Here is a 182,459-nt window from a genome sequence, read left to right as displayed (position 1 = left end):
TATTAGGCATGAGGCAAAGTCTCCTTTCATTTTAGGTTCTGGATAAACCTAGGGGGTACTTTGCCTTATTTTTTGCCTAAAAATGTTTACACATACTTTTATACATCATCATTATATCGGCGATTCCAACCAATATATCAGCGATTTTTCAATTATATCGACTTACCGACAAATCACGACAATATGAGCACCTCCCCATCCCCCACTTTCATCAATATATTACAATCTCTTTTATGCTAAAATATAGGTAACACCCTTTAGTAAAATAGATCCAAAAAAGCTTTTCCATATTCATCATTTACTACTTAAATGGCGGGAGTGGTTCAGTTGAAAGACTACTTAATTAGAGCATTTTTTGCGTTAATAACAGTTGGGATTGTCTTACTTATAGCTAATATTTTCAATATACGTATCGAGGTTAAAGACTATGCTTTCCTCATTGTCTTAGCAATTGGTGGCGGCTGGGGTGGCTGGTACTTGTATAAAAAACAAAGTAATCAAAATGATAAAGGCATTCCAAAGTAATACGGAATGCCTTCTTTTATTGCCGTCTATAATAAATAATAAAATTCAAACCGCTAATACAACCAATCGCAATAAACATACAAAACGATTGTGGATCTCCACTTAAATTATACTCATCAACGATAAACCCAATCATAAACAACGTAATCGCAGAAACACCGATACACAATATCGAAATAAACCAAAGCGAAAATTCATTAATTCGCTCTTTCTTCTGTGTTGAAATAATTAGCATAACAAGAATAGATGCTGCTAAAATACATTTAAAAACCGGCCTTAAAAATACGAACTCCTCCATTTATTTCTCCTTTTCCCAAAACATTACACCTTAACATTAACATATTTAACCAAATTAAAAACACATGCCTTTTCAAGATAAAATGACATGTGTTTCCAAAAATATCTATACAATTGTATTATGATAACTGCTTCCACTTCGTTCCTAAAACAGGACGCTCGTAATTTTGTATCTTATGAATGAGTGCATCTGCCGTCTCAGCGGCAACGATTAACTCTTTATTCGATGGATTCATAAATCCCTCTTCCGCTGCGCGTTCAACCATTTGCAAAATTGGTCCATAAAAATCTTTTATGTTCAATAAACCAACTGGCTTATTATGTATACCAATTTGTGACCAACATACTGCTTCAAATAGCTCTTCAAACGTTCCATATCCGCCTGGCAGTGCGATGAAAGCATCCGCAAGCTCTGCCATTTTCGCTTTACGTTCATGCATCGTTTCTACTTCAATTAATTCTGTTAACCCTGTATGAACGATTTCTCCTCGAAATAGACCGCGCGGCATAACACCTGTTACACGGCCACCTAAGCGAAGAACTTCGTTTGCTACTTCTCCCATTAATCCGACGCAAGAACCACCGTATACAAGCTCATACTCGTTCTCAACAAACATTTTTCCTAACGCTATTGCCTGCTCTTTGAACTCTGGTCTCTCCCCTAAGTTGGAACCTGCAAACACACAAATCTTTCTCATCCTCACACCCCAAAACTATATATTGTTATGATACAATGAACATTGTACAACATATTGAGGGGATGAGAAAGAAATGGATATCGTCGCATTTCAAAGATGGGTGGAGGAATTTTACGAAAAACGAAGCTGGTCACAGTATAATGCTTTTATTCGCTTAAATTTCTTAACAGAGGAAGTTGGGGAAGTTTCACGCGTCGTTCGCGCAATTGAAATCGGTCGCGATCGTCCTGATGAAGACGCGAAAACAGAAGAAGAGCTAAAACAAGAACTAAAAGAAGAACTTGGTGATGTACTATCTAACCTTATTATTCTTTCGCAAAAATATGATTTAGACTTACAAGACATTATGGACGCACACGTCACAAAGCTTTCGAAAAGGTTCGAGACATCCAAATGAGAATATTATCAATTATGGTATAATATTCTTGTCACAATACTAAGGGGGATTTTATGTTATCTAAAAAATTGCACGACGCACTAAACGATCAAATGAACTTTGAGTTTTACTCTGCCCACGCTTATATGGCAATGGCTGCTTACTGTACAGCCGAAAGCTACGATGGATTCGCTAACTTTTTCCTTGTACAAGCTGAAGAAGAGCGTTTCCACGCGATGAAGCTTTACAACTATATTAATGACCGCGGTGAGCGCGCTATTATTACTGGATTTGATAATCCGAATAACGAATATGAATCTGTACTGAATGCTTTTGAAGTGGCACTTGAGCATGAGCGTGAAGTAACGAAACGTATTTACAACTTATCTGATATCGCTTGGGATGAGCGTGAACACGCAACAATTACATTCTTAAAATGGTTCGTCGATGAGCAAGTAGAAGAAGAAGCTTCATTCGATAGCATCATCCAAAAATTAAAACGTATTACAAGCGATTCAAACGCATTATTTATGCTAGATGCTGAATTAGAGAAACGTACATTTACGCCTCCAGCTGAGTAGTATTTCAATCACCTTAATGAATGGATTAAGGTGATTTTTTTATTTGCTTTCTATCTTAAAATCACCTTAAAATTCCTAGCATTTGACATAGAACTAGTTAAAAAATGGTATTATTTTCAATATAAAGTGAAACTTTGGTCCGTGGGGGGCGTTCATCCACCACGGATTATTAGTTGAACTAATCGGGTCTTTACAGGCAGTTGATCTCCCACCTAATCTCTTTGCCCCCGGCAAATTTTGAGGTGGGAGTCTTACTGCTCGTTAATGCTGGATAAAACAATATGTGAGGAGAGAAAAAATGAATCAACGTGTAGAAGCTGTTGATGCAATTCGTGGTTTCGCTTTATTTGGCATTTTACTTGTTAATATAACATTAATTCAATTCGGGTTATTCGCTAATGAAAAACCCACTTATATTTTCGGAAAACTCGATGAAAGTGCTAATTGGTTTATTCAATTTTTCGGCACACAAAATTTCATTTCCCTATTCTCTTTTTTATTTGGGCTTAGCATTATTTTGTTACAAAAAAGTATTATCGCAAAAGGAAAAAAGTTTTTCCCCACATATATAAGACGTATTAGCATTCTTTTACTACTAGGTTTCATTCACGGTACCTTTATTTGGTCCGGAGATATTTTATTTGCATACGGACTTATCGGGATTTTCTTAATGATGTTTATAAATAGAAAACCAAAAACATTATTGATTTGGGCAACTATTCTACTCGCACTCATTACACTTATGTCTTATCAAACTGATCCAAATACAAATATTAATGATTTTGCTTCTTATATTGAAAAAGAGCATAAAGTTCATGAAACTGGAAGCTATATGGATCATGTCAACTTTAGGTTAACTGAAAGTCCTTTCGATTATATTGGGATTAACGGTTTCTTCGGACTAGTTTTCATATCAATTTTCGCAATAATTTTTATGTCCCCACTTTTCTTACTCGGAATGTATGTAGGAAAAAAGGGCTGGCTATTTGAGATTGATAAACACATACCTTCTATCAAAAAGATTTGGCTTATCACTGGTATTTTCTCTTTTACAATTAAAATCTTAGCCATGTTCGTAAAGCATCCAATTTTAATTATGTTACAAGATGGCCTTACATCAGTAACCATGACCTTCTTTTACGGAAGCACAATTATTTTATTATTCCATTACAAAAAAGCAACCCGTCTACTAACATACATGGCCAATATGGGAAAAATGTCGGTTAGTAATTATTTGGCCCAGTCTATTATCACAACAACAATTTTTTACGCATACGGCTTTGGCTTATTCGGTAAAATCGGCTATTTCTTCGGTATTCTTTTAACGATTGGAATCTATACAATTCAATTATTTGCTAGCACATATTGGCTACGGAAATATCGAATGGGGCCTATTGAATATATATGGAGGCTTGGAACTTATTTGGAGAAACCACGTTTTAAAAGAAACTTAGATAAAGCAAGCTAAACCAAAAAAAGCAATGAGCCCATACGCTCATTGCTTTTCTTATTCTTAAAGCATAACCCCAACGATAACCGCTGATAATATACTTACTAATGTTGCACCGTATACAAGTTTTAAGCCAAATGATGATACAACGTTTGCTTGTTTGCCATCGATACTCTTCGTTGCACCTGCGATAATCCCGATAGATGAGAAGTTCGCAAATGATACAAGGAAGATAGATAAAATACCTACTGTACGAGCTGATAAATCACCAGCTACTTTACCAAGGTCAAGCATTGCAACGAATTCGTTCGTTACTAATTTTGTTGCCATAATTTGTCCTGCTGTTAGCATCTCTGATGTTGGGATACCCATTACGAATGCTAATGGTGAGAAAATGTATCCTAAAATGCTTTGGAATGTGATTCCGAAAATTGAATCGAACACACCATTAATTGCTGTAATTAATGCTACGAAACCAATTAACATCGCCGCTACTGTTACAGCGATAGAGAAACCAAGCATAATATATTCGCCTAACATTTCAAAGAATGTTTGCTTTTTATCTTCTTGTAATTCTAAAATGTCGTCTTCTTCTTTCACGTCATATGGATTAATAATATGAACGATAATGAATCCACTAAATAAGTTTAATACAAGTGCTGTTACTACATATTTTGGATCAATCATTTTCATGTAAGAACCGACGATTGACATCGATACTGTTGACATGGAAGATGCACAAAGTGTGTATAAACGATTTTTCGGTAATTTGCTTAATTGATCTTTTACTGTAATGAATACTTCCCCTTGACCAACAATCGCAGCTGCTACTGCATTATATGATTCTAGTTTTCCTAAACCGTTCACTTTACTTAATAGGAAACCGACTGCACGAATGATAATCGGTAAAATTTTAATATGTTGTAAGATCCCAATTAATACTGCTAAGAAAATAATTGGTAATAATACTGTTAAGAAGAATGGTGCTTGTCCATCATTTGCTAGACCACCAAATACGAAATTAACCCCTGCTTCCGCAAATTTTAAAATAGCGCCAAACCCATCTGCAATCCCTTTTACTAATACAAATCCGACCTTTGTATTTAGTAAGAAATATGCAAGTACCAATTGAATGACAAGCATAAGTGCAATTGGTTTATATTTAATTTTCTTACGATCTGAACTGATAAGGAAACCTAGTACAAATACTACAAGTAAACCGACTAGAAACATTACTATTTTCATATGTGAATCCTCCACTTCTCCCACGAGTTATTGGTCGTATAACGAATGACGTCTGACCATTGATGTTAAAAAAATTTAAAACCCCTAAATACTATTCAACTGTTATCTAAAATCAGTAAGCGTTTACATAAATTGCAATTTATTAAAGGTAGCCTCTTCTCTCCTACCATACTTGAAAGTCTGAAATTGATACCACCTACAAATCAAATTGTAAGCGTTATCTAACTGAAAAGCAATATAAATTTAAAAAGATTTTTATATGTTAATATATTCCTAATTAATTGGTTTTTCTATGCAAATTTACCATAAAAAAATAGCCCTAGCTATGAGCTAGGACCATCTTTTTTATAACATAACACCAACGATAATCGCTGATAAAATACTTACTAATGTCGCACCGTACACAAGGCGTAGACCGAATGATGATACAACATTTGATTGATTTTCATCGATACCTTTCGTTGCCCCTGCAATAATGCCGATAGATGAGAAGTTCGCAAATGATACAAGGAACACAGAAAGAATTCCAACTGTACGAGTTGATAAATCACCCGCTACTTTTCCAAGATCAAGCATCGCAACAAATTCGTTTGATACTAATTTCGTTGCCATAATTTGTCCTGCTGTTACCATCTCTGCTTGCGGGATACCCATTACGAATGCTAATGGTGAGAAAATATATCCCAAAATAGCTTGGAATGTAATACCGAACATGGAATCAAACAAGCTATTAATTGCTGTAATTAATGCTACGAAACCAAGTAACATCGCTGCTACTGTAATCGCGATTGTAAAACCAAGCATAATGTACTCGCTCAGCATTTCAAAGAATGACTGTTTTTTCTTATTTTCTAATTTCAGTGTATCTTCTTCTTCTGTAATATCGTACGGGTTAATAATATGAATAATAATGAAACCACTAAATAAATTTAATACAAGTGCTGTTACTACATATTTTGGTTCGATCATTTTCATGTAAGAACCGACGATTGACATCGATACTGTCGACATAGAAGATGCACATAATGTATATAAACGGTGTTTTGGGATTTTACTTAATTGATCTTTTACTGTAATAAATACTTCCGCTTGCCCAACAATGGCAGCTGCTACTGCGTTATATGATTCTAATTTTCCTAGACCATTTACTTTACTTAACAAAGTACCAATAGCACGAATAAATATCGGTAAAATTTTAAAGTGTTGCAGAATTCCGATTAAAACGGCAAAGAATACGATTGGTAATAACGCTGTTAAGAAGAATGAAACCTCTCCTTTATTAACAAGGCCACCAAATACGAAAACGATTCCAGCTTCCGCATATCCAAGAAGCGCGCCAAATCCATCTGAAATTCCTTTTACTAAAATATAACCAACTTGTGTATTTAATAAGAAATAAGATAACGCTAACTGAATAACAAGCATAATTGCGATTGGTTTATACTTAATCTTCTTTCGATCGGCACTTATAAGAAAACCGAGTACAAATACAACGAGTAATCCTACAAGAAACATAACAAACTTCATTAATAAAATCCTCCATTTAACTCTTCATTAACGTTGAACGTCTGACCACTCAAAACGAGAAATAATCCGAACTTTCCATTTCTCCTTTAAAACCTTCAATCGGATAGGAAAAATCATAAAACCTCTTGTTTCAAAGGCATTTTCCATTCTAACATAAATCACAACTCATATCCGCACTTTTCTTTAAAAAATTACATTTTATTATAAAACATCTATTAATGTTCGTCTTTTACTATCTGCAAATAACTGAATAAAACAAAAAAATGAGCATCAAGTTTCACTTGATGCCCATTCCATTATACCGCTTTTTCTTTATCTGCTACTTGCTCTTCCCAGCACTCTGTATTTTTCAGACCTGGAATAGAATTTGCATAGAAGACTGGATCTTTTCCTTGTTTCTTTTGCTTTACGTAATCTGATAATGCTGCAAAAGCATACTTAGAAAGGAATACGATTGCAACTAAGTTAATAACAGCCATAATACCCATGAATAGATCTGCTAAATCCCAAACGATTTGAATTGTTGCTACAGACCCTAACATAACCATACCAAGTACAGCAATGCGGTACGCTGTTAATAACACTTTACTTCCATTTAAGAATTCAATATTCGTTTCACCATAGTAATAGTTACCTACTAATGAACTAAATGCAAACAAGAAGATTGCAACTGCTACAAATATAGAAGCCCATGGACCGATATGTTGACTTAATGCTTGCTGCGTTAATTGAATACCATTTAAATCAGCTGCATTATGCACATCTGATAAAAGAATGATAAATGCTGTACAACTACAAATTAATAATGTATCTGTAAATACCCCTAAAGTTTGAATAAAACCTTGTTTAACTGGGTGCGTTACGTTTGCAGTCGCAGCTGCGTTCGGCGCACTACCCATACCTGCTTCATTTGAGAATAATCCGCGTTTTACCCCTAATAAAATCGCAGCACCTAATCCTCCGCCTACTACTTCTTTAATTCCGAAAGCATGTAAGAAAATTTCTTTAAATACATACGGAATTGCCGTAATGTTTGTTACAACAACGAATAATGCTACTGCTACATAAATAATCGCCATCACTGGAACAATCATTTCAACCGCGCGTGCAATTCGCTTTACTCCGCCAAAAATAATAACTGCAAGTAAACCAGCCATTACAAGACCTACTAATCTACTATCTGTTTTGAATGCCCCATCAAAAGCAGCTGCTACAGTATTAGATTGTACAGCGTTAAAAATTAATCCGAAACTTACTGTTATTAATACAGAGAAAATAGCTCCAAGCCAGCGCTTATTTAAACCCTTTTCCATATAATACGCTGGACCACCACGGAACGTATTCCCATCTTTCACTTTATAAATTTGCGCTAATGTGCTCTCGACAAATGCAGAAGCACCCCCAATTACCGCGATTAACCACATCCAAAATACTGCTCCTGGACCACCTGCTGAAATTGCAATAGCTACACCAGCTAAGTTACCAGTACCTACACGAGAAGCTGTACTCATACAAAAAGCCTGGAATGATGATACACCACTCTTCTCTTTTTGTGCTTTCCTCGTTTTCGAACTTGCCCCATCCCCAAGCAATCGAATCATTTCACCGAAGTAACGAACTTGGACAAATTTCACACGAAATGAAAAGTAAAGTCCTAACCCAATTAACATCGCAATAATGATATATGACCAAAGGACATTATTTATATCCCCAATTACCTTAGCTAAAAAATCCATAATTGCATTGCCCCCTCTTCCTAACAATAAGAAAATTATATTCTAAAAACTCTTAGTAATCAAGAACTTTATGTTAGGTTTTCTAACACGAGTAAGTTAACTTACTTAACACATGTGTTTTTTTACGCAAAATTATAACTAGTACGCGCATTTATCCAATACTAAATCACTCATCCTATGTGACCAGCCATACCTTTAAGACAGTACGTTCCCTACAAATAATATGAGAAATGAACAAACAAAAATTATATTAACAATTACCTCTCACCCTTTTCATCCTTTACTACAACAAAAAAGGCGAGCATCGAATTCAACTCGATGCTCGCCTTTTCATTTACACTGCTTTTTCTTTATCAGTTACCGCTGACTTATCCCAACACTCTGTATTCGTTAAACCAGGAATAGAATCTGCACGGAAGACTGGATCTTTTCCTTGTTTCTTTTGCCTTACATAGTCTGCCAATGCCGCATACGCAAATCGGCCAAGAAGTGTAATCGCAATTAAGTTTGTGATTACCATTAGACCCATAAATAAGTCTGCCATATTCCATACAACTTGAAGCGTCGCAACAGAACCGAATAATACCATTCCCACTACCGCAATACGGTAAATTGTTAACCAAGTTTTACTTTGTTTAATGAATTCAATATTTGTTTCACCATAATAGTAGTTTCCTAAAAGTGAACTAAACGCAAATAAGAAAATAATAATCGCTAAGAAGCTACTTGCCCATGGGCCAATTTGTGAACTTAATGCATTTTGTGTTAGTTCAATACCTTCTAAATTCGTTGCTTTATATGCACCAGAACATAGTACGATAAATGCTGTTGATGTACATACTAAGAATGTATCTACTAATACGCCAATTGTTTGAATAAAACCTTGTTTTGCTGGATGCGTTACATCAGCTGTTGCTGCCGCGTTCGGCGCACTACCCATACCTGCTTCGTTCGCAAATAATCCGCGCTGAATACCATATTTCATCGCAGCACCGATACCGCCACCTACAGCTGAATCTAAGCCGAATGCACCTTTAAAGATTTCTGTAAACACATCTGGTATTAAATAGAAGTTTTTAATGACAACGAAAATAGCTACCGCAATATAAATAAGCGCCATTGGCGGAACAATCATTTCCGACATACGTGCGATACTTTTTACACCACCAAAAATAATAACTGCAACTAATACAGCTAATACAATACCAACAATATAACGTTCTAAACCAAATGCATTTTTAAACGCTAATGTAACTGTATTTGCTTGTACTGAGTTGAAAATTAAACCGTAACTAACTGTAATAAGAATAGAAAACCAAATTCCCATCCAACGTTTATTTAAACCTTTTTCCATATAATAAGCAGGACCACCACGGAAGCCACTACCATCTTTTATTTTATAAATTTGCGCAAGCGTACTTTCTACAAAACTTGAAGACGCTCCGATAATCGCAATCACCCACATCCAAAATACTGCGCCAGGTCCTCCCATAGAAATAGCTAACGCTACACCAGCTAAGTTACCGATACCAATACGAGCTGCTGAACTCATACAAAACGCTTGGAAAGAAGATACACTACCTTTTTTACGCGTCTTTCCAGTTAATCCATCACTCATTAATCGAATCATTTCCCCTAAATGAGTAATTTGTACGAATTTCAATTTAATAGAAAAATAAAGACCTAAACCAATTAACATCGCAATAAGAATATATGACCAAAGAATTGTATTTGTTGATGAAATAAATTGCTCTAAAATATTCATACAATTAACCCCTCCTTTTCTCCATAAAACGAATTATATTTAAAAAACATTCAAAAATCAACATTTTTCGACAATTTGCAATTTCCAAATATTAGCCAAGCTCGCAGTAACAATCTCGTTATGACTACCCTCCCTCTAACTGTGCATACTAAAACAAAAAATAAATTCACAAACAACACTATTGACAAAAATACCAACATGTAACTATAATGATTACAACAAGTTGTAACAAACTTAATTACAACACATTCATTCACTTTCAGATATACACTTTAACAAAACACTTTGGAGGGATTTATTATGAAAATCGGAATTATCGGAGCAACTGGTAAAGCAGGAAGTCGTATTTTAAAAGAAGCATTGGATCGCGGACATGAAGTAACTGCAATCGTAAGAAACGCTGCAAAAATTACAGAAGAAAACGTAAAGGTTTTAGAGAAAGACGTATTCGCTCTTACATCTAATGACTTACAAGCATTCGATGTAGTTGTAAATGCATTTGGCGCTCCAGCAGGAGAAGAACATCTTCATGTAGATGCAGGAAACGTACTTATTGAAGCGATGAAAGGTGCACCTAACACAAAATTACTTGTAGTTGGCGGCGCTGGAAGCTTATTTGTAGACGAAGAGAAAACAACACGTGTATTTGAGACGCCAGGTTTCCCAGGTGAATACCTTGCAACAGCTCAAAACCAAGGTAAAAACTTAGAAATCTTGCAACAAACTAACGATATTACTTGGACATTCATCAGCCCTTCTGCACTATTTGCATTAGGAAAACGCACTGGTTCTTACAAAGCTGGAAAAGATAATCTTCTTGTTAACTCAAAAGGTGATAGCTACGTAAGTTACGAAGACTTCGCAGTTGCGGCACTTGATGAAATCGAAAATCCAAAACATGTAAACGAACGCTTCACAGTAGTATCTGAAGCTGAATAATAAAAAAGCTCGTAAAACGTTATGTTTTACGAGCTTTTTCTATTATTGTACTTGTTCTAAACCATTCGGAGTAATCTTGAAAGAAATTTCTTTAAACTTCTTCGCATTCCCTTTTCCAACTAGCTCATTCTTATTATACCAATTCAAACGATCTGACTCCGCATGATACACTTTCAACACATCACCGTATTCAAACATTGCTCCGTTTACTTGTTCAGCAAACTTCTTCGAAGTTTCCTGTCCTTCTGCTGTTACATGCTTTTTCTCTTTACCATTTGAATCATAAAGCGTAAGACCTATATACTGCTCATTTACAAATCGATAATGGATTGTCTCATCTGTAAATGTTGCATGTAATTTCTTTTCTCCATGATTTAGCGTAACGATTGAACGGGTTATATTAGATACACCTTGATACACTACGCTATCTCCGTATGTTACTTCCATAGGAACTTCTGTCACCTTTTTATTTCCAAAACGATCTTTCGTTTCTACTCTTACTGTTTGCTTACCAATTGTTGTTGTATCTGGTTTCCCTACAAAACCTACTACTTCTCCATCATTCACTTCAACAAACTTCTTCGCGTCTAACGTTTCGCTATCTGTTCCGATTACTACTTTTTGTGGAACGGCTTTTACTTCTTGTTGCGTCTCGATTCTCTCAAAACCTTTTGCTGTTACTTTGAAGAATAGTTCTTTTGCCCCTTTTTTCTCACCTTGGCCAGCAAAGTTATTATTTTGATACCATTTTAAGCGGTCTGGTTCTGCATGGAATACTTTCACTACATCTCCATACTCAAACTGCAGTCCATTCACTTGCTCTGCAAAGTTCTTTGAAGTTTCTTGTCCTTCTGCTGTTACATGCTTTTTCTCCTTTCCGTTTTGATCATATAACGTGATTCCCATGTATTGTTCTTTATCAAAGTATTCATGAATTTGTTCATCCATATCAGTCGCATGTAATTTCTTCTCTTCATGCTTTAATGTTACCACTGACGCGATTTCATTGTTATATCCTACATATGCAATACTATCTCCATATGTTACTTCTAACGGTACTTCTGTTACTTGCTTATTTCCAAACATATCTTTCGTTTCTACCTCTACTGTTTGTTCACCAATCTTTGTTGTGTCTGGTTTCCCTACAAAACCTACTACTTCACCGTCTTTTACTTCAACAAAAGCTTTTGGATTTAACTTCTCAACGTCTGTTCCTACTACTACTTGTTGTGGTTTAGCCGTTATTTCTTGTAAACTACCTTTTAATTCAAAGCCTTGTGGAGTAATCTTAAAGAATTTTTCTTTTTTATTTTTAGCCTTCCCTTGATCTACAAGTGTGTTATTTTGGTACCACTTCAGACGATCCGGTTCTGCATGAAATACTTTTACTACATCACCATATTCAAAAGCCAATTCATTTAGGTCCATCGCAAATCTTTTTCCAGTTTCTTGTCCTTCTGCTGATACACGTTTCTTTTCAATTCCATTCCGATCATATATCGCTAAGCCCATATATTCTTCTTTCTCGAAACGGTAATGTATTTTATTATTAGTAAAGTTTACATTTAATTTTTTTTCATTGTGTCGAAGCGTCACTGTCGACATTACATCATTTGAAAGTCCTTGAAAAATGATACTATCACCATAAATCCCATTGACTTGGACAGGAATTGAATTTTTATTTCCCTTCTCATCCTCAATTTCTACTAATACTTCCTGTTTTCCATCCTCTAATTTAGACCATGTAATCTTACCTGTTACTTTTACATTCTCCCCTAAATTTTGAACAAGTTTACTTGCTTCATTCTCATCAGACTCTGTACCAACTACAAGGTTTTTCACCTCATTAGCAGGTTCACCATACGGAACCTTATACGGTTCAACTTGCTTCTCACGAATATCATTACTATCTGTAGCTTTCCAGATTTCCTTTTCTAATTTAGGTAAATTTAATTTTTCTATTTTCTCTCTAATATCATCATTTGGTGTTAATCCCCATTCCTCAAAGAAAGGAATTAAATTTTGCCCTGCCACTTGCGATGTCATATAAATAAATAGCTGCTTTTTCTCTTCATCAGAATGAGGCATTTCACTCTGAGGTAACAAACGATAGGCTTGATGTAATCTAGGATAAAAATGTTCTCCATAAACGACATTTAATTGCCAAAACATTGTAAGAGGATTAATGTCATCAATGAATCTTTCTGCTTTAGGTTTCTCTAAATACTCAAATGAGTTTTTATGGTGCTCATCCATTTCTAATTGATTCCCTAACGCCTTTTGAACAGCTAATGAGTAAATATTCACTGTAACTTCCCTTACTTTAGACCACTTCCAAGGTTCTTGCTGATGTAAATGTCCAACTTCATGCCATGGTCCCCAGCCATCCTTTTCAAGCACCTCTATATCTAAAACTCTATTCATTGCCGTCGGGATATATCCTGTATGATAATTTTTCGCGAACATAAAGTCACCTTCAGCAGGCTTCCGCTTCTCAACAAACTGAGCATAATGAATTGGAGATTTTGCAACCCCAACACCGTCCTCAGATAATCCTGCTACTGCATTTTCTATTCGAATAATCTTATCATGCAATTCCATTAACTCTATCGGGTTTGTTTTTTTCATAAACTTTTGTATAGAGCTCGGACTAGCAGTAATTAAACTTCTCTCACCTTTTAATTCCACTGCATAAGGATCCTTATATTTTTTTAACATTTCATCCCAATCTTTTTTCGTATGCTTACCTAAAATAAATAAAGGGAAATGACTACCACCATTCGTAACTGAAGCTGTTACTTCTCCTTCATTATTCATATTGTAAAAATATAAAATACCGCCTCTTGGAGATGAAATAATATTTTTCCCTGGTTTTAAATCAAACTCTTCTGGGTCCTTTTCATCATAAAATCTCGTTCCTATGAAAGCTTGAATAGGCTGCGTTCCTTTTATGTCAATTGTAATCTCTTCATTTGGCTCTGCATAAATTCCAGTTGGTTCATTCGCAGAAAGCTTCCAACTAACTCTTAAACGTTTATTTTCTTCATCCACGCTACCTTTACCAGGCAACTGAAATACTCTCTGCTCAAATTTATTCTCTGTAACCTCTTCTAATTTCCCACCTTTATTTTCTTCCAAAGGTGCTGCATATCCTTTCGATGCTTCGAAAGCTACTGGCGATAATAATGTAGATATACATATTCCAGCCACTAATACCCTACTCGTCTTTTTCTTCGACATAATCTGTGTCCCCTGTTCCTTTATTTAGAAAAAACATCCTATATATTCATTTAATAAAGCATCCTATTATCTTCATAAAAACATTTAATGAATAGACTAACACCTCGCGCACCTGTATCAATTACTACCGCATTCCTCTCCATGTATTCGCTTTCTTACATTATAAAATTTTTATGTACTGTATCCTCCTCACTTCTCTCTATTTGTGATGAGTTCTCTCTACATAAAAAGAGAATAGTAAAAGATATATTTCAGTATTGTCATCTATACATCTAAAGTTGCAAATAACAACAGAACCTTACATTTTCTTCATATATGACCATCTATAGGTAGTTTTTTCAACTGAATTTTACACGCTTTACACTTTGTTTGATAGCCTTTCCAATCAGAATAATGTTACAATTTTGTGAATACAATCTATTAATCGTAACGTTAGAATTTTATTATATTTATATTATTCCAAAATGAAGTTTACGCTATACAAATAGTGTTATTATCTTTCATTTAATTTTCCTGATATAATTTTCAGTTCGTAAAAAAAGCATTGGCACACGCCAATGCTTTTTCGTTATCTCTTTTGATTCGGTTTATGTGGTTCATTCGGAGTATGTGGTTTATTATTATCATGACCATTTCCTTTTTTCCAACTCACTGATAACTCCGGACTTGTTTCTTCTTCACTGCGCTCAAGTAATACGACTGCATTTTGAATTGTCGGTGTACCTTTATGTGCAATCCCTTGTAGCTTCGTTAATTTCCCGATTACCTTAAAGCTAAATCCACCAGCTGGTGTTTGTTTCGGAATTAAAATGCGGAACTTTTCCCCTACATTAAATTCTGTTTTTGATTCGCCTTTTTCATTTACAAATTTCGCTCCCACTGGTGCACCTGTTGCTTGCACTTTATACGTTCCGCTTTTTGCATTTGTTTCTACTGTATATAAGCCTGTTTCAAAGAAATCATTTTTTAATACTGCTTCTTGTTCTTCTGTAGGAGTTACACTCATTGTAATTTCTTGTAACTCTTCACTAGCACTTGCTTTTGCAACGATATCTTTCGTTACCTTTTCTACATTTTTATTGCGGAAGTCTAAATCATTAATATCGATTTGTTTTAACGCATTCCATACTGCAAGCTGCGTTGCATAATGAGCTTCTCTCCAATCAGAAACACCTAATTCTTGCGGGCTCTTTTGTGGATATCCATTCAATAATACGCGGTACACGTTAATATCCACTTTCCCCATTTCCGGTAAATCTTGACCGCTTGGAGATTTTAAATCTACATTTAAGCAAAAAGCAATTTTGCCATCTGCCGTTTTAATAAGCTCTGTTCGGATTGGTTTCTTCTTAGACTTACTATAACTCCAATCCATTTGATACTTTGTATGGTCCATAACTTCTGCAAATGCTTTTTGAAGTGGGAATAACACAAATAAAATACTTAAAAACATAGCTAAAAGTTTGAACGATTGCTTTATATTCATGTTTACAGCCCCTTATAACAAACTTGATATTAAGTAGTATTTATTTAGAAACTATTTTTATGCAAAAAAGAGTGCTTTTACGCACTCTTCTTTCTTACCCTAATCTTAGAAATCGAAGTTATCAGGATCTGGACCAACGCGGTGATTTTGATTTAACGCATCGATTTTTTCCATATCTTCTTTCGTTAATTCAAAGTTAAATACATCAGCATTTGCAATGATGCGGTGTTCTTTCGTTGATTTTGGAATTGTAATTACTCCATTTTGAAGATCCCAACGTAAAATCACTTGCGCTGTTGTTTTGCCATGTTTCTCAGCAATTGCTTGTAATGTTTCGTTATCTAATAATTGACCTTGCATTAATGGTGACCATGCTTCCATTTGAATACCTTGTTCTTTACAGAAAGCTTGTAATTCTTTTTGTGTTAAACGAGGGTGGTATTCTACTTGGTTAATCATTGGTTTAATTTCTGCATCTTTCATTACATCTTGTAAATGATGGATTTGGAAGTTACTTACACCAATTGCACGTACGCGCTTTTCTTTATAAAGTGTTTCTAGCGCTCTCCATGTATCTTTATACTTTCCTTCTACAGGCCAGTGAACAAGATATAGATCTAAATAATCTAGTTCTAATTTCTTTAAGCTTTCTTCATATGCAGCAAGTGTCGTTTCATATCCTTGATCCGAATTCCACACTTTTGAAGTAATGAATAAATCTTCACGAGAAATGCCTGCTTCTTTTATACCTGCGCGAATTCCTTCTCCCACAGCTTTCTCATTTCCATAAATCGCAGCTGTATCGATACTACGGTATCCTGCTTTAATCGCAGATTTCACAGCTTCTACAAGTTCCGGTCCATCTTCTACTTTAAAAACACCTAAGCCGAACCAAGGCATTTCTACACCGTTATGCAATGTTGTTGTACTTTGTAAATTTTTCATTATATTTTCTCTCCTTTATTTCACTCGATCTCTTTTTTCTAATGTCATACTCCACGCTGTTAAAATAACAGCAGCTACTACCATAAGACCACCTACCCAAGCAGTATGGATTAATCCTAACGAATTCGTTACAAGGCCACCTATATAAGAACCTAAAGCGATTCCTCCGTTAAATGCGGCAATATTAATTGCTGAAGCAACATCAACCGCACTCGGAACAAAGCGCTCTGCCAATATAACTACATATACTTGTAGCCCCGGAACATTCATAAACGCGAATAGTCCCATGAAAATAATTGTGATGAATCCAGCTACTTTAAATGGCGCTGTAAATGTTAAAACAAATAATATGATCGCTTGAATCAAGAACATGTAAAATAGCGCTCGAATTGGATTATGATTCGATAATTTTCCGCCAACCATATTCCCTATCGCAATGGCAATTCCATACACTAATAAAATGATCGTAACGGTACTTGCTTCAAACCCTGTTACTTCTTGTAATAGGGGTGATAAATACGTAAATGTTACAAATGTACCGCCGTATCCAAGTGCAGTAATAATGAAAACAAGTAATAGTCTTCCATTTTTAATTAGTTTGAATTGATCACGAAACGATACAGGTACACCATTTTTCAAATTAGATGGGACTAGTATACTGTTTGCGATAAAAGCAATAATTCCAATTACGACAATCGCCATAAATGACGCTCTCCAGCCAAACTGTTGACCGATAAACGTTCCAATTGGCACACCTGTAATAGTTGCAACTGTTAATCCAGTAAACATAATAGCAATGGCACTAGCACGTTTATTCTCTGGTACGATTGCTGCCGCGATTGTAGATCCAATTGACATAAACACACCATGTGCAAATGCAGATACAACCCTTGCAATAATTAATATGGTGAAGCTTGTTGCTAATGCCGCAATACCATTACCAATAATGAAAATAACCATAATCCACATTAATAATGTCTTTCTCGACATACTAGCCGTTAGCGCTGTTAAAACAGGAGCTCCTACTGCCGCACCTAATGCATATAGGGAAACAGTTAAACCAGCTGTTGTAACAGAAACATGTAAATCCTCTGAAATGGATGGCAATAAACCGACACTAATAAATTCGGTTGTACCAATCCCAAACGCACTAATTGCTAGTGCTAATAAAGCAAACATACTTCTTCGATTCGTCTGAACTCCCGAAGATGGTACTGTATATGAACTCAATTGAATTCCTCCTTATTGCAAGAAATCCAATCATAATAGTGCGATAAAAAGGCCCTTCTATCTTCTAAAAATATATTTAATCTCTACAAATGCTATTATGAATGGTTTCATTCTTTTTTTGAAGAACGCACTTTAAAGTACGATAGGCACCAAAAAGTAACATAGTCACTTTTCAGTACCGTACTACTCATTTGCCTCTTACATGTGCTATTATGAAACATATTTAACATGATAAAAAGTACGTACTTTAAAGTGCTATAGGTACTAAAAAGTAACATTTGTATGACTTAGCTTACTTTACTCACAAAAGGAGGGCTTTATTATGAAGAAATACAATATTCCTGTAGAGGCGACCTTAGAAGTTATCGGCGGAAAATGGAAGGTTGTTATCCTTTGTCACTTAACGAAAGGTACAAAGAGAACGAGTGAACTAAAACGTTTAATGCCTGGTATTACACAAAAAATGTTAACACAGCAATTACGTGAATTAGAAGACGACGGCGTTATTCAAAGAAAAGTATACAATCAAGTCCCACCAAAAGTAGAATATTCCCTTACTGATTACGGTTGGTCTTTAGAATCCATTCTTGATTCTCTTTGTTCTTGGGGCGAATGCCATCTTGAAAAAGAAGGTAAGACATCGATGTTAATAACAGAAGGTGAACAATAAAAAAAGGAAAAAATGAACATAAATTTGTCCATTTTTTCCTTTTTTTATTTGTATATACGTACATTTCTAAGCTTAACAAAATAATTTATGCGCTTTCATGCCTTGGCAGTACTACGTTATACACGTAATATCAAATAATTAGGAATCATTTTTATGTTAACATAGGTGTATATAGTATATAATATAGGATATATATTATATACACTTTCCGGTAACGGAGCTTTTCCATTATGCGGACAAGCCATGTATCGGACAGTTCATAAATAATAGGTAGGACATTATGGTTTTGGGTTTATGATTTCAGCTTACTTGCTGACATAAATTTAAAGGCATTTTATTGTGTTTTGTGAAACTTTGTATAAAGTTTCGCAAACGTTTACTATCTTACCTATCAAAAATAAGAGTATTGCTATCGTAAAGGAGAATTGGAGATGCCAGAAACTATGACTCAAACAAAGCCAGAACAAGAAACTGTACAAATTTCTGCTAGCCAAGGACAACTTGATGTACTTGATCAGTTGTTAAAACCTGAGGTACAAGAATCATTAACAACACTAGTAGAACAGCTTCCAAAATTAACTGAGCTTGTTAACATTTTAACTAAGTCTTATGACTTCGCTCAAACTGTTGCTACTGATGAAGTATTAAAAAGCGACACTGTTGGTGCAATCACAGAGCTTGTAGAACCTGTAAAAGATACAGTGAAAAGCATGGCTGCAACTGCAATCGAAGCGAAAGATCGTGCTGACGAAAGCAACGAGGTTATCGGCCTGTTCGGTCTATTGAAATTATTAAAAGATCCACAAGCACAAAAAATGTTCCGATTTGTGAACGCATATCTTCAAATTAGTGCAGAACGTAACAATAAATAAGTTAACTTATAACAACAATTAGTAAAGACGGGGGATATCATACTATGTCAAAACAAATTGTCATCTTAGGCGCTGGTTATGGCGGTCTTCTTGCCGCTTTAAACGTACGTAAATATTACAGCAAATCAGAAGCACAAGTTACAGTGATTAACCAATACCCAACACACCAAATCATCACTGAACTACACCGCCTTGCAGCTGGTAACGTGTCTGAGCAAGCAGTTGCAATGCCACTTACAAAGCTTTTCAAAGGTAAAGATATCGATCTTAAAATCGCAACAGTTGAGTCATTCTCAGTTGATAGCAAAGAAATCAAATTAGCTGGCGGCACTACTTTATCTTACGATGCACTTGTAGTTGCTTTAGGAAGTAAAACTGCTTACTTCGGTATTCCAGGACTAGAAGAAAACAGCATGGTATTAAAATCTGCTGCTGATGCAAACAAAATCTACAAACACGTTGAAGACCGTATTCGTGAATACGCGAAAACGAAAAACGAAGCTGATGCTACAATCGTAATCGGTGGTGGCGGATTAACTGGCGTTGAGCTAGTTGGTGAGCTTGCTGACATTATGCCTAAACTTGCAAAAAGCCACGGCGTAAATCCAAAAGAAGTGAAACTTCTTCTTGTTGAAGCAGGTCCAAAAATCCTTCCAGTATTACCAGACCACTTAATCGAACGTGCAACTACTAGCCTAGAAGCACGCGGCGTTACATTCTTAACTGGTCTTCCTGTAACAAACGTTGCTGGCAATGAAATCGACTTAAAAGACGGTCAAAAACTTGTTGCTAACACATTCGTTTGGACGGGCGGCGTTCAAGGTAACCCACTAATCGGTGAATCAGGTCTTGAAGTAAACCGTGGTCGTGCAACAGTTGATGCATACCTACAATCTACTTCTCACAAAAACGTATTCGTTGCTGGAGATAGCGCTGTTGTCTTCGCTCCAGACGGACGTCCATACCCACCAACTGCACAAATCGCTTGGCAAATGGGTGAGTTAATTGGATACAACTTATACGCAGCACTAGAAGGCAAAGCATTCGAAGAGTTCGCACCTGTAAACTCTGGAACACTTGCTAGTCTAGGACGTAAAGATGCTGTTGCTACAATCGGAGCAAGCAATACTCCACTTAAAGGCTTACCAGCATCATTAATGAAAGAAGCAAGTAACGTTCGTTACTTATCACACATTAAAGGTCTATTCAGCTTAGCTTACTAATCTGAATATAAGCCCGAATCATGCCCTGCATGGTTCGGGCTATTTTTATCCGAAATTTTCTCTAACTTATTTATTCGTCAAAAAAATGATATACCCTTTAAATTTATCTAAATATACTGACTCTTTATAATAAAAGCTGTCCCGTTTTGGAACAGCTTTTATTGTCGCTTTTTGTCGATAAATCGATATATCGGAGAAATCGCTGATATATTTCGAAAATCGCCGATATGTTTCGAGTTACGGTCGATATATTCGAAAAATCGCCGATATAATTTTTAAACCTTCTTCATTATCCTAACTTCACAAGGCTGTAGTTCTTCTTCCCTTTACGAATAATAATAAATCGTCCATCAAATGAATTTTCTACCGTAACATCCGTATCTACATCCGTTACTTTTTCGCCATTCATAGAAATAGCTCCATTATTAATATCTTCACGCGCTTGTCGTCTAGATGGTTCAATTCCTAAATCAACTAGCCATTCTACGATGTTTTTCGTCTCTTTTGAGGACTGGAATGTTGGCATTTCTTTAAAGCCTTGCTCAATTTCATCAGCTGTTAACGATTTAATATCTCCGCTAAATAACGCTGCTGTAATTTTCACAGCTTGCAGCAATGCTTCTTCTCCATGAACGAATTTCGTCATTTCTTCCGCTAATACTTTTTGCGCTTCACGTTTATGAGGCTCTGTTTCTACCTTCACTGCCAACTCATCGATGCGCTCTTTCGTTAAGAACGTAAAGTATTTCAAGTATTTAACGACATCACGGTCATCTGTATTTACCCAGAACTGGTAAAATTCAAACGGTGTTGTTTTTTCAGAATCAAGCCAAACGGCACCACCTGCTGATTTACCAAACTTCGTACCATCTGATTTCAATAATAACGGAATTGTCAATCCAAATACTTTTGCTTCGTGCCCTTCTAACTTACGAATTAAATCTAAACCACTCGTAATATTTCCCCATTGGTCACTACCGCCAATTTGCAGTTGAACATCTTCTTTCGTGTATAAATGATGGAAGTCCATCGCTTGTAAGATTTGGTACGTAAATTCTGTGAAAGAAATTCCTGTATCTAAACGACTTGCTACGATATCCTTTGCTAACATACTATTAATGCTAAAGTTTTTCCCGTAATCACGTAAAAACTCAATAATATTTATTTCATGTGTCCAGTCGTAGTTATTTACCATCTTTACTTCGCTATTTCCGCCAAAATCAAATAGCTTTTTCATTTGTGCTGTTAACGCATCCACATTATGTTGAACTACTTCTAACGTTTGAAGTTGGCGTTCTGATTGACGTCCACTCGGATCACCAATTGTTCCTGTTGCTCCGCCAATTAAAATAACTGGATGATGGCCAGCTAACTGGAATCTTTTCATCATCATAAACGGAATCAAATGTCCGATATGCATACTATCACCAGTCGGATCAACTCCGCAGTATAGCGAAATCTTTTTCTCTTCTACTAGCTTACGTAAACCTTCTTCATCAGTCTGTTGATTAATGGCGCCGCGCCATTCTAATTCATCAATAATGTTCATCTTTTGTCATCCCCTTTATTTTTTAAAAACAAAAAATCCCTATGTCTATGACATAGGGACGATGATTCACCGTGTTACCACCCAGTTTGTATAAATAGCATAGCTACTCATACCACTCTTAGCAATAATATCGATTGCCAATCCGCTTAGCATTACCTAAGATACTCCAGAGTGTAATTCGCAAATTTGTTTGTGCTAGGTTCCAGCATCCCCTAGCTCTCTCGTTAACAGTGACAAACTGCTACTGGGCTCTTTCAACGTATGTTATTTGTTAAATTATTAGCCATTATATTGAATTGAAAACAAATTGTCAACAATACCCAAATATTATTTTAAAATAATTCGCAGTTTCATACGTATATGTTATTCTTTATCTTCTCCAATAATCCTTACTTCACGCTCTAACTTCACGCCAAATTTCTCTTCAACTGTTTTTTGTACGAAGTGAATTAAATCGATGTAATCTTGTGCTGTTCCGTTATCAACATTCACCATAAATCCAGCATGTTTTAGAGAAACTTCTACTCCACCAATTCGCTTACCTTGTAACCCTGAGTCTTGAATCAATTTACCAGCAAAGTTATTTGGTGGGCGTTTAAATACACTACCACATGAAGGATATTCTAGAGGCTGTTTTGACTCACGTTTAAACGTTAAATCATCCATTTTTGCTTTAATTTCTTCATGTACACCTTCTTCAAGTTCAAATCTCGCTTCAAGAATAATGTAATGGTTGTTCGCAAATACACTCTTACGATATCCAAATTCAAATGCTTCTTTCGTCAAAGTACGTAGCTCTCCATCACCTGTCATTACGACAGCTTCTGTTAATACATACGAAATTTCACCGCCGTATGCACCTGCATTCATATATAATGCTCCGCCAACTGAACCTGGAATACCACAAGCAAACTCAAGACCCGTTAAGTTATGTTCTAGCGCAATACGTGATACGTCAATAATTGCTGCACCGCACTGTGCTACAATCGTCGTTCCTGTTACAGTAACACCTGTAATATGAATTAAACTTACTGTAATCCCGCGAATTCCACCATCTTTAATAATGACATTCGATCCATTTCCTAAAAACGTAACTGGAATATTATATTTGTTCGCATATTTAATAACTTCTTGAATTTCGTCATAATTTGTCGGCGCAACAAAAACATCTGCTTTTCCGCCAACTTTAATATGCGTATGATTCTTTAACATTTCATCTTGTTTCACATGACCTTCAGGCAATACCGTACTTAAATATTCATAAACCTCTTGCATATTCATTTTACGATTCCTCTATTTCTATATTCTTTTTATCCCGTTATACGGGCCCATAATATCCCCACATACATGAAATGAACCTAAAGTGGTGGATACAGTGTACCCAAAATCAATTCGAGACACCTATTAACCTCTTAATTTATAAGAGGTGCCACTCATATTAAAATATATATTGCATAATAAAGCAACCCAAATGAGCTACTAAACTTGACATGTCATCAGAAAGACAACAATTTGTAAAATATATTACTTTTTCAAAACACTACCCTTCAGTATCTTACTATACCACACGAAAATAAAGTGGTATTTTTTTGTAATCTTTACTTTATTTTCATCAACAAAAAAGATGCTTTTACATAGGTAAAGGCATCTTTTTCATTACTTATTTTAAATTACTTTTCGTTCTCTTCTTTTTCTTTATCAAACCATAACAGTTCATCGTTATCCACTTCACCATTATAATTGATTAAGATTTCTTCTCCTGCTTTTATATCTTTATAAGCATAGAAGTTAAATGTATGATTCTCAAAGACAATATCATACGTCGCATTCGGTGTATATGAATGATTGAATAACATGCCGTATCCTAAAAGGATTGCCGTATGATTAATCCCATACTCAAATGCGTAGTCAGCAAGTAATGTTTTCTCAATGTGTTCATGCTGTTCATTCGGATAAGAGATAACTGGCGCTGCGTGTATCAACTCACCTTTTTTAATATCACGAGTTGCAAATACACCTCTATTAAATTCTCCATCACTAAGTTCAGAAGTCTTAACTTCGATCATATACGTCACCTATTTAATTCTTTCTTTGAAGTATTTTAATTCCGCTATTAGCTGAATTTCATCTTCTTAAGCTTGGCAGAAAACGAGCAGAAAAGCAATTAAAATCCAAGCAAGTCTTCGTTTAAATGAAAAAAGGGCACAAACGTTGCGCCCTTTTTAAGTGATATTACTTTTCTAAAATATCTTCTAACAATTTCACTTGCTCGCTAACAGTATGTAATGTCTTCACAGATGTATCATTTCGATGTTTTTCTTCTTCCACACTTGCTAACACTTCTTCTGTAGCCGCAGAAGTTTGCTGGATTACATTGGAAGCATGTGTAACATCCTTTACGATATTCATCGTTTTAACTTGGAAACTTTCTTGATGACCAACGATTTCTCTCATTACATCATTAATTTCATCAATAAATTTCCCTAAATCCGTTACATTTGTTAAAACACTTACTAGCATTTCATTACATTCTTCTTGTACTCTTTCTGATTTCTCTACTTGCACTTCTACCTTACTTGCTTGATTACTAAAATCCTTCAAAATCCCTTGAATTCTTCCCGCAGAACGATTCGATTCCTCAGCAAGCTTTAGTACTTCATTCGCTACAATCGCAAATCCTTTTCCATGCTCACCTGCTCTTGCAGCTTCAATATTTGCATTTAAAGCTAGTAAACTCGTCTGACTTGAAATATTCGTTATTACATCTACAATTTCATTAATTTGTTTCGATTGCATCATTAAATCTCTAAATATAATTCCTGATTGTGAAACAACATCATTTAAACTTCTCATATTCGCTTCAAAACTTCGTAGAGTATGTACACTACCCTTTGAAATTTCTAAGCTTTCATCAACACGAATCGATGCATTTCTTACTTGAGAAATGATTTGTTCAATATTCCCCTCCATATCATTCAATACTTCTACCGAACGATGCATCATCTCTGATTGTGATTGCGTACCAACTGCTACCTCTTCAAAAGCGAAATTGATTTCACTCATCGACTCCATCGATGTATTCATATTTTGTCTTAAATAATTGAAATTACGATCTAGTTTTACAACCGTTTCCTCAATAAGTCTTTGCGTTTCTTCTAATTCCTGAGCTTTTCTCATTACTTCTTGCTTCTCATCACTTAAACGAGCTAGCAAGTTAGAACCAATTTTCGTGACGCCCCACATAGCGATTGTTACGATCGCTAACAAACTTGCGAAGTTTGCAGCTTCAGATGCAGCTGTATAAGCAAAAAATTGCTCTGGCCAATAACTACAAAGAATAAATGTGATTACAACTGCCACTCCGCCTAGAATTACAACGAGGCGTTCACTTAAATAAATAAGTGAAACGGCTAGTGTAAAATAGACCATTTGAAATACAGCTGGGCTTTCATTAAAAGCTTGTACCATAATGAAAGACATCATAAGCAACATAAATGTCATGATATATTTATACGTCGTTTCCATGCTTTTTATAAAAGTAAGAAGTGTTCCAAATACAACGACAGAAATGCCACAAACCCAAAACGCGATTGCTCTCTCTGTAAAAATATATCCGTAATACCCAATTGCGATGATTCCAAGGAAGAAACTACAAATTGTAATAAACAGCAATAAATGATTTTTCTGTGATTCTTTCTCAAGGTTAGAAAAACAAGTTTTCTTTAACCATTCCATATATAGTCCCACCTTCTGCACTTAATTACTTCAGCTTAAATACCGCACTCACTGGGTTATGATCACTATTTTCAAACTTTAAATCTTTTCCTTGCACATTTACAATCTCAACATTCGGTGAAACGATAAAGCCATCAATAATCGTGACGAAATTTTCACCTTCTACATATTTCTTTACATCATCTCTCACAGTCATAACAGACGGGTCTACAGCCCATTTAAAGCCACCATCAGTAAAGTCCTTCGGTAACTCTACTAACCACTCAGGACGCTCCTTCACAAACTTCGGATCACTTAATTGAACATCAGAAACTAATTGATTCCAATCTCCGCCCATTATTACGTAATCACCATTTTTATAATGCTTGTTCATATATTCTTTTAAAAACTCTACTTGCTGTTTTCTAATTTTCCCGCCTTCATCGTACGCAGACAAATGTAAGTTTACAAGTCTAACATGCTTTCCATTATTAACAGGGATTGTATGTTCAACAATCGCCCGATCTAAATCAAATAAACGCTTTGGCCAAGGCTCCATTCCAGGAAGCTGGAATCTCTTCGCTTCTTGAACAGTGTATTTAGAAAACGTACTTAATCCAGCCTCCGCATATCCCATTGGACTTGTAATTGGAACGGGAACCCATTTCGTATCGTAGTTCTTTCCGAACGACGAAGCATAATCAGGTAATCCTTTTTTCAAAAACTCATGCCCATTCACATCAAATGATCGCATTGATTTTATATCGACTTCTTGTAATAATGCAAAATCACTATTCTCATTTTGTAAAAACGAAAGCATACTCTTTAAGTTCGTTTCCGTTTGCGCTTTACTGCTTGAACCAGATCCCTTTCCCCCATCCATAAAGAAATCTTGATCCTTATCTAATCCAGCATATCCAATATTAAATGTTGTAACTTTAAATTCATTTCCTGTCGCTAATACGCGCTCTTTATTCTTTTCTACCTTCAAACTTATAACATCAGCAGGCTGTTCTTTAGTAAGTGTCATATACGCTAAAAAACCACCTACCACTCCCACCCCTACTAAAATACATATAAGTACTATTTTTAATAATTTCTTCAAATAAACGCCCCTTTTCTAAAACACACAACTTAATTATCTTTATTTTCAGTTAACTAAAACTGAATGACAGACATAACAAATATTTTATCATATCAAAAACCTTATATCACCATATTTAGTTTATAAACAATAACTCTTGCTCTTACATTATCAAAAATACAAAATCCCCTAACTCCTTCACTGGAAATCAAGCGTAATGTTTAGTACACTATATGTAATAATCATAGGTGATGGAGTTCGCCATAAACGCTACTTAGCTAATGACTCCTACCAGTATAACTACTGGTAGGAGTCTATTTTTTTGAGCAAGCTATTTAAAGAGGTGAGAAAATTGATTTATATTATGGTCGGCATTGCCGGTATATTAGGAGCCCTTTCTCGTTATTATTTAGGTCTTACTATTCATGAATTTTGGCATCATACATTTCCACTAGCTACATTACTTATTAACTTAGCCGGATGCTTCTTACTAGCTTGGCTGACTACGTATATCGCTAAGCTTAACATCTTGCCTTCAGAAATTATCACAGGCATCGGGACTGGATTCATCGGTTCCTTTACGACGTTTTCAACATTTAGTGTAGAGACTATTCAATTGATCAATCATTCTGAGTGGAGCATAGCCTTCTTATATGTATCATGCAGCATACTTGGTGGCCTCATTATGTCTGGACTTGGCTATACATTAGGTGATTTCTTACTTAAGAAACATCTTACGGAAGGTGATCACTTATGATAGAAGCTTTATTAGTAGCAACAGGAGGATTTTTCGGTGCGATTACACGATTTGCAATTAGCAATTGGTTTAAAAAAAGAAATAAGACTTCCTTTCCAATTGCTACATTTCTCATTAATATAACAGGAGCATTTTTACTCGGATATATAATTGGCAACGGAGTCACTACAGGTTGGCAATTATTATTAGGTACTGGATTTATGGGTGCCTTCACGACATTTTCAACGTTTAAACTAGAATCTGTTCAGCTTCTCAACCGTAAAAACTTTAGCATATTCCTTTTATACTTAAGCGCTACTTACATAGTGGGTATCCTCTTCGCATTTCTTGGAATGAAGCTAGGCGGAATATAAAAAAGCGACTCTTATTAGTCGCTTTTTTCTATAAGAAATAAGTCCCCCCATATGGTATGGAAAAGAAAGTAGCTGGATACACATCATAATGTACAACTTGCATCGGAGGCTGTGAGTACGACATATACTGCCCTTGCATCATTTGTGCAAAATATGCTTGTTGCTGCATTTGAATCACTTGATTCACAGCATGGATAGTTCCCTGTGCCCCAGCCAAAGTAATAGCTGCTCCTATTCGTCTATCATTATAAAAATAATGATTCATCATGATTCAACTCACTTATTATTTTTCTTCCATATTATATGTTTCTATTTCATAGTAGGTGTTTTAGCTCATAAAATTCCATTTGCCGTAAGCTAATAACCTATCAGGCTGGCCCCACAGACTAAAGTTCTATTTTGTCTATTACTGCTTTTTCAACTTCGAAGTAATAACTTCAAATAGTAATACACCAATACCACTCAAGAACAATACATAACTTATCGGTACTAGGAAAAAGAAAGGCTCTACAAGCAAACCATTATCCGCTATTTTACTAGTTGCCCCGTGCATTAATAAACAAGTAACTCCTAACGATAGCAGTACGATAGCTAATAAAAATTTATTTTTCATAATATATTCTCCTTTAACTTCATAATTCATTTATTTGTATTCCTTTTTACTACCATCATAATAAATTCAATAAAACTATAAGTCAATATTTTTTTATCGTTTTTCAATAAATGATTATTGATTTGTAATTAAAACAAAAGGTTTATGAAGCACCTTAAATTGCCTCACAAACCTTTTTAATCATGAATATTTACACTTCAAACCTCTTACTTACTACAACATATATCGCACATAACAGCACGAATATCCCAGCATAAATTAACAAAATTTCTACACTAAACATATCAGCCAATGGGCCAAATAGTATCATTCCTAAAGGAAGGGCGCATGAATTAGCGATTTGTACAAGACTAAACATTCGTCCGTGCATGGAAGTTTCTACTTTTTCCTGCAATAACACGTTAACCGGTGTATTGAAGCACGGCATTGTTATACCAATTAAAAAGTTACATACTAAATACATAATAAATACCGGAGCGATCCCTAGTCCAATCATAAGCAGTCCATATAACGCACAAGCTAGCGCTGTTGTATGCATACGATTACGGAAACCACCCCACGCTGCAATCAATATGCCACCAGCTGCCGCTCCCGCACTAAAAGTCATCTCACTAGCAGTAAGTCTCCACATTTCTGCACCGAAAGAACGGGTTACCATTAAAGGTGTTAAAAAGGCAGCTGGACTTATTAAAATCATGACAATAATTAATAAAACGAGTAGCCTTTTAATAAATACATTTTCTTTTAAATAAGCAAAGCCTTCTTTTATGCCTTGTAGATTAGATTTTTGCTTACTCTCTGCATTTACATGTCTCTCCACTTGAATAATAAACATAATACTAATTCCGATCATAGCCGTAATAACATCAATAAAAAATGTCATTTCAATGCTAGCAATAGAAAGAATTGCAGCACTTGCTGCTGGAGAAAGAAACATAATTAAAGATGTAATACTGCTATTCATCCCATTTACTTTCATAAGGTAATCTTTCGGAACGATTTGTGGGATTAATGCATTCACAGCTGGCGTTTGTACCCCTGTCCCAGCTGAACGAATGAGTAGTACTATAAAAAGTAACCAAATACTTTTATATCCTGTTAAGAATAGAACTGCTAAAACTAACGTAGCAATTGCTATAACCCCGTCTGATAACATAATCATTTTTTTACGGTCGTAACGATCAATCCAAACACCTGCCAACAAAGAAATTGCGATTTGTGGTATGAAACCGCAAACAGTTGAAATGGTCAACATCATCCCCGATGATGTTGTAAGGGTGATATACCATATAATCGCGTATTGCACGAGAGAGGAACCGAACAACGAAATCGTTTGAGCGGTCAAAAATAATATAATTTTCGTTTTCCAATTGTTTTCACTCATACGTTTCACACCCCCTTAACTAATCCCGTCTCTATATGAAAGATACTATCTGCCCAATCAAGATAAAAACTTGCTTCGTGAGATACGAGTATAATGCTACCCTTAAACTTAATTAGTGCCTTTTGCAAAGCTTCCTTCGCTTCTGCATCTAAATGGTTTGTCGGCTCATCTAAAATTAAGAAGTTACAAGGTGATAGTAATAATCCGCACAGTTTCACCTTCGATTGTTCACCACCACTTAACGTACGAATTTCTTGCGAAACGTGCGTATCCTTCACACCACATGCAGCTAAATGATGGCGTATTTCCTTCCTATTCAGTTTAGGAAACTGTTCTGAAATAATTTGAAGCGGCGTTAAAGAATCATTGCTCCAATTTAAATCTTGCTCATAATATCCAATCTTTATTTGCTCTGAAAAGTGAAACTCTCCAGAAATACTAGCAATATTTCCAACGATTGTTTTTAACAAAGTAGATTTCCCTACTCCATTGAAACCTGTAATCACAAGTTTTTTCCCACCCATTACTGAAAAATTCAACTTTGGTAAGAGAGCAAAATCGTAACCAACTTCAAGATTATTTACTTCCAGAACTGTCTGAACTGAAATGGGAAGTTCCCGAAAATGAATAGACGGTTTATGAGTAAAACTTGGTGGCGCAATTCTTTCCATACGTTGCAACTGCTTTCTACGTCCCTGTGCTATTTTTGAATTGACCCCAGCAATATTTCTACGAATATACTCCTCCGTTTTTTCAATTTTCTTTTGTTGTGCATAATATTGACGAATATAATCTTTTCGCAAATGCTCCTTTTGTCTTACAAAATCCGAGTATTTTCCGTAATACTTCTTCACCGTTCCAAACTCTACATCACATATACAAGAAGTCACTTTTTCTAGAAAATCAAAATCATGAGACACGACAATAAACGCCCCTTCAAAATTCATTAAATAATTAGCAAGCCATTCAATATGCTCTTTATCAAGAAAGTTTGTCGGTTCATCTAGTAATAAAATATTAGGCTCTTCTAATAAAAGCTTTGCTAAAATTACCTTTGCCCGTTGTCCTCCGCTTAATTCACCAATAATACGCTCCATCCCAATAGCATCAATACCTAAACCAGCTGCCACCTTGTTTATTATGCTATCTACTGAATAAAAACCGCGAGCCTCAAGCTGCTCTTGTATTTCAGCTGCTTTCAATAGTTGATTCTCACCTCCAGTCATCGCACTTTCTTCATATAACTTATTCATTCTCTTTTCCATTTCAAACAAATCATAAAAAGCTCGTTTTAAATACTGTGAAATAGTATAGCTCCCATCAATTTCTGCATATTGATCAAGATGTCCAATCTGAATATTAGGTTGCCACTTAACACTCCCCTTATCAGAAATAATTTCCCCCACCAATATTTTCAGTAACGTACTTTTTCCTGCACCATTCTGTCCAACAATCCCCATATGTTCCCCTTTATGCAAATCAAAAGAAGCATTTTCGTATAATACTTTATCTATAAAACTATGTGATAAACTTTCAACTTTAAGTAAACTCATTTTTATTCCTCTTTTCCTGAAATTAAAAAAAGCAGAGAGATAGCGTCATTCGACACTAGCCCTCTGCTTCGTGGTTTTTTCCATACTAATCCAATTTACAGTAAAAGCTCATTGGAATAATATACACAAAGGGCCATAGACAAAGCATTGTCTATGGCCCCTTAATCTATTTTATACATCAGCTAAATAACCATAACGAAATAAGCATAGGTAGACTATACTTTTTTCAAAAATTATTCAGCCGATGAATATAGGGGATTTATACCCCTTGATTAAGCTCCGTACAACGCTTCACCGTATACATTTGTGCGGAGCAAAGTTTTCTAATGAGTTTTACAAATTTTATATAAAGCATATTCTGCACCTTCCTTAATACTTAAAAGGGATTTTAGCATACAGTTTTACGAAGCGTCAACATTACTTCCAAATCATTTAACTATTTGCTTTCAAAATATTGCTTTTGAAACATACACATTCTTATCGCATTATGATAGTTACCATCAACGAAAAACTCGTCTAGCAATTCTCCTTCCACCATAAATCCAACCTTTTTATAAACATGTACCGCTTTTTCATTTTCCTTATCCACCACTAAATAAATCTTATGCATATTTAATACAGAAAAAGCATAATCCATTGCTAAACGCGTCGCTTCCGCTGCATAACCATATCCTTGATAATTTGGATCAATAATGATTTGGAATTCCGTTCTACGGTGAATATAATCGATTTCCACTAGCTCGACCAATCCAACCATCTCATTGTCTTTCTCAACGATAAATCGGCGTTCACTTTGATCATGTATATGTTTATCGTATAAGTCTTGCAGCTCCACAAATGCCTCATACGGCTCTTCAAACCAATACGACATAATATGTGCATTATTATTCAGTTCGTGTACAAACTTTAAATCTTCTCGCTCTAATGGACGCAATTTCAATTCCTGACTCATTTCTATAACCTCCAAGTAAAAGAAACCTCTTCACTTAATTTCTCAATTTTTTTCAATTTCAAACGCCCTAATTTCATTGTAAAGTCTCAAGTGACTTTAAGGTCAAGATATAAAAAAAGTAGTGCAAACTTATGTGTGCACTACTTTCTCTTACTCTTACTCTTCTTCTCGTAATGTTTCTAACACTTCAATTGCCCATTCACACCAGTCGATGTACATTTTTGAATACCTTATTCCATATTCAACAGTAATATACTCTCCGATCACCTGTTTACGAATAGACGACTGATCCGGAAAACTATAATCTTTCCATTTTTGAGTTTCCCGCATTACATGTGTTTCTCTATCAATTACCTTCTGTAATAGTGAAATAGCTTCACTTACTGAAATAACATTAAAACTTGAGGCTTTTAATAAAAACTCATCCTTTATACGTTGAGGCTTCGTTTTCGAATGAATAATCCATTCAACAAGAGCCTTTTCGCCCTCTTTCGTCAAAGAATATATTTTTTTATTTGGACTTCCTTCTTGATAAATATATTCGAACGTAACCAGGTTATCCTGCTCCATTTTTGATAATTCTTTATACACTTGTGAATGACTTGAATTCCAAAAATAAATGAGTTGTTCTTGAAAAGTATGATACAAGTCATAACCAGTTTGTTCTTTTTTTGAAAGTAGTCCAAGTAATGCATAACGAATAGACATTCTAAATTCTCCTAACTGGACTTTTAAATTATGAATAATTTGTTTCAATTTCATTATATCGATTGTACTCCTTTTAATAAACCATTATCATAACCATATGACTATTTAGTCATATGTCATTTAACTAATAAGAGTAAAGGAGGATATGATGAAAAGGAATATAGTTCCGTTAATGATCGTTCAATTTTTCATCTTTTTAGGATTCGGTATGATTATCCCTGTTCTACCAGAAATCATTACAAATTTACATGTGCCGTCGCATCATTTAGGAATGCTGTTATCTTCTTATTCGCTCGCTTCATTCTTAACAGCTCCACTTTGGGGAAAGATTTCTGATCGAGCAGGTCGGCGTCCTGTACTACTAATTGGCATACTCGGGTATTCCATTAGTTTTTTCTTAACAGGTTTACTGATTAATAATTTAACTGGCTTATACATCGCAAGAAGCCTAAATGGATTGTTTGCCGGTGCATTATACACCGCTGCAACAGCTTCCATTGTCGATATGACAAATGAAACTGAGCGTAATCGTTATATCGGAATGATGGGTGCTTGTATCGGGATGGGCTTTATTGTCGGTCCAGCAATTGGCGGGATGCTAAGCCATTTTGGAAATGCAGTTCCGTTCCAAATTGCTAGCAATCTTCTTGTCATTTTATTTCTCTATACATGCTTTACTTTTAAAGAGAGTTTAAACAATGCAGGTGAAAAAAATGCGGGAAATCCATTTAAAAAGTTTATTCATTTACCAGCTTCATCAATCGGCTTGTTTTTCATTACTTTCACAATTTCTATGGCATTAGCTGGGTTAGAAGGTACCTATCAACTATTTGGCAAACAAGCAATCGGCATTACACCATTACAAATCGGCATAATCTTTTTAGCAAGCGGCCTAGTAGATGCATGTATACAAGGTGGACTCATACGCTACATTCGTAACGGAGATGAAAAACGCTACATTATAATCGGACAAATCATTTCTGCAACAGGCCTATTTTTAATCCCTTTTATTACGAACTTACTATGGGCCGGCATTTGTTTATCCATCTTCACAGCTGGAAACGCGCTCGTACGAACTTGTACTCTATCCTTTTTAACAAAACAAGTAAAAAGCGATCACGGTACCATTTCAGGCTTAAATTATTCATTTGATAGTTTAGGAAGAATTATCGGACCAATATTTTTCACAATGATATTTACATCACAAGGGGCAGTATCTTTCATAGTAGGAGGCATGATGACGATGCTTTCTATCGGATTCGTAATCCTATTTTCAAAAAAACAACATACATACGGGAGTGAACTATAATGCTTAATATGTTTTATCAAATTCACGCGGGATCATGGGCAATTCTTATCATCTTATTTATTATGAGTTACATGCTTAACAAACAAGAATTTACACTGTGGGGACAACGTGCCTTTTATGTTCTTATGCTAGGTTCAGGAATTGGAATGGTAGTCATTAAAAACTTCCCTGTCATTTCTATGATAAAAGCTGTATTCGCTCTTATCCTTATTATGTCGATGGAAATCCTCGTAGCAAGGAAAAGAAGAGGACAAACTCATACGTTATGGTGGGGCGTATTCGCTATCACGTTCATCGTTATTTTATTAATTGGATTTCATATTATATAAAGTGAAACTTTAATCAGTGGGGTTTTGTTCATCCCCCACTGATTATTAGTTGAACCAATCGGGCTTTTACGGGCAGTTGATCCCCCACCTAACTTCTTTGCTTCCTCTGAATTTTGAGATGGGGGTCTTACTGCCCGTTAATGCGGGATAAAGTAAAAACCCCTAGATTTAGGGTTTTTTTGCTACTCTTTTCTCAAATCTCTCATATTTGATATGTATAACGCAATGACTAAAACAAGAATTGCTCCTGCGTATAATAACGTCTCCATCGGTTCTTCATGAGATACGATAATTAAACGAATTAATGCCGTGATTCCGATATAGATGAAATAACGTAACGGGAAATGATAGTTCGATTTAAAATACTTAATAATTAATGCAATGAACTCGAAGTATAAGAAATAGACAATAATACTTTCAACTAACTTATATGACGTATACTTCTTCGCTGAAAATATGTATTGAATAAAAGTAATCGTCTCATTAATTAAAAAAATAGATAAGACAATGGATAATATAATTAACGCTATGTTTAATATCCACTGTAAAACGCTAGCTATATAATGATCGATATTAAACTTCATTTCACACTCTCCTTCACGTAAATACTTATTTATTATAGCAAAATTATGATTGAAACGAAGTTAAATCATATATTCTTCCTTTGTTGTCACCTGTATGGGGGATGTTCATTGTTTGGAGGAGTCTTTTGACCGCACAACTAGATTGCATATTAAGAAAGTCCCTCAATTTACTATTAGTAGTTATCGTTCCAAACAGAAGTGTGTAGTCTTGTAAAGCACGTAAATGAGCATGTTTAGACGTACTATTACAGTTTGAGCAACGCCATCCCTGTTTTTCTTTTAACATTGCTATTATAAAACATTCCTCACACTGCACGCCCTTTAGCAATTCCTCTTTTTTCACTTTATATTGAGCAAGAATATTTTGTCGCTGTGAAGAATGCCCATTCATAATTTTATTTATAAACCCATTTATATCGCTAATCACTTTTTCTTTATATTGATTTTTAATCTGTTTTATTTTATTAGGTAAATTTGCGCTGTGGATAATTTTACTAGAAAGTATTTCATCTGAAGTTTTAATAATTGTACGAGGTGAACTAATTACAATGAGGGATTCAATTGGAAGATTATATATACCATGTAGACTCAGCCATTTTTTCAGCTGCATCTCTTGCCGTTTTATTTGTAAAAATGGATCTGGAAAACCTTCTTCCAAGGTGCCATCTGATATTCTAATGAGCTGATTAAACTTGGCGTCGAAGATTAATGTACCAACAATATTTTTTATTTCAAGAAAAAGAAGAAAACATGAGGAAACTATGAGGGTATCAATTTGAAAATAATGTTTCTGATCAAACAACCTAATATCATGTAAAATACTGTATTCCGTTTCGGGTAAGAAACTAAGTGGATATTCAATCGACTGCTCTCCTTTATAGCCGGCCATAAATTTCGCTAGATTTTCAACCACCACATTTCTTTTTGAATGATGAGCAGGCAATCTTCTCAGTAGAGCTTCTAATTGGAGCAAATGTACAGGCATTTTCCGCTCTTTCACAATCATTTTTATCCCCCTCCAAAATATATCAGCGATTTTTCAAATATATCAGCGCAACTCCAATTATATCGGCGATTTTCGAAATATATCAGCGCAACTCCAATTATATCAGCGATTTTCGAAATATATCGACTTACCGACAAAAACCGACACAACAAACACTCATAAACATTATATCACCACACCGAAAATCGCACTGTAAGCATAATATTAATCCTCCCTCTTGATTACGACATTTTAAAAACGGTAAAATAACATTCACCGTATGTAAAAGAGCTTTTTTATAAAGTGAACTTTAATCAGTAGGGGGCTTACCGCTCGTCAAATAGTGGAATAAATGCAACCTCATATTGTGAGCGCTCAAAGCGTCACCAATAAATATCACAGGCAATCGTACAAAAAAGCTGCTGCCTATAAAATACAGGCAGCAGCTACAGTATACATTTTCTAACTAATAAACGGCGATCGGCCCATAAGGACCATTAATAATCTCTATTTTTGTTTCAAAAATATCCGTCAAAAGTGTTGAGTCCATAACCTCTTCTACTGTTCCAAAAGCAGCAATTTGTCCATCTTTCATCGCACAAATTTTATCAGAGTATTTAGCTGCAAAATTTATGTCATGCATGACAGTCAAAATTGTTCTTCCAAATTCATTAGCCGCACGTCTCAAATGTTCCATCATTTGAACAGAACGAGCGACATCCAGATTATTTAGCGGCTCGTCCAAAAGTACATATTCAGTCTCTTGGCACAATACCATCGCTACATATGCCCTTTGTCTTTGCCCACCAGAAAGCTCATCTAAATATCTATTCTCTAAATTAGTTAAATCTAGGAAGTCGATATATTTAGAAATGATAACTTCATCCTCTTTCGTTAACCTTCCCTTTGAATAAGGAAAGCGCCCAAATCCAACTAATTGTCTAACAGTAAGCCTCGTTACAAAATGATTTTCTTGTCGCAATATAGTCAAAACTTTTGCTAAGTCTTTTGATTTAGATTCAGAAACATCCATATTTGCTACCTGGATTTGACCTTCGTCCATATCTAAAAGTCTTCCAATCATCAAAAGTGTCGTAGACTTTCCAGCGCCATTTGGTCCAATTAAAGAAGTAAAGCCTGCTTTTGGTATTTCAATATCCAAAGGTCCTATTTTCACCTTATCAGTATAGAACTTTTTAACATTATCAATTTTTATCATAAAGCCCTCTTCCTTAAAACTATAGTTAAGAATATGATTCCACCAAATAATTCAATAATAACTGATACTACACCTTGAGCATTGAATACATGATACATTAAGAAGTATGCACTCGTCATAATCAAAAATCCTATAGCAAAAGCCATTGGGAAAATATATCTATGATCATAAGTTGCCGCCGCCTGATAACTCAAAGTTGCCACTAAAAAGCCGTAGAACGTAAGTGGTCCAATTAGAGCAGTTGAGATAGACATTAAAATAGCCACTAATACAAGCGTATAAATTACACTAGGTTGATATTTAACTCCAAAAGAAGTAGCAACATCCTTCCCTAGTGACAAAACATTCAAATTCTTAGAATGAGCAAAAATCAATGCTGCTACAACTATAATCATAGGAATTACAATAGGAAAGTATGCAGGATCTGCATGATTCACAGAACCAAATAATTTCGCTTGTAAAATATCAAACTCTGAAGGCGCAAGTAGCTTTCTCATGAAAGTTGACATAGAATTCAGTCCAGTGCCAATAATAATTCCAACTAACAGCATAAGTTGTAAATTTCCGTATTTACCAGAAAGTAACCATCCATAAAGTATCAAGCTCATGAGGACCATAACAACGACTTGAAATAAAAACGATCCAATTCCATTAAAATTGATTAATGCACTAGCACCAAAGAAGAATATTGTACTCGTATGTATCGCTGAATAAAGTGATTCAAAACCTAAAAGCGAAGGAGTAATAATCTTATTGTTCGTAATAGATTGGAAAGCAACTGTCGACAAGCTATGGCAAACTGCCGCAATAATCATTGCAACAATAGCTACTATCCTTCTCTTAACAACTGGGATAAAAGAAGGGGAATCTATCGGAACTGGATTGTTATACACTAAAAGTCCGTATGAAGAAAGGAGGCCTAACGCAATCAATGTTATCAGTACAATCCAATAGCGTCTTGCTTCCTTCTTAGAACGAAAAGCACTAGCTGATCTACTTTCATTATGAAGGCTAGAATCGACTTCGACATTTTCTTTATTTCTATAATCTAATGTGATCATCGCAGCCTCCTTGGTTTTCTTTTTCTCAATAAAATAGTAATAAACACGACTGCTCCCACTGATGCAAGTATTAAAGAAACAGGTAGTTCAAAAGGTTTTATAATTGTTCGAGAAATGATGTCACAGGCAGTTATTGTTCCCATTCCGATCACACACACCCAAGGTAAATTACTTCTAAGATCATCACCTCTAAACATGGAAACAATATTTGGAACAATTAATCCCAAGAAAGGTAAGTTTCCAATAACAGCTGCAACAATTCCAACTGCAACAGAGATAAGGCCAGTCCCAAAAAGAACAATTCTATTATAATTAACTCCAAGGCTTGTTGCGACATCTTCCCCTAGTCCAGCTAGAGTCAATCTATTCGCATACATAAAAATAAGCAAAGTAACGATAACAATCAGCCATAAATATTCATATCTTCCCACCTGAATGTTAGCAAATGAACCTACAAACCAAGTTTCAATACTTTGCGTCATTTGAAAAAGAAGTCCCATAAAAGTAGACACTGCAGAAATAACGGCTCCAAGCATCAATCCAATAATCGGGACAATTAAAGACGAACGAAGCTTAACTCTTCTTAAAAATAGAAAGAAAATCATAGTTCCTATAAAAGAAAAAATGATTGCACCAGTCATTCTTTGAACTAAAGTCGGGGCAGGAAATAGTAAATACACAAAAAGCAGGCCTAAGCCTGACCATTCAATTGTCCCCGTTGTAGTAGGTTCAACAAAACGATTTTGTGTAATAAGTTGCATGACGAGCCCTGCCATCGCCATTGCAGCTCCAGTAAGCATTAATGCCACTGTTCTCGGAACACGAGTGATGAAAAACATCTCCATTCCGTCCTCTTGTCCACGTATATCATAAACGCCAGTAAACAGTGATATAATCCCTAAAATTATAACAACTATAACCGCTATTATAAAAGGTTTTGTCCATATTTTATTGTGATTATAAAACTGGGGTTGAGAAATATTCTCAACCCTAGAAATCATATTTTTTGACACTGTTTCGTGCTCCTTTACACTACTTAGCTAAAGTTTTTGCGATATTTCCAAATAACTCTATATAAGTCTGAATTGATTCATTTGTGTAAGTATCTGCTGGTGCATAAATAACTTGTTTCTTAGAAACAGCAGTTGTGTTTTGAAGAGCTGGTGATTTAGAAATAACATCTTGAGCAGGAGCTGACTTAGCTGCATCAGATGTTGCAGCATCACGATCTAATACGAAAAGCCAATCAGGATTTGTTTGTGCGATAGCTTCAACAGAAACGTCATCACCTTTATGACCTGCAGTAGAATTAGCAACTTCTAATGCTGGAGTCCAACCGAAAATTTCATACATAGGTCCCCAAACGCGACCAGAGTGCGGTGCAGCAAAGCCAATATTTCCACCAGTAACGATAACACTCATAACTTTATCTTTTCCGTTATAAGCAGCTTTTGCTTTTTCAATAGATTTATCAAAATCAGCTACTAATTTTTTAGCTTCTTTATCTTTATCAAAGATTTTTCCTAAAGTAACTGTAGAGTCTTTAAGCCCTTTTACTAAGTTTTCACCTGGCTTAGTAGCTTTCTCAGAAACATCAACATTAAGATCAATAACAGCTGCATTTGGAACTAATTTTTTGATTTCTTCGTAATGGCTAGCAAATCTTTGACCAACGATTACAAGATCAGGGTTTGCCGCTGCTATAATTTCAAGGTTTGGTTCGCGGTGATTCCCAATATTTTTAACTGTTTTATCATTTTTATACGCTGAATCTGCAGGCATAATATCCTGTGGAGCAGCCGCTAATTTAATTCCCCAATCAGCTAAAGTTTCAAACGTTCTATTATCTAAAGCAACTACATTCTTTGGATTTACAGGAACAGTAACCTTTCCATGAGCATCAGTGATTTCAACCGTTTTTGGCTTATCACTACTATTATCTTTAGTAGCTTTCGAAGTTTCTTTACCTGAATCTGAGCAAGCTACTAACATTAAAGTGAAAATTGCTAGAATACTTACTAATTTTAAAAGCATAGTTTTTTTCATACGTATACTCCTTATTATGTAATTTAGTTCGAAAATGATAACATCGATAGATTAAATTAGACAGTAACTTTTATGTACCCAAACTGCTATTGATAATCATTTTCATTTGAATATCCTGTAAATAAGTATAGTCATTAATTCTGTGAAAATCTTGTGAATGGTGTGAATTAATAAAACCAAGCATAAATTAAATATGAAAAGTAACATTTGAAATCCAGCATGTTGACTAACTATGGTTTTCCCTACAAAACCGGCTCATTAATAGCTAATATTTTCATAATCCCTCGCCTGATAGAAATATACTTTTTACATCTTTTCATACTTCTCAAAAACTATTTGATTATTGATTTAAAGAAAAAAACGAGTAAAACTAAATGAAACGTTTTACTCGTTTTTTCTATTATCTTATTTCTATCATTCAATCATTGAATAACCTCTACCATGTATCGTTTGAATATATCTGTCTTTCTTCTCACACTTTAACTTTTTTCTTACATATCCAATATATAAGTCTACTACATTTGGATTTACGACTACGTTATGTCCCCAAACTTGGTTCAAAAGCATTTCACGGCTCAATATTGTATTTTTATTCTTAATTAAAAATACAAGTAAATCGTACTCGCGCTTAGTAAGTGAAAGATTTTTACCACCTTTTTTCACAATATTGCTAGATGCATCAACAAAAAGATCTTTAAACTGAAAAAAGGTTGTCTCATGTTGCTGGTTACAGTCACTTCTCCTTAAAATAGCTTGCACCCTTGCTACTAGTTCTTCTTTCGCAAATGGTTTTCTTATATAATCATCAGCTCCTGCTTGTAACCCTGCCACGCAATCCTTACTAGAAATATTGTCAGTCACAATAATGATCGGTGTCATTTTAACAAGTCGTATTTGTCTGCAAATTTCTGGCCCGGATATGCTTAATGAATCCCAATCTAATATGATAATATCCCAATCTTGTTCATATATTATATTTAAACCTTCGTTTTCATTGTGAAGTTTTAAAATGAAATGGCCTTCTTCCGTTAAACCGCTTACGATTTTCTTTGCTAAAGACCGTTCATTTTTAATTACTAACACCTGCCTCACCGATGGTTCACCTCTACTTCAATATAACTTAGTTAGATAAAAAATTATTTAAGATTTATAAATATTAAATCCCTAAAAAATCCATTCAAACAGCTTATTAGGAGAACTCTATATAATCTTACAATAGGTATGTATAGAAACACAAAACATATTAAGATTTAAATAAAATGATTTTATTAATAGAAACTCACCAATTGGGCGTTTACCAGCAGCTATAGTATCTACCTGCTTATCATTAATAACCACTTCTTCCTTTTCTGTTTCAGGGGTACCGGCTCATCCCCATCAACTTAAGCAGTTTATAAAACCACAAAACAAAAAGAACCATAACCTCACCAAACTGGCAAAATTATGGTTCATATCATACAAAATAAAAAACCACCAAATATGTATTGGTGGAGACGGTGGGAGTCGAACCCACGTCCAAAAATATCGGCACTTAAGCTTCTACGAGTGTAGTCGATATATTAGCATTTCGCGAACTCTTCAGCCTATCGACAGGCTTCCAAGTTGCTAGTCTGATTGTTCTCTTCCTTCGCCCTCAGACGGCGAACTCCGGCGTAGTCCACTTAGTTTGAGTCCCTTACCCTACCACATGGACGATGGAGGGAGGAACCTTTAGTGCAATTAAGCAGCTAAAGAAAGATTGTTTTGTTTGCCAATTATAGGCTTTGACGTTTTAACGAGGCCGATCCCCTCGACTCGCAACCTAAGCTCGAACTATCCCTGTCGAATCCGTAACGTCCCCATGATAAAAATGGAGCATACGAAGAAAATATCGTGATAGCTACTAAGAGCTGTTTTTCAATGTGCAACAACCTTACATAAGTTATTATAACATACGCGCGCCGTTTTACAAATGTAAATATTTGTATTACATCTTTTGGCGATCACGGAACGCGCGTGCAATTTCACGTTTAGCTTCTTTCTCTTTTAAATCATGACGCTTATCGTATTGTTTCTTACCTTTTGCTAAACCAAGTGCCATTTTCGCAAATCCATTTTTCAAATAGATTCTAACTGGAACTAGTGCGTATCCTGTTTCTTTTGAAGCACCAGCTAACTTCTCAATTTCTTTTTTATGAAGAAGTAACTTTCTCGTGCGAAGCGGGGCGTGGTTGAAACGATTCCCTTGTTCGTACGTACTAATATGCATATTATGAACCCATACTTCACCATTATGTACACGTGCAAACGCATCTTTCAAGTTCACGCGTCCAGCGCGAATCGACTTAATTTCCGTTCCTTGAAGGACAAGCCCTGCTTCGTATGTTTCTTCGATGAAATAATCATGAAATGCTTTTTTATTTTGTGCAATAACCTTACCTGAACCTTTTGGCATATAACGTCCCTCCTCTATTTTTACTATTGTAACAAATGTTGATAAAAAGCGGAAGTGGCTCGCTTAGAATCTTTGGACATTGGAACTCCCGACAGAGAAGCGCTTTTTGCTTCGTCCGAGGGAGTGAAATGGCCAACAGATTCTAGCCACTGGAGCTGGATTATACAAAAAGCGAAAGTGGCTCGTTCAGAATGTGAGGTGGATGGAGCTTCTGACCTTGAGGCGCTCTTTGCCTCTCGGGAAGAAGCGAAGCCGCCGAACATTCTAGCCACTGAAGCTGGATTCCAACAAAAAGCGAAAGTGGTTCGCTCAGAATGTGAGGTGGATGGAGCTTCTGACCTTGAGGCGCTCTTTGCCTCCCTGAGAAGAAGCGAAGCCGCCGAACATTCTAGCCACCAACAAAAAAGAAAAAGCCTCGCTTTCCATCAAAGCGAAGCCATCCTTTTCTTACTTACGCTTTTTCTTTTTCTTCTTGAATCCTGGTACGTTTTCGAAGAATGCTTTTTTCTTCTTGCCGTTACCCTCTTTTTTCCCTGACTGGCTAGCGGACGTAGATGCGGATGCAGATCCTCTTCCTTTCCCTTTGCCACCACGGTCAAATTTTCTACCTGTGCCACGTTCTCCGCCGCGCTCATTACTACGCTCGCTACGTCCACCGCGTTTCTTTCTGCCTGTTCTTGGCTGTTCGATAACGACTGGGCGGTCTTTGAACTTACGACGAGGCGTACCTTTCATGCCAACGATTTCAAAGTCGATTGCACGCTCGTCTTTGTTTACGTTAATAACGCGAATTGTAATTTCGTCACCGATGCGGAATACGTTACCTGTACGTTCTCCGATCATTGCGAAATGCTGCTCATCATAACGGTAGTAATCATCCGTTAAGTAGCTAACATGTACAAGACCTTCAATTGTATTTGGAAGCTCTACGAATAAACCGAAGTTTGTTACAGAGCTAATCATACCGTCATACTCTTCGCCAATCTTATCAAGCATATATTCTGCTTTTTTCAGTTCGTCTGTTTCACGTTCTGCTTCAACAGCACGACGTTCCATATTAGAAGAGTGCTCTGCAATCTCAGGTAATTTTTCACGCCATTTTGCTTGCGTTTCATTATCGACTTTACCGTTAATGATGTATTCACGAATTAGTCTATGAACAATCGTATCTGGGTAACGACGAATTGGCGATGTGAAATGTGTGTAGAACTCAGTTGATAAACCAAAGTGACCTAAACTTTCTGCATCGTAACGTGCTTGCTTCATAGAACGAAGCATTACTGTTGAAATAACTACTTCTTCAGGCTGCCCTTGAACCATTTCAAGAATTTGTTGCAGCGCGCGAGGATGCACTTCATTCGCACGTCCTTTTACGGCATACCCGAAGTTCGTTACAAACTCGAAGAAACGCTCTAGCTTATCTTCTTTCGGATCTTCATGGACACGGTACATGAATGGTACGTTCATCCAGTGGAAGTGCTCTGCTACTGTTTCGTTCGCAACAAGCATAAATTCTTCAATTAACTTCTCTGATACAGAACGATCACGCATAACAACGTCTGTCGGTTTTCCTTCTTCATCTACTAATACTTTCGCTTCTTTAAAGTCAAAGTCGATTGCACCGCGGCGCATACGTTTTTCACGTAGGATTTGTGCTAATTGACCCATTTCTTTAAACATCGGTACAAGCGGCTCATAGCGTTTAATTAATTCTTCGTCCTCATCTTCTAAAATGCTTCTTACGTCAGCATACGTCATACGCTCTGTCGTTTTAATTACACTTTGGAAAATCTCGTGCTTTACAACATCACCTAAATTGTTGATTTCCATTTCACAAGATAACGTCAGACGGTCTACTTTCGGATTTAATGAACAAATACCATTAGATAGACGATGTGGAATCATCGGAATTACACGGTCAACAAGATACACACTCGTCGCTCTCTCCGCTGCTTCTACATCAATTGGAGAACCTTCTTGAACGTAATGGCTTACATCCGCAATGTGAACGCCAAGCTTGTAGTTACCGTTCTCAAGCTTCGTTACTGTAACAGCGTCATCTAAATCTTTCGCATCTGCACCGTCAATTGTTACAATCATTTGGTCACGTAGATCACGGCGATCTTTTAAATCATCTTCTGAAATCGTTTCTGGTACACTGTTTGCATGTTCCATCACTTCTTCAGGGAACGCTAAAGGTAAGTGATGTTTATGAATGACAGATAAAATATCTACTCCTGGATCATTTTTATGACCTAGAATTTGAATAACTTCACCTTCTGCACTTAAACGATTCTCTGGATAGCTCGTAATTTTCACAACTACTTTATGACCTTCTACAGCGCCCATTGATGCGCTTTTTAATACGAAAATGTCACTTGTCCAGCGTTTATTGTCAGGTATAACAAATCCAAAGTTTTTCGATTCTGTATATGTACCAACTAATTCTTTCGTGCCACGCTCTAAAATGCGTACAATGGAACCTTCTTGACGCGAACCACTCGATTGGGAACTAAGGCGTGCTAATACTGTATCGCCATGAAGTGCACCGTTTAATTCTGTAGGTGGGATGAAAAGATCATCATCTCCTGTTTTCTTCTCGTCTGGTACAACGAATGCAAAGCCACGTGCATGTCCAATTAACTTACCACGTACTAAATTCATCTTTTCAGGAAGACCGTAACGGTTGCTACGAGTACGAATAACAAGTCCCTTTTCTTCCATCGTTACAAGTGCCTTTACGAAATCTTTAAAGCCCTCAGAACCTTCAATCCCAAATGCCTCTTCTAACTCTTGTATCGTTAGGGGTTTATACGCTTCTTCTCTCATAAATAATAACAACTTATCAATATGTTCTTGTATGATTTCTTCCAAGCAAAAATACCTCCTTTAAAACCTTATATTATTTAGTGTATCCGAAAGATAGGGGATGTATAAAGCGAAACTTCAGTACTCCCCTTATGATTTTTACAGTTTTCACAAAAAATTCCTTATGAAAAAAAGAGGCAACTAGATCTTACCAATCTAGTTGCTCCAAGAAGTTATATACATCCTCATGTAGCTCGTCACGCTGCTTATCAAGTGTAATGACATGCGTAGAGTCTTCATACCATTTAATGTCTTTTAACGTTGATTCTACACCGTTATAAATAATGTTCGCACTATCTGTATTAATCATTTCATCATGACGCGCTTGTACAACAAATGTTGGGGCATAAATCATGTCCACATTGTTACGCACGTCAGCAATTAATTGTTGTAATGCTTTTAATGTATTCATCGGTGTCTTTTGGAATTCCAACATTTCTTGCTCAATTTGCTCTGGTGATTTTTGCTCACGCTTTTTATATTCGCGGGCATATGCCAATATACCTTGGTACATCGTTTCTTCACTCTTAATATACATCGGTGCACACATTGGCACTACACCTAAAACCGGTACTGTATAACCTAATTTTAGAGAAAATACGCCGCCAAGTGACAATCCAACGACAGCAATTTTCTCAAAGCCTTTATCTTTTAACAGCTGATATGCCTCTGTTACATCTTGCCACCAGTCTTCAGGACCTGTATGAACAAGCTCTTCTGGTGGTACACCGTGCCCTTTATAAATTGGAGCATGACAAGTGTAGCCTTTCTTTTCTAAGAAACGCCCTAACATACGTACATCAGCTGAGTTTCCTGTGAATCCATGTAGTAATAAAACAGCGCGGTCTCCACCTTCAAATGTAAATGGTTTCGGAGATGCTAATTTCATCATGTATTTCTCCTCTTTCTCTTCTGTAATCTAGTCGTATTCTTTCTATATCTAGTGTACCATATTTATATTTCCATAATCTAATTAGAAACTTTTTTCAAATAACAAAAAAGAAGAACCATTAGAATAATCTACTAACGCTTCTTCTTTCAATTCTATAAGTTTAAGTACGTAACACCAATTGTTAATGCGAAGAACAATACAGCTAAAACAATTGTAATACGGTTTAATACCGCTTCAATTCCACGTGCTTTTTGCTTACCAAATAATTGCTCTGCACCGCCTGAAATTGCACCTGAAAGGCCTGAGCTATTACTAGACTGCATAAGTACCATAACAATCATTAAAATCGATACAATAATAAGTAAAACAGATAATAACGTATGCACTTGGCGTACCTCCTACAAAGATTCAGTTATTGTAACTGTAGCATAAATTCTATAGAAAAGCGAGAGCTATAAGGTTGCTCTCGCTTTTCTTCCATTACATGAACATCATTGCAAATAGCGGCCCGAGCAAACATGTCAAAATCGCTGTTAATGTCATTGTTACCGATCCAATAACACCTTCATGTTCATTATTTTTCATCGCTCTCATCACGCCCATAATATGAGAAGCACATCCAAATCCGATACCTTTACCAACTGAGTTTGTAACGCGGCTCCATTTTAATAAAAGCGGGCCGGTAATCGTTCCAGTAATACCTGCAATAACAACGAAAGCTGCTGTTAATGACGGTACACCACCTACTTGCTCTGAAACACTCATCGCAACCGGCATTGTCACCGACTTTGGTAAAGAAGATAAAATTAAACTTTTATCTGTTCCCATAAGTGACGCAATAGCAAAGTCACTTGCAATGGCAACTGTTGTACCTACTAGTACCCCGCCGGCAATCGGTACAACATATTTTTGAAGAACGTGGCGTTGTTTATAAAGAGGAATTGCAAATGCTACAACACCGGGTCCAAGTAGCTTTGCAATCCAGCCACCACCACTTTCCATATAATGTTGATACGGTATATCAAGCACGATAAATAGGAAAGCCATTAATCCTGTTGCTACAAGCATTGGAATGGTGAATGGTGTTGGAAATAATTTATAGATTTTTTTAGATAATTGATATAATAGCACCGTAAAAAGAACCCAACCGATTCCGATTAATATTTTGCTCATCGCGACTCTCTTTCCTTTCTATTCGCAAGATATTGTCCTGTATGTCCTGCGACAATAATAATTAAAAATGTACTCGCTACAACTGTAATGAAAAGAGAAATTCCTTTACTCATAAAAAAAGCACCGTAATTCATTAGGCCAAGCGTTGGCGGAATTAATAAAAACGGCATAATAGCAACGAGTGTTTCTGCTCCTAAATCGAACCATTTCACTGGAAGAACTTTTAGGCTAAGTAAAACAAGTAAGAGGAACATTCCAATCAAACTTCCTGGGATCGGAATATTTAACATTTCTTGTACCCAAGTTCCAACCATATAAAAAACGTAAAGAGCAGCAATTTGGACAAGAATCTTTGTAAATTTCATGTTCATCATCCCTCTTGTTTATACGATCTTCTGTTAATATCTTTATCATAGTATAAATTGTAAAAAGCTGCAATTTATCAACTTGACAGCAAAAAACGCCTATGTTATACGCTTACAACCTTGATATGACTACATTTTCAAGAGGGAATTAAGTCAAAAACCTTGACCTAATATAAGAAGTTTTTATTTTCTGAATTTTAAAGGTTATTATTTCAATAAAATAATCTTTTTACCTTTAAGCTTACATATATATAAACAAGATAGGTGGTGAACATATGCCCAAAAAAGTTCTTATTTTTTGTGATCCTGGCATTGATGATACGATGGCTCTCCTATTAGCGTTCTTTATCGATGAAATAGAAATCATCGGCATTGTTGCAGATTACGGCAATGTTCCAAAAGAGATGGCCGTACAAAATGCTCATTTTCTTAAGAATGAAACAAGGAATAGAAATATTAAGATATTCGGTGGTTCAGAACGCCCTCTTACTGGTGCCCCACCTGCTTTTTTTACAGAAGTACACGGGAAACAAGGGCTTGGGCCAATTATTCCAAATGGGAATGTGACTAACGGAGAAATGGAGAATTTCTTTGAAGTGATTCCTCTTATTGAACAGTATAAAGATGAATTAATCATTGTAAGTTTAGGAAGACTTACCTCTCTAGCAATTTTATTTATCATGTGCAAACAGTTAATGAAACAAATTAAATCTTACTACGTAATGGGCGGTGCCTTTTTACATCCTGGTAATGTCACCCCTATTTCCGAAGCAAACTTTTATGGCGATCCTACTGCCGCTAATATAGTCCTTCAATCCTCACCTAACATGTACATCTATCCATTAAACGTCACCCAATATTCCATCATTACACCAGAAATGGCTGAATATATTGAAGCAAAAGGAAAAGCCCCACTCGTCAAACCGTTATTCGATCATTATTACTACGGCTATTATAAAAATGCTCTACCACATTTAAAGGGTAGCCCCTTCCATGACACAATGCCAATACTCGCTTTACTTGATAACTCTATGTTTACGTATCACAAATCCCCTATCGTTGTCATGACAGAATCCTCTGCACAAGGAGCAAGCATAGGGGAATTTCGTTCTTTAGTGAACCAAAAGCCATTTATTGATTGGCCGGGTCATCAAATTGCAATTGATTTTGATTATAACCGTTTCTTTAAACATTTCATGTCACTTATGACGGGAGAACAATTTTAGCATAAAAAAAACAGACCGTGATTTCTCACGGTCTGTCGTTATTTTCTACAATTATCGTTTGATGTTGTAGAAAGATTTGATACCATCGTAAACAGCGATTTCGCCTAGTTCGTCTTCGATGCGTAATAATTGGTTGTACTTAGCAATACGGTCAGTACGGCTCATAGAACCAGTTTTGATTTGGCCAGCGTTAGTTGCAACTGCGATGTCAGCGATTGTAGCATCTTCAGTTTCACCAGAACGGTGAGATACAACTGCTGTGTAACCAGCACGTTTAGCCATTTCGATAGCTTCGAAAGTCTCAGTTAAAGTACCGATTTGGTTAACTTTAATTAAGATTGAGTTAGAGATACCTTTTTCGATACCTTCAGCAAGTTTTTGAGTGTTAGTTACGAATAAATCGTCACCAACTAATTGTACTTTGCTTCCAAGACGCTCAGTTAATAATTTGTGACCATCCCAGTCGTTTTCGTCTAAACCATCTTCGATAGAGATGATTGGGAAGTCTTTGCAAAGCTCTTCGTAGAAATCAACCATTTCTGCAGAAGTTAAGCCAGTACGGCCTTCGCCTGCAAGGTCATATTTACCAGTTTCTTTGTTGTAGAATTCAGAAGAAGCAACGTCCATTCCTAAGAATACGTTCTCGCCAGCTTTGTAACCAGCTTTTTCGATAGCCTCGATGATTACTTCTAATGCTTCACGGTTAGAACCAAGGTTTGGAGCGAATCCACCTTCGTCACCTACTGCAGTGTTAAGACCTTTGTCATGTAATACAGCTTTAAGTGCATGGAATACTTCAGCACCCATACGGATTGATTCTTTGAATGTTGGAGCACCAACTGGTAAGATCATGAACTCTTGGAAGTCTACGTTGTTATCAGCGTGAGAACCACCGTTGATGATGTTCATCATTGGAGTTGGTAATTGTTTTGCATTGAATCCACCAAGGTAACGGTATAATGGAAGACCTACGAAGTCAGCTGCTGCGTGAGCTACTGCCATAGATACACCAAGGATAGCGTTAGCGCCTAGTTTACCTTTGTTTGGAGTGCCATCTAATTCGATCATAGCACGGTCGATACCAGCTTGGTCAGTTACGTCGAAACCAACGATTTCTGGAGCGATAATTTCGTTAACGTTGTTTACTGCGTTAACAACACCTTTACCAAGGTAACGAGACTTGTCACCGTCACGTAATTCTACTGCTTCGTGTTCACCAGTAGATGCACCACTTGGTACGATAGCGCGTCCGAAAGCGCCGCTTTCTGTGTAAACTTCTACTTCTACAGTTGGGTTACCACGAGAGTCAAGGACTTCGCGAGCATAAACATCAATAATTGTTGACATAATAAATTCTCTCCTTTTTATATAAGCAAATTATTTAATAATTGTTTTACCTGTCATTTCTTTCGGTTGCTCAACACCAAGAAGTGTAAGCATAGTTGGAGCGATATCACCTAAGATACCACCTTCACGTAATTCTACGTCGTTCTTAGTAACAATGAAAGGAACCGGGTTAGTTGTATGAGCTGTCATTGGCTCTCCGTCAGAAGTTAATTCTTCGTCAGCATTACCATGGTCAGCAGTAATAAGTGCTACACCATCTTTTGCAAGAATCGCTTCTACAACTTTTCCTAAACATTCGTCAGTTGCTTCTACTGCTTTAATCGTTGGTTCCATCATCCCAGAATGGCCAACCATATCACAGTTCGCAAAGTTAAGAATGATAACATCATGTTTATCATTTTCGATTTCATTTACTAAAGCGTCCGTTACTTCGTAAATGCTCATTTCCGGTTTCAAGTCATACGTTGCAACCTTCGGTGAGTTAATTAAGATACGCTCTTCTCCTGGGAATTCAGCCTCACGACCACCGCTAAAGAAGAATGTAACGTGCGGATACTTTTCAGTTTCCGCGATGCGAAGTTGCTTTAATCCCGCTTGCGCAACAACTTCACCTAAAGTGTTATCAAGGTTCATTGGTTTGAATGCCACGTAACCATCTACTGTTTCACTAAAGTGTGTCATACATACGAATTCTGGAATGTGAGGTACTTTTTCACCACGATCGAACTCACGGAAGTCTTCGTTTGTAAATACACGAGCAATTTGAATTGCACGGTCTGGACGGAAGTTATAGAAGATAACTGCATCATCATCATTGATTGTTGCAACTGGCGTGTTATCTTCGTTAACAATTACAGACGGCAATACGAATTCATCGTAGATACCATTTGCATAAGAGTCTTCTACACACTCTTCTGCTGATTTATAAGTAGGTCCTTCACCATTCACCATAGCACGGTAACATTTTTCTACGCGATCCCAACGCTTGTCACGGTCCATGGAGTAATAACGACCAGAGATAGTCGCGAATTGTCCTACTCCTGTTTCTTTAATTACTTCATTTGTTGCATCAATATAGCTTTGTGCTGTTTTTGGTCCAACATCGCGGCCATCTAAGAATGCATGAATGTATACTTTCTCAACGCCTTCTTTAGCTGCTAAGCGAAGAAGAGCAAACATGTGGTTCATGTGACTGTGCACACCACCGTCAGAAAGTAAACCGAATAAATGAAGTGCAGTACCTTTTTCTTTTACGCTTTTAATTGCACTTTGGAACGTTTCGTTCTTATCGAACTCACCTTCACGAATTGCAACGTTTACGCGTGTTAAGCTTTGATATACAATGCGGCCAGCACCGATATTTAAGTGACCAACCTCAGAGTTACCCATTTGACCTTCTGGAAGACCTACTGCCTCGCCACAAGCTGTAAGCGTTGTGTGAGGGAATTTGTTCCAGTAACCATCAAAATTAGGTTTCTTAGCTTGTGCTACAGCATTCCCGTAAGTTTCTTCACGAAGTCCGAAACCGTCAAGAATAATTAGAGCTGTTGGCTTTCTCATTTTACCGCCTCCAGAAGACCTAAGAACGAAGCAGGCTCTAAGCTAGCACCGCCAACTAAAGCGCCGTCGATGTCAGATTGTGCCATGTACTCTTTAATGTTTTCTGGTTTTACGCTACCGCCGTATTGAATACGAACAGCTTCTGCAGCAGCTGGAGAAACAGCTTCTGCAACAACTTTACGGATATGCGCACATACTTCGTTTGCATCTGCAGAAGAAGAAGATTTACCTGTACCGATAGCCCAGATTGGCTCATAAGCGATAACAGTTGCTTTAACTTGCTCTTCAGTTAAACCTGCAAGTGCTTTTGTCACTTGACCTGCTACTAGATCAAATGTTTTTCCGCTTTCGCGCTCTTCTAAAGTCTCACCACAACATACGATTGGTGTTAAACCATGTTCAAATGCTGCGATAGTCTTTTTGTTTACTGACTCATCTGTTTCAGCAAACATTTCACGACGCTCAGAGTGGCCAAGTACTACATAGCCAACTTTTAAGTCGCTAAGTGCTACTGGGCTAATTTCGCCAGTAAATGCACCATTTTTTTCGAAGTGCATGTTTTGTGCACCTACTTGTAAATCAGTTCCTTCAGTCGCTGCTACAAGGCGCTCTAAGAATAGAGCTGGAGAGCAAACTACTGCATCAACAGCTGAAGCTGCTGGGATTTGACCTTTAACTTCCTCTACGAAGCTAACTGCTTCAGATAGAGTTTTATTCATTTTCCAGTTACCTGCGATAATTGGTTTACGCATGCTTTGCACCGTCCTTTTTCTTTGGCTGCTACTTATTTGTCGTTAAGACAAACTACACCTGGAAGCTCTTTACCTTCCATGAATTCTAATGACGCACCGCCGCCAGTAGAAATGTGGCTCATTTTATCAGCCATACCGAATTTTTCAACAGCTGCTGCAGAGTCACCACCGCCGATAACAGAGTATGTACCTTCTGCATCTGCTAATGCTTGTCCTACTGCTTTTGTACCTTGTGAGAATGGAGTCATTTCGAATACACCCATTGGTCCATTCCATACAACAAGCTTAGAGTTTTTAATTACATCTGCATAAATTTCACGTGTTTTAGGACCGATGTCCACGCCTTCCCAGTTAGAAGGGATAGAGTCGATACCAACGATTTTAGTTGTTGCAGTTTCAGAGAATTCCTCAGTGATTACAACATCAACTGGCATGTAGAAGTTTACGCCTTTTTCTTTTGCAAGTTGCATAAATTCTTTTGCTAGTTCAATCTTGTCGTCTTCACATAGAGATAGACCAATTTCATGACCTAAAGCTTTAACGAATGTGTAAGCAAGTCCGCCACCGATGATTAAGTTATCTACTTTGTCTAATAGATGACGAATTACACCGATTTTATCTTTTACTTTCGCACCACCGATGATAGCTGTGAATGGACGATCTGGGTTAGAAAGTGCTTTTCCAAGAACATCTAACTCTTTTTCCATTAGTAAACCAGATACTGCTGGTAGGTAGTCCGCGATACCTGCTGTAGAAGCATGAGCACGGTGAGCTGCACCGAATGCATCGTTTACGAAGATGTCAGCAAGAGCTGCAAATTCTTTCGCAAGTTCTGCATCGTTCTTTTCTTCGCCCGCATAGAAACGTACGTTTTCAAGAACTAATACGTCGCCTTCGTTCATTGCTGCAACCATTTCTTGTGCAACTGGTCCGAATGCTTCGTCTGCTTTTTTAACATCTTTACCAAGAAGCTCGCCTAAACGTGCTGCTACTGGAGTAAGACGTAATTCTTCTACTACTTGACCTTTTGGACGGCCTAAGTGGCTTGCTAAAATAACTTTCGCACCTTGCTCTACTAAATATTGAATTGTAGGAAGAGCTGCACGGATACGAGTTTCATCTGTAATTTTGCCTTCTTTCATAGGTACGTTGAAGTCAACGCGGCAAAATACACGCTTACCTTTTAAATCTACGTCACGAATTGATTTTTTGTTCATTGGATTTCCCTCCGACTACTAGTTAGGATTGACAAAACCCACTCAAAAGCTTAACACATTTGCTTTTAAAACGAAAGAAGAGAGAGAGGGAACAAACCCTCTCCCTCGTTTTGTCATTGATAACTTATATAATTAAGAATTAAAGACCTTTTGAAGTCATGTAAGCTGCTAGGTCTACTACGCGGTTAGAGTAACCAGTTTCGTTATCGTACCAAGAAAGTACTTTAACCATGTTACCTTCCATTACCATTGTAGATAATGCATCGATTGTAGAAGAAGCTGTACATCCGTTATAGTCGATAGATACTAATGGCTCTTCGCTGTATCCAAGGATACCTTTTAATTCGCCTTCAGCTGCTGCTTTGAATGCTGCATTTACTTCTTCAACTGTTACTTCTTTATCAAGTTCAACAACTAGGTCAACTAGAGAAACGTTAGCAGTTGGAACACGTACAGCGCCACCGTTTAATTTACCTTTAAGTTCTGGTAATACTAATGCTACTGCTTTAGCTGCACCAGTAGATGTTGGGATCATGTTTTCAGCTGCTGCACGAGCACGACGTAAATCTTTGTGTGGTAAGTCTAAGATTTGTTGGTCGTTAGTGTAAGAGTGAATTGTTGTCATCATTCCACGTTTTACGCCGAATTTTTCGTTTAATACTTTAGCGAATGGAGCTAAGCAGTTTGTAGTACAAGAAGCGTTAGATACTACGTTGTGGCTAGCTGCATCGTATTGTTCGTGGTTAACACCCATAACTACAGTGATATCTTCGTCAGAAGCTGGAGCTGAGATGATAACTTTTTTAACTGATCCACCTAAGTGTTTTTCAGCGTCTGCTTTTTTAGTGAAACGGCCAGTAGATTCTACTACGATTTCTACTCCGTAGTCGCTCCATGGTAATTGTGCTGGGTCACGCTCAGCGATAACTTTAATTTCTTTACCGTTAACAACGATGCTGCTTTCGTTAGCAGATACTTCTGCGTTTAAAGTTCCGTGAACTGTGTCATATTTTAAAAGGTGAGCTAAAGTTTTAGCATCTGTTAAGTCGTTGATTGCTACTACTTCTACCTCTGGGTTGTTAAGAGCTGCGCGGAATACGTTACGTCCGATACGTCCAAATCCATTAATACCAATTTTAGTCATTTGAATTTCCTCCTTGGGGGATTATATTAAAGGGTAATACCCTTTGTTAACTGTTTTGCTGCACCTTCATCTGTAATTAGAATTGAAGTGTGCCCTTGTTTAATTACAGCCTGTATTGCCTTTGCCTTTGAAGAACCTCCAGCGACCGCAACAACGTGAGATACATTTTGTAAATCCTCTAGTTGCATACCAACTGTTCTTACTTTATGAACAACATTTCCTTGTTCATTAAAGTAGTAACCGAAAGCTTCGCCAACTGCTTCGCTTGCCTGAATCTTTAACCAATCTGCTTCTGAAGTATTTCTGCGACGTGCCATTGTTAACGCATCACCTATTCCATGAATGACGATATTGGAAGATCGAATCAACTCAAGAACTTCTTTCACGGAAGGCTCTGTCACAATAGACGCATATGCTTCGCTGCTAACATGGTCTGGAACATACAATAAGCGATAATTACTCATCGTATTTTGCGCCATCTTGGCACAAATAGTATTGGCTTCTAACTCGACGCCTTCTCCAATTCCACCACGTGCTGGGACAAATAGCATATGTAAATCTTTGCAATCAAGCTGCATCATGTCCGCAACAGCAGCTAGCGTAGTTCCTCCAGCCACAGCAACGATATTATTCGCTGTCAGACGGTCTTTTATACAAGTCACACAAGCACGGCCCATCTCCAGTTTGACCCAAGGCGATTCATCACTATCACCAGGGACAACGAAAACTTCATCCAAGTCTAATGTTTCCTTAAGTTGCTTTTCTAAAACCTTTAACCCGGAAATTTCTTTCATAAAGTCTTCCAAAGCAAGAACTAAAGCTGTTCCTTCTTCTGTCAAAGTCATTCCAGAAGAAGCGACGTGAACTAAGTTTTGTTCTTTCAAAACTTGAACTTCACTTCGCAATACTCGTTCTGTCATACCGAGACTTGCTGATAAATTTCTTCTTCCAATCGGCTGCATAAGCCTAATGTATTGAAGAATTTGCATTCTCGTTTGCATAACAGGTAGCAGATCAGGTAATAATTTTTTTGTGTTCTGAATCCATGAGCGCATATCTTTTCTCCTCACTACATCGGTTCATTTTCCCTCGTGGTCACTTTACGTCCCGTAGTGACATTTTGTGTCCCACATAGGTTAAAAAAATAATCCCTGCTACGTGTATTATTGTAACAGGAGATAGAAACTTATTCAACTCTTAACTGCATTCTTTATATAGTTTATTATGACACCTTTGTGAATGTTACCATATTCTACTTGTTTTCCGTCTATTTTTACAACCGGAATCATTAGATGATATTTTTCTAAAAGGTCATTATCTTCATATATATCTATTTCCTCAAGTTGAAAAGAATATTCACATTGTACTTCCTGTAAAACTTGTTTCGCCTTCACGCAAAGGCCACAATCATTTTTTGTATACAGTACAACTTTCATCTTCTTCACCTATCCGATTGTTTTTCGTAATGACGACGCTGGAATGTGCATTTGCTCTCTATACTTCGCCACTGTTCTTCGAGAAATAACGATTTCATGCTCTTCTTCTAATAATTTTGAAATCTTTTGATCTGATAGTGGCTTTTTCTTATTCTCCGCCTCAACAAGCGTTTGAATAAATTGTTTTACACGCTTTGTAGAAACCGCTTCATCTTCAGTCGTCGAAACGGCATTACTAAAGAACGATTTCATCTCAAATAAACCGTGTGGTGTTTGCACATATTTATTTCGCGTTGCACGACTAATTGTAGATTCATGCACACTTAGCTCTTCTGCTACTTCTTTTAAAGCAAGTGGCTTTAAATACTCCGGACCTTTCCAGAAGAAATCACGTTGTTTTTCCATAATAATGGTCATTACTTGCAAAAGCGTTTGTTTTCTCTGTTTCAAACTACGCATAATCCACTGTACATGCTGATACTTTTCTGAAACGTAAGATGCTACTTCACTTTCACTATTATTAAGAAGCGCACTATATTCAGAATGAATTTCAATTCTCGGCATATTTCTCTCATTCATTTGTAAAACGAGACGATCGCCATCTTTTTTCACTGCCATATCAGGCACAATATAAAGTGGTTTATCAGAAGAAAACGCAAGACCTGGTTTTGGTTGTAATGACGTTATACAATTTACTGCATCCTGTAATTCTTCATTACTACACTTCAACACTTGAACAAGCTTTCTCCAATCTTTCTTCACGAAATAAGCGAAATGATCTTCTACAACCTCTTCTGCCAATCCATTCCGCCTTTGTAAGCGCTTCAATTGTAAGGTTAGACATTCCTGAATATTACGCGCCCCTACCCCTGCTGGCTCGAGTGATTGGATAAGCTCTACAGAGCGGTCGACTACATGAAGCGGTGCGGAAAGAAGATTTGCTAACTCTTCATTCGTTTCTTGCAAATACCCATTTCCATCCATGTTCATAATAATGAAAGAAGCTACTTTTCGCTCTTCTTCCTCTATTTTATAATACTGTATTTGATTTAATAAATGTTGCTGAATCGTTGTAGAATCCACACTGTAGATTTCCATCTGATTCTCGACTTGTTTGCTGGTACTTTTACTTTTGTTAGAGCTCTTTTTCTTCTCCCTCTCAAAACCACCTAACTCAATAAGGGGATTCTCTAACGATTGCTCATACAAAAACTCCGATAATTCTTGTACATTATACTGGAGCATTGTAATCGCTTGCCTTAACTCTTGTGTCATTGCCAAACGTAAGCTTTGTTCTTGTAAAAGACTTGCCTTCAAACTAATCTCCCCCTTGTTTCTATTGTACAATAAGTTTGGTAAAAGGAGAATGCTATCACAGACACCCATTCCAAAATATTATTAATTTATATGTATTAATGAGATTTACAACTTACAACCGAAATTTGAATAATATTGAAAGAAAATAATAACGGAATTAAATTATAACCAAGTACTAATAGTAAATCTTATTATTAGATATAACAAGAGGGAAATAAAAAAAGTCCTAACCTACAAAACGTAAGTTAGGACTTTTTGACGCGCCCAGAGGGATTCGAACCCCCGGCAGACGTGGTACCGGAAACCACCGCTCTATCCGACTGAGCTATGGGCGCATGATAATAGAAAACACTTCATTTTCTTCTCATAATAATAGCAATAAAATCCATCTAAATCAATAAAAATATCCCCGTAATCCTTTATGCCGCTTAGTTATGAGTATATTAACAAAGCACCCACCCCTAAATTTTCCAATCATAAATTCAACCCAACTCACAAATTATAATCTTTGAATTGATATTCCAAAGGGGGCTTCATTCAATGACTGTAATTACAAAATTAAAGCAAACTGTTTCTGGATTAAAAAGTGCACAAGCTAGCTTAGAGGGTTTCGCTCTTGATACGGATAACCAACAAGCTAAGCAACTTTTCCAAACAGCTGCACAGCAAACACAAACGATTATCGATTCTTTAAACCCACGCGTTGAAGAAGTCCAACAAGAAGAACCACAATACTCACAGCAATAACGGATTCGTCATGCTGTGAAATAGAAAAAGGATGATATGCAGTCATCCTTTTTCTATCACATTACATATTGCAATAGAAATGGAATGATAATTATGCGAAAACTCGGCCTCATAACCGCATTATTTGCCCTTCTATTTAGCTCTTTTACTGGATGTGATAATAGTCCTTTAGATAAAAAAGTGAAAGAAGAAGCGAAACGAACGGAGAAAGAAAAAGGCCCAAAGTTAACAAAGACGAGTACGGAATCCTTTAATCAATCTATATCACAAGGAGCGAAGAAAAGAGCTCTCGCTATGGATGAAATTATAAAAAGCACAGCAGTGAATTCAAACTTAGATCTCTACATAGCAGTTCTACCGGAGCATCACGAAAGGTTTGGATTAAAACCGCTGCGTAAAAAGCTTCAAAAGCAACTAAGTGATGAACACCCTACTTTCGATGTTCGTGTCAGTACAGATAAAAAAATCTTTATGTTACTCGAAAAACTCGAAAGAAAAATTAAGGAAAAAGAAGTATCTAAAGATGAAATTAATAAACAATTAAAATTCATTGGTAAAAAAATGGAGTCTAACACTTAACGCTTTTTAAAAGAAAAGGAAGGATTGCAATGTCTAGTAAAGATAAAAACTTAACCCCTGTACAACAGGAGTATAAAAAATTCGAACAAGAACGCGAACCGAAGCGTCCTGTCTTAAAAAACTGTATAAAAGCCTTTTTCGTTGGTGGTTTCATTTGCCTAATTGGGCAACTCATTTCTACTTTTTATATTACGTATTTCGATTTCACTGAGCGCTCAGCAGGGAATCCAACAGTAGCAACTCTTATTTTCATCTCGATGTTACTAACTGGGTTCGGCGTATATGATCGTCTCGGTCAATTTGCAGGTGCTGGGACAGCTGTACCTGTCACTGGATTTGGTAACTCTGTTGTCGCCGCATGTATCGAACACCGGACGGAAGGGTTTGTCCTTGGCGTTGGCGGTAACATGTTCAAATTAGCCGGCTCCGTTATTTTATTTGGTGTATTTTCAGCTTTCGTCATCGCACTTATTAAAACGATTCTCGTTCAATGGGGAGGCCTATAAATGTTACAAGGACACCGAACGTGGGTATTTGAAAACAAACCAGTTATCATTTCAACTGGAGTCGTTGGCGGACCGTTTGAAGCAAAAGGGAAAATCCCAGAAGACTTCGATATCCTTCATGAAGATTTATGGCTCGGACAAGATTCCTATGAAAAAGCACATAAAATTTTGTTCGAAGAAGCTTGTAGCCGCGCCACTGAAAAAGCAGAACTTCGTAAAGATGATATTCAATTTGTACTCGCAGGAGATTTAATTAATCAAATTACCCCTACAAGCTTTGCTTGCCGTACACTGGGCACTCCTTATCTCGGATTATTCGGTGCTTGTTCTACTTCTATGGAAGGTTTAGCACTTGGAGCAAGTATCGTAAATGCAAAAGGCGCAAAATATTTATTAACCGGGGCATCAAGTCATAACACCGCTGTAGAAAAACAGTTCCGCTACCCTACCGAATATGGTGGACAAAAGCCACCTACCGCGCAGTGGACAGTAACTGGAGCAGGGGCCGCTATTTTAAGTGATACTGGACACGGTCCTAGGGTAACGTCCGCAACAATCGGAAAAGTAGTTGATATGGGATTAACGGATCCGTTTAATATGGGAGGCGCAATGGCTCCAGCTGCCGTCGATACAATTGAGGCCCACCTACGCGAACGCCAAATTGACGCCTCTTACTACGATTTAATCGTAACCGGTGACCTCGGGCATATAGGACGTGAAATTGCTTATGACTTACTACATAAACACGGAACGAAAGTAACGAGCGAACAGTTTCAAGATTGCGGGCTGCTCATTTATAGAGAAGGGCAACCTGTCATAGCTGGTGCTAGTGGACCAGGATGTTCCGCAACAGTCGTGTACGGTCATTTATTAAACCGGATGAAAAGAGGAGAGTTCAAAAAAATACTTGTCGTTGCGACAGGCGCTTTACTATCTCCACTTACATTCCAACAAGAAGAAACAATCCCGTGTATCGCTCACGCCGTTTCAATTGAATTCGGAGGTGCAACGCAATGATTTTTTTCTGGGCTTTCGTCATTGGCGGACTCATATGTGTTATCGGCCAACTTATGTTTGATGTCGGCAAACTAACACCCGCTCATACAATGGCAACACTCGTTGTTGCTGGAGCTATATTAGATGGATTCAATTTGTATGAACCATTAATTGACTTCGCTGGAGCTGGGGCAACCGTACCTATTACAAGCTTTGGTAATGCCCTCGTTCACGGTGCAATGGAAGAAGCCGCAAAACATGGCATCGTTGGCGTTATTACCGGCATGTTTAAAGTAACAAGCGCCGGTGTATCCGCAGCTATTATTTTCGGCTTCATCGGAGCATTGCTATTCAAACCGAAAGGATAAGGTGTTCGTATGACAGTTATCGCTAGCGTCAAAACCTGCCTTGCTAGTGTAAGAGGCGCTCAAGCAAGTTTAAGCTCCCTTTCACTACATTCACAGGACGCAGAATCAAAACGTGTATTTCATGAATGTATGTTAGAAATGGACAGCATCATCGCTGATTTACAAAATAGAGTTTCAGTATTAGAACGTGAAGAACCTCAATATAAAGGGTTTTAAGTAGACTGGAGGAAATGACTATGTCTCACCTGCCGGAATGGACACTTGTCATTCTTCGCTCTGTATTCATATTAATTATTTTATTCGCTATTACGAAATGGTTAGGGAAAAGACAAATCTCTCAGCTCTCCTTTTTTGAATACATAGCCGGAATGACAATCGGTGACATCGCTGCCCAAGTATCTACAGGGCTCGATTCAAAATTTTTTCACGGCGTCTTTGCTATACTCATTTTCGCTGTGGTACCTTTTTTAACAGGAATCCTTTCTTTAAAGAACAAAACAGCTCGGGACTTCTTTGAAGGGAAATCTACCGTATTAATAAAAGATGGAAAGATACTCGAAGATAACTTAAAGAAAGAAAAATATACAAGTGACGAATTACTGGAACTTCTCCGTGGAAAAGATGCTTTCAGCGTAGCTGATGTTGAATTTGCTGTACTAGAACCGAGCGGAGAATTAAATGTATTACTAAAGAAAGATCGCCAACCACTCACAGCAAAAGACATCGGTTTAAAAGTGCCGAACGAAAAAGAACCACAAACTGTTATTATGGATGGCAATGTCTTAGATGAACCGCTATCCGCAAGTGGACATAACCGCGCTTGGCTACATGCTGAACTAGAAAAGCTCGGTGTTGTTATCGAAAATGTCTTTCTCGGTCAAGTTGATTCATACGGACAACTGACTATCGACATTTATAATGACAAACTACAAATGCCTTCTCCTCAAAACAAACCTTTATTATTAGCATCATTAAAAAAATGTCATGCTGATCTTGAACTATTTTCCTTAGAAACAAAGTCGAAATCAGCAAGCGAAATGTATAGTAAAAACGCGAAACAAATCGAAAAGATTTTAAATAAAGTAACCTATCTTTTAAAAGAATAGATATCGAAAGAACGCTTCAGTCAAAAGGCGTTCTTTTCTTTTTTTCTACAGTTTTTATAACGTTTAAATTTATGTAATTCGGTTATGATGTTGAAGATACATAAGCAGGGAATTTCAAAAACATAGCGAATATTTCATGGTACAACTACATATTTTTTTGATTTAAAGTGGTTTCGTTTGACCTTTATTGACCATAATTGTATTATAAGACTAAGAAAGCTTTATAAGGAGGAAATAACAGATGAATTTAATTCCTACAGTAATTGAACAAACAAATCGTGGAGAACGCGCTTACGATATTTACTCTCGACTATTAAAAGACCGCATCATTATGCTTGGTAGCGCAATTGATGACAACGTAGCTAACTCAATCGTTTCCCAGCTTTTATTCTTGGAATCTCAAGATCCAGAAAAAGATATTCACATCTACATCAACAGCCCTGGTGGTTCTATCACAGCAGGTATGGCAATTTACGATACAATGCAGTTTATTAAACCGCAAGTATCAACAATCTGTATCGGTATGGCTGCATCTATGGGTGCATTCTTACTTGCAGCAGGTGAAAAAGGAAAACGTTATGCACTTCCAAACAGTGAAGTAATGATTCACCAACCACTTGGTGGTGCACAAGGTCAAGCGACTGAAATCGAAATCGCTGCTAAACGTATCCTATTCTTACGTGAAAAACTAAACCAAATTCTTGCTGACCGCACAGGTCAACCACTTGAAGTACTACAACGCGACACAGACCGCGACAACTTCATGACAGCAGAAAAAGCTTTAGAATACGGTTTAATCGATAAGATCTTTACAAATCGTTAATAGATTTAAAGCGGAAGCGGCTCGTTCAGAATGGGAGGAGGATGGAGCTTCTGACAAAGAGGTGCTTTTTACCTCGACGGAAGAAGCGAAGCCACCGACCATTCTAGCCGCTGGAGCTGGATATAATTAAAAGCGGAAGCGGCTCGTTCAGAATCGCAGGGCGATGAAGCCCCTGATTCCGAGGCGCTTTTTGCCTCGAATGTAAAAGCGAAACAACCGCTGGAGCTGGATAGATTAAAAGCGAAAGCGCCCTATAACAGGGCGCTTTTTTTATATGCTGTTCTCCGCCCGCATACCCCACCTAGTATCAACCGAAATATATCGGCGATTTTTCAAATATATCGACCGTAACTCCAATTATATCGGCGATTATTTTAATATATCGACTTTTCGACACAACTTATCGACTTACCGACAATTCTCGACAAGAACGTACATCCCACATACCCCCACCAACAAGCCCCAAACAACAAAAAAGCTATCGCACATACGCGATAGCTTCTTATTGTACATATGCAGCTAATGCTTCTAAAGCCTCTTCTGCATCTGAACCTTCTGTTGTAATTGTTATCATGCTACCAGTTCCAATTGCTAAGCTCATAATCCCCATTATGCTCTTTGCATTTACTGTCTTCCCATCTTTTTCGATGAAAATATCTGCATGAAAGCGATTGGCCTCTTGTACAAACAACGCAGCCGGACGTGCTTGTAAACCGTTTTTTAATGAAACCTTAACTCTTTTTTGAACCACAGCTCCATTTCCCCTTTAACCTCTTATTTTTTTGCTACCGTTTCCCCCGCGCGTAATTTCTCTGCAATATCATCGATTTTACGCAAACGATGATTAATACCCGATTTACTAATTTTCCCCCCGGATACCATCTCACCTAACTCTTTCAATGTTACATCTTGATAATCTCTTCTTAATTGCGCAATTTCTCGTAGTTTATCCGGCAATATATCAAGACCAACCGTCTCATCAATATAACGGATATTTTCAATCTGCCTTAGCGCTGCACCAATTGTTTTATTTAAATTAGCTGTTTCGCAGTTCACTAAGCGATTTACAGAATTACGCATATCACGTACGATTCGAATGTCTTCAAATCTTAAAAGTGCATTATGAGCACCTATAATATTTAAAAACTCTGTAATCTTTTCTGCTTCTTTCAAATACGTAATGTACCCTTTTCTTCTTTCCAACGTCTTACTATTTAAATCAAATCCGTTCATCAGTTCACATATAGCATCATTATGTTCCTTATATAACGAAAAGATCTCTAAATGATAAGATGATGTTTCTGGGTTATTTACTGAACCACCTGCTAAAAATGCACCGCGTAAATACGATCGTTTACAACATTTCTTCTCAATTAATTCTTGTGATATATTTCGAATAAATGAAAAGTCGTCTCGAACGATATGAAGATCAGCTAATATTTCGCGTGACTTCTCAACAAGCCTTACGATATATACATTGTTTTTCTTCAATCGCATTTTTTTACGAACAAGTAATTCTACCGTCACGTCATATCCTTTTTTCAAAAGCGTATAAATCCTTCTTGCAATTGCCGCATTTTCCGTTTGAATATCGATTGATAGACGACGATTTGAAAAAGAAAGCGATCCGTTCATACGAAGTAACGCTGATAATTCTGCTTTCTCACAGCATTCCTTCATCTCTAGATTCGTCAACTCTTTCTTTGTTTCTGATGCAAATGACACAGCCAACACCTCCTTATACGATTATTGTGGAACAAAAATCTTGTCCTATATGAAATGAGGAGCGTTACCTCAAACGAGGCAACGCACATCTACAACAGTGAATATAAAATAGAAGCTAGTTTTAATGTATCGTGTCTTACAACACGGTCATCATACTTCGCTAATTGATCTTGAATCACATTAATATTGTTTTCAGTAAAACGCTCTTCATCTACTACAACTGGCGCCGACATTTCTTCCTCATATAACTGACGTAATTCACAAGGAATATCACGGTTATTTACAATTGCAGTATCGATAAATGGTTCACCTAAATGATCATGTAACGCCTGCACATGGTCAAACGCAGTATATCCCATCGTTTCACCAGCTTGCGTCATAACATTACACACATATACCTTCTTTGCTTTTGCAGCAAGAACAGCGTCCCCAATTTTGTTAACAACTAAATTCGGTAATATACTCGTATACAAACTTCCTGGACCGAAAACAAGTAAATCAGCTCGTTTAATTTCAGTCAACGTTTCATGTAACGGCTCTACATCTTCTGGAGTTAAAAAGACACGGTTAATTTTCTTTCCGAAATAAGGAATCTTTGATTCACCTGTTACAATTTCTCCGTCTTCTAGTTCCGCATGTAGTACTGCACTTTGATTCGCTGCTGGCAATACACGTCCTCTAACATTTAAAACTTTACTCGTTTCTGTAATAGCATGGAAGAAGTCTCCTGTAATCGAGGTCATACCTGCCAATAATAAATTTCCTAACGCATGACCTTTCAGCCCATCTCCCGTTGTGAAACGATGCTGAAATAAAGCTTCCACCAGTGGCTCTACATCTGATAACGCAACAAGTACGTTACGAATGTCACCTGGAGGTGGAATTTCTAGCTCATCACGTAATCTACCTGAACTGCCACCATCATCAGCGATTGTAACAACTGCTGTAATATCAACAGGATATTGCTTTAATCCTCTTAATAAAACAGAGAGTCCAGTTCCGCCTCCCATAATGACAATTTTAGGCTTTCTCTCTTTTTTCATCCCTTAATGGCCCTTTCTCTTCTCCACATCACGATGAGATACATGAACACTATACTCTGGTTTCAAATGTTTCCCAAGGTATTCTGTAAGCGTAACAGAACGATGCTGTCCACCTGTACATCCAATTGCAATTACAAGTTGACTTTTGCCTTCTCTTTTATAATGAGGCAGCATGAAAGTAATCAGATCCGTCAACTTTTCTAAAAACTTATGCGTCTCATTAAATTTCAGCACATACGATGAAACTTCTTCATCTAGTCCTGTTAATGGCTTCATATGTGGAATGTAATATGGATTTGGTAAAAAACGAACATCAAATACTAAATCTGCATCAATTGGAATACCGTACTTAAATCCAAATGACATAACATTTACACGAAATGCTTGCTCAGTTTCAGTTGAAAATAGGTGAACAATTTTTTCACGTAATTCTTTCGGTTTTAAATCAGATGTATCAAGCACAATATTCGCGCGTGCCTTCATATCTGTTAATAAATTACGCTCTGCTTCGATTCCCTTTAACGGCAGACCAGTTGGTGCAAGTGGATGCGAGCGTCTCGTTTCTTTATAACGAGTTACAAGTGTGCTATCTTTCGCATCTAAGAATAAAATATGAGGAATAATCCATGTACGTTCTGATAAATCATCAAGCGCTTCCCATAAATGTTCGAAAAACTCTCGGCCACGTAAATCAATACCAAGTGCTACTTTATTCATTTTTCCTTTTGAATCCGCCATAAGCTCAATAAACTTTGGCAATAACATCGGTGGTAAATTATCCACACAGAAATATCCTAAATCTTCAAAACTTTGTAAAGCTACTGTCTTTCCAGCTCCAGACATTCCTGTAATAATTACCATTTTTATATCATTATTCTCTGTCATCGTATCCTCTCCTTGACGGTTTAACTCGGATCTAATCGATATGAAAGCAACTCAAAATCTGGGGTATATACAAATGTACCGTAGATTATGCCATTTCCTTTAATTAAATAATCAATAATGTGATAATCTCCTGGTGCCATTGCTAAATCATCAATTTTATCAAATGTATGCCAACCAATGATGCCTTCTTCGCTCTCTAGTTTGTTTTCTCCTGCAAAATCTGTCGCTAAAAAGGAGAACATCATCCATTCAGAAACAACTTTATCACCTTCTTGGATGACAAAGGTGAAGACCCCCTTTAACGCTGGGTTCTTTAAATAAATACCTGTTTCTTCACGATACTCGCGAACAACGGAATCCCTTACAGTCTCACCACGCTCCATTTTCCCGCCTGGTGCAACCCACCAATTCCGGCGAGGTTTTTGGAGTAAGAGTACTTCATTATCTCTAATTAACACACAGTTTGTCACTCTTTGCATGTTTCTTCACCTCAGCTACTTGCAGCAAATTTCTCACTGCATACTCATTTCATTATACTATCAAAAACAGTTTGCTACAACGAAGGAGCCAGTCCCCCTTTCGCTAAGCACTGCTACTCAACAATTTTAAAAAAGCTTTTTATAACAAGCAATGTAAATGCCTGGACTTTCCGTGAATAGCATGAAAAATCCCCTTAACGACTTTTATCGCCAAGGGGACTCCAGCCCTTACTTCTTACCGAAATAAGTAACAATCGCAAATCCTAAAATAAAGGTAATAATTGAACTTATAATTGAAAATCCTCCAGTTGGAATACCAGGGAACACAATTACAATCGAACCGATAACTAGTCCAATAATTGCCGCAAATGTCATACTTTTATATCGATCTAATAAGAAACTAATTCCTTTACTACTTACAACGAACCCTACCATAACGCCAGCACCAATAACTGCGATTAAAGGTAAGTTGAGTGTAGTTAAAGCATTAATTGCTGTCGGATACACACCAATAATTAATAAAATAAACGATCCGCTAATTCCAGGAAGTAACATCGCCATACTAGCCATCCATCCTGCGAAAAATAAACCAATTGCATTTAAAATTGTTAACGTCGTAATTGGATCTGCTGTCTTATCTGGTTTAAAGAAAGCTGTAATCGCAACAAGAATTGCTGCAACTATTAATAAAACAATGTGCTTACCTTTAAACGACGACTTTGCATCAGCTTCTCTCATTAACATCGGTAATATACTAATAATTAAACCGAGGAAGAAAAATTGAGTCGGTTCATAATGATTTGCAAGTAAATATTTAATAACGTGACTTAACGTTAAAAACGCTGCTGCCACACCAGCTGCAAGTGGAATTAAAAATCCTAAATGTTTTTTCCATTCACGACTAAAGAATCCGCTAATTGCCGCAAGCAATTGTTCATAAATCCCTAACACAACAGCGATTGTACCGCCGCTCACACCAGGAATTAAATCACTAACGCCCATACAAAATCCACGATATATATTACGCCATTCCATACTGAATAAATTCCTCATTTCTTATAGTGATTTTTTCCGTAAAGTCCAGTATATCAATAAGAAAGCTTATAATCTCAATATTTTTTGACAAAACTTTGACATTTAATTATTCAATTGCCAAATCAAATACATCATTAGTGAAAAGGGGGGTGCTTGATACAGTTTCAAATCTCTAGCCAAAAAAGGCATGACCACAAGCATGCTCCATAAAAGAAACTGCCGTGGTAATGCCCTAATAAAATCTTTTTATTCCTCCTCAAAATCGTTTTTCTTATTCATAAGAAAAACAATTTTCTCATAACTTTACTGAGTATTAAAATATAGGAGCAATATAGAATATAAGTATTTCCCCTAAGTACCAAATAAGTGAATCCGTCCACACATAAACAAGAGTTTTTTCATTCACACTATTAACATATCCCCATCTGCAAAATTTAATCTCTTTTTTTATCAAAAACCTATCTCTGAATAGCTAATGAATTTATGAGGAAAATCAATATCTTTCATCCTATTAATTTTTCTCCTATAAAATAAATTTAGAATATTGGATATACCTTTCTATTCAATAACGCTTGTCCCCTTCTGTTCTTCTATATATTTGACAATACTATTAATAGTTCTAAATACATTCATGTCAACTGCACCGATATTTAATTCATAGTCTTTTTTTAGAACATTAATAAAGATTAACACATCCATAGAATCCAATCCATAAGGAGAATCCTTCCCGAATAAAGGTATTTCGTTATTAATTTCCGCGGGATTAATAGACATTTTATACATCTCTACTAGTTTCTCTTTTATTTGCAATTTAATCATTTTCCAAACCCCTTTTCTTCATTTTTTATATATTTCAAACATATTGATCCCCAAAGAAAACCAGCTCCTATTGCAGAGAAAACTACATAATCTCCTTGTTTGATTTTATTTTCACTCATTGCCTTGTTAAAAGCAGAGAAAATAGTTGCTGATCCCGTATTACCTTGTTCCTGTACTGTAAGGGTCGTTTTATCCATTGAAGCCCCTACTGCACTCATTGCTTCTTTAATAATGTTTAAGTTAGCTTGATGAAGAATGAAGTGATCTATATTCTTCACCTCAAGTCCCGCATTCTCTATAACGGAACAAATAGAGTTTGGAAGATTTTTTGTAGCCATCTTCCATACTTCTCGACCATTCATTTTAATAAATTGACTTTTATTAATATCTTCACCTCTTACTGATTTTGTTCCTCCACCAGTAATTTCCACCGCATTAGATAAACTAGAATCAAGATTCCAAGATAATATACCACTTCCCTCTTTCGTTTTCTGAAGAATCATTGCTCCAGCAGCATCGCCCAAAAACACTCTTGTAGAACGATCTTCCGGATTGGTAATACGTGATAGCACTTCTGCCCCAATTACTAATACATTATGAATATTATCGTTTTGTAACAAATGAGCCCCTAACATAATCGAGAAAATTCCACCCGCACATCCTGTTTGATTCAAGTCAATAGGAATTGCATTGGTAGCACCTATTTTCTCTTTTATAATAAGTGCTGTCGAAGGCAACTTTTGATCTGGTGTAGTCGAAGTTAAAATGATAGCATCCAGATTCCCTGCTGAAATTCCAGCATCATTTATTGCCTGATTGCTGGCATATACACACATATCCGATGTGACGAGCCCTTCTTGCAAAAACCTTCTTTCTTCAATGCCTGTTTTCACCTGAATCCATTCATTAGTCGTCTCTAAAGTCTGTGTCAGCATCTCATTTGTAATTACTTCATCTGGTATATAAGCGCCCACTCCCTGTATTGTTACAGGAGTAACAAGACCACTTGCATTCCTAGCCCTCTCTATACCTACTGTCTCCATTTCCAATTAAACTTCCTCCTTCTCCGGAAAATCTCCATATATTTCTTTTAATGAATCTGGAACATCTTCAAGCTGAACTATACATTCTAAAATAACCGTCTTCCCTTGAGCATATTGCTCATAAACATATTTAAAAGTGCTTAACACATCATCTTTATTATCTAAAGAAAGTACTTCCAGTTGCGAAGTTTTCATCCCTACTAGTGGCAACCCTTGATTAACAAAAGAGTATGGATTTCGTCTCTCTTTATTTTTATTTTGAAATTGCAACCAACCATATCCTCCATTTTTTAATACCACATAAATAACAGGTACCTTGTTATTTATAACGGTTTCTAGCTCACTTCTGAATAAATTAAACGCACCATCACCAACGAAAGCTATAACAGGTCGATTTATATTAGTCTTCGCCACTCCAATTGCAGCACTTACTCCAAAACCAAGGCTTGTTTGTTCACTCGGAACAATTGCATTTTGTCCTTCTTTTAAGCTTAAATAAGGGAAATAATACGACCACATATCCTGCAAACCATTTTCGTGAACAAATATAGTACTGGAAGGTGCATACATTTGCATGCCGTTTAATACATGTGCAACCTTCAGGTTATCACCAGATTCTAAATATTCAATCTTTTTTGAGGTTAGCTGTTTTTTTAACTGCACAATTTTCTCAACCCATTTTTCCTTTTCTAATGGTTCCTCAATTATAGATAGGATGTAATTTACTGTAAGCTCAGCATCCCCTACCAATCTCATTCCATTAAACTCTAAATTAAAATCTTCTTCGATATTATTAATTTGGATTATCTCTTTCGTCCTAAGCGCCCGATCCCAACCAAATAAAGCTGTTTCCTCTAGCTTGCTTCCAATTGTGATTATAAGATCTGAATCTTGTATGATTGGAGACAATTGTTTAGGTGAATATAATCCTGCTAGTCCGCAAAATAACTTTTGACTTTCATCATACGCGCCTCTTCCTGATGCAGTTACAAATACTGCTGCATTTATAAGGTTGGAAAATTCAGTATATAAATGGGTGTCTGTTAAAATCTTACTCCCCCCTCCTAGTAATAGTAGCGGACGCTTAGCTTCTATTATCTTTTTCCGAAACTCTCTCAAACAATTAGGATCAGGTAAGGTTCTCGAAATTGAAATTGGTGAAAATTGCACTGATTCAAGATCTACATACAGTTCACCAATATCTTCTGGAATCTCAACATAAACTGGTCCTGGTTTTCCATTTAACGCCATAAATAATGCTTTCTTTAAAACCCAACCTATAGAATCAGGGTTTTCTAGCCGATGACACCATTTCACTAATGGTGATACAAGTGAAATCTGGTTCGCCTCCTGAAAGGCCTTTTTATCACCATACACTTTGGTCCTTGTTCCGGATGCTATTATTAATATAGGTGCATTTTGAGATTGAGCTTCTAATAATCCTGTAACACAATTAGAAACCGCCGGGCCTTTCCCAACAATACACACTCCCAAGCTTTTAGACGCTAATGCATGTCCAGTCGCCATAAATACAGCATTGCGTTGGTCCTTATTTACCAAAAATTCAATACCATACTCTTCAATAACATTCATTAAATGAAGATCATCACTTGGTAACCCATAAACTAGATCTATCTTATTTCCTTTTAAAATATTTGCAATTGCTTCATAGACACTTATTTGTCCCATTTTCCACCTCTTTTTTTCAAATGTTGCCTACAAACCAATGAAAGAAGGAGCGGTTTAATAAATAATTCACCTTCATAGTAAATATAATTAGCCATCGGTCCATACCCTCCAAAAGCTGTGTTTCCATCTTCTATATCAAATAAAGTTTGATTAACTGAAACAGTATGTTTTCTCTTCAAAAATGTAATCAATTCATGTTGCCCTTCTCCATATACAGTTGCACCCATAGCTCGTTCGAGGAAGTAACCTGTATTCAAAACTTCTTTAATTCCTTCCAATTTTTCGTAACTAACAATATTAAAAATTGGCGAGAAAAATTCATCAATCTTAAGTTTCTCTTCTAAAGAACTAACCAAAATTGTTGGCTCTATTACCTTGTCCTTATAATTTATATTGCCACCATGAATAATATAATTACTATTTTGATTTAAATATCGCGCAATAGATTCTAATGTAGACGTATAGTGAATTGATCCATAATCCGCTCTTTCATCTGAATTATCACCGAATTTCAAATTAGACAATTCCCTTTTTAATAATTGTATAAAAAGAGGTTTAATCTGTTCAGATACATAAACTACATCTGGTCCCATACAATCCTGTCCTGTATTAAACATTCTCACATCAACTAAATCTCTTGCAGCTTTTTCTAAATCCGCGGACTCCGTTATTATAAATGGATTTACCCCTTGTCCAAAAAAGACAAATAACTGATCTTTTGAAAGTTGGAATTTAATACTCTCTGCATTTTGATAAGTTCCTGTAAATAAAACTACATTTGCCTTTAAAGCAGACTCTTTAATATATTTTCTATATGAATACTCCATTAATTCAATTGGTAATTGGTGAACCTTTTCAAATAACTCATGAAGTTTTCTAACCTGATCAATTACTAAACTAGAACCACGAAACTCTATGTGCTTTACATATAATGATGGAATTATTAAATACAAAATATAGGAATACAATACGACATTGGACGGCATAAACACAGACATTCTATCAATAGTTGGTGGTTGATTCTGCGTTACTTCATCGATTGCATTTTCTAAAGCTAATAATGAACAATTAAACTCCTTCTCAGCTGTTTGGTACGTACTGATTTCTGTTAATATATCCAAAATTTCAAACTTATTACTTTTCATATATTGTATACAAAAAATAATTCTTTCTTTTCGTTCATCTAACAATTCAGGTGAATCAATGACCGGTGTCAAACTTTGCATAAGTCTTCCTCCACTCCTATATATGTCCTTGCTTGAACTTCAAGTGCAACAAGATCAATTTTTCCATTAGGGAGATAAGGAAATCCTTCCAGGAAAATAATTTTATCTGGTCTTATTAAAGAATCAAGACTTTCAAACACCAATTTCTTCATATCATCCGCTTCCTTTAATGGAATCTCAAGAAACAAAACAATATACGCTCCCTTTTTCTCATCCTGAAAACCAATAACTTTTCCTACTACACCTAAGTTATCCTCTAATTGCTTTTCAATTTTTGCTGGATTGATAACATAACCATTGCGAATAATCTCTTTTCCCTTTCTACCAATAATAAAAAGATTCCCGTCACTATCCAAATAGCCTAGATCATTCGTTTTAAACCAACCATCAACTAAAACTAAATGTGTTTCTTTGGATAAATTCAAATATCTTTCCATTACTTCTGGTGTCTTTACAATCACTTCTCCAACCTCTTTGAAATGGAGAATTTCATTCATTTCATTTACAATTTTAATTTGTACCCCCTCAAGGGATTTACCGCAGCCACCTTCCTGACCATTTACATTAAGTGCCACGTTTCCTAGTTCAGATAATCCATATCCATCTAATAGTGGCTTATCTAGCAATATTTGAAAATCCCCCGCCAATTTTTTCGATAAAGGTGCACCGCCAACACACCACATGCGGACAGATGATTGTTTTAAACTATTTTGTATTTTTTCACGTTTTTTCATAATATTGGCCAAGACATAATAGGTGGAAGGAATCCCATCAACAACAGTTACTTTTCTTTCTGTAATTGTTTTTATAATTGACCGGATTTTTTTATAGTTACAAATAACTAGTTCACATTTCATAATTCGCCATATGAATAAAATAGACAGACCATAAAAATGGGTAAAAGGAATTAAAGGTAGTAAAACATCTTCATTTCGATATTGCATGACATCCATCGTCTTCATTAAATTAGAAATAAATGATATTCCAGATTTAACAATCCCTTTAGGATGACCCGTTGATCCAGATGTATATAATATTAAAGCATCTTCTTTATTTATCCATGCAGGATTGATCTGATCTGTATCCAGCTCAAAGGAGCACTTCTCAATTGAAGGATTTAATGGAATCTTCTTAAGCTCCGTGGCCAGATTAATCGTATGATCCGAAATATACGCTTCGCTTCTGGAATCCCTTACAATCTCATTTAATTCCTTTTCACCTGTCAAACAATCTACCAAAACAATGGAAGCCTCTAACTCTGTTAGTGCAAAGAAGGCGATTAAAAAGCGATAAGAATTCTCGGCAATAAGCGCGATCCTTTTTCCAGTAACCCCAACTTCCTCTAGATAATTTGTATAACCTTTAATATCTTTTCTAAATTCTTGTATAGAATAAACCCTTTCTGGAGTATAAATTTTATATGCCATTATTTCCCACCACTCATTATAATGTAGCTATATTTTCAATTTCATCAGGACTAATCCTAACTATATTAAAATCTTGTTTTAATAATTGTGCGAATAAATTTCTAGGACCAATAACAAAAGTCTGTGATACTTCTTGCTTCTTCATTGTGTCTGTTACTAAGTCCCACCTAACTGGATTATCATACCCATCCAATAAACTTTGTTTGAATAGTTCAGAATCTGTTATTACTTCTCCGTTTACATCAGATATAATGGATGTTTTCATCGGTTTAAATCTAATTTGATTGAATAATTCATGTTCTAACTGTACTTTTAAGTCTTTTAAAAGCACACTATGGATTGGTTGATTCATAGTATGTAGTGAAGATACCTTTGGTATTGTATTAACCTTCTCTTTAAGTAATTTAATAGTCTTCGCTTCTCCACATAAACATACTACTTTTTTCAGAAAGCCAACTAACTCCAAATACATTCCCTCTGCTTGAAACTGTCGTATAATAGTCTTCGCTTCATCAAGAGACATATTATAAATAAAATGTGTTTGATAATCCTCTTTCATCTGCTTAAAAAACTCTTTTGATTTCTTTGCCGCTTCATGCGTCAACCATACTGCTTCAGCGTAAGTAAGCGTATTAGTCTGTACGGCTGCACTCATTCCACCAAAACTTACTCCAATTGTGAAATCAGGCTGATAGTTATAACGCTTATAAAAATGGTCTAACAACGCAAGCGAATTTGCTAGAAAACAGACTTCATACACTTCTTGATTTGTCTCATCCGCTTCCCTAAATGCACTCACAAGTGAATAACCTAAAACTTCACTTGCCTCTTTAAATCGTTGAATAGCAAAAGAGTCATTATTAATAAAGAATTCAACTTCTCGATAACTAGACGGCGCTATTCCCGGCAGAACAATTCCTTTCATTTCTTAGTCCCCCTTAACCTGTAATTCGCCTATCACTTTTTGCACATCTAATAAGGTTACAAGTGGTACAACTTCAAATGGAATATCAGTAAACTCTAAAGACTTATATATGAAATTCCCTGGTCCTAATACAAACAGTTTATTAACCCCACGTTGTGACAATGCCTGTAACGATTGATACCACTTCACACTATTTGTATATTGTTCCACTATGTCGTGAGATACTTGTGATTTGTTAAAAATTTCTGTTGCATCAACATTACTTATTAATGGTCTGATTGGCGTTTTCAACTGTATATTAGACATAAAACTTTCACTAAATTGCTCTTTTACATTCTCTAACAAAGAGCAATGCCCAGGAGGGCCATATGGAATTTTAACAGCTATCGCTCCATAACTTTGCACTTCTTCGGTTAGTTTTTCTAAACTCTCAAAATCTCCATTGACAATCATTTGGTTAGATGTAGCATACATACACGGTTCTAATACATATCCTTTTTGACACAAATTATAAATGCTACGCTCCAAGGTTTTGGAATCAATATTGTAAAAAAAGTATACGCCGTATTGCTTGCCAATAAACTCCCTTTCCTCAAGTTCACACATCGTAAGAACCATGTTCAAGGTGTCTTTAAAGTCTAAGCACCCACTACAATGAAATGCTGTGATTTGTCCTAAACTAGGACCAAGAAAATATTCAATACCTTCCAATCTTTCCTTAAGTAATTCATATAATGCGACAGTTATCGTCACGATACTAGGTCTTGCTATAATGCCCTTATTTATAATTTTTTCATCATCAGAGAAAAAATGGGTAGCAAGATCTATACCCAAAATATTGCTAGCCTCTTCAAATTTCCTCTGTACACTCGGAATATACTTATATAATTCATGAAAATTACCCTTTTTCAATGTCATTAATGGCGGAAACAACAATGCCGATTTCATTTTAATATTACCTCCAATTCCATTTACATCAGGCCACCATCTACTACCAATGTTTGTCCTGTTATATAACTAGCCTTCTCAGATGCTAGAAATGAAACCGCCTCAGCCACCTCTTTCGCAGTTCCTAAACGCCTCATTGCAATCTTCTTTTCAAAGGCTTCCATCTGATCCTTTGGTATTCTATTCACCATACCAGTATTTTCTGTATATCCAGGAGCCACACTATTCACCCGTACATTATACGGAGCATACTCTTTTCCAAGCGAACGTGTTAAACCAATCACTCCTGATTTACTAGCACTATATGCACTAAGCCTTTCCATTCCTGTAAGTCCTGCAACCGATGAAATATTAATAATAGAGCCCTTTTGTTCTGTTAACATATGAAAAGAAACTGCATGTATACAGTTAATTGTCCCCATTATATTTGTATTAATAATTTCTCTCCAATTCTCAAGAGAATTACTTGGAATTAATGCTCCTCCATAACTAACACCAGCATTATTCACAAGAACATCAATTTTCCCATAATTATCTATAATCCCTTGTACCGCCTCTTGGACTTGAGCATAATCATTTACATCAATTTTTACATATGTAACATCGGGATTCCCGGAACTTTCCTTAATATATTTCACTACATTTTGTACTTCTTCCAGAGAACTTCTATATCCTAGAATCAATCGGCTTCCTAATTCTGCAAAGTGATGAGAAATTTCCTTTCCTAAACTTTTAGAAGCTCCGGTAACAAACACTACTTTATCTTTCCATTCCATTTTCCTCACCTGTCTTCTTTAATCTTGAAAAAAGAGTATTTTCCCAATAATTATTAAGATACTCATACAACTCCGTTCTAATTTGTTCTTTTTCAATTTTAGGAATCATATCTTCTGGTTGTTCTCCTTCTCCAGCAGCATAATATTCATCTCTCAAAATAGAGGAAACCACTGCATCATGGTATTCACCATCCAGGAAGAAATGATCTCTAAGAATCCCCTCAATTGCTACATTATTCTTCATTAAAAACCGAATAGTTCTCAGGTTATATAAACCATTTATAAATTGAATCTTATGCGCATTTTTAAAATGAAAAAGATAGTCCATAATTAATATAGATGCTTCAGCTCCATACCCCATATCCCATAAATTTGAATCGCCAATAACACCTCCTAAAACATAACTTCCTTCATACTTCAACGGCTGCCACGAAATAAACCCTATTTTTTCCCCTTCATGTGTCAACACCGTCGCATAGCGTGTGTTACCTGATTCAATATCCATTTTAATTTCTCTCACAGTGGCAAAATCCTGAGACCCCCTGGCTAATGCACTTATTTTCGAAGGTCTAACCCACTTAGAAAACAAATTATAATCTTCTTCTTCTAAAGCCTGCAACTGAACAAAATGCCCCTTCATAATATCCCCCTTAATATATTGAAATCCTACTTCTATCATAAACATCAGCTTTTTCAAAAACACCCGTAATTCACGCAAACAGGTATTACGATAACATCCCTTTTAACCCAAAATACTGAATCCTACAGTACTAATTCCCCCACTTTTTTTGACAAGTAATCATATATATAAAAAGAGATATATAAAATATTTTATATATCTCTTTAAACGTTTATTATATATATAATAATCAAACAATGTATTCGTTTTTCTGTTCTCTTAATAAAGTTGCCCTTGTAATCTTCACAGCTAATCCTACTCGAGACTTCACCTCCAACTTTCGCATACAAGCGGCTATATGATATTCAACTGTCCTTTTACTTAAATATAAAGTGTCAGCAATCTGTTGATTCGTCTTATCATTAATTAATTCCCTCATAACTTGAAGCTCAGTCTTAGTTAGTAAATTTGACAAATTCTCTTTTGGAGAATCTAATTTATTTGATAGTAAACCATTGCTTTTCTCCGAAATTAATAACCTGAACTCATTAGATATATATAAATCACCTCTTTTAATAGCCTGTAAAGCTATTTCTAATTCATCAGGGGCTCCCTTCTTCACGATGGCTTTAATGCCTTCACTCATTGAAAATAAATGTCCTTCCTTTCTACTCATAAGAACTATTAAATGAGGAAGTCCAATTAACCTACCTTTTAAAACATTATAATTAACAATATCTGTAATCAAAAAATCAAAAGTACTTAAAAATGAAAGATCCTTCAACATGTATTTATTATTAAGAATATGAATTTGAAAACGCCCATTTCCTGCAAGTTCCGAATATACCGAGGCAACCTTCTCACTTTGAATAGCAACTAAAATCTTTTGTCTTCCTCCATTTGTATATGCCATTAATGATGCCCACCAATTATTTCATCCGAAAAAAAAACAGGATTACTTACTTCTATTTTTACATGTTCTACTTTACCATCAATACCTCTTTCCGAAACTTCAAGCATTGACGTTACACTTAACAAGACACTTAAAATAGCACCTAAAAAAATTGATTTCTTTTTATTCATATTTTTCTCCTCCATATTATTCAAAATAAAAACTCTATTATTAATGACACAGGATTAATTCTAAAGATTCAGAAATATTTAGACATATACTTAGATACTAAACCAACTAATACCTATAATTTGGAGTAATATATTTTTTTCAACTTAGTCTTTCCTAAAAGAAATCTACCCTATGACTAATATTCTAATTATGGTAGCATCTAAAAGATTTTATTTCTCATCCATATCTTCACCTCTTTATTTCTTTATCTCTTTGTTGATTTCATTATAATTAAAATTACCATAAATATACATATGCATTTATGCAACATTCAGACACATCTAATGTATTGCAGACACATTAATATATAGTAATCAAAAATATTTTATTTAGACTTTTCATTTTCTCATTGATATGTTTCTGTAAATGTCTTTTTTAAAAAAGAATATTCTGTTAATATATACGTGTATGTGTATTAATAGGAATGTATTTTATCCTATTAATACATTTCTATACAATAACCATAAAAGTAGCATATTAAGCGCTCATACTATACCACTATAAATAATTATTTTTTTCAACTTATAAAAGGAGGGACTTTATGAATAATATAGGTGAGAAAATTCAATTTTTCCGTAAAAAAAGCGGCTATTCTCGTCAACAACTTGCAGAAGATATTTGTGATACTTCCACACTATACCGTATCGAAAAAGGACTACAATCTCCAAGATTAGATATTTTACAAAATATTTGTACTAAACTCAATATACCTATTGATTACATTATTTCCTACGAGGATGAAAATACAATTAAATATCTAAATAAAATTAAATTATTATGCCGTGAAAATTTATATTATCAAGATTTCATCTCTATCCAATATCTTGTTGAAGAATGTGATACATTCCTTAACAAACATCCAGGTACAAGAAATAGTAATTTGGTAAGACTTATCGATTGGTTAAAAGGCATTATATTTCATAAAGTAGAACATAATCTTCCAAAAGCAGAAGAAACTTTCCGTACTCTTCTTCCAAATAATAAAATCATCACTGAACTTGATATAAACATCGCAAATTCACTTTCTCTTATTCTTATAGAACAAAAAAATTCAGCACAAGCTATTCCTGTACTCACAAATGCGATAAATACTTTTGAAAACTTACCATTCGTAGAAGATAAATCACTCTATCCAAGAGTTGGTTATAACCTAGCTCATACATATTACCTAAATAATCAAGAAAATTTATCGCTGGATATCGCATATCATTTACAATACTATCTTATTTCTAACCATCTTTCTTATTCGGCTGGAGAAATCAACCACATGCTTGGAATATTACATAAAAATAAGAAAGAATTTGTAGATGCTAAAAAATATTTAGAAAATGCTTTATCAATATTTACCCTTGAATCTAAATCTCAATTCATTAAACAGACCAACAACGTTCTTATAGAAGTAAATAGACAGTTAGAAGACATCCACTATAAAAAAATTAATTAAGTATAGTGGCTATTTTTCCTAAGTCTCCACCCCTAGAATTTCTTCATCAGTTGCCTACCAACTACTAAGCAAATCGAGCCTTACCTGTACTAAACTTTCATCAATAAGCAGTGCCCAGCTTAGCTGGGCATAAAAAACAAAAAAGCATACTAAAATAGTATGCTAATAAATCCTCTAAACAAGCAATTATGCTTATTTAATTACAGAACTTTTATTCAATAAGTCTGCTATTATCTTAATTGTATGTTCAATATCACTTTCTTTAATATGCCGATGAACAACAGCCCTCATCCGCCCATAGCCCATTTCAGAAAAAACAAGCCCCTTCTCTTCTGTTTTTTTCAAGAATTTCACCCAATCATAGTTTGGATCTGTTATACGGAACATCACAATATTTGTTTGTATCTCTGAGGCGTCAACTTCAATACCATCGATACTTGATAATCCAATTGCCAATCTCTTCGCTCTAATATGATCATCTTGTAAACGCCCTGTCATTGTCTGTAAAGCTACCATAGCCGGCGCTGCAATAATACCCACTTGACGCATTCCTCCTCCTAACATTTTTCGAATCCTTCTCACTTCTTCAATATATTTACGGCTTCCCACCACCATTGAACCAATTGGTGCCGATAGACCTTTAGATAAACAAAACTGAATAGAATCCACATATTGTGCAATTTCTTTAACTTCAATCCCCAAATATACTGCTGCATTAAACACCCTCGCACCATCCATATGAACTGGAATATTGCGTCTCATTGCAAACTCTTTTATTTCTTTTAAATATTTGAGCGGTAGTACTTTCCCACCGCAACGATTATGAGTATTCTCAAGACATATTAATGCTGGCAGTGCAAACTGTGGGTCTTTTACATCGTTAGGGAAAGCAGCCTCTAAATCACTCAATAACAATCGACCATCTGGCTGCGTTTTAATTGGTTGATACATAATCCCTCCACAGATAGATGCTCCACCTGCCTCATAAATATAAATGTCAGATTCATCCCCAACCAAAACTGTAGACCCCCTTGGACAATGAGCTAAAATAGAAGCAAGATTGGCCATTGTACCACTTGGCATGAAACACGCAGCTTCCATTCCTAGCATATTAGCAGCATATCCTTCTAATTCGTTAACCGTTTTATCTTGTCCATATACATCATCGCCTAGTTCAGCATTTTGAATCGCCTTTAACATTTCCTCAGTAGGTAATGTAATTGTGTCACTCAAATAATTAATTAAAGTCTTCATAGTCTTCACACTCCTCTATTTCTATATGTAAAGCATCCATACTTTTATCTAAAATATAATTTAGCTTATTGATATTTTCAGCCGCTCCAATTATATGCCCTATCCGTCCATACGCATTTTCAACCTTCCGGATAGATTCTCCCACAATTGTACGAAGTTTTACCTCTTTAATCCCTACAGTGTTTTCTATATCATTTACTCCAAAAATACTTGTTATTTTCCCATCTCTAAGTGGTATAATAAATCGTATCCCTGCATATAAAGTAGGATTCTGATCTAGTTTTGGCCTCATCCTAGTTACGACTTTTAATTGCTCTTTAAGCAAATCTATTCCGGTAGCATACTTAATTAATTCTGGTATCATCCCCCCAGCAAGCCTGCCATTAAACTCTACTAAAAATATTTTTTCTCCCTTTATCTTAATTTCTAAATGACAAGGACCGTTTTGCCAATTAACTTTTTCTATAATTTTTGTTACTCCTCTTTCAATAACTGATCTTATATCATCAGAGACTGGTGCCGGAAATATGTGACCACATTCAATAAAATATGGAGCTCCATCTACAATCTTCTGAGTCACTCCAACAATTTTACACTTACCATTGTAAGTAAAAATTTCCACACTATATTCTTGCCCAGATACATACTCTTCCACCAATATATTCTGAGCATTTTTTTGAGACCTCACATTATACTTATTGCTCAAAATTTTTTCAGTATGCCTTTTTACTTCTTCATATGAATAACACTTCAATACGTTATTAGAGCCACTATCATCAACCGGTTTAACAACACATGGAAATTTTATATTATCCTTAGCCAACTCTAACTTTTCAAGAGAATCAATAATATAAAACCATGGTTCATAAATATTCTCTATCCCTTTTAGTAACAGACGCATTTCTGCTTTATTTCTACATTTTTTAACAGTATCTATAGGATTACCAATCAGGCCTAACTCTTTTGCTAAAATAGCTACCACTTCAATATAAAATTCACTGGTTGTTGTGATAGCTTTTATTTCACCTACTTCGAATTCTGAATCAATTATTGTTCTAATACAATTTAAGTTGTTCGTATCGCATTCTAAAACTATACATTTTGTCTCTCCTAAACCTATATATCGCCCGGGATTATTCGTAAGCAATACTGGTGTAAAACCTAGCTCTCTAGCTTTTATTAAGGCTAGCATTCCAGTTCCCGTTGTGTTTGATTCAATAAATAATAGTTTCTTCATTTAGGCTCTTTCCTTTATTAAAGTGAAAATAAGTCCACTGCTCAGCATCCTGTATATTAGCAATTTTTATTGGATTCATATTTAGATTCCCCCTATTTAACTTATGGGTTAGATAAAAACTCTCGTCATAGATCGTGTCAACATAGCGATCTCCTCTATCAGGAAAAATACAAGCAATTACTTTATCTCTCTCAACTTGTGTACTTAACCATCTTGCAACTGCATATACACTTCCTGAGCTATTTCCCGCAATAATCTTCTCATGACGTGCTAATTCTAGTGTCCAATTAAAAGCCTCTTCATCATTTAACCAGTGCACATCATCGATAACTGAATAATCAACATTTTTCGGTTTTAAACTATTTCCAAGTCCACCTTGAAGACGGTACGGTCTATCCTTTTGAAAAAAGACCGAGCTTCCTACCGCATCAACGGCTAAAACTTTTAAATTAGGATTAGTAAACTTAAGCGAATTTGCAGTACCGCATAAAGAACCCCCACTCCCCACTGCTCCAACTAAATAATCAATTTTACCTAATTGTTCCACTATATCTTTAGCAAGTTGATCATAAGCTAAAGGATTTTGAATATTTTCATATTGTTTTGGCCAATATGCTGTTGGATACTTTATAAGTAGTTCCTTTAAATACTGCAATCTCGCTCGTTGCCATCCGCCTGTATCTCCCATTTTATTAACAACATGGATGTTAGCACCTAATGATTTTAATTTCTTATAAGTTAAATCATCAATTCGGGGATCGGTGACAATATGGACGTCATGTCCTAAATATGTTCCAACCATTGCTATTCCCATTGCAAGAGTACCAGAGGAACTCTCTACAATTGGAGCTCCTTCTTCTAATAACCCTGTACGTTTTGCTTCTAAAATCATTTGTTTCGCAACACGGTCCTTCATACCATACGGATTTTGCATTTCTAACTTTGCATAAACAGCTGCTTCTCTATTCTCATCATTGATACGAAGTTTTACCAACGGCGTTTGGCCAATTAAATCAATAATAGTGTTTCTCATTTCCCTCCTCCTTCTTGTGTACAAAACGATGATATAGTATGAAATATCGATGTTGGATAACCTAAAGCCCTTAATTTCAATACACCTGCCGCAATTTTTTGAGAATAAAAAGGATCTGTGTTTGAAATTAAAATTCCTACATAAGTTCCACTATGCGCTATTACAACCCCTAATCCTTCAATGGCTTCACAAATAGAACGTACCTGTTCAAATGTCTGTTTTCTATGAAGTTTTTGGTTTAATTCGGCACTTCTAGTAGTTACTTCCCCCAATAAATTGAGATCTTTATTACGTAAAGAAAACACCATTTGATCTAATAACTTTTGATACTCTTGCTTTTCTTCTAAATTAAATGGCTTTGGAAGATTATTGAAAGTAACTGTATCAACTCTTCCCCCTTCATCTAGTGCCATAATGGTTAATGGGGGACAATCAGCAATTAATTCTCGGACTTTAACTTCTTTATGATAAAAAGACACAATCCCTGGGTACATTACCCCATCGGAGGGTTCAATTCTGGATAATAATATCTCTAAGGTTGAATTAGGAATATTAATTTCAAAGCATGATTCAATCGCACGTGAAACTGCCACCATATCTGCTGTAGAACTAGCTAATCCTTTACCTTTACTTAGCTCACTGTATATTTTGATGACTCCTCCCATTGGTAAGTTATAAAATTGTAAAATCTGTTTTGCCATCTCTAAAGATTTTGTCTGATTTGAGGGATAAATACTAAGCTCTTTTGATTCGGGCATAGAAATAAACTCACATTGCGAATATCGATTAATAGGGAGTGTCACCAAAAAATCCCTATTTTCTGGTAACACTCCTTGTAGCAATTCTCCAAAAGTTCCATAAGCCTTCCCGTTCCCTTTTCTAACAACCCGAGTATACTCCTTTTCTAACAATAATTGATTTGATTCTCTCATTATATAATCTCCTCACGAATAGTTCTCCAGTCCTTAAGCATATCAATCCTATTTCCGATTTTATTCATAATGGTATAGAATTCCCTGCATAACTCTTCTCTCTCTAATTGTTGACTCTTCAATATCTCCTCTACAGCTTTTGGATTCGTAGAACCCTGTGTCGTTTTAAAAAATAATGCTTTTTCAACATTAAATACATTTCTCAATTCTCCTACTAAAACCTTATTTGAATATCCATATTCAGTACAAATTTTATTCAACAATTGAATAGAGGCTTCTGCAGGAACAATATTGCTTTCCAGGGATTTTGTAACAAACCTTCCCGCTATAACCTGAGCCTTTCGATATGGAATATTGCTTTTCTCTGTTAATATATTAGCTAGCGTAAAACCACCATAATATTCTAAGGCACAACGCTGTTTCATATTTTCTTCTTTAAAAGAAATATTCTCAAAAACTAAAATTAGTAAATCTAGTAAGCTATCGGTTTCATTAAACAGTGTGGATAGATTCCTACTTGCTTCTTTAGATACTTCGACTAAATTACTGTATGGTGTATTTCGTTGGCCTATTAAAAAGTCGATATGATAAGAAAGTAAATGACTCGTTTTCCCTCTAAGCCTCTCAACAATAGGGAAATTTCTTTTTTGAGGCATGGATGAAGAAATACCAGTCAGCTCATCTGGTAAATCTATAAACTGGTATTCGCTACTCCCCCAGTGCATAATATCAGTTAAAAACCGACTCATATTATTAGAGAAGAATGAAATGCATCCTGCAATTTCTAATACCCATTCTCGAGAAGCTACTCCACTTAGCGCATGACCAATATAAGATTGAAATCCCAAATCATTAGCCATTTGACTACAGTCCCATTCATATTCTTGACCTGACATTGCCCCTGATCCTAAAGGGCATTGATTATTCATAGCATCTAGTACGTTACTCATCTTATTAATTGTTTTTAATAAATGACGACTAATAGCAGTTAAGTAAAACCCTACACTTATAATTTGTGCAGATTGATAATGAGTATAACCAGGCATAACCGTATGGGTATACTTTTCAGCCTTTTTCATTACAAGTTGAGCAAATGAATTCATCTTTTTAGTAAGCTGAATCCATTTGTCACGTGCATACATTAACTGCGCACAAGCTTGAAAATCATTACGACTTCGATCAATGTGCCACTTTGCAATAGGTTTAGACAAATTATGCTCTATTACTCTTTCTATACTAAATGCGATATCTGTCATATTATCCCTTGAAATGTTAAGGATAGACTCCATGTCAATTTGATTGATGGATTCCCATATTTCATAAACTTCTTCTTCAGTTAAAATCCCCATTTTCTTATAAGCCTTCAAAAAAACTTTTTCAATATTCAAATAATGATGCAGATAATTTTCTAACTCAAATTCAAATTGTGGAAATAAAACGTTCTCTATATATGCCTCATCGGGGGATTTTTGAATACGTCCCGTTACTTGCGTCTTCATATCTTCTATCTCCCCTCTAAAATACTTGTAATTTTCTCACTTATATATTCAACTTGTGGAGATAGCATCAAATTATTATGATTTCCCTTAATAGGATAAATAGATACTTTTCCATTCGTTCTTTTTTTCCAAGATTCGACATCTACTAAATCATGAGAGGAATGCAAATCCCTTTCTTCACAATTTAACAAGGTTAGGTTTGATTGTATTGGTTCACTAAATTCATATTGGTCGCTTGCCATATTATTTGCTGCCATTACTTTTATAATTCGTTTTGCATCCTCTAGTTCTGCATTTTTTGGAAGTATCCCTCTCTCCTTTGCTGCTTCCAATACAATGTGATACTTTTCATTCTCATTTTTTTCATAAAATTCTTGAGGTTGGACTCCTAAACTATACGCCCAGACCGCTAACGAATCTTCACGTTCCACTCTTTTCGTAGATTGATCAAATGGATGTGCATCTATTAAACCAATAAATGAAACTTCTTCTCCTTTCTCCTCTAACAATCTAGCTATTTCTATAGCAACTGTTCCTCCCATAGACCACCCTGCTAAACGATACGGTCCTTTAGATTGAATTTTCAGTATACAATTCATGTAGAGCTTCGCCATCGAAACAATGCTTTTCAACGGTTCTCTGTTTGTTTCATATCCTCGTGATTGTATACCAAATATTCTCATATCATTGGCCATACATTTTGCTAATAGCACATAGCATAATGCACCACCACCACCCGGGTGAATAAGGAATAATGGAGCTTCTGAAGAACTTCCCTCTTTCAGAGGGAATATAAGAGCTTCATCATCGGGTGCATCTTTTATTTTTATATATTCAGATAACCCTTTTATTGTTTTGTGTTCAAATAAACAAGACAGTGGTAATTGAAGTCCTAATTTTTTTCGAATCGCCCCTATAACCTCAATAGCTTTTATACTGTGACCACCTAAGTCAAAAAAGTCATCATTTATTCCTATAGAACTTAAACTTAGTATCTCCTCCCAAATTGCTATCAATTGCTGTTCTAATACGTTTCTAGGTAGCGTTTTTTTCTGACTAATTAAATCATTTCTTCCAAACGGTAATTTTTTTTGATCAATTTTCCCATTTAACGTAATAGGAATTTCATTAATCCAACATATTACTTGTGGAATCATATAATGAGGTAACGTATTCTTAAGTCTATCCTTTACTTCATTTACCGATATATTTGTTCCCTCCGCTTGTATGATAAATGCAAATATTTTTTTCTCTCCGCCAGCCCCTTTTGCCATCACAACTGCGTTTTCAATCTCTGGTTGCTTTAATATCTGGCTCTTGATTTCATCTAATTCAATTCGAAATCCCCTTATCTTAACTTGAGAATCTCTCCTTGCAATAAAAATGAATTGCCCATTTGTTAACTGTTTAACTAGATCGCCAGTCCTATAATACAAATTAGTATTTCCGTTAATGTTAATAGAAATAAAACTTGATTCATTCAATTTATTTTCTTTTAGGTATCCTGGTGTTACACCTTTTCCACCTATTAGAAGTTCACCTATCCCCCCCCTAGGTACAGGCTGCAGATCAGCATTTAGAACAAGTAACTGATATCCGGGTAGTGGCAAACCAATAGGTGCAGAATTTTGATCACAGTTAGGTTCACTTATCCAATATGTGGAGGCCACTGTTGCTTCCGTTGGACCATACAGATTGATAAATGAAACTGTATGATCCATCTTTTCATGGAATAAGTTAACCAATTGATTACTAAGCGCTTCTCCACCTGTAAATACATAACGAAGTTTATTCTTTTCAGTGAATGAAGGAAAACTTAGTAATTTCTCTATTAGGCTATGAAACAATTGTGCTCTTGTCACAGATTCATTAATTATTAAATCAGCCAGATACTCAATATCAAATTGTTTATCGGGATGGGTAAGGATTAACGTACTTCCACCCAATAATGCGGAAAATATTTCTGTTACTGATGCATCAAAGCTATACGTAATATTCTGTAAAATCCTCTCGTTATCACACATAGGGAATACCTGGAGCATACCTCTAATATGATTAAGTAAAGAGGAATGTGTAATACCTATTCCTTTTGGCCTTCCTGTTGATCCAGAAGTATAGATAACATAAGCTAACTGTTCCTTTGGATCCTGATACGGAACCCATTTAATTCCTTCTTTACTTCCATTTGTAAAGATTGCCTCCGAATGAAGAAACGTTACATTTACTAGCCCTTCTAATTCTATATCCTCCGTTATTACTAACTTAGTTCCGGAATCTCCTACAATAAATTTCATTCTTTCTTTAGGTAAAGCTGGATCAATTGGGAGATAGGCACAACCACATTTTAAAATACCTATTATTGTAGCTATTTGCTCTGGAGATCTCTTAAGACATATACCAATTATATCCCCAGATTGAACTCCTTGTTTTTGTAGCTCATTTGCAACTTGATTAGCTCGTTCATTCAATTCTCTATATGAAAGAGAGTATTGTGTACCTTTTATCGCTATCCTATCCCCATAATTACCCATTACCTTTTCGAACAAATGATGTACAAATTCATTCCCCTCTACTTTCCTGCTCTCTTCAATTACCAATGCACTATTCTCTTCTTTTGATAACATATTTATTGTGGAAATAGGCTCATCTGGTGATTCAAGGACTGTTTGAATACAAGATACATAGTTTTTAAAAATATTATCAATTGTTTCCCTATCAAAAAGATCAGTACTGTATTCAAACTCTCCAGTCATGTCATTACCTTCACAAGAAATATATAAAACTAAATCAAATTTTGAAGTACCGGTATTAATTTTTTCATGCTCTATTAATAATTGATGAGATAGCTTCTCTTGCTTACTTTCATGCAATGTGAAAAGCACCTGAAATATAGGGTGATAACTGTTATCACGTATAGGACTTACCTCTTGTACAATTTGTTCAAACGGCACCTCACTATTCTCATGAGCCTGAAGAAAGGATTCAACTGTATCCTTTAATAACATGCGAAAACTTTTATTAGATTGAATAACAGTTCTAATCGGTAAGGTGTTAACAAAAAAGCCTATTAATTCTTGTAATTGTTTATCATTTCTATGTGTAATAGGAGTTCCTACTACAATATCCTTTTGGCTTGAATATCTATATAACAACACATTTAGAACTGTTAGAAAAAACGTGTAATACGTGGTATTATTTGCTCTACAAAACCCCCGAATATCCTCAGACAAATTTTCAGGAAACTTAAATTTATAATTATCACCTTGATAAGAAGGTTGCTTAGGTCTAGGTCTATCTACTGGAAGATCTAAAATTGAAGGCGCATTTTCTAGATACCTCCTCCAAAAACCCATACTTTCTTCTAAATCCATCCCTTTAAAACTCTTCTTTTGCCAGACTGCATAATCTGCATACTGTAAAGGCAACTCTTCTAAATCCATATCTAGTCCTTTTTCGAAGTATGGATAGATTTTCAATATTTCCTTTTCTAATATATTAATAGACCATGCATCAAATATACTATGGTGTACATTAACAAAGAGATAATGATATTCTTCCTCTAATTGAATAAGCTTGAATTTTATTAGAGGTCCTTTTTCTAAATCGAATATTTCTGATGCAAGCTGCTTCAAGTATGGATCTAAAGGAGATTCCATCTTCTGATTAATTACTTTTAAATTAAATTCTGGAACATCTATTAAAATTTTTTGTAATATTTCTCCATCTCGTTCATAGAAAGTTGTGCGTAAGATTTCATGACGATTAATAATTGTTTGAAGCGTTTGTTCTAGTGCTTTTTTATTAAGTTCCCCCTTTATCTTAAAAATAAAGGGGATACCATAAGTAGTACTATTCGGAAAAAATTGTTCAAAAAACCACATTCGAGTTTGCCCATAGGAAGCGGGAAGCATGTATGCTTCCTTTTCGACTACCATTTTACTCATTTCATTCACTTCCTTCATTATTCTTTAATCCTATGTTTAACCCTCTCAACCCTCATAATTGCTATGTTTTTTTTCTTTTCGCTATTAAGCAAATAAGTCGCTAGCTCTTGAATGGTTGGATTTTCAAAAACTGTTCTTAAACTAATATCATAATTTAAACGCTCACGAATACTAGAAATCATTTTTACAATTAACAAAGAGTGTCCTCCTAATTCGAAGAAATTGTCTATATACTTAATATTTTTATTAATCAATAATTCTGACCAAATAGCCAAAAGCTCTTTCTCTAGAGGATGTGGAGTTCTTTCATTAAGCACCGTATCTCTCTCAACTACACATTTTATCAATTGCGACCGATCTATTTTCCCATTTTTAGTAACAGGAACTTTATCAATTTTGATAAAATGGCTAGGAATCATAGCTAATGGTAGCTCTCTCATTAACTCTCTACGCAATAAATTAAAATCGGCTTTATCTTTATCCTTAAATACTATATACGCATGGAGCCTTGTTTCCTGAGACTCTTGAACATCTAACACAATACATTGTTTTATATTTTTTTGTTTAAGGATTACAGCCATTATTTCATCTTTATTAATACGGACACCTCTTATTTTAATTTGTCCATCATTGCGTCCAATAATTTCAATTCCACCATCCAAACAAAATCTTCCCATATCACCTGTGCGATACAATTTGTCACCTGACAGTTTCGTAAAAGGATTTTCAAAAAATGCCTCCATTTTTTTATTAATATACCCTTTCGTACAATACGGTGTCCGAACGACAATTTCACCTGGTTCTCCAATCCCACAAAGTTTCCCTTTTTCATTTAAAATCAACAGCTGCGCTTGCTCAATTGGACGTCCAATCGGAATTACATCAAATGCTAATTCTTGTGTAATCTCAAAAAAGCATTTTGCAAGAGTTGTCTCCGTTTGCCCATAAAAATTACTGATTTGTGCACCCGTTACCTGCTGCCAATCCTGTACTAAATTCTTTTGCAATCGCTCTCCAGCAAAGAAAATATGACGCAAATCTTTTAGATATTCCTCTTTGGTTGAATGATCTAACCAAATTCTTGAAAGAGACGGAACTGCATGCAGTACTGTTATATTTTTTCTTTGTAACCATCCAAGAATATTCGCCTCATCCTCTATCGGGATAACAAGAGTTGCTCCACTTGTTAAAGGCAAAAATATATCTCTTAAATATACATCAAAAGCTACATGTGTTAATTGAGCGGCACGATCCTTCGAAGTTATTTGAAATTGTTTTCTTTGCCATTCTAAAAATTGCGCTAAACCATTATGCGTACCTAATATTCCCTTTGGTTCACCGGTCGTCCCTGATGTAAAGAAAATATATGCTTCTTCACTTGAAATTTCAGAAGGAATATTCATTTTCTGTTCTTTTATAGAGAAAGGTATTCTATCCGTTCTAAGTACCAATATTCCAAGCTTCTTAACAATTTCCTCATGTTCCATCGACATTGATTCAGTTGCTAAAATGCATTTCACTTTTGCTAACTCTAACATTTGCTTCATTCTCCGCTCGGGTACCTGATGATCAATGTTAAGAAAAATAGCATTTGCCCGAAGAACTCCTAAAATAGAGGTAATCATTTCAAAACTTCTTTTTCCATATACAGCTACCACTGTTCCAGCCTCTACACCCTTACTTACAAGTGTTTTTGTAATTTGGAAAGTTCTATGTTGTAAGTGGCCGTATGTATATTGACTATCCCCCTCTTCAACAGCTATATGATATGGCATCTTTAAAGCCCATTCCTCAATACTATCAGTAACATTCTCAAACTTTTCTTCCTTCAGTTTCTCTGTTGGATCTGGCAACACTTTTGTAGCATGGTGAGTAATCAAGGAAAACTCACTCAATGGACTTACCGAAATTTGTAATGTCTGTTCAAGAAGATAAATATACTGATTCAGTAACTCCTCCATTCTCTCATTGGAGAATCTATCATTTTGGAACGCTAAACTGATATTAAAATCTTCTAAAGTCTCTTCAATATAAAGTGTCATAAAGAATTTTGATTCAATGGAATCCACAAGAACTTCTTTCGCCTTCAAATCCCCTAATTTATATATTTTCTCTTCTTCAAAATTTCTATAATTTATTAAAACATCAAATAATGGATTTCTATTTAAGTTCCGATCTGGTTGAATTTCCTCAACAATTCTCTCAAATGAAACATCTTGATTCTCAAAGGCTTCCATAACATTCTTCTTTGTTTGCTGTAATAATTCCAAGTATGTTACCTCATCCTTAATATCCGTTTTCAGTGGTAACGTATTTAAATAAAGACCAACTGAATTTGAGAGTTCTTCTAATTTCCGATTTATAACTGGAGTTCCTACAATTACTTCCTTTTGCCCCGATACCTTACTCAATAACATATTAAATACAGTCAAAAAGCACATAAATGATGTTACCTTTTGTTCTTTACTAAATGACCTAATTCTCTTTGAAGTTTTTTTGTCAAGCACTTTATGAATTGTATAATTACCCTGCTTATAATTATTTACTTTTCTATCTTTTGGTAATTGCAGCAAAGGAATTGGACCCCTAAATTTTTCCTTCCAGTATAAAACCTGCTTTTTATAATTCAATTCTTGACTCTGCTGTCTTTGCCACACAGCATAATCGGGATATTGAATAGGCGCTTCCATTAACAAATCTAATTTACCCATATACAGCTGAAGAAGTTCTTCTTTTAAAACTGTTAGTGACCATCCATCACAAATGATATGGTGAAATACTAAAATTAATGTATCCTCTGTAACACCTCTCACTAATACACCCCTCACTAGAGGCCCGTGTGATAAATTAAAAGGTTTTTGCAGTTCTTCTTGAATAATCCCTTGTGAATTATTTCCTTTAAAATGTTTTATTTGCAAGGGAATGTTACCTTTAGATAATACTTTTTGATAAGGAATACCCTCTTCTTCAATAAATATAGTTCTCAAAGATTCATGTCTAGATATAAGTTGATTAATACAATTATTTAACCTTTTCTCATCTATTAACCCACTAAAATTTAATACAAGAGGCATATTGTATTTAGTATCATCATTTAATTGATTTAAAAACCATATTCGCTTTTGAGCGTCTGACAAAGGAATGTTTTTATTTCGATCAATCTTATCAATAAATTTTTCAATCGCAACTTCCCCTTTTCCCTCTTGAATATTATTACTGATTCCTTCTATTGTAGGATTCTCAAATAATAACTTAACCTGCATATTAGTTTGAAACTCTTTATTAATGTCCGCTGTAATTTGTACAGCAAGTAGCGAATGCCCTCCAAGTTCAAAGAAGTTGTCCTGAATACCAATACGTTCTACTCCTAATCTTCTATTCCAAATTGACACCAATTTTTTCTCAACGTGAGTTCTTGGCATTACATATTGAGAGTTGATTATTAAATGTTCTTGTAAAGGATCTGGGAGTTTATTTCGTTCAATTTTTCCATTTGCATTAAGTGGAAAATTTTCCATCTCTATATAGTAGCTTGGCACCATATAATCCGGTAGAACTTGTTGTAACTCTCGCTTTATAATCCAGGAATCCTGATTCCCCTGTTCACTTGTGTAATATGCAACTAAATGTTCAATATCATCATCCGTCTTCCTTACTACTGCTTCCTTTATCCCCTTCAACATTCTCAAGTTATTTTCAATTTCACCAAGTTCAACCCGCATCCCTCTTAATTTGATTTGATTATCCTCTCGACCAACGAACATAATATTTCCATCAGGTTGCAAATATCCTCTATCTCCTGTTCGATACATAGACTCTCCTGGATAAAAAGGATCTGAAATAAAGGCCTCCGCTGTTCTTTCGGGATTATTCAAATATCCTCTTGCTAAACCTATGCCTGCAATGTATAAATCACCAATAGTTCCACAAGGAACAGGTCTCAAATAGCAGTCAAGTACATAAACACGATTATTATCAATTGGTTGACCTACTGATACAACCTCTGGCAATTGATCATAAACTGGCTGACAATCAAAACAAGTAGAATCAATAGATACCTCTGTTGCGCCCCATGAATTAAATAGACTCCCTGGCATTTTTTCATAGAAAGTATTAACAAGCTCCGTCTTTAAAGCCTCACCGCTTGAAACAACTACTCTTAAATTAGATAACAATTTTTTTTGTTCTGGTTTAATCAACTCCAAAACCATTTCCAACATACTCGGAACAAATTGTAATACTGAAGTCTTATAATGAATCGCATAGTTTATTATGCTATTAGGGTCTTTATGAGCACCCTTAGGAATGAGTGCAATAGTTCCACCGACCATCAACGGCCAAAAGAATTCTACTGCAGCATCGTCAAATGTCAAAGTAGTCTTTTGTAAAACGACCTCTTTCTCATTTAAACGATGCTTATTTTGCATCCAATTCATTCTATTTACCCAACCCTTATGTGTACTACTAACTCCTTTTGGCTTCCCTGTAGACCCCGATGTATAGTAAACTGATACAAGGTTATCTGTCTTTAACGCAACTGGTGGCTTATCACCCGGATAACAGTTAAATTTCTCTTCTTCTAAAGAAAATTCTACGTATTCGATATCCTTGCGTTGTAAAGTAACTTCTGAATTCTGCGTCAAACATAATGATGTAGAAGCATCATTGAGTATAGAATACACACGGTTTTCCGGAAGTTCCGTATCAATTGGAAGATATGCTCCACCCGCTTTTAGAATTCCTAATATTGCTACAACGAGTTCTAAAGATCGATCAATTCTTAACCCAACTGGTTTATCTGGAGCAATCCCTTTATCGATAAGAAAATGTGCCAATTTATTAGATTTTTCATCTAACTCCCTATATGTTAGTTGTTGCCCTTCATACTTTACTGCAATATATTCAGGTGTACGACTTACTTGTTGCTCAAAAAGTTCATGCAAACAAACATCTGGAAAATTGTTCTGATCTGGATTTAACCCTTTTATTAAAAATTCTTCTTCCTGTTTAGTAAGTAACGCAAGCTCCTCTACAGGTAGATTAAAATTATTGACTACGGCAGATAGTATATTTAAAAAGACATTTGTAAAACATTCGATTGCTTCCTCACTGAAGACAGCAGTTCTATATTCCCATTTCCCGTAATAACCATCACTGTCCCTCTCAATAAATAAAGTTAAATCAAATTTAGCTGTTCCATTATGAATAGGTACTGGATTACTAATATCTAAATTATGAATGTCCACTGATGATACAGGAAATTCCTGAAAAGCAAACATATATTGAAATAATGGCATTTGATTTATAGACCGTTGAGGCTGAATCTCTTCTACAACCTTTTCAAACGGCACATTACTATTAGAAAATGCTTCGATTGATGATTTTCTAACACCTTTTAATACATCTTCAAATGACATACCTTCTTCAATTGTATCGCGAATAACTAATGTATTAACAAAGAAGCCTATTAACTCCTCTAATTTCGAATGATTACGACCAGCGACAGGTGTTCCTACAGCCAATTCATTCTCAGATGAAAGACGATATAAGAAAATTTTATATATAGAAAGCATGGCCATGAATAATGTACTGCCCTGCCTCTTACAAAATCTATCCAATTGACCTATTAATTGATTTGATAGTTTAAACACCTTTATATTCCCTTTATGATTATCAAATGGGACTTTCTTCTGATCTGCAGTTAACTGAACAATAGGTACCTCAGCGGATAACTTCTCCTTCCAATAGGCCAACTGTTTTTTGTATAACCCACTATTTTCCGATCTATTCTGCCATTTTACATAATCAATATATTGAATTCCCTCTTCTTCCCTAATAGCTTTCGATTTACATATTTTTTTGTAATTTTCCAATATTTTATCCCTTAACAAGTTATGCGACCATCCATCTGAGATAATATGATGCATATTGAAATATAAAATATAACGATTTTCATTAATTTTAAATAATTTGAAACGATATAATGCCTCTGTCTCAAGATTAAAAGGGATACTAGCATCCTCTTGCATTTCTTTCATTGCTTCTTTCTTTCCGTTCTCTTCTCCATATAGAGAAAAGTCACTAATATCCAAAATAAGCTCCTTATGAGGGTTAATTTTCTGATATGGTACACCTTCCCTTGAAAAAAAGTTACTCCTTAAAATCGATTGATGCTCTATTATCTGATTTAAACTTTTTTCCAAACTTGAAACATGTAAATCTCCCTCAATCTCCATATAATTAGGTAAACTATATAAAGAACTTAAACCTTCTAGCTCATTAATAAACCACAATCTTTTTTGTGAATATGACAGGTCCATCTGAATATTAGATGAAGTATTCGCAACTAATTCTATATGCTCTGAATCGAATTTTCCCCCTTCAATAAATTCACTAATCTTACGAACTGTTTGATATTCAAATACATGTTGTAAATTTATAGAAACATTTAATTCTTCCTTTACCCGCGCCACAAATCTTGCAGCAAATAAAGAATTCCCTCCTATATTAATAAATGCTTCATTAAGACCTACCTGCTCTAAGTTAAGAAATTCCATCCACAAATTAGCTATATATTTTTCTGTATCAGTTACAGGCTTTTCACTTTCTTCAATAACTCTTAGAATTTTTGGATTCGGTAGCTGACTTCTATTTATTTTTCCATTTAAAGATAAGGGTAGGGTTTCTAGTTTCACAAAAAATGAAGGAACCATATATTCAGGAAGTAAATTCCCAATCTCTATTCTCGTCGCCTCTTCATCCCAATTCTCCCCTTTAACTAGTGTTATATAGGCTGTTAAATATGTATGATCCTTTTCATAAAATGCAGATACAATACACTGTTTAATATGAGGGAAACTTTCAATAACGGATTCAATTTCTCCCAATTCAACTCTTATACCACGAATTTTAACTTGGAAATCACTTCTTCCTACATACTCGATTACACCATCTCGACGAAATCTACAAATATCACCTGTTCTATATAACCTTTCTCCATCTTTAAATGGATTTCCAACAAATTTTTCCTCTGTCAATTTAGGATTTTTATAGTATCCTCTCGCAACACCTATTCCACCAATATATAGCTCACCATTAACCCCTGCTTCTTCAATGGGTTTCTGATTTTCATCTAGTATATAAAGTTGTATATTACTAATGGGGTTTCCAATTGGTACTACATTCGCAACTTCTTGTCCATTGCATTTCCAATAAGAAACATCAATAGCTGCTTCAGTTGGTCCATATAGATTATAAAGCTCTACTTTTTCCATTTTTCCAAAGAACATTTTTTCCATTGACTTAGGTAGCGCTTCTCCACTACAGATTACCCTCTTTAAAGATGTTTTTTCTTGTTTTGAACAAGCATCTAAAAAGATTTGTAACATAGAGGGTACAAAATGAACCGTTGTAATTTGATATTCCTCAATTACTTTCAAAAGGTATTTTGGATCTTTATGCTTATCTGGCTTTGCCATTACTAGGGTTGCCCCAGAAAGCAACGGCCAAAAGAATTCCCATACCGAAACATCAAAACTATATGGAGTTTTTTGTAAAACACGATCCATTTCTCCTAAATTAAATTCTTGCTGCATCCATTGAAGACGATTATTTAGAGCTGCATGTGTATTCATTACACCTTTAGGCTTACCAGTCGAACCAGATGTATAAATAATATACATTAGATTTTCTGATTTAACTGGTACATTAGGATTAACTTTAGCTTCAACTTCTAATTCTTTACATGCATCCAAATAAATACATTTTTCTTGATCGAGAGATGATATAAACAATCCATTTTTATCTTTTGTCGAGATAATAAATGCTGGACTAGAATTACCAAGCATATAATCCAATCTTTGCTTCGGGTACGATGGATCCAAAGGTACATACGCACCACCAGCCTTTAAAATTCCTAATAATGTAACTACTAAGTCTATAGAACGTTCCATGCAAACCCCAACCGGGTCTTCTATTTCTAAACCTTTTCGAATTAAAAGGTTCGCTAATTGATTTGCTCTTTCATTTAGTTGTTTATAAGAAAGCTTTTTCCCTTCAAACATAACTGCTATTTTGTCAGCTGTTAATTCAACCTGTTTTTCTATTAACTCATGGATACATAAATCCATATTTAAAAATCTTTCCAGGTTATCCTCTCTATACCCCTTCTTCATTTTACCCATTTCCCTCCTTTAGTTTATTTATTATATTTTTTTGCAACAAGGCAAGTGTTATGTCCACCAAATCCAAATGAATTGCTCATTACCGCACTAACCTTTTGTACTTGTGCCACATTAGGTACATAGTTCAAATCCATTCCCTCATCCTGTTCCTTATAATTAATCGTGGGAGGAACAACATGCTCTTTTAAAGCTAAAATACTTGCAATTAGCTCTACTGCTCCAGCACCTCCAAGCAGATGACCAGTCATAGATTTGATAGAACTAACTGGAATTGATTTAGCCTTTTCCCCCATCATTTTTTTTATTGCCATTGTTTCACAATAATCATTAAGTCTAGTACTTGTTCCATGAGCATTGATATAGTCTAAATCATTTGGCATCAAACCAGCTTCTTTTAAAGCCAATTTCATTGCCATGAACATGCCTTTACCATCTGGTGTAGTGATATGATAGGCGTCCGTTGTCGCTCCATATCCAGATAATTCAGCTAGTATATTTGCCCCTCTTTCCCTTGCAAATTCTTCTGATTCTAGAACTAAAACCCCACCACCTGTACCAATTACAAAACCATCTCTATTTTTATCAAAAGGTCGGCTTGCTTCTTGAGGAGAATTGTTCCTAGTAGAAAGCACCCTTATTTTAGAAAAAGAAGCTACATCAATCTGAGTAAAATCCCCTTCTACTCCCCCAACAATCATGATATCTGCCTCGTCATGCTGTATAGCACGCATTCCTTCACCAATACAATTAGCTGCAGTTGCACAAGCAGTTACAAATGCTCCACTCTTTGCCTTTGCGCCTATACGAATAGCAATTTCATTCGATAAACTGTTAATTAAAATTCCAGAGGCTACATAAGCACTTATAGCTCTAGGTCCTTTTTCCAAAAGTTTCTTGTGATTATTCAGGAGCATATTCATGCCACCTGCTCCTGAACCTACCATAGTTCCAATTCGGTATGGATCAATTTTATCTATATTTAATTTAGCTTCCTCAATCGCCTGCCTTGCGGCCACTATTCCATATTGTGTAAATTTATCCATACGATTGATTTCCTTAGAGTTAAAATAAATGTTAGGATCAAATCCTTTCACCTCAGCACCTATTTTAGTTATATAACCTTCTGTATCAAAAGAACTTATATAACCTACTCCACTTACACCCTGCAGCAAATTATCCCAAAAAGATTTCACATCATTCCCAATAGGTGTAACAACTCCCATACCAGTTACCACTACACGTCTTTTCACAGCAATCTCCTTTTACTTTCAAATTTACTATTATTCTACAAATTTATAGATATAACTACATCCGTATTTTCCGCAACCTTAAAAAATAAAAAACTATAAATAGCAGACTCTAACATAAATTAAACATTCCCCTATAAATCTTGGCGCCATAGTAAAATTTCAGAAGCATATAAGGCAGCCCTCACACAAAGAGGACTACCTTAATTATGTTCATATTTACCTCGACTTCTTATACTAAAAAAAGAATAGACTATAACCATAAAAGGTTATTCCGACATACAATTCTAATTTTCCAGAAAAAACAAACCAATAATAAATAATTAATATAAATTAATTTAACATTTTTATACCTTCTACTTATCAAAAATACAACTCGTTCAATTCTACTTACTTATTGCACTTGCTCCTTCTATTTGATTAATAATTCCTTCAAGAAAAGGAGCATATTTGTCTTTATCAAAACGAGATTCTAAATGTTCTTCTAAATGATTTTCTTTAATATCCTCTTCTATCTTCACATGAATAACAGGGTGAATATGAACACTTTCGGCAGCATCTCCTGGAACACGCGGTATATTCAAAACATCATGAAATTCATGAATATCACCATATTCAAGGGTTACAAACACAAGTGACTCCCCTTCTTTCACTTTCATCTCTTTGAATTCATATGATGTACGATGCCCCAGATTATTCCACTCATCATTCTTTTTTCTTAATAAAAGACCCACTAAAGCTGGTTGAAGCCAAAGCTCCCCTGAATTATTTAATTCATCCAAAATCAAATCCACTACACAGCCTTCCACAGAATTAGCTTCTCTCTCCACCATTCCTAACTTTTCAGCTATGTGGTGAGCAAGAATCTTTGAATTATAACGGAAGCCATGAATAAAGCCACTTGTAGATGTACTTTTATAATCTAAACCATGTGTTTGCGCCCCCGCAAAGTATAAATTTTTAACTTCAGTAGATTCAAACACTCCTGTAATAGAAGGAAATTTATTGTGAATGATATTAATATCAAAATCGTGAATAAGCAACTCCACATTTGCTTCAAAACCAGTTGCAGCAATAATTTCATTAAAAAACAGCGTCTCAACCTCTCCTTTGGCATGTACGTATGCTACAGTAACTTCAAACCCGCTCTCAACTTTCTCAATATTCTCAATTTTACAATCAAGAAGAGCCGCCTGATGTTTTAATTGATAATTCTCTGCAATAATAGAGTTAACAGCCCGTAGATTGCCAACATAATGTGTTTGATAAGCTAATTTAGCTGGCGTAGGACTGGCTAACATAATAACATTTGCTTCATTTAAGATGTCTAACGCACTTTCACTCCCACTATTCCCTTTTCCAATGATCATTACTCTTTTATCTCGGTAATATTCTTTCGGTTTCATGTCTTCATACATCGTGACCATTTCAATACCTTTAATCTTGGGCTTACTTGGTTTTAGTCCTGTCGCTACAACCACTATCCGTCCTAAAAACACTCCTTTTGTTGTTTCCACTTCAAATAAATCGTCTTCGTTCTTTTTTGTCCCTATCCATTTCGTACTATATTGAACTGGTAACTCATACTTACATACTAGATCACCTAACATTTGAACAACACTTTCTCGACGTGGATAAAAATCCTTACTATAATTACGCATTAGAATATCTTTATCTTTTGTAACTAAGCTATTCCAATCAAATCTCTCTGCATACCGACTCTTGTAAGGCTTTCCTGAATATAATTTATTATTACTAATTAAATTACCATGGACCGGGAATTTACTAAATGAATGTCCCACCTCATGAGAAGCCTCAAGAATTACCATGTTAGGCTCTTTTCCCTGTTCCCTACATAATTCTTTATAAGTTAATGCTAATTGTATACCACCAGGTCCTCCACCAATAATTATTACATCATGAATAAATTTCTCCATTTCTAAATCCCCCTATATGTTTTGAAATAAATTTTAAATAGCAACAAACAAGTAAAAAATCAACTAACTCTCAATTCTTTATTTTTCACTTTCACTTTTTTCTTTAATGAAAAAGAAAGATTATATACTGGCATCGCCAGGGCTGTTGTAATAATAGCCATCCAGACCAGCAAAGAAAATAATTCCTGAGAAATTATTCCATAAGCAAGTCCTACATTTAAAACAATCAATTCCATTAATCCTCTTGCATTCATAAGGGAACCGATGGCAGAAGATTCTCTCCATCCAAACCCCATTCTTTTCATTACTAAAAGACAAGCGAAATATTTACTAGCAACAGCAATTGACAAGATAGCAAGAAAGGCGACAAAAAGAGAGTAATTTAAAGTTGCAAAACTTGTATTAATTCCAGAATAAGTAAAGAAAATAGGAACTAGAAATACTACAACTATATCCTCTAATTTAGAACGAAGCTCTCTTTGGAAATTGGGATTTTTCGGCATAACAAGCCCCAACATAAAACCACCAAATACTGAATATACCCCGATGTAGTCCGTTACAGCCGCAGCACTTAATACAAGAGCAATGATAACTCCTAAATGACCTTGTGATAAATTCCCTCTTTCTTCAACAAGGTTTCCAAACTTATTCATTAACGGTTTAATAACAGTTAACAATACTAGCATAAAAACTAGCGCCCCTCCTGCAGCAATCAAGCCACCTCTAACTGAATTAGTCGTCACTAAAGCAGTTACAATAGCCAATGCAATCCAACCAAGTGCATCAATAATGCTAGCAGCTAACAAGGTAATGTTAGCAATTTTTGAATTCATTAGTTTTCTCTCTTGAAAAATTCTAGCTAACATTGGAAATGCCGTCATAGAAATAGCAATCGCGAGAAACAAACTAAAATGTAGCCAGTTACTTTCCTTGGAAAATTGATTGTGTAATAATAGGGCCAGAAAAATACCAGATACAAAAGGAGTAATAAACCCAGCTGATGCTAAAGCAACTGAATTTTTATAAAAACGCTTGTCAAATTCTCCAAAGTTAAGCTCCGTCCCAACTAAAAACATATAAAGAGCTAGACCTAGATTACTAAGCATATACAATACCATTTTAATGTCAGCTGAGAATAGCACTGCATGTAAATCTGGTACAAGGGCTCCAAACAAAGTCGGTCCTAATAAAACTCCCGCTATCATCTCCCCTAAAACACGTGGCTGACCAACACGCAAACATAAATATCCTATAAACCGCGATACTGCAATAATTATTACTAGTACAACAAGTAGTGTTACAAACAAATGTAAATCCTTCAAATATTAAATCCTCCTTTATTCTTATGTACTTACTCAACAAAATTGTAATATTTCTCAACATTCTACACATCCGTATAAAGCGCAAGAAATCCATAACTGTATTGACTCCTATATATTTTTTCAATACGTTAAAAGAAAACAATCTTAAAAGGAGAGATAAAATGATTATACTTAATGATTACTTGAAAAATGTTCCAGTTTTATCCAAAACTAATGCTCATATTTGGTTATTGGAATTGGATAAATCTTCCTATACGTTAAATAGTATCCTTTCAGAAGATGAAAAAATCCGAGCAAACCAATTTATAAATCAAAAGTCCAAACAGACTTTTATTGCTTGTCGTGGTATTTTACGTACTTTATTAGGTATATACCTTAAGATAGACCCACAAGAAATTAAACTAGAATATAATTCATATGGTAAGCCGTACGTATCTTCTTTACAAAACTATCAAGATATAAATTTTAGTCTCTCACACTCTCAAGATATTGCCGCTTTCTCTTTCTCTCAATATCAAACTATCGGTATTGATATTGAGAATATAAATTCTGATTTCAATCCTAACGAACTTAGTCCCCATATTATGACTAATACAGAATTAAAAAATTTTCATAAACTCAGCCAATCAGAAAAAGTCCATGCATTTTATCATCTTTGGACTCAAAAAGAAGCCATTGTTAAAGCAAAAGGAACCGGTTTTCAAAAAGCCCCAAATAAAATTTCAGGTTATTTAACACCAGACATTAATTTGAATAATTTTCATATTGAAGATTGGAGACTCAATAGCTTTATTGTTAAAAATAATTACTCCACATGTATTTGCACAAAAAACAACATATTTTTTCACCCTATTCAACTCCCGACTATTGCATCTTTATATTCAGCTCCCCAAAAATAAAAATAATTTTCATTTTTTTTTGACATCTTCTATTTACTTAGTATATACTCGGTATACACTTAGTATATACTGAGTATATACAATGAATAGGAGGTACTTTATGATTAAAGGGCAGAATATAAATAAAAATTATCTTCTTGGAGAATCGATCTTTCCTGTACTACGTGATATCAATTTAGAGATTCCTAAAGGGGAATTTATAGCAATAATGGGGCCATCTGGTTCTGGAAAAAGCACATTACTAAATTTACTTGGTGGTCTTGATACACCTGACGAAGGAGATATTTTTATCGATGGAAATACCATAAATAAATTAAACGAAAGAAAGCGTACATTATTTAGAAGAAAAAATGTAGGGTTCATATTTCAGAATTATCAATTATTACCTAACATGACTGTTACAGAAAACATCGCTTTCCCTATGCAGGCTGCTCATTTAAATAAAAATACCATTAATGAAAGAATTTCCTTTCTTATTCAAGCCGTAAAACTGGAAGGAAAAGAGAATAATTTCCCTTCTCAGCTAAGCGGTGGCCAACAACAACGTGTATCAATTGCAAGAGCACTGTCAATGCAGCCTAAGTTGATTTTAGCTGATGAACCAACAGGAAATTTAGACCGGAAAACTGGTACTGAAGTCTTACAATTATTATCCTCTCTACATCGTAACGAAGGATTGACAATCGTTATGGTTACTCACGACATATTAGCTGCAAGTTATGCAGATCGTATTATTCTACTAAGGGACGGAATAATTGAATCAGATATAAAAACGGAGGGCGATACCGATGATGTTATGGCGAGTGTCTTATCGAAGCTTAATACGTAAAAAACTAAGAGCACTTATCACGATCATGGCAATTATCATTGGAATTTCTACCATGTTTGCAGTAATTAGTACTGTAGAAACGGCTAAAGAAATAACAAATAAACGTCTACAACTCTATACAGGAAACGCAGATTATACTATTTCATCTAGTAAGCACCTATTTTCCAAAGACATATTAAATATTGCAGAACGAGAAAAAGGAGTACATAGTGCAACAGCTGTACTTCACAAGCAAGCTAGCTTTAATCTAAAAGAAGATCGAAGTTTTACTCAAACCAGAATTCGTGTTACAGGTCTTTCTTCTTTTCAAAATGAATTGCTTTCTCTTAAAGTAATTCATGGTAATTTAAATAATAAAGGAATCATTATTCCAATGAAAACAGCTGAAATTTGGGGCGTGAATGTGCAAGATACTATTACACTAAATCTTCCGTCTGGGAAAAAGCTAGTCACAATTGCTGCTATTGTTGAAAACACTCCTTTATTAGAAGGACCAAATAATTGGAAGGAAGCAAGTGATAAGAGTTGGCGAGCACTATCTTCATTAACTACTGTTCAATCATGGTTTCAACTTCCTAACGAAATACAAGAAATAAGACTAAAATTACAATCCACCTCAGATTCTCAATCAGTTGTAACATCTTTAAAAGATAACATTACTGATCCTTTTATATCAGTACAAAAGGTTATTCTAGATGAAAAACAAACTAATCAGTTAGATGATTTATATTTTATGCTTTATGCAATCGGTGGATTAGCAATGTTTATTAGCTCCTTTATTCTTTATAATACTTTGTATGTTAACATCGTAGAGAGAAAGAATGAAATTGCCATTATGAAAACAATTGGTTATACTCCTTTTCAAATCAAGCAGTTCTTCCTTATGGAAGTAATTATGCTAGCCGGAATAAGCTTAATATTTGGGGTTCCACTCGGATTTGGTTTGGCTACTATCTTACAGGGGACATTATTCAATTCATTTCAAGAAAATATGGCATATACAATCCAATATCAATTTGCTTTACCCGCAACACTATTCCTGGGAATCCTTATACCTATACTAGCTTCTATTATTCCAGTAACATATGCGAGTAAAGTTAATATAATTGCTACCTTGAAAAATGTGCCTTCTGTACAAGTAAAAAATAGTAAGCTGCGTGCTATCACTGGAATTGTTTCAACCTTAGGTATCTTCATTAATCATATTAGTTCAATATTATTCTTGTTTATAGGAATTATATTGCTGTTTCCCTTTTTAATGAGGCTAATTACAAACTTATTGGGTAAGATAAAAATTTTAGGTTATGAAGGGAAAGTGGCAAGTAACAATACTTTACTCACATTAAAACGATCAGCTAATATGTCGGCTATTTTAGCTTTAGCTATCTGCTTAGGGCTACTAGTTTCTTCTATCTTCACTTCCTTAGAAAAAAATTTAAGTGAAGACGTAACTCGTTCTTTTGGTGGCAACCTACAATTTTCAACAGAAACTCCTATTACTAATATATTGCCACAAATCCAAAGGATAGAAGGTGTAAAACAGGTTATCTCTTATAAAGAAAAAGAAGTAATTTGGAAATCTAAAAAAGAGACTCGTAATTTCACTGTTATTAGTACAGATTTAAATTGGTATAAACAAAACCCCTTATTTTATGATCCAAATCATAAAGAAAAAGAACTATTAAAAAAGCTAGCTAAAAATACAAATGGAATTTTGTTAGGTGATTATGCATTTAAAGAATGGGGAGGATCCATAGGAGAAACTATTACTATCTTGCAAGATAATAATACTACAAAGGAACTACAAGTGGTTGGGAAAGTCAGCTCTTCAGTATACGGTGGTTATACAGCTTTCATGGAGAAAGAAAACTTTGATACTCACTTCCATGGGATAGAGGCTTATAAAGGACTTATACTAACTACCAATAATAAGAATGAGGCTTACGTAAAACAGAACATTCTAAAATCATTCCAGAATGAACTCTCTGAAATTCGAACTTTACATGAAGAAATTGAAAAACAAAAACGGGCTCTACCAGGTGTAAAATCTTTATTTAACGGTTTACTTATTATTACCATCATCGTTTCTGGGATTGGAATTTTAAATGCTTTAATTATCAATGTAATAGATCGCACACGAGAAATTGCTATTATGAGAGCAGTTGCCTTTACAACTACCCAAGTGTATAAAATGATTATATACGAAGGCCTTATTATAGGAATAAACGGTGTAATTATAGGGGGCATCCTAGGAATTCTTACTATATACTTAAACACTTCACTTGCGTCTGATCCTTTAATTGAATTTTCCATGTCACTTCCTACCTTAGTAACTACAATTATTTTCGGTATTCTCGTTAGCTGTCTGTCCGCTATTATACCGGCTTACAAGGCAGCGAATACTAAACTTGATAGAGCACTAAAAGAAGATTAGTGGTGAATAAATATGTCAGTAAAACATGCGATATTAACATTGTTATCTCAATCCCCTCGACATCGTTATGATTTGAAAGTCTCTTTTGATACGATGGTTTACAAACAATGGGAACTAAATACTGGACAAATCTATACAACAATAGATCGACTAATTAGGGATGGATTTGTAGAAGAGATATACGAAGAAAGTGAATCTGATTTAAAAACTTATAAAATTACTAAAAGCGGGGAAGAGGAACTTCACAACTGGCTTCTCTTCCCTGTAGAAACGTCGATCCTAAAAGACGAATTTTACTTTAAGTTATTATGCGCAAAAAGATTACACTACTCTCAACTATCCAGTATGATTAGACAACAAAAAGAATCTATTATCAAAACAATATTACAACTTCAAAGATTACGGCTCAATATTGATTCTACTAAAGAAAGTGAAGGGATGTCATTCCTAATTGAAGGGAAACTTCTTCATTTAGAGGCTGATTTAAAATGGCTAGATATGTTTCAAAAAGATTAAGGAGGATCAAAAATGAATTTTATTCTAGAAAATAAATGGACATTTCTCATTATGGCTGAGGCTATATTCTGGATTTCTATTATATGCTTCTTATTACTACGTTATTGGTTTGAATTTAAAAAATTAAGTATCGCATTCTTCATACTATTTATTGTAAATGATTTATGGATTGCTACTATGGGGTTTTTTGATTATTTAAACACAGGTAAATTTTCCAATTATCAACTTATCATAGTAATAATTATTGTATATGCACTCACTTATGGAAAAACTGACTTTAGAAAACTCGATGCTTTTATTCAAAAAAAGGTTGCAAAATGGAAAGGAAATCCTATACCTGAACTTCCGAATGTTAAAAAACTATCCGGAAAAGAGCATGCAAAAATGGAACGAAAACACTTTTCCATCCATTTACTTATTTATATAGTAGCTCACGTTGTACTAGTTTCCATATTCGGACTATCTGATCAGCTCACCGATATTCATAGTATATGGAATACACTAGTAACTTGGTTTGAAGAAAAGCAGCCACATTTCCCATCTAATAACATCGCTTTTAATAATTTAAGTAGGGTTTGGTCACTTATACTAGCTATAGACGCAGTAATCTCTCTATCTTATACATTCTTTCCTAAAAAAGGGACATCAAAAAATACTTCTTATTAAATATAGAAAGTATTTGCACTACTAAAACACTTTTTGTAATTGTTAACCCCCCCTTTTAAAATACTTAGTATTTTAAAAGGGGGGGTTATAGCAAAAAATCAACTTAATGCATAAGAACTTACAGTGGCATGTTCCCATGTTTTTTCATGACTTTTTCCTCTTTCTTCGTTCGTAGCATATCAAGTGCCTGTATCAATTTTATACGTGTTTCCCTTGGATCTATAACATCATCAACAAATCCATACTTTGCAGCAATATATGGATTTGCAAATTTATCACTATATTCCTTACCCAGCTCTCTACGTTTCATATCAGGTTTATCGCTCTTTTGAATATCCTTTGAAAAGATAATATTTACTGCCCCTTGTGATCCCATTACTGCAATTTCTGCATTTGGCCATGCATATACGACATCCGCTCCGATAGCCTTGCTATTTAATGCAACATACGCTCCACCATAAGCCTTTCTCAAAATCACTGTAATTTTCGGAACTGTTGCTTCAGAATAAGCGTATAAAATTTTAGCACCGTGACGAATAATACCATTATGTTCTTGCTTTACACCCGGAAAAAAACCCGTTACATCTTCAAATGTAATCAATGGAATCTGGAAAGAATCACAAAAACGAATAAAACGTGCTATTTTATCAGACGAATCAATATCTAAACTTCCAGCTAATTTCTTCGGCTGATTACAAACAAGACCCACTACTTCTCCTTTTATACGAGCAAACCCTATTACAATATTTTTCGCAAAACTTTTTTGCACTTCAAAAAAAGACATAATATCAACCACTTGTTCAATAACATGACGTATATCATAAGGCCTTTGTGTATCATCAGGGATAATATCAGCTAAATCTTCACGATAATCTTCCACTGATTCTTCTTTAATTATAGGTGATTTCTCTTGATAATTTTGTGGTAAATATGAAAGAAGTGTACGAACAAGATACAATGCTTCATACTCGTCCACTGCAGAAAAATGCGCATTTCCACTGATTTGATTATGAACCATCGCTCCACCTAAATTCTCAGGTGAAATTTTTTCTCCTGTTACTGCCTCAATTACTTTTGGTCCAGTAATAAACATCTGACTCTTCTCTTCAACCATAATAACAAAATCTGTAATAGCTGGAGAGTATACCGCGCCTCCTGCACAAGCTCCTAAAATTACTGATATTTGAGGGATAACTCCTGAATATTTCACATTTCTATGAAAAATTTGGCCATATCCATCTAGAGATAGCACTCCTTCTTGAATACGTGCACCACCTGAATCATTTAAACCAACAATGGGAATACCATTTTTCCCAGCCAAATCCATGATATTTGAAATTTTCTTCGCATGCATTTCTCCGAGCGCGCCACCAAATACAGTAAAGTCTTGTGAAAATAGGTAAATTGGACGACCATTTACTTTTCCATATCCTGTAACAACTCCGTCACCAGGACCTACTTTTTTATCTAACCCAAAATCTGTACACCTATGTTCAATAAACGGTTGTAACTCTACAAATGTATCTTTATCTAATAGCAATTCTATACGTTCTCTCGCTGTCAGTTTACCTTTTTGGTATTGCCTTTCAACTCTTTCATAACCCCCTCCAATTTCAATACTATTCTTTTTGTCATATAATTCAGTTATTTTACCGTAAATATCAATCATATTCTCCCCCCTTATCACATAGCTCGTACAATGTACCATAGCTTGAACTAGGATGAATAAAAGCAATTGACGTGCCTTTTGCCCCTCTTTGAGGGATTTCATTAATCATTTGTATTCCACATTCCTTCATATGCCGAATCCTTTCCTCAAGAGAGGTTGTTCCTAATGCTATATGGTGTATCCCCTCCCCATTTTTCTGTATAAATCGTGCGATTGAACTTTCTGAACTTAATGGTTCCAATAACTCTAATTTACTGTCACCAATAGCTAAAAAGGCAACTTTTACTTTTTGTACCACTATCTCCTCTATCCCTAATAATTTTAACTTTAGAACATCTACATAAAAAGGTAATGCCCTTTCCAAAGAATTTACTGCTATTCCAATATGCTCAATTTTTTTGATCATTTCTTATCCTCCTGTATGTCAACCTATATTTCCTTTTTTTAATTCATTCAATCAAAAATGTTTTTACTATATACTTACTTTCATATTTCTAACTATTACTTAACAATTTATATTCTAGAATAACTTATTCAACATAACGTATTCCTTGACGTAAAGAATAAAAAACAATCGCTACAACAAATACAGAAATACCACTCCAAAATATAATATTTGAAATCCCAATGTTATACATAAGAAGCATTGACGTAACCCCATAAGAAAGCGGTGTTAGCCCCATCGATGCTAAAGTGAGTAAACTCATAATTCTTCCCAAATACTGTTTTTCTGTATACTCCTGAATAATACTAATTACTGGAATTATTATCATTTGTGTGAACAATCCAACAAGAAACAACATAATTACACTATACAAAAATTCTATAGATGTACTAAAAATTATAAAACTTATAGATAAACACATAAGAAGTATAAGAATTAATTTTCCTCTTTGCTTTTTTACATTGAGTAATACCATAATAATGGATCCAATAAATAAACCTAATGATAAACTCGCCTCTAAAAAACTATAGTCAAATGCCTCTCCATTTAATACGGTATCAACAAAAATAGGTAATCCTATAAATAAGGGACCAACTATAAGAAAATTAACTAAAATAGAAATGAATACAAGAGATAACAAAATGTTAGATTGGCGTAAATATTGGATACCCTTTTGGATTTCTGTTCCAATCCTAATTCTCTCTACACTTTTCTTTTTACCATGCTGAACCTTAATAAAGGTAACCATAATCGTACTTATTAGTAGCATACTAGCAACAAATATAAATGCTATCATATAATTGTATTTCCCTATTAATATCCCAGCAATTACAGGTCCTACGATTACTGTAAACTGATTTGTCGTATAAATAATAGAATTTGCTCTTGCTAATTGAGATGCTCCGACTATTAATGGTATGAATGAATCCCTAGCAGGATAGAAAAACGCGTTCAATATTCCAAATAAAAAGGAGTAGGCAATAAATATTATAAAGTTAACTTTTGCGAATAGTAGGAATAATAAAACAATTGAAGCTACAAGAATCGTTCTCATAAAATCTGACCATAACATAATCTTTCCCTTGTTCCGGTGATCCGCAAGCACACCTCCTACAAATAAAAATAATATTTGTGGAATACTTGCCCCCATCATTACCCATCCTACAGCTTCTCCTAAATTTAAAAACTTTACTATATACCATGTCTGTGTAAAAAGAAACATTGATGAACCTAAACTAGAAAATCCTGCTGCCATCATAATTAACATAAAGGGTTTATTTCTAAATAAATTTGATGAATATTCTTTCTCCTCAGCTATCGCTTCCATATTACTCCCTCTTTTTTTCTTGTTTTCATTTTAAAAAAACGAAATAATAATTTGTAATTAAAATTTTTATTTATCCCTCACTTATAAAAAAGAGGGGCTTAGCATATTTCACTAAGCACCAATTTTAAATTCATGTTTCTTCTTACGACTTTTTGTCCATTTATATTTTAATTTCATTAAACTTTCGTATACAATAGGTACAATAATTAATGTTAGTAACGTTGAAGATGTCAGTCCACCAATTACAGTGACTCCTAGTCCCTTTGAAATAAGCCCGCTGCTATCAGAATTTTCCGTAAATAACAATGGCGATAATGCACCTACCGTAGCAATAGCAGTCATTAGAATAGGTCTCAACCTAGTTACTCCTGCTTCAAGAATTGACTCTCTTAACAGAATACCTTTTTGTTCATTTTTAATTGCTCTATCTATTAGAACAACAGCGTTTGTTACAACGATACCTATTAACATTAATGCACCGATCATTACAGAGACACTAATTGATTCATTTGTAATTAATAAACCCAATAAACTTCCAATTAAAGCATATGGCAAAGAGAATAGTATTGCTAATGGAGCTAATCCGCCTCCAAAAGTAACCACTAAAACAAAGTATACAATTACAATTGCAATACCTATTGCAATTCCTATCTGTGCAAAAGACTCATCAATTTGTTCTGTCACCCCACCAACATTAACTTGTACTCCTGACGGTACTGATAATTCATCGATTTTCTTTTGAATATTCTCTGTAACTTTTCCAACATCTTTATCAGTTATTTCAGCTGATATTTTTGTATATACATCTCCATTTCGCTTAGTAATGAACGCCGGGGTATCCGCCTCCGCTTCACTCAAGATTTCTCCTAACTCCACCTTTTGATTTGAAATTGTAGTAACTTGCTGTTTACTAAGTTCGGACTGTTGTACTATACTATCTCTTTCCACAGTCCTAATTGGTATTTTTTGTCCATCAACTTTTAATTCACCAATCTGCTCTTCCTTAGCTGAACCCAGTTTATTATATATTTGTATTGGCTGAATTCCTAACGAAACCATTTTTTCTGTATTTAATATAAAATTCACCTGTCTTAAAGAATCTGATAAATCTAGCTTAACGTTTGTAACCTCCTGATTATTCTCCAAGCTTTTTTTCACCGAATCTGCAACTGGTCTAATTTCCTCAATTGTTTTTCCATAAACAAAAACATCTACATTCCCATTACTATTTCCTGAACTATTGAATCCCCATTCACCCATTCCCAACTTTTGTAGATCATTAAAAATAATATCTTTCTCTTTAGTTAAATCTTTCAAACCATCTTTATAGGTAATAAAAAACAAAACTTGTTTCTTGTTAGCTGGATGTAGCGGATTACCCTCTCCATAAGATGACTGTATCATCTTTATGTGATCCCGTTTGAGTAGATATTCTTCTGCATTTTTAACATCATTCTTAATTGTATTGTCTGTAGCACCAGGTACCGGATTATAAGTTGCTAATATCATTTTATTCCCACTAGAACCGATGAAACTGACTCCAATAGACGGTATTAAGAATATACTTCCTATAAATAGTGCGCTGGCCAAACAAAAAGTAATTAATTTATGATTTAAACTCCAATTTAATATCGCATGATAGCTGTTAGTTACTCGACTCGAAGATGTTTTCTTAGTAACTTCCACTTTCCTCTTAAGCATTAAATGCGCCATCATTGGAACAACAGTAATTGAAACAACTAGAGAAGCTAGCAAAGCAAATACAATTGTAACCCCAAATGGCATAAATAACTCTCCAACAGGTCCATCAATTAAACCTAATGGCAAGAATACTGCAATAGTTACAATAGTAGATGACATAATTGATGAAAACATCTCAGAAGTTGCTGCCTTTATTAAATTAACTCCACTTAATTTTTCCTCAGTTAATGTCATGCGTCGGTAGATATTCTCTATAACTACAATAGAATCGTCTATAACCCTTCCAATTGCCACCGTCATGGCGCCTAATGTCATTAGATTTAATGTCATATTTAACTGTTTTAACATTATTAAAGAAATGACAAGTGAGACCGGTATAGAAATAACAGCAATAATTGTAGATTTTATATCTCTTAAGAACAGTAAAATAATTAGTACCGCGAAAGCAGCACCCATCAATGTTTTATTTATCATCACTCCAACAGATTCCTTAATTGGCTCGCCACTATCTAAAATGGATACAAACTCTAACGAGTTATGCTTCTGTTGTAATTTTTTCATTTTATCTTTGATACCATCCACTACATTTACCGTATTACCATTACTACTTTGTAATATTTGGATACCAATTCCTTCTATCCCGTTAGCCCTAGAAACAGATTGAGATTTTTGAACAATATTTACATCTGCAACCTCTTTGAGAGCAACCGAAGTTTCTCTTCCATTAGGATTATTATTTTGTACTTTTAAATTTATAGGAATAGGTAATTCCTTTATCTTTTCAAAACTATCTTCATTGCCATTAACCTTTATGATTTTTTCTTTACCATCAAGTACTTGCATTCCTAAATTCATATCAGTTTTAATAGTTTTTAAATATGCTGTTACGTCTTTTGCAGACAACGCATATTGATCTAGCTTATCTTGTTTATACTTAATCTCCACTTCTTTGTTTTTCTTCCCAATAATTTCAACTTTAGAAACACCTTCCACCTCTTCAAATGCAGGCATTATCTCCTTTTGAGCCAAAACACTTAAATCCTCTATTTTTTTAGTATTATCAGTTAAAGATAACACCATTACAGGCAAATCATTAAAGTTAGCTCTTGCTACGTCTGGATTCATAACTCCTTCAGGAAAATGCAATCCAGATACCATTTCCTTAATTTTATTTTCTGCTTTTTCCATATCAGTCTTGAAATCGTACTGAATTTCGATTGTAGAAGCACCTTCAAAAGAAGTAGAAGTAATATTTTTAACCCCTTCCAAGTTAGACACCTTTTTTTCAATTGGTTCTGTTACATCACTCAGTATCGCCTCTGGTGATGCTCCAGGGTATACAGTTGTAATGTTTACAACTGGCTCATTAATATTAGGGATGGTCTCTAGTTTCATAGAAAACCCTACATATATTCCAAACACAATAATAAAGCACGTTACAATCCAAATGGCTAGCTTATTTCCAATTGAAAATCCAATAATTGATTTCATATATTGTCTCCATTTACATATTTTTTTATTATATCTACATCACCTAAAAATCACCTATTACAGTATAGTAACTAGTACTCTTACCTTACAATGTAATGCAATTTTCACAATACAAGAGTTGCAGAGATATTATCTTATTAAGAATAGAAATAACCTTTCCTATTTTTTATGAATTAAGCACGTATCCTATAGGTGATTTAGTAGTATTAAAAAAATACTTTTCTCCTTTTGAATAGTCACTTAATATATTAGTATTCATATCGTTATATCTATTAATTCCCCTTAATTAATTCTTCACTTTTTATTTTTATCGAATATAAGCCATATTATTGATAATAATATTCCTTTAATATCATCCCCCCTCATAGCAGCCAGATTTTTTTACTCCTACTCCCCTCATATAAGCTCTTTTCCAGTTCATTATAAGAAATATAATTTAAGAAAACCCCAGTGTATCACGCATATTTCTTATTGTGACCTTTCTAACTTACAAATGATTTTTAATATGCCATATTTCATCTCACCCATAAAGGAAACGTTCATAAAAAACTACATTTATACAAATGGATTAAATATTTTTGTTTTCATAACTGAATAAATTTTTTACATATTAACGCAAAATAAAAAAAGGTAAACTCGATACAAGATCAAATTTACCTTTTAAATCAACATCTCTAATATATTTTTTATTTCTCTCTTACAGTTTTTAATTCCTCTAATAATTCTTCTACGTAATGTTGTGCACTTTGTGCTGCAATACTACCATCACCTGTTGCAGTTACAATTTGACGTAGCATTTTTTCACGAACATCACCTGCTGCGAAAATACCAGGAACTTTCGTTTCCATACGCTCGTTTGTTTCAAGGTAACCATTTTCATTTGTAATACCTAGTTCAACAAATGGTTTTGATAGTGGTAACATACCGATGTATACGAATACGCCGTCAGTTTTGACTTCTTTCTCTTCTCCACTGTTTACATCTACAAGTGTTACACTTCCTACTTTACCATTTGCTTCATTAATTTCTTTTATTGTGTGGTTCCAAATGAAGTCTACTTTTTCGTTTTGGAAAGCACGATCTTGTAAAATTTTCTGTGCACGAAGCGTGTCACGACGGTGAACGATCGTTACTTTTGATGCGAAGCGTGTTAAGAACACACCCTCTTCAACAGCAGAATCTCCGCCGCCGATAACTATAAGTTCTTTACCTTTAAAGAATGCGCCATCACATACCGCACAATATGATACACCGCGGCCGCCAAGTTCTGTTTCACCTGGTACACCAATTTTTTTATACTCTGCACCACTTGCAACGATAATTGCACGTGCTTTATATTCTTTTTTACCAGCAATAATTGTTTTGTATTCTTTACCATCGATGACTTCTTTCACATCACCGTATGCATATTCAGCACCAAATTTCTTCGCATGCTCGAACATTTTATTTGATAAGTCTGGTCCTAAAATAGACTCATAACCTGGGTAGTTTTCTACATCTTCTGTATTTGCCATTTGTCCGCCTGGAATACCACGCTCAAGCATTAATGTGCTTAAATTCGCACGAGATGTATATACTGCAGCTGTCATACCAGCTGGTCCTGCACCAATAATAATGACATCATAAATTTTTTCTTCTGACACACTATTCACTCCTATTCATTCCTACACAATTAAGTTACCCTCATTATACTGTTCGCATCATTTTTTTCCCAATGATTTGCTTACTTATGTGTGCGTACGCTTAACAGCTTGCACATACTTTCGAACAGTCGCTACAGATACATTATATACATCTCCGAGCTCCGACTGTGTCATCTTATTTCCTTGTTCGCTACGTACGATATATTCAACCGCAGCTGACCAGCCATATACATTTGTAAAAACTGCCCCAGATGTATATAAACGTATGAACGTACAAAACCAAAATTGTAAACACTCTTCGATTAATTCATCATCTTTTTTCGTATAATTGTATAAAGCATCCGCGATTCGCGCGCACTGTTCAAATTGCTGTAAATCAGCTGGAATACTCTTATGGCTACTCAGTAAAAAGAAATACTTTGCAAGTTGCGATACGATCGGAACACCATTCTTCGCCTGCGTTACATCAAAGAAGAATCCAACCTTCTCTGGCGTTGATAATTCATTCATTAAATATAAAGCTAGCATTTGTTCCTCTAGCGTTGCACTTTGCTGAAATGATTTTCGTAATTCTTCAAATAACACGTTTTGTCCTTCATCCGCTAAATTCAATGCATTCCACGGTTCTTTTCCCTTTTTATCAGGGTGCAATTCTACAACATGTTGCCACATTTTTTCAGCTACTTGCTGATCTTTTACCATATACGCAGAATATGCAAACCAATAATAAAAACTAACGTCCCCCTCGTATCCTTGACGCTTTAATAATTTGAACCATTTATATGCAGGCTCGAAATGACCAATTGTTGCAAGTGTCGTCCCAAGTTTCAAACGATGTTCAAACGAAATCGGATATACCGAAACTAACTGAGCAGCTAACGCCTCTACTTGTTTATGCTCTCCAATTGAATATAGAAAAATAAGCGTATTACAAAGCGCATGTATATTACCAGGATTTTTCTCTAAAATCATTTCCGTTAATTTCAGCGCCTTATCTACATTACCAGATTGAAAATGCGCAATGGCTAAATTATTATGCCCCGACCAAAATTCCGGATAGTCTTTCGTAACAATTTCTAATGTAGCAATTGCTTCTTCCAATTGTCCGTTACGAATATAACGATTGGCTTCTTCCTGCATAACAATTAAATCATCTTCATCCTCAATCTCTTCCGCACCCATCGCTTCTTCTTCCATAATTTCAAGTAATTCTAATGTATCTTCAACAAATTCCTTCTCTTCTGCAACTTCTAAATAGCGATCCGCATACTTCTTCGCCTGCTGAAATAGACCCATATACGCATAATTATTTGCAATAAAATAATAACATTGTTCAAGTTCTGGATTAGATCTAACAAGCTTAAAGAAGGTTTGATTCGACTCTTGATATTCACCAGCCTCAGATAATACTGTTGCTAATTGACATAAAATAAACGGCTCCTTCTCGCTTTGTGCCGCTCTTCGAAAATATTTAATTGCATCTTGCAATTTTTGTCCTTTGTAAGCCCTCATCCCTTTTTTATAAAAGAAGTCCGCTAATTGATTAAAAGAGATAACTTGTCCGTTCTCCTTATATATTCTTTGATTTTTCCCCATATATCCTCCAGTTTTTTGTTTTCTTCGTTCACACATTCTTCTATCTATAAGTATAAACGATTCCGTAAAAAACAAAACAGTATATTATACTCAATTATTTCCTTTTTATTCATTAAAAAAGAAGAGAAATGTTACATTTTTAGCATCAACCTTCTCTAGCATCTATTTCTTCTTTTGTATAAATAACACGCATTGGATTTCCACCTACGAAAGCACCGCTTGGTACATCTTTATGAACGAGTGTGCCAGCTGAAACAATCGCACCATCTCCAATTTTCACACCTGGTAATATAGTCGTATTTGCTCCAATCATCACTTCATTTCCTATAAAGATCTCTCCAAGTCGATATTCTCGAATTAAATATTCATGTGCTAAAAGCGTTGTATTATAGCCTATAATCGAATTTTCTCCTACAGTTATCTTTTCCGGGAACATAATGTCTGGCATTACCATAAGCGCAAATGATGTTTTCTTTCCTACTTTCATCCGCAAAAATGTGCGGTATAACCAATTCTTGACCGATAAAAAAGGTGTATAACGTGCAATTTGGATAATAATAAAATTCTTCATTACCTTCCAAAAAGACACTGTTTTATACACGTTCCATAATGAATTTTCTCCTGAAACAGGATAGCGCGTTGTCCGTCGCACTTCACTCGCTCCTCTACTTATCTTTACGAACGATTCATGTCGGACAAAATCGGCAATAAATCACTCATTTTATCTAGCATAAAGTCTGGCTTGTAAGCCTCTAAATACGCTCTACCTTTCAATGTCCATGAAACCGCAGCTGTTTTCGTACCCGCATTTTGTCCGCCAACAATATCATGATGATTATCCCCAACCATCAATGCTTCTTCCGGTTTCGCATTTAATAACTGAAGCGCTTTTTGAAGTGGCTCTGGATGTGGTTTCACATGCTCGACATCATCAATTGTCACAACAACATCAAAAAACTCATCAAGCTTCGATAACTTTAATCCCATCTCAACAGTTTGTCGTGCTTTCGTTGTAACAATACCAACTTTATAACCTTGCTTCTTCAACTCTTGAACTGTTTCATATACAGTTTCATATTCTTCTACTAATTCATCATGATGATCATGGTTAAATTGACGATAGCTCGTAATTAACTCTTCAACCTTACTTTCATCAATCTTGCTGAAAGTATCATGTAAAGATGGACCGATAAATGGCAATACATCCTCACGCTTATATTGATTTGGATAATATGTATGTAAAGTATGTAAAAAAGAAGAAATAATAAGTTCATTTGTATTAATTAACGTTCCATCTAAATCAAATAACACTGTATTTATTTTCATTGCCTTAGTCCTTTCTCTTTCCTGAATATGAAAGAAGCAGCATCTTATAATAAGATGCTACTTTTCTCTAATTTTCTAAATATCTTTTATCAGCTTGCCCCATTTTTCGTCTCACAATAATGAAAATAATAGAAATAACAACAAGTCCAATTGACATTACTTGTGCAATACGAAGTGGCCCTAGCATTAAACTATCTGTACGTAACCCTTCTACGAAGAAGCGTCCTACTGAATACCAAATTAAATATGTGAAGAATAATTCCCCGCGGCGTAAATTTACTTTTCTTAATGCAAGTAATAGAATTACTCCCGCAAAATTCCATAACGATTCATATAAAAACGTCGGGTGGTAGTACACACCATCAATGTACATTTGATTAATAATGAAATCCGGTAAATGAAGGCCTTCTAAAAACTGTCTCGTTACTTCATCACCATGCGCCTCTTGGTTCATAAAGTTTCCCCATCGGCCAATTGCTTGTCCTAGTAAAATACTTGGTGCAGCAATATCCGCCAACTTCCAGAATGAAACCCCGCGACGTTTCGCAAAAAGAATCCCTGTAATAACAGCTCCGATTAAACCACCATGAATCGCCAAACCACCTTGACGAATATTAATAATTTGACTCGGGTTTTGCGCGTAATATTCCCATTCAAAAATAACATAGTACATTCTCGCAAATAGAATAGCGATCGGTACTGCAATTAATACAAGGTCAACAAATGTATCTTTTGGAATACCTAGCCTTTCTCCTTCGCGAGTTGCTAGCCAAAGACCTAATAGCACACCTGTACCGATAATAATCCCGTACCAATAAACAGGAAACGGTCCAAGTTGGATAGCTACGCGGTCAAGCTGTGGTACAGAACCTAACAGCATATGTATGACCTCCCTCTCCAATGTTTACTCCTGATTTCCTAACTCAATCGCACTCATTAATCGTTCTGAGAACTGCTGTGCTGCATTGACTCCCATACGTTTTAAACGGAAGTTCATCGCTGCCACTTCAATAATAACAGCTAAGTTTCGACCAGGACGAACTGGAAGTGTAATCTTCGTAAGTTCTGTATCAATAATCTTCATCTTCTCTTCATCAAGACCTAAGCGATCATAATTTTTCTTTTGATCCCAAATTTCAAGATTAATAACAAGTGTAATACGCTTATAATTTCGCACTGCCCCTGCACCGAATAACGTCATAACGTTAATAATGCCTAGACCACGAATTTCTAATAAATGCTCAATTAAATCTGGTGAGCTTCCGACTAACATGTCTTCATCTTCTTGGCGAATTTCTACACTATCATCCGCAACAAGGCGATGACCACGTTTTACAAGCTCAAGAGCTGTCTCACTTTTACCGACACCACTTTGTCCTGTAATTAAAACACCAACGCCGTAAATATCTACTAACACACCATGAACAGCTGTTGTTGGTGCTAACTTACCTTCTAAATAATTTGTTAAACGACTTGATAATCTCGTTGTCGTTTGAGAAGAGCGTAATAAAGGCATGCCTGATTCACGTGATGCTTGCAGCAACTCATCTGGTACATCTTGATTACGAGTTACAATAATACATGGCGTCTCCTCAGTACAAAGCGCTTTCATTCTCTCTTGTTTTTGCTCTGACGTTAACGTGTCAAAGAACGTTAGCTCCGTCTTCCCAAGAAGCTGCACGCGATCAGCTGGATAATATGTAAAAAATCCTGCCATTTCAATTCCAGGTCGTGATAAATCACTTGTATCAATCGGACGATGAATTCCTTCTTCACCACTTATTAACTCCAATTGAAATTGTTCAATTAAATCTTTTGTCCTTACTTTCGGCATATGTATAAACCTCCACTCCGCTGCGGGTTCAGTCTCATTTGATGTAAAATTCCATTCTACCGGATATTGTACCATTTTTTTCTGGAAACAAGAAATACGGTTTCTAATAAATAGAAAAAAACATTTCATACATATCATGAAATGTTTTTCTTTTTGTCATTTTCTCTTTTTTTCATATAAAGGTTCCACAATTGCCTTTTCAATAATCATATTAAAAATTGAAATACAAATTGCCGCAACGATTGCTACACCGAAACCTGATATATTAAATGCGTCTCCTAATAATGAATCTGCTATTTTTAACGTAATCGCATTAATAACAATTAAGAAGAAACCGAAAGTTACAACAGTAATTGGTAGCGTAATTAAAATTAAAAACGGTTTTACAAACACATTTAAAACAGCCAAAATAATACTCGCAATAATTGCAGTTTGTATATTTGCTACGTAAAACGCGTCTGGTGCAATCCCTTTTAAAAGTCCCGATACAGCGATTAACACAACACTATTTACAAGAAGTGATACAATCCATCTCATTTTCTTACACATCCTTTTAAACATATATATTTCATCATACGCTAATAGACAATAAACGCAAGTATGATACGGACACTTATATCAACTTATTCTACTCTTCATGCTTGTATACCTACTAACAATTCTTTGCGAAATAAGGCCCACACCATCTATGCTCATGCGTTTTCACAAAGGTCCAAGTGAAATCTTTATCTACAATATAGATATCCCCTTTATATATATTATCCGTCTCACACAATATATCATCCATATGTAATAAACTCGCATCCTTTATTAACAGTACCTCATCACAGTGTTGATAGAAAATGTAGCAATCCTTTTTCACCTCATTATGAAACGCATTTTCTGCTTCTTTACCTTCTAAACACTTCTTTTTCTCATAACTAAATATGTGCCATAGATAACCACATGCATACTTATCTCCATAAAGAAAAATATCTTCTTTTTCTTCATCACTTACATGATTTGCAAAGTTATCCTCCCAGCGCTTCCGAAAATATACACCCCAATTTTGAAACTCTCTTACCTTCATAGTTTTCTTTCACAACACATCTAAAAACTCCATCTTCTCCCCCTATACAATAAAAACCGAGCGTCATTTCCACTCGGTTTTTATTACTAAACTTATTGCGATAACTCTACTTCTTTTATTTTCTCTTTCATTCTTGCTTTATCACGATTTAAAATCTCTTTTAAATACTTACCTGTATACGAGCGCTCTTCTTTCACTACTTGCTCTGGTGTTCCGGAAGCAACGATTTGTCCACCTTTGTCTCCGCCCTCTGGTCCAAGGTCAACGATATAATCCGCTGTTTTAATTACATCTAAATTATGTTCAATTACAAGAACCGTCTCACCGCTCTCAACAAGACGTTGCAGCACTTCTAGAAGACGTGCGATATCATGCGCATGTAAACCAGTCGTTGGCTCATCTAAAATATATAGTGTACGTCCTGTAGAACGACGGTGTAATTCAGAAGCTAGCTTCACGCGCTGTGCTTCACCACCAGATAACGTCGTTGCTGGCTGGCCTAATTTCATATAACCAAGTCCAACGTCTACAAGTGTTTGAAGTTTACGCTTAATTTTTGGGATATTAGCGAAGAACTCTACTCCGTCTTCAATCGTCATCCCTAACACTTCAGAAATATTTTTATCTTTATATTTCACTTCTAACGTTTCACGGTTGTAACGTTTACCGTGACAAACTTCACACGGAACGTATACGTCTGGTAAGAAGTGCATTTCGATTTTAATAATTCCATCACCACGGCACGCTTCACAACGTCCACCTTTTACGTTAAAGCTGAAACGTCCTTTTTGATATCCGCGCACTTTCGCTTCATTCGTTTGAGCAAACACATCACGAATATCATCGAACACACCTGTATAAGTCGCAGGGTTAGAACGTGGTGTACGACCGATTGGCGATTGATCTATATCGATTACTTTATCTAAATGTTCAAGACCTTTAATCTCTTTATGCGTACCTGGCTTCGCTTTCGCTTTATATAACTTTTGCGCTAACGATTTATATAGTACTTCATTAATCATCGTACTTTTACCAGAACCAGATACACCCGTTACCGCTACAAACGTACCAAGCGGGAATGACATTTTCGCGTTCTTTAAATTATTCTCTTTTGCACCGACAATTTCCACTTTTCGTCCGTCACCTTTACGTCTTTCAAGTGGAACTGGAATAAACTCTTTACCGCTTAAATACTTCCCTGTTAGCGAATTCTCATCTTGCATCACTTCAGCTGGTGTACCTGCTGATACGACTTGTCCACCGTGAATACCTGCGCCAGGCCCGATATCAAGTAAATAATCAGCTGCCATCATCGTATCTTCATCATGTTCAACGACAATTAACGTATTACCTAAATCGCGCATTTCTTGCAATGTACGAATAAGACGATCGTTATCACGCTGATGCAAACCGATAGAAGGTTCATCAAGAATGTAAAGTACGCCAGTAAGACGAGAACCAATTTGCGTCGCTAAACGAATACGCTGCGCCTCACCACCTGATAATGTTCCTGCGGCACGACTTAACGTTAAATAATCTAAACCAACGTTCACTAAGAACCCAACGCGCTCCTGAATTTCTCTTAAAATTAAATGAGCAATTTTTTGTTGTTTCTCTGTTAGCTCCACACTTGAGAAGAATTCCTGTACTTCTTGAACAGAATATTTCGTTACATCAGCAATCGTTTTTCCACCAACGAAAACAGCTAAACTCTCAGGTTTTAAACGTCCACCCTTACACTTCGGACAAGCTTGTTCTGCCATATACTTTTCCATTTGCTCACGGATGTAATCAGAACTCGTTTCGCGATAACGACGTTCAATATTTGGAATCACACCTTCAAATAAAATCTCATTTTCCTTTACTTGACCAAATTCATTTACATAGCGGAAATAAACTTTCTCTTCATCGCTTCCGTGCAACACTTTATCAAATAAATCTTTCGGTATATCTTTCACAGGCACATCCATATCAACACCGTAGTGATTACATACAGATTGTAAAAGCTGTGGGTAATATTGTGAACTTGTCGGCTCCCAAGGCGCAATCGCATGCTCATTTAATGATAGATCCCAGTTCGGAATAACAAGTTCTAAATCTACCTCTAACTTTGAGCCAAGTCCATCACAAGAAGGACATGCACCGAACGGACTATTGAATGAGAACATACGCGGCTCTAATTCTCCGATTGAAAAACCACAATGCGGACAAGCATGATGTTCACTAAATAGAAGTTCCTCTTCTCCCATAACATCGATTAACACTCGTCCCCCGCCAAGCTTTAATGCACTTTCAAGAGAATCTGCAAGACGGCTTGCGATTCCTTCTTTTACAACAATACGGTCTATTACAACTTCAATGGAATGCTTCTTATTTTTATCTAACGCAATATCTTCAGACACATCAAGCATTTCACCATCAACACGTACACGAACATATCCTTGCTTCTTAATATCTTCAAGCACTTTCACATGTGCACCTTTACGGCCAGAAACGATAGGAGCTAACACTTGTAATTTCGTACGTTCAGGATATTCAAGGACGCGGTCTACCATCTGCTCTACTGTTTGTGATGTAATTTCAATGCCATGATTAGGACAAATTGGCGTACCAATTCGCGCAAATAATAAACGTAAATAATCATAAATCTCCGTTACCGTTCCAACAATTGAACGCGGATTACGACTCGTCGTTTTTTGATCGATTGAAATTGCTGGTGACAATCCTTCAATCGTATCTACATCCGGTTTATCCATTTGTCCTAAAAACTGGCGTGCATACGCAGATAACGATTCTACGTATCTGCGCTGCCCTTCTGCATAAATCGTATCAAATGCTAATGATGATTTCCCCGAACCAGACAATCCCGTTACAACGACAAGCTGATTTCTCGGAATGGTTACATCAATATTTTTTAAGTTATGTGCTCTAGCACCTTTTACAACGATAAAATCCTTGCTCTTACTCACTCTTTTCACCCTTCCGCTTTTAATTCTAATAGTAAATCTCTTAATTCAGCTGCACGCTCGAAGTCTAACGCTTTTGCTGCTTCTTTCATTTCTGCTTCCATCTTCGCAATTGTCTTTTCACGCTCTTTTTTCGTCATCTTCTTAGCTGGCGTTGCTTCATACGTTTCTGTTTCTTCAGCAGCTGTCGTTGCACGAATTACATCACGCACACCTTTTTGAATCGTTTTCGGCGTAATACCATGCTCTTCATTGTAAGCTTCTTGTATACTACGACGACGCTTCGTTTCTTCAATCGCAATTTCCATCGATCTCGTTATGCGATCTGCGTACATAATAACGCGGCCGTTTTCATTACGTGCTGCACGACCGATTGTTTGAATTAATGAACGTTCTGAACGCAAGAATCCTTCCTTATCAGCATCTAAAATCGCTACAAGTGATACTTCTGGAATATCTAACCCTTCTCGTAATAAGTTAATACCGACAAGAACATCAAACTTACCAAGACGAAGATCCCGAATAATTTCAATACGTTCTAATGTTTTCACTTCAGAATGCAGGTAATTCACCTTAATCCCTACATCTTTTAAGTAGTCTGTTAAATCCTCTGACATCTTCTTCGTTAAAGTTGTAATTAATACACGTTCATTTTTTGCAATGCGATCTTGAATCTCTCCTAATAAATCGTCAATCTGCCCTTCAATTGGTCGTATATCAATTGGCGGATCTAAAAGCCCTGTTGGACGAATAATTTGTTCTATTACTTCTGGCGACTGCTCTAATTCATACGGTCCTGGCGTTGCTGAAACGTAAATAACTTGATTCGTTTTCTCTTCAAACTCATCAAATGTGAGCGGTCTATTATCTAAAGCTGATGGCAGACGGAATCCATGATCCACAAGCACTTGCTTACGCGCTTGGTCCCCGTTATACATCGCTCTTACTTGCGGCACTGATACGTGCGACTCATCCATAACGATTAAGAAATCTTTCGGAAAATAGTCTAATAACGTATACGGCGTTGCTCCCGCTGGACGGAGTGTTAAATGACGGGAATAGTTTTCAATACCTGAACAAAAGCCCATCTCACGCATCATTTCTAAATCATAACGTGTACGCTGCTCTATACGCTGCGCTTCTAACAACTTGCCGTTATCATTTAATTCCTTTAAACGCTCTTCTAGTTCTTTTTCGATATTTTCAATAGCGACCTTCATTTTTTCTTCACGTGTAACGAAGTGAGATGCTGGGAAAATTGCTACATGATCACGTTCTGCTAATACTTCCCCTGTTAACGCATTTACTTCGCGAATACGATCAATTTCATCACCGAAAAACTCAATTCGGATACAATGCTCGTCAAGTGATGCCGGGAAGATTTCAACTACATCTCCGCGTACACGGAATGTACCGCGCTTGAAATCAATATCATTACGTCCATACTGCACATCAACAAGTTCACGAAGCAATTGATTGCGATCCTTCTCCATACCAACTCGAAGTGAAACAACTAACTCGCGGTATTCTTCTGGAGAACCTAAACCATATATACACGAAACACTCGCAACGATAATTACATCATCCCGTTCAAATAATGCAGACGTTGCCGAGTGACGCAATTTATCAATTTCATCATTAATCTGTGCGTCTTTTTCAATAAACGTATCTGTTTGCGGCACATACGCTTCTGGTTGATAATAATCGTAATAACTAACAAAATATTCAACTGCATTATTTGGGAAAAAGTCTTTCAACTCACTATATAACTGTCCTGCTAACGTTTTATTATGAGCCATGACAAGTGTTGGCTTTTGCACTTCTTTAATGACATTTGAAATCGTAAATGTCTTACCCGTTCCTGTCGCTCCAAGCAACACTTGCTTTTTCTTTCCGCTATTAATTCCCTCTACAAGCTTCTCTATAGCTACCGGCTGATCACCTTGCGGGGAATACGCTGAGACAATTTCAAATTGACGTTCCAAGAAAATCCGACCTCCTCATAAAAATCTGTATTATTATTTTACCACGAATGCCTATAAAAAACCTAAAAAAACGAACAGATATTCGGTAAAGTTTTCGACAATATATACATAAAAAAGGAAGGAGTACATACTTCCTTCCTCTACTAACTCTATTTTTTAGATACATATAATAAGTCATATCCATTGCGCCCATCTTCATTCATGCAATCTATTAACCGATAAGTACTTTCTGATTCGCGCTGCTCTTTAACAATACTTTTACAACTATCTTTATGTAACCCTTTATCCTTCCCAGCAAATTTGTCTTTTCTATTATCTGACACATAAAATATATCGTTCCCACTATACTCTAACGTTTGAAAAATCGGGTCCCCTTCAAGGGTATACTGTACAATTCTTATTTTATCAACTTCCCTTTGCTCGACATTCAAAACGAACTTTTCAAATTTATCTAGATTGAGAATTCCTGCTCCCTTTACAATGACATCATTCTTCTTATCAATTGTTGTGCTTGATGGTGAGCATGCTACTAAACTAAAGAGAAATATCCATATAAAACTGGTTCTTTTTCCTATTGTCATCCTCTCCTATAAAAATTATTTGTATACCGCAAAAGCTACTTCCCCTAAGAAAGTAGCTTCTTGTTCCCTTTCTCCTTCTTCGGAAAAAGAACATATGAAAATGAAATAGCTGCATCCACTAAAAGTATAATCGCCCAAACTTGGCTAACCCGACTCGCTGCTTTATTTAAAACAATTCCCGTTTCTAACCAATTACGCCATTGTTCAACCGGGGCAAGACCGTACAGAAAGAAAAAGAAAATATGCACAACAACAAACAAACTAAGGTGCAATACCCAATTTTTTATTTCCTGCTTCGCATAAGCCATACCTGTTAATTCTACCTGTTCTTCTATAATAGGCGCCGGCTCATTCCGCCATTTCGCAACTAGCTTTTGCGCAAATATATCAAGCTTCTTCAAATCCTTTTTTCCGTAAAAGACTGCATACAATAAAATGATTACCGTAATGATTTGAAAGTTAGAGAACTTTCCTGTTTGATAATAGTCCACTACCCCTAAAGTTAAAATAAACACTTCATTTATGAGTAGTACAATCCCCATAATAAAACTCGCCTTTTTCAAACGGAATCCGTAACGTAGTAAAAAGAAACCGATAGCCGATAACCAAAATACAATCTCTGCCCCAATTAAAAAATACCAACGATATTCTGCGAGCATACTCATTTATCCCTCTCCTTTTCATCATACATACGAAAAGCTTCACCCATATATAGTAAAAGTTCTTCTTCAATCGGATACAGGCTCATTTTCTGTGAATCTTCCTTCGATTTTCTAACTTCCCATAACTTATCTAAAAACACTTCATCACCATTAGCCATTTCTCAAAACTTCTGCATTAATTTCTTCATTGCCCCTTGTACCTCATCACTCGCTACTTCTTTACCGTCCTTCATAAAAGTACGGAATTGCTTTAATAAATCTACCCATTCTAAAACATTCGGATCTTCCTTACTCATGTTTGGTAAATTATGAAGCAATTTTTGTTCCTCCTTTGAAAACACTTCATTTTAAAATATTTCACGTATACGGGAAGACTGCTTCGAAAGCTGAATCAGTTCAAACATAACTTTCCAATCAAGTTCTCCTTCCACATCTACCGAATAAACAACCGCTTGTAAAACTCGCTCCATTCGATTAAATTTCTTTTGTTCTTCCTGTACAAATCGAAGTTGTTTTTCAAGAGAATTCTTTAAATCCAACTCACCTTTTACTAACATATTCGCAGTTTCTTTTAACGAAAATCCCATTTCCTTTAAAAACAAAATTTGTTGCAAACGAATAACGTCCGCTTCACTATATAACCGATGTCCACCCTCTGTTTTACCACTCGGCTTTAATAAATCTATTTGATCATAATAACGTAATGTACGTACCGTAACCCCTGTTTCTCTCGTCAATTGTTGAATTGAAATCACTATCATCACCTCTTCCCCTTCATTATAAAAGATGACGTTACGTAACTTTCAAGTGTTTTGTAAAAAAAATACAAAAGGCTGTTTATACGCTTCGTATAAACAGCCTTTACGGAAATAACCCCTTTTGTACAGCACGACCACAAAATAAAATAAGTGCTCCGACAACAACGCTCGTTGCTGTTTTATGATAATGAGCTGAAACTAATAAATAATACGATAAACCTACAGTACCAAGCATAATACAAATACTCGGCACTGGATTATGAGAGAAGTTCTGCATTCCCCAAAACAAAGCAAAAATAGCCGTAGCGACACATAATACCGGTAATCCCATCCCAGTTCCCCTTTTTCTATCTATTCCTTGTTGCTAACACGCTCGTCGATGCCCTACTTATTAATAGACCAAAAATAGCAATATATAATAACTCATTTACATGTACTACTGGCCTGTCTAAATACTTATTTACACAAAGATATATAATGAACAAGAAAACAAAGCTTGTCATACTAATCGTAAAATATGACTTCACCTTGTTCACAACTCGCTCATCAATCGACGGTATTCCCTCTTCTTTCAAACGCTTCTGTTCTCTATATTCCGCAATGCCCTATAAAATGACTAGTGCTACATTCGATATGAAAATAGTTCTCCACGAAATACTTAAAATCATTAGACTCACATTTAAAACAAACCCCGCTAAACACAAACTTCCTATAAATCGTATAACCTCTTGCTTACTCATACACGATCAGCCTCTTTACTATTTCTATATCTCCATTTCGGCCAATAGTTCACAAAGAAATAAACAAACTGCCCTAGTACAAATAACACAAACGGCATACCAGCACTTCCATAAACGATTAAATTGTACAAACTCCATATGGCTAAACTAATCGCTAAAAACAATCCTAAATATTTAAACGCTTTATCTGACTGAAATCTCTCAAACTCCTCCTGCATTTTTCATTCCTCCTATCGCTATGCTCGTTTTCCTATCATCACTCCTATGATGAGACTACCTGCAAATAAGGAACTACATATTATAAATATCTCTTGCACAGGTATAACAGCCCTGCCTATTGCTTTACTCGCAGCAATATAAACAATAAGCAAAAGAAATGCGAATACAAATGAGACGTTTACATGCTTCTTTATATTTTCATTTACTCGCTCATCTATATCGGGAAGTTCCTCTTCTTTGTACTTACGCTTTTTGTAATTTGTATAAAACACTAAAAATACAATCGCTAAAATGTTACTAACTACGAGCGGTAAAATTGGTATAGCCGGATTCATAATATGAACTATAATGTCTCCCAAAAACAATCCAAAAGTCGCACCGATCAATAACTTTTTCGTATCGTTCATTTTTCCTCCCCTTACTCTAGCGTAAATATTTCTTCCACCTTCACTCCAAAATATTTGGCGATTTTTAAGGATAACTCTAGACTCGGATTGTAATGATGGTTTTCAATCGCCACAATTGTCTGCCGCGTCACCTGCATCGCTTTTGCCATTTCAACTTGCGTTATATGATGCTGCTTTCTTAATTCTTTAATTTTATTTTTTACACCCATAGGCTCCACCTTCAAAAGTAAAGATATCTTTACTTTAATTATAAATATTTTCCAAATACAAGTAAAGATATTTTTACAAATTTTAGAAAAACGTCTCATTAAACATCTACTCTAACAAAGTACAAAAGTAATTCAATTTATATCAGCGATTTTTCAAATATATCAGCGCAACTGAAATTATATCGGCGATTTCCCAAATATATCAGCGCAACTCCATTTATATCAGCGATTTTTCGAATATATCGACTTACCGACAAATACCGACATTCGTAGCAAGGTAAACATAAGAAAAAGCTGCCCCCAAATATACCTTCGGGAACAGCTCTCTCCTTTACTACATAAATCCTAACGCATATACAAGAACATATCCAAGCACCGATAAGCAAACCGAGCCAATTAGCCCCGCCACGAATGCTTTGCTTCCTAACTTACGGAACGTTTTAAACTCTACATTTAAACCAAGTCCCGCCATCGCCATTGCGATAAGCATGTAAGCAAGAACAACGATGTAGCCAGCAACAACTTCTGGAATAATCCCGAGCGAATGCACTGCACTCATTGCTAAAAATCCGAAGATGAACCATGGAATTGGAAGGTCACGCCACGATCTTTTTTCCTTGCTACCTTCACTCTTTCCAAACCATAGGCCAATTAAAATCGCTACTGGTACAAGCATTGCAACGCGCGTTAACTTCACGATAACTGCAATGTCTACAGCCGTACTTCCTCCTGGCGCCGCAGCTGCGATGACATGAGCGATTTCGTGCAGCGTCGCACCCGAGAATACACCGTAGCCGTACGGAGAAAAGCCAAGCACTGGATATAATAACGTATAAATAAGTGTAAATATCGTACCTAAAATAGCAATAATTGCAGCCCCAACTGCCGTTTCATCATCTTTTGCTTTCACTTGCGGCGCAATTGCCACGACCGCTGCCGCGCCGCAAATTGCTGTTCCACATGCTGTTAAAATCCCAAGTTTCTTTTCTACCTTAAATACTTTCGTTAGTCCATATACAACGAAAATCGTAAATGTAATAACAACCGCAGCGATAACCAATACTTTCGGTCCCGCCTTCGCAATATCAACAAGATTTAATCGCATTCCAAGTAAGATGATCCCAAAGCGCAGCAACTTCTTACTCGCAAAGTTCGTCCCTGCAATCGCATCATGAGGAACTCCAATTGCCGCACGCCAAACCATCCCAATTAGAATAGCAATTACTAATTGTCCCATAATATTTAAAAATGGAAGCTCCGCTAAATATTTCGCCACAATTGCGATTAATAATGTAATCCCAATCCCTTGCGAAAATCCAAAACGCTTCTTCTTTTGTATAACAAGTGTTTGTTCCACTTTGAACCACTCCAATAATCATATTGGAACATGCATGTTCTTTCTACTTACATTATAAGAGAGTTTCTATAATAAGTTTAATACCAATACCAAATCTCTATCATCAGAAATACTTATGATAAGATGATAGAAAAAGAAAGGAGCAGATGATATGAACGTAGACATTTTAAAAATTTTTGTTACGGTTGTTGAACAGAAACACTTCTCTCGTGCAGCAGAATTATTAAACCTTTCACAACCTGGCGTAAGTATGCACATTCGCAACTTAGAAAACGAATTTGGCACTACACTTATTCAGCGCTCTCCAAAGCACGTTCAAGTGACCGAGGCCGGAAACATTTTATATATACATGCAAAGCAAATGCTCTCTCTTTACGAAGATGCTAAGCAAGAAATTAACGAGCTACATAACGTTGTAACAGGAACTCTTCGCATCGGTGCTAGTTTTACAATCGGTGAATACTTACTTCCAAAAATACTGGCTAACTATGCGAATGAAAATCCACACGTCGAAGTTCATACTTTTATCTCAAATACAGAAGATGTTTTGCAAAGTCTTCGGTCTAATCAAATTGATATCGGCTTAGTAGAAGGACAAGTCGTATACGCCGACGTTGACGTTGAAACGTTTATGCAAGATGAAATGAAACTCGTCGTCCCGCCAAATCATCCACTGCTCGACACAAAGGAAGTGAATGAAAGGACACTCCAAGATCAAGTGTGGGTATTAAGAGAAAGTGGCTCCGGAACACGTGCTTATAGCGATCGCTTTATTCATCAACACCATTTAAAAATGAAACGATTCTTTACCTTTAGTAGTATCCAAAGCGTAAAGGAAGCTGTCGCTGCCGGACTTGGCATCGCTATACTTTCTGATTGGACTGTACGGAAAGAGCTACTGGCAAAAGAACTATTCCACGTCGAAGTTCCAGATGAACAACTCATCCGTCCATTCTCCATCGTGCGCGGCAAATATTTTATTCCGTCTAAAGCTATTCAAGTGTTTTTAAATCATGTAAATTCTTTTGCGAAAAAACAGCATTGACCTTCACATTAGTGTGAAGGTTTACAATACATGTAAAAGGAGTGAAACACATTGCGAATTGGGGAGTTATCAAAAGAAACTGGCGTTAGCGAAAGGTCACTAAGACATTACGAAGAAAAGGGATTACTCCCTTCGAAACGCCTCGCAAATGGCTATCGTGATTTCGATGAAAGTGCTATCGAAAAAGTGGAGCTTATTCAAATGTACTTACAAATCGGCTTAAATTTAGAAGAGACGGCAAGGATGCTACGCTGCCTTGAAATAGAGCCGCACCTATATGACAATCCGTGCAGCAGCATCCTTACACTTTACGAAGATAAACTCAATGAAGTAACAAAGCAAATCTCATTGCTTTCCAACATTCAAACGAATTTGCAAAAACACGTTTCACTCCTAAAACAAGCAAAAGAAAAGGAATGATAACATGTTTGTTATACATGGCAGTTCAAGACAAAATGGAAATACAGAAGCTTTAACACATATGATGATAGAGGGCATTGAAACAGAACAAATTTACTTGCGAGACCATACAATCCATCCTATTACAGACCAACGTCATGATGCAGAAGGATTCCAACCTGTAGATGATGACTACGAGCAGTTAATGAAACGCATGTTAGAGCACGACACAATTATCTTTGCTACACCGCTATACTGGTACGGAATGAGCGGACATATGAAAAACTTCGTTGATCGCTGGTCACAAAGCTTACGCGATACATCACTTCATTTCAAAGAGAAAATGAAAGGTAAAAAAATGTATGTTGTCATCGTTGGCGGAGATAACCCAAAACTAAAAGCATTACCGCTTATTGCTCAATTCCAATATATCTTTGATTTTGTTGGTTCTTCATTTGAAGGTTATGTTATTGGGGATGCGAATGGACTAGATGAAATTCAAAATGACGCTGAGGCGCTAGCGAAGGCACAAATTTATAATACAAAATTCAAAAATCACAAGCAGAAATAAGTTTGACAAACTATTTTGTATACGCATACAATAAAGGTAATATTATGAAAGGAAGGTAATTTGACCAATGAAGTTCTAATTCTCTTATTTATTTCATCCATCACAAATAGTGAACAAAAAATGATGAAAACTAGCAGGGGATTAGTCTGTCCATTTGTCGATACTTTCTTTCGAAACGATCATGTAAAAAAATCGTTTATTTATGTACGATTTTTACATGCAAGGGCGACGTTTATCCTCTCTAGTGAAACTAGGGAGGTTTTTTTATGACTATTTTATTCGCACGTAATATTGAGAAGAGCTTTGGTGATCGCACACTATTTACGTTACCGTCACTGGAAATTCAAGCACAGGATCGCATAGGAATTGTCGGCGTCAACGGGGTTGGTAAATCTACGTTACTACAAATATTAAGTAAAGAAATAGAAGCTGACAAAGGCATAGTAACTCACCATAGCTCTATCAGCATCATTCCTCAAATTAGCGAGGAATTACCAAAAGTCGCTTCTTCTACAGCAAAAGGAAAATGGAATATTTCAAACATCTCAAATTCAATGAGCGGCGGGGAACGAATGCGTCTAAAGATTGCCCATGCTCTCGAACAAGATGCAGGCATTCTATTCGCTGATGAACCAACAAGCCACTTAGATATGTTCGGTACAGAGCAATTAGAAAAGGCACTTTTATCTTATAAAGGTGCACTTGTTTTAATATCACATGATCGTGAATTTCTAGATAATATATGCACAAAAATCATTGAAATTGAAGACGGGATAATTCAAGAATATAAAGGAAACTATTCCAACTATCGAAAGCAAAAAGAACGTGAACGAACACAAAAACAAACAGAATACGAGCAGTATATAAACGAAAAAGAGCGTTTAGAGAAGTCCATTTTACAAAAAAAGCAACGTGCTTCTAGCATGACAAAAATCCCAACACGGTTCAGTTCATCTGAATCTAAACTTTATAAATTAAGTGGGGCTCATGGCCAAGAACAGGTTAGTAAAGCAGCAAAAGCATTAGAGACACGTCTTGAAAAACTAGAAAAGAAAGAAAAGCCAAAGGAGCTTTCTCAAGCCCAGTTTGACGTACAATACCATACACCCATTCATAGTAAAGTGGCAGTACAGTTCAATAAAGCAACAAAGAAAATAGGTGACCGCACACTATTTAAAAATATGAATGGAACGATTGCTCCTGGTGCAAAGCTTGCTATTTTAGGGGCAAACGGAAGTGGAAAAACGACCCTGTTTAACATGCTTCTCGCAAACGAGCGTGGCATGCAGCTTTCGAAAAGTTGTAAGATTGGGTACTTTGAACAAACACTATCCATTTTAAAAACAGATAAAACCATTTTAGAAAATGTTCTAGAAGAAACAAACTATACAGAGTCGTTCGTTCGCACAATACTTGCAAGGCTTCTATTCCGCCGTGAAGATGTTCATAAACCTGTGCACGTTCTAAGCGGGGGTGAGCGAATGAAGGTTGCACTCGCAAAAGTATTTTTAGGAAACTATAATATGCTTCTGCTCGATGAACCGACAAACTATTTAGACTTAGCGACGCAAGAAGAATTAGAAAGCATGCTACAAGAATATCCTGGCACTATACTTTTCATTAGCCACGACCGTGCCTTCATTCGTTCTGTTGCAGACCATATTCTACAAGTAGATGAAAGTGAACCAAGGGTATTCCATGGTAATTACGAGCAATACACAAACCGAACAGCCGATGCTTCTGTAAACGTTACTGCACAAGAATTATTACGATTACAAACAAAATTAACAGAAATCATCGGCCGAATTTCCATACCAAATCATCACGATGACATCACATCTCTCGAACAAGAATACGAAACATTATTAGTTCAAATCCGAAAATGTAAAGAAGCGCTCTAATGTCTTCCCTATATATCGACAAGGCCTTCCACATTTCCCAAGAAATATAGAAGCTTCGACATGATAACAAAACAGCCGTGCATCAGCACGGCTTTTCATTTTAGATACGGACAGCAGTCCCGCTCACTGCAACCATTAGCATCCCTTCGCGAACTACTTCGTAATCCACGTCGATACCAACAATTGCATTCGCATTTTTTTGTCTTGCGAAAGTTTTCATTTCTTCCATTGCGATGTCGCGTGCTTCTTTTAATTTACTTTCATAAGCGCCAGCACGACCGCCGACAACGTCACGAACAGAGGCAAAAAGGTCACGAACGATATTCGCGCCCATAATCGCTTCTCCATTGACGATATCGATGTACTCAATAATTTCTTTTCCTTGAATTGTAGACGTTGTAGTTACAATCATACTTTATTACCTCCCATATGAGATTTTTTACCTACTTATGGTGCACTAATTCCGTACAAATTATATTTACGAACTAAACTGAGCTTCGTATAACCTACTGTATCCTCCGCCTTGTTCAATTAATTCATCATGTGAACCTTGTTCTGCAATACCATCTTTATTTACAACGACGATGCGATCTGCATTTTTAATCGTTGCCAGTCTATGAGCGATAACTAACGTCGTACGGCCGACAGATAGTTCAGCAAGTGATTTTTGAATCGCAAGTTCCGTCTCTGTATCTAGTGCAGAAGTCGCTTCATCTAATATTAAAATTGGCGGGTTTTTCAAGAACATACGAGCAATTGCTAGACGTTGTTTCTGTCCGCCTGAAAGCTTCACGCCGCGCTCACCGATAACTGTATCTAAACCGTCTGGCTGCGAGTAAATTAAATCCTCTAACTGAGCTCTCTTTACCGCCTGCCAAATATCAGCTTCTGATGCTTTTAAATTTCCGTAAGCAATGTTTTCACGAATCGTTCCTGAGAATAAGAACACATCTTGCTGCACAATTCCAATTTGCTTACGAAGTGAAGATAACGTCATGTCTTTCGTATCAATACCATCAATTTGAATTGATCCAGATGATTGTTCATAAAAGCGTGGTAATAAGCTACATAACGTCGTTTTTCCAGCTCCAGATGGCCCAACGAACGCAACTGTTTCACCTGCATGTATTTTCAAACTAATATCATTTAAAATCGGTTCTTTGTTTTCATATCCGAATGTAATGTTGTTATATTGAATATCACCATGTACATGCTTCACTTCCATCGCATCTTTAGAGTCCACAATATCTGGCTCTGTTTCAAGAAGCTCTACATACCTTTTAAAACCAGCGATCCCTTTCGGATAGCTTTCGATTACCGCGTTAATTTTTTCAATTGGGCGGAAGAAAATATTCGTTAATAGAACGAATCCGATAAATCCACCGTACGTTAATTCTCCTTGCAGAACAAACCATGTACCGCATATTAAGACGAAGAGCGTTACGAGACGCATAAGCATATAACTAATTGACGAATTTAGCGCCATAATTTTATACGCCATTAATTTCGTTGTACGGAAACGGGCGTTGTTGACAGCAAATTGCTCTTTCTCAAACTTTTCATTTCCGAATGCTTGTACAACACGAATTCCCCCAACATTGTTCTCAATGCATGCATTAAAATCAGCAACGTCTGAGAATAAACGTCTAAATGTACCTGTCATTTTTTTATTGAAGTAAAGTGCTAACCATAATAAGAATGGAATGACGAAGAACGTTAATAACGCTAACTTCCAGTTAATCATCATCATAAATGAAAATGCCCCAACTAAAGTCATAACGGCAATAAATAAATCTTCTGGCCCGTGGTGAGCAATTTCCCCAATTTCCATTAAATCGTTTGTAAGGCGTGAAATTAAATGACCTGTTTTATTATTATCAAAAAATCTGAATGATAGCTTTTGAATATGATCAAATAATTTCTGTCTCATATCTGTTTCAATGTTAACACCAAGCATATGTCCCCAATATGTAACGACATATTGTAAGCCTGCATTTAACATATAAACTGCGAGTAAACCGAAACAAGCCCATAAAATAAGCGTCCAGTTTTGCCCTGGCAATAACTTATCAATAAATTGATTTACGATAAGCGGAAAGCCGAGTTCTAATAATCCTGCGACGACCGCACAAGAAAAGTCGAGTATAAATAAACCTTTATACGGTTTATAGTAAGAAAAAAATTTACGTAGCATATCTTCCCTCCATTTTCCAAAATTAAAAAGACTCTCTAAATGATAACTATTATCAAATAATTATTCAAGTGATTCGACTATGAAACTAAAATGAGGTTTGCGATAGTTGTCGTTTTTTGCTAGAAAGTCGATATATTTGAATAATCGCTGATATATTTCGAGTTGCGCTGATATATTTGCAAAATCGCCGATATATTTCAAGTTGCGCTGATATATTCGGAAAATCGCCGATATAAATTTCATTTACTAACTACCTTCCCCCGCAAAAAAAACAAAAAAGGCATCACCACAAGATGATACCTTTTCTTCTATTACATCGCTTCCGTATCCCACTCATGCTCCTGCTGAACAAACACAATACCTAATTCGTGATGTCCACCAGCGTATAATGCCGTTTGAGCAAGGCGAAGTTCTCCATTTGTATCTAATACTTCTAATTTACAAAATGCTCCTGTCGTCTTCGTTTGAAGCGCATCATAAAATTCCTCAGCACTTCTTGGAATGACTCCATTTACTTTCGTAATCATTTCTCCAGGCAGTAAATTCAGCTCTGCTCCAATTGTATTTGGAATTGTATCTAGTACAACGAGTCCGTCATTACGTGCAGCGAAGTACGCTGGTCTTGTTTCATCCGCAATTTTCTCTTGCATGGAAATTGTAAAACGTCCAAGCATTGCAACGCCCATTGCAATAATGGCAAGTACGTGCCACCAATAACTTGCAATTCCTAAAACAAGCACAAATCCTGCTAATCCGTACACACGTCTTCCTGTAAATAATAAAGCTTCCGTCGGCTCATAACTTCTAATCCTTCTCATAAATCCAATTAAAAATGGAACGAGGAATAGAGAATATGTATGTGAACCGATTGAAACGACAGGCCACCATGAAATAAACTGCGTTACTGCGTCACCTGGTACAAGAATAAAAATAGGAACGATCCATAAACGCTTTGATTCGTGTAAACCAATCTTTAATCCGCGCTTCCCCTTCCTAATCTTCGGCGTCGAATATCCTACTGCATTTTTAGAAATCAACAAGCCCTCTACAACGAGCATGATGCCTAGCAAAATAGCAAGGGATACGATTGTATTCTCTTCACCTTCTCCAAGCTGTAAGAAAGAAACTGGTAGCTTAGAAGATAATAGAACACATACAATCGCAATACTAAACGTATAAGCCGCTGATAAATATCGATACATAGCAGTTAATCCAAATAGTAACGTCCAAAGTAAAATGGCCCATAAGCTCGCCTTAGAAACAACAAGTCCGAGCCCAATCGTAATGATAGATACGATTAATCCGTATTTAACTCCCGCCAATAAAGATGTTCGCAGTTCAAACCAAATATCATAAACTTTAAAAGAAAAATCTTTTCGTTCTCGTAACATACGTAAGTATCCAACGAAGATACTACTTATTAAAAATACATAGACAGCAGGGTGTAAGAAAAAACGTCCAACTGCCCGCATTATTTCAAAAATCCATGCCTCCACGAACCCATTCACCACCATTTATATCATTCTTTCTTTTTATATTATCATAACTGGACAAACGTTTGTTTAACACAAAAAAATACAGGCAGCAAACCGCCTGTATTTCTTTTTACTTCGCCATTAATTTTAATGCTGACTGTAATTGTAGATCATTTTCTCCAGAACGGATTTTTTCAATAATTTTCGTTTGAATCGCCTCAGCTGTCTTTTTATCGAGCTGTCCTGTCGCTTCCATCTTATTCGCATTTTGGAATGCTTTCAGTGCTGATTCTGTCTCTTTACTAAAGTAGCCATCTTCACGTCCTGGTACATATCCTAAACTCTTAAGCATTTCTTGGGCATGTTTTACTTGTACATCATTTGCATTGTATGAGAGTGTCTTTTCAATTTGAATTGGTGTCGCATGATAATAATCTGGTTGTTTCACTTCTACAGTTGGCTTGATTCCTTTTTTATGAATCCAGTTTCCATCCGGTGTTAACCATTTGAACATCGTTAATTTGATATTGCTGCCATCTTTAAATGGAACAGCTTGCTGAACAGTACCTTTGCCAAACGTTTTTTCACCAATTAAATCGTATCCTTCTCCCTCTTTTAGCGCACCCGCTAAAATCTCTGAAGCAGAAGCACTTCCATTATCAATTAATACTGAAATTGGATATGGCTTTCTCTCTTTTAGTTCCGTAGAGAATTTCTTCTTCTCACCATTTCTTTGCTCTACTTGTAGCATCGGCTTTTTATCCGTCATAATTTCTCCTAGTATCTCTTCTACACTATTTAAGTAGCCACCTGGATTACCACGTACGTCAATAACTAAGCCTTTTATGTTTTTCTTCTCTAACTCTTTTAACTGATCCTTAAATTCTTTCGCTGTATTTTCAGCAAAAGAAGTGATTTGCATATAACCGATATCTTTTCCACTCTCTTGTTTCACAGAGCTAAACACTGTGAAGATTGGAATTTTTTCACGCTTAATTTTAAATACAATCGGATCAGCTACTCCTGCACGCTTAATTTCAATCGCAACAGTCGTTCCTTTTTTACCACGAATCTTTAATACTGCTTCTTCACGTGATAAATCTTTCACACTATTTCCATCTACAGATAAAATTTGGTCATTCGGTTTAATTCCAATCTTTTCTGCTGGTGAGCCTTTAATTGGAGATACGATAATAAGCTTACCGTCCGTTTTGTTCACCTCAGCCCCAATCCCTTCTAACTCGGGATCAAGCGATTCACTAAACTGTTTAGCCGTTTCTTTATCCATATACGTGGAATAAGGGTCCTTCAGCGTAGACAACATGCCTTGTATTGCACCTTCGACTAATTTTTCATCTTTCACGTCTTCCACATAACGTGAATCAATTAGTGCATACGCCTCATTAATTTTTGCCAAATTCCCTTGCGCAGTGCTAGCGTTTCCATTCGAAATTGTTTGCGTTACTTCTGCTGGGTTAACCCCAAATAAAGACATACCCGCAAACATTCCGCCAGCACCAATTAAAAATGCAACAACCATTCCAATAATTGCAACTCTACGTTTCAATGCGGAATTCCCCTTTCCAAAACACACAGGTGGTGTAGCAAAAGGCATCACACAGTGTGTGATGCCTTTACCTATTTCTACTATATGATAAGCTTGTACGAATTATGTTTGCAACTTTTTATACTTTTAAGAAGCGACGAATTGACATTACACTTCCCCACATACCGATTAAAGCCCCGATTAACACTAGTAAACCAGCTAATTGGAATACGAATGGGCTGTATGGTAGAAGTTCGAAAATTGTTCCGCCAAGTTTTTCGTTAAACACACCTTGCAACGAATTATACGTAACTAGAATTAAGCCAATTGGAATAATTGATCCTAATACTCCTAGGAATAATCCCTCTAATAAGAACGGCCAACGAATAAACCAGTTTGTTGCACCTACAAGTTTCATAATTTCGATTTCTGTACTACGAGCATAAATTGTAATTTTAATTGTATTAGAGATTAAGAACATCGCTGTGAATAAAAGACCAGCAATTAACACAATCCCGATGTTACGACCAGTTTTTACAGTATCAAATAATCGTTCAACTTGCCCTTTTCCGTACTGAACATTACTTACAAACTGCATTTTTTCAATCTTTTTCGCAATTGTTGCTGTATCTGTTGGTTCTTTTGCTTTTACAACGAATACGTTTTTAAGTGGGTTATCTTGTTCAAATAACTCAAATGTCTTTCCGCTATCGCCTAAGCTTTTAATTAAACGTTTTAACTCTTCTTCTTTAGAAGAATATTTAATAGAGTCTACTTTTGCAATCTTACTCATATCATCTTCTAATTTCTTTTGATCAGCTTCTTTTGCTGCTGGATCAATGTGTACACGAATTTCTACATCTTGCTCTACTTTCGTCGCAAAATGGTTCATATTCATAATCGCTGTTAAAAAGACACCTACAAGTAATAATGTAACTGTTACTGCACTAACAGAAGCAAACGTCATCCATCCGTTACGTGATAGATTCTTTACACCTTCTCGCAAATGTCGACTAAGGGTCTTAGCCTTCATATCCGTATCCTCCCTCCATCTCATCTCGAACAATTTTTCCGCCTTCAATCGCGATTACACGATGACGGATTGTATTTACGATATCTGCGTTATGTGTCGCCATAACGATCGTTGTACCACGCTCATTAATGCGCGTGAAAATCTTCATAATATCAAGAGCTGTTTCAATATCTAAGTTACCTGTTGGCTCATCGGCAATTACAACCTTTGGTCTATTAACAATTGCTCTCGCAATCGCAACACGTTGCTGCTCCCCGCCTGAAAGTTCGCTTGGAAGTGCGTCTGCACGATCTTCAAGACCTACAAGACCTAACACTTCTGTTACACGCTCACGAATTGCATCTGGCTCTTCTTCAATTACTTCTAAGGCAAACGCAACATTCTCATATACCGTTAATTTAGGTAGTAATTTAAAGTCTTGGAAAATCACGCCTAATTGACGACGGAAATATGGAACGTCTCTTTCTGCTAATGACTCGATAGTAAGACCATTTACATTAATTGATCCTGTAGATGGCTTCTCTTCACGATACATCATTTTAATAAATGTAGATTTTCCGGCTCCACTCGGTCCAACTACGTATACAAACTCGCCTTGTTTAATGTTAACTGTGAGACCAGCAATGGCTTTCATACCATTCGGGTACTCCTTATAAACATTCGTCATTTTTATCATTATTTATCACCCAATACTTAATGATTTTTTTCGAAATACTTTTCTGTACATTTGAAAATAAAAGCTAAACCTTTATTCTCTTTTAAACCACTCTTGTTGAAGGTAGTCTACTTATACTCTTTTTCTAAGCAATACTACTCTATGTAATATATTTCAGCAAAATTCTACAAACCTCATTGTAACATCAAACGGTTTCCAGTTTGGATACATTTTTGTTACAGTTATGTTACATTCCAAAAAAAGGGAAACGAGTTGATTATATGAATCAACTCGTCCATTTTCCCCCTTTTTATTTATGTTCAGCTAACCACTCAGCTACTTTTTTCGCATCTTCACCTTGAATAAGTCCTGGCGACATTGAACCGCGACCTTTTTTAATAATTTCTTCGATATCTGCAGCGTCGTACTTCCCGCCTACTTTTCTTAAATCAGGTCCAGTTGCTCCTGATAAATCTGTTGCGTGACACCCAGCACAACTTCTTTGGAAAATTTGTTCTGCACTGTCTGTACTTGCAGACTGGTTCGAAGGCTTACTCTCTTCTTTATTTCCACACGCTCCTAAAGCAAAAACGACTGATGTTCCTAGCGCAATAGCCAATAATTTCTTTTTCACTTCTATCGCTCCCCATTGTTGATATTCTTTTCATTCCTAACACACTCATTTTCATTATAAGCATTATCTTTATATAGAAAAACTAAGGTATATTTCATATTCTTCAAAAATAAAGTGAGAACCCTAATGATATAAAGCTTTTATAAGTTGTTTCAATTCTGTGAACAACTTATAAACTTCTATAAAGGATTCTTTTTGAACGGGAATTTAGAAAAATTCTGTAGAAAGCCTTACTCTATTGCCAATCTGTTTTACTATTTTCTACTTTTTACAAAACAATATACAACATTGTATGCTACATATAATCCCATCAAAAAGAGAAGTTGTCGTTTCCAACTTCTCTTCCTCTGTACTTCATCCATATAAATAAAATAGCACCCTTTATGTCCTCTATATCCTCAACGTGCGCCAACAATTTTGTTGGCTTTTTTTCACTTAGCTTATTAGATGCGAGAACGTAAGTAAGCATCAATAAATGGATCAATTTCTCCATCCATAACTGCTTGCACATTACCAACCTCTGTATTTGTACGGTGGTCTTTCACAAGAGAATATGGGTGGAATACGTAAGAACGGATTTGGCTACCCCATCCGATTTCTTTTTGTTCTCCGCGAATTTCATCTAACTCCGCTTGTTGCTCTTCTAATTTCTTTTGATATAATTTCGCTTTTAACATCTTCATCGCATGCTCACGGTTTTTAATTTGAGAACGCTCTGACTGACACGTTACAACCGTATTTGTCGGTGTATGCGTAATACGAACTGCTGAATCTGTCGTATTAACGTGCTGTCCACCCGCTCCACTTGCACGATACGTATCAATTTTCAAGTCTTCTGTACGCACTTCAATTTCAACTTCATCATTGAACTCAGGTACAACTTCACAAGATACGAACGATGTATGACGACGGCCTGAAGAATCGAATGGTGAAATACGTACAAGACGATGTACACCTTTCTCAGCTTTTAAGTAACCGTAAGCGTTATGACCTTTAATTAATAAAGTAACGCTCTTAATACCAGCTTCATCACCTGGTAAGTAGTCAACAGTTTCTACTTTAAACCCACGTTTTTCAGCCCAACGTGTGTACATACGTAGTAACATAGAGCCCCAGTCTTGTGACTCTGTTCCACCAGCACCTGGGTGTAATTCTAAAATGGCGTTATTTTTATCATAAGGATCGCTAAGTAGTAACTGCAGCTCATACTCATTCATTTCTTGAATTAAGCCTTTTACTTCTGATTCAAGTTCCTCATGTAAATCTTCATCATACTCTTCTTTTAAAAGCTCATGCGTAATTTCTAGGTTTTCGAACGTCTCATCTAGCTGACGGAACTTTCCAACCATATCTTTCAGTGCATTTGCTTCGTTAATTACAGCTTGTGCGCCTTGTTGGTCATCCCAAAATCCTGCGCCCATCATTTTCTCTTCTAATTCTGCAATTTGTTTCTCCTTAGTAGGGAGGTCAAAGAGACCCCCTAAAAGCCGCTAATCTCTTAGCCATTTTCTCTAATTCCTGTCTAATTTCTACTAATTCCATTTCCTTCACCTCTATGTAATTGCTGTTACTTTCGTATGAAAACAAGGGAAACTCTCTCCACTTATGACGGAGAGAGTTTAATCCTTCTTAATTATACATTTTTGATGTAAAAGTTTGCAAAGCAGCCTGGGCTACCGCCCTATATTACTTCCCAATGCCACAGCAGTTTTTATATTTTTTACCGCTACCACATTTACATAAATCGTTGCGGCCCACTTGGTCACCTTTTACAACTGGTTTTTTCTTCGCCTCTTCGCCATCGCTAGATGGGTGAACAGCTTCACCTTGAACAACTTCTTGACGCTCTAAGTTTTGTTCAATTTCAGCCTTCATAATGTAACGAGAAATTTCCTCTTCAATAGAAGCAATCATTGATTCGAACATTGCGAATCCTTCCATTTGATACTCACGAAGTGGATCAATTTGACCGTAAGCACGTAAATGAATACCTTCACGAAGGTGATCCATCGCATCGATATGCTCTGTCCATTTCGTATCTACAACACGGAATACAACAACTTTTTCGAATTCACGCATTTGCTCTTCTGGCATAAGCTTCTCTTTTTCGTTGTAACGCTCTATTAATTTCGCGATAATTGGCTCGCTCATTTCCTCTGGAGCAAGGCGACGTAATTCTTCTTCTTTCACATCTCCTTCTTGCAGAAGGTTCGTATTTAAGTAGTCAACAAGACCTTTAATGTTCCAATCTTCTTCAATTTCCTCTTGTGTATGAAGTGCAACCGCACGCTCTACTGTAGATTTCATCATACCTTCAATAATACCGCGTAAGTTCTCAGACTCCATTACCTCTTGACGCTGTTTGTAAATAACTTCACGTTGCTGACGAAGTACATCATCATATTGTAGTAACTGCTTACGTGCATCATAGTTATTTCCTTCTACACGTTTTTGCGCAGATTCTACTGCACGAGAAACCATTTTACTTTCGATTGGCTGAGAATCATCCATACCAAGGCGATCCATCATCGCTTTCATATTATCAGAACCGAAGCGACGCATTAGTTCATCTTCCATTGATAAGTAGAACTGCGTAACACCTGGGTCCCCTTGACGACCAGCACGACCACGTAACTGGTTATCAATACGACGACTTTCGTGACGCTCTGTACCGATAACGGCTAAACCAACGTTTTTCACATCGTCTCCAAGCTTAATATCTGTACCACGACCTGCCATGTTCGTCGCAATCGTTACAGCGCCTTTTATACCTGCTTCTGCAATGATATCCGCTTCACGCGCATGGTTTTTCGCATTTAAGATGTTATGACGTACACCTTTACGTGTTAACATTTTTGAAATAAGTTCTGACGTTTCGATCGCAACTGTACCGACAAGAACTGGTTGCCCTTGTTTATGACGATTTACAATATCCTCAACAACAGCATTAAATTTACCTTCCATTGATTTGAAGATTAAATCTGCACGGTCATCACGAATAATCGGTTTGTTCGTTGGAATTACGATAACGTTCATATTATAAATGTTACGGAATTCCTCTTCCTCTGTTTTCGCTGTACCAGTCATACCAGATAACTTTTCGTACATACGGAAGTAGTTCTGGAATGTAATTGTCGCAAGCGTCATACTTTCATTTTGAATTTCTACGCCTTCTTTTGCCTCGATAGCTTGGTGTAACCCTTCGCTATAACGACGACCTTTCATAAGACGACCAGTAAATTGGTCTACAATTACGATTTCGCCTTCTTGTACAACATAATCTGTATCACGATGCATAACAACGTGCGCACGAAGTGCCTGATTAATATGGTGAAGAAGCGCTACATGTTTTAAATCAAATAAGTTTTCAATATGGAAAGCTTTCTCCGCTTTCGTAATACCATCTTCTGTTAACATTACATTTTTCGTCTTCACATCAAATGAATAATCTTTTTCATTTTCTAACGTACGAACGAATGCATTTGCAAACATGTACAGCTCTGTTGATTTTTGAGCTTGTCCAGAAATAATAAGTGGCGTACGCGCTTCATCGACTAAGATAGAATCGACTTCATCGATAATAGCAAAGTGCAGTGGGCGTTGAACGCACTGCTCTTTATATAAAACCATGTTGTCACGTAAGTAATCGAATCCAAGCTCATTATTTGTGCTATACGTAATATCAGCAGCATAAGCCTCTTGTTTCTCTTCGCGTGACATACTGTTTAAATTAATTCCTACTGTTAATCCTAGGAACTCATGAAGTTGTCCCATTTCGCTCGCATCACGTTGCGCTAAGTATTCATTGACTGTAACAACGTGAACACCTTTTCCTGTTAAAGCATTTAAATATACAGGTAATGTAGATGTTAACGTTTTACCTTCACCCGTTTTCATCTCAGAGATATTCCCTTCATGTAAGGCAATACCACCCATTAACTGTACACCATACGGACGCATTCCAAGAACACGAGTCGCAGCTTCACGAACAACCGCAAAAGCTTCAGGTAGTAGATCATCTACTGTTTCACCTTTTGTTAGACGTTCTTTAAATTCAAGCGTCTTCCCTTTTAATTGTTCATCAGTTAATGGCTTAATAGATGGCTCTAATGCATCAATTTGCTCAACTGTCTTCTGCATACGTTTAATTTGGCGTTGATTTACATCAAATACCTTTTTTAAAATACCGATCATAGGAAATACGCTCCTCTTTTTTATTAAAATAAAACTTCCGATTGTTTTTCTTTTTCTCTATTACAATCAGTCGTTATAAAAATCAAATGTATGTTATGCCAATTTTTCTCCTAATTAAAAAAACTAAAATGTATATACCTAATGATAATTGTAACACTTGTCTTATAACTATGACAACAATCGGCAAAATGTCGGGCCTTATATTCAAAAAAAGTTTTTATTTTATTTGTTACGTTCCTTTTCTCTGTCTCGCTATTTCAATTTCACGTTACAAATTTCGTATTAAATCTAAGTCCTATTCTTTCAAGTTTCCTTTTAAAGAACATGACTACCAGAAATTCCTTAATAAAATCTAAATCGACAATTACAAAAAGCCGGAAATTTCGCAGGTGCAGCATCCATGGATACTTACACCTGCAAAAAAACTCCGACTTTAAAAAATATTGTTATGTTGCAAGATCTACAAACACCATTAAAATATAGCTGTACCAATCATAAATTTTATTAATTTATCGGTATTTCTAATTCATGATACTTCCCTTTCTGATCCTTCATAAAAGAAATGAATTTCACTTTAGTTGATTCATTTGAAAAGTTTTTATAATTTTTATAAGGATCATCTCCTATAAAATAATTTGTCCCTATATATCCTCGCACTGTTTTGCCAGCAGGTATTACAGGCTCAAACTGATATTTTTCAGGTAATTCCATTGAATATGGAATTACATTATAAAACTCTCCTATTTTAGAATAAAACATTGTATTAGAAATAGATTTATTACTAAGCAAATTAATATCCCGATTCGTTGTATTTGTAATATCTAAAGGTAATACATACGTCACTACTTCACGGTCTTCATAAGGATCATAAACTTTTGTAGAATCCAGAGGATTAAGTGCATGAAAAGTAACTCCTTGCCCATCTTCAAAAGTTCTATTAGATAAAAACTCATCTTTTACCACTTTATAAGATTCATTATTAAGATTTAATGTTTTAAATCTTAATAAACTAGCAAATATACATAGCAACAGACACAATCCAACGCTTATTAAGACATATTTTCTTGTCACTCTTAATCTACCAACTTTCCATTATTAACATGTACAATACGATCTACCATTTCATTATCTAGAACATGCACATCATGACTGGCTACAACAATAGTCGTTCCTTTAGACTTTTCTACTTTCAAAATATCCAAAACATCTTTTATCCCATCACTATCTAAAGCATTCGTTGGCTCGTCTAATAACAATAGTGTTGGTTGCTCCATTAAAGCTTGCGCTATCCCTAAACGTTGTTTCATACCTAAAGAGTATCTTTTATACTTTCTCTTATCTGTTTTATCAAGTCCAACCCTTTGAATAATATTATAAATTTCCTCATCAGATATTTTATTGTTAATTGATGATAAAAACTTCAAGTTCTGAAAACCAGTATACCCTGGAATAAAACTTGGATATTCAATCAATATCCCCATAGAATCAGGGAATTGCTTTTGTTTTCCAATCATTTCATTATCTATATAAACAACTCCAGAATTTAAACGCATTAATCCTGATATAGCACGTAAAATCATTGTTTTACCAGAACCATTATGCCCCTTCAAAACTAAAAACTCTCCTTTTTTTACTGACAAACTAATATTATCTAACACAATATTTCCCTTTAATCTTTTCGTCATACATTCACATTTAATATAATTGTCCATAAATTATTCACCTATCACATCTAGTTTTTTAAAACAAAAACTACCTAATAAAATCATTACAACAACAATTACTACTCCTATTAGAAGTAAATCATTCCATTGAATAGATTGATTATTACCTAAAGTCAATTGAATTGAACTGTGATCAACAAAATACCAACGATTTGGCATAACAAAAGATCCTAAAAAATAAATACTATGAAAGAAAATAGACAAAAATAGGTACAACAACATTAGTACAAAAACAATAGTTATTGGTATATAGAACGTTAAAAGCTCAAAAATTAAAGCTAATAAAAAGCTGATAATGATTTGAATTAGCATAGTACCTAATATCTTATAAGGAAATTGACTATATAAAGAACTCTCGCCATAAGGAAGCAAATAGTACACCGTAAACCAAATAAAATACATAACAACCCAAATACAAACTATGTAAAAAAACAAAGATAGCATTTTCGTTAACCACAGAAAATGCTTCTTCTTAACACGAGGAAATAAATAAACACCATTCTGTTGAATATCTGAAAGGGCAAACTTCCCTACTAGCAACAAAGGAACGATTTGAAAGAATATCCAATAAAAAGGGATAGAAAATCGCCCCTCCTTATAAAAATAAGATAAATCCACAAAGTCTACTCCATGAAAAAATCGATAAAAGGTAACATCTACTAATACAGTTTCTTTACCATTACTAAGAGGCTGATTGTATAAAAAAGTAACTACAATCATAGCGTAAATTAAGAATAAAAAAGCCATTATCTTGATGGAATCTCGAAACCTTACATGTAAATCTCTTTTTAACAAATAATATAAAATCATAATGTAAACTAGATCACCTCTGTCTCATCATTCATAGAAATATAACTTTTTTTAGATAAAATCCATACACTTATAAAAAAGATAAAAAAACATCCAAATAAGCGTATAAGTAAACCAGTAGCATCTTCAAACACATTTATATAAAAAGCATTTGTAAATAAAAATCCATGTAATATAAATCTATCTAATAAAACAGCAGTAATCATACATATTATTACAAGTAAACTAGGTAAAAATAATTGCAAGAAAGCACTTATCATGCATATAAAAATATTCGCAAATAGTTGAATGCAAAATAATAATGGATAATTTACATCAACACTAGTTACAGCCATCATATTCGACATCAAAAACAACTGTAAAATCATACTCCCAGCAAAAAAGCAAACAAAAACAATTAGTTTCAAATAATAAATAGAAACTAATTTCAATGCATTATTCACTCGATACACTACATAAATACTAAAAAAATTTGACATAGAATATACAGAAAAAACGATAGTTAAAGGAATAAATATGGTCGACAAATTATAAAACGATATAACCTTATACAAGGTTTCCAATTCGTTCATTTTCTCTTTTACAATTCCAGGTTCAAAATAATTGAACAAACAACCTATGATACTGACATTAAGTAAAAAAAGAATACTTAACCAAATATATTTCATCCTTATAGTTTCTTTCATTACATTATAAAAGAACATGCTTCCTACTCCCCCGTAAATAAAGAACTACAGAACAAAACCAAATACATAACAATACACTAAGAAAAATTTTTAATTCAAAAAAGCCGAGATCTTTAATTAAATAATCTTTAGGATTGAGAATTCCCTTTCCAATACCAAGCCAAAAAATATGTAAAATAAATGGCACTAAATAAATAAAATAAACTCGTTTTATAAAAAACGAAACTGATAAAGCCAAACTTGACAAAACCGCACCGTATAAACCATTTAAAAATACATACATAAGAAAATATAAAGTAGGATACTCATAATAAACCGTATGAAATTGAGCTGTTGGTGAAACAGTAGCAGCCATATAATTTAATACCGGATGCGGAGCAACTGTTGGATAAGTCATTGCATATAAATAAAAGTTAAATAGTAAAGGGACACTTATAATAAAGAAAGATACAATAAAATTAATAAAATAAAGTAGCTTAAAATAATAACCCGTTCCCATTTTAGAAATAACAGGATAAATAAATCCATAATTTTTATCGATTCTATAAATCCCTGCTACAGCCATTGCAGAGATTATAGGAAATATAAGTAGATAAAACTCACTATAAAATGGTAATCTAGTAAAATATAAAATATTAGATAAATATGGTGATACCTTTATAATTCCAGTATCATTAAATCCTTTAGTTGTTACTAGCATAGAAATATATTGAGCAGTAATAATTACTAACATAATAAATAAAGACAACCAAAACATTTTACCTTTTAAAATCCTTCTTAAAAAGTAACTCATCTACAGCTCCTCCATAAACCATTAATGAAATTCAAATCTTTTTTAATATGAACAGTTGATCCGCAACACCATAACATTTATTTTCTTTATTTAACCAGATGTAACGAAAAGAAACATTTGCTCTCTCTCCTTCAAATTTAGGAAACTCAACTTCATACTGATAAACATCATTTGTACCTTTTCTTTTTACACTCTTAACTTCTTGTTTCCACCGAATTATTTTTCCATCAATTTGTTCAATCCGTCCCAAAAGATACGTTGGTTTTTTCTTATTCGTAACACCTGTCAAAAAAACATAATAATTTTCTGGTATAACTCCTGACTTTATTTTTTTATTTGAAAGATTATCTTTTATTGCAATATCATTTCTATCTATTTGCCCTTGAAAGAAATCATCACCAGTTTCATTTTCCAAAAATACTTGTTCAAAAACAGTATTTTTATTAATTTCTTTCAACTGAATACTTTTCAAATTATCTTTTTCCGTTAAAGTATCTTCAATATTTACAATAGGTTCATCCACTTTCTTATGGCAAGAGGCTAATAAACAAATAATCAATATAAAACAACAGAATAAAATATATTTTGAAATAATCTTCATTGCAGCCCCTCCTATTCAAAAAATGAAATAGTAGAAAAAGTCGTATAATCCAGATGATGAACTAGACGACTTTTTCTAACGTTACACAATAAATAATTTTAATTTATAATTTCTAAATCAATATTCAGTGTAAGGTCCACTAGGTCTTACACTATCAGGGCTCCAAGCAGTAGGATAAGCATTATTTTCTCTAGAATAACCACCGAATCTCACAGGTACATTTTTTCCATAGTTTTCATATGCGTAATTTTGGAAAAGATACGTTTTACCTGGTCGCACCGTTCCTTCATGCTTACCTGACTCACCTGAAACATTTACCCAATCTCTATCACCTTTACCTTTATTTTTATCTGCTTCTGTCCAAACGTTGAAAGAACCACCACCCTTTTCACTACTCTTCACACGCATATACATAGAAGTAGGTGTCTCTTTAGGACGTGCATTAGTATAATCATATGCATTCCAAAGTCTAAAGGTAAATTCTACATGATCATCCCTTGTATCAGCATTAGCTGGTTCGGTTAAAACGAAAGTACTAGCTAAAATACCTAAAGATAAAACAGATCCAAGCATAAAACGACTTTTTTTCTTAATGCTCACTAAAAGCACCTCCGATAATTTGTAGCATTATATTGATTTTATTTTTTCACTGGAGTAATAGAATCCATATAATACGATATTATAGTAACAACACCTCAACATACCTTCAATTGATTTCAGAATATTTAATATTACTTTTACACTTGCGAACATTTTGTTAAATTTTCAAAAACAATAATATACTCCTAGCAAAGAATTACTTGTAAAGATAGCTACATTCCTATGCTTGTTCCAAATAATAACGATTAACTCGCTTCTCTAAGTTTTGAATTTTCTCATGCGATTTTAACGAAATAATGCCTAAAATCACTTCTTAATGAAATCGGCTACTTACAAAGTTTTTTAACCTTGCTGCGAAAAATAAAAATACAAAAAAAGCGCAGCCATTTCGGCTGCGCTTTTGAATTATTATTTAGTTTCAATTAAACCATATTTCCCATCTTTACGGCCATATACAACGTTAGTTTCATTTGTATCAGCATTTGTGAAGACGAAGAAATTATGTCCTAGCATATCCATTTGTAGGATTGCCTCTTCAACGTCCATCGGTTTTAAATCGAATCGTTTTGTACGTACAAGTTCTAGTTCATCCTCTTCTACCTCATCCAGAACAGCTACTGCTTCTGGAAGGATAAAATTCGTTTTCATAGAACCTTTCTCACGTAACTTACGATTTACTTTTGTTTTATGTTTACGAATTTGTCGCTCAAGTTTATCAACTACTAAATCGATAGCAGCGTACATATCGCTATTAGTTTCTTCTGCACGAAGTAATAAATCAGTAAATGGAATTGTTACCTCGACACGTTGCTTGTCAGAGTATACTTTTAAATTAACTTTAATCTCTGGGAATGTATCAAAATAACGCTCTAACTTACTTAGTTTTTTCTCTACATATTCCTTTAATGCTGGAGTTACTTCAATATTTTCACCACGAATGTTGAATTTCATAGATGAATTCCTCCTTTCAAGCCTATGTACTATAATTTCGACTCCGGCTTAAAAACTCCTTCTAACTTTTTTAAAAAAATTAGTGGAATTGCGATTTTTTTATCGTTTTTTGTTGAAATGAAAAGATGCATCGTTTCTATCTTTATTTTATCCTATTAACATCGTGAATAACGAATATAACTGTGGACAATTCGTTACAGAAAAGAAACAACTTTTTGACAACTCCATTCATAACAAAAACCCCTTGCAAAAAAACAAGAGGTTCTACCATATATATAACGTTGCCACAAGCGCAGCTTTCTCTTCCCAAAAACAATATACCTACAGTTTTACAACATTAGCTGCTTGCGGTCCACGTGCTCCCTCTACAATATCAAACTCAACTTGTTGCCCTTCTTCTAATGACTTATATCCATCTTGTTGAATAGCAGAAAAATGAACAAACACATCATCACCGTCTTCACGCTCAATAAACCCAAATCCCTTTTCTGCATTGAACCATTTTACTCTTCCTTGCATGTTCATTCCATTCCCTTCACTCTAAAAATCAGGGCATTTGCCCCATAATTTCACTATAACGAATGACAACATACGAAGTCAAAGAAGACTTATCGTCTTTTTATTATCTCTTTCGACAGTTACAGATTAACTTCTACAGAGCGTCAAACTAGAAACTTCGCTTGCTCCTTTATCATAGAAAAGACTTCCAATTTGTCTCACTGTAATTCCTGTCGTATATACATCATCAACAAGTAAAATGTGTTGACCATGAAACATCTCTTCTCTCTGAAAATAAAAAGGATTACTTCCCGAAAGCCTTTCTTTACGCGATTTCTTACTTTGCTTTTCTGTGTCCTTCCTTCTTAATGATGAATAAAAATTTTTGACAGGCAAACATGCTGCTAATAACTCTGCTTGATTAAAACCTCGTTCATATTCCCGTTCCCTACTAAGCGGAACAGCAATAACGGTTGAAACGTCCGTAAAATACTTTTGAAATAACTCCCGAAAAGATTGATAAAAAATATGAACTAACTCCGCATCACCTCGAAACTTAAACTGCGCTAGTATACCTTTCATATCATCATTGTACACGTACAACGAACGATTTTTAAAAGGACGATATCCTTCCTCATTCCTCCATCTTACACAGTCCATGCAAATATCATTTTCTTTATATCGGGTAGGTAAGTCATCTAAAGGACGACCACAATCCATGCAAATTCCTCCTATAATATAGGAAAGTTTTTGCTCACATCTATCACATACATATTTTTGGTGGGACTTTACAAAGAAGGTGTACCAACTAACTGTTTCCACCATATACTCATCACAAAGTAAACAATGCATTAATCGATCAATCCTTGTTCTTTCGCATTTTTGTTCATACTTTGAATATGTTTTTTCGCACGTACCATTGCCTCTGTCTTACCGTAATGAAAATACATAACCTCACCATATGGCTCTTCAAAACTACGCCCCGCTCGGCCTGCAATTTGTACGAGCGCACTCTCTGAAAAAATTTCTTCTTCAGCTCCTAACACAGCCACTTGTAAGTTCTTCACAGTTACTCCTCTTTCTAAAATTGTCGTTGTAACTAATAACGGAATGTCTCCCTTTCTGAAAGATGCTACTTTTTCTTTTCTCATCGAATCTTCTGCATGCACGCCATCGATTCTATTATCCAACCCTTTCAACAACTGACTTATTTCTTCTATATATCGCACATGAGGAACAAATAAAAAAATAGGATACTTTTTATTTAAGTTCATTTTTAACCATTGTAGTAACACGCGAGGAATTTTTCTATGATGGAGGCTTTTCTTCCAATTTCCGCACCAACTAAATAGAGGAACTGGTAACGGGTGACGATGGTATCGTCCTGACACAATAACACCTTTTTGTTTCCCCTTTCTGAAATTACGCTTCCACTTTTCATCAGGGGTTGCAGTTAAATAAATACGCGCTGCTTTCTCTTTCATTGCTTGCCTAACTGCATACTGTAACATTTGATCTGCATGATACGGGAAGGCATCAATCTCATCTACAATCATCACATGAAACGCTCTATAGTAACGTAACAGTTGGTGAGTCGTTGCAACGACTAACGCTGCATCTTTTTTATGATCTACACTCCCTCCGTATAAAGCAGCTACAGTTATACTTGGAAACACTTCTTGTAATCTCGGCGCTAATTCCAGTACAACGTCAGTCCTTGGCGTTGCGATACAAACTCTTTCTCCTTTTTGGAGCGCCTCTTCTATACCGTAAAATAACATTTCTGTTTTTCCAGCCCCGCACACAGCCCAAATAAAAAAAGATTCTTTCTGCTTAATCGCTTCTATAACTCCTTGCGCCGCCAACTCCTGACCAATCGATAAAGCCCCATTCCACTGTAATGGATTTCGCTCCCTGTCTCCGTTTCTTTCATGAATCCCGCGAACAAGTACAGTACATTCGCTAACTCTCCCCATCGTGATACACTTCCGGCAATACGCGCATGCTTTACCGCACCTTTTACATAAAAATGATGCAAATAGCCGCTTCTCTATATTTCCGCAGCGCTGACATATATATTTAGAAGTATTCTTTGTTATACCTTGTACACATACAACCTCTCCCTTCTTTTTCAAATCACTTAATTCTCTCCGTAAATCTGAAGAGAGTTCTTCTAATAGCAACTGTTTTCCAGCAAGCATTAGCACTCACCTCCAGCACTACTATAAGCCTTTCTTATAATCTCGTAAAAACGCAAAAAAGCCGATAACCTACTTATAAAATAGTAAGCTATCGACTTTATACACATGTTTTATTCGATTATAAATCCTAGAATCTACCGTATCCTAAGAAATGTTTTTGGTTGTAGCTACTGCTTAAGCTAGAGTAAGCAATCCCTTTGTCACCAGCATGAATCATTTGGCCATTGCCAACGTAAATACCAATGTGAGATGGACCTGGTTTATAAGTACCTTGGAAGAATACTAAATCTCCAGGTTGTGGGCTACTTACTTTAGAAACTGAATTCCAGTAACCTGCAACGTCTTGACGACCTACACCGAATACGTAAGAAATGAATCCACTACAGTCAAAACCACCGTTTGATGGAGATGCACTTCCCCAAACATATGGTAAGCCTAAGTATTGTTGCGCTTTACCAATTACGCCAGGAGCTGGAGCTGGGCCTGGTGTCGGTTCTGGTTTTTTATCTTCTTTTTTAGGTGCTTCTTTTTTAGGCTCTTCCTTTTTAGGTGCTTCTTTTTGAGCTTGTCCACCGTTGTTTGCTGGTGCCGCTGGCTGAGCAGGTGCCACTTGTGCTGGTTGAGCTTGCGCATCTTTAGCAGCTTGCTCTGCTTGTTTTTGAGCAGCAGCTTCTTGTGCAGCTTTTTCTTGCGCTTCTTGTTCAGCAATACGCTGTAATTGTAATGCTTGTTTTTCAAGATCTTTCAATTGACTTTCCGTACTTGTCATTGAAGTTACAACTGTATCCATTTTACCGCTTAAATCGTTTACTGCCGCTGCTTTTTTCTCTTTTTCAGCGTCAAGTTCTTTCTTAGCAGTTTCAATTTGAGCTTGTGCTTCTTTTAATTCTTTTTGCTTTGTTTTTACCGTTTCAACATCTTTTTTCACGTTCGCTTGATCTTCTTGTTGTGTTTTCATGATATCTTCGTCAGACTCAAGAATTTTAGAAACAGAAGTTAAACGATCAACTAAATCTGCAACGTTTTTAGAGTTTACAAGAACTTCTGTTACAACGTTTGTGTTTGGTTGCTCTTGAAGTGCAACTAAACGTTTTCTTAATAACTCTTCACGTTTTGCAATTTTCGTTTGTAATTCTGCAATATCTTTATTTTTCTTTTCGATTAATTGCTCAGTGTCCGCAACTTTTTTCGTTGTTTCATCAAGCTTTGCAGCATTCTCTTGAACAGACTTATCTAAACCTTGAATTGTTTTGTTTAAGTCATTCATTTGTTTTTGTAATTCATCACGTTCTTGTTGTTGTTTATGTAAAGTGTCATTTTGTGTATTAATTTGTGATTTCACGTCAGAAATTTTATCTTCCGCAAATACATTTGGTGTTAGTCCTGAAAACATTAACCCTGCCACTAATGCGCAAGATGCCATTTTTAGCTTTTTCATTTTATTTTTTACACCGCTTTCTTTTTTCTTTTTCCGTATATAACCTATAAAATTTATACCATAATTCGGGATTTTTTTTGCTAATGTTACGCTTTTGTAAAACAAATGTAATATTATATGTAACACTATCGCAAAATATGCATATTTTTGTACGTATGTGTAGAATTTTAAATACTTTTTTGTAAGCAAAGAAAAAAACGCAAGGTTTCCCTTACGTTTTATTAAATATACTAATACGGATGAAATCAAAACGTTATTTCATCCATTTCTCAGCCCAATTTTGGACTTCATCCATAACACTTTCTAACGCTTTTCCCTTGTCCGTTAAGCCGTACTCGATTCGAACTGGTACTTCTGGATAAACATTACGAACTACAATGCCTTCGCTTTCCAATTCCTTTAAACGCTCTGATAACATACGATCGCTCATATTCGGTATAATATCTGCGATTTCTCTAAAACGTTTTGACTCTTCCAGCAAAGATTTAATAATTAAGCCAGTCCATTTCTTACTAAGCAAAGTAAAAGCTGACTCAAACTTTGGACATAAACAAGAATTATGCTCCATATGTTTCACCTCTCTTCTATTATAATATAGTTTCTTGTAAAAAGTAAGTTATAAAACTTTCTTCATTATTTTATTTTACGTACATTTTACCATTTCCAAATATTAACTTGTCAACTTCACGTAAAATATCCGTAAAAAAACCCTCTTCCGAAAGAGAGCTTTTTATATCTTTATTACTTCGTATACCATCCAAGACCTAGTGCACCTTCACCTAAATGCGTTCCAATTACAGCACCGAAATAACCTGTACGGATTGTAACATGAGGATATTTTGCTTCTAATTCTGCCTTCCATTCATTCGCTTCCTCTTCACGTTGTGCATGAATGATAACTGCTTCCATAGGTACACCTTTACTTGCTTGCTCATCAAAAATTTCAATGATACGTTTTAACGCTTTTTTACGCGTACGAATCTTTTCAAACGGGATAATGATTTTGTCCCTAAAATATAAAACCGGCTTTACTTGTAACAGACTACCGATGAAAGCTTGCGCACTATTTAATCGGCCTCCACGTTGTAAATGGTGTAAATCATCTACTACAAAATAAGCGTCCATCGTTTTCTTCATTTCATCAAAACGGGCGATAATCTCTTTTGGATCCTTCCCTTCGCTTGCTAGCTTTGCACCTTCACGCACGTAGAATCCTTGTACTTCACAACTAATTTCAGAGTCGTACGTATATACATCAATACCCTCTACCATTTGACCAGCTGTCGTTGAAGTTTGATATGTACCACTAATCCCACTTGAAAGATGAATGCTAATAACTGCATCATAATCCTTAGATAATTCTTCATATAGCTCAACAAACTTTCCGATTGCTGGTTGAGAGGTTTTTGGAAGTTCTTCTTGCTCACGTACTTTTACATAAAAATCATCTGCTGAAATTTCAGCTTCTTCTTGATAAGATTCCGTTCCAAACACAACGTTTAATGGAATCATATATATATTGAGTTCATCACGAATATGCTTCGGTATATATGCTGTACTATCAGTAACAATAGCTGTTTTCATTTTCGTACCTGCCTTATAAAAAAGTTTTTATTTCCTAATTTTACACGAAAACTAAAAATGGTGCATCCATACATGAAAATGCGGGTTTGAAATTATACTCATCATCTCGACAAATTACAACAAAAAGGTAAAACACTCACCAAAAATTTCAGCTTATTTATAAAAAATGTTTGAATATAAAAACGCCCGCTTTTAAAATGTAAAGTACTAGTCATTTTGATGGATAGGAGCGTATACAAGTGTTATTACAATATTTAACAATAAAAGACTACGGTGAACACGAAATTGTTATTCAAAAATCAAGATTCATCTGTTATGTTAGTCGTGCTACAACCGAAGAAGAGGCTCAAGAATTCATACAAAAAATCAAAAAACAAAACTGGAATGCAACACATAATTGTTCTGCTTATTTAATTGGCGAACAAGATCAAATTCAAAAAGCAAATGATGATGGTGAACCTAGCGGTACAGCTGGCGTACCTATGTTAGAGGTACTAAAAAAACGCGGTTTAAAAGATACCGTCGTTGTCGTTACCCGCTATTTTGGTGGCATCAAACTGGGCGCTGGTGGATTAATTCGCGCATATGGAAAATGTACAAGCGAAGGCATTAATCATGTCGGTGTTGTCGAGCGAAAATTAATGCGTGTTATACAGACCGAAATTGATTACACATTACTTGGCAAAATTGAAAATGAATTACGCAATTCAAAATATGCCATTAAAGATATACATTACCTCGAAAATGTCACATTTGATACGTATGTAGAAGAAGATGGAAAACAAGCATTCACGGATTGGATGATTGAATTAACAAATGGGAAATGTACAATTACAGAAGGAGATATGTTGTACTTAGAACAAGATGTTATCTAAGAATAACTACTGTATCGCCTTTAAAGATTAATGTAGTGAATTAATTTCCTACAAATGAACTAAGGAGATTATATATGGAAGAACGTTATTATCATCTCCAAAATAGCAGAATAAAGAAGAAACGAAGAAGAAAGTTTTTCTACTTCCTTATTTTCTTATTTTTATTTGGTAGTGTAGGACTTTATATATTAAATTCCTACTCTTCTCTCATGGGGATGTATAGTGGTTTTACTCGTGAAAAATCGGATTTGAGAACCGAAGATGTAGAAATTACAAAGGAGCCTTTTACACTCCTTATTATGGGTATAGAAGATTATGCAACAGACGGCCAAAACGGTCGTACAGATTCATTAATGTTTGCGACAGTCAATCCGAAAACGCAAAAGATTTCGCTTATGAGTATTCCTCGGGATAGTCGCGTTCCAATTGTCGGAAAGAATAAAGAGGACAAAATTAACGCTGCGCATGCTTACGGCGGAGAAGAAATGGCAATCAAAACTGTCGAAGGTTTTCTAAAAGTGCCTGTCGACCATTATCTTAAAATTGATTTCCAAGGCTTTAAAGGTATTGTTGATGCTGTTGGCGGTGTGACTGTTGATGTCCCCTTCGACTTTTGGGAGCGTTCAGACGTGGATTACTACAAAAAAATCGAATTTAAGCAAGGACAACAAGAATTAAATGGTGAAGAAGCACTCGCTTACGTTCGTATGCGAAAGCAAGATCCGAATGGTGACTATGGTCGTGCCGCTAGACAAAGACAATTACTAGCTGCTGTTGTTCAAAAACTAAATTCCACCTCTACCGTATTTAAAATTAAAGATTTGACAGCAGTCGTTGGAAAATATATAAAAACTGACATTCCTATTTCTGATGGCCTTGCTCTTTACAAGAAACTTTCTGGGTTTGATCCTTCCACAATACAAACACTCAAACTTGAAGGAGAAGACAAAAAAATAGGTGGTATTTATTACTTCCTTCCAGATCCAAACGGTGTTGAGGCAGTACGTAACGAAATTAAAAAAGAACTAGGAGAAAAGGTAACCACGCAAGAAAATTCAACAACAAAAACGGAATCCACTCCTTCTTCAAATTCGAACTCTAACGAGAAAGCGAAGAAAGAAACGAATCAGAACAAAACACCAACTGATCCCCCTCCTTCTACGAATGCTCATGCAGAGTGGATTATGAGAAATCAGCAATAAAACAGCCAAATCGCATGCGATTTGGCTGTTTTTTTATTTATTAAAATGTTTTAAGATTGCTTCTACAATACGCTCTGATGCACGGCCATCACCGTACGGATTAGATGCTTTTGACATCTTATCATGAGCTTCTTTGTCTGATAACAACTCATCAGCAAGACTAAAGATTGTCTCTTCGTCTGTTCCCGCTAATTTCAACGTACCTGCTTCAATACCTTCTGGACGCTCTGTTGTATCACGAAGAACAAGAACCGGTACACCTAATGACGGAGCTTCCTCTTGTACACCACCAGAATCAGTTAGCATTAAGTATGAACGAGCTGCAACATTGTGGAAATCAATTACATCTAGCGGCTCAATTAAATGAATGCGGCCATGATCGCCTAAAATATCATTTGCAGTTTCACGAACAACAGGGTTCATATGAACAGGATACACAACTTGTACGTCTTCATGCTTATCAACAAGACGCTTAATTGCACGGAACATATTACGCATTGGCTCTCCTAGGTTTTCACGACGGTGAGCTGTCATAAGTACAAGACGATCACTTCCAAGTTTCTCTAGTACAGGATGACTATATGTTTCTTTTACAGTCGTTTTTAGTGCGTCAATCGCTGTATTTCCTGTTATGAAAATACGTGATTCATCTTTATTTTCTTTCTGTAAGTTCGTTGCTGATTTTGCTGTAGGTGAGAAATGAAGATCTGCCATTACGCCTGTTAATTGACGATTCATCTCTTCTGGGTATGGAGAATATTTATCCCATGTACGAAGTCCTGCCTCGACATGACCTACTGGAATTTGATTATAGAAAGCAGCTAAGCTTGCAATAAACGTTGTCGTCGTATCACCATGTACAAGTACGATATCCGGCTTTGCTTCTTTCATTACTTTATCCAAACCTTCTAAACCACGCGTTGTAATATCGATTAAAGTTTGGCGATCCTTCATAATATTCAAATCGAAATCTGGTGTAATTCCAAAGATACTTAATACTTGGTCTAACATTTGACGATGTTGTGCTGTTACAGTCACAATTGATTCAATTTTCTCTGGATGCTTTTGCAACTCTAATACAAGAGGTGCCATTTTAATTGCTTCTGGACGTGTCCCGAAAATTGTCATTACTTTTAAACGTTCAGTCATTTCATTGCCTCTTTTCTTTCACTAGTTACAAATCCTATTATGACATATAAGAATATACATGAATACATACCTTTTTAACGAATAACGGAAAAATCCCTCTTATGAATACTTTCTCTTCCAACAGAATAATAATCTATTCCCTGTTTCTTAACATCCTCATTAGTATAACAATTTCTTCCATCAAATAAAATAGGTTCTCTCATAAGTTGTACGTACTTTCCTAACGGATACGTTCGGATAGCCTCCCATTCTGTCACGATAAAAGCCGCACTCGCTCCTCTAATCGATTCATCTATACATTCGCTATATTGTATAGTCTCCCCAAAGATATTTTTCATATTTTGAATCGCCTTCGGGTCATATAGTACTATGTCTGCACCTATATTCATTAATTCTTGTATCATAATAAGGGACGGTGCGTCTCTTATATCATCTGTATTCGGTTTAAATGCTGCTCCCAGCACTGCAATTCGCTTCTTGTTCATATTTACTACTTTCTTCGCTTTCTCAATCAATAATAGCTGTTGTTTATTATTTACTTCAATAACGGCTTTTAACAAACGAAAATCATGTGCCACATTCCCTGCAATTTGCACAAGCGCTTTCGTATCTTTCGGAAAACACGATCCCCCGTAACCAATGCCCGCATTTAAAAAAGACGACCCAATTCTCTTATCCATTCCCATTCCTTTTGCAACATCTAATACATTAGCTCCTACCTTCTCACATATATTTGAAATTTCATTGATAAAACTAATTTTTGTCGCTAAAAAGGCATTCGATGCGTATTTAATCATCTCTGCACTTTTTATATCTGTAACATACGTTTGCAAATGTAATTTACTATATAAATTCTCAACTTTTCGCGCCGCTTCCTCATTATCAGCTCCAATTACAATACGATCTCCCTGAAAAAAATCGTAAATCCCTGAACCCTCCCGTAAAAATTCGGGATTCGATACAATATGTAACTCATGCCTATTTTGTAATGTCTCCTCAATCCATCCCCTCATAGCACCATTCGTCCCTACAGGAACAGTACTTTTTGTAACAACAATAATGTCTTTAGTCGCATATGCTCCAATATCAAAACATGCATTTTGAATATATGTTAAATCTGCTGTCCCATCTAATAACGATGGCGTTCCAACTGTAATAAATATAAATTCTGCATCATGAAATGCTTCTTCTTTACTTGTTGTAAAAGTTAAACGATTATTCTCACACGCATCATGTATTAATTCATATAAGCCAGCTTCATAAATAGGCAGATTCCCTTGTTTTATCCGTTCCATTTTCTCATCATTTATATCAAAACATGTAACCGAATGTCCCAATACTGCCAATCCTACTCCTGTAATCAATCCAACGTATCCGGTACCTATTATCGTAATTTTCATTTCCTTTTCGCACAGGAATATACAATAGAAAATATACGAATACATAGAATTTCCCCTGTGCTTCCCCCTCTCACATTAAAAATGAGAAAACTCTTTTACTTCTTTATTATATGAATTACTTTCTTCATTCTTTTTTAAGTTTTTGTAAAATTAAATATTGTCCATAAAACCAATAGAAATTTTACCGAGATTAAAGCTGCACGTTCAGGCTTGAAAAATTCCCACATTTTAACACGGAACTTACTCATTTCTACGTGTAACACTTATAATATTGAAATAAAATTATTCGCTATTAAAGAGAAAGAGAAAATGTCATATTCCAAAGCCCAATACGATTAACCTTCTCAAACGATTCAACATTCTGTATACCATTGTCATATATTCTATCTGCTTCCATTTACCATAAAACGAAAAAAAGATTGAATTCTAATCTTTTTGTGATACCATATGTTATGAGCCTGTAAATAAACATCATAATTTTCAGATAAATATATTTAAAAAAATTACGTTAGACTATAAAAGGGTGGGGTATTAATGGACTCACAAGTGATTTATGCCATTTTGGCATCTTTCATCACTGTACTCGTCGTTACTCCTTTAGTTATTAAGTTAGCTTTTAAAATAGGAGCAACAGATAAGCCAAACGCGCGTAAAGTGCACCAAAAGATTATGCCTCGTCTTGGCGGGTTAGCAATATTTATTGGTGTGGCTGTTGGATTTGTTGTCGGTGGCTTATACGAACAAAGAATGTTATCGATAACGCTAGGTGCGATTATCATTGTAATCATCGGTATTTTAGATGATATGTACGAGTTATCTGCGAAGGTAAAATTCGGTGGACAACTATTAGTTGCCATTATGATTGTAAAAAGTGGATTATTAGTGCAAGTATTATATATTCCAATCCTCGGGGATACTGAACTTGGATGGCTTGCTTACCCAATTACAGTATTTTGGATTGTAGGTATTACAAATGCAATCAACTTAATTGACGGCTTAGATGGATTATCCGCTGGTATTTCATCTATCGTACTGGCAACGCTAGCATACATGGCCTTCACTAGCCCATGGGGTACTGGAACGGCTATCATTTTACCTCTAGCACTAATTGCACTTGCAAGTACAATTGGATTTTTATTCTACAACTTCCATCCAGCAAAAATTTTCATGGGAGATACAGGAGCACTATTTTTAGGATACTGTATTTCTGTTATATCGTTACTCGGATTATACAAAAGTGTAACGCTATTCAGCTTTATCGTTCCAGTTATCATTTTAGGCGTGCCTGTATTTGATACGACATTTGCAATTATCCGTCGTATCGTAAATAAAAAACCTATTTCAGCACCAGATAAGTCGCATTTACATCACCGTTTACTTGCAATGGGCTTCTCTCATCGTAAAACGGTACTAATTATATACGCATTCGGTATTTTCTTTAGTGTAAATGCAATCATTTTCTCTAGTGCGACATTATGGTTATCCATTATTCTTCTTTTCGTTTTAATCTTCTTTACAGAGATTATTGCTGAAGTAATTGGACTTGTACATGAACGTTACAAACCACTTATTTCCTTTTATAAAAAAGTGAAAAAACGCGAAGACTAATTGTAGTATAGCCTTTACTATTATGAAATATTCAAATAGCATCCTCTTTCTTATAAGAGGATGCTATTTTTATTCATTATTTTATATTTCCAAAATATAGCTTGTTTGAGAGTTCCACTATTGGAGAAAGATATACATAATAAGAAAAGGATTATATTTTCTTTTTTACATCTTGATTGTCAAACTGAGGGTGAATGTTATGATCAAGCGAGTATTTCAATACATTATTTTATTTTTAACGATTACTATGTACGCGTCATCTCATGCAGGAGCAACTACCATTCCCCCTGCTGAACATCATCCAAATACCGAAACTACCTCTTCTACCCAAAAAATCGCGTACTTAACATTTGATGACGGACCAAACAAATATACTACGCAAATTTTAAACATCTTAAAAGAAAAGAACGGAAAAGCAACTTTCTTTGTTATTGGTGGAAAAGTACCACATTATAAAAAGACAATGCAACGATTAATTAAAGATGGACATTATATCGGACTTCACAGTATGTCCCATGATGTAAAACGCCTTTACACTGGTGACCCATCTACTTTAATTACAGAAATGGAACAAGCACAAAGCATCGTTCAGCAAGTTACAAAATTAAATTCACATCTCGTTCGTGTCCCGTATGGTAGCATGCCTTACTTAAAAAAGAATTACCGTGATGCACTTGTATCAGCCCAGTATAAAATGTGGGATTGGACAATCGATACATACGACTGGAAAAGCTATGATAATCCTTCTGCCATACTAGAAAGGGTACGTAATCAGAGCGATGAACAAGTCGAAGTAATTTTAATGCATGATTCGAGTGTAACCGTACAAATACTGCCACAAGTAATTGATTACTTACAGTCACAAGGATACAAGCTTCTTCCCTATAATCCATCTTCTCATCTCGAAGTAAACTTTTGGAAAGACACAAGATTGTAACAGCTTTAGTGCCTATGTGCTAAAGCTGTTTTATTTTTCTCTTCCCACCCTTCCCATTTTTGTGTAAAATTTTAAATAGTGATGAAGTTTCGAGGTGAATAGAAATGAAACGAATAGATCTCATTTTTAACGCAATACAAAAAGGCAATTATACAGAAGGTGTAACTGCATCAGAACTCGCTACCCTGTTGCAGCTAGATCGAGCCAATGTAAGTAGCGACTTAAACAAACTCGTAAAAGATAAACGTTTATTAAAAACAAATACGCGTCCTGTTCGTTTTTATATAGAAACGAACACTTCGTTGGAAACGCATTCAAAAGAAGTAACTTCATTAGATACATTTGCAGTTGAAAATACGAGCCTTAAAATCGCAATCGAAAAAGCGAAAGCTTCTATTCTCTATCCTCCAAACGGTATGCATACTTTACTGCTCGGAGAAACAGGCGTCGGAAAATCCATGTTTGCTTCTTTAATGCACGAATATGCAATTGAAGTTGAACAGCTTCCTAAAAATGCACCATTTATCGTCTTTAACTGTGCTGATTATGCAAATAACCCACAGCTACTACTCGGGCAATTATTTGGGATTAAAAAAGGAGCGTATACAGGGGCAAGTGATCAAAAAGGGTTAATTGAAAAAGCACATGAAGGAATCCTTTTCTTAGATGAGGTACATCGCCTTCCTCCAGAGGGACAAGAAATGCTTTTCACCTTTATTGACCGCGGAGTATATCGCCGCCTTGGAGAAACAGAAAACGAACGTAAAGCACAAGTATTGATCATTACTGCAACAACAGAAGAACCAAATTCATTTTTATTAAAAACATTTACAAGACGTATACCGATGACTGTCACGCTGCCACCACTTCGTGAGCGTACACATAAAGAACGTTTTGCTTTACTGCAACTATTTTTCACAAACGAAGCAATTCGCTTGCGAAAAGAAATTCACGTTAGTCCGAATGCAATGCGTGCTTTCGTCTTTTACAATTGTCCCAATAACATCGGCCAATTAAAAACGGATGTACAAATTGCCTGTGCGAAAGCCTATTCTGACTTCGTGACAAAGAAACGTGATTCTGTCTATGTTTCAAGCACAGACTTACCTTGGTATATGAAAGAAGGACTATTCATTGAAAGAAAGAGCCGTCATCTATACCAAATACCGAATGAAACATTTATATTTACAGGTGATGAAGGTTGGAGTAATCATAAAATAGAAAATGAAAAACAGTCTTCTATTTACGATTATATTGACTATAAATATGAAGAACTTCAAGCTCGTGGTATTGAAGAGGAAGAATTAGAATTACTAATAGAAAATGATATTCAAAGCTTTTTCGTACAATATTTTAACCAAATGTCAAAAAAGACAAGTCATGAAAATGTTTTTAAAATTGTAGATCGTAATATCGTTTCCGTTTGTGAAAAAATTGCTGAACTTGCTGAAAAACATTTATCCAAGACGTTCGATGAAAAAGTATTTCTCGCTTTAAGTTTACATGTACAGACAACTCTACAACGTTTACAGGCTGGAAAACAAATTCATCACCCACAATTAAATCAAATTCGTACGAAATATAAAGAAGCTTTTTCCGTAGCTATGCAATGCATTCAACTACTGGAAGACGAATTACAAATAACAATGCCTATCGATGAAGCAGGCTTTTTAACAATGTTCTTCGTTGTTGATCCAATTCCTGCCTCACAAACAGAAGTAAAAGTATTAATATTAGCGCACGGCAACGGCATAGCAACAGAAATGGCAAACGTCGCAAATGAACTGCTCGGCATTGACGAAGTAACCGGTATCGATATGCCGTTACATGAATCGCCGAAAGATTTCTTAGAGCGTGTGAAAGTGTATATGAAAACACTCCAAAATGTAAACGGGCTTCTCTTACTCGTTGATATGGGATCTCTCGCTTATATTGGTGATATATTAGAAACTGAGTTCAAAATTCCAGTGCGTGTTCTTTCCATGACAAGCACTCCACATGCACTAGAAGCGGCTCGAAAAGCTCAGCTTGGCTACTCGTTAGATGCATTATATGAAACGGTGAAGAACTTAACACCGTTTTACTTAAACGTACAAGAAGAAAAGAAAAAACCACTATCACCAATGAAATCTGTTATTTTGACAGCTTGTTTAACTGGGGAAGGCAGTGCTTTAGCTATTCAAAAAATGTTGGAGAACTATTTGCGATTTGACAAAGACTTAATTGAAATCATTCCGATTAGTATCGTCCATGAAAAAGATTTAACGAAAATGATTGAGAACATAAAAAAAGAGCGGAACATTATTTGTATCGTCACGAATTTCGATGTACAAGTGCCATGCTTAACATATCATTTCCAAGACATTGTAAACTACACAGCGATTCAGCCAATTCAAGAATTAATTACGTACGAAGAAACATATGCAAAAATGGCTGATATTCTTGAACAACAAATGCAGCGTAACGACGGAGCATTACTTATTAAAACGATCCGTTACGCATTGAATACAATTCAAGAATTAATTTCCTTACAGCTAACTCCTGACAGTTTAATGGGTGTTATTCTGCATATGAGCTGTATGGTTGACCGTCTTCAAAAGGGAGAAAGCCTCCTCCCTCATCCAGATAAAGAGAAACGAAGACAAGATGAATACTGGATGTATATGAAAGTAAAAAAAGCATTGCAGCCAATTGAAAATACATTTGAAATACAAATACCTGATGACGAAGTGTTTTATGTTATGGACTTCTTCATTAAAAATCAGCCTGTAAAAAATTAATCGTGGCAATTTTTTAGTATATCGACTGTAACTCGGATTATATCAGCGATTTTTCAAATATATCGGCGCAACTCAGATTATATCAGCGATTTTCAATATATATCGATTTACCAACAATAATCGACAATATTAGCAACTTATAGAAAAAGGCTGTTCCAAAATATGGACAGCCTTTTTTCTACTTCTTTACCTTCCTGATTCTCCCCCTGATTTCACCCTTCTTATTGGGCTTCGTATACACATTTACATATGCATTCGCCTGAATGATTTCTTGCAGTAAGCTATCAAACGCTCGCCCCTGTAAAGGCCCTTCAAAATCCCCCACATTAACTACACCAGTGACGACTCCTTCATTAACACTAATACCTTGCTTTAATGGACCAAATAAACTTAAAACAATTGGACCAATTTGATTTGCTTTCCCTAAATGAATTTGGCATGATGTAACTTTTTCGATGTTTTTCAATATGATCCGGTACTGCAACTTCTTTAAATCCTCACTAAATATAAACTCTGCTACGCCATAAGCTTCTGTATTTACAGGAGGTATTTCCCTCTTACCTGTTAACCTCGCAAAGAAATGTGTTGTCATACGGGCATTCTCCTTATATAAATTTCCCAGCACTACTTCTACTACTTTATGGTTTATACATAATCATTTATGACTTTTTCAAGTGTTAATTACGAAGAAAAGATTCACATAATCTTTACATTAGAATCATTCCTTTTGCTTTACTACCTCTTGTATAATGCACTTAGAAAAACATTCTAGGAGGTCATTTTGAAAAAAAACAAATACATTTTTCATACATTATTAGAGATTTTTCTCGTTTCATTTAAATTAGGAATTACTTCATTTGGTGGCCCTGTAGCCCATCTTGGGTATTTCCACCACGAATATGTGCAAAAAAGGAAATGGATGGATGAACGGAGCTATGGAGATTTAGTAGCACTATGTCAATTCCTCCCTGGTCCTGCTAGCAGCCAAGTCGGTATGGGCGTTGGATTATTAAGAGGCGGGGTATTCGGAGCTATTATTTCATGGATTGGATTCACTTTACCGTCTGTGCTTGTTTTAGTTTTCTTCGCCTCATTCCTTAATCAGTTCGACCTTGGAAGTGCTGGCTGGATTCATGGACTAAAACTTGTAGCAGTCGCTATTGTCGCTCATGCAATATGGGGAATGGCGCAAAAATTAACGCCAGACCGAAATCGTGCGACGATTGCAATTGCAACTGCCGCAATCGCCTTATTATGGCCAAGTAGCTGGACACAAGTCATTCTCATTATCATATCTGGCTTTATCGGCTGGTTTTTATATCGCAACCAACCAATTAGTCAATCTCAACATATAAAAGTACCTATTTCAAAAAAGATAGCAGTTTCTTGTCTCGTCTTATTCTTCGGATTATTACTACTGCTACCAATATTAAGACCGTTCTCTTATTACATCGCTTTATTTGATAGTTTCTATCGCTCTGGCGCACTTGTATTTGGGGGCGGACACGTCGTACTCCCCCTTCTTGAAGGTGAGTTCGTACAAAACGGAATGATGACAAAAGAACAGTTTCTAGCTGGATACGGATTAACACAAGCAATGCCAGGACCACTGTTTACATTCGCTTCTTATATAGGAGCAGTGTTAAACGGAACGCTTGGAGTAATACTCGCAACAATTGCGATCTTTCTTCCTGCTTTCTTACTCGTTATTGGTGTTTTACCCTTTTGGGACAATGTGAGAAAAATATCTTTCATACAAGGCGCACTACTTGGAGTCAATGCGGCTGTTGTTGGTATTTTAATTGCCGCTTTTTATAATCCGATTTGGACAAGCACAATTATGAACGCTGTAGATTTTGTTTTTGCGTCTCTTCTATTTTGCTTGCTCGCTTTTTGGAAAACACCACCTTGGGTTATCGTTATACTTGGAGTCTTTGGCGGATATATTCTATCCATTTTGTAAATAAAAAAAGACGGCATAATGTAGCCGTCTTTTTTCTATTAAAACTTTACAAGCTCTATTCCTTCAGGCAACTCACTCTCTGTTAAAATACGCAATTCTTTCACGCGATCCATTACGTAAGAAGAACGCTTCACAAGCTCTGGGTCAATATAAGCTGGATGAACCATAATTTCTACCGTTTGTTCACCTTGTACTCTTTCTTTTAACTTCACGAAGTAATCTTCCGTCACACCATCTGCGTAAAAATCACTATAAAACACGTCAGAAAATGGACGCACCGCTCGCTCTTCTTCACAACGACGAATTGGAACATTATATATAGCAGCTAACCTTTCCAGAACATCGTGCAAAATCGGTAATCCGTGCACATGGTGATGACTATCTAAATGAGTTGGCGTTAATCCGTAAGATAAGAATTTCTCAATTTGGGCAGTCCATTCTCGCTCGACTTCCTCTGGATTTACGTTCCCTTCCCATACGATGCTTTGTTTATGAAACAATCCATCGCTACTTACAAGTGATGGTACGTCTCCAAGAAGCGGCTTACCTGCTGTTAATACGAGATGTACGCCTACTCCTAATGTTTTATACTCTTTTGCTAAGCGTACCGCATGCTCTGTTCCTGGCATATTCATCATCATCGTCGTTGAATTTACAAGTCCATTTATATGCCCATCAATAATACCGTAATTTGTACCTTCTGTAAGACCGAAATCATCTGCATTTACAATTAATTTAATCATCGTAATACCTCCTAATAAAGTGAAACTTTAATCAGTGGGGGGTCTTCACCCCCCACTGATTATTAGTTGAACCAATCGGACTTTTATGGGCAGCCCGACCCCCACCTAATTTCTTTGCTTTCGCTGAATTTTGAGGTAGGGGTCTTACTGCCCATTAAAGTGGGATAGAATAAAAAAAGCGGGCTAAATAGCGCCGCTTTTATTTCTCTACCTTTTTGAAGAACTGCGGAAGATATTCTTTATGCGCTTCCAACATTTCATCTAAAATTTGTTTTGCCACTTTATCTGATGGTACAAGTGGATTAATTGTCATAGCAAGCAGCGCTTTATGATAATCCCCTGTAACAGCAGCTTCAATTGTTGTGCGCTCAAATGATTTAATTTGCTGTACTAAACCGCGAACTGGTACTGGAAGATCTCCAACTGCAATTGGTTTTGGACCTTCTTTCGTAATAATACAGTTCACTTCAACAGCCGAATCATGTGGTAAGCTTGCAATTGTTCCGTTGTTTCGTGTATTAACAGGCTGGATATCACCTTTATTATTATAAATAGACGTAATTAAGCTACATGCTGCGTCACTATAATAAGCGCCTCCACGTTTTTCTAATTGTGGTGGTTTAATATCTAAATTCGGGTCTTTATATAACTCGAATAAATCATCTTCTAATTGTTTTACTACTTCTGCACGTGTACCTTTTTCAACCGAAGCTTCTTTCTCTTCTTCTAGCATTTCACGTGTTTTGTAGTAGTAACGATGGTATGGACATGGAATTGCACGAAGGCCGCGAATAAAGTCTGGCTCCCAGTTAAGCGCAGCGATATTTTCCATCGTAATTTGCTTTTCTGGATCTGTTACAAGTTCTAACACACGATCCATTACACTTACGCCATCTAAATATACGTCTAATCCATATACCATGTGATTTAAACCTGCAAAATCAACGTGAACACGACTTGCATCTACTTCAAGCAATTTTGCAAGACCCATGCGGATTCCGATTGGAACGTTACATAGACCAACTACTCTTTCAATATTTGTATAACGAAGAACAGCTTCTGTTACCATACCAGCTGGATTTGCAAAGTTAATTAACCATGCATTCGGACAAAGCTCCTCCATATCCTTACAAATATCTAAAATAACAGGAATCGTTCTCAATGCTTTGAATAAACCACCAGGACCATTCGTTTCCTGACCGATTACATCATATTTTAACGGGATTGCTTCATCTTTTGCACGAGCTTCTAATAAACCTACGCGAAGCTGCGTCGTTACGAAATCAGCATCTTTTAATGCTTCGCGGCGATCAAGCGTTAAATGTACCTCAATTGGTAAACCAGATTTTTTCACCATACGTTTCGCTAAGTTACCAACGATTTCTAACTTTTCTTTTCCTGCCTCAATATCTACTAACCAAATTTCACGAACAGGAAGCTCATCATAACGCTTAATAAATCCTTCAATTAACTCTGGTGTATAACTAGATCCACCGCCGATTGTAGCAATTTTAATTCCAGTCATGCTTTATTCCCCTTTCGCTTCAAGCTTTTTATAAAGATCGATAAACTCTGCTGCTAATTCTTTTACTGTAATCGCATTCATTAAATGATCTTGTGCGTGAATTAAAAGAACACTAATCTCTGTTTTTTCTCCTCTTGCTTCTGATTGTATGAGCTCCGTTTGAAAATGATGCGCTTCATTAATCGCTTCTTTCGCCTTTGCCATCGCTTCATCAGCTTCTGCCATTTTCCCCTGTTTGGCAAATTGAAGTGCCTCCATTGCAAAGCTTCGTGCATTACCACTATTTAAAATCAATTGGAATGGAATTTGTTCTGCTGTAGTCATCAAAATTACCGCCCTCTCTATTATCGTTCAACCGACTTACATACCCCTTCAGTTTGAACATTTCTATTAAAATATTAATTTATGAATGATAGTTTGGTGTTCTTGTAGATGAGTATCATCTTTTTGAACATGATATAAAGGTTAGTTGTTCTGACGAGCTATAAAAACTCGTCAGAACAATACTTTTTAAAGTGATACTGAATTGTCATTTCCTTTTGTTTCAGCTTTTGCAGCTTGTACATAAGTACGGTCACACATTAATACAAATGGATAGTAAATTACTACCGCAATTGCAAAGTTCACTACTTGTAATGCTGCACCAGCAATGCTTCCGCCCGCTACAAGATAACCACTAAAGATTGGTGGCATTGTCCATGGAACTAAAGCAACTGTTTTTGGTACCCATCCTAAAGAGATTGCTGTATAAGAAGTAATAACTAATACCACTGGTGTAAGTACAAATGGAATAATTAATGCTGGATTTAATACAATTGGTGTACCGAAAATAACTGGTTCGTTAATATTGAAGAAACCAGGTCCGATAGATACGCGACCTACACCGCGAAGCTGCGCACTTTTTGCAACAAGCATTACTGCAACTAAGAATGCTAATGTTGCACCAGATCCACCGATATATACATATACATCAAAGAATGGTTTTGTGAAGATGTGCGGTACATCATATGCAGACATACCATCGTTAAATAATTTAATATTCTTTTCTAATGCTGGTAAATAAATTGGGTCAATAATACCACCCACGATATTAGGACCATGTAATCCGAAGAACCATAATACGTGAATAAGTAATGCTACAATAATTGCACTTGGTAATGTACCTGCTAAACCTTGTAATGGTACTTGAATTGTTTCAAATACGATTTTATGAATGCTTGTTCCTGCTAATTTCACTGCTAATTGAATACTTGCTGTTACGATTAAAATAACGAATGCTGGAACTAATGCTGCGAATGATTTCATTACTGCTGGTGGAACACCATCTGGCATTTTAATTGTAATATCTCTTTGAACAAAGAATCTAAATGCCTCTGTTACAAGAAGAGCTACAATTATAGAAACGAATAAACCTTGTGATCCAGTCCATGCTAAATCAATACCGCCTTCTTTTGGCGTTGTCGGAGAAATAATGATTAATGCACCGAATGTAATGATTGCTGCTGACAACGCGTCAACGCCGTAAGATTTCGCTAAATTATAACTTATCCCTACTGCGACTATGAGGGCGAGTATAGCGAAGGAACCTGCCCACATACCGCCGCCGATATCTTTCCAAACTTCCCCGAATGCACCTTTCATAAATTTTTGGAATGCATCCACTGGTAAGTTATTAATAAGTATTGCAAATGATCCAACTAAAATAAGTGGCATAACGGCGATAAATCCATCACGGATCGCAACTAAGTGGCGCTGCGATCCAATTCTACCTGCGATTGGGACTAAATATTTCTCCATAAATGCAATAAACTTTTGCATTTTACTTCCCCCCTAATTATTTTTTAAGTGTTAATGCGTGATCTAAAACTGCTTCTCCATTCATCATGCCGTAGTGCATTGGATTGATAACGTCGATTCCAACGTTTCTCTCATCAGCGAGCGTTTTCATTGAAGAAAGCATGTAACGAACTTGTGGTCCTAATAATAATACGTCTGCTTGATCGATATTTGTTTTTACTGCATCCCCAGATACAGCCCAAATCTTTCCTTCTAAACCGCGAGCTTTTGCAGCCGCTTCCATTTTTGTAACTAGTAAACTTGTAGACATCCCTGCTGAGCAACATAATAAAATATTCATTTGAAAATCCCCCTTGTGTAGTATAAAAAATTTATATTTTATTTATTTTTCTTTACGCTATTTATTAATGCAATTAGCGTGCCAACTTTTTAAAACCACTAAATTCAGCACTTTTTCGACCATTTTCTTTGTGTGTTAACGCTTTCAATTAGTGTGTCGACCAAAAAACACACAGTGTGTTATAAAACAACACGCTTTTAACACATAACTGTATGAAAATAGATTAGTGTTTAGTTGTCTAGTTGTGCTTAAAACAAAAAAACACTAAAAAAATTTTTTTAGCGTGAAAATCTATTAAAAAAACTCCTCTATCTATTGTCCAAGCAAACTCTACTAAATCACATAGAATAGAGTAAAGTAACACAATTCGAAAGGGGATTCCTATGCCAAAACATAGAAAACAAAGCAAAATAAAGATTTATAGAATAACAAGCTATAAAAAAGACAAACGTTCTGAATTAGACTCTAACAAATTTGAACTAGAACAGCAGGAAATAGAAAATAAGCAGGACAAGCACGGTAAACAAGGCAAACAAGACAAACAGGATAAACAGGACAAGCAAGCACAAACGGAAAATGTAGTCATAGTACCCACGGATTCACACAACCTAGATATATGGGATGAAATTTCTTTAAAAGAAATACAAGCTGGTGAACATACAAGTTTATTGAATGAAAAAAGCAATTATCAAAATATTCATTTGCTACAAGTAAGCGATATCCGTTTATATTTGGACAAGCAACTACAATTCAGTTCCGTCGATGAGCAAATTTATCATGAAGCACTTGTACATCCAATTATGTCAAAAGTAATTGATCCAAAACGTGTTCTCATATTAGGTGGTGGCGATGGTCTTGCCCTGCGAGAAGTTTTGAAATATGAAACTGTGCTACATGTAGACCTTGTTGATTTAGATGAGGCAATAATTAATATGGCACGTAATGTTCCAGAAATAGTATCTTTAAACAACAATGCATTTTTGGATAGTCGCGTGAATGTGCACGTATGTGATGCGAAAGAATTTCTAAATTCTCCTTCATCCTTATACGATGTAATTATTATTGATTTTCCTGATCCAGCAACAGAAATTTTAAGTACTTTATATACAAGCGAACTTTTTGCTCGGATAGCTACATTCTTAACAGAAGATGGTGCATTCGTCTGCCAATCTAATTCACCTGCTGATGCACCTCTTGTATATTGGAGTATCGGTAATACAATTGAACATGCGGGATTAACTGTGAAAAGTTATCATACAATCGTTCCTTCTTTCGGAACTGACTGGGGATTTCATATTGCCGCTAATTCTGCCTATGTACTCGATCAAATTGAGCAATTATACGTAGTGCCAACACCTCGAACATTACCTTCTCTTCTTTCTCCTTTATTTCAATTTAGAGAAGAACATTTAGAACAACGTAATCTCGCTCTTTTAAACTCAGAATCGAATCTTGTCCTACATCAATGTTACAAACAGGAAATGGAATTTTAACAACATTATAGTAAGGAGCGTTACCTTATGGAATATTCTACTTTCGGTAAGCATATAATAGTAGATTTATGGGGAGTGGATTTTTCCCTATTAGATGATATTTACTTTTTAGAACATCATTTAGTCCACGCTGCTGATCAATCTGGTGCCCACGTTTTAAACGTAAGTACAAAAGAATTCGATCCACATGGTGTTACTGTTTTAGTTTTACTATCTGAAAGCCACCTTTCTATTCACACTTATCCAGAAAAAAATTTTGCAGCCATTGACTGTTACACGTGCGGTACAACCGTTGAACCGCAAATAGCGATTGATTATATCGTAAGTATATTGAAACCAAATGAGATGCATATAAAAAGATTAATTCGTGGTATAGGAGAAATTGTTACTGTCGATTAAATATCACTCTTACTCATTTGTAAAAAGGAGGATTGTAAATACCATCAGTGGAACACATATTCCACTGATGGTCCAGACACATACATAAAAAAACCTTGCATAAGCAAGGTTCATTCATCCACCGACATCTTCCTATATAATTCTACAAATTCACTCGCTAATTCCTTCATCGTAATCGCATTCATTAAATGATCTTGCGCGTGGACCATCAGAAGGGTGACTTCAGTCTTTTCACCACCAGCTTCTTTCTGTATGAGGTCCGTTTGTACACGGTGCGCCTCTTTTAATTCTTCTAACGCTTCTTGTAATTTCGCTTCTGCTTCTGTAAATTCTCCACGCTTTGCGTAATCAATTGCTTCCATTGAACAACTTCTCGCATTTCCCCCATGCAAGATTAAGTGAAAGGCCTTCGTTTCTATCGTATCCATTTTAGTTCTTTACTCCCCCTTTTCTTCCGCCACTTTTTGTTTATCCCATATTTTTAAGAACGGTAAATAAATGAAGAATGCAAGCGCAAAGTTAACAAGTTGTAAAACAACACCTGAAATTTTCCCACCTGATCCTAAATATCCACTAAATAGAATTGGTGTCGTCCAAGGAACAGCAGCACCGCTCGGACGAGCAACTAATCCCCATTCCATTGCAAAGTAAGAAACAATTGTTAACACAACTGGAACCAATATAAATGGAATTAATAAAATTGGATTCATGACAATCGGCATCCCAAAAGTTACCATCTCATTAATATTAAATATACCAGGCGCAATTGACAATCTACCTATACTTTTTAATTGCTGACTTCGGGCAAATAATAACATTCCTACAACTAAAGCAAGCGTTGCACCAGATCCGCCCATATAAATCCATAAATCAAAAAACTGTGCAGTAATCGTATTTGGTATATCTTGCCCTGCTTGGTAAGCAATTCGGTTTTGATCCATTAACGACAACCAAACGGGACTCATTACACCACCAACAATAGTAGCTCCATGAATTCCACATGACCAAAGAACATGAACGAGAATAACAGCTATTATTGCGCCCCAAAGACTAGCACCAAGTACACTAAGTGGTTCCTGTAAAATTTGCCCTACAATATTATGGATACTGCCAAAAGAAGTATTTTCTATAATTAAGCGTACAATCCAAATAACCGTTACAACAATAAATCCTGGAACAAGCGCGGCAAATGAACGTGTCACAGCTGGCGGAACTGTCTCTGGCATCTTTATAATTATCTTTTTTTGTACAATAAACCGATAAAGTTCAGTAGATATAAGTGCAATAATCATTGCTACAAATAACCCTTGGCTTCCCATTAATACAGCTGGGATAGCACCTTCTACAAGTACACTCTCTTTTGTACTTGGTATAATATATGCAACTTGAAATGGCGTCGCAAGTAAAAACGTCACAAGCGACAATGCCCCGGATGCTAAAGCGTCCACTTTATAATATTCTCCAAGTCTGTAAGCGATTCCAAAAACAGCTATTAAAGCCATTATATTAAAAGTTGCACTAACTGGATACCCCAAAGCCCTCTGCCAATTCTCCCCAAACAAACCTGCCATAAAATCATTATAACCTGGTATTGGTAAAGCACTAATGATGAGGAAAAATGATCCTATAATTAAGAACGGCATCGTCAATACAAGTCCATCACGAATTGCTAGCAAATGTCTCTGCTCTGCAACCTTTCCTGCTACCGGCATTACATATTTCTCTAAAAACCGTATCATCTATCCCACTCTCCTCATGGTTTCATTGACAAAGCTGCTTGCAAGATAGCTTCTCCATTACAAAGTCCGTAATGGACGGATTGAATGACATCAACAGGTACTCCTTTCTCCTTACATAATTCTTTCATTTTCGGTAATAAATAACGTACTTGCGGTCCAAGTAAAAGTACATCGGCTTTATCAATATGGCTATTTACTTCAGAACCTGATACAGCCCAAATATTTACCTCTATTCCTCTTGCCTCTGCTGCTTTCTCCATTTTTGTAACAATCAAGCTGGAAGACATTCCCGCTGCACAGCAAAGCAAAATATTCATCCCGCTTCCCTCCCCCTTTTTCTAAACCTAAATTATGGTGCATCCCTTACCACAACTAGGTTACAAATATATATGTCTAGATTTCCTGCTGTATGCCGAGCTTAAAAACAAAAATTTCTCGGTTTTCACGCTATTCCATCTATCCATATTCTCCTAGTAAAGAGGGCTCTAACTCGCTATAATAATTCAGTATGATTTTTTAATTGATAGGAGGATATATTTATGAAGGCATATCGCTTTCCACTTATTTTATTATCTTCTATCCTAATTGGTGGTTTCATTGGTTATTTCATGGGTGCCGATGCAGTTGCTTTAAAGCCGCTTGGTGACATTTTCTTAAACTTAATGTTTACGATTGTTGTACCGTTAGTGTTCTTTAGCATCGCGTCATCTATTGCTAATATGGATGGATTAAAACGTTTCGGTAAAATTATGTCTAGTATGGCTGGGACTTTCTTATTTACGAGTATTTTAGCTGCTATTTTTATGATTATTGTCGTGAAAGTATTCCCGCCAGCACAAGGTGTTGTATTAGAATTAACACAACCTGACAAAGCAGAAAAAGCTGTTAGTGTTGCAGATCAAATCGTCGGTATTCTAACAGTATCTGACTTCTCGAAGTTACTATCTCGTGAAAATATGTTAGCACTTATTTTCTTCTCTATTTTAATGGGGGTTGCAACTTCAGCAGTTGGTGAAAAAGGAAAACCATTCGCTACATTCTTACAAGCTGGTGCAGAAATTTCAATGAAAGTTGTATCTTTCATTATGTACTACGCTCCAATCGGACTTGCTGCTTACTTCGCAGCATTAGTTGGTGAATTCGGACCGCAGCTTCTTGGAACTTACTTCCGAGCAGCAATGGTATACTATCCAGCATCTCTCATTTACTTCTTTGTCTTCTTTACGTTCTATGCATACCTTGCAGGTCGCAAGCAAGGTGTACAAGTATTTGGGAAGAACATGGTCTCTCCTACAGTTACATCTCTTGCAACTTGTAGTAGTGCTGCAAGTATTCCAGCGAACTTAGAAGCAACGAAGAAAATGGGTATTTCTTCTGACGTTCGTGAAACAGTTGTCCTTCTTGGATCTACACTTCATAAAGACGGCTCTGTTTTAGGGGGCGTATTAAAAATTGCTTTCTTATTCGGTATTTTCAACATGGAATTCGAAGGACCGAAAACATTAGCAATCGCACTTGTTGTTTCTCTATTAGTAGGAACAGTAATGGGCGCTATTCCAGGCGGCGGTATGATTGGTGAAATGTTAATCGTTTCTCTATACGGCTTCCCGCCAGAAGCATTGCCAATTATCGCAGCAATTAGTACAATCATTGATCCTCCTGCAACGATGTTAAACGTAACAGCAGATAACGCTTGTGCCGTAATGACAGCTCGCCTTGTAGAAGGTAAGAACTGGATCAAAAACAAATTTGCTTAATAGATAGAAAGAGGATGCTCGGTGTGAGCATCCTCTTTTTGTCTTTATTTGTTGATAAGTCGATATCCCTTGTCGAAACGTCGATATATTGAAAAAATCGTTGATATATTTGAAGTTATGAACGATATATCGGTTCCGTCAAGAAGTCTGTGTAATTTGATAAGGCCCAATACATTGGTTTATCCAGTATGAATTTATAATGATTTGGTATGTGAAAAGTGAAGCTAGCTTCACT

Annotated in this window: 164 protein-coding genes, 1 tRNA gene, 1 other RNA gene, 3 pseudogenes, 1 riboswitch and 1 other annotated feature; of the genes and pseudogenes, 41 read left to right on the top strand and 128 right to left on the bottom strand. The window is 35.7% G+C overall.

Going from position 1 to position 182,459, the window contains the following annotated elements; genetic code table 11:
* Window positions 1–327 precede the first annotated feature (327 nt).
* Window positions 328–525, top strand: a complete 198-nt coding sequence (locus ACTFSI_RS19380; protein WP_000656318.1) for a hypothetical protein — start codon at window positions 328–330, stop codon at window positions 523–525.
* 16 nt (window positions 526–541) lie between these two features.
* Here ACTFSI_RS19380 and ACTFSI_RS19375 read toward each other — a convergent pair whose 3' ends face one another.
* Window positions 542–823, bottom strand: coding sequence for a hypothetical protein (locus ACTFSI_RS19375; protein ID WP_000390888.1), 282 nt, complete (start codon window positions 821–823; stop codon window positions 542–544).
* Between the two features lie 118 nt (window positions 824–941).
* Window positions 942–1,505, bottom strand: coding sequence for a TIGR00730 family Rossman fold protein (locus ACTFSI_RS19370; protein ID WP_179192343.1), 564 nt, complete (start codon window positions 1,503–1,505; stop codon window positions 942–944).
* 88 nt (window positions 1,506–1,593) lie between these two features.
* Between ACTFSI_RS19370 and ACTFSI_RS19365 the strand changes: the two genes are divergently transcribed.
* The 3 genes from ACTFSI_RS19365 to ACTFSI_RS19355 all read left to right on the top strand — a co-directional run bounded on the left by ACTFSI_RS19365 (window position 1,594) and on the right by ACTFSI_RS19355 (window position 3,945).
* Window positions 1,594–1,917, top strand: coding sequence for a MazG nucleotide pyrophosphohydrolase domain-containing protein (locus ACTFSI_RS19365; protein ID WP_000355748.1), 324 nt, complete (start codon window positions 1,594–1,596; stop codon window positions 1,915–1,917).
* Between the two features lie 53 nt (window positions 1,918–1,970).
* Window positions 1,971–2,477: a ferritin gene (locus tag ACTFSI_RS19360; RefSeq protein WP_000949392.1), complete on the top strand. Its 507-nt coding sequence runs from the start codon at window positions 1,971–1,973 to the stop codon at window positions 2,475–2,477.
* A gap of 298 nt (window positions 2,478–2,775) precedes the next feature.
* Complete coding sequence (locus tag ACTFSI_RS19355) at window positions 2,776–3,945, top strand: DUF418 domain-containing protein (RefSeq protein WP_440045568.1); 1,170 nt, start codon at window positions 2,776–2,778, stop codon at window positions 3,943–3,945.
* A 45-nt stretch (window positions 3,946–3,990) separates the two neighbouring features.
* On the opposite strand, the gene ACTFSI_RS19350 is transcribed toward ACTFSI_RS19355, so the two are convergent.
* The 4 genes from ACTFSI_RS19350 to ACTFSI_RS19335 all read right to left on the bottom strand — a co-directional run bounded on the left by ACTFSI_RS19350 (window position 3,991) and on the right by ACTFSI_RS19335 (window position 10,200).
* Entirely contained in the window at window positions 3,991–5,172 is a 1,182-nt protein-coding gene (locus ACTFSI_RS19350; protein WP_000706846.1) for a NupC/NupG family nucleoside CNT transporter, read from the bottom strand.
* A 345-nt stretch (window positions 5,173–5,517) separates the two neighbouring features.
* Complete coding sequence (locus tag ACTFSI_RS19345; protein WP_000673853.1) at window positions 5,518–6,699, bottom strand: NupC/NupG family nucleoside CNT transporter; 1,182 nt, start codon at window positions 6,697–6,699, stop codon at window positions 5,518–5,520.
* A gap of 296 nt (window positions 6,700–6,995) precedes the next feature.
* The gene (locus tag ACTFSI_RS19340; RefSeq protein ID WP_000346385.1) at window positions 6,996–8,435 is read right to left on the bottom strand and encodes an alanine/glycine:cation symporter family protein; all 1,440 of its coding nucleotides are present in this window, start codon (window positions 8,433–8,435) and stop codon (window positions 6,996–6,998) included.
* Window positions 8,436–8,769: 334 nt separating this feature from the next.
* Window positions 8,770–10,200: an alanine/glycine:cation symporter family protein gene (locus ACTFSI_RS19335; protein WP_044791154.1), complete on the bottom strand. Its 1,431-nt coding sequence runs from the start codon at window positions 10,198–10,200 to the stop codon at window positions 8,770–8,772.
* 300 nt (window positions 10,201–10,500) lie between these two features.
* Between ACTFSI_RS19335 and ACTFSI_RS19330 the strand changes: the two genes are divergently transcribed.
* Entirely contained in the window at window positions 10,501–11,139 is a 639-nt protein-coding gene (locus ACTFSI_RS19330; RefSeq protein WP_000689885.1) for an NAD(P)-dependent oxidoreductase, read from the top strand.
* A gap of 42 nt (window positions 11,140–11,181) precedes the next feature.
* Here the strand turns inward: ACTFSI_RS19330 and ACTFSI_RS19325 are convergent, their stop codons facing one another.
* The 4 genes from ACTFSI_RS19325 to ACTFSI_RS19310 all read right to left on the bottom strand — a co-directional run bounded on the left by ACTFSI_RS19325 (window position 11,182) and on the right by ACTFSI_RS19310 (window position 17,989).
* Window positions 11,182–14,379: a putative mucin/carbohydrate-binding domain-containing protein gene (locus tag ACTFSI_RS19325; RefSeq protein ID WP_440045567.1), complete on the bottom strand. Its 3,198-nt coding sequence runs from the start codon at window positions 14,377–14,379 to the stop codon at window positions 11,182–11,184.
* A gap of 568 nt (window positions 14,380–14,947) precedes the next feature.
* Window positions 14,948–15,865, bottom strand: coding sequence for a thioester domain-containing protein (locus tag ACTFSI_RS19320; RefSeq protein WP_001022521.1), 918 nt, complete (start codon window positions 15,863–15,865; stop codon window positions 14,948–14,950).
* A 105-nt stretch (window positions 15,866–15,970) separates the two neighbouring features.
* On the bottom strand, window positions 15,971–16,810 hold the full coding sequence (locus ACTFSI_RS19315) for an aldo/keto reductase (RefSeq protein WP_044791157.1): 840 nt from the start codon (window positions 16,808–16,810) through the stop codon (window positions 15,971–15,973).
* Window positions 16,811–16,825: 15 nt separating this feature from the next.
* The gene (locus ACTFSI_RS19310; protein ID WP_165444533.1) at window positions 16,826–17,989 is read right to left on the bottom strand and encodes an MFS transporter; all 1,164 of its coding nucleotides are present in this window, start codon (window positions 17,987–17,989) and stop codon (window positions 16,826–16,828) included.
* Between the two features lie 373 nt (window positions 17,990–18,362).
* Between ACTFSI_RS19310 and ACTFSI_RS19305 the strand changes: the two genes are divergently transcribed.
* The 3 genes from ACTFSI_RS19305 to ACTFSI_RS19295 all read left to right on the top strand — a co-directional run bounded on the left by ACTFSI_RS19305 (window position 18,363) and on the right by ACTFSI_RS19295 (window position 20,805).
* On the top strand, window positions 18,363–18,710 hold the full coding sequence (locus ACTFSI_RS19305) for a winged helix-turn-helix transcriptional regulator (protein WP_000760470.1): 348 nt from the start codon (window positions 18,363–18,365) through the stop codon (window positions 18,708–18,710).
* A 431-nt stretch (window positions 18,711–19,141) separates the two neighbouring features.
* Complete coding sequence (locus ACTFSI_RS19300) at window positions 19,142–19,582, top strand: DUF1641 domain-containing protein (RefSeq protein ID WP_001115309.1); 441 nt, start codon at window positions 19,142–19,144, stop codon at window positions 19,580–19,582.
* 44 nt (window positions 19,583–19,626) lie between these two features.
* Window positions 19,627–20,805 (top strand): NAD(P)/FAD-dependent oxidoreductase, encoded by a 1,179-nt coding sequence (locus ACTFSI_RS19295; protein ID WP_000043204.1) that lies wholly within the window; start codon window positions 19,627–19,629, stop codon window positions 20,803–20,805.
* Window positions 20,806–21,094: 289 nt separating this feature from the next.
* Here the strand turns inward: ACTFSI_RS19295 and tyrS are convergent, their stop codons facing one another.
* The 5 genes from tyrS to ACTFSI_RS19270 all read right to left on the bottom strand — a co-directional run bounded on the left by tyrS (window position 21,095) and on the right by ACTFSI_RS19270 (window position 27,173).
* On the bottom strand, window positions 21,095–22,354 hold the full coding sequence (gene tyrS / locus ACTFSI_RS19290) for a tyrosine--tRNA ligase (protein WP_001021079.1): 1,260 nt from the start codon (window positions 22,352–22,354) through the stop codon (window positions 21,095–21,097).
* A gap of 51 nt (window positions 22,355–22,405) precedes the next feature.
* Window positions 22,406–22,621 (bottom strand) — a binding site (T-box leader).
* A gap of 96 nt (window positions 22,622–22,717) precedes the next feature.
* Window positions 22,718–23,635, bottom strand: a complete 918-nt coding sequence (gene murB, locus ACTFSI_RS19285; RefSeq protein ID WP_001057091.1) for a UDP-N-acetylmuramate dehydrogenase — start codon at window positions 23,633–23,635, stop codon at window positions 22,718–22,720.
* 389 nt (window positions 23,636–24,024) lie between these two features.
* A complete protein-coding gene (locus ACTFSI_RS19280) occupies window positions 24,025–24,420 on the bottom strand; it encodes an SET domain-containing protein (protein WP_000573649.1) in 396 nt (131 codons plus the stop codon).
* A gap of 166 nt (window positions 24,421–24,586) precedes the next feature.
* Window positions 24,587–26,089, bottom strand: a complete 1,503-nt coding sequence (locus tag ACTFSI_RS19275) for a DUF4077 domain-containing protein (protein ID WP_044791164.1) — start codon at window positions 26,087–26,089, stop codon at window positions 24,587–24,589.
* A gap of 25 nt (window positions 26,090–26,114) precedes the next feature.
* Window positions 26,115–27,173 (bottom strand): endonuclease/exonuclease/phosphatase family protein, encoded by a 1,059-nt coding sequence (locus tag ACTFSI_RS19270; protein WP_000734845.1) that lies wholly within the window; start codon window positions 27,171–27,173, stop codon window positions 26,115–26,117.
* A gap of 217 nt (window positions 27,174–27,390) precedes the next feature.
* Window positions 27,391–27,450, top strand: a riboswitch (Fluoride riboswitch).
* Between the two features lie 54 nt (window positions 27,451–27,504).
* Between ACTFSI_RS19270 and crcB (ACTFSI_RS19265) the strand changes: the two genes are divergently transcribed.
* Both crcB (ACTFSI_RS19265) and crcB (ACTFSI_RS19260) read left to right on the top strand, forming a co-directional pair.
* The gene (gene crcB / locus ACTFSI_RS19265) at window positions 27,505–27,909 is read left to right on the top strand and encodes a fluoride efflux transporter CrcB (protein WP_041184155.1); all 405 of its coding nucleotides are present in this window, start codon (window positions 27,505–27,507) and stop codon (window positions 27,907–27,909) included.
* The gene (gene crcB, locus ACTFSI_RS19260; RefSeq protein ID WP_000568594.1) at window positions 27,906–28,262 is read left to right on the top strand and encodes a fluoride efflux transporter CrcB; all 357 of its coding nucleotides are present in this window, start codon (window positions 27,906–27,908) and stop codon (window positions 28,260–28,262) included. The genes crcB (ACTFSI_RS19265) and crcB (ACTFSI_RS19260) overlap by 4 nt, the downstream gene beginning before the upstream one ends.
* Window positions 28,263–28,290: 28 nt before the next feature.
* Here the strand turns inward: crcB (ACTFSI_RS19260) and ACTFSI_RS19255 are convergent, their stop codons facing one another.
* From ACTFSI_RS19255 to ACTFSI_RS19230, 6 genes are all read right to left on the bottom strand, one after another.
* Window positions 28,291–28,530 carry a DUF3947 family protein gene (locus ACTFSI_RS19255; protein ID WP_000980951.1) on the bottom strand — a complete coding sequence of 80 codons (240 nt, stop codon included), beginning with the start codon at window positions 28,528–28,530 and terminating at the stop codon, window positions 28,291–28,293.
* Between the two features lie 138 nt (window positions 28,531–28,668).
* Entirely contained in the window at window positions 28,669–28,875 is a 207-nt protein-coding gene (locus ACTFSI_RS19250; protein WP_001995599.1) for a DUF3955 domain-containing protein, read from the bottom strand.
* Between the two features lie 190 nt (window positions 28,876–29,065).
* Window positions 29,066–30,259 carry an MFS transporter gene (locus tag ACTFSI_RS19245; RefSeq protein ID WP_044791173.1) on the bottom strand — a complete coding sequence of 398 codons (1,194 nt, stop codon included), beginning with the start codon at window positions 30,257–30,259 and terminating at the stop codon, window positions 29,066–29,068.
* Window positions 30,260–30,264: 5 nt separating this feature from the next.
* Window positions 30,265–31,812: an ABC-F family ATP-binding cassette domain-containing protein gene (locus ACTFSI_RS19240; RefSeq protein ID WP_440045566.1), complete on the bottom strand. Its 1,548-nt coding sequence runs from the start codon at window positions 31,810–31,812 to the stop codon at window positions 30,265–30,267.
* A 436-nt stretch (window positions 31,813–32,248) separates the two neighbouring features.
* The gene (gene speG / locus ACTFSI_RS19235) at window positions 32,249–32,764 is read right to left on the bottom strand and encodes a spermidine N1-acetyltransferase (protein ID WP_000076826.1); all 516 of its coding nucleotides are present in this window, start codon (window positions 32,762–32,764) and stop codon (window positions 32,249–32,251) included.
* Window positions 32,765–32,920: 156 nt separating this feature from the next.
* Entirely contained in the window at window positions 32,921–33,472 is a 552-nt protein-coding gene (locus tag ACTFSI_RS19230; RefSeq protein WP_000027915.1) for a PadR family transcriptional regulator, read from the bottom strand.
* Between the two features lie 148 nt (window positions 33,473–33,620).
* On the opposite strand from ACTFSI_RS19230, the gene ACTFSI_RS19225 reads away from it, so the two are divergent.
* A complete protein-coding gene (locus ACTFSI_RS19225) occupies window positions 33,621–34,781 on the top strand; it encodes an MFS transporter (RefSeq protein WP_440045565.1) in 1,161 nt (386 codons plus the stop codon).
* Window positions 34,781–35,110: a DUF1516 family protein gene (locus ACTFSI_RS19220; protein WP_000933661.1), complete on the top strand. Its 330-nt coding sequence runs from the start codon at window positions 34,781–34,783 to the stop codon at window positions 35,108–35,110. Before ACTFSI_RS19225 ends, ACTFSI_RS19220 begins: the two co-directional genes overlap by 1 nt.
* 182 nt (window positions 35,111–35,292) lie before the next feature.
* Here ACTFSI_RS19220 and psiE read toward each other — a convergent pair whose 3' ends face one another.
* The 9 genes from psiE to smpB all read right to left on the bottom strand — a co-directional run bounded on the left by psiE (window position 35,293) and on the right by smpB (window position 43,439).
* The gene (gene psiE, locus ACTFSI_RS19215; RefSeq protein WP_042876014.1) at window positions 35,293–35,694 is read right to left on the bottom strand and encodes a phosphate-starvation-inducible protein PsiE; all 402 of its coding nucleotides are present in this window, start codon (window positions 35,692–35,694) and stop codon (window positions 35,293–35,295) included.
* A gap of 43 nt (window positions 35,695–35,737) precedes the next feature.
* A complete protein-coding gene (locus ACTFSI_RS19210) occupies window positions 35,738–36,700 on the bottom strand; it encodes a nuclease-related domain-containing protein (RefSeq protein WP_440045564.1) in 963 nt (320 codons plus the stop codon).
* A 445-nt stretch (window positions 36,701–37,145) separates the two neighbouring features.
* Window positions 37,146–37,898, bottom strand: coding sequence for an iron ABC transporter ATP-binding protein (locus ACTFSI_RS19205; RefSeq protein ID WP_000590067.1), 753 nt, complete (start codon window positions 37,896–37,898; stop codon window positions 37,146–37,148).
* The gene (locus ACTFSI_RS19200) at window positions 37,895–38,959 is read right to left on the bottom strand and encodes an iron chelate uptake ABC transporter family permease subunit (protein ID WP_440045563.1); all 1,065 of its coding nucleotides are present in this window, start codon (window positions 38,957–38,959) and stop codon (window positions 37,895–37,897) included. Before ACTFSI_RS19200 ends, ACTFSI_RS19205 begins: the two co-directional genes overlap by 4 nt.
* Window positions 38,956–39,972 (bottom strand): ABC transporter permease, encoded by a 1,017-nt coding sequence (locus ACTFSI_RS19195; protein ID WP_000042069.1) that lies wholly within the window; start codon window positions 39,970–39,972, stop codon window positions 38,956–38,958. Before ACTFSI_RS19195 ends, ACTFSI_RS19200 begins: the two co-directional genes overlap by 4 nt.
* A gap of 19 nt (window positions 39,973–39,991) precedes the next feature.
* The gene (locus tag ACTFSI_RS19190; RefSeq protein ID WP_000753446.1) at window positions 39,992–41,005 is read right to left on the bottom strand and encodes a siderophore ABC transporter substrate-binding protein; all 1,014 of its coding nucleotides are present in this window, start codon (window positions 41,003–41,005) and stop codon (window positions 39,992–39,994) included.
* Window positions 41,006–41,419: 414 nt separating this feature from the next.
* Window positions 41,420–42,097: a response regulator transcription factor gene (locus tag ACTFSI_RS19185; RefSeq protein WP_001250246.1), complete on the bottom strand. Its 678-nt coding sequence runs from the start codon at window positions 42,095–42,097 to the stop codon at window positions 41,420–41,422.
* A gap of 393 nt (window positions 42,098–42,490) precedes the next feature.
* Window positions 42,491–42,845, bottom strand: a transfer-messenger RNA (tmRNA) gene (gene ssrA, locus ACTFSI_RS19180).
* A 126-nt stretch (window positions 42,846–42,971) separates the two neighbouring features.
* A complete protein-coding gene (gene smpB / locus ACTFSI_RS19175) occupies window positions 42,972–43,439 on the bottom strand; it encodes an SsrA-binding protein (RefSeq protein ID WP_440045562.1) in 468 nt (155 codons plus the stop codon).
* Between the two features lie 72 nt (window positions 43,440–43,511).
* Between smpB and ACTFSI_RS19170 the strand changes: the two genes are divergently transcribed.
* Entirely contained in the window at window positions 43,512–43,976 is a 465-nt protein-coding gene (locus ACTFSI_RS19170) for a hypothetical protein (protein ID WP_041184156.1), read from the top strand.
* Here the strand turns inward: ACTFSI_RS19170 and rnr are convergent.
* The 5 genes from rnr to ACTFSI_RS19145 all read right to left on the bottom strand — a co-directional run bounded on the left by rnr (window position 43,887) and on the right by ACTFSI_RS19145 (window position 48,737).
* On the bottom strand, window positions 43,887–46,313 hold the full coding sequence (gene rnr / locus ACTFSI_RS19165; RefSeq protein ID WP_138320768.1) for a ribonuclease R: 2,427 nt from the start codon (window positions 46,311–46,313) through the stop codon (window positions 43,887–43,889). The two genes, ACTFSI_RS19170 and rnr, sit on opposite strands and share 90 nt — an antisense overlap.
* Window positions 46,314–46,455: 142 nt before the next feature.
* Window positions 46,456–47,196 (bottom strand): carboxylesterase, encoded by a 741-nt coding sequence (gene estA / locus ACTFSI_RS19160; protein ID WP_000761976.1) that lies wholly within the window; start codon window positions 47,194–47,196, stop codon window positions 46,456–46,458.
* Between the two features lie 155 nt (window positions 47,197–47,351).
* Entirely contained in the window at window positions 47,352–47,585 is a 234-nt protein-coding gene (gene secG / locus ACTFSI_RS19155) for a preprotein translocase subunit SecG (RefSeq protein ID WP_000557262.1), read from the bottom strand.
* A 94-nt stretch (window positions 47,586–47,679) separates the two neighbouring features.
* The gene (locus ACTFSI_RS19150; RefSeq protein WP_197225673.1) at window positions 47,680–48,372 is read right to left on the bottom strand and encodes an LrgB family protein; all 693 of its coding nucleotides are present in this window, start codon (window positions 48,370–48,372) and stop codon (window positions 47,680–47,682) included.
* On the bottom strand, window positions 48,369–48,737 hold the full coding sequence (locus tag ACTFSI_RS19145; RefSeq protein WP_000673222.1) for a CidA/LrgA family holin-like protein: 369 nt from the start codon (window positions 48,735–48,737) through the stop codon (window positions 48,369–48,371). Before ACTFSI_RS19145 ends, ACTFSI_RS19150 begins: the two co-directional genes overlap by 4 nt.
* A gap of 275 nt (window positions 48,738–49,012) precedes the next feature.
* Between ACTFSI_RS19145 and ACTFSI_RS19140 the strand changes: the two genes are divergently transcribed.
* Window positions 49,013–49,963: a nucleoside hydrolase gene (locus ACTFSI_RS19140; RefSeq protein WP_001125030.1), complete on the top strand. Its 951-nt coding sequence runs from the start codon at window positions 49,013–49,015 to the stop codon at window positions 49,961–49,963.
* A gap of 51 nt (window positions 49,964–50,014) precedes the next feature.
* On the opposite strand, the gene eno is transcribed toward ACTFSI_RS19140, so the two are convergent.
* The 9 genes from eno to ACTFSI_RS19095 all read right to left on the bottom strand — a co-directional run bounded on the left by eno (window position 50,015) and on the right by ACTFSI_RS19095 (window position 59,071).
* Window positions 50,015–51,310 (bottom strand): phosphopyruvate hydratase, encoded by a 1,296-nt coding sequence (gene eno / locus ACTFSI_RS19135; protein ID WP_000103957.1) that lies wholly within the window; start codon window positions 51,308–51,310, stop codon window positions 50,015–50,017.
* A gap of 30 nt (window positions 51,311–51,340) precedes the next feature.
* Entirely contained in the window at window positions 51,341–52,870 is a 1,530-nt protein-coding gene (gpmI, locus tag ACTFSI_RS19130; RefSeq protein WP_001231150.1) for a 2,3-bisphosphoglycerate-independent phosphoglycerate mutase, read from the bottom strand.
* Window positions 52,867–53,622, bottom strand: coding sequence for a triose-phosphate isomerase (tpiA, locus tag ACTFSI_RS19125; RefSeq protein WP_001231036.1), 756 nt, complete (start codon window positions 53,620–53,622; stop codon window positions 52,867–52,869). The genes gpmI and tpiA overlap by 4 nt, the downstream gene beginning before the upstream one ends.
* A 32-nt stretch (window positions 53,623–53,654) precedes the next feature.
* The gene (locus ACTFSI_RS19120) at window positions 53,655–54,839 is read right to left on the bottom strand and encodes a phosphoglycerate kinase (RefSeq protein ID WP_001036342.1); all 1,185 of its coding nucleotides are present in this window, start codon (window positions 54,837–54,839) and stop codon (window positions 53,655–53,657) included.
* Window positions 54,840–54,978: 139 nt separating this feature from the next.
* Window positions 54,979–55,983: a type I glyceraldehyde-3-phosphate dehydrogenase gene (gap, locus tag ACTFSI_RS19115; RefSeq protein WP_000161231.1), complete on the bottom strand. Its 1,005-nt coding sequence runs from the start codon at window positions 55,981–55,983 to the stop codon at window positions 54,979–54,981.
* Window positions 55,984–56,009: 26 nt separating this feature from the next.
* The gene (gene cggR / locus ACTFSI_RS19110) at window positions 56,010–57,038 is read right to left on the bottom strand and encodes a gapA transcriptional regulator CggR (protein ID WP_001258187.1); all 1,029 of its coding nucleotides are present in this window, start codon (window positions 57,036–57,038) and stop codon (window positions 56,010–56,012) included.
* A gap of 135 nt (window positions 57,039–57,173) precedes the next feature.
* Entirely contained in the window at window positions 57,174–57,419 is a 246-nt protein-coding gene (locus tag ACTFSI_RS19105) for a glutaredoxin family protein (protein ID WP_000869741.1), read from the bottom strand.
* A gap of 9 nt (window positions 57,420–57,428) precedes the next feature.
* Window positions 57,429–58,736 carry an RNA polymerase factor sigma-54 gene (gene rpoN / locus ACTFSI_RS19100; RefSeq protein WP_440045561.1) on the bottom strand — a complete coding sequence of 436 codons (1,308 nt, stop codon included), beginning with the start codon at window positions 58,734–58,736 and terminating at the stop codon, window positions 57,429–57,431.
* 259 nt (window positions 58,737–58,995) lie between these two features.
* A tRNA-Arg gene (locus ACTFSI_RS19095) sits at window positions 58,996–59,071 on the bottom strand.
* Between the two features lie 205 nt (window positions 59,072–59,276).
* On the opposite strand from ACTFSI_RS19095, the gene ACTFSI_RS19090 reads away from it, so the two are divergent.
* From ACTFSI_RS19090 to clpP, 8 genes are all read left to right on the top strand, one after another.
* Complete coding sequence (locus ACTFSI_RS19090; protein WP_000216166.1) at window positions 59,277–59,483, top strand: DUF1657 domain-containing protein; 207 nt, start codon at window positions 59,277–59,279, stop codon at window positions 59,481–59,483.
* A gap of 93 nt (window positions 59,484–59,576) precedes the next feature.
* Window positions 59,577–60,062: a YhcN/YlaJ family sporulation lipoprotein gene (locus ACTFSI_RS19085; protein WP_001228544.1), complete on the top strand. Its 486-nt coding sequence runs from the start codon at window positions 59,577–59,579 to the stop codon at window positions 60,060–60,062.
* A gap of 29 nt (window positions 60,063–60,091) precedes the next feature.
* Window positions 60,092–60,568: a stage V sporulation protein AC gene (gene spoVAC / locus ACTFSI_RS19080; RefSeq protein ID WP_000095407.1), complete on the top strand. Its 477-nt coding sequence runs from the start codon at window positions 60,092–60,094 to the stop codon at window positions 60,566–60,568.
* On the top strand, window positions 60,569–61,585 hold the full coding sequence (gene spoVAD / locus ACTFSI_RS19075; protein WP_000938951.1) for a stage V sporulation protein AD: 1,017 nt from the start codon (window positions 60,569–60,571) through the stop codon (window positions 61,583–61,585).
* Entirely contained in the window at window positions 61,582–61,932 is a 351-nt protein-coding gene (gene spoVAE, locus ACTFSI_RS19070) for a stage V sporulation protein AE (protein ID WP_000575919.1), read from the top strand. The genes spoVAD and spoVAE overlap by 4 nt, the downstream gene beginning before the upstream one ends.
* Window positions 61,933–61,941: 9 nt before the next feature.
* Window positions 61,942–62,148: a DUF1657 domain-containing protein gene (locus ACTFSI_RS19065; RefSeq protein WP_000215900.1), complete on the top strand. Its 207-nt coding sequence runs from the start codon at window positions 61,942–61,944 to the stop codon at window positions 62,146–62,148.
* Window positions 62,149–62,168: 20 nt separating this feature from the next.
* A complete protein-coding gene (locus ACTFSI_RS19060; RefSeq protein WP_000018910.1) occupies window positions 62,169–63,038 on the top strand; it encodes a DUF421 domain-containing protein in 870 nt (289 codons plus the stop codon).
* A gap of 241 nt (window positions 63,039–63,279) precedes the next feature.
* Complete coding sequence (gene clpP / locus ACTFSI_RS19055) at window positions 63,280–63,861, top strand: ATP-dependent Clp endopeptidase proteolytic subunit ClpP (protein ID WP_001049162.1); 582 nt, start codon at window positions 63,280–63,282, stop codon at window positions 63,859–63,861.
* 502 nt (window positions 63,862–64,363) lie between these two features.
* Here clpP and ACTFSI_RS19050 read toward each other — a convergent pair.
* The 17 genes from ACTFSI_RS19050 to ACTFSI_RS18970 form a co-directional block, all read right to left on the bottom strand.
* Window positions 64,364–64,612, bottom strand: a complete 249-nt coding sequence (locus tag ACTFSI_RS19050) for an HPr family phosphocarrier protein (protein WP_000250306.1) — start codon at window positions 64,610–64,612, stop codon at window positions 64,364–64,366.
* 23 nt (window positions 64,613–64,635) lie between these two features.
* A complete protein-coding gene (gene whiA, locus ACTFSI_RS19045) occupies window positions 64,636–65,586 on the bottom strand; it encodes a DNA-binding protein WhiA (protein ID WP_000006561.1) in 951 nt (316 codons plus the stop codon).
* Window positions 65,587–65,675: 89 nt separating this feature from the next.
* Window positions 65,676–66,629 (bottom strand): gluconeogenesis factor YvcK family protein, encoded by a 954-nt coding sequence (locus tag ACTFSI_RS19040; protein WP_000712175.1) that lies wholly within the window; start codon window positions 66,627–66,629, stop codon window positions 65,676–65,678.
* A 3-nt stretch (window positions 66,630–66,632) separates the two neighbouring features.
* Entirely contained in the window at window positions 66,633–67,514 is an 882-nt protein-coding gene (gene rapZ, locus ACTFSI_RS19035) for an RNase adapter RapZ (RefSeq protein ID WP_000138457.1), read from the bottom strand.
* Window positions 67,515–67,534: 20 nt separating this feature from the next.
* On the bottom strand, window positions 67,535–67,993 hold the full coding sequence (locus tag ACTFSI_RS19030) for an NUDIX hydrolase (RefSeq protein WP_001190080.1): 459 nt from the start codon (window positions 67,991–67,993) through the stop codon (window positions 67,535–67,537).
* Between the two features lie 228 nt (window positions 67,994–68,221).
* Window positions 68,222–69,028 carry a DUF368 domain-containing protein gene (locus ACTFSI_RS19025; protein WP_000455203.1) on the bottom strand — a complete coding sequence of 269 codons (807 nt, stop codon included), beginning with the start codon at window positions 69,026–69,028 and terminating at the stop codon, window positions 68,222–68,224.
* A gap of 558 nt (window positions 69,029–69,586) precedes the next feature.
* Complete coding sequence (locus ACTFSI_RS19020; protein WP_000593846.1) at window positions 69,587–69,847, bottom strand: acyl carrier protein; 261 nt, start codon at window positions 69,845–69,847, stop codon at window positions 69,587–69,589.
* Complete coding sequence (locus ACTFSI_RS19015; protein WP_041184262.1) at window positions 69,844–70,890, bottom strand: 3-oxoacyl-ACP synthase III family protein; 1,047 nt, start codon at window positions 70,888–70,890, stop codon at window positions 69,844–69,846. The genes ACTFSI_RS19020 and ACTFSI_RS19015 overlap by 4 nt, the downstream gene beginning before the upstream one ends.
* 6 nt (window positions 70,891–70,896) lie before the next feature.
* Window positions 70,897–72,579 (bottom strand): thiamine pyrophosphate-binding protein, encoded by a 1,683-nt coding sequence (locus ACTFSI_RS19010; RefSeq protein ID WP_000529844.1) that lies wholly within the window; start codon window positions 72,577–72,579, stop codon window positions 70,897–70,899.
* Entirely contained in the window at window positions 72,567–73,805 is a 1,239-nt protein-coding gene (locus ACTFSI_RS19005; RefSeq protein ID WP_044790920.1) for an aldehyde dehydrogenase family protein, read from the bottom strand. Before ACTFSI_RS19005 ends, ACTFSI_RS19010 begins: the two co-directional genes overlap by 13 nt.
* The gene (locus tag ACTFSI_RS19000) at window positions 73,793–75,232 is read right to left on the bottom strand and encodes a class I adenylate-forming enzyme family protein (RefSeq protein ID WP_000323584.1); all 1,440 of its coding nucleotides are present in this window, start codon (window positions 75,230–75,232) and stop codon (window positions 73,793–73,795) included. The genes ACTFSI_RS19005 and ACTFSI_RS19000 overlap by 13 nt, the downstream gene beginning before the upstream one ends.
* A gap of 16 nt (window positions 75,233–75,248) precedes the next feature.
* Entirely contained in the window at window positions 75,249–76,157 is a 909-nt protein-coding gene (locus tag ACTFSI_RS18995; protein ID WP_000676434.1) for a hypothetical protein, read from the bottom strand.
* 3 nt (window positions 76,158–76,160) lie between these two features.
* Entirely contained in the window at window positions 76,161–77,105 is a 945-nt protein-coding gene (locus ACTFSI_RS18990; RefSeq protein ID WP_000833528.1) for an ACP S-malonyltransferase, read from the bottom strand.
* Window positions 77,106–77,128: 23 nt separating this feature from the next.
* Window positions 77,129–77,881 (bottom strand): SDR family NAD(P)-dependent oxidoreductase, encoded by a 753-nt coding sequence (locus ACTFSI_RS18985; RefSeq protein ID WP_000454875.1) that lies wholly within the window; start codon window positions 77,879–77,881, stop codon window positions 77,129–77,131.
* Window positions 77,865–78,521 (bottom strand): GNAT family N-acetyltransferase, encoded by a 657-nt coding sequence (locus ACTFSI_RS18980; RefSeq protein ID WP_000675826.1) that lies wholly within the window; start codon window positions 78,519–78,521, stop codon window positions 77,865–77,867. The genes ACTFSI_RS18985 and ACTFSI_RS18980 overlap by 17 nt, the downstream gene beginning before the upstream one ends.
* A gap of 229 nt (window positions 78,522–78,750) precedes the next feature.
* A complete protein-coding gene (locus ACTFSI_RS18975; RefSeq protein ID WP_000332010.1) occupies window positions 78,751–79,413 on the bottom strand; it encodes a response regulator transcription factor in 663 nt (220 codons plus the stop codon).
* Window positions 79,413–79,583, bottom strand: coding sequence for a hypothetical protein (locus ACTFSI_RS18970; protein ID WP_014481789.1), 171 nt, complete (start codon window positions 79,581–79,583; stop codon window positions 79,413–79,415). Before ACTFSI_RS18970 ends, ACTFSI_RS18975 begins: the two co-directional genes overlap by 1 nt.
* Window positions 79,584–80,164: 581 nt before the next feature.
* Between ACTFSI_RS18970 and ACTFSI_RS18965 the strand changes: the two genes are divergently transcribed.
* Window positions 80,165–81,067: a helix-turn-helix domain-containing protein gene (locus ACTFSI_RS18965; RefSeq protein ID WP_001059538.1), complete on the top strand. Its 903-nt coding sequence runs from the start codon at window positions 80,165–80,167 to the stop codon at window positions 81,065–81,067.
* A gap of 192 nt (window positions 81,068–81,259) precedes the next feature.
* Here the strand turns inward: ACTFSI_RS18965 and ltaE are convergent, their stop codons facing one another.
* The 10 genes from ltaE to ACTFSI_RS18915 form a co-directional block, all read right to left on the bottom strand.
* Window positions 81,260–82,321, bottom strand: coding sequence for a low-specificity L-threonine aldolase (ltaE, locus tag ACTFSI_RS18960; protein ID WP_000854011.1), 1,062 nt, complete (start codon window positions 82,319–82,321; stop codon window positions 81,260–81,262).
* A complete protein-coding gene (locus ACTFSI_RS18955) occupies window positions 82,305–83,558 on the bottom strand; it encodes an ATP-grasp domain-containing protein (RefSeq protein WP_014481790.1) in 1,254 nt (417 codons plus the stop codon). Before ACTFSI_RS18955 ends, ltaE begins: the two co-directional genes overlap by 17 nt.
* Complete coding sequence (locus tag ACTFSI_RS18950) at window positions 83,536–84,591, bottom strand: PLP-dependent cysteine synthase family protein (RefSeq protein ID WP_001246252.1); 1,056 nt, start codon at window positions 84,589–84,591, stop codon at window positions 83,536–83,538. The genes ACTFSI_RS18955 and ACTFSI_RS18950 overlap by 23 nt, the downstream gene beginning before the upstream one ends.
* Window positions 84,588–85,523 (bottom strand): GHMP family kinase ATP-binding protein, encoded by a 936-nt coding sequence (locus tag ACTFSI_RS18945; RefSeq protein ID WP_001209284.1) that lies wholly within the window; start codon window positions 85,521–85,523, stop codon window positions 84,588–84,590. The genes ACTFSI_RS18950 and ACTFSI_RS18945 overlap by 4 nt, the downstream gene beginning before the upstream one ends.
* A complete protein-coding gene (locus tag ACTFSI_RS18940; protein ID WP_000857121.1) occupies window positions 85,523–87,022 on the bottom strand; it encodes an argininosuccinate lyase in 1,500 nt (499 codons plus the stop codon). The genes ACTFSI_RS18945 and ACTFSI_RS18940 overlap by 1 nt, the downstream gene beginning before the upstream one ends.
* Before the next feature lie 5 nt (window positions 87,023–87,027).
* Complete coding sequence (locus tag ACTFSI_RS18935) at window positions 87,028–90,966, bottom strand: non-ribosomal peptide synthetase (protein WP_167495094.1); 3,939 nt, start codon at window positions 90,964–90,966, stop codon at window positions 87,028–87,030.
* A gap of 17 nt (window positions 90,967–90,983) precedes the next feature.
* Window positions 90,984–99,149, bottom strand: coding sequence for a non-ribosomal peptide synthetase (locus ACTFSI_RS18930; protein WP_014481793.1), 8,166 nt, complete (start codon window positions 99,147–99,149; stop codon window positions 90,984–90,986).
* Window positions 99,150–99,163: 14 nt separating this feature from the next.
* A complete protein-coding gene (fabF, locus tag ACTFSI_RS18925; RefSeq protein ID WP_000830327.1) occupies window positions 99,164–100,399 on the bottom strand; it encodes a beta-ketoacyl-ACP synthase II in 1,236 nt (411 codons plus the stop codon).
* A gap of 383 nt (window positions 100,400–100,782) precedes the next feature.
* Window positions 100,783–102,333, bottom strand: a complete 1,551-nt coding sequence (locus ACTFSI_RS18920; protein ID WP_000410416.1) for an NAD(P)-binding domain-containing protein — start codon at window positions 102,331–102,333, stop codon at window positions 100,783–100,785.
* 59 nt (window positions 102,334–102,392) lie between these two features.
* Window positions 102,393–103,655: a cation:proton antiporter domain-containing protein gene (locus ACTFSI_RS18915; RefSeq protein ID WP_014481794.1), complete on the bottom strand. Its 1,263-nt coding sequence runs from the start codon at window positions 103,653–103,655 to the stop codon at window positions 102,393–102,395.
* Between the two features lie 161 nt (window positions 103,656–103,816).
* On the opposite strand from ACTFSI_RS18915, the gene ACTFSI_RS18910 reads away from it, so the two are divergent.
* From ACTFSI_RS18910 to ACTFSI_RS18890, 5 genes are all read left to right on the top strand, one after another.
* Complete coding sequence (locus tag ACTFSI_RS18910) at window positions 103,817–104,554, top strand: 4'-phosphopantetheinyl transferase family protein (RefSeq protein WP_000584784.1); 738 nt, start codon at window positions 103,817–103,819, stop codon at window positions 104,552–104,554.
* A gap of 100 nt (window positions 104,555–104,654) precedes the next feature.
* Window positions 104,655–105,383 carry an ABC transporter ATP-binding protein gene (locus ACTFSI_RS18905; RefSeq protein WP_000589738.1) on the top strand — a complete coding sequence of 243 codons (729 nt, stop codon included), beginning with the start codon at window positions 104,655–104,657 and terminating at the stop codon, window positions 105,381–105,383.
* On the top strand, window positions 105,343–107,817 hold the full coding sequence (locus ACTFSI_RS18900; protein ID WP_000979727.1) for an ABC transporter permease: 2,475 nt from the start codon (window positions 105,343–105,345) through the stop codon (window positions 107,815–107,817). The genes ACTFSI_RS18905 and ACTFSI_RS18900 overlap by 41 nt, the downstream gene beginning before the upstream one ends.
* A gap of 12 nt (window positions 107,818–107,829) precedes the next feature.
* A complete protein-coding gene (locus tag ACTFSI_RS18895; protein WP_000111620.1) occupies window positions 107,830–108,333 on the top strand; it encodes a PadR family transcriptional regulator in 504 nt (167 codons plus the stop codon).
* Between the two features lie 12 nt (window positions 108,334–108,345).
* A complete protein-coding gene (locus tag ACTFSI_RS18890; RefSeq protein WP_001009362.1) occupies window positions 108,346–108,999 on the top strand; it encodes a hypothetical protein in 654 nt (217 codons plus the stop codon).
* A gap of 118 nt (window positions 109,000–109,117) precedes the next feature.
* On the opposite strand, the gene ACTFSI_RS18885 is transcribed toward ACTFSI_RS18890, so the two are convergent.
* The 23 genes and pseudogenes from ACTFSI_RS18885 to ACTFSI_RS18775 form a co-directional block, all read right to left on the bottom strand.
* The gene (locus ACTFSI_RS18885) at window positions 109,118–110,668 is read right to left on the bottom strand and encodes an acyl-CoA carboxylase subunit beta (RefSeq protein ID WP_000565608.1); all 1,551 of its coding nucleotides are present in this window, start codon (window positions 110,666–110,668) and stop codon (window positions 109,118–109,120) included.
* Complete coding sequence (mce, locus tag ACTFSI_RS18880; RefSeq protein WP_000591735.1) at window positions 110,661–111,074, bottom strand: methylmalonyl-CoA epimerase; 414 nt, start codon at window positions 111,072–111,074, stop codon at window positions 110,661–110,663. The genes ACTFSI_RS18885 and mce overlap by 8 nt, the downstream gene beginning before the upstream one ends.
* Window positions 111,075–111,198: 124 nt before the next feature.
* Window positions 111,199–112,440, bottom strand: a complete 1,242-nt coding sequence (locus ACTFSI_RS18875; protein ID WP_000387266.1) for an MFS transporter — start codon at window positions 112,438–112,440, stop codon at window positions 111,199–111,201.
* 111 nt (window positions 112,441–112,551) lie between these two features.
* Window positions 112,552–115,611 (bottom strand): annotated as a pseudogene (locus ACTFSI_RS18870) (efflux RND transporter permease subunit); the annotation flags it as partial.
* 707 nt (window positions 115,612–116,318) lie between these two features.
* Window positions 116,319–117,275: a thioredoxin-disulfide reductase gene (gene trxB, locus ACTFSI_RS18865; protein WP_440045560.1), complete on the bottom strand. Its 957-nt coding sequence runs from the start codon at window positions 117,273–117,275 to the stop codon at window positions 116,319–116,321.
* 84 nt (window positions 117,276–117,359) lie between these two features.
* Complete coding sequence (locus ACTFSI_RS18860; RefSeq protein ID WP_270364677.1) at window positions 117,360–118,871, bottom strand: tetratricopeptide repeat protein; 1,512 nt, start codon at window positions 118,869–118,871, stop codon at window positions 117,360–117,362.
* A gap of 145 nt (window positions 118,872–119,016) precedes the next feature.
* Window positions 119,017–119,523, bottom strand: a complete 507-nt coding sequence (locus ACTFSI_RS18855) for an acyltransferase (RefSeq protein ID WP_440045559.1) — start codon at window positions 119,521–119,523, stop codon at window positions 119,017–119,019.
* A 23-nt stretch (window positions 119,524–119,546) separates the two neighbouring features.
* Window positions 119,547–120,197 carry a pyrophosphatase PpaX gene (gene ppaX, locus ACTFSI_RS18850; RefSeq protein WP_070807162.1) on the bottom strand — a complete coding sequence of 217 codons (651 nt, stop codon included), beginning with the start codon at window positions 120,195–120,197 and terminating at the stop codon, window positions 119,547–119,549.
* A 67-nt stretch (window positions 120,198–120,264) separates the two neighbouring features.
* Window positions 120,265–121,077, bottom strand: a complete 813-nt coding sequence (gene lgt / locus ACTFSI_RS18845) for a prolipoprotein diacylglyceryl transferase (protein WP_000924232.1) — start codon at window positions 121,075–121,077, stop codon at window positions 120,265–120,267.
* 24 nt (window positions 121,078–121,101) lie between these two features.
* Window positions 121,102–122,031, bottom strand: a complete 930-nt coding sequence (gene hprK, locus ACTFSI_RS18840) for an HPr(Ser) kinase/phosphatase (protein WP_001127250.1) — start codon at window positions 122,029–122,031, stop codon at window positions 121,102–121,104.
* Window positions 122,032–122,187: 156 nt separating this feature from the next.
* Complete coding sequence (locus ACTFSI_RS18835) at window positions 122,188–122,568, bottom strand: phage holin family protein (protein WP_001267308.1); 381 nt, start codon at window positions 122,566–122,568, stop codon at window positions 122,188–122,190.
* A 115-nt stretch (window positions 122,569–122,683) separates the two neighbouring features.
* Window positions 122,684–123,100, bottom strand: a complete 417-nt coding sequence (locus ACTFSI_RS18830) for a DUF4275 family protein (protein WP_440045558.1) — start codon at window positions 123,098–123,100, stop codon at window positions 122,684–122,686.
* A 92-nt stretch (window positions 123,101–123,192) separates the two neighbouring features.
* On the bottom strand, window positions 123,193–126,069 hold the full coding sequence (gene uvrA / locus ACTFSI_RS18825) for an excinuclease ABC subunit UvrA (RefSeq protein WP_440045557.1): 2,877 nt from the start codon (window positions 126,067–126,069) through the stop codon (window positions 123,193–123,195).
* Window positions 126,070–126,074: 5 nt separating this feature from the next.
* Window positions 126,075–128,051, bottom strand: coding sequence for an excinuclease ABC subunit B (gene uvrB / locus ACTFSI_RS18820; protein WP_000441061.1), 1,977 nt, complete (start codon window positions 128,049–128,051; stop codon window positions 126,075–126,077).
* A 149-nt stretch (window positions 128,052–128,200) separates the two neighbouring features.
* Complete coding sequence (locus ACTFSI_RS18815) at window positions 128,201–128,632, bottom strand: DUF4362 domain-containing protein (RefSeq protein ID WP_000152009.1); 432 nt, start codon at window positions 128,630–128,632, stop codon at window positions 128,201–128,203.
* 44 nt (window positions 128,633–128,676) lie between these two features.
* On the bottom strand, window positions 128,677–129,297 hold the full coding sequence (locus tag ACTFSI_RS18810) for a hypothetical protein (protein WP_000062169.1): 621 nt from the start codon (window positions 129,295–129,297) through the stop codon (window positions 128,677–128,679).
* Window positions 129,294–130,055, bottom strand: a pseudogene (locus tag ACTFSI_RS18805) (MerR family transcriptional regulator). Before ACTFSI_RS18805 ends, ACTFSI_RS18810 begins: the two are co-directional and overlap by 4 nt.
* Window positions 130,056–130,155: 100 nt before the next feature.
* Entirely contained in the window at window positions 130,156–130,383 is a 228-nt protein-coding gene (locus ACTFSI_RS18800) for a hypothetical protein (RefSeq protein WP_000524119.1), read from the bottom strand.
* Between the two features lie 16 nt (window positions 130,384–130,399).
* Window positions 130,400–130,792: pseudogene (locus ACTFSI_RS18795) on the bottom strand (ATPase).
* Window positions 130,789–131,010, bottom strand: coding sequence for a hypothetical protein (locus ACTFSI_RS18790; protein WP_044790923.1), 222 nt, complete (start codon window positions 131,008–131,010; stop codon window positions 130,789–130,791). The pseudogene ACTFSI_RS18795 and the gene ACTFSI_RS18790 overlap by 4 nt, the downstream one beginning before the upstream one ends.
* A gap of 18 nt (window positions 131,011–131,028) precedes the next feature.
* Window positions 131,029–131,418: a hypothetical protein gene (locus tag ACTFSI_RS18785; protein WP_044790924.1), complete on the bottom strand. Its 390-nt coding sequence runs from the start codon at window positions 131,416–131,418 to the stop codon at window positions 131,029–131,031.
* 11 nt (window positions 131,419–131,429) lie between these two features.
* Window positions 131,430–131,627: a helix-turn-helix transcriptional regulator gene (locus tag ACTFSI_RS18780; RefSeq protein WP_000538359.1), complete on the bottom strand. Its 198-nt coding sequence runs from the start codon at window positions 131,625–131,627 to the stop codon at window positions 131,430–131,432.
* A gap of 334 nt (window positions 131,628–131,961) precedes the next feature.
* The gene (locus ACTFSI_RS18775) at window positions 131,962–132,984 is read right to left on the bottom strand and encodes a YeiH family protein (protein WP_044790925.1); all 1,023 of its coding nucleotides are present in this window, start codon (window positions 132,982–132,984) and stop codon (window positions 131,962–131,964) included.
* 151 nt (window positions 132,985–133,135) lie between these two features.
* Between ACTFSI_RS18775 and ACTFSI_RS18770 the strand changes: the two genes are divergently transcribed.
* From ACTFSI_RS18770 to abc-f, 4 genes are all read left to right on the top strand, one after another.
* A complete protein-coding gene (locus tag ACTFSI_RS18770) occupies window positions 133,136–134,029 on the top strand; it encodes a LysR family transcriptional regulator (protein WP_440045556.1) in 894 nt (297 codons plus the stop codon).
* A gap of 51 nt (window positions 134,030–134,080) precedes the next feature.
* Window positions 134,081–134,449, top strand: a complete 369-nt coding sequence (locus ACTFSI_RS18765) for a MerR family transcriptional regulator (protein ID WP_001219201.1) — start codon at window positions 134,081–134,083, stop codon at window positions 134,447–134,449.
* A 4-nt stretch (window positions 134,450–134,453) separates the two neighbouring features.
* On the top strand, window positions 134,454–134,999 hold the full coding sequence (locus ACTFSI_RS18760) for a flavodoxin family protein (protein WP_317460089.1): 546 nt from the start codon (window positions 134,454–134,456) through the stop codon (window positions 134,997–134,999).
* A gap of 266 nt (window positions 135,000–135,265) precedes the next feature.
* Window positions 135,266–136,900 carry a ribosomal protection-like ABC-F family protein gene (abc-f, locus tag ACTFSI_RS18755; protein ID WP_197225668.1) on the top strand — a complete coding sequence of 545 codons (1,635 nt, stop codon included), beginning with the start codon at window positions 135,266–135,268 and terminating at the stop codon, window positions 136,898–136,900.
* A gap of 100 nt (window positions 136,901–137,000) precedes the next feature.
* Here abc-f and ACTFSI_RS18750 read toward each other — a convergent pair whose 3' ends face one another.
* From ACTFSI_RS18750 to ACTFSI_RS18640, 23 genes are all read right to left on the bottom strand, one after another.
* Window positions 137,001–137,312, bottom strand: a complete 312-nt coding sequence (locus tag ACTFSI_RS18750) for a heavy metal-binding domain-containing protein (protein ID WP_000637523.1) — start codon at window positions 137,310–137,312, stop codon at window positions 137,001–137,003.
* Between the two features lie 66 nt (window positions 137,313–137,378).
* Entirely contained in the window at window positions 137,379–139,094 is a 1,716-nt protein-coding gene (locus ACTFSI_RS18745) for an ABC transporter ATP-binding protein (protein WP_000944618.1), read from the bottom strand.
* Between the two features lie 311 nt (window positions 139,095–139,405).
* Window positions 139,406–140,608 carry a PDZ domain-containing protein gene (locus tag ACTFSI_RS18740; RefSeq protein WP_138320744.1) on the bottom strand — a complete coding sequence of 401 codons (1,203 nt, stop codon included), beginning with the start codon at window positions 140,606–140,608 and terminating at the stop codon, window positions 139,406–139,408.
* 91 nt (window positions 140,609–140,699) lie between these two features.
* Entirely contained in the window at window positions 140,700–142,136 is a 1,437-nt protein-coding gene (locus ACTFSI_RS18735; protein WP_000830290.1) for a S41 family peptidase, read from the bottom strand.
* Between the two features lie 118 nt (window positions 142,137–142,254).
* Window positions 142,255–143,148 (bottom strand): permease-like cell division protein FtsX, encoded by an 894-nt coding sequence (gene ftsX / locus ACTFSI_RS18730; RefSeq protein WP_000645019.1) that lies wholly within the window; start codon window positions 143,146–143,148, stop codon window positions 142,255–142,257.
* A complete protein-coding gene (ftsE, locus tag ACTFSI_RS18725; protein ID WP_000594318.1) occupies window positions 143,138–143,824 on the bottom strand; it encodes a cell division ATP-binding protein FtsE in 687 nt (228 codons plus the stop codon). The genes ftsX and ftsE overlap by 11 nt, the downstream gene beginning before the upstream one ends.
* A 289-nt stretch (window positions 143,825–144,113) precedes the next feature.
* Window positions 144,114–144,437 (bottom strand): cytochrome c551, encoded by a 324-nt coding sequence (gene cccB, locus ACTFSI_RS18720; RefSeq protein WP_000727968.1) that lies wholly within the window; start codon window positions 144,435–144,437, stop codon window positions 144,114–144,116.
* A gap of 443 nt (window positions 144,438–144,880) precedes the next feature.
* Window positions 144,881–145,979 (bottom strand): peptide chain release factor 2 gene (gene prfB, locus ACTFSI_RS18715; protein ID WP_096001716.1). Its coding sequence is split into 2 segments (ribosomal slippage): window positions 144,881–145,906 and window positions 145,908–145,979, totalling 1,098 coding nucleotides; the frame shifts between segments, so codons are not numbered across the junction.
* 144 nt (window positions 145,980–146,123) lie between these two features.
* The gene (gene secA / locus ACTFSI_RS18710) at window positions 146,124–148,631 is read right to left on the bottom strand and encodes a preprotein translocase subunit SecA (RefSeq protein ID WP_000579366.1); all 2,508 of its coding nucleotides are present in this window, start codon (window positions 148,629–148,631) and stop codon (window positions 146,124–146,126) included.
* Window positions 148,632–149,135: 504 nt separating this feature from the next.
* On the bottom strand, window positions 149,136–149,663 hold the full coding sequence (locus ACTFSI_RS18705) for a hypothetical protein (RefSeq protein WP_440045569.1): 528 nt from the start codon (window positions 149,661–149,663) through the stop codon (window positions 149,136–149,138).
* A 41-nt stretch (window positions 149,664–149,704) separates the two neighbouring features.
* Entirely contained in the window at window positions 149,705–150,343 is a 639-nt protein-coding gene (locus ACTFSI_RS18700) for an ATP-binding cassette domain-containing protein (protein WP_044792036.1), read from the bottom strand.
* Between the two features lie 3 nt (window positions 150,344–150,346).
* Entirely contained in the window at window positions 150,347–151,102 is a 756-nt protein-coding gene (locus ACTFSI_RS18695; protein WP_041184269.1) for a hypothetical protein, read from the bottom strand.
* 71 nt (window positions 151,103–151,173) lie between these two features.
* Window positions 151,174–151,869 carry a hypothetical protein gene (locus ACTFSI_RS18690; protein ID WP_139896180.1) on the bottom strand — a complete coding sequence of 232 codons (696 nt, stop codon included), beginning with the start codon at window positions 151,867–151,869 and terminating at the stop codon, window positions 151,174–151,176.
* Window positions 151,856–152,644: a hypothetical protein gene (locus tag ACTFSI_RS18685; protein ID WP_000120066.1), complete on the bottom strand. Its 789-nt coding sequence runs from the start codon at window positions 152,642–152,644 to the stop codon at window positions 151,856–151,858. The genes ACTFSI_RS18690 and ACTFSI_RS18685 overlap by 14 nt, the downstream gene beginning before the upstream one ends.
* Before the next feature lie 31 nt (window positions 152,645–152,675).
* The gene (locus ACTFSI_RS18680) at window positions 152,676–153,245 is read right to left on the bottom strand and encodes a hypothetical protein (protein WP_000691998.1); all 570 of its coding nucleotides are present in this window, start codon (window positions 153,243–153,245) and stop codon (window positions 152,676–152,678) included.
* A gap of 117 nt (window positions 153,246–153,362) precedes the next feature.
* Window positions 153,363–153,845 carry a hypothetical protein gene (locus tag ACTFSI_RS18675; RefSeq protein ID WP_000023378.1) on the bottom strand — a complete coding sequence of 161 codons (483 nt, stop codon included), beginning with the start codon at window positions 153,843–153,845 and terminating at the stop codon, window positions 153,363–153,365.
* A gap of 408 nt (window positions 153,846–154,253) precedes the next feature.
* On the bottom strand, window positions 154,254–154,796 hold the full coding sequence (hpf, locus tag ACTFSI_RS18670) for a ribosome hibernation-promoting factor, HPF/YfiA family (RefSeq protein ID WP_000671190.1): 543 nt from the start codon (window positions 154,794–154,796) through the stop codon (window positions 154,254–154,256).
* Between the two features lie 321 nt (window positions 154,797–155,117).
* Window positions 155,118–155,315 carry a cold shock protein CspC gene (gene cspC / locus ACTFSI_RS18665; protein WP_001162041.1) on the bottom strand — a complete coding sequence of 66 codons (198 nt, stop codon included), beginning with the start codon at window positions 155,313–155,315 and terminating at the stop codon, window positions 155,118–155,120.
* Between the two features lie 126 nt (window positions 155,316–155,441).
* On the bottom strand, window positions 155,442–156,146 hold the full coding sequence (locus ACTFSI_RS18660; RefSeq protein WP_041184158.1) for a ComF family protein: 705 nt from the start codon (window positions 156,144–156,146) through the stop codon (window positions 155,442–155,444).
* Window positions 156,146–157,495: an ATP-dependent helicase ComFA gene (gene comFA, locus ACTFSI_RS18655; protein WP_138320743.1), complete on the bottom strand. Its 1,350-nt coding sequence runs from the start codon at window positions 157,493–157,495 to the stop codon at window positions 156,146–156,148. The genes ACTFSI_RS18660 and comFA overlap by 1 nt, the downstream gene beginning before the upstream one ends.
* A 127-nt stretch (window positions 157,496–157,622) precedes the next feature.
* Complete coding sequence (locus tag ACTFSI_RS18650) at window positions 157,623–159,038, bottom strand: C40 family peptidase (protein WP_041184270.1); 1,416 nt, start codon at window positions 159,036–159,038, stop codon at window positions 157,623–157,625.
* 148 nt (window positions 159,039–159,186) lie between these two features.
* A complete protein-coding gene (locus ACTFSI_RS18645) occupies window positions 159,187–159,501 on the bottom strand; it encodes a winged helix-turn-helix transcriptional regulator (RefSeq protein ID WP_000400857.1) in 315 nt (104 codons plus the stop codon).
* Window positions 159,502–159,674: 173 nt separating this feature from the next.
* Entirely contained in the window at window positions 159,675–160,517 is an 843-nt protein-coding gene (locus ACTFSI_RS18640) for a DegV family protein (RefSeq protein WP_000844764.1), read from the bottom strand.
* Between the two features lie 239 nt (window positions 160,518–160,756).
* Between ACTFSI_RS18640 and ACTFSI_RS18635 the strand changes: the two genes are divergently transcribed.
* Together ACTFSI_RS18635 and ACTFSI_RS18630 are read left to right on the top strand one after the other, a co-directional pair.
* Complete coding sequence (locus tag ACTFSI_RS18635; protein WP_000926680.1) at window positions 160,757–161,392, top strand: YigZ family protein; 636 nt, start codon at window positions 160,757–160,759, stop codon at window positions 161,390–161,392.
* A 74-nt stretch (window positions 161,393–161,466) separates the two neighbouring features.
* Window positions 161,467–162,594, top strand: coding sequence for an LCP family protein (locus tag ACTFSI_RS18630; protein ID WP_000392773.1), 1,128 nt, complete (start codon window positions 161,467–161,469; stop codon window positions 162,592–162,594).
* A gap of 33 nt (window positions 162,595–162,627) precedes the next feature.
* On the opposite strand, the gene wecB is transcribed toward ACTFSI_RS18630, so the two are convergent.
* The gene (wecB, locus tag ACTFSI_RS18625; RefSeq protein WP_000140134.1) at window positions 162,628–163,743 is read right to left on the bottom strand and encodes a non-hydrolyzing UDP-N-acetylglucosamine 2-epimerase; all 1,116 of its coding nucleotides are present in this window, start codon (window positions 163,741–163,743) and stop codon (window positions 162,628–162,630) included.
* Between the two features lie 74 nt (window positions 163,744–163,817).
* Complete coding sequence (locus ACTFSI_RS18620) at window positions 163,818–165,188, bottom strand: UDP-glucose dehydrogenase family protein (RefSeq protein ID WP_000287652.1); 1,371 nt, start codon at window positions 165,186–165,188, stop codon at window positions 163,818–163,820.
* Window positions 165,189–165,677: 489 nt separating this feature from the next.
* On the opposite strand from ACTFSI_RS18620, the gene ACTFSI_RS18615 reads away from it, so the two are divergent.
* The 3 genes from ACTFSI_RS18615 to ACTFSI_RS18605 all read left to right on the top strand — a co-directional run bounded on the left by ACTFSI_RS18615 (window position 165,678) and on the right by ACTFSI_RS18605 (window position 170,468).
* Window positions 165,678–166,751 carry a glycosyltransferase family 4 protein gene (locus ACTFSI_RS18615; protein WP_000378310.1) on the top strand — a complete coding sequence of 358 codons (1,074 nt, stop codon included), beginning with the start codon at window positions 165,678–165,680 and terminating at the stop codon, window positions 166,749–166,751.
* Window positions 166,752–166,950: 199 nt separating this feature from the next.
* Window positions 166,951–167,688 (top strand): polysaccharide deacetylase family protein, encoded by a 738-nt coding sequence (locus tag ACTFSI_RS18610; protein ID WP_000597164.1) that lies wholly within the window; start codon window positions 166,951–166,953, stop codon window positions 167,686–167,688.
* Window positions 167,689–167,792: 104 nt separating this feature from the next.
* Window positions 167,793–170,468, top strand: a complete 2,676-nt coding sequence (locus ACTFSI_RS18605) for a PRD domain-containing protein (protein ID WP_000820980.1) — start codon at window positions 167,793–167,795, stop codon at window positions 170,466–170,468.
* A gap of 178 nt (window positions 170,469–170,646) precedes the next feature.
* On the opposite strand, the gene exsM is transcribed toward ACTFSI_RS18605, so the two are convergent.
* Window positions 170,647–171,060, bottom strand: coding sequence for an exosporium regulatory protein ExsM (gene exsM / locus ACTFSI_RS18600; RefSeq protein WP_000207026.1), 414 nt, complete (start codon window positions 171,058–171,060; stop codon window positions 170,647–170,649).
* 189 nt (window positions 171,061–171,249) lie between these two features.
* Between exsM and ACTFSI_RS18595 the strand changes: the two genes are divergently transcribed.
* Complete coding sequence (locus ACTFSI_RS18595) at window positions 171,250–172,431, top strand: chromate transporter (RefSeq protein ID WP_138320737.1); 1,182 nt, start codon at window positions 171,250–171,252, stop codon at window positions 172,429–172,431.
* A 38-nt stretch (window positions 172,432–172,469) separates the two neighbouring features.
* Here the strand turns inward: ACTFSI_RS18595 and chbG are convergent, their stop codons facing one another.
* The 5 genes from chbG to ACTFSI_RS18570 form a co-directional block, all read right to left on the bottom strand.
* Entirely contained in the window at window positions 172,470–173,174 is a 705-nt protein-coding gene (gene chbG / locus ACTFSI_RS18590) for a chitin disaccharide deacetylase (protein ID WP_000593476.1), read from the bottom strand.
* Window positions 173,175–173,373: 199 nt separating this feature from the next.
* Complete coding sequence (celF, locus tag ACTFSI_RS18585) at window positions 173,374–174,699, bottom strand: 6-phospho-beta-glucosidase (RefSeq protein WP_070807181.1); 1,326 nt, start codon at window positions 174,697–174,699, stop codon at window positions 173,374–173,376.
* Between the two features lie 3 nt (window positions 174,700–174,702).
* Window positions 174,703–175,026 carry a PTS lactose/cellobiose transporter subunit IIA gene (locus ACTFSI_RS18580; RefSeq protein WP_000989047.1) on the bottom strand — a complete coding sequence of 108 codons (324 nt, stop codon included), beginning with the start codon at window positions 175,024–175,026 and terminating at the stop codon, window positions 174,703–174,705.
* A gap of 183 nt (window positions 175,027–175,209) precedes the next feature.
* Window positions 175,210–176,517, bottom strand: a complete 1,308-nt coding sequence (gene celB, locus ACTFSI_RS18575; protein WP_001168840.1) for a PTS cellobiose transporter subunit IIC — start codon at window positions 176,515–176,517, stop codon at window positions 175,210–175,212.
* Between the two features lie 16 nt (window positions 176,518–176,533).
* Complete coding sequence (locus tag ACTFSI_RS18570; protein WP_001023569.1) at window positions 176,534–176,836, bottom strand: PTS sugar transporter subunit IIB; 303 nt, start codon at window positions 176,834–176,836, stop codon at window positions 176,534–176,536.
* 383 nt (window positions 176,837–177,219) lie between these two features.
* Between ACTFSI_RS18570 and ACTFSI_RS18565 the strand changes: the two genes are divergently transcribed.
* Together ACTFSI_RS18565 and speD are read left to right on the top strand one after the other, a co-directional pair.
* Entirely contained in the window at window positions 177,220–178,329 is a 1,110-nt protein-coding gene (locus tag ACTFSI_RS18565; RefSeq protein ID WP_001123975.1) for a polyamine aminopropyltransferase, read from the top strand.
* A 27-nt stretch (window positions 178,330–178,356) separates the two neighbouring features.
* A complete protein-coding gene (gene speD / locus ACTFSI_RS18560; RefSeq protein ID WP_138320731.1) occupies window positions 178,357–178,728 on the top strand; it encodes an adenosylmethionine decarboxylase in 372 nt (123 codons plus the stop codon).
* A gap of 110 nt (window positions 178,729–178,838) precedes the next feature.
* On the opposite strand, the gene ACTFSI_RS18555 is transcribed toward speD, so the two are convergent.
* From ACTFSI_RS18555 to ACTFSI_RS18545, 3 genes are read right to left on the bottom strand one after another with little or no spacing between them, the layout of a single operon-like run.
* Window positions 178,839–179,156: a PTS lactose/cellobiose transporter subunit IIA gene (locus tag ACTFSI_RS18555; protein WP_440045555.1), complete on the bottom strand. Its 318-nt coding sequence runs from the start codon at window positions 179,154–179,156 to the stop codon at window positions 178,839–178,841.
* Between the two features lie 9 nt (window positions 179,157–179,165).
* The gene (gene celB, locus ACTFSI_RS18550; RefSeq protein WP_044792018.1) at window positions 179,166–180,467 is read right to left on the bottom strand and encodes a PTS cellobiose transporter subunit IIC; all 1,302 of its coding nucleotides are present in this window, start codon (window positions 180,465–180,467) and stop codon (window positions 179,166–179,168) included.
* Window positions 180,468–180,481: 14 nt separating this feature from the next.
* Window positions 180,482–180,784: a PTS sugar transporter subunit IIB gene (locus ACTFSI_RS18545; RefSeq protein ID WP_044792017.1), complete on the bottom strand. Its 303-nt coding sequence runs from the start codon at window positions 180,782–180,784 to the stop codon at window positions 180,482–180,484.
* Between the two features lie 222 nt (window positions 180,785–181,006).
* On the opposite strand from ACTFSI_RS18545, the gene ACTFSI_RS18540 reads away from it, so the two are divergent.
* Window positions 181,007–182,224, top strand: coding sequence for a dicarboxylate/amino acid:cation symporter (locus ACTFSI_RS18540; protein ID WP_440045554.1), 1,218 nt, complete (start codon window positions 181,007–181,009; stop codon window positions 182,222–182,224).
* Window positions 182,225–182,459: the final 235 nt, after the last annotated feature.

Origin of the sequence: Bacillus cereus group sp. MYBK101-2, assembly GCF_051918845.1 — a bacterium.
Lineage (GTDB): Bacteria > Bacillota > Bacilli > Bacillales > Bacillaceae_G > Bacillus_A > Bacillus_A paranthracis.
The sequence above is the reverse complement of the archived record's forward strand: the minus strand, read 5'-3'. Positions and strand labels throughout refer to the sequence as shown.

What these genes read in the sequence shown, in the direction of transcription:
- ACTFSI_RS19330 (WP_000689885.1), top strand. Translation starts at nt 10,501, where the DNA reads ATGAAAATCGGAATTATCGGAGCAACTGGTAAAGCAGGAAGTCGTATT.
- ACTFSI_RS19310 (WP_165444533.1), bottom strand. Translation starts at nt 17,989, where the DNA reads ATGTTTGCTTTATTAGCACTAGCAATTAGTGCGTTTGGGATTGGTACA.
- ACTFSI_RS18990 (WP_000833528.1), bottom strand. Translation starts at nt 77,105, where the DNA reads ATGAAATCGGCATTGTTGTTTCCGCCATTAATGACATTGAAAAAGGGT.
- ACTFSI_RS18920 (WP_000410416.1), bottom strand. Translation starts at nt 102,333, where the DNA reads ATGGAGAAATTTATTCATGATGTAATAATTATTGGTGGAGGACCTGGT.
- ACTFSI_RS19280 (WP_000573649.1), bottom strand. Translation starts at nt 24,420, where the DNA reads ATGATCGAAGTTAAGACTTCTGAACTTAGTGATGGAGAATTTAATAGA.
- ACTFSI_RS19015 (WP_041184262.1), bottom strand. Translation starts at nt 70,890, where the DNA reads ATGGAGACAGTAGGTATAGAGAGGGCTAGGAATGCAAGTGGTCTTGTT.
- psiE (WP_042876014.1), bottom strand. Translation starts at nt 35,694, where the DNA reads ATGAAGTTTAATATCGATCATTATATAGCTAGCGTTTTACAGTGGATA.
- spoVAD (WP_000938951.1), top strand. Translation starts at nt 60,569, where the DNA reads ATGTTACAAGGACACCGAACGTGGGTATTTGAAAACAAACCAGTTATC.
- murB (WP_001057091.1), bottom strand. Translation starts at nt 23,635, where the DNA reads ATGAATATGCAAGAGGTTTATGAATATTTAAGTACGGTATTGCCTGAA.
- ACTFSI_RS19320 (WP_001022521.1), bottom strand. Translation starts at nt 15,865, where the DNA reads ATGAATATAAAGCAATCGTTCAAACTTTTAGCTATGTTTTTAAGTATT.
- cspC (WP_001162041.1), bottom strand. Translation starts at nt 155,315, where the DNA reads ATGCAAGGAAGAGTAAAATGGTTCAATGCAGAAAAGGGATTTGGGTTT.
- ACTFSI_RS18540 (WP_440045554.1), top strand. Translation starts at nt 181,007, where the DNA reads ATGAAGGCATATCGCTTTCCACTTATTTTATTATCTTCTATCCTAATT.
- ACTFSI_RS19020 (WP_000593846.1), bottom strand. Translation starts at nt 69,847, where the DNA reads ATGATTAAATTGCAAATAAAAGAGAAACTAGTAGAGATGTATAAAATG.
- ACTFSI_RS19210 (WP_440045564.1), bottom strand. Translation starts at nt 36,700, where the DNA reads ATGATTGTGAAAGAGCGGAAAATGCCTGTACATTTGCTCCAATTAGAA.
- ACTFSI_RS18690 (WP_139896180.1), bottom strand. Translation starts at nt 151,869, where the DNA reads ATGTTCTTTTATAATGTAATGAAAGAAACTATAAGGATGAAATATATT.
- ACTFSI_RS18620 (WP_000287652.1), bottom strand. Translation starts at nt 165,188, where the DNA reads ATGTATTCGTATATTTTCTATTGTATATTCCTGTGCGAAAAGGAAATG.
- cggR (WP_001258187.1), bottom strand. Translation starts at nt 57,038, where the DNA reads ATGCGCTCATGGATTCAGAACACAAAAAAATTATTACCTGATCTGCTA.
- ACTFSI_RS18555 (WP_440045555.1), bottom strand. Translation starts at nt 179,156, where the DNA reads ATGGATACGATAGAAACGAAGGCCTTTCACTTAATCTTGCATGGGGGA.
- ACTFSI_RS19000 (WP_000323584.1), bottom strand. Translation starts at nt 75,232, where the DNA reads ATGGCATATAAAATTTATACTCCAGAAAGGGTTTATTCTATACAAGAA.
- ACTFSI_RS18745 (WP_000944618.1), bottom strand. Translation starts at nt 139,094, where the DNA reads ATGCTACGTAAATTTTTTTCTTACTATAAACCGTATAAAGGTTTATTT.
- ACTFSI_RS18615 (WP_000378310.1), top strand. Translation starts at nt 165,678, where the DNA reads ATGGACTCACAAGTGATTTATGCCATTTTGGCATCTTTCATCACTGTA.
- ACTFSI_RS18630 (WP_000392773.1), top strand. Translation starts at nt 161,467, where the DNA reads ATGGAAGAACGTTATTATCATCTCCAAAATAGCAGAATAAAGAAGAAA.
- ACTFSI_RS18885 (WP_000565608.1), bottom strand. Translation starts at nt 110,668, where the DNA reads ATGATTGATATTTACGGTAAAATAACTGAATTATATGACAAAAAGAAT.
- ACTFSI_RS18640 (WP_000844764.1), bottom strand. Translation starts at nt 160,517, where the DNA reads ATGAAAACAGCTATTGTTACTGATAGTACAGCATATATACCGAAGCAT.
- ACTFSI_RS19065 (WP_000215900.1), top strand. Translation starts at nt 61,942, where the DNA reads ATGACAGTTATCGCTAGCGTCAAAACCTGCCTTGCTAGTGTAAGAGGC.
- ACTFSI_RS18680 (WP_000691998.1), bottom strand. Translation starts at nt 153,245, where the DNA reads ATGAAGATTATTTCAAAATATATTTTATTCTGTTGTTTTATATTGATT.
- ACTFSI_RS18740 (WP_138320744.1), bottom strand. Translation starts at nt 140,608, where the DNA reads ATGGTGGTGAATGGGTTCGTGGAGGCATGGATTTTTGAAATAATGCGG.
- ACTFSI_RS19060 (WP_000018910.1), top strand. Translation starts at nt 62,169, where the DNA reads ATGTCTCACCTGCCGGAATGGACACTTGTCATTCTTCGCTCTGTATTC.
- ACTFSI_RS18785 (WP_044790924.1), bottom strand. Translation starts at nt 131,418, where the DNA reads ATGAACGATACGAAAAAGTTATTGATCGGTGCGACTTTTGGATTGTTT.
- ACTFSI_RS19245 (WP_044791173.1), bottom strand. Translation starts at nt 30,259, where the DNA reads ATGAGTGAAAACAATTGGAAAACGAAAATTATATTATTTTTGACCGCT.
- tyrS (WP_001021079.1), bottom strand. Translation starts at nt 22,354, where the DNA reads ATGAACATTATTGATGAATTAGAATGGCGCGGCGCCATTAATCAACAG.
- ACTFSI_RS18950 (WP_001246252.1), bottom strand. Translation starts at nt 84,591, where the DNA reads ATGAGAAACACTATTATTGATTTAATTGGCCAAACGCCGTTGGTAAAA.
- ACTFSI_RS19145 (WP_000673222.1), bottom strand. Translation starts at nt 48,737, where the DNA reads ATGAAATTTACAAAGATTCTTGTCCAAATTGCTGCTCTTTACGTTTTT.
- ACTFSI_RS18750 (WP_000637523.1), bottom strand. Translation starts at nt 137,312, where the DNA reads ATGATTGTAACTACAACGTCTACAATTCAAGGAAAAGAAATTATTGAG.
- ftsE (WP_000594318.1), bottom strand. Translation starts at nt 143,824, where the DNA reads ATGATAAAAATGACGAATGTTTATAAGGAGTACCCGAATGGTATGAAA.
- ACTFSI_RS18700 (WP_044792036.1), bottom strand. Translation starts at nt 150,343, where the DNA reads ATGGACAATTATATTAAATGTGAATGTATGACGAAAAGATTAAAGGGA.
- ACTFSI_RS19105 (WP_000869741.1), bottom strand. Translation starts at nt 57,419, where the DNA reads ATGAAAGTTGTACTGTATACAAAAAATGATTGTGGCCTTTGCGTGAAG.
- ACTFSI_RS19350 (WP_000706846.1), bottom strand. Translation starts at nt 5,172, where the DNA reads ATGAAAATAGTAATGTTTCTAGTCGGTTTACTTGTAGTATTTGTACTA.
- ACTFSI_RS19300 (WP_001115309.1), top strand. Translation starts at nt 19,142, where the DNA reads ATGCCAGAAACTATGACTCAAACAAAGCCAGAACAAGAAACTGTACAA.
- ACTFSI_RS18900 (WP_000979727.1), top strand. Translation starts at nt 105,343, where the DNA reads ATGATGTTATGGCGAGTGTCTTATCGAAGCTTAATACGTAAAAAACTA.
- tpiA (WP_001231036.1), bottom strand. Translation starts at nt 53,622, where the DNA reads ATGCGTAAACCAATTATCGCAGGTAACTGGAAAATGAATAAAACTCTA.
- ACTFSI_RS18910 (WP_000584784.1), top strand. Translation starts at nt 103,817, where the DNA reads ATGATTATACTTAATGATTACTTGAAAAATGTTCCAGTTTTATCCAAA.
- ACTFSI_RS18780 (WP_000538359.1), bottom strand. Translation starts at nt 131,627, where the DNA reads ATGGGTGTAAAAAATAAAATTAAAGAATTAAGAAAGCAGCATCATATA.
- ACTFSI_RS19220 (WP_000933661.1), top strand. Translation starts at nt 34,781, where the DNA reads ATGCTTAATATGTTTTATCAAATTCACGCGGGATCATGGGCAATTCTT.
- ACTFSI_RS19230 (WP_000027915.1), bottom strand. Translation starts at nt 33,472, where the DNA reads ATGTCTATTCGTTATGCATTACTTGGACTACTTTCAAAAAAAGAACAA.
- ACTFSI_RS19360 (WP_000949392.1), top strand. Translation starts at nt 1,971, where the DNA reads ATGTTATCTAAAAAATTGCACGACGCACTAAACGATCAAATGAACTTT.
- gpmI (WP_001231150.1), bottom strand. Translation starts at nt 52,870, where the DNA reads ATGAGAAAGCCAACAGCTCTAATTATTCTTGACGGTTTCGGACTTCGT.
- ACTFSI_RS18945 (WP_001209284.1), bottom strand. Translation starts at nt 85,523, where the DNA reads ATGAGAGAATCAAATCAATTATTGTTAGAAAAGGAGTATACTCGGGTT.
- crcB (WP_000568594.1), top strand. Translation starts at nt 27,906, where the DNA reads ATGATAGAAGCTTTATTAGTAGCAACAGGAGGATTTTTCGGTGCGATT.
- ACTFSI_RS18800 (WP_000524119.1), bottom strand. Translation starts at nt 130,383, where the DNA reads ATGGGATTACCGGTATTATGTGTCGCTACGGCTATTTTTGCTTTGTTT.
- ACTFSI_RS19255 (WP_000980951.1), bottom strand. Translation starts at nt 28,530, where the DNA reads ATGATGAATCATTATTTTTATAATGATAGACGAATAGGAGCAGCTATT.
- ACTFSI_RS18970 (WP_014481789.1), bottom strand. Translation starts at nt 79,583, where the DNA reads ATGAATAAAAAGAAATCAATTTTTTTAGGTGCTATTTTAAGTGTCTTG.
- ACTFSI_RS18905 (WP_000589738.1), top strand. Translation starts at nt 104,655, where the DNA reads ATGATTAAAGGGCAGAATATAAATAAAAATTATCTTCTTGGAGAATCG.
- ftsX (WP_000645019.1), bottom strand. Translation starts at nt 143,148, where the DNA reads ATGAAGGCTAAGACCCTTAGTCGACATTTGCGAGAAGGTGTAAAGAAT.
- ACTFSI_RS19225 (WP_440045565.1), top strand. Translation starts at nt 33,621, where the DNA reads ATGAAAAGGAATATAGTTCCGTTAATGATCGTTCAATTTTTCATCTTT.
- celB (WP_001168840.1), bottom strand. Translation starts at nt 176,517, where the DNA reads ATGCAAAAGTTTATTGCATTTATGGAGAAATATTTAGTCCCAATCGCA.
- spoVAE (WP_000575919.1), top strand. Translation starts at nt 61,582, where the DNA reads ATGATTTTTTTCTGGGCTTTCGTCATTGGCGGACTCATATGTGTTATC.
- ACTFSI_RS19295 (WP_000043204.1), top strand. Translation starts at nt 19,627, where the DNA reads ATGTCAAAACAAATTGTCATCTTAGGCGCTGGTTATGGCGGTCTTCTT.
- lgt (WP_000924232.1), bottom strand. Translation starts at nt 121,077, where the DNA reads ATGCTGTTAGGTTCTGTACCACAGCTTGACCGCGTAGCTATCCAACTT.
- ACTFSI_RS19190 (WP_000753446.1), bottom strand. Translation starts at nt 41,005, where the DNA reads ATGAAAAAAACTATGCTTTTAAAATTAGTAAGTATTCTAGCAATTTTC.
- ACTFSI_RS18955 (WP_014481790.1), bottom strand. Translation starts at nt 83,558, where the DNA reads ATGAAGAAACTATTATTTATTGAATCAAACACAACGGGAACTGGAATG.
- spoVAC (WP_000095407.1), top strand. Translation starts at nt 60,092, where the DNA reads ATGTCTAGTAAAGATAAAAACTTAACCCCTGTACAACAGGAGTATAAA.
- eno (WP_000103957.1), bottom strand. Translation starts at nt 51,310, where the DNA reads ATGTCAACAATTATTGATGTTTATGCTCGCGAAGTCCTTGACTCTCGT.
- ACTFSI_RS18605 (WP_000820980.1), top strand. Translation starts at nt 167,793, where the DNA reads ATGAAACGAATAGATCTCATTTTTAACGCAATACAAAAAGGCAATTAT.
- ACTFSI_RS18980 (WP_000675826.1), bottom strand. Translation starts at nt 78,521, where the DNA reads ATGAAGGGGCATTTTGTTCAGTTGCAGGCTTTAGAAGAAGAAGATTAT.
- gap (WP_000161231.1), bottom strand. Translation starts at nt 55,983, where the DNA reads ATGACTAAAATTGGTATTAATGGATTTGGACGTATCGGACGTAACGTA.
- ACTFSI_RS18610 (WP_000597164.1), top strand. Translation starts at nt 166,951, where the DNA reads ATGATCAAGCGAGTATTTCAATACATTATTTTATTTTTAACGATTACT.
- celF (WP_070807181.1), bottom strand. Translation starts at nt 174,699, where the DNA reads ATGACTGGAATTAAAATTGCTACAATCGGCGGTGGATCTAGTTATACA.
- ACTFSI_RS19240 (WP_440045566.1), bottom strand. Translation starts at nt 31,812, where the DNA reads ATGAGTTTACTTAAAGTTGAAAGTTTATCACATAGTTTTATAGATAAA.
- ACTFSI_RS19275 (WP_044791164.1), bottom strand. Translation starts at nt 26,089, where the DNA reads ATGGAATGGTTAAAGAAAACTTGTTTTTCTAACCTTGAGAAAGAATCA.
- rapZ (WP_000138457.1), bottom strand. Translation starts at nt 67,514, where the DNA reads ATGACAGAGAATAATGATATAAAAATGGTAATTATTACAGGAATGTCT.
- ACTFSI_RS19335 (WP_044791154.1), bottom strand. Translation starts at nt 10,200, where the DNA reads ATGAATATTTTAGAGCAATTTATTTCATCAACAAATACAATTCTTTGG.
- ACTFSI_RS19250 (WP_001995599.1), bottom strand. Translation starts at nt 28,875, where the DNA reads ATGAAAAATAAATTTTTATTAGCTATCGTACTGCTATCGTTAGGAGTT.
- ACTFSI_RS19040 (WP_000712175.1), bottom strand. Translation starts at nt 66,629, where the DNA reads ATGAAAAAAGAGAGAAAGCCTAAAATTGTCATTATGGGAGGCGGAACT.
- ACTFSI_RS19305 (WP_000760470.1), top strand. Translation starts at nt 18,363, where the DNA reads ATGAAGAAATACAATATTCCTGTAGAGGCGACCTTAGAAGTTATCGGC.
- ACTFSI_RS18830 (WP_440045558.1), bottom strand. Translation starts at nt 123,100, where the DNA reads ATGAAGGTAAGAGAGTTTCAAAATTGGGGTGTATATTTTCGGAAGCGC.
- ACTFSI_RS18695 (WP_041184269.1), bottom strand. Translation starts at nt 151,102, where the DNA reads ATGGCTTTTTTATTCTTAATTTACGCTATGATTGTAGTTACTTTTTTA.
- ACTFSI_RS18860 (WP_270364677.1), bottom strand. Translation starts at nt 118,871, where the DNA reads ATGGGGAAAAATCAAAGAATATATAAGGAGAACGGACAAGTTATCTCT.
- ACTFSI_RS19375 (WP_000390888.1), bottom strand. Translation starts at nt 823, where the DNA reads ATGGAGGAGTTCGTATTTTTAAGGCCGGTTTTTAAATGTATTTTAGCA.
- chbG (WP_000593476.1), bottom strand. Translation starts at nt 173,174, where the DNA reads ATGATTAAATTAATTGTAAATGCAGATGATTTCGGTCTTACAGAAGGT.
- ACTFSI_RS18770 (WP_440045556.1), top strand. Translation starts at nt 133,136, where the DNA reads ATGAACGTAGACATTTTAAAAATTTTTGTTACGGTTGTTGAACAGAAA.
- ACTFSI_RS19150 (WP_197225673.1), bottom strand. Translation starts at nt 48,372, where the DNA reads ATGAGCAAAATATTAATCGGAATCGGTTGGGTTCTTTTTACGGTGCTA.
- ACTFSI_RS19005 (WP_044790920.1), bottom strand. Translation starts at nt 73,805, where the DNA reads ATGCAAAGTTTGACACCGGTCATTGATTCACCTGAATTGTTAGATGAA.
- hpf (WP_000671190.1), bottom strand. Translation starts at nt 154,796, where the DNA reads ATGAAATTCAACATTCGTGGTGAAAATATTGAAGTAACTCCAGCATTA.
- abc-f (WP_197225668.1), top strand. Translation starts at nt 135,266, where the DNA reads ATGACTATTTTATTCGCACGTAATATTGAGAAGAGCTTTGGTGATCGC.
- ACTFSI_RS19030 (WP_001190080.1), bottom strand. Translation starts at nt 67,993, where the DNA reads ATGCAAAGAGTGACAAACTGTGTGTTAATTAGAGATAATGAAGTACTC.
- ACTFSI_RS19025 (WP_000455203.1), bottom strand. Translation starts at nt 69,028, where the DNA reads ATGGAATGGCGTAATATATATCGTGGATTTTGTATGGGCGTTAGTGAT.
- ACTFSI_RS18985 (WP_000454875.1), bottom strand. Translation starts at nt 77,881, where the DNA reads ATGGAATGGAAAGATAAAGTAGTGTTTGTTACCGGAGCTTCTAAAAGT.
- ppaX (WP_070807162.1), bottom strand. Translation starts at nt 120,197, where the DNA reads ATGAAAATAAATACAGTGTTATTTGATTTAGATGGAACGTTAATTAAT.
- ACTFSI_RS18760 (WP_317460089.1), top strand. Translation starts at nt 134,454, where the DNA reads ATGTTTGTTATACATGGCAGTTCAAGACAAAATGGAAATACAGAAGCT.
- ACTFSI_RS18875 (WP_000387266.1), bottom strand. Translation starts at nt 112,440, where the DNA reads ATGGAAGCGATAGCTGAGGAGAAAGAATATTCATCAAATTTATTTAGA.
- hprK (WP_001127250.1), bottom strand. Translation starts at nt 122,031, where the DNA reads ATGCCGAAAGTAAGGACAAAAGATTTAATTGAACAATTTCAATTGGAG.
- exsM (WP_000207026.1), bottom strand. Translation starts at nt 171,060, where the DNA reads ATGACAACACATTTCTTTGCGAGGTTAACAGGTAAGAGGGAAATACCT.
- ACTFSI_RS19325 (WP_440045567.1), bottom strand. Translation starts at nt 14,379, where the DNA reads ATGTCGAAGAAAAAGACGAGTAGGGTATTAGTGGCTGGAATATGTATA.
- ACTFSI_RS19120 (WP_001036342.1), bottom strand. Translation starts at nt 54,839, where the DNA reads ATGAACAAAAAATCAATTCGTGACGTAGATTTAAAAGGTAAGCGTGTA.
- speD (WP_138320731.1), top strand. Translation starts at nt 178,357, where the DNA reads ATGGAATATTCTACTTTCGGTAAGCATATAATAGTAGATTTATGGGGA.
- celB (WP_044792018.1), bottom strand. Translation starts at nt 180,467, where the DNA reads ATGATACGGTTTTTAGAGAAATATGTAATGCCGGTAGCAGGAAAGGTT.
- ACTFSI_RS19345 (WP_000673853.1), bottom strand. Translation starts at nt 6,699, where the DNA reads ATGAAGTTTGTTATGTTTCTTGTAGGATTACTCGTTGTATTTGTACTC.
- mce (WP_000591735.1), bottom strand. Translation starts at nt 111,074, where the DNA reads ATGATCAAAAAAATTGAGCATATTGGAATAGCAGTAAATTCTTTGGAA.
- ACTFSI_RS18835 (WP_001267308.1), bottom strand. Translation starts at nt 122,568, where the DNA reads ATGAGATGGATTGTATCACTTCTTGTAAATAGTGTTGTGTTAATCGCT.
- comFA (WP_138320743.1), bottom strand. Translation starts at nt 157,495, where the DNA reads ATGCTTGCTGGAAAACAGTTGCTATTAGAAGAACTCTCTTCAGATTTA.
- ACTFSI_RS19205 (WP_000590067.1), bottom strand. Translation starts at nt 37,898, where the DNA reads ATGATAAAAATTGATAATGTTAAAAAGTTCTATACTGATAAGGTGAAA.
- ACTFSI_RS18935 (WP_167495094.1), bottom strand. Translation starts at nt 90,966, where the DNA reads ATGAGTAAAATGGTAGTCGAAAAGGAAGCATACATGCTTCCCGCTTCC.
- ACTFSI_RS19365 (WP_000355748.1), top strand. Translation starts at nt 1,594, where the DNA reads ATGGATATCGTCGCATTTCAAAGATGGGTGGAGGAATTTTACGAAAAA.
- ACTFSI_RS18890 (WP_001009362.1), top strand. Translation starts at nt 108,346, where the DNA reads ATGAATTTTATTCTAGAAAATAAATGGACATTTCTCATTATGGCTGAG.
- speG (WP_000076826.1), bottom strand. Translation starts at nt 32,764, where the DNA reads ATGAGTCAGGAATTGAAATTGCGTCCATTAGAGCGAGAAGATTTAAAG.
- ACTFSI_RS18570 (WP_001023569.1), bottom strand. Translation starts at nt 176,836, where the DNA reads ATGAATATTTTATTATGTTGCTCAGCAGGGATGTCTACAAGTTTACTA.
- ACTFSI_RS18940 (WP_000857121.1), bottom strand. Translation starts at nt 87,022, where the DNA reads ATGAAGACGCAAGTAACGGGACGTATTCAAAAATCCCCCGATGAGGCA.
- ACTFSI_RS19315 (WP_044791157.1), bottom strand. Translation starts at nt 16,810, where the DNA reads ATGAAAAATTTACAAAGTACAACAACATTGCATAACGGTGTAGAAATG.
- ACTFSI_RS19140 (WP_001125030.1), top strand. Translation starts at nt 49,013, where the DNA reads ATGCCCAAAAAAGTTCTTATTTTTTGTGATCCTGGCATTGATGATACG.
- ACTFSI_RS19200 (WP_440045563.1), bottom strand. Translation starts at nt 38,959, where the DNA reads ATGATCACATTAGATTATAGAAATAAAGAAAATGTCGAAGTCGATTCT.
- ACTFSI_RS18790 (WP_044790923.1), bottom strand. Translation starts at nt 131,010, where the DNA reads ATGCAGGAGGAGTTTGAGAGATTTCAGTCAGATAAAGCGTTTAAATAT.
- smpB (WP_440045562.1), bottom strand. Translation starts at nt 43,439, where the DNA reads ATGCCAAAAGGTTCAGGTAAGGTTATTGCACAAAATAAAAAAGCATTT.
- wecB (WP_000140134.1), bottom strand. Translation starts at nt 163,743, where the DNA reads ATGACTGAACGTTTAAAAGTAATGACAATTTTCGGGACACGTCCAGAA.
- clpP (WP_001049162.1), top strand. Translation starts at nt 63,280, where the DNA reads ATGAATTTAATTCCTACAGTAATTGAACAAACAAATCGTGGAGAACGC.
- ACTFSI_RS18685 (WP_000120066.1), bottom strand. Translation starts at nt 152,644, where the DNA reads ATGAGTTACTTTTTAAGAAGGATTTTAAAAGGTAAAATGTTTTGGTTG.
- ACTFSI_RS18815 (WP_000152009.1), bottom strand. Translation starts at nt 128,632, where the DNA reads ATGACAATAGGAAAAAGAACCAGTTTTATATGGATATTTCTCTTTAGT.
- estA (WP_000761976.1), bottom strand. Translation starts at nt 47,196, where the DNA reads ATGAAATTAGCATCTCCGAAACCATTTACATTTGAAGGTGGAGACCGC.
- ACTFSI_RS18975 (WP_000332010.1), bottom strand. Translation starts at nt 79,413, where the DNA reads ATGGCATATACAAATGGAGGAAGACAAAAGATTTTAGTTGCTATTCAA.
- ACTFSI_RS19010 (WP_000529844.1), bottom strand. Translation starts at nt 72,579, where the DNA reads ATGGGACAAATAAGTGTCTATGAAGCAATTGCAAATATTTTAAAAGGA.
- ACTFSI_RS18660 (WP_041184158.1), bottom strand. Translation starts at nt 156,146, where the DNA reads ATGCATTGTTTACTTTGTGATGAGTATATGGTGGAAACAGTTAGTTGG.
- secA (WP_000579366.1), bottom strand. Translation starts at nt 148,631, where the DNA reads ATGATCGGTATTTTAAAAAAGGTATTTGATGTAAATCAACGCCAAATT.
- ACTFSI_RS18545 (WP_044792017.1), bottom strand. Translation starts at nt 180,784, where the DNA reads ATGAATATTTTGCTTTGCTGTGCAGCGGGAATGTCTTCCAGCTTGATT.
- ACTFSI_RS19085 (WP_001228544.1), top strand. Translation starts at nt 59,577, where the DNA reads ATGCGAAAACTCGGCCTCATAACCGCATTATTTGCCCTTCTATTTAGC.
- ACTFSI_RS18995 (WP_000676434.1), bottom strand. Translation starts at nt 76,157, where the DNA reads ATGAAAGGAATTGTTCTGCCGGGAATAGCGCCGTCTAGTTATCGAGAA.
- ACTFSI_RS18810 (WP_000062169.1), bottom strand. Translation starts at nt 129,297, where the DNA reads ATGAGTATGCTCGCAGAATATCGTTGGTATTTTTTAATTGGGGCAGAG.
- ltaE (WP_000854011.1), bottom strand. Translation starts at nt 82,321, where the DNA reads ATGAAGACTTTAATTAATTATTTGAGTGACACAATTACATTACCTACT.
- ACTFSI_RS19355 (WP_440045568.1), top strand. Translation starts at nt 2,776, where the DNA reads ATGAATCAACGTGTAGAAGCTGTTGATGCAATTCGTGGTTTCGCTTTA.
- ACTFSI_RS19340 (WP_000346385.1), bottom strand. Translation starts at nt 8,435, where the DNA reads ATGGATTTTTTAGCTAAGGTAATTGGGGATATAAATAATGTCCTTTGG.
- ACTFSI_RS18965 (WP_001059538.1), top strand. Translation starts at nt 80,165, where the DNA reads ATGAATAATATAGGTGAGAAAATTCAATTTTTCCGTAAAAAAAGCGGC.
- ACTFSI_RS19090 (WP_000216166.1), top strand. Translation starts at nt 59,277, where the DNA reads ATGACTGTAATTACAAAATTAAAGCAAACTGTTTCTGGATTAAAAAGT.
- ACTFSI_RS18930 (WP_014481793.1), bottom strand. Translation starts at nt 99,149, where the DNA reads ATGGGTAAAATGAAGAAGGGGTATAGAGAGGATAACCTGGAAAGATTT.
- ACTFSI_RS18895 (WP_000111620.1), top strand. Translation starts at nt 107,830, where the DNA reads ATGTCAGTAAAACATGCGATATTAACATTGTTATCTCAATCCCCTCGA.
- ACTFSI_RS18565 (WP_001123975.1), top strand. Translation starts at nt 177,220, where the DNA reads ATGCCAAAACATAGAAAACAAAGCAAAATAAAGATTTATAGAATAACA.
- ACTFSI_RS18645 (WP_000400857.1), bottom strand. Translation starts at nt 159,501, where the DNA reads ATGGAGCATAATTCTTGTTTATGTCCAAAGTTTGAGTCAGCTTTTACT.